Source organism: Nonomuraea sp. NPDC050540 (assembly GCF_044457485.1).
Taxonomy (GTDB): Bacteria; Actinomycetota; Actinomycetes; order Streptosporangiales; family Streptosporangiaceae; genus Nonomuraea.
This window is the reverse complement of sequence record NZ_JBITHA010000001.1, coordinates 658,005-885,067: the sequence shown is the minus strand read 5'-3', so window position 1 is coordinate 885,067 and position 227,063 is coordinate 658,005. Positions and strand designations below refer to the sequence as shown.

Here is a 227,063-nt window from a genome sequence, read left to right as displayed (position 1 = left end):
CGCTGGCGTTCCTGAAGGACATGCCGCAACTCGAGTTCCTGGAGCTGTCGGAGCTGGCGGGCGACCTCGGGCCCGTCCGCTTCCTGACCGGCCTGAAACGCCTGTGGCTGCGGACCGGCCGGCCGCTGGACCTGACCCCCCTCCAGGACATGGAGAGCCTGTTCGGCCTCTGGGCGTGGGGCGCGGTCCACGAGCCGGATCTCGCCTTCCTCGACCGGCTCCCACGGCTCCAGCAGCTGGGCCTGAGCCTGCTCGAGGAAGAGTTCTCGGCGGAGGCGCTGTCGCGGCAGACGGAGCTCAGGGTCGTCTCCTTCAGAGGAGTCCGGCAGCGTCTGTCCCCTTCGGCCCTCGCCCACGCGCGCGAACTGTTCTCGATCACCCTGCGCGACCTCCACGGCGTCCCCGAGTGCCTGGAGGCCGTGGTGTCGGCGGGCCCGCCCCTCGAATATCTGCGCCTTCACCACACCGACGTCACGGACGTGTCGATCATCACCCGGCTGCCCACGCTCAAGCTGGTCAGCGTCCTGCCGGCCGACGGCCTGGACCTCACCCCGCTGACCGCCGTCCCCGGCCTCGTCGTCAACCCTGACTAGCATCACTCCTGTGGATCTCACCCTTTACCCAGACGGACCGACCACCCAGGTCGCTGACGAGGCCGAAGCCCTGGCCAGCCCGCTCGACGGCCAGCTCGTCCTGGACGGCGACCGGTTCCTGCGCCGCGACGTCCACGGCAAGGCGGTCGCCTTCGTGCCCCGCCCGCCGGTCGCCGCCGCGCTCGACCTGCTCCCCCACCCCGAGGGCGGCTGGTACCGCCAGACCTGGAAGACCGCCGTCCGCTTCACCCCCGGCGGCTACGACGGCGAACGGGCCACCGCCACCGGCATCTACTTCCTGCTGATGCCCGGCGAGGAGTCGGTCCCGCACGTGGTCCGCTCGGACGAGGTGTGGCTGTGGCACCGGGGCGGCCCGCTCGACCTGACCATCGGCGACCAGCACGTGGTCCTGGGCCCGGACGTCGAGAACGGGCAGGTCCCGCAGGCGATCGTGCCCGGCGGCGTGTGGCAGTCGGCCCGCCCGGCGGCCGGTCAGGAGGTTCTGGTCAGCTGCGTGGTGTCGCCAGGCTTCGAATTCGCAGATTTCCGGGCATAAAAACAGCCATTCAACTTTGAACCATCCCTCAGCGGGAATCGTCGTGGGATGTGTGGACACTCTCCGATGAGACGCTCATGGCGGGAATGGCATCGGGTGACACCGATGCGGCGGCCGTGTTCGTGCGGCGCTTTCAACCCAGAGTGTACGGCTTGGCGCTGAGCGTGGTCGCCGACCCGTGCCTGGCGGAAGAGGTGGCCCAGGACGCCTTCGTCCGGGCGTGGCGGCACGCCGCCGCGTACGACCCCCGCCGCGGCCGGGTCGCGACCTGGCTCCTCACCATCACCCGCAACCTGGCGGTCGACGCCGTCCGCCTGCGCCGCGACCTGCCCGTGGACCCGTGGCGATTACCCATCCCGGCGCCCCGCCCCGACCCCGGCGCCCGAGTCGAACGCATCCAAGAAGAACTCCTCGCCCTCCCCGCCTCTCAGAGCCGCCCGCTGATCCTGTCGATCCTGTACGGCCTGACCGCCCAGGAGATCGCCGACCGCGAAGGCATCCCGCTGGGCACCGCCAAGACCCGCATCCGCCGCGGCCTCGCCCGCATCCGCACCGCCCTGACCACCACCCCGTGACCCCTGGCGCCCCGCCACCCCCGGCCGCCACTCCCCGACCTACCACCGCCCACCACCGGCCGCCCCTTCCTCCCGCCCGGAACGCCCCGAACCTCAACGCGCCACCCGCCCGACACCCTGCGCGGCGGCCCGACGACCGGCAGGCCCACAGGCCCTGGATGTGCCTGGACACCTGAGCGGGCGGCTCTGGGCGACCAGAGGCTGAGGGCCGGGCCTGTTGGTCGCGGCGCCGGACGCCCGGTGGGCCGGGGCCAGGTGGAGCCGTTACCGGGTGGAGCGGGTGGGCCGGGGCCGGGTGGGAGAGCCGGGTGGGTGAGCGGGCCGTTTTCGGGTGAGTAGGCGGGCCGGGTCGGGTGGGTGGGTGGATATTGGATTGATGGTGGAGGTGGTGACGTGGTGGGATGCCGCTCTGTGACCGCACTGAGTGAACTGCACCGCCCCGACGTCTATCCCCGCTCCTCCCACTACGACCCCGCCTGGGTGGTCGGCCTGGACATGGGCCCGCATCCCCTGTGGCTCCTGGAGGACCTGTCCCGCGACCTCGACCTGAAGCCGGGCATGCGCGTGCTGGACCTGGGCTCCGGCATGGGGGCGACGTCGGTGTTCCTGGCCAGGGAGTTCGGCGTCGAGGTGGTGGCCGCGGACCTCTGGGTGGCGGCGGGCACGGCGGCGGCCGTGTTCACGGAGGCGGGGGTCGCCGACCGGGTACAGGCGGTCAACGCCGAGGCCCACGCGCTGCCGTTCGAGAAAGAGTCCTTCGACGCGATCGTCAGCATCGACGCCTACGAGTACTTCGGCACCGCCGACGGCTATCTCGCCTACATCACGAGCTTCCTCAAGCCGGGCGGTCAGCTGGGGATCGCCACCCCCGGCATGACCGCCGAGGTCCGCGACCTCGGCGCGATCCCGCCGCACATCAAGGCCCTGGTGGGCTGGGAGGCGCTCGCCTGGCACACCGCCGAGTGGTGGCGCTTCCAATGGGAGATCACCGAACTGGTCACGGTGACGTCCGCGCGCCTGCAGCCCGGCGGCTGGAACGACTGGCTCCTGTGGGCCCGCGCCTGCATGGAGCACCGGCCCGGCGACGCCGCCGGGCAGACGGTCGCGATGCTGGAGGCGGACCAGGGCGCGTTCCTGTCGTTCGCGATGGTGAGCGCCCGCCGTACCTGAGACTCAGCCGGGACGGGACTCCGCCATCCGGGCCTCGACCCGCGCCCAGAACCGTTCAGGATCATTGAGGTGCGGGTACGGCTCGCCCGGCGCCGGCACGCCCAGGAAGTCGCACAGCGGCCCCCATCCCGATCCCGGCTCGATCACCAGGAGCCGCCCGGACGGCACCGCCCGGCGTACCGCCGCGTTGTGCTCCTCGTAGACGGCGATGGCGTGGGCGCGGTCGGTGAAGCGGCCGGAGAAGAAGCCGTCCCAGATCATGGCCCGGTGGAACGCGGTGAACACGTCCAGGCCGGGCACGGTCCGCCTGGCCTCGGCCACCCGGGCGTCGGGCTCGGCGTCGCCGAACATGCGGTAGATGGTCCTGGACACGCTGGCGTACCACGCCTCGGGGTCGCGTTCGGTCAGGATCACCTTGGCGTCGGGGAAGGTGGTGAGGATCTCGGGCCAGAAGGCGGCGCCCGGCCAGTCCACGCTGGAGGCGTACCCGGCGAACACCGCCTGCCAGGACACCGGCTGGCCGGCGGCGGCCGCTCGCCACATGGGCAGCCGGTCGGGGTGGTCCAGGACGTGGCGGCCGTGGAAGCAGGGGCCGAGGCCGAGGCGTTCGAGCGCCGCCTTCAGCGACAGCGTGCCGGTCCTGCCGACGCCCACACCGATGACCTTCATCCCACCACCTGGTCCTTGGTCAGCGCGCCCGGCGAGTCGGCCCCGCACAGCGTCAGCGCGTTCTCCAGTTCCCTCCGCAGCAGGGACAGCACGCGGGCCACTCCGTCGGCGCCGCCACTGGCCAGTCCCCAAAGCACCGGGCGGCCGAGGGCGACGGCCGAGGCGCCGAGCGCGAGTGCCTTCACCACGTCGGTGCCGCGCCGTACGCCGCCGTCCAGCAGGAGGGGCACCCGGCCGCCGACCGCGTCGGCGATCACGGGCAGCCGGTCGATGGTGGCGGGGGTGGTGTCGAGCTGCCGTCCGCCGTGGTTGGAGACGATCAGGCCGTCCACGCCGCAGTCCACGGCCTGGGCGGCGTCGGCGGGGTGCAGAACGCCCTTCAGCAGAACGGGGAGCTGCGTCTCCCCGCACAGCCATTCCACATGGTTCCACGAAATTTCGGGAGAAAGGCGGACCTGTCGGATGTTCCCGTCACCGCGCATGTTGGCGCAGAAGATGCCCGGCGGCAGGTCGTGGAAGTCGTTGCGGTCGCCACGTTCGTTCCTGCCCAGCGCGGGTGAGTCCACGGTCACGACCAGGGCGCGGCAGCCGGCCGCCTCGGCCCGCCGTACCAGCGACTTGGTGAAACCCAGGTCGGGCTGGATGTACAACTGGAACCACAGCGTGCCCCCGGCCGCCGCGATCTCCTCGATGGTGATCGTGGACAGCATCGCGGCGATCATGATGACGCCGGCCTCGCGCGCCGCGCGGGCGGTGGCCGCCTCGCCCTCGGGACAGGCCAGCCGGTGGAACGCGGTCGGCGCGAGCAGGACCGGCATCGAGCTCTCACACCCCAGCACCCTGCCCGCGAGCCGGGGCGGGCCGTGGCCGCGCAGGATCCTCGGTACCAGGGCCAGCCGCCGGAAGGCCGCCTCGTTGGCCGCGAGTGTCACCTCGTCCTGCGCCCCGCCGGCGAAGTAGTCGTAGTACACCGGGTCGAGCTTCTCCCGGGCCACGTCCTCGAAGTCGCGCAGGTTGAAGACCTCCATGTGAGTTGTACGGATCACGACAGCCCAAAAGATTCCGGTGAATCTCGGGACATATCGGCATTCGTAGAACCGGGTGTGATTGTTGTGGTCGCCACCCTCGGGGCACTCGCCGTCCTGCTGAGCCTGCCGTACTGGCTGCCCGGCGCCGTCACCAAGCTGCGCACGTGGCTGTTCGCCCGCATCAACGGCGCGGACGGCATCCCGGTGCCCGGCGACCTCGTGGACCTCTCCCGCTTCATGGAGCTCTACGCGCACCCCGCCGCCGACGGCCGCAGCCGCGGCGCGGCCCTGTCCGACCTGTTCTGGTACTGGCTCTCGCCCGGCGCCGAGGTCCACCAGGAACACCTCGAACCCGGCCCCCGCTACGACGACGTCGCCCGCTGCACCCGCCGCATCCTGACGATGCCGAGCCGTACCGCCGACGAGCTCGCCACCGCCAGCCTGCGCGCGGCCCTCCCCCACCAGAACGGCCTGGTACGGCTGCGCGACCTGATGATGCCGGTCTGGGCGGAGTTCTACCACCGGGTCGTGTTCGGCGTCCCCTGCCCGCCGGGCGTCAGAGACCTCATCGTGGACCACTCGGACGACGTGGTCACCTCGCTGAAGTGCTGCGGCCTGCGCCACATGGACCGGCGCCTGCGCCTGACCCGCCACCTGCGCGACACCCTCGGGCAGGTGCCGCACCCCCTGCCTCAGACCCTCGACGAGCAGGAGCGCGCCTTCTACCTCCAGGGCACCTTCTTCAACACGGCGGTCGTCCAGAGCGCCGAAGCCACCGCGCACGTGCTCATGGAGATCGCCGCCCACGGCGCCGACGGGCCGCTGGAGGCGGTCATCGAGCGGACCCTGCACGACTTCCCGCTGTTCGGCGTCGCGCACCGGATCACCTCGGCCGACATCTGCCTGGAGGGCGCGGAGCCGATCCCGGCCGGTTCCGTGCTCTGCTTCAGCTACCCGGAGTTCCACCGCTCGGGCGGCCACATCCCGTTCGGGGTGGCGGCCAACCGGCCCTGCCCCGCCTGGCACCTGGCGCCGATCACCATCGGAGCCGTCGTCAGGGAGGTCCTGCGCGAACACGATCTCGCTTCCACCGCCCGGCACACCCGGCCGCTGCCCAACCGCGGCCCCTGCCTGATGACCCCGCGCGGCCACCGGGTACGGCTCCGGCGGCTCGTCCTCGCCTGTCTGCGGCTGCGCGATCGATGGGAGGAGGTGTGGCGCAGCCCGCTCCAGCTCGTTCTCGGCACGTACATGGTCTGGCACGCCAGGCGCCTGCGCCTGTGCGAGCGCCACTTCGAACAGGAGAGGAACATCTCCCATGACCCTGCGCGCCACCCCGACCACGCCGGCTGAGCGGCCCACGGCCCGCCGGTGGCTGGTCGTCCTGCTCAGCGTGCTGGCCGGCTTCCTGCTGACCGTCGTGTGGTCGGCCGAGTTCGTCGACCAGACCATCGGCGCGAACGTCGCCGACACCCTCCTCGGCCACGACGCCTCGGAGACACCGATCGCCGGGATCCTGTCCGGCGTCGTCTTCGCGTTCGTGACCGGGCTGGCCGGCACGTTCACCGCCTGCAACATCGCCGCGATGGGCGCGGTCGCGCCCCTGGTGGGCGCCGGCAGCTCGGCGGGCGCGCGGATGGCGCGCACGCTGAAGCCTCTCGGCTGGCTGGCCGTGGGCGTACTGGCGGTGTCCGGCGTCTACGGCTTCGTGGTGGGCCTGGCCGGCACCGCCATGCCGCAGTTCGCCAACGCGCCGCCGGCCGGCGGGCTGCTCGCGCGCAACATCCAGTCGATGGTCACCTTCGGCGTGATCGGGCTGATCCTGGTCTTCCTGGGGCTGGCCGCGCTCGGCCTGGTCAGGGATCCGCTGGCCCGGCTGGAGCGGCGCTTCCCGAACGCGCGCATGGTGGTCATGGGCGCGCTCATCGGCGCCTTCCTCATCGGCCGGCCGTTCGGGCTGTTCCGTCAGCTCTTCCGCGACGCCGCCGCCAGCCACAACCCGCTCTACGGCGCGCTGGCGTTCATGCTGCAGTCGCTCGGCAACATCGTCGTCATGGCGGTGCTCGTGCTGCTGCTCGCCCTCGCGCTCGGCGGCCGGGCGCGGCGCTGGCTGGGCGCCGGGCCGGGACGGCTGGCCGTCATCACCGGCACGGCGTTCATCGTCGCGGGCTCCTTCACCGCCCTGTACTGGGTGGGCAGGCTGCTCGGCCGCTTCGAGATCATCTGGTGGCCGACGGCCCCGTGGGTCTGAGCGCGCGTTTGTCCGGCTTGCCCGCCGCGTTCAGCGGGACCTCCCGGATGACGGTGATGCTTCTCGGTGTGCTGGCCGCGCTCAACGCCTCGGGCACGAGCGCGGCCAGCGCGCCGAGGTCGGGCGCCCGCCCCGCGGCGGGCACCACGAAGGCGTGCACCGCCTCGCCGGTCTCCCGGTCCGGCGCGCCGACCACGAACGCCTGCTCCACGTCGGGATGCGCGGCCAGCACCCGCTCGATCGCCCCCGCGTAGCAGACCTCGGCGCCGACGATGATCACGTCGCGCGTCCTGCCGGTCAGGTGGAGCAGCCCGTCGCGGTCCAGGAAGCCGAGGTCGCGGGTGCGCAGCCAGCCCTCGTGCAGCACCTCGCCGGTCAGCTCGGGCGCGCGCCAGTATCCGGCCATCATGTGCGGGCTGCGCACCCACACCTCGCCGTCCGCGCCGTGCGGCACCGGCCGCCCCTCGCCGTCACGCAGGCTCACCTGTACGGCGGGCAAAGGCCGCCCCACCGCCCCGGTACGGCCCGCCGCCACGTCATCCGGTGTCAGCATGGCGATCACGCCCGCCTCGGCCTGGCCGTACCCCTGCCAGACCACCGGCCCGAGCCGGTCGGCGGCCCGCTCCAGCAGCGACGGCGCCGCCGGCGCGCCCCCGAGCATCAGCGCCCGAAGACCGCGCAGATCGGCGTCCTGGTCCAGGAGGCCGCCCAGGACCGGCGGCGCCATCATCGTGGCGGTGACCCGGTGGGCGGAGATCGCCTCGGCCAGAGGTAGTTCGGGGATGATCGCGACGCCGCCGGCGACCAGCGTCCTGCCCAGGTACGTCATCATGACGGGGCCGGCGAGGCTGGCGTGGATGAGGCAGCGCTCGAAGTTCGCCATCAGCGCCGTCAGCGGCGGCGGCCAGGCGGCGGGCCGGTAGGCGAGGCTGTAGGCGCGGTAGGTCTGGACGGGCGCCTTGGGGCTCCCGGTGCTGCCGCTGGTGAACGTGAGCCGGGCCAGGTCGTCCGGCCGAGCCCCCGCCTCGGCCGCGCCCGCGGCGGATCCGGCGGCCAGCTCGTCCACCTCGGCGCCGGTGAGCACGACGTCGAAGCCCGCCGCCCGCGCTTCGGCCGTCCGCACCGGGCCCCAGCCGGGCCGGGCCATGCCCACGAGGCAGCCCAGCGCGTGCGCGGCCAGCTGCGCGGCGTAGACCTCGGGGGTCGAGGCGGCGACGACGAGGACGCCGGCGCCGGGCCGCAGCCCCCTCGCGCGCAGGCCGTCCCCGCACCGCGCGACCAGCCCGAGCAGCTCCCCGCGGGTGACCACCCGCTCGCCGTGCTCGATCGCCGTCCGCGCCGGCGCGCGCTCCAGAGCCTCCAGAACCGGGCCGGGGAAGAGCATCGTCACTCCAGGTGTGAGGGCGCGCGCCCCGGTGGACCGCCACAGCACCCGGGGACGCGCGCGCACGGCCGTCTCCCCGCACACACCCCTTCGAGGAACGGCACCCCAGCCGTTTTTCCGGGAAGACGGTCGTCCGGTTATACGCATCCGGACAGGTCCAGAGATTCGCCTTCGCAGTAATACGAACCAGGACATCGCCGGACGTTCGCCAGGGCTTGGGAAAATGTGCGGCAGGATGATTGTCTTTGCGGAGGAACTACGAGGAGGTCATCGGTGACCCGTCAGATTGTCTCCATTGTTGGTGGTAAGGACGTCCCTGCCACCAGCACCTACATCTCGGCCAACCCGGCGCGCACCGGCGAGGTCGTGGCCGGTGTGGGCCTCGCGGACGCCGCCGCCTTCGCGGCCGCGTGCCGTACCGCCAAGGAGGCGCAGCGCGAGTGGGCCAAGGTGCCGGCGCCGGTGCGCGGCAGGGTGATCGCCTCGATCGGGCGGCTGGTGGAGGCCAACGCGGAGGCGCTGGCGCGGCTGGTGACCGAGGAGATCGGCAAGCCGTACAAGGAGTCGCTGGGCGAGGTGCGGGAGATCGTCGACACCTGCGACTTCTTCCTGGGCGAGGGCCGCAGGCTGTACGGGCAGACCGTGCCGTCGGAGATGCCGGACAAGAACCTGTTCACCTTCCGCAACCCGGTCGGCGTGGCCGCGGTGATCACCGCCGGGAACTTCCCCGTCGCGGTGCCCTCGTGGTATCTGGTTCCGGCGCTGTTGTGCGGCAACGCGGTGGTGTGGAAGCCCGCCGAGTACGCCGCCGCCTCCGCGCACGCGATGTACCGGTTGTTCGCCGCCTCCGGCCTGCCCGAAGGCGTGCTCAACATCGTCTTCGCCGACGGCAAGGAGACCTTCGAGGGCCTCGACCTCGCCCTGACCGAGGGCACCGTGCAGAAGGTCGGCTTCACCGGCTCCTCCGAGGTGGGCAGGAAGATCGGCGAGCTGACCGGGCGCCACCTGCAGTCGGCCTGCCTCGAACTCGGCGGCAAGAACCCGATGGTGGTCATGCCGGACGCCGACCTCGCGCTGGCCGTGGAGGGCGCGCTGTTCGGCGGCTTCGGTACGGCCGGCCAGCGCTGCACCAGCCTCGGCACCGTCATCGTGCACGAGAGCGTCCACGACGAGTTCGTCGAGCGCTTCGCCCGCGCCGTCTCCAACGCCAAGATCGGCGAGCCGATGGGCGACGTGCTGGCCGGGCCGCTGCTGGATGAGAAGTTCGCGGTCCGCTACGAGGAGTTCCTGACCTGGATCCAGCCGCACCACGAGGTCGTGACCGGCGACACCGGAAAGATCAGCAAGGAGAGCCCGCACCACGAGTTCACCGGCGAGGGCGGGCTCTACTACCACCCGGTGGTGGTCGACGGCGTGCGTCCCGGCGACCGGCTGTTCCTGGAGGAGACGTTCGGCCCGATCGTCGGCGTGACCACGTTCCAGACCATGGACGAGGCCATCGAGCTGGCCAACCTGCCCGGTTACGGCCTGTCGAGCTCCATCTACACCACCGACGCGAAGAACGCCTTCCGCTTCCGCGAGGGCGTCTCGGCCGGCATGGTCAGCGTCAACAACTCCACCAGCGGCGCCGAGGCGCACCTGCCGTTCGGCGGCAACGGCAAGTCGGGCAACGGCAGCCGCCAGTCCGGTATGTGGGTACTTGACCAGTTCACCCGCTGGCAGGCCATGAACTGGGACCATTCCGGACGTCTGCAAAAGGCCCAGATGGACGTGGCAGATATCACTCCTGACCTGGACTTCCGCCTCCCCTAGGCAACATTCCCTCCGGAGCATCACAATGTGCTCCGGAGGGATGCACAGTGGGCTCACGACAGCACCTCGACGGCCTCGCGCGGTCGGCACGATCCCTGCAGGACACGGTCGGTGAGCTCCATGCCGCGCTGACCGCGGGCGACGAACGGCGGGCCGGCTACGCCCGCGACCGCCTCGCCGAGCAGGCGCGCGCCGCCCTGGGCGACAGCGGCGCGTACGGCTTCGAGCCACCCCGCCCCGGCCCGCACGCACCCACGCCGGACCCGGACGACCTGCTCGCCGGGGCCGTGCGCGACCTGGCCCTGTCCCAAGCCCTGATCTCCGCCGCGGCCGACGGAGGCGAGGCCGACGGCAGCGGCGGCGGGGTTGGGGTGGATGGCGGGTCCGGGCGGCTGCGTGCGGCCGGAGACTCCCTCGGGCGGCTGGCCGCTGCGCTGAAACCCCCCGATCACTTCGGCTTCGAGGCCGCCGCGAGCGCCTCCCCCGACCTGCCCACCGCGATCGCCACCCTCCGCCAGGAGGCCGCCGCCTGCCTGGATCGCATCCACGAACGCTCGGCCGGCGTGGCCGGCGCCGCCCTCGCCAAGATCCCCGTCGTGAGCACGGTCGCCACGACCACCCAGGAGATCCTCGACAAGCTCGGCGTCGGCGCGCTCACCGGCACCCTCACCAAGCTCGCCGCCCGCGCCCTGCACAAGGCGCTCACCGCGCTGCACCACCTGATCCCCGCCGCCGCCCTCGACCGGGTCAACGCGGCCGTCTCCCAGCTGGCTGACGGCCTGGACAAGGACAAGGCGGCGGGCCCGCTCCTGGTGTCCGCGCTGCTCGGCACCGACGGCGTCAGATCCGCGCTCGACGAGCGGCTCGGCCGCGACGCCCTGGATCGTGCCAGGCTCGACGGCGCCCGTGCCGAGCTGGCCGAGCTCGGCGACCGCTTCGGCAAGCACATGGACGTGCTCGCGATCGCGATCACGGTCAGCACCGGCCTCGCCGCATGGCTGGCGACACCGCTCGCCGCGGGCGCGGTGGCCGCGCTCCTGCTCGGCGTGGTGCTCGTGCTGGCCGCCGACTACGCCGACGCGTGGTCCCTGCCGGTGACCGTACGCGGGGTGCGGACCGTGGTCGAGGACGCCACCGCATGATCGACGACCACGTCCGCGCCGAGATCGACGCCCTCAACCAGGCCGCCGACCTGGCGCTCCGCTCGGAGCCCCGCACCGCCACCGCCCGCTCCATCAGGCGCCACGCCGACGACCTGATCCTCGAACTGCGGGAGGTGCGCGACTGGGCCCACCTGCGCCACCTGCGGGAGAAGACCGAGGCGCTGCGGGTCGAGGCGCTCGACTACGCGCAGGCCGTCCTGCTGCGCCGGCACGTGCTCGGCGACGACGGGGGCGCCGCCGAGGCGCTGGTGATCTTCCTGTGCGAGCGCGCGGGCGTCCCCGCCCACGTGGTGATCGCCGCGTGCGCGCGCTCGGAGTCGTACACCAGAACCTCCGACATGCTCCGGCTGCCGCCCTCCCCCGACGCCTGGCATCTCCCGGTCCTCGCGCACGAACTCGGCCACTACGTCATCCGCGAGGTGGGCCACGTCCGGGACAAGGACGAGCGCCCCCTGCTGGAACGGGCCGACAACCGGCACCGCGAGGAGCTGATCGCCGACTGCTACGCCACCTACGCCCTCGGCCCCGCCTACCCGCTGTCGTGCGTGCGCCTGCGCATCGACCCGGACGAGGTGGACCTGACCGGCCCGTCCCACCCGTCGTGGCGGATACGCGTGCACACGATGACCGAGATGCTCATGGCGATGTCGGACAAGCACGGCAGGACGTACGCCCGCGCCGTCGAGGCCATGATCGCACCGGCCTGGACGGCGCTCACCGGCGAGGAGGGGAACGCCGTGCGGGAGGACCGGGCCCACATTCCCGCCGCGGCCGTCTTCGACCTGCTGGAGCGCCACCTGCCCCGCGCCCGCTACGAACCCGGCGGCATGGTCGGCGCGGCCGAGCGCGCGCTGACCGGTGAGGAACGCCGGCGCCCCGGCATCACCCCGGCCCACGTGCTCAACGCCGTCTGGCGCCTGCGCCTCGACGGCGGGGCCGCCGGGGAGACCGGCGTCCGCGCCCTGGCCATGCTCGCCAGGGGCGGCTGACGTGGACGGCAAGCTCATCCTGACGATCAGGCTGGACTGCCTGCTGGCCGACCTGGACCGGATCAGCGGCGCGGTGACCGACGCGATCCGCAAGCGCGAGCACATGCGCGAGGTGCTGGACGCGCTCCAGGAGGCCGAGAACGCCGTCGGCGAGCTCGCCAGCAACGCGGCCCCGATCAAGCAGGAGCTGGCCAGGCCGGGCAAGGGCCGGCTCGGCGAACTCGGCAACCGGCCGCTGACGACCAGCATCACCGACCTGGACGGCCACATCCGGGCGGTCGAGGACGGCGTCGCCAGGATCCGCGAGACGATCGAGCCGCTCAGCGACCGGATGGTGGAGCTGGAGAAGCAGACCGTGCTGGAGGAGGACCTGCGGGCCGCCACGGGGAACCTGCGCTTCGAGGCGGAGAAGCTGCGCGACCGGCTCGACTCCGACGGCGCCGACCTGCCCGAGCTGTGGCGCGGGTACGCCGAGTTCGTCAAGACGGAGGCCGAGCCGGTCTATGACAACTACGTCGAGTTCGTCGCGGGCCTGGCCATGCGCGACAGCGCCGTCGAGGACAGCGTGTGCACGGTGACCGACCACCTGCTCACCCGGATGCTCGGCCCGCACCAGGCGCTGTCCCTGCCCTCGCGGACACCGGCCTTCAGCATGCGCGCGGTCATCAAGCTCGGCTTCCCCGACTGGAACATCTGGGGCGTCCCGCTGGCGGCCAGGGAGGCGGGGGCCAGCGTCGTCAAGCACGCCGCCGACAGGGCCAGGATGCTCAACGAGCTGCTCGCCCGGCCGCCGACGCCGTACGCGGCCCGGCTGGCCGAGGACGCGCTGGCCGCGTTCATGCTGGGCCCCGCCTACGCCCGCGCCATGTTCACCTTCCGCCTGCACCCGAGCGTGCCGTCGGTCTCGAACCTGCCGCCGGACACCCTCAGAGCGCAGATGATCCTGTCCATGCTGCGGCTGGCCGGCCCCGCCGACGGCCAGGACGCCTTCGCCGAGGAGGTGGACCAGCTCGAGGACTTCTGGACGGACCTGCTGCGGCAGCTCGGCGTCCCCGCGGAGCCCGTCCTCGATCCGGACTTCTGCCGCCACCTGCACACCGCGCTGCACAGGGACCGCTTGCGCGGCTTTTCCGCAAAGAACTGGGCAGACGTGCAAACATGTGCTGACCACCTCCTCCTCGGGGACACCCTGCCGCCCCTGACCCCCGTCGACCGGGTGGTGATCCTCCTCAACGCGGGCTGGGTGGCCAGGCATCGGGACCCCCTCCACACGAACGTGATCGCCGGCCGGCTCATGCACCATCTCAAGCACGACGGCACGGGCCGCTCCCCGGATGCCAGGAGCGGCGGCCGCCCGCTCACCACCCGAACCCCCAGGGGAACATGATGACGTCACACCACGTGGCGATGGCCGAGCTCTGGCGTAACCGCCGGCGCGCCGACCTGGTCCCCGACACCGGCGACCTGTCGCAGCAGGTGGGCTGGCTGCTGGCCGGCCTGTGGCTGGAGCACTCCGGCGGCCTGGCCGAGCGCGCCGCCGTCCTGGAGGACACCCTGCACGCCGCGCTCAAGGCCCGCTCCGCGCACTGGCACGCGGAGCTGAACGGCCTGCTCGGCCTCGTGCTGATCGCCCGCGGCATGCTGGCGCGCGAGTCCGGCGACCGGGCGGCGTCCGGCGAGCTGTTCGCCAGGGCGCTGAAGGTCTCGCCGCCGTCGTTCTCACCGCCGCTGTACGCCTTGGCGATGCTGCACACCGGCCGCCGCGAGGAGGCGGCGCGGATCGTGGCGGAGGGCGGCGACGCCGAGAGCCCCTACACCGCCTACACGCGCGTGCTGCTGGCCGAGACCGGCGACCCGTACGCCGCGCTCGACCTCGCCGACCGCGCCTGCGCCCGGTGGGAGGGCGACGTCAGGCTGTCCAGGCTCCGGCTCGGCCTGGCCGAGCGGCTGGGCAAGCTCACCTCGGCGGCCTGGCGCGACCTCGGCGGCGCGCTGCTGGCGGCCGACCGCCACGAGGAGGCGATCGAGGCGCTGCTGCAGGCCGACCGCGACGATCCGGACATCCTGGAGTGGCTGTCCATCGCCTTCCAGAACGTCGGCGACGACGAGAGCGCGGCCGACGCCGCCACCGAGGCCGCCCGCCGCCGTCCGGGCGCGGCGCTCCACCTGGACGCCGCCGACGCCTGCGCCAGGGCGCGCCGCCGCCCCCAGGCGCGCGAGCACGTGGACGCCGCACTGGGCGCGGAGGACGACCACGTCGTCCGCTTCGCCGCCGCCCAGATCCTGCTCGGCACCGGCGACATGGACCGGGCGCTGGAACTGGTCCGCGCCATCAGGGCCGACCTGCCCGACGACCCCAGGGCGCTGATCGTGGAGGGCATCGCGCTGTTCGGCGTCGGCCAGGTGCGGGAGGCCGAGCGGACCCTCGGCTCGGCGGCCGCGCTCATGCCCGACGAGCCGGTCGTGCTGCGCCACCTGGCCGTCGCCCGCCTCGATCTGGGCCTGCTGGAGGAGGCCGCGCCGCTGCTGGACCACGCCCTGGAGCTGAACCCGGACGACGGCTGGATGCTGGCCGTACGCGGCGACCTGCGCAGGCGGCTGATGGACCTGCCCGGCGCCAAGCGGGACCTCGACCGGGCCGCGAGCGTGGGCTTCGAGAACGCGTGGACGCTGCGCGCGCTGGCCCAGGTCGCCGAGGCGGACGACCCGGCGGAGGCGCTGCGGCTGCTGGACCGGTCGCTGGAGCTGGACCCGGAGGACGCCGCCGCGCACGCCGCCCGCGGCAAGATCCTGCACGGGCTGAAACGTGTTCCTGAGGCCGACGCCGCCATCCGCAGGGCGCTGGAGATCGACCCGCTCGATCCGCGGGCGCTGACGAAGCTGACCGAGTTCTGGCTGCCGGAGCTGCCCGTCGCCGACGTCACCGACCTCAGGGCGGCGGTCGAGCGGGCCATCGAACGCGCCCCCGACGACATCCCGCTGCGGTGGGCCTACAGCGAGATCCTCAGCGTGCAGGAGCAGGCGAAGGACGCCCGTGACGTGGCCAGGCACATCACCCGCATGCCGCCGCGCGACGCCGAGGACCACCGCCTGCTGGGCCTGGCCTACAGCAAGCTGGAGGAGCGCGAGGCGGCGGTGGCCGCCTTCCGCGCGGGCATCGAACTCGCTCCCGGCTACGCCGACCTCCACGCCCACCTCGGTGTCGAGCTGGGCCTGGCCGACCGGCGCGAGGAGGCCGAGCGCGAGCTGGCCAAGGCCGTCGAGCTCAACGAGGACCATCCGTTCGCGCGGGCCAGGCTCGGCAACGCGCTGCTGGCGCTCGGGCGCTTCGAGGATGCCGAGCCGCACCTGCGCAGGGCGATCGAGCTGTGGCCGGGGGCCTCGGACCCACTGCTCGACCTGGCCGAGGTGCTGCGCATGACGCGCCGCCCCGAGGAGGGCCTGGAGCTGGCCGAGCAGGCCGTACGGCTGCAGCCGTCCGCCTTCGCGATCGGCTCGCGCGGCCAGCTCTACTACACTCTCCAGCGGCTGTCCGAGGCGAGAAAGGACCTGGAACTCGCGATCGAGATCGACCCGGAGCTGTCCTGGGCGCGCGGCACGCTGGCCGAGGTCTACCGCATGACCGGCGAACTGGACGACGCCATCGCCCACGCCACCCGGGCCATCCCCCAGTCCGACGACAGCAGGTGGCTGCTGTCGGTACGCGGCGCCGCCAAGTTCGCCCAGGGCCATTACGCGGAGGCGGAGGCCGACCTGCGCGAGGCGGCGGAACTGCGCCACCCGGCCGAGCCGGTCGATCTGCTGGCCCTGGTCATGCTCCGCAACACCCTGCAGCGCCTGGGCAGGGGCGAAGAGGCGGTACGCCTGCTGCGCGGCCACGCCATGACCGGCACGGTGGTCAGCAGGGAGGCCGATCCCCAGGTCGTCGTGCACTACTCCGAGGCCCTGCAGTACGACGGCCGCCTGGACGAGGCCAGGGAGGTGCTCAGCCAGGCGGTCCGGATCTGGTCGGAAGACCCGGAGATCCACTCGGCGCGGGCCTGGCTGGAGGCGGCCACGGGGCGCTACGAGGCCGCGCTGGAGGCCGCGGGCCGGGCGGTGGAGCTGGCGCCGGGCAACGCCGAGCGGCTCTACGTGCTCGGCTCCATCCAGCGCACGGCCAGGGATCCGCTGTCGGCCATCAGGAACCTCACGCGGGCGGTGGAACGGGAGCCGGACGCCGCCTGGATCTGGGCGGAGCTGTCGATCACGCTGTCGTACGTGGCCGCGTGGGAGCTGGCGATCGAGGCGGGCCTGGAGGCGACCGCGCCCGGCCGGCAGGTGACCGCCTACTGCGAGGAGATGCTGGCCTGGGCCTACCGCTACCGGGAGACGCCCGATCTGGACGCGGCCCTGGCCGCCTACGACCGGGCGCTGGCGCTGGACGCGGGCTCCACCGGGGCGCTGGCGGGTCAGGGCGACACGCTCTTCTCGCTGGGCGAGCGGGAGCGGGCCGCCGCGTGCTACGAGGCGGTGCTCGACGCGCTCAGCCCGTACGATCCCGACCACCTGTCGACCAGGGGGTGGTGCCTCTACCGGCTGGGCCGTTACCAGGAGTCGCTCGACTACTACCAGCAGTACCAGGCGGTCAAGCCGGATCGGCCGGGTTTCCTGCTGTTCGACCTGGGGCTGCTGGCCTGGGCCGAGGGCGACGACGAGGCGGCGAGGACGGCGTACGACCATGCCCTGGAGCAGGCGTTCCAGGAGGCTCCGCCGCGTACCCGCGGGCTGATCGAGGTGGCGATCCGGGACCTGGAGTCGGACCGGCGCGGCGACCCGGAATCACAGCGTGCGCTGATTGCCCACCTTCATGGGAAACGCGCGGATCTGCCCAAATACGAACCCCCACCTCGGCTCTAGATCCTTCTACCTCGGAGTAAGAAAGCCACTCCGCCGGGAATGGACGGGCTTTCCGGCGAGTCAGGGTCGTGGCACGATAACGGCGCCTTCGATTACGGGGAGAAGCCGATGCGTGACGATCTGACACTACTCGCCGCCCAGCAGACCCTCCGCCTGCGCGCCGGCTTCCCATGCCGGTGGAGCGTCTGGACGGCCGACGGCAGGGGCTGGTACCCGCACGGAACCTCACCGGCCAGGGACATCGACGGCCTGCCGTACTTCCACGGCGACGACGTCGTGCTGGAGGTGCCGTCGAGCCGGATCACCGTCAGGGCGGCGCGGGGGATGGAGTACGGCCACGCCGAGACCACGCTCACCCCCGGCGAGGGCGAGACGCTGGTGGAACTGGCCCCGCCGCGCATCTACGACGCAGCCGCCCGCGGCTGGTACGGCGGCGACCTGCACGTGCGGCTCAACCGCCCGCCCCAGTGGGTGGCCGACTCCCAGCACGGCGAGGACCTGCACGTGGTCAACCTGCTCGCGGGCGACGGCGACACGGAAGACCTCTGGGCCGGCCGCAACCTGCCCTGGTCGGACGCCACCCATGTGGCCCGGGTGGGGCTGGCGCAGGACGCGCCGAGCGTCCCGTCGGGCTTGGTGGACAAGCTGCGCGAGCGGGGCGCGCTGATCGGGTACGCCAACGCCTTCCGCGGCCCGGTCGAGACGCCGGAGCAGTTGTTCGACGGCGGCTACCCGATCTTCGACGCCCGCATGTCCGTCGTGGACGCGGCGCTGGGGCTGGTCGACAGCTTCTCCTCGGCGATCGGCTCCGACCGGGCCTACCGGCGGCTCATCGGGGCCGGCAACCGGGTGGCCGCGGTCGCCGGCACCGCGGGACGCCTCGGCCCGATCGGGGGCGAGCGCACGTACGCGCACGTGGACGGGCCGCTCACCGCCGAGTCCTACGCCCACGCGGTACGGCACAGCCGTACCTTCGCCACGACGGGCCCTTTCCTGGAGCTGTCGGTGGAGGGCGAGCGACCGGGCGCCACGATCGACCTGCAGGCGGGCACCCGGGTGCGGGCGGTGGCGCGGGTGATCGGCCCCGGCGTGCAGCGGGTGCGGCTGCTGACCGCCGACGGCGAACTGGCCTCGGGCCCGCCGAACGAGGTGTCGGCCGAGTTACGCGTGGACTGGCCGACGTACGTGGTGGCGGTGGCGGAGGGCGGCGGCCTGGTGCGGGCGCATTCGAGCCCGGTCTACCTGGACGTGGAGCGCCGCAGGGTGGCGAGAGAAGAGGACGTGACGTTCTGCCTGCGCTGGCTGGACCTGCTGGAGGAACTCGTCAAGGACAGAGGCGGGCTGGTGACGGAGGCCCGCAGGGTCTACCAGTCGCGCCTGGCGTGACGGTTCTACCAAGGGAAACGGGGGAACGCGGGTCCCATCGGGGGTGCCCGCGTTCCTCCGGAGAGCGTGCCGTCAGACCTGGCCGGCCTTCTCCAGGGCGGCGCAGCAGGTGTTGACCAGCAGACGGGTCACCACGTACGGGTCGACGTTGGCGTTGGGTCGGCGGTCCTCGATGTAGCCCTTGCGGTCCACCTCGACCTGCCACGGGATGCGCACCGAGGCGCCGCGGTTGGAGACGCCGTAGGAGTACTTGTTCCACGGGGCGGTCTCGTGCGCGCCGGTCAGGCGGGACTCGATGTCGGCGCCGTACTGGCGGACGTGCTCGACCGGCTTGTCGCCCTCGCCGAGCGCCTCGCAGGCGGTGATGATGGCGTCGTAGCCCTCGCGCATGGCCTTGGTGGAGAAGTTGGTGTGCGCGCCGGCGCCGTTCCAGTCGCCGCGGGCGGGCTTGGCGTCGAGGGTGGCCTCCACGCCGAACTCCTCGGCGGTGCGGTAGAGCAGGTAGCGGGCGACCCACAGGTGGTCGGCGACCTCGAGCGGGCTCGCCGGGCCGACCTGGAACTCCCACTGGCCCGGCATGACCTCGGCGTTGATGCCGGAGATCTTCAGGCCGGCGACGAGGCAGCGGTCGAGGTGGAGCTCCACGATCTCGCGGCCGAAGACGGCCTCGGCGCCCACGCCGCAGTAGTAGTGGCCCTGGGGCGCGGGGAAGCCGCCCTCGGGGAAGCCGAGCGGGCGCGAGCCCTTGAAGAAGGTGTACTCCTGCTCGATGCCGAACCACGACTCCTGGTCGGCGAACTGCTCGGCGATCGGACGCAGGAGGGCGCGGGTGTTGCTCCGGTGGGCCTCGCCGTCGATCTCCTCGACCTCACACAGGACCAGAACGTTGTCACCGCCGCGGATCGGGTCCGGGCAGGTGAACACGGGGCGGAGCACCCGGTCGGAAGCGTGGCCCTCGGCCTGGTTGGTGCTGGAGCCGTCGAAACCCCACACCGGCGGCTCGGCGCCGTCGGCAAGGATCTTGGTCTTGGCGCGGAGCAGAGCCGTGGGCTCGGTGCCGTCGATCCAGATGTACTCAGCCTTGTAGCTCACGGAGGTCCTTTCGGGGTTTTACTCAGCCACGCCGAGGCTGCCAGGCTGCCGTTTCCCGGTTTTTGCCCGAATGTGAACGCCGTGTTAATCCGGAGACGATGAGGGACTGCGGAAGCAGGACGACTGCGGTGATACCTCCGTAAGCCGACTTGCTGAGGGTGACCTTGATGCCGTGGCGGCGGGCGAGGAGTCCGACCACGAGCAGGCCGAGCCGTTCGCTGTCGGCCAGGTCGAACTCCGGCGGGTCGGCCAGCCGGGAGTTGACCTCCTCACGGACGGTGTCGGGCAGGCCGAGCCCGCGGTCCTCCACCTCGATGGCGAAGCCCCGGCCGACGACCTGCCCGTACACCTGGACGGTGGTGGTGGGCGGGGAGAAGGCGGTGGCGTTGGCGACCAGCTCGGTCAGCAGGTGGGTGACGTCGGTGGCCGCGGCGCCGTCGAGGAAGGCGTCGGGGATGGGCGGGGCGTTCACCCGGGTGTAGGCCTCGACCTCGGAGATCGCCTCGCGCACCACGTCGGCCAGCGGGACCGGGTCGCCGTTGGCGGGGCCCGGCGAGCCGCCCGACAGGATGAGCAGGCCCTCGGACTGGCGGCGCATGCGGGTGGTGAGCCGGTCGAGCGTGAACAGGTCCTGCAGCGTCTCCGGCTCGGTGATCTGCCGCCTGATCACGTCGAGCTGGACGAGCTGGCGGTGCACCAGCGCCTGGTTGCGCCGGGCCATATTGCGGAAGACGCGGCCCAGGCCCTTGCGCAGCGCGGCCTGGCCGACGGCCGCCTCGACCGCGGTGCGGCGTACTCCGGCGAAGGCGTGGGCGACGTCGCGGATCTCCTGGGTGGCGCCGTCGGTGGGGATGGGCGGGGCCTCGACGTCGACGTCCACGTCCTCGCCGCCGCGCAGCTTCTCCACCACGCGCGGCAGCCGTTCGTCGGCCAGTTCGGCGGCGGCGTCGCGCAGGGTGTCGAGCTCGGTGGCCAGGCGGCGGCCCAGGCGGGCCGACCACACGACGGCCGCGATGATGGAGACCAGGCCGAGGAAGCCCACCACGACGATCCGCACGACGATCTCGCCGGCGGCGGCCTCGGCCCGCGCGTTCAGCAGTTCGGAGCGGCTGACCAGCAGCCGGTCGAGGGTGGCGCCGAAGCTGTCGGCGGCGGCCTGCCAGGAGTTGCGCACGCGCGGCAGCCGCGCGGTCTCGATGATCTCGCGCTCGATCTCGGAGATCCTCTGGTGCTCGGGGGAGCCCAGCAACAGGTCGTACGGCGCGCGCAGCTCGGCTTCCAGGGCGGCCACGCCGTCTTCGAGCAGCAGTTTCCTGTTGGGCGAGAGCACCTCGACCGCCTCGTACTCCTCCCTGGTGATCCGCCCGGCCAGCGTCGCCCCGGAGATCAGCGCGTCCTCGCGCGACATGAGGTCGCGGGCGTGGGCGATGCGCTGGAGCCCGGCGGCCTGCTGGTAGAGCTTGATGTCCGGCACGGTGACGGCCTGGTCGTAGAGGCGGTAGACCTCGTCGGTGGCCTCGCCGTAGGCCTGCACGACCGACAGGCGGCTGGTGGTGCGGTCGTCGACCTCCCTGCGCACCGCGTCCAGGCCGCCGATCTTGCGCAGCACGGCGTCGATGGCGTTGCGCAGCTCGGGCGTGGTGATGGTCTGCGCCTCCTCGGAGGCCGACAGCGTGCGGAACGCGGCCGCCGCCGTGTTGGTGCGCTTGCGCGCGGAGACGAGCAGGCTGCCGTCGGGCGGCGGCGAGGACAGGAACATCGCCGCCGACTTGCGCTCATGCTGCAGCTCGGTGACCAGCGCCGCCGCGGGGGCGCTGATCTTCTCGAACGCGGTGGTGGCCCGGCGCAGCTCGAAGAAGTCTCCGACCACGTGACCGGCGACGAAGGTCCACAGTGCGACGAGCGCCACGATCGGCAGGCTGAGGAGGGAGTACAGCTTGAAGCGCAGGCTCTGCGATGCCATCGTCCCGGGACGCTAGCACCTGCTCGGACGCCCCTAAAGGGCCCAAAGTTTCGCGCCGCCCACAACCGTGGCCACGCACCGTCCAGAACCGTGCTCCACCAGGCCGGCGTAGGGGTCGCGGGCATCCACGTCGAAGACGGCGAAGTCGGCGCGCGCTCCCGGCCGCAGGACGCCGATCTCGTCCCGCAGGCCGAGGGCGTGGGCGCCGCCGAGTGTCGCGGCCTCGATGAGCCGCCGGTCGAGGTCGGGGTGGTGGTAGCCCTGCCGTACGGCGAGGTGCTTGAGCGCGGCGACGTCGGCGAGCAGGTCGAGTGACGGCGAGGACGACAGGGAGTCGGTGCCGACGGCGATGGGGTTGCCCTCGCGCAGCAGCGCGGCCACGTCGGGGCCGTCGAGCCCGAGGGTGCGGTTGGAGCGGGGGCACAGCGCGATCGCGGTGCCGCGCTCGCGCAGCAGCGCGCGGTCGTCGGGGCCGAGGTGGACGCCGTGGGCGAGGTGGCAGTCGGGGCCGAGCACCCCGAGGCTGTCGAGGTAGGCGGCGGGCGCCAGGCCGGAGCCGCCCTCCAGGAGCGCGAACGGCGCGGACCACTGGCGCACCAGCTCGGCCAGCGGCCCGGTGCCCGCCATCGTGTACTCGCGTTCGTGCGCGGACTCGGCCAGGTGGATGTGGATGCGGGCGCCGCGCTCGCGGGCGAGCACGGCCGCGTCGGCCAGCACGCCGGTGTCGAGCGTGTAGGGCGAGTGCGGCGAGATGCCCGCGCGGCGCCCGCCGAGCGTCTTGAGGAAGCGCTCGCGCCCGTTCTCGTGCCAGCTCGCGTCGGTGTCGCCGATGATCTCCAGGTACGCCAGGCCGCCCAGCGGCGTGTCCACGAACGCCTCCGGATCGGTCACGATGTCGGCGGCGGCGGTGGTTCCCGAGCGCAGGCACTGCCAGGCGCCTTCCGTCACTGCGGCGGCCCAGTCCCAGGCGCCGGTCCTGAGCGCGGGGTCCCAGCTGCCCTCGCCGCCCTTGAAGTAGGCCTGGTTGAAGACCTCGGACCAGTGCTCGAAGGAGTCGTAGACGCGCCGCCCGACCTCGGCCATGCAGGTGTACTGCAGGTGGGTGTGGGCGTTGACCAGACCGGCGACCAGGACGCCCGGCCAGCGCACCTCGGCCCTGCCCCGCCCGATCTCGACGACGCGGCCGTGCTCGACGGTGACGGTGCCGTCCTGGATGGGCGGGCCGTCCATGGTGAGGACGAGCGGCGCGCCGTGGACTACGGGACCCATACGACGTCCGTGCCGAGGATCTTGTACGCCAGCAGCGCCAGCGCGAAGGCGGCGAACGCGCCGAGGAGCAGGTAGTCGGCGCGGTCGAAGGCCAGCTCGCGCATCCATGTGCGGTGCTTGGCGCCGAAGCCGCGCAGGTCCATGGCGTTCGAGGTGTCCTCCGCGTCGATGAGCGAGTTCACGGTCAGGGGGATCACGACCGGTTTGAGGGATATTAGCCGCTTTATCGGATTATTCGTGCGCGGGTGGGTGTAGCCGCGTACCCGCTGCGCGTCGATGATCTGCTGCATGGTCGCCGCCGTGGACGGCAGGAACCGGAACGTCAGGTCCACCCCGAACGCCAGCCGCTGCGAGACCCGCAGCCGGGCGAAGCTCACCCCGAGGTCGCCCGGCGCGATGCAGAACGCCACGGGAAAGCCCACCATCGCCATCGCCACGAACCTGATCAGAAGCGTCAGCGAGTACGACAGCGTCGCCAGGCTGACCGGATTCCCGGTGACCGGCATGTCGAACAACGGCGGCGCCTGCTTGGTCGCCTCGATCTGCAGCGCGTTGGTGAAGACGCTGTTGACCAGCACGGTCAGTGTCATCAGCGTCAGGACGAGGGCCCAGTTGGCCCTGACCGCGTGCCACGGGATGCCCGCGGCACCGTAGTAGGCCAGGGCCACGAGGGCGCAGACCAGCATGAGGCGCAGGTCGCTCACGCGCGCCACCGCCACGAGGAAGCAGACCGGGACCAGCAGGAGCACACGCGGGTCCCGCCGGCCCAGGAAGGACGCGCCTCCCAGATACCGTGGCGTGACGTCCACGCGGTTACCTGCCCATGCGCTTGGAGATCGGTTCCCAGATCGCGTCGAGCGCGGGCACCAGAATGAGGGCGACCAGCGTGTTGCTGAGCAGCAGCGGGCCGAAGGCGAAGGAGGCCCAGCCGCCGAACGTGAGGTCCTGCAGCCACATGTCGGTGAAGGTCGTGGCGAACCCGATGAGCATCGCGACCCACGCGATGGCGCCCACCAGGACCAGGCGCAGCATCTCCTTGGAGGCGCCGATACGCGTCACGAGCAGGGCGAACAGGATGCCGGCCAGCAGTCCGGTCAGCGCGTTGGCCAGGCTCCAGTTCCAGTAGAACAGCGCGCCGTAGCCCTTGATCTGGTCGATGACCATGTTGCCGACCAGGCCGGTGAAGAATCCGGCGATCGGGCCGAACCGCATGCCGATGAACGGCACGAGCGCGAAGGCGGGGCGGATGTCGACGTTCTGGGTGCCCGGAATGGTGAAGCTGATCAGGCCCAGCACCGCGTACAGGGCGGCGCCGACGGCGGCGAAGACGACCACGCGGGAGTTGATCTCCCACAGCGAGGTGCGGACGGGTAAGGCGTCGGGGGATGTCATGGCAGGTGAGTCCTTCCAGATCTGGCCAGCTCGAACGGGTGCGGTATCGCTCCTTCCCCGGGTAGCAGATCGCGGATGGCGCGGACCAGGCTGGTCTCGCGCAGGCCGCTGCCGGTCCACAACCGCTCGTCGTGGGCCAGCACGGCCGGTGAGGCGTCGGCGACGACGCGGCCGCCGTCCACGATGACGATGCGGTCGGCGCGGGTGATCGCCAGGTCCACGTCGTGGGTGATGAAGTAGACGCTCTGGATGCCGTCGAGCACGCGGTCCATGAACGTGGTCGTGGTGCGCAGGTCCTGCCCGGCCGTCGGCTCGTCGAGCACGAGCGTCCTGGGGCGCATGGCCAGCGCGAGCGCCACGGTCAGCCGGCGCTGCTGGCCGTGCGAGAGCGTGTGCGGCGGGCGGGACAGGATGCCGGGCTCGCGGTCGAGCAGCATCGTGGCCAGCGCCTCGCGCGAGACCTCGGCGATCTGCTCGGGGTTCTGCCCGAGGTTGCGGGGGCCGAAGGCCAGCTCCTCCTCCACGGTGGCGGAGAAGAGCGCCTGGCCGGGGTTCTGGAAGACGTAGCCGAAGGTCGTGGCGAGGCTGAGCGTGTCGCGTTCGCCGACGGGCTCGCCGTCCACGAGGATCTCGCCGCTGGTGGGTTCGAGCAGGCGTACGGCGGCGCGCAGCAGGGTCGACTTGCCGGCGCCGTTGCGGCCGAGGACGGCGACCCGTTCGTCGGCCTTCAGGTCGAGGTCGGTGTCCTGCAGGACGGTGCGGGAGCCGTACCCGAGCGAGACGTTCTTGTAGGCGAGGCGGGAGGGGCCGGTGCGGGCCGGGCGGGCCGGCTCGGGGAGGCTGGGCAGTTCGGCGGCGCGGGCCACGAGAGTCTCGAAGGGGAGTTTGACGTGCGCCACCGGCGCCTGACGCAGGAATCCCGAAATGTCGCCCGAGTAGCGGGTGCGGCCCTCCTCCATGTACAGCGCCTTGGCCGGGCCGAACTCCAGCAGTTCCTCCACCCGGTGCTCCACCACCACGGCCGCGCCGCCGTCGTCGACGAAGCGGCGTAACGCGCCCAGCAGGCGGCGTCCCGCGTCCGGATCCAGGTTGGCCAGCGGCTCGTCCACGACCACGACGTCCGGGCGCATCACCAGCACGCCCGCGAACGCCACCATCTGCAGCTCGCCGCCGCTCAGCTCGTGGGTGGGGCGGGCCAGCAGGTGGACGATGCCGACGCGGGCGGCCACCTCGTCGATCCTGGCGCGGATCTCGGCGCGGGGCAGGCCGAGGTTCTCCGGGCCGAAGGCCAGTTCGGTGGCGACCGTGGTGCCGACGATCTGCTTGGCGGGGTCCTGCAGCAGCGTGCCGACCACGGTGGAGAGCTGCCGGATCGACTGCTCCAGGGCGGGCCGGCCGCCGATCTCCACCCGCCCGGTGACCTCGGCGCGGTAGGCGTGCGGCACCAGCCCGTTGAGCAGCCGCAGCAGCGTGCTCTTGCCGCACCCTGACGGCCCGGCGACCAGCACGAAGTCGCCGCGCTCCACGGCCAGGTCCACGCCGTGCAGCACCTGTTGCCCGGTCGAGCGGTACCGGACGGTGGCGTCGCGGACGTCGACGATCACAGTCCACGGTCCAGGAACGCGCGCTGCCGATCGGTCGCCCGGTCAAGCCGTACGCCCAGCGCGTCCAGCTTCAGCCGGGCCACCCGCTCGTCCAGCTCGTCGGGCAGCGGGTGCACGCCCGGCGGCAGGCGCCGCCCGAGCAGGTGGCCGACGGCCAGCGCCTGCAGCGACAGGGACAGGTCCATGATCTCGATCGGGTTGCCCTCGGCCGCGGCGCAGTTGACGCACTCGCCCTCGGCCAGCAGGTACCAGCCGCCGTGGTCGGTGACGCCGGGACGGACCGGGCGGCCGCCCGGCGGCCGTTCCACCTCGTCCTCCACTCCCCCGGCCACCGCCACGAAGGCGCCCGGCTTCAGCGCGGCGAGATGCCCGGCCGTGATCGTGCCGGCGACGCCGGTGGCGCTGAACAGCAGGTCCGCCTCCGGGCAGGCGTCGATCAGGGGCAGCACGCGCAGGCCGTCGTGGTGGGCGCGCAGCGCGGCGAACGGGTCCACCTCGCTGACCACGACCTCCGCGCCCAGGGCCGCGGCGTAGCGGGCCACGCCCTGGCCCACGTGCCCGTATCCGGCGACCACGCAGGTCAGCCCGTCGAGCTCCAGTCCGCTGAGGTCCAGCGCGGCCATGACGCACGACTGCCCGGTGCCGTGCACGTTGTCGAACAGGACCTTGCAGCGGGCGTCGTTGACCGCGAGGACCGGCACCCGCAGGGTGCCGTCAGCGGCCATGACCCGCAGCGGACGCAGGCCGCTCGTGGTCTCCTCGGCGGCGCCCCTGAGCGGGCCGAGCCGGTCCTCGGCATGGGCCAGCCTGATCACCCGGGAGCCGTCGTCGACCAGCGCGTCGAGCCCGGCGTCGAGCATCCGGCGGGCCAGGTCGTCGTCCTGGGCGCGCGTCGTGCGGGATCTGGCCAGCACCGACACGCCCGCGTGCACCAGCGCGGCGGCCACGTCGTCGGAGGTCTCCCTGCCGGGGCAGTGCACGATCACCTCGGCCCCGGCGTCCCGCAGCGCGAGGGCCAGGTTGGCGGTCTTGGGCTCCAGGACGAGCACGAGGCCGACCCGCCAGCCGTCCAGGTCGAGCTCCCCCGACAGGGCGCCGAGCACGGGCATGAAGCGCCGCGCCCACGCGATCCGGCCGGCTCCACCGGGCCAGAGCCCGGGGTTGGCGATGTCGGTCAGCACGGGACGCTCACGACATAGACATCCGCGTCGCCGCCGCCCAGGTTGACGCGGGTCACGTCCTGCCTGGCCTCTGTCATGCCGAGGACGCCGCAGCGTACGCTGCCCACGACCACGGCGCCCGGCTTCAGCGCGACGGCCTGCACGCCGTCGCCGAAGATCAGGTCGGCCTCTTCGACGGGGCTGCCGGGATGGGCGCCCATCGCGCGCAGCCGCGTGGCCAGGCCCGGCGGCGCGTCGCCGACGATCGCCACGCGTTTTCCGGCCATGAGCAGGTTCGTGCGGCGCAGGACGGCCTGGATGAGCCCCTGCGCGCTGAGGAGCCGGGTCAAGGGCGTCCTTCCGATCTTCGCGGGATCCGATTGAATTAGACCACTTTGTACAGTCTCATCGGAATCCCATCGCGCGGCCGGAGTGTCACCGTCGCCTCCGCCCGCACCTCCGCGCCCGGCTCCATCTCCAGCCGGAATCGCCGCACCAGCATGGCGATGATCAGGGTCGCCTCCATTACTGCGAACCCGGCCCCCACGCAGATCCGCCGCCCGGCGCCGAAGGGCAGGTAGCTGAAGCGGCGCGGCGCCGCCCCGGGCAGGAACCGCTCCGGGTCGAACCGGTCGGGATCCGGCCAGGCGCCCGGGTCCCGGTGCGCCAGGTAGACCGGGACGACCACGTTCGTGCCCGCGGGCACGAACAGGTCGCCGAGGTGGTCGTCGGCCACCGCCGTACGCACGATCGACCAGGCCGGCGGATAGAGGCGTAAGGCCTCCTGGAAGGCGGCGGCGGTGTAGACGAGCCGGTCGGCGTCCTCGGCGGTCGGCACGCGGCCGTCGAGCACCTCGGCCACCTCGGCCTCGACGCGGGCGCGGGCCCCGGAGTGCAGGGCGAGCAGGTGCCAGAACCAGGCCAGGCCGTTGGCGGTGGTCTCGTGCCCGGCCAGCAGGAAGGTCATCACCTCGTCGCGTACCTGCCCGCGGTCCATGGGCGCCGCGAGCAGCAGGCCGAGCAGGTCGTCGGTGCCGCCGGGGTGCGCCGCGACGACCGCCTCCACGACCTCGTCGGTGGTGGTCAGGACGTCGTGCAGGCCCCGGATGCCGGGGATCCACCTGGGCGCCCGCCGTACGACGGCGTGGGCGGCGTCCACCAGCCACGGCGGGGTGCGGAAGAGCAGTTGCAGGCGGGTCGCGCGCACGCCCGCGCGCAGGCCGGAGGTGAGGACGGGCCCGAGCCGCGCGGCCTGCTCCGACAGGCCCGAGCCGAACAGCGCCCGGCCGACCACGTCGAGTGTGAGCCGGTTCATGGCGGTGGCGGCGTCCACCCGGGCGCCGTCCGGCAGTTGCTCCCATTCCTTGGCGAAGTCCGCGACGGCCTCGGTCATGTGCTCGGCGAAGCGGCCCAGGTGGCGTTTGGCGAACATCGGCTGGATGAGCCGGCGCTGGGCGGCCCAGCGCTCGCCCTCGCTGGTCAGCAGGCCGTCGCCGGTGACGACGGCGAGCAGCCGGTACTGCGCGGACTTGGCGTAGAGGTGCTTGTGGGTGACGAAGACGCGCTCGACGTGCTCGGGCGCCCACACGACGACGTAACCGCCGCGCCGGCTCGTCCGCACCTGTACGGCTCCCGCCGACCGGTCGGCGATCATGTCGAAGCGATCGAGCACGTCCTGGAAGGTGTATAGCGCCCGCAACCGGTTCCGCAGGCTGATCCGCACGACCTCCGGCATCCCACACCCCACTATTAGCAGCTACGTCCAATTAGTGGGGCGCCGGGCGGTCCGGTCAAGACATCAGGGTACTTCGTGCAACAGACCCTGGCCGTCCACCTGCACCTTCGCGTTCGGCCCGCCCTCGCCGCACTCGGGCCCGTTGGGGAAGCGGCCGCGCGGCGTCACCTGGATGTCCCGCTCCACCACCGGCTTCCCCGCGGGGTCGGTCAGCTTCAGCGAGACCTCGGCCGGCTCTTTACGCAGCCCTTCCACGTCGCCGAAGCCGGACCGGCCGCCCCGGTCGGCCCGGAAGAGCTCCAGCTTGGCCGGGCGGCACGTCCCCGCCTGGCACACCTCCATCTCGGCCGCCGCCACCCGGTCGGAGATCGGCGGCGCCACGTCCACCTGGATGCCCACGGGCGTACCGATGAGTGTGCACATCCGGTCGCTCTGGCAGGCGGCGAGCGGAAGGGCGGCGAGAAGCACGCACATGCCCTTCAGCGGGAGAAGGCGGTTCATATCCTGACGACGGCCCGCCACCACGACCGGTTCACGGCTCCTCGCTCTTGAGCCGCCGCGCCTTGGCCTCGATCGCGCTCAGCGGCTCGGCGATGGTCTCCAGCGCGGCGCGCTCGGCCTTCACCCCGAAGCGCAGCTCCACCAGGCCCGCGAAGATCATCATCCCGGCGGCGAAGAGATAGCCGTAGAACAGCCGCGTCGGCTCCGGGTCGGCCTGGTCGCCGATGAGCGCGCCGAAGATGGTCGGCCCGAAGGAGCCCACGACCTGACCCATCGCGAAGAACAGCGAGATCGCCTGCGCCCGCATCTCGATCGGGAAGATCTCGCTGACCGTCAGGTACGCCGAGCTGGCCGCCGCCGAGGCGATGAAGAAGATGACCGACCACATGATCGTCTGCGTGGTCGCGGTCAGCACGCCGCGCTCGAACAACCACCCGGTGAAGGCCAGCAGCGACCCCGAGACGATGTAGGTGCCGGAGATCATCTGCCGGCGCCCCACGGTGTCGAACAGCCGGCCGAGCACGATCGGGCCGAGCAGGTTGCCGAGGGCGAAGGCGAACATGTACTTGGGCACCTCTCCGGCCTCGACGTCGTAGAAGTGGGTGAGCACCAGCGCGTACGTGAAGAAGATCGCGTTGTAGAGGAACGACTGGCAGATCATCAGCGTGGCGCTCAGGAACGAGCGCCCCGGATAGGTACGGAAGAGCGTCCTGGCCACCTCGACCAGAGGCAGCTGCTTCTGCGGCACCACCTCGATGGCCGCGCTCTCCGGCACCGGCTCCAGGACGAGGTCGTCCTCCTTCTCCACCTCCTTCTCGATCGCGGTGACCACCCGCTCCGCCTCGTCCTCGCGGCCGTGGGTCATCAGCCAGCGCGGGCTCTCCGGCAGGTGCCTGCGCAGGCCCCAGATGAGGATGCCCAGCACCGGGCCGATGAGGAAGCCGAGCCGCCACGCCCAGTCGGGGTCGAGCGGGCCCGCCGGGTTGAGCAGGAAGAAGGTCGCCGAGGTGGCCAGCAGCGCGCCGAGCCAGTACGTGCCGTTGATGGCCAGGTCCACGTGGCCCCGGTACTTGGAGGGGATCATCTCGTCGATCGCCGAGTTGACCGCGGCGTACTCGCCGCCGATGCCGGTTCCGGCGACGAAGCGCAGCACGAGGAAGCTGCCGAGGTCCCAGGAGAAGGCGGTCAGGCCGCTGGCGATCAGGTAGACGGCCAGCGTGAGAATGAACAGCCTGCGCCTGCCCATCCGGTCGGACAGCCACCCGAAGAACAGCGCGCCGACCACCTGGCCGATGAGGTAAACGGTCGCCGACAGGCCCACCTCCGCCGACGTCAGCCCCAGCGTGTCGGAGCGCTGCAGGAACGCGGCGACGTTGCTGACGATCGTGATCTCCAGCCCGTCCAGCACCCATGCGACGCCGAGCGCGATCACCAGCCGGGTGTGGAACGGCGACCAGGGCAGGCGGTCCATGCGCGCGGGCACCAGGCTGCGGACGATTCCAGGACCCATACGACGATCACTCCTTGCTCGGGTCCGTATCACCCTAAGCAATGAAGCGAGCACCTTGTGTGATTGAGGTCATCCTTCTCCGGCAGCCCGTCCGCCGTCGTAGCCGAGCAGGCGCATCGCCGTGTCGGGATCCATGGCGGCGGCCAGCAGCTGGGCGCGGGCATGGGCCCGGTCGCGCTCGCCCTCCGCCCTGGCGCGGGCGGCGCGCAGCCCCCTGACGGCCACGACCGCCAGGCAGGCGCCCACGATCAGCGCCACCACGACCACGAACAGGATCACCAGAAGTCCCGGCGAGGCCGGCTCGACGGTGGGTCCCGACCGGGTGACCGCCAGAGCGCCCAGCACCGCCACCACGACCAGCCCGGCCAGGCTGCCGGCCGCGATCAGCACCGCCCGGCCCAGACCCGGCCGGGCGCGCTCATCGACGGGCCGCTGCGGGTGCGCTCGCGGTGGACGGACCTGGTGCGGGTGCGGGTGCGCGGGCTGCGGGCGGGCCTGGTGCGCGTGCACGTGTCGCGGTGGGACCTGTTGCGGTTGAAGCTGCTGTGGCTGGACCTGCTGTGGCCGACGCTGCTGCGGGCGGGCTGGTTGCGGTTGGACCTGCTGCGGGCGGGCCTGTTGCGGGGGCGCCCAGGCCACGAACTCCGGCCGCGCCGTACCCCCGGCAGCCGGTACGGCAGGCCCGCCGGAACCAGACCCGCCCCAAGAAGGCACGGCCCCAGGCCGGCCCGGCCCGGCCGGAGAGGGCACGGGCGGCGCGGGCACGGGCGGGTTCCGGAGGGGCACGGCCGCGGGCTGCACGACCTCGTCCGCCGCCACGCCCGGCAGTTCCCGCTCGATCCGGCCGTGCTCGTGGTGCGCCCTGGCCGCCTCCCGGTGGTAGTCCTCCAGCTCGGCGTGGAGCTCGTCCGAGACGTACACGCTCCCGTCGACCAGCGGCCCGGCCCGCCGCTCGATGATCGCCACCACGTCGTCCCCGTCGAGCGTGCGGTGCGTCTCGAGCGCGTGGGCGACGCCCAGCACCTCCCGCCGGTGCTCCCGCAGCAGCCGCTCGGCCTTCTCCAGCAGCCGCGCGAGGGTGACCTCGATCCGCTCCCCCAGCATGTCCGGCACCAGGCCGCTCTGCCCGGTCCTGCCGCCCATGATCTCCAGCTCCCGCAGCGCGGGCAGCGAGGCGACTCCGGAGCCCATTCCCCAGCAGGACTCCATGAGCGCGGTCAGGAGTGTGGCCGCGTGCAGGTCGCCGGAGACCCCCGAGGAGTTGTCCCCGGCGAAGAACATCCGCTCCCCCGCCAGCGAGGCGAGCGAGACCATGATGTCCGCCTCGTACTCCGACTTCCACCGGGTGACCCGGTCCTCCGGCCCGATCGAGGCGGCCATGCCGAGGTGGTCGGCGCCCTTCTCGATCGTGGCGACGTCGATCTCCAGGTGGGAGCGCGTGTGGTAGGCCACCACGGCGTGGCAGGCCTCGTGGACGGCGGCGGCGTGCCGTTCGCGCTCGACGTCTTCGGCGTCCTCCGGCGGCCCGAGCCGCCTGAACCGCTGGGCCCGCAGCACGTCGGCCCAGGTGATGACCTCGCGGCCGTCGCGGATGGCGGTGATCAGCGACTCGTTGACCAGGTCCTTGATCGTGGCGCCGGTGGCGTAGGGCGTGATCGCGGCCAGCTTGCCGATCTGCCCGGGGGTGAGCTCGTGCCGGACCCTGTCGAAGTAGCCCTGGTAGGTGCGCACCCGCCCGGCCTTGGACGGGTAGCCGACCTTGTGGACGCGGTCGATGCGACCGGGCCGTAACAACGCCTCGTCGAGCGCGCCGGGGCGGCTGGTGGCCATCATGACGAGGATGCGGTACTTGGGTGGCGGCTTGGGCCGCATGCCCAGCACGCGGCGTACCTGCCGGTTGAAGAGGCCGCGCGGCTTCTTCAGGCCGGACAGCTCGGTGAGCAGCGCCCGCAGGGCGCCACTGTCGTTCATGCCGCCCCCCTCGGGGCGGCGCGCCGTGAAGGCGAGGACGGAGCGGGTCTCCTGCGACAGGTAGTCCAGGCCGTGGCAGGCGCTGACGCCCTGCCGGGCCGGGCGCTCGCGCCTGCCGAGCGCGTCGGCCTCGTCGAAGAAGACGATCACGCCGCCGTGGCGCAGGGCGAGTTTGCGCAGCTTCCTGAAGAGCGCCTTCACCTTGAGGCCGCCCATGAGCATGCCGGTGAAGGCGCCGGGATCCACGGACACGTACGGCTTGCCGGTCTCACCGGCCACCGCCTCGGCCATCAGCCTCTTGCCGGTGCCCGGCGGCCCCCAGAGCAGCAGCCCGCCGGGCACGTAGCCGCCGCGTTCCTCGATGGCGCCGGGCCTGTCCAGGAGGACGATGTTCTCCTTGAACCGTTCGAGCACGTGGTCCTGCCCCCACACGTCGGCGAAGCGGGTCTGGATGTCGTCGGGCGGGTACGACTCCACGCCGCCGCGCGCCAGGAACCAGAGCAGCCCGGCGACCTGGATGACGATCACCGAGACCAGGAAGACGACCTGCAGCACGAACGGCAGCGCCTGCACGACCAGCGCCGGAGCCCTGAACGGGGCGATGAACGGGCTGACGTCCAGCACCGCCCCGAGCACCAGCGCGACCAGCGACATCCAGAAGGCGATCTTGACGGCTCTGGCGACGCGGAAGCGGGTCCAGTCGCCGAAGCGGCGGTGCGACCAGCGTTCCCAGCCGCCGAAGACCTTCCGGCTCCAGAACCGGTGATAGCCGGAGGAACGCTCCGCGGCCAGGAAGTGCGCCTGCCGTACCGTCTCGGCGGCCAGCAGCCAGAAGATCCACGGATGGGCCCGCCCGGTGTGCTGCGCGGCCTCCCCGAAGGAGATGATCCCCTCGAAGTCCGCCATCGTGGTGAAGGTCAGGACGAGGAAGGCGGCCAGCAGCCCGATCAGGAACATGCCGCGGTCCCAGAGCCGCACCTTCACCCTGGTGACGCGCAGCCCCTCGTGGGGCGTGGTCGTGGTCACTGGAGCTCCCTCATCCGGGCAGCCGGAGCAGCTTGAACGATCGCGCGATCTGGTCGATCTCGCCGCCGCGCTCCCTGAAGCAGAGCGATCGGCAGCTGACGATCAGCACCGAGACCGTGGAGCCCTTCTCGTCGAGGATCGCGGTCTGGTCGAAGGTCTGGACGTCGGGGCCGATCTGGTAGCTGAAGCGCAGCCGCACGCCCCTGGCGCCGCCGTCCAGGGTCAGGACCCGGTCGAGCAACGGCTCGAACTTGAGGTAGAGCGGCATCTGCCCGCTGCCGAGCCGGTCGGTGACGTACGCGGTCCTGGCCGGCTCCGTCACCGGGAAGACGAAGTCGCGCAGCCCGTCGAGCGAGACCCGGTCGCGCTCGCGCACGGTGAGCTGGTGGACGGTGGAGTACACGAACGGCTCGCCGGAGCTGAGCAGGTGCTGGAGGGTCGGCGCGCCCGCCTGGTCGAAGGCAGTGGACCACACCCGCTCCTTGCGCAGCCTGGCGGCCTCGGAGTCGGGGTGGAGCCTGCTCAGGTAGAGCTCGATCGGGTAGGCGTCGAGCTGGGCGAAGGTGGAGGGGACCTTGAAGTAGGTCGTGCCGCCCTTGTCGCGTACGTAGTGGAAGGCCGGCTGGCCGCAGGCCGATGCCAGGAGGGCCGCGACCATGACCGCGGCCCAGGTCCGTACCGATATCACCGGGGCTTACCTCCGCTTAACGGACCAACGGTGTTGTTGTGCCCTTTTTCATGCGGAATGAGCGTCATGACCGGTGACAAATCTTGACCAAATCTTGGCCGTACCTTGGTTTTACTTGTTACGAAAACCTAAGGGTATTCCTTGACCGGGACCTGCACGGTGACCGTGCCCGCCTCCTGGAACTGGAAGGTCGCCGGAACCCACGAGCCCACCCGCGCCTCCAGCCCGGTGGCGGTGGCGATCGCCCGGTCCCCGCCGACCGGCTCGGCGGGCGGCAACTCGATCGGGGCCGGCAGGGCGAGGTTCCCTGAGGTGATCGTCAGCTGGACGAGCCGGTCGGCCCGCGCGCCGGAGTTGATCAGCACGGCGTGCAGCGAGCCGCCTTTCAGCAGGTAGGCGTTGCGCACGTGCACACCCCGCCGGCTGGCGTTCCCGCCGTCGTTGCGCGGCAGCGCCGCGCCCGGCGCCTCCCCCTGATCGGCCCCGCAGGCCGTGACGAGCAGCAGCGCGGCGGCGAGTAGACCTAAGGCACGCATGCCTTCACGGTCACTCCGCCGCAACGTTCCCGCAACCCCCCATTGGTTCATCTCCGGAAGTAGCGAAAGATAAGAGGATCACCCGGATAGGGAGCGCGGTTTGTATGGCAGAGATGACCTTCGCCGATCTGTGGTCACGAGACGCGCTCTCTTTCCGAGAACGCCGGCTCCTGCTGCTCGGCCTGCTCGTCGGCCAGGGCGGTCTCGACGAGGAACTGCTGATCCAGCTGGACGCGGCGGTGCGGGCCAGAGAGCTGAGCGTGGAGGAGTTGCGGGAGGTCGTCGCCTTCCTCACCCACTACGCCGGCTGGACACGCGGCGCCCGTCTCAACGCCCAGGTGGAGGATCTCATCGACCAGATTTCCGGCTGAATTCCCCTCCTTGGCAAATGCAGACGATCTCCCGACTTCACGGAAAACCACGCCACATAATCCGCGACGGGAGTGGTCCATAGGATCTGCCCCATGGGCCGGGCGCTGAGAACGACCATCCGCGCGGCCTTTCCGATGATGGCCGCCGAGGCCGTGAAGACGGCACTCGGCATCGTCGCCGGCGCCGCCCTGGCCCGAGCCCTCCACCCGGAGGGCCGGGGCCTGTACGCGGCGATCGTCAGCATCGCCACGACCGCCGTCCTCATCGGGCACTGGTCGCTGAACACCTCGCAGATCGCCTTCTGGCCGCACCGGGTGCTGCGGGCGCGGCTGGCGGGCAACGCCGTCGTCATCGGCTTCGGCATGGGCACGATCACCGCCCTGCTCGCCTTCGCCGCGGCCGCCGCCTGCGATCCGCGCACCGCCACGCCCGCGCTGGCGATCGCGCTGGCGTCGGTCCCGTTCACCGTCTGCTGGCTCAACCTGCGCGGCGTCCTGCTCCTGCGCGGCCGCACCCGGCTGGTCAACCAGGCACAACTGGCCTCCGGGTTCGCGCAGTACCTCCCGATCCTGGCGCTGGCCGCCTTCGACCTGCTCACGCTCACCGCCGTCGTCGCGTGCTGGGCGGCGGCCAGCGTACCGGCCGTGCTGCGCTTCACCGGCGCGCTCGGGGCACGCGCGCTGCGCCCCGCCAGGGCACTGGCCGTCCGCCAGCTCGCCCTGTCCGGCCGCTACCACCTCGGCCTCGTCGCCTTCCACCTGCTGCCCGCGGCCGACACGCTGCTGCTCGGGTTCCTGCACTCGCCCCGCGAGGCGGGCTTCTACACCGTCGCCGCGGGGGTCCTGATGCTGGTGAAGATCCCGACCGAGGCGGTAGCCCACGTGTGCCTGCCGGGCCAGGCGGACGGCACCGACTCCGGCTCGCGCGCCGTCACCGCCCACATGCTCACGCTCAACCTGGTGATCGCGCTGGGGTGCGTCGCGCTGATCGCCGCCGGTGCCGCGTACGCGCTGCCTTTCGTGTACGGCCCGCCGTACGCCGCGAGCGTGGCCCCGCTCCTCGCGCTCGCGCCCGCGGCCGTGATGGCGGCGCTCATCAAACCCGTCGAGCAGCATCTGGCCCGGCTGGCCAGGCCACGCCCGATGACCATGATCACGCTGTCGGCCCTGGCGCTCAACCTCGGCCTGGACACCGCGCTGATCCCCGCCTGGGGCGCGACCGGCGCGGGGGTGGCCTCCAGCATCACGCACGCGGCGACGGCGGCCCTGATGATCGCCTGGTTCGTGAGGTCGCCGGAGGTCAGCCGGCCGGGCCGATGACGGCGGCCAGGGTCGCGCCCAGCTCCCAGCAGGCTTCCAGGTCGGCCTTGGCGGGGCGGCCCGTGACGCTGACCGGCGCGGCCGCGCGCTCCCAGCCCAGCCCGCCCGCGATCGACTCCACCGCGCGCACCGCTCCGGTGGTGTCGTTGTCGCCGTGCACCCACAGCCCGTACGGCAGCCGCCGCGTCTCGGCCAGGCACGGGTAGTAGACGGTGTCCAGGAAGTGCTTGAGCGCGCCCGACATGTAGCCGATGTTGGCGCTCGTCCCCATGAGCAGCCCGTCGGCGGCGAGCAGGTCGGCCGCCGTGGCGCCCAGAGCCGGTTCCGTCACCACCTCGACCCCCTCGACCTCGTCGGTGGTCGCCCCCTTGAGCACCTGCTCGTACAGCTCGTGCGTGGCCGGTGAGACCGTGTGGTGCACGATCAGCAGGCGGCTCACGACGCCGCCTCGATCTTGTAGACAGGTCCCTGGAGGCTGAGCGCGTACAGTTCTCCGTCGGCCGCCTGCCCGAACGACGACAGCTGCTCGACCGTGCCCACGTCGACGACGTCTTCCAGCTCGTCGGCCTGCGCCGCCTTCACCCATCCCGCGCAGAAGTCCCCGTACAGGAACCGGCCCCGCAACCACGGGATCTTCTCGCCCCGGTAGACGAACCCGGCGATGACCGAGCAGTTGCCGCCCTCGCCCAGCGGATAGGTGATCACCGGGTCGGTGAGTTCCTTTCCCTTGCCGCCGTTGAACGGCTGGTCGCCTTCGCGCAGGTTCCACCCGTAGTTCTCGCCGCCCTCGGAACCGGACGGCTGGAAGTCGACCTCCTCCCAGGCGTTCTGGCCGACGTCCCCGATCCAGAGGTCGCCGCTCTCCCGGTCGAAGGTGAACCGCCACGGGTTCCGCAGCCCATAGGCCCAGATCTCCGGCTTCGCGCCTTCCTTCCCGGTGAAGGGGTTGTCCTCCGGCACCTTGTACGGCGTCCCGCGCGGGTCGATGCGCAGGATCTTGCCCAGCCACGTGCCGAGATCCTGCCCGTTCCCCTCCGGGTCGCCGCCGCTGCCTCCGTCGCCCAGCGCGATGTACAGATACCCGTCGGGGCCGAACGCCAGTTGCCCGCCGTTGTGGTTGGCGAACGGCTGGTCCTGCCGCAGAACGTCCCGGCGGCCCGTGGCCTCGCGCCCGTCGAAGGCCCACTCGGTCACGTGGGTGTGGCCGTCCCGGTCGGTCCAGTCCAGGTACAGCCATCGGCCGTTCGGATGGAAGGCCACCCCGAGCAGCCCCTGCTCGTTGCCGGTGCTGACCTCGCCGGACAGGTCGAGCACGGTCGCGCCGTCCAGCGTGCGGAGCCTGCCGCCCTGCTCGGCGACGTAGACGCGCTCGTCGTCCTTACGTACGGCGAAGGCCACGGGCTTGTCCATCGTGGCCACCTCGGTGAACACCAGTTTGCCCGGCTTGTCCGGCTTGGCCGGCGCCTCGGGGGAAGGCGTCGTGGACGAGGGCGCGGCGGCCGGGGCGGAGGGCGTACCGGCCACGGGAGCGGAAGGTGCGCAGGCCAGCGCCGTCACGGTGAGGACCACGACGGCCAGCGGCGCGTGAAGAGCCGATCGCACCCCCCGATCCTCTCACGCCACCCTCGCCCTCCACGGCGGGCTAATCTGCGAACATGCCTACCGCACTGATCACGGGCGCGACCGCCGGCATCGGCGCCGCCTTCGCCCGTCGCCTGGCCGCCGACGGTTTCACGCTGGTCCTCGTCGCCCGCGACGAGCAGCGCCTCGCCGAGAGCGCCGAGCAGCTCAAGCTCCGGTACGGCGGCGCCGTCGAGACCCTGCCCGCCGACCTGTCCACCGAGGACGGTCTCACCGCGGTCGAATCCCGCGTCCGCGACGGCGTGGACCTCCTGGTGAACAACGCCGGCTTCGCGCACCCCGACACCTTCCTGCGGACCTCGGTCGAGGACGAGCGGCGCATGCTGAAGGTGCACTGCGAAGCCGTCCTGCGCCTGACGCTGGCCGCGTTGCCCGGCATGAAGTCCCGGGGCCGCGGCGCCGTCATCAACGTCGCCTCGGTGGCCGCCTTCTTCACCCGCGGCACCTACAGCGCCTCGAAGGCCTGGGTGGTCAACTTCAGCACGGCCGCCGCCGTCGAGGTGGGCCACCCCCGTGTGAAGATCATGGCCCTGTGCCCGGGGCTCGTCCGCACCGAGTTCCACGAACGCGCCAACATGGACACCTCCGGCCTGCCCGGCTTCCTCTGGCTGAAGGCCGACAACGTGGTCGGCGAGGCCATGCGCGACCTTGCACTGGGCCGCGTGATCAGCATCCCGGACCTGCGTTACAAGGCGATCGTCGCGGTGGGCCGGCTCGTCCCCCGCAACCTGGCCGCCCAGATCTCCACCAAGGTCGGCCGCTGAGGACAAGGAAGAGCCCCCGTCCTCCTGCGGGAGGGCGGGGGCTTCCGGTCGGGCGAGGGTGATCAGCGCAGGTCGAACCGGTCCAGGTTCATGACCTTGTTCCACGCCGCGACGAAGTCGTTCACGAACTTCTCCTGAGCGTCGTCGCTCGCGTAGACCTCGGCGAGCGCGCGCAGCTCCGAGTTCGAGCCGAACACCAGGTCGGCCCGGGTGCCGGTCCACCTGACCCGGCCCGAGGCGTCGAGGCCCTCGAAGGTGTTGGCGTCCCCGGCGGTCGCCTTCCACGTCGTGCCCAGGTCGAGCAGGTTGACGAAGAAGTCGTTGGTCAGCCTCCCGGGCGTCGTGGTGAGGACGCCCAGCGACGACTGCTGGTGGTTCGCGCCCAGGACGCGCAGGCCACCGACGAGGACCGTCAGCTCGGGGGCGCTCAGCGTGAGCAGGTTCGCCCGGTCGAGCAGCAGGTACTCGGCGGGCAGGCGGTTGCCCTTGCCGAGGTAGTTGCGGAAGCCGTCGGCGGTCGGCTCGAGCGCGGCGAACGACTCCACGTCCGTCTGCTCCTGCGCGGCGTCCACGCGGCCCGGCGCGAAGGGCACCTCGACGTCGAAGCCGGCGTCGCCGGCGGCCTTCTCGACGCCCGCGTTGCCGGCGAGCACGATCAGGTCGGCCAGCGAGACGTGCTTGCCGCCCGCGTTGAACGCCTGCCGGATGCCCTCCAGCGTGCGCAGCACGGTCGCGAGCTGGTCGGGGTCGTTGACCTCCCACCCGCTCTGCGGCTGCAGGCGTACCCGCGCGCCGTTGGCGCCGCCGCGCTTGTCGCTGCCCCGGAAGGACGCGGCCGAAGCCCACGCGGTGGACACGAGCTGCGACACCGACAGGCCGGAGTCGAGGACCTGGGCCTTGAGCGCCGCGGCGTCCGCGGCGTCGAGCAGGTCGTGCGTCCGCTCGGGCAGCGGGTCCTGCCAGAGCAGCGTCTCGGCCGGGACCTCCGGGCCGAGGTAGCGCACGACCGGGCCCATGTCGCGGTGGGTCAGCTTGTACCAGGCGCGGGCGAAGGCGTCCGCGAGCTCGTCGGGGTTGGCCAGCCAGCGCCGGGTGATCTGCTCGTAGATCGGGTCGACGCGCAGCGACAGGTCGGTCGTCAGCATCGTCGGGGCGTGGCGCTTCGACGGGTCGTGGGCGTCGGGAACGGTGTCCGCGCCCGCGCCGTCCTTGGGACGCCACTGGTGCGCGCCCGCCGGGCTCTTGAACTGCTCCCACTCGTAGCCGTAGAGGATCTCCAGGAAGCTGTTGTCCCAGGTGATCGGCGTGTTCGTCCAGATGCCCTCAAGGCCGCTGGTGATCGTGTCGGCGCCCTTGCCGGTGCCGAACGAGCTCTTCCAGCCCAGGCCCTGCTGCTCGATCGAGGCGGCCTCGGGGTCGTCGCCGACGTGGTCGGCCGGGCCGGCGCCGTGGGTCTTGCCGAAGGTGTGACCGCCCACGATCAGTGCCGCGGTCTCCTCGTCGTTCATCGCCATGCGGCGGAACGTCTCGCGGATGTCGCGCGCCGCGGCGAGCGGGTCCGGGTTGCCGTTCGGGCCCTCCGGGTTGACGTAGATGAGGCCCATCTGGACCGCGGCGAGCGGGTTCTCCAGCTCACGGTCGCCGGTGTAGCGCTCGTCGCCGAGCCAGGTGGACTCGGGGCCCCAGTAGACGTCCTCGTCGGGCTCCCACACGTCCTCGCGGCCGCCGGCGTACCCGAAGGTCTTGAAGCCCATCGACTCCAGGGCGACGTTGCCGGTGAGGATCAGGAGGTCGGCCCACGACAGGTTCTTGCCGTACTTCTTCTTGACCGGCCACAGCAGGCGGCGGGCCTTGTCGAGGTTGCCGTTGTCCGGCCAGCTGTTGAGGGGGGCGAAGCGCTGCTGGCCGGCCCCCGCGCCGCCGCGGCCGTCGCTGATCCGGTACGTGCCCGCGCTGTGCCAGGCCATCCGGATCATGAACGGGCCATAGTGGCCGAAGTCGGCCGGCCACCAGTCCTGCGAGGTGGTGAGCACCTCCAGGATGTCCTGCTTGACGGCCGGGAGGTCGAGGCTCTGGAAGGCCTCGGCATAGTCGAACTCCTCGCCGAGCGGGTTGGCGACGGCGGGGTTCTTGGCGAGGATTCTCACGTTGAGCCGCTCCGGCCACCACTGGCGGTTGCCGCCGCCCTGGGTCGGATGCGCGGCACGCCCGTGCGCGACCGGGCACCCGCCCGCTTCCTCTGTCTTCGCGTCTGTGACGATCGCGTCGTGGTTCTCAGACATGGGAATCCTTCCGGACTGTCGGATCATGTTCAGGCACTGCGTGCGGTGGTGCAGGCGGGGCACAGGCCCCAGTAGACGACCTCGGCCTCGTCGATCGTGAAGCCGTGGTCGTCGGCGGCTCTCAGGCAGGGCGCGTGGCCGACGGCGCAGTCGACGTCGGCCACGGCACCGCACGAGCGGCACACGACATGGTGGTGGTTGTCCCCGACGCGCCCCTCGTACAGGGCGGGGCTGCCGGCCGGCTCGATACGCCGGACGAGGCGCGCGGCGGTGAGCGCGTGGAGTGCCTCGTACACGGCCTGCAGCGAGATGTGGCCGACGCGCTCACGCACCCTGGAGGCGATCTCCTCGACACCGAGGTGGTCGCCGTGCCGGACGGTTTCGAGCAGCGCGACACGGGCGGCCGTCACCCGGAGGCCGGCCCCACGCAGTTCCTCGGCGGTGGTCGGAGTCTCGGATGCGGTCATGGCGCCCAAGTTACCCGCATAAACACGAACGATACAAGAGAACTAACGATGCAAGCCTGGAAACCTCTCACCTGCCCCAACCCCACGAGCTCGACACGCCCGCGAGGCCATTCGCCGGTGTCAGTCTGGAAGATCACGACCGCCGGAGCCGGGTGGGTGCCCGCCGCGGCAAGCGGGCACCCGGCTCGGAGGGTCAGGCGTCGTCGTCGGACACCCGGGAGGCGCCGCCGCAGTCGGTGACCGAGGTGCTGAACAGGACGCCGGGGCCGCCACAGGTGCTCACCGGAAGGGAGACCGGCTCGACGATCTCGTCGTTGAAGATGATCACGTCGCCCACGAGGGCCGTGGGCGCCTGAGCGGGTTCCGCCTCAGCGGGCTCGGCCTGGGTGGATTCCGCCGGGACGGGTGCGGCCGGGACGGGTGCGGCCTGGGTGGGTGCGGCCTGGGTGGGTGCGGCCTGGGTGGGTGCGGCCTGGGTGGGTGCGGCCTGGGTGGGTGCGGCCTGGGTGGGTGCGGCCTGGGCCGGTACGGCCAGCAGCGCGCCGCCGAGCAGTCCGGCGGCCAGGGCGAGCCCGGCCGTCAGGCGGCGATCTGTTTGCGGGGCTGCTCGTCGGCGGCCGGGGTCTGGGGGTCGGACCGGTGGGCGGGACGGGGCCCGTCCATGATGCGATCGATCACGGCGAGCGCCACCGCCGAGAGGATGAAGGTCAAATGAATGAGTGTTTTCCATAGGAGTTCTCTGTCGGTTATGGCGGGCTTGGCCGCGTTGATGAAGATCTGAAGGAGGTGGATGGAGGAGATGCCGATGATCGCCATGGCCAGCTTGACCTTGAGCACGTTGGCGTTCACGTGGGAGAGCCATTGGGGCTGGTCGGGGTGTCCTTCGATCCGCAGCCGCGAGACGAAGGTCTCGTAGCCACCCACGATCACCATGATCAGCAGGTTCGAGATCATCACGACGTCGACCAGGCCGAGCACGATCAGCATCACCGTGGTCTCGGCGGGCCTGCCGCCGAAGCCGAGTTCGATGAGGTGGAGAAGCTCGGCCATGAAGCGCCAGACGTAGACCACCTGGGCGGCGATGAGACCGAGGTAGAGCGGGGCCTGGATCCAGCGGCTCAGGAACATGATGTAGCCGAGGCGCCTCAGCGCGCCGCGCGGCTGAGGCACTCGGGCTATGGATAGCAGTGGTTGCATCTCAGGAGGTCAGGACGTACAGATTCAGCCTGTCGACGATGGCCTGCACATTGAGGGTGGCCGGATCGCTGCTGCCCATGAGGGCGGCGGCGACCGCGAGAACCGCGGCCGTTCTTGCTACGAGGGCTCGGATGTCCAACGGAACTCCTTCGCGAAGGGGGGATGCCGGAGGGACGGCGCGGCGTGGCTCGCCGCGCCGCCTGCCTGGTCAGGGCTGAAGGCAGTGGACCGCCGGCACTTCAGCGGGTACGCCCGGCGCGGTGGGGTCGACCAGGGCGGTCACGTCGACGGCCGTTTCGGTGAGGCAGCCGAGCACGGCGGCGGGGTCGACCACGGCATGGGCCGGTGCGGTGGCCAGAAGCAGGCCGCCTGCGGCGAGGGCGGAGAGGGCGAGGAGACGAGTCGTGCGGGGCATGAAACCTCCTGTTTCAGGCTGCGAACGATTACCGACAGTAGTGGATCAGTAACGATCGGCTCAAGAGGTTGGGGCGCCTGGTCAGGATCTTCGCACCTTCAGGACAGCGTTTCGCCTGGTAACAGCTCCGGAGCCGGTCCGTCTCTCCGCCCAAACAAAAAGGGACCCCCGAAGGGGTCCCGGAAACAGCCGATCCCCACCACAGGAGGGGGTTGTGGTGGGGATCGGAGCTCGGAGTGCGTTACTTGCCGATGTTCGCCTCGTGCCCGATCGACAGGCCGGAAGCGGAGTCGAAGAAGTGCAGGTTGTGCGTGTCGATGACCAGGTCGATGCTCTGGCCGGGACGCGCGTGGCTGCGGGCGTTCACGCGGGCGGTCCACAGGGACTTGTCACCCACGAGCGGCAGCGCGGCCTCGTCGTCGTCGCCGGTGTCCTGGGCGGCGACGGTGTCCTTGTGCTCGACCGGCGGGGCGTCGATGAGGAACAGGACGTTGATCTCGGAGCCGAGCTCCTCGGTGACCTCCGCCTTGACGTGCAGGGTGGCCCAGCCGTTGGCGTGGTTGCCGGCGGAGGCGGCGTCCTCGAAGTCGGAGGGACGGATGCCGAGGATGATCTTCTTGCCGATGTACTGGTCGAGGCCGGGCTTGTCGGAGAAGGTCGACTCGGGGATGGAGAGCTTGATGTCGGCGAAGGAGACGGCCGCGCCGCCGCCGTCGCGGACGAGCTCCGCGGTCACGAAGTTCATGGACGGCGAGCCCATGAAGCCCGCGACGAACAGGTTGACCGGCTTGTCGAACAGGTTCTGCGGGGTGTCGACCTGCTGCAGGAGACCGTCGCGCAGGACGCAGACCCGGTCGCCGAGCGTCATGGCCTCGACCTGGTCGTGGGTGACGTACACGGTGGTGACGCCGAGGCGCTCGTGCAGCGTGTTCAGCGAGGCGCGCATGGAGACACGGAGCTTGGCGTCCAGGTTGGACAGCGGCTCGTCCATGAGGAAGGCCTGCGGCTCACGCACGATGGCGCGGCCCATGGCGACACGCTGGCGCTGACCACCGGAGAGCGCGGCGGGCTTGCGCTTGAGGTAGGTGTCGAGGCCCAGCATCTTGGCGGCCTCGCCGACCCGCTTCTGGATCTCCGCCTTGGGCATCTTGCGGAGCTTCAGACCGAAGGCGAGGTTCTCCTCGACCGTCATGTGCGGGTAGAGCGCGTAGTTCTGGAAGACCATCGCGATGTCGCGATCCTTCGGCGGAAGGTGGTTGACCACCTTGTCGCCGATGGAGATCTCGCCGCCGCTGATGTCCTCGAGGCCGGCGATCATCCGGAGCGCGGTCGACTTGCCGCAACCGGACGGGCCGACCAGCACCATGAACTCGCCATCCTTGATCTCAAGGTTGAGCCCGTTCACAGCCTTGACGCCACCGGCGTAGATCTTGTCGACGTTGTTTAGGACGATGGAAGCCATGCGCACTCCTGCGTGGATACGTTTTCATGCATCTCACCCGAAACGGACATCCATGTCAAGAGCCAGGGGCAACACTGGAAAGCGCGTCGAAACCATGATGGAATCGTTTCCATGAAGAGGGCGACCATCAAGGATGTGGCCGAGGCGGCGGGCGTCGGCGTCGCGACCGTATCCCGGGTGCTGTCCGGCGGCTCGGCCAGCCCGCAGACCCGCGAGCGGGTGCTGGCCGTGGCCGCGCAGCTCGACTACCGGCCCAGCGCCCTCGGCCGCAACCTGCGCCAGCGGCGTACCGGCGGCATGGGCCTGCTCCTGCCCGACCTGACCGACAGCTTCTACGGCCAGTTGGCCGAGGGCGTGCTCGCCTGTGCCCGTTCGGCCGGGGAGCCGGTCGTGGTCGGCTCCACCGGCGACGATCCCGAGCAGGAGGCCGAGCTGATCGGCATGCTGCTGGAGCAGAGCGTCGACCGGGTGATCGCGGTGCCCTGCGGCGACGCCGACACCTGGCGTCCGGCGCTCAAGGCGGGCATGACCGTGGTGTTCGCCGACCGGCTGCCGGCCGAGCCCGACGCGGGCACGCCTCAGCCCGATCCGGGCGGAGCCGTACCGGAAGGTGAGCTGGAAGGCGCGCTGAGCGGCCTCAGCTCCGCGGCGCTGTCGGAGCTGATGATGCTCGACGGCGTCGGCGCGCTGCCCGGCGCCCGCCCGGCCGCGCCGCGTCCCGCCGCGCGGCCGCTGGACGTGCCCGCCATCCTCACCGACGACCGATCGGGCATCCGTACGGCGGTGCAGTACCTCAGAGGCCTGGGCCACCGCCGCATCGCCTACCTGGGCGGCCCCGGCCGCGAGCGCAGGGTGGAGGCGTTCCGCCAGGCCGTGGGCGGCGTGCCGGACGAGGAGCTGATCGTCTTCTCCGACGGCAGCCGCGACTCGGCCTACGCGGCGGCCTCCGGCCTCTTCCAGACGCGCCCCGACCTGACCGCGCTGGTGGCGGGCGGCAACATGCTGGGCGAGGCGGCGGTGCTGGCCGCGCGCGAACTCGACCTGCGCGTGCCCCGCGACCTGTCGGTGGTCATGTACGACGACGTGCCGTGGGCCGAGTTGTGCTCCCCGCCGCTGACGGTGATCGCCCAGCCGGCGCGTGACATGGGCTACCGGGCGGCCGAGCTGGTGCTGCGCGCCGGCTCCCGCCGCCCGCGCAGCGTGCTGCTGCCGACCGAACTGGTCATCCGCGGCAGCTGCGGCCCCCGCCTGTAGGCGTCCTCAAAGGAGGCGTCCTCAGAGCACGCCTTCGATCGCGCGCACGAGCTCGGGCGAGCCGGGCTCGGTGCCGGGGCGGAAGCGGCCGGCGACCGCGCCGTCCCGGGTGACGAGGAACTTCTCGAAGTTCCACTGGATGTCGCCGCCCGCGCCCTCGGCGTCGGCGGTCTTGGTCAGCTCGGTGTAGAGGGGGTGGCGGGTGTCGCCGTTGACGTCGGCCTTCTCCAGGAGCGGGAAGTCAACCCCGTAGGTCGTCGAGCAGAACTCCTGGATCTCCTCCGCCGAACCGGGCTCCTGGCCCATGAACTGGTTGCACGGCACGCCGACGACCGTGAAGCCGCGCGGGCCGTACTCCTGCTGGAGTTCGACCAGCCCGGAGTACTGCGGGGTCAGCCCGCAGCGGGAGGCCACGTTCACTATGAGTAGCGCCTTGTCGCCGGCGAGTTCGGCGAGTGTGGTGGGGACGTCCGCGAGGGTGCGGACGGGGATGTCACGAAGGCTCATGATCCCCACAGTACTCCTCCCCAATACCGCTCAGACCAGGCAAAACCCCACCCCCGGCGGTACGGCGGCGCGCCGGGCCCCATCTGGCCATCCACCCCCCGCGGGCGCTCTTCCCCAAGCGGGAACCGGATGTTCGAATCCCCCGGTCCAGGAAGCGGCCGGGCCAGGGCAACCCGACCCCGCCAGAACACAAAGTCCTGTCCTCGGGAGGCCCGAGGTCCCTGACCCGCGCCGACCCCGCGCATTAGAAAACGCCTAGGACATGTCGTGGAGCTTCCGGGCCACCCTCAACGGGCGGAACCAGATCCCGGGAAGCCGCGCGGACCCTCCTCATCCACGCCACGGATCGGGGATCGGCAGGTACAAGGCGGTGACGCTGAGTAATCGTCCGCACACGGCCTGACAGCAAGGATCGATTTGGACAGCAAACGCGCTCTGCGCAGCACCCTCGTCACCCTGCTCTCGTTCGCGGGAGCGACCGGCGGGAGTACTGCCGCCGCCTCGGCCGACACCGAGGTGGAGCACCGGGGTTTCTGGCGTACCAGTGTGGAGACACCGGACGTCAGGCGAGGGACCTGGAGCACCAAGGCCAGGCCCAAGACCACGCCCAGGCGGCCCGAGGGACGGAACAAGAGGATCGCGCTCGGCCTGGTGGTTCAGCGGGCCTGGTCGCTTCGCGAGTTCCAGTGCCTGGACAGCCTGTGGACCCGGGAGAGCAACTGGAACCACCGGGCGTACAACCGCTCGTCGGGCGCCTACGGAATCCCGCAGGCACTGCCCGGCGGCAAGATGCGGGGAGCCGGGCACGACTGGCGTTACAACCCGGCCACGCAGATCCGCTGGGGCCTGAAGTACATCAAGGGCAGGTACGGCAGGCCGTGCGGCGCTTGGGGCCACTTCAGGTCGCACAACTGGTACTAGGACAGCCGCTCAGGGGAAGGGGCGGCTGCCCCGGAAAGGGCATCCGGCGCGCCGGGTGCCCTTTTCCTGTGTACGGCGATCGCCTGGATGAGCAGTTCCACACCGAAGTCGAACTCCTCGTCCGGATCGCACGAGTCGAGCAGCGGCGCCAGCGAGGCGACGGTGGGGAACAACTCGGCGTCGACCCGCTCGGCCCGCATCCTGGCGGGCAGTGGCGCGAACGACGGCGTCACCCCGACCTCGCGCAGCAGCGAGCCCACGATGTAGGCGATGAACATGCGCAGCACCTTCACCGCCTCCGGCCCGTCGAACCCGGCGCTGCGCAACGTGGCCAGCGCCCGCTCCACCGGCAGCAGCCCGGCGTTGGAGTGGAGTTGCCGGCTGACGACCAGCATGGTCGAGCGCGGGTAGTGATGGGCGATCTGGCGGAAGGCGCGCGCCTGGATGCGGACCCGCTCGGTCCACTCGGCGCCGGGGTCGTCGGTGAACTCGATCTCGCTGAGCACCGCCTCGGCCACCTCGGACAGCAGGGCGTCCTTGTTGGGCACGTGGTTGTAGAGCGACATCACGCCCACGCCCAGGTCGGCGGCGATCCTGCGCATGGATATCGCGTCGGCGCCCTCGCGCTCGATGAGGCCGATCGCCGCGGTGACGATGCGCTTCTTGGACAGCGGCTCGGAGGGCATGGCTCATTCTAGTTTCATTGACGGACCCCGAGACTCCATGCGAGCCTGCAGACATACGTACGGTGTACGTCCCCCTGGAGGCGGCATGTCGACGCACGATCTCTACACGATCCCCGCGGAGCTCTCCACCTGGAACGTGGAGATGGCCGGTTCGAGCAGATTCACCTGGGAATACGACGACGGCCGCGACCGCATGCTCGCCCTGTACCAGAAGGGCAAGGACAAGCAGTGGGACTCCGCCAAGCGCATCGACTGGGACCTCGAGGTCGACCCGTACAACGTGCTCGGCATCCCCGACCAGACCATCGCCATCTACGGCACGCCGCTCTGGGACCGGATGGACGAGAAGACGCGCCAGGACGTGCGGCTGCACAGCGCCGCCTGGCAGTTCTCCCAGTTCCTGCACGGCGAGCAGGGCGCCATGATCTGCTCGGCGAAGATCGTCGAGTCGGTGCCCGACCTCGACTCCAAGTTCTACGCCGCCACCCAGACCATGGACGAGGCCCGCCACGCCGAGACCTACGCCCGTTTCCTGCAGGAGAAGGTCGGCCTGGCGTACCCCATCAACGAGCACCTCAAGGCGCTGCTCGACAGCACGCTCGGCGACTCCCGCTGGGACATGCCCTACCTCGGCATGCAGGTGCTCATCGAGGGCCTGGCCCTGGCCGCGTTCGGCGTCATGCGCGACATCACCACCAAGCCGCTGCCCAAGCAGATCCTCGCGTACGTCATGCAGGACGAGGCCCGCCACGTCGCCTTCGGCCGGATGGCGCTGCGCGACTACTACCAGAACCTGACCGAGGCCGAGCGCAACGAGCGCGAGGACTTCGTCATCGAGGGCTGCTACCTCATGCGCGACCGGCTGCGCGGCAGGGAGACCTGGGAGACGATCGGCCTGTCGAAGGCGGACGTCGAGGAGGCCATGCGGGCGGTCGACCAGTCCGAGTACCTGCGGCTGTTCCGGTCGCTGCTGTTCAGCCGGATCGTGCCCTGCGTGAAGGACATCGGCCTGTGGAGCCCGCGCCTGCAGCAGGCCTACGCCGACATGGGCGTCCTGGACATGGCCGGGCAGTCGCTGGACACGCTCATGCGGCAGGACGAGGAGATCGCCGACAAGCTCGACGAGGCCCGCTTCGCCGAGGAGGAGGCGGAGCGCCACGCCGAGGTCGCCGAGACCATCGCTCTGGGCGACGAGAATATTTGACCGGTCGTTCTTGAATGAGCTAGATTCCGGGCATGGCAAGGACGAAGGAGTTCGACCCGGACCTCGCGCTGCACCGGGCCATGGAGCTCTTCTGGCGCAAGGGCTACGAAGCCACCTCCATGGCCGATCTGGTCGAGCACCTGGGCGTGGCGCGGGCCAGCATCTACGCGACGTTCGGCGGCAAGCGCGAGCTCTACCTCCAGGCCTACGAGCGCTACCTGGAGAACGGGGTCGACTTCACCGGGCGGCTGGGCGGTCCCGGGCCGGTGCTGCCGGCCGTACGGGAGCTGGTGCGGCAGTACGCCGAGGAGGCGGCGCACGACGCGCAGCGGCGCGGCTGCCTGGTCGTCAACACCGCGGTCGAGCTCGCGCCGCACGACACCGAGATCGCCCGGCGCGTCCGCGTCAACTGGGACTTCGTCGAGGACAGCCTGGCCGCCGCGCTCTCCAGGGCGCGCGAGCGGGGCGAGCTGGCCGAGGACAAGGATCCGCGGGCGATCGCCCGCATGCTTCTCGTCGTGCTCCAGGGCCTGCGGGTGATCGGCAAGGCCTCCGACGACGCCGCGCGCGTGCGCGACGCGGCCGAGCAGGCGCTGTCACTGCTCGACTGATGTCCTTTTTCAAGACTGATCGTTCTTAAATATATCGAGGAGTCGTGTCATGCGTTTCAGCGACAAGGTCGTTCTGGTCACGGGTGGCGGCAGCGGGGTCGGGCGGGCCACCGCGCGGGCGTTCGCGCGGGAGGGCGCCGCCGTGATGGTGGCGGGGCGCAACGCCGGCGCGCTGAAGGAGACCGTCGAGCTCATCGCCGCCGACGGCGGCGAGGCCGCGGCCGTGGCCGCCGACGTGACGCGCGAGGACGACGTCGCCGCGATGGTGGCCGAGACCGTGCGCAGGTACGGCGGGCTGCACGTCGCCCACAACAACGCCGGCGTCCTCAGCGCTCTCGGCCCCGTCGCCGACCTCGACACCGAGACCTGGCGCCACGTCCTGGACGTCAACCTGACCGGCGTGTTCCTGTCGATGAAGCACGAGATCGCCCACATGCGCCTGCACGGCGGCGGCGCGATCGTGAACACCTCCTCCAACATCGGCGCGCACGGCCGCCGCCCCGGCTTCGCCGCCTACGCCACCTCCAAGGGCGCGGTGAGCCTGCTGACCAGGTCCGCGGCCCGCGACCACATCGGCGACGGCATCCGCGTCAACGCCGTCAGCCCCGGGGCCAACGAGGGTCCGATGTCGTCGCTGCCCGGCGAGAGCCACGAGGAGCGGGCCGCCCGCTACGCCTCGCTGATCCCGCTCGGCCGCATCGGCACGCTCGACGAGGTGAGCGCGGCGGTGCTCTGGCTGGCCTCGGACGAGGCCGGCTTCGCCGTCGGCCACGACCTGGTGATCGACGGCGGCGTCACCGCCTGACTCCGGCCGGGCGCACCAGCCCCAAACCCGCAAAAGCCACACACACCGCCCCGAGACAACCCGAAAGCACCGCGCGGACAGAGCCGGAAGAAGCGCGGACAGGACCGGAAGAGGCGCGCGGACCGGGCTGAAAGAGGCGAGCGGGCAGGGCCGAAAGCGGCGGGCGGGCAGGAGCGGAAGCGGCGTCGGCGATTTTGTCGGAGTCGATCTCTAACTTCACCGCCATGACTGCCGTTCAGGCGTACTCCTACGCCGCTCCCTCCTTCCTCGACGGCTCCCGGCTGGGCCTGTCCACCTCCGGCGGACGGGCGCTGTCCGGGCCGCTGCCCCGCCCGCGCTTCTTCAGCGGGCTGGTCACCGAAGCCGCCCCCGCCGCCGCCGGGCTGCTGGCCCTGTCGGACGTGGCGATGACCCGCTACCACCAGCCGCGTCCGGGCTGGACCCGCGACCCGGTGGTGACCTGCGACGGGCAGCGGCTGCGGATGGAGTCGTTCTCCGCGTGCGGCGGCGTCTACGCCCGGCTCGACCTGGCCGCGCTCGACGGCAACATCCTCGACCGCGGCACCACCAACGTCGACGTCAACGGCCCGCTGCGCGAGGCGCTGGCCCGCGTCGGCGGCAAGGACCCGCTCCACCTGGGCGTGGGCGCCGACGAGATGGCCGTCACCACCCTCGACGGCGCGGTCGTGGAGAAGAAGGTCCCACTGCCGCCGCGCTGGCTGCGCGGCTTCGCCGAGGTCCAGGTCATCGCCGCCGGATTCGACCTGCGCGCGGAGCTGACCGGCCCGCACGCGGTGCGCTTCCTGCGCTCGCTGCCGCGCGCCGCCGGCGCCACCGTCTGGGTCACTCCCGCCGGACGCGACCTGCGCGTCCACACCGACGCCAGGACCGGCGCCGTCTGCCTGGCGGGCGCGGGCCGCGTCGCGACGCTCCTGCCCCTGCTGCGCTTCGCCAAGGCCCTTCGCGTGTACGGCCCGGCCGCCGGATCCGGCTCCACCGCGAGCGTATGGGAGCTGGAGCTGCCCGGAATGCGCTACACACTGGCCATCTCCCCCGCTCCCTCGCGCGGTTTCTCCGGCGAGGGCGCGGTACTCGACCACCTGTCCACCGACGAGGCGGCGGGCGACGCCGACGTGCTGGCCCCGCTGCTCGCCTTCGAACCGGCCATCGAGGTCGGCGCGCTGGCCGACGCCTCCGGCCTGACGCCGGTCCGGGTGCGGGCCGCGCTGACCCAGCTCGGCACGGCGGGCCGGGTCGGCTACGACCTCCACGAGAGCGCCCACTTCCACCGGGAACTCCCCTACGACCGCGACCAGGTCGCCGAGCTCAACCCCCGGCTGACCGCCGCCCGCGCGCTGGCGTCCTCCGGCGCGGTGCGGGTGTCAGGCGATCGCGCCGAGGTGACCACGCCGGGCGGCGTCAGGATCGTCGGGCTGGCGGCCGGCTCGTGCACGTGCGAGTGGTGGTTCGACCACCGCGGTTCACGCGGGCCGTGCAAACACGTGCTCGCCGCCCGCATCGTCGCCCGCGTAGCCGTCGAGGTGAACGCATGAGCAGGCCAGACGCGGGCGAGCCGCGCGGCCGTCGGGCTGAGCACGTGAGCGGGCTGACGCGAGAGAGCCGCGCGGCCGTCGGGGTGGTCGCGTGAACGGCCGGGCGTGGGAGGCTGTGCGCAAGGGGATCACCCGGGCCGACGCCGGTGAGGTCGCCGAGCGGGTCCTGGAGCTCGACGAGGCCGGGCGGCGCGAGGTCGCCCGCGAGCTGCCCGGCCACATCGCCCCGGCCAGGACGGCGCAGCGGCGGCTGGCCGAACGGCGGCGCACCTGGGACTGGCAGCTGACCCAGGAGTGGATCGAGCCCATGAGGGTGGCGGGAGCGGGCACGATCGGCGGGGCGGCGGCGGTCGCGAGCTGGCTCTTCCGGCGCGAGTTCGCCCGATGGTCACCGGCTTCCGACATGGAGCCGCTGCTGAAGGTCATCGCGGCCCGCCCGGCCGCGTGGCAGGCGGACCTGGCCGTACGGCTCGCGCTGCGGCTGCGCGGCTCGCGCGCCCAGGCCGATGACGACAGCGCGGCCCTGGCGCTGGAGCTGCTGCGCAGGACCGGGACCGTGCCGCCCGACCACGAACCGCTCGTGGCCGCCTGGGTCGCCCTGCCGCCCAGGCTGCCCGACGATCCGCTGGCGGCGCACCTGCTGCCGCGGATGTTCGAGGCGGAAGGGGTGGGCCGGGCCCTGCGCGAGGACCGGATCGAGCCGCCACGGTGGGAGTGGGAGCCGCAGCACTCGTGGCTGCGCACGCTGCGCGACCTGGCCGCCTCCGGCGTCCTCGACCGCGAGATGCTCATCGACGGCTGCGTGCGCCGGTTCCTGCGCGGCGGCAACGCCGCCGACCTGCGCTTCTTCGTCCGCCTGCACGAGCTGCTCGACCCCGCCCCGAACCCCGGCCGCGCCCGCGACTACCTGCGGCTGCTGCCCGCCACGCCGGGGCCGATCGCCGAAGTGGCGCTCAAGCAGTTACGCGGCACGCTCGACGGCGACGACGCCGGTGAGGCGGTGTCCGCGCTGCTGTTCCGGCCCGAGAGCAAGCTGGTGCGGGCCGGGCTGACCTGGCTGGACCGTCTGGCCCGCGAGAGCGACGGTGACCTCGACCACCTGGCGCCCGCGCTGGCGTCGGCGTTCCTGTGCGAGTCCTACCCGGTCCAGGAGCGGACGGTACGGCTGGCCGTACGGCATGCGGGGCGCTTCACTCCCGTCGGCGCCGAGGCGGTGCGCGAGGCGGCGACGGTGCTGCCGGCGGACCTGCTGGGCCGGTTGGCCGAGGCGTACGGCCACGTGGAGCCGGACGCCGGCCTGGACGACGGGTTCCTGGCGGTTCCGCTGCCGGAGGTCAAGCGGCCGGTGCTTGAGCCGGATCCGTTCGAGCAGTGGCTCGACGGGTTCGTCCGCGACGCGCCGGCGGCGGCCGGGCGGCGACCTCCGCCGGGCGCCGTGCGCGGGGCGCTGATGGCGGTGCTGAACCGGCCTCTGTCCCGGAGCCGTCTCGACGCCGAGCGCACCTGGGCCAGCGTGGAGCTGTGGGTGGAGGCGCTGCTGCGCGAGGCCGCCCATCCGGGTGAGAGCACGGGGCAGCCGCGGGATCGCCTGCCGAAGCGGCGTGCGGTCGCCGCGCCGTACCGGATGACGCTGGAGCGTTGCGCCGAGATCCTGGCGGGGCTGCGGGCCGGGACGCTGCCGCCGTACCTGCTGGCGCTGCCCACGACGGCGGCGGGGCAGGTCGAGGCCGCCGAGCTGGTCACCCGGCTGGAGGGTTACGAGCGGACCGGGGCGGTGGCGCTGCCCGCCGACCTGCAGCAGGCGCTGCTGAGGCTGCCGCGCGCGGTCCCGGCGGAGGTGGCCGAGCGTGCCGGGCGGCTCACGTCCGAGGCGGGCCGCACGCTGGCGCGCTGGCTGGCCGACCGGCCCGAGCCGCGCCCGCGGGTGCTGTGGCACGAGCAGCGCCCGAAGGTCGTCGCGCACCTGGAGCCGACCGGGCTCGATCTGGTCGACGCGCTGCTCGGCGGCGCCTCCTCCGCCCGCCGCGGCGAGTCGATGGAGGACTGGCACCGGGTGCTGCCGTCGGACCGGGAGGCGCTGGCCATGCACATGCTGCCGTACGCGAGCGCGAGCTGGGAGCGGCCGGCGCACTTCGCCGACCACGTCTCCGCCCTGTTCCACCTGGAGGGCCCGGCCGGTGAGGCCGTCGGGGCGCTGCTGGCGGCGCTGCTGGGCGAGCACGGCTGGTACATGCCGGCGGAGCGGGCCGAGCGGCTGCTGCTGGAGGCCGCGGCCACCGGCGGCCTGCCCGGCGAGCGGTGCGGCCACCAGCTCGGCCTGGGGCTGCGGGCGGGCGTGATCAAGGCGGCCGACGTCCGTTCGTCCCTGGAGTCCTGTGCCAGGCAGGGCGCGCACCGCGAGGTCTGGGAGTTGATGACCGGCCTGCTCACGTCCTACCTGCCGGCGGCCGGCGAGCGGGGCACCACCACCCACACCAGGACCCTCGCCTTCGCCCTGGACGTCGCCCGCTGGGCCGGGGCCACGGGCACGGTGCCGGTCGTCGCGCACCTCGCCGACCGGCCCCGCTCCAACGCCCTGGTCCGCGCGGCCCGCGTCCTGGACGACCACCTCACCGCGCGGGAGGCCCGCCAGGCCTCATGACGCGGACCCGCGGTCAGCCGGACGGCGCGGGCGTGTGGTCAGGTCAGACAGCGGGGGCATGGTCAGGTCGGACGGCGCGCGGGTGGTCAGTCGGACAGGTACGCGGCGCGGCCGACCACGTAGGTGGCCACGGCCACGGTGATGATCTGCGCGCAGCCCACGATGAGCAGCGGTCCGCCCACGGCCGCCGTGGGCTCGCGCAGCCACATGCCGGCCAGGATGAGCAGGATGCCGGGCACCTGGGGCTTGCTGCCGGCGTGCATGCGGGCCAGAGTGCCGGGGAAGCGGACCAGCCCGATCCCGGCCACGAAGGTCAGCGCGGCGCCGAGCAGCAGGCAGGTTCCGGCGAGGATGTCGGTCATCGGCCGCTCCTGGCGAAGAACCTGGCCAGGCAGACCGACCCGACGAAGCCCAGCAGCGACAGGACGAGCAGGATCGGCATCGCCGAGTATTCGCGGTAGAAGGCGGCGGCGGTGCCGACGGCGCACATGGCCACGGCCGTCAGCACGTCGAAGGCGACCGCCCGGTCCAGCATCGAGGGGCCGCGGGCCAGCCGGTAGACGGTCATCGCCGCCGCGCTGCCGAGCAGGATCACCACCGCGGCGTAGACCACGCTCATCGGAGTTCCTCCCTGTCGGCCCTGGTGCCGAAGACGGCGATCACCCGGCTTTCGAGCCGGGTGACCTCCTCCTGGACAGAGCCGGTGTCGGTGGTGCCGAGCACGTGCACGACCAGTTCCTTCCTTCCGGTGTAGGCCTCGACGACGAGGCTGCCGGGCAGCGACGACAGCGCCACGATGATCAGCGTGGTCATCGGCTCCGACGAGGTGCGCAGCGTCGCGGTGGCCAGGTGGACCGGTGGGTCGCAGGCCCCCGGCCGCAGCGCCCACCAGGCCACGCGCACGCTGGAGACGACCATGTCCAGCGCGTAGCGGGGCAGGAAGGCCAGCAGCGCGACGGGCCTGAGCCGGATGCCGGGGTCGAGCAGCGGCAGCGGCAGCATCCAGGAGATGACCGCCCCGGCCAGCAGCCCGCCCAGGACGTTGCCGACGCTGAGGTCGCCCCACAGCAGCACCCAGACGAGCGCCAGCCAGATCACCAGCGGCAACGGCACGTGCCGCCCGAACACCCGCGGCGCGAACAGTCGCGTCCTCATCGGCCGCTCCCCGACACGGCCTCCAGGTACGGCTGCCGCGCCATCAGCTCACCGGCGGCCCGCCCGGCCAGCGCCGACAGCGGCCCGGCCAGAACCGTGTACGACAGGGCCAGCACGACCAGCGCCGCCGTGGCCGCCACCATGGGCCAGGGCGGCAGCACGGTGGTGCGGATCGCGCCCTCCTCCGACGACTCCTCGCTGTCCAGCACGGTCTCCTCCGCTCCGTCCGCGGCCGGCGGGCTGCGCCAGAACGCCTTGCCCCAGGTCTTGGCCACCGCGTACAGGGTCAGCAGGCTGGTCACGAGGCTGCCGGCGACCAGGGTGAGCGCCAGCGGCCCGCCGTCGGCCAGCCCCGCCTGGACCAGCAAAAGTTTCCCCAAAAATCCTGACATAGGGGGTATCCCGGACAGGTTCATGGCGGGAATGAAGAAGAGCACGGCGATCAACGGGGCCAGCCGCATCAGCCCGCCGAGCCGGTCCACGGACGTGGTGCCGGTGCGCCGCTCGATCAGTCCGGTCACCAGGAAGAGGCTGGTCTGGACGGTGATGTGGTGCACGACGTACATGACGGCGCCGGCCATGCCCGCGATCGACGACAACGCGACGCCGTACACCATGTAGCCGATGTGACTGACCAGGGTGAAGGAGAGCATGCGTTTGATGTCGGTCTGGGCGACGGCGCCCGCGACGCCGATCAGCATGGTCAGCAGGGCGGCCCACATGAGGATCGTGGACACGGGCCCGCCGGGGAACAGCAGGGCCTCCAGCCGGATGATCGAGTAGATGCCGACCTTGGTCAGCAGGCCGGCGAAGACGGCGGTGGCCGGGGCGGGGGCGGTGGGGTAGGAGTCGGGCAGCCAGGCGGACATGGGGAAGACCGCCGCCTTGATCGCGAAGACCAGCAGCAACGTGAGCTCGACCAGCAGTTTGAGGTGCTGCGGCAGCCCGGCGAAACGCTCGGCGAGCTGGGCCATCGACAGGGTGCCCGTGCTGGCGTAGGTGATCGCGAGCGCGATCAGGAAGAGCATGGACGAAGCCAGCCCCATGACCGTGTACGTGGCGCCGGCCCGGATGCGCGGCAGGGTCCCGCCGAAGGTGAGCAGCACGTACGAGCCGCCCAGCAGCATCTCGAAGGCGACGAACAGGTTGAACAGGTCGCCGGACAGAAACGCGTCCGCCACCCCCGCGACCATGATCAGGTACGCCGGGTGGAAGATCGCCATCGGCGCCAGGTGCTCCTGGTCGGCGTAGGCGTTGGCCAGCGAGTAGAGCATGACGCAGAACGTCACCGCCGACGACACCACCAGCATGAGCGTGGACAGGCGGTCGGCGACCAGGCAGATGCCGGTCGGCGCCGGCCAGCCCCCTACGCACGCGACCAGCGGGCCGCCGCGGTCGGCCGCCACGAGCAGGATCAGCGAGATCACGACCATGGCGCCCAGCGTCGCCAGGCTGATCAGCGCGTGCAGCCGGCGCAGCCGCCCGCCGATGGCCAGCTTCAGCGCCGCGGCCAGCAGGGGCAGCAGCACCGGCGCGGGGATCAGCGCCTGCACGTCAGTCCTCCCCTTCCAGCTCGGGATCCTGGGCGAGCGCCTGCCTGCGCAGGTCCTCGCGGATCGCCGCCCGCAGCTTCCTGCGCGCCTCGCGCTGCCTGGTCCGCAGCTTGCGCCGCAGTTCCTGCTCGGCGGCGTCCTGCTCGCGCCGCCTGCGGGCGAAGTCGTCGCGCAGCTCGCGTACCCGATCGTCCTTGCCGCGGGCCTGGGCCTCCTCCTGCTGCCTGGCCTCCTCGAAGCGGCGCAGCAGTTCCTCCGAGGTCAGCCCGTCGTTCTTGTGCGCCTCCATCCAGCGGCCGAGGTCCACGTTGATCTCCAGGATCCGCGACTCCAGCTCGGCGGCCGCGCGGCGTTCGCGCTCGATCCGCTCGGCGTCCAGGCGGGCCAGTTCGGCGCGCTGGTCGGCGACGAGCCGTTCGTAGGACTTCTCCCTGTCGCGCAGCCCCCGGCTCAGCTCGCCCGCGGTGGCCCTGATGCGCACCCGGCGGTCCTCGGTGTCGTCCTGCACCGCGTCGTCGCCGGTCAGCTGCCACGAACGGTGCGCCATGGCCAGCAGGAAGGCGGTCACGCCGAGCGTGATCACGATCGAGGTCAGGACCATCGCCTGCGGCAGCGGGTCGGCCATCCCCTCGGTGCCGGCGAACGGCGGGCGGCCCGCCGGCCCGCCCGCGGTGACGATCAGCAGGTTGACGCCGTTCGACAGGACGATGACGCCGACCAGGATCCTGACCAGGCTCCGCTCCAGCAGCAGCGTGACGCCCACGGCGATGAGCACCGCGGACAGCGCGAACGGCACCAGCGGCAGGCTCACGAGCCCTCCATCTGCCGGTCCAGCTCGGCCCCCAGGCCGCGCAGGACGTCGCCGACCATGCCGACCACGGACAGATAGATGCCGAAGTCGAACAACAGCACCGTCGACAGGTGCAAGGTCCCGACCAGCGGGAGCGTCACGTCGGCCGCGAGCATCCGCAGCGTGTCCCCGCCCGCGCCCCACCCGATCAGCGCGCAGCACACCGAGAGCGTCAGCCCCACCCCGATCAGCACGCCGGCGTTGACCGGCAGCGCCCTGGCCAGCTCGTAACGCCCGCCCGCCAGGTAGCGCACCGCCACCGCGAGCCCGGCCACGATGCCGCCCGCGAACCCGCCGCCCACCCTGCCGTGCCCGGTGAGCAGCAGGAACACCGACAGCAGCAGCATCGTGTGGAAGGTCAGCCTGGCCACGATCTCGAAGATGACCGAGCGCTGGCCGGCCGGCAGCGTGGCCGACAACCAGTGCGCGCGTCCGTCCGGGAGCGGCGCCGCGTCCTCGCGTTCGAGGCTGAAGGTACGGCGGCGCAGGAAGACCAGGCTCGTCACGCCGAGCGTGAGCACGATGATCACCGAGCTCTCGCCCAGCGTGTCCCAGGCGCGGATGTCCACCAGGAGCGCGCTGACGATGTTCGTCGCCCCCGCCCGCTCGGCCGCCGCCGCCAGCTGCGTCCCGACCGGTACGGCGGTGCGCTCGTGCAGCGCCACCATCCCCGCCCCCGCGGCCACGACCCCGGTGACCAGGCCCAGGCCCAGCCGCAGCCCGAACGGCACCCGGGCCGAGTCGCGCGCCGGGCTGACCGGCAGCCGCCTGAGCACCAGCGCGAACATCACCAGGCTGAGCGTCTCGGCGAGGAACTGGGTGAGCGCCAGGTCGGGCGAGCCGTGGACCAGGAACAGCAGGGCGGCGCCATAGCCGGTGACGCCGGCCATCAGCGCGAGCAGGATGTGGCCGCGCACGAACAGCAGGGCGACGGCTCCGGCCGTCAGGACCGCGCCGATGACCGGCTGCTCCGGCCTGGCCCAGGCGGTGACGTCGAGGTCGAGGACGGGGGCGCCGCCGTACAGGAAGGAGAAGCAGCCGGTGGCGGCCATGACGGCCAGGGCGAGCGTGAGGTAGGCGGGCAGGGAGCCGCGCTGGAGGAGCCCGGTGAGGATGGTGGCGTTGCGGTCCACACCGCGCATGAACGCCCAGTAGAGCTGGGCGGCGTCGAGCACGTGGAGGGAGGCTCCGAGCCTGGCCACGGGTTCCCTGATCAGGAAGAGGGCCAGGCCGAAGACGAGGGCGACCGCCGACAGGGCGAGCGGGGTCACGGCGCCGGACCACAGGGCCAGGTGGACCTCCGGGCCGTGGTCGGGGTAGGTGGCGGTGTAGGGGGTCATGGCCGCGCCGTACCGGCCGGCGGCGACGGCGGTGGCGAGGCCGAGGACGGACAGCAGCGCGGGCGGGATGAACATCGGCGCCGGCGTGGGCCGCACCGGCGTGGGCGTCAGGCCGGGCTTGGCGGCGAAGGCGCCCCAGAGGAAACGGGCGGTGTAGGCGACGGTCAGCACCGAGCCGAGCACGACACCGGCCAGGACGAACGGGTCGTGCAGCAGGGCCTCGAAGGCGGCTTCCTTGCCGGCGAAGCCGAGCAGCGGCGGCAGCCCCGCCATCGACGCGGCGGCCAGGACGGAGGCGGCGCACACCCACGGCATCGTGGTGCGCAGCCCGCTCAGCACGGTCAGGTCGCGGGAGCCGGTGGCGTGGTCGACAATTCCGACGACCAGGAACAGCGCCGCCTTGAACAGGGCGTGCGCCAGCAGCATGGCCACGCCCGCGAGCGCCGCCGCGCCCGTGCCCGCGCCGAACAGCACGGTGAGGAAGCCGAGCTGGCTGACGGTGCCGTAGGCGAGCAGGCGTTTCAGGTCGGTCTCGCGCAGCGCCCGCCAGCCGGCCATCAGCATGGTCGCCAGGCCCAGCGGCACCGCGACCAGCCGCCACACCGCCACGTCGCCGAACGCCGGCCCGAGCCGGGCCAGCAGGTAGATGCCCGCCTTCACCATCGCGGCCGCGTGCAGGTACGCCGAGACCGGGGTCGGGGCGGCCATCGCGCCGGGCAGCCACAGGCTGAACGGGAAGATCGCCGACTTGGCCAGCGCGCCGGCCAGCACCAGGACCAGCGCCGCCGCCACCATGCCGCCCTGGGGCGGGTCGGCCACGATCCGCGAGATCCGGTACGTGCCGGCCGCCTGGCCGATGATGACCAGCCCCGCCAGCATCGCCAGCCCGCCGAGCGTGGTGACGGTGAGCGCCTGCATGGCGGCGACCCGGCTGGCCCGGCTCTCGGGGTCGTAGCCGATCAGCAGGTAGGAGAAGACGGTGGTCAGTTCCCAGAAGACGTACAGCAGGAGCAGGTCGTCGGCGACCACCAGCCCGAGCATGGCCCCCGCGAACGCCACCAGGAAGCCGGCGAAGCGCCCGAGCCCCTGGGCGTCCCGCCCGAAGTAGCGCGAGCAGTACCACAGGACCAGCGCCCCGATCCCGGTCACCAGCGTCACCATGAGCGCCGACAGCTCGTCGACCCGGAAGGCCAGCTCCAGCCCGAGCTGCGGCGCCCACGCGCGCGTGTGCTCGTACGGCACCCGCCCCGCGACGAACACCAGGGCGATCGCCGGGACCGCCGCCAGCACCGTGAAGGCGCCCCTGCCCATCACCCGCACGAGCACCGGCGCGCACATCGCCGCCACGGCGTGCAGGATCAGCAGCGGCTCCATGCGCTCCTCACGGGCAACGGCGGTCCGGCGGGATCGTGGGCCGGTCGCGTCCCACTGTGCCCCGGGTGATCACGCGCGCCAGCCGCGCGACGCGCCGCCTTGACCGATTCCCTGCCTAATCGGGGCGGCGGCGACAGTGCCGGTGCCCGTCGTTCGGGAACGGCGGCTCGGCCGGGAGAATCTCCTCGAACAGGTAGCCCGTCTTCTCCGCCACCCTGCAGGAGGCGAGGTTGTCGACCTGGTGGAGCAGCTCCAGCGACGCCAAGGCGGGATAGGTGGCGAACGCCCAGGCGGTCAGTGACTCCACGGCCCGCGGCGCCACTCCCCTGCCGCGGGCGGGCGCCGCCGTCCAGTAGCCGACCTCGCCGGTGTCACCCTGCGGGTCGGTGCGCTTCATGACCACGTTGCCCAGAAGCGCGTCCTTCCCCTCCTCCCGTACGGCGAAGCTCATCCGCTCCCCGCTCTCCCAGCCTTGGTGCTGAAGGTCCAGCCAGTGCCGCCCGTCGTCGTCGGTCACGATGGGGTGAAGCGTCCACTTGCGCAGCTCGGGATCCCGGTACGCGCTCACCAGCGCGGCCAGGTCGTCGTCTCGCCAGGGACGGAGGAAAAGGACGGGGGACGCTTCAGCGTTCACGATGACGGTCACGCGCGACATTGGACCACGCGCACGTCCGCCACGACGATTTAGGGCCCGACCGAAACCAGCCCCGGCCAAAAATGGGTTGATCGGTCGGGTTAGCATTGATTGAGTGCCTCCCGATACCACAACTTCCCGCCGTCCTGTGCTGTCTACCAACTCCCTCTGGCGGATGAAGGGCTACCTCCGCCCTTACATCGGCAAACTCGTCTTCATCTGGCTGGTCGCCCTCCTCGGCATCGGGGCCAGCATCACGCTCCCCCTCATCGGGAAAGAAGTCATCGACGGGCCCGTGGCCCACGGTGACCAGGGGGCGCTCCTTCCGCTCGGGCTCCTGGCGCTCGGCGTCGGCGTCATCGAAGCACTCCTCACCTTCCTCCGCCGCTGGGCCCAGGTCGGGCCGGTCCTCGGGCTGGAGACCCGCATCCGGGACAACCTCTACCGGCACCTCCAGCGGCTGCCGATGGCCTTCCACAACGAATGGCAGTCCGGCCAGCTGTTGTCACGTGCCACGACGGACCTGTCGGCGATCCGGCGCTTCCTCGGCTTCGGGATGCTCTTCCTCGTCATGAACATCCTGCAGCTGACGACCGTCACCATCGTGCTGCTCAACATGTACTGGCCGCTCGGGCTGCTGGTCGCCGGGTCGGCGGTGCCGATCGTGGTGGTGTCGCTGCGGTTCGAGAAGCGCTATATCCTCATCTCCCGCCGGGTCCAGGACGAGCAGGGCGACCTCGCCACGCTCGTCGAGGAGTCGGCCATCGGCATCCGGACGATCAAGGCGTTCGGCCGCCGGCACCACGTCTTCGACTCCTTCGACGACTCCGCGCGCAAGGTGTACGGGACCTCCATGGAGAAGGTGCGCCACTCCGCGCGCTTCTTCACCTTCCTCGAGGTCATCCCCAACTTCACGCTCGCGCTCGTCCTGCTGCTCGGCGCGCTCGCGGTGGGCGGCGGCGACCTGTCGCTGGGCACGCTGGTCGCCTTCACCACGCTGATGCTGCAGCTCGTCTGGCCGATCGCCAGCCTCGGCTACATCCTGGCCATGTCCCAGGAGGCCATGACCGCCGCCGACCGCGTCATGGAGGTCATGGACACCGTCCCGGCGATCCAGGACGGCGCGGACACGGCCCGGGAACCACGCGGCCACCTGCGTTTCGAAGGCGTGGAGTACCGCTTCCCCGGCGCCGAGAGCCCCGTGCTCGACGACCTCTGGCTGGAGGTACGGCCCGGCGAGACCGTGGCCGTCGTCGGCGCGACCGGCTCCGGCAAGACGACGCTGACCTCGCTGGTCCCCCGCCTGCTCGACCCGACCCGCGGCCGGGTCACGATCGACGGCCACGACGTGCGCGAGCTGGAGCTGGGCTCGCTGCGGCAGATCGTGGCGACCGCGTTCGAGGAGCCGACGCTGTTCTCGATGAGCGTCAGGGAGAACCTCACGCTCGGCCACCTCGACTCCTCCGAGGAGGAGCTGGAAGCGGCGATCCGCACCGCGCAGGCGCAGTTCGTCTACGACCTGCCCTGGGGGCTCGACACCCGGATCGGCGAGCAGGGCATGTCGTTGTCGGGCGGGCAGCGGCAGCGGCTGGCGCTGGCGCGGGCCGTACTGAGCAAGCCGAGGATCCTCGTCCTGGACGACACGCTCTCGGCGCTCGACGTCGAGACGGAGGCGCTCGTGGAGGAGGCGCTGCGGCGGGTGCTGCGCGACGCGACCGGCATCGTCGTGGCGCACCGCGCCTCGACCGTGCTGCTGGCCGACAAGGTGGCGCTGCTGCGCGGCGGCACGATCACGCACGTCGGCACCCACCACGAACTGCTGGAGGCGGTGCCCGAGTACCGGGAACTGCTGGCCCAGGACGCCGACCTCGACCCCTCGGAAGGAGCGCTGCGATGACCACCCCGGCCAAGGCCTGGCGAGGCGTGGCCTCCGAGGAGCAGGACGAGCTCGACGACAAGGTCTCGGTGTTGCTGCGGGAGCGCTCCCGAAAGCTCCTCGGTGACCTGCTGAAACCGCACAAGAAGCAGATCGCGGCGCTGACCGCGATCATCGTCGTCTCCAACCTGGCGGGCTTGGCGATCCCGTACCTGGTGAAGGTGGGCATCGACGAGGGCATCCCGCCGATGCTCAAGGGCACCGGGACCGGCACGCTGCTGACCGTGGTCGGCGTGATCCTGGCCGCCGCCGCGACCCAGGCGCTCACCCGGCAGGCGTTCCTGAAGCTGTCGGGGCGCATCGGCCAGGACATCCTGCTGGAGCTGCGCCGGCGCGTGTTCGACCACTTCCAGCGGCTGTCGCTGTCCTTCCACGAGAAGTACACCTCGGGCCGGGTCATCTCGCGGCTGACCTCCGACATCGAGGCGATCGCCGAACTGCTGCAGTCGGGCTTCGACGGCCTGGTCACGGCGGTGCTGACGATGTTCGGCACGGCGGCGCTGCTGATCGTCCTGGACGTGCACCTCGGCCTGCTCGCGCTGATCCCACTGCCGCTGCTGCTGCTGTTCACCCGGTGGTTCCGCAGGCAGTCGGCGATCGTCTACCGGCGCACCCGCGAGACGGTCGCGCTGGTCATCGTGCACTTCGTCGAGTCGATGACCGGCATCCGCGCGGTCCAGGCCTTCCGCCGCGAGCACCGCAACCAGGAGATCTTCAAGCAGCTCAACGCCGACTACCGCGACGCCAACGCGCGCAGCATGCAGCTACTCGCGATCTTCATGCCGGGCATCAAGCTCATCGGCAACGTGACCGTCGCCGGCGTGCTCATGTACGGCGGCTGGCTGGCCCTGCACCAGGAGGTCACGGTCGGCGTGCTGGCGGCGTTCCTGCTCTACCTGCGCCAGTTCTACGAGCCGATGCAGGAGATCAGCCAGTTCTACAACACGCTGCAGTCGGCGGGCGCGGCGCTGGAGAAGCTGTCCGGCGTGCTGGAGGAGCAGCCCGCGGTGCCCGAGCCGCGCAAGCCGGCCCCGCTGGAGAGCGCCAGGGGCAAGGTGCGCTTCGAGGACGTGCGCTTCGCCTACACCGAGGAGATGCCGATCCTGCCGAGGCTGGACCTGACGATCCCGGCCGGGCAGAGCGTGGCGCTGGTCGGGGCGACGGGCGCGGGCAAGACGACGCTGGCCAAGCTGATCTCCCGCTTCTACGACCCGGCCGAGGGGCGCGTCCTGCTCGACGGCGTCGACCTCACGATGCTGGACGAGCCGACGCTGCGCCGCGCGGTGGTCATGGTGACCCAGGAGAACTTCCTGTTCTCCGGCACGGTCGCCGACAACATCCGCTTCGGCCGGCCGGGCGCCTCCGACCGCGAGGTGCGCGAGGCGGCCAAGGCGATCGGCGCGCACGAGTTCATCAGCGGGCTGCCCGACGGCTACGACACCGAGGTGGGCAAGCGCGGCGGGCGCATGTCCGCCGGTCAGCGGCAGCTGGTCGCGTTCGCGCGGGCGTTCCTGGCCGACCCGGCGGTGCTCATCCTGGACGAGGCGACCTCGTCACTGGACGTGCCGAGCGAGCGGCTGGTCCAGCGGGCGTTGCGCACGATCCTGGCCGACCGTACGGCGCTGATCATCGCGCACCGGCTGTCGACGGTGGAGATCGCCGACCGGGTGCTGGTGATGGAGCGCGGCGAGATCGTCGAGGACGGACATCCCGACGAGCTCATCGCCGCCTCCGGCCGCTTCGCCGGGCTGCACAGAGCCTGGCTGGAGAGCCTCAGCTGACCGTTTCCCGGAGGGGCGCGAGGCCCCTCCGGGATTCCCCTTCGCGGCGGGGTCCAAGGTCTTCGTCAGGATTCAGAGCAGCCGTGGCCGTACCGGGCTCAGCAGAGCCGTCTCGTCGGTGGCCACCGGCTGCGCGGCCAGCCGCGCCTCCGGGTGGCGGGCGAGATAGCCCTCGGGGAAGGTCGTGGTCTGCTGCCCGCCGCAATGGGGGCAGACCGCGGCGCTCGACGGCGGCGGGACGAGCACGCCCGAGCGGACCCACACCTCCCTTTCGTTACCATGGCGGTCGTCGACCGATCGCACGAGGTAGTCCTCTTCCCAGACATGCCAGCATCCCCGGCACTCGAACGGCACGCTCCTGCGCTGTTCTTCCATGAGGTCACCCCCTCTCTTCGAGTGTCCGCCCGGCTTGCGCATGCCCGCAAGCGGGGTAGAAACATCGGCACGGACCCGGTAACCCCCCCACCTGGAGCGGCAGTGGCGCGTCAGATCTTCGTAGGCCGTACGGAAGAGCAGGAGCGCTTCGCCTCGCTGCTGAGCGCGTTGCGCGATCCGGGGGACGGACCCGACGAGGGCTTCGCCGTTCTCGTGCACGGCCACGGCGGCATGGGCAAGAGCACGCTGGTCAACCGCTACGTGGACATGGCCGCGGCGGCGGGGCTGCGCGGGGTGCTGGTGGACCTCGACGCCGAGCAGGTGCAGGACCTCGACCAGGCGGTGGGCCTGTGGCGGGCCAGCCTGGTGAGCACGCTGGAGCGGATCGCGTTCGAGCTGTGCCCGCCGGGCGAGCGGCGGCAGGGCCGCGCGGCGGGCAAGGAGTTCGAGGACTTCGTCGCCGCCGTGGACGCGCTCGGGGAGAGCGACCAGGACGCGCCGGAGGGCGATGAGGCCGACTCCGGCGCCCGCGCCTGGACCAAGGGCGCGCTGGAGCTCGGAGGGGAGCTGGTCGGCGACGCGCTGTTCGGCGTGCCGCTGCCGACCAGCCCGCTGGACCGGATGGTCGACCGCGGCGCCGACGCGCTGCACCGCCGCAAGCAGCAGAAGGCCGAGCGGCAGGCCAGGGAGCAGGCCCGGGTGGCGCGGATGCGCGACCAGGTGGTGTCCGCGTTCGCGGCGGGGCTGCGCGGCCTGACCGGCGGGCGTAAGGGCTCGCCCATCGCGATCTTCCTGGACACGGCGGAACTGCTGCGCCCGGCCGACCATCGGCGGCTGCGCGAGGCGATACGCCTGTCCGGGCCCGGCGTCGTCTGGGTGATCGCCATGCGGCTGGAGGAGGAGCTGAGCCCGACCGAGGGCAACGAGGCCTCCCTCTACCAGCGCGAGCTGCCCGGCACCCGCTTCCGCCGCATCCTCATGGAGGTCTTCGACATGGGGACGCTCGCCGAGTACCTGGACCGCCGCCTCGGCCCGGTGGCCGACGACCTGCCGGTGGAGCGGATCTGGCGGGCCAGCAGGGGCATCCCGCTGGCGGTGTCGATGTTGTGCCACGAGATCGAGAGCACCGGCGACGTGGAGGACGCGCTGGCCGAGATCGGCGAGAACGGCGAGGTCTCCTTCGTCATCAGGACGCTGGCCGAGCGCTATCTCAAGCACACCCACGACCCGCTGGAGCGCATGCTCCTGTTCGGCATGGCCCTGCACCGCTCGGAGCGCCTGGACGCCTCGCTGCTGTCGGCGCTGTGGGACGTCGGCGAGCCGCTGGCCTTCGCCCGCATCATGGACGAGCTGGTGCGCCGGCACGACTTCATCCTGACCAGGACCCGGCGCCTGCACCAGGCGGTCCGCTCGACGTTCCGCTCGTTCCTGCTCGGGCCGCAGGATCGCTACACCGTGCTGGAGGCCAATCGCCGCGCCATCGAAGTCCTGTGCGAACGGCTGGCCGGCCAGGACGGCCTGGACGGCACCGAGCGCCTGGACGACCGGGCCTGGCGGGAGAACGTCGAGACGCTGCTGTGGCACGCGTTCTGGACCGACAACGTGGACGGCCTGCGGCTGATGGCCAGGCTCTTCCCGATCTGCGTCCTGGACCGCGGCTTCGCCGGCGACCTGCTGCTCACCGCGCGCTTCTTCGAGCCTGTGCTGACGCCCGACCAGCGCGAGCACCTGGACACCATGCAGGACATGCTCAGGCCCGGCTTCACCCCCTACCAGAAGACACTGGAGCGCACGTTCGCGCTGATGGACAGCGCCCGCTCCGACTACAGCCCGGTCGAGGGCGAGATCCGGGCGGGCCTGGTCGACCTGCTGCGGCTGCGGCACGCCCGCTGGCTGTCGCTCGACACCGGCGCGCGGATCGTGCTGACCGAGCGGGCCGCCGCGCTCCTGGCCGGGTCGTCGCCCGCCGCGCTGGAGCAGGTCGCCCAGGCCGCGATGGAGATCGCCCGCGACCTGGTCGACCCGGCCAACCTGCGCCGTTCGCCGTCGAACGACGCGCTGCGCGCGGCCGAGCTGGCCACCAGGTACGCGCCGGACGCGGCCGACGCCTGGCGCCACCTCGGGCTGACCGCGCTGGCCCTGGGCGAGCAGTCACGGGCGGAGGAGGCCTTCGCCACCGCGGTCAGGCTCGCCGCCGACCCGGCGTCGCTGGCGATGGGACTCGGCCACGACATCACCGCCCTCGGCTACCAGGGGCTGGCGCTCGGCTTCTACCGCGAGGCCGCCGAGCTCAAGCCCGGCGACGAGGGCGCCTGGACCCAGCTCGGCCTGGCCCTGCGCCAGTACGGCAGGTACGCCGAGGCCATCCAGGCGTTCGAGGCGGCCAGGAACGATGACGGGGAACGCTTCTGGCCGGCGCTGCACATCTGGAACTCCTACCACCTGTCCGGCCCCAGGGTCCTGGAGCTGGAGCACCGGGGGCGGGCCAGGAGCATCCTGGCCGAGCAGCTCGAACACGCGCCGGAGGACCCGAGCTTCCTCGACTGGTCGTGCCTGCTGGCCGAGGCGTCGGAGGAGCACGAGCAGGCGCTGGCCCTGGCCGACCGGCTGACCCGGGTACGCCCCGACAACCCCGACACCCACACCTACCGGGGCAACGCCCTGCTGGCCCTCGGCCGGATGGAGGAGGCGGAGGCGGCCTACCGGCTGGTGGTGGAGCTCGATCCCGAGGACTTCAGCGCCTACGGCCGGCTCGGGTCGGTGCTCGCGCAGCTCGACCGGCCGCAGGAGGCGCGGCGGCAGTGGCGGCTCGGGCTGCGCATCCTGCAGGCGGAGGTGGAGCGCAATCCGGGGTCGGGCCCGATGTACGAGTGGCTGGGGGCGCTGCACTCCAACCTCGAAGAGCATGAGGCGGCGGCGCGCGCCTACCAGCGGGTGATCGAGATCGGGCGCACGATGTTCATCGGCAAGCAGCTGGCCGACACCCTGCACGCCCTGGACCGGCCGCAGGAGGCGGAGGCGGCGTACCGGATGGCGATCGAGATGGACGCCGGCAACCCCTACGCCTACGAGGGTCTGGGGTACGTGCTGCGCGACCTCGATCGGCACGCGGAGGCGGTCGTCGCCTGGAGCACGGCCGCCGAGCTGACCGAGCGGCGGCTGGAGAGGCGGCCGGACTCCTCGGGGCTGCACTATCTGGCGGGCGTCCTGCACGCGTGCCTGCGCGACGCCGGCGCCTCGGCCAGGTCGCTGGAGGAGGCGGTGCGCCTGGATCCTGAGCACGCCGCGGCGTACCTGGAGCTGGGCAACGCCTACTTCGCGCTCGGCGACAACGGGGCCGCCGAGAGCGCCTACCGGGCGGCGGTCAGGATCTCCCCCGACTACGCCAGGGCCTACTACCTGCTCGGCGGGCACCTGACGGCGCTGTGCCGGCTGGAGGAGGCGGCTCAGGTCTACCGGCAGGGGCTGCGGGCCGGTCCCGACCATTCCGGGATCAAGGCGGGGCTGGCGGTGGTACACGCCATGTCGGGCGAGGCGGCGGAGATCAGCGAGGCGGACGCGGCGAACGCCGACCACCTGGACTGCGCCATGGTCGAGCTGATGCGCGGCGCCCCGGACGCGGCCCGCGCCCACCTGGAGCTGGCGCACGCGGCGGAGCGGGACGGCTACCGGGGCTACAGCGTCCGGCTGGGCGTGATGTTGCGCAGGTCCGACCCGGAGCGGGCGGAGCGGCTGCTGGTCCAGGCCGCCGAGCCGAACCCGGCGCACACCGGCAGCGAGAAGGACCGCCACGTGCGGGCGCTGGCGCTGGCCTGCCTGGGCCGCACCGACGAGGCGGTGCGGGAGCTGGAGCCGCTGCGCGGGCGGGAACGGGCGGATGGCTATTTCCGCTGCTTCTGGGATCTGCTGGACGATCCGCCGGTCCCGGGGCGCTACCGGCTGCTGTCTCTGCTGGACGATCTGGGGCGCAGGGAATTCCCCGACGGGTGGCGTACGCGGAGCCTCAGCTGAGGACGAAGAAGATCGCCCCGCCCACCACGCAGAGGGTGCCCAGCCAGGCGAACAGCACGTCGAGGCCGGCGTCCAGGGGCACGCCTTCGTGCAGGGCGCGCTGGTGGCTGCGGAAGCGGGCCCCGGTCCTGGCCAGCAGGACGCCACCGCTCAGGGCGGCCAGGGCGAAGCCGGCCACGGCGGCCGGGGGCAGTCCCGCCCGCAGGGTGAGCCCGGCCGCCGCGAGGCCGCCGGTGGAGAGGGCGACGGCGGTCCGTACCCAGGCCAGGCGCGTGCGTTCGCTCTGCAGCCCGGGGTCCCAGATCTCCTTCGACATGGTCAGATCGCGAGAACGATGAGCACCAGGGCGATGACGGCCACGGCGGCGACGCCGTACCCGAAGACGGCGGCGAGGGCGGGCGGCGGCAGGGGAGACTGATCGCGAAGGGCGCGCTGGATGTTACGCCAGCGCGGGTAGGCCATGCCCGCGGCGAGCGCAGCCAGGGCGACGAGCATGATGGCCAGGCTGGTGCGGATCCAGGGGACGAAGACGTCTTCCGGCACGGCGGCCATCGCCACGCCGCCCGCGCTCAATGCCAAAGCGGTGCTCAACCACGTCAAAAAGGTACGTTCATTTGCCAGGGTGAACCTGGGGTCGGGCTCCATAGAATCACCATAATTCGTACATACAACCCCTAGAGAAGGCGGGAATCACCATGACCGCACAGGCCATGGCGGCCGTCGCCGGGGAGTTCCTCGACGCCCTGGACGAGGACCAACGGGGGCTCGCGGCGCACGACTTCGCCGACCCGCTGCGCGTGCAGTGGACGTACGTGCCCGCGTGGCGGCCGGGCGTTCCGCTGCTCGGGCTGGGCAGGAGCGCCCGCAACGCCGCCCACCGCCTGCTGGCCACCGCGCTCGCCCCGCACGCCTTCGCGCAGGCCGTGACGGTGATGGCGCTGGAAGAGGTGCTCGACCTGCGCGAGGAGGGCCGGGGCAGGCGCCACAGCGACGACTACCATCTCGCGCTCTTCGGCTCGCCCGGCGCGCCCCGCTGGAGCTGGCGCTTCGAGGGCCACCACGTCTCGGTGACCGCCACGGTCAGCGGGGACGAGGTGGAGGTGGCGCCGCTGTTCCTGGGCGCCAACCCGGCCGTGATCACCTACGAGGGCGTCGCGGTCACCCGCCCGCTGCCACTGGAGGAGGAGCTCGCGCGGGCACTGCTCGCCGACCTGCCCGCCGCCCACCGCGCGGCGGCCCTCATCGCCGGTACGGCCCCGCCCGACATCCTCACCGGCACCGCCATCGCCACCGACCCCCTGGACCCGCCGGGCGTGCGCGGCGCGGAGCTGGCGGGCTCGGCGGCGGCGCTGCTGGGCAAGCTGGCCTCGGTCTACGTCGACCGCCTGGCGCCCGCGCTACGTGTACCGGTGGAGCCGGGCAAGCTGGCCTTCGCCTGGGCCGGACCGGCCGGGCGCGGCCTGGGCCACTACTACCGCATCCAGGGCCCCGGCCTGCTCATCGAGTACGACAACACCCAGAACGGCGCCAACCACGCCCACTCGGTGCTGCGTCGTCCCGGCGCCGACTTCGGGGCCGCGCTGCTGCCCGCGCACCTGGCCGCGGAACACGACGGGTGACGGCGGCAACCGCGCGGGCCGTGGCGTGGGCCGTCAGGCTCACGCCATCGGAGGGCCCGCGCGGGCGCAGCGGCTAGGAACAGGCCTTGGCGATCTTCTCCAGGTAGGCCGCGGTGTCGGCGGTCACCTTCTGCGCGGAGTCGACGGCGTCGTTGGCGGTCTTGACGTTGATGTTGCCCAGCGACGTGGCCAGGCTGTCGGTGGCTTCCTTGAGCGTGGTGTTGGAGGCCTTGTCGGCCACGCCGTTCAGCTTGGTCGCGGCGTCGTCGATGGCCTTGTCCATCGCCTTCGGATCGTTGGTGAACTTGCCGACCTCGGCCACCAGGTCGGCGACGATCTTCGGCGCCTCCAGGCACGCCTGGGCCTTGTCGATGGTGCTGTTGACCTCGCCGCACCCGGCGAGGAAGACGGCAGAGGCGAAAAGGGCTAGGGGCACAAACCGGAGTCGCATACCTGCGACCCTACCCAACGGCTCGCGCCCCCGGCGGCGGCTACAGCTTGGCGTAGCAAGGACCGTCCATGGCGTGGGCCTGGGCGGTCGGGCCGATGAAGAAGTCCTTGACCGTGGTGACACCGGTGGGAGCGGTCTCATCGAGCTTGTTGACGAGCGTCTGGCGGAAGGTGGCGGTGTTCGGGTCGCCGGAGAAGTTGCCCGCCTCCGGCGGCAGCATGCCCTCGTAGTCCACGGTCGCGAGCGTCTTGACCGCGGCCAGCAGGCCCTTGCGGCTGATGTCGCCCGAGGCCACCATCTTCTCCAGCGCCGCCTTCAGCGGGTAGGACCAGACCCAGCCGGAGGTATAGCCGTCGTTGGGGGTGACGCCGGTGAGCGCCTCGCGCATGGCCTTGTGGCCGGGCGTGTCGGCGTTGAAGGGCTTGCCGGGCGACGACTGCTCGTACAGGGCCTTGAGCGCGGGCGCGGCGGGCGACTTGAGCAGCGCGGGGTTCCACGTCGGGCCGGTGCCGATGAAGCGGCCCTTGAACCCGGCGGCGGCCGACTGGCCGACGATGGCGGCGGCGTCGGCGGGGCCGGTGGTGAGGATGACCAGGTCGGGCTTGTTCTTGGTGATCTCGGTGATGGCCCGGCCCTGCTCGGTGGCGCCGGGCGGCGTCTCGACGGCGGTGAACGTCAGCCCGTTCTTCTCCGCCGCGACCTTCGCGCCCGCGGCGGCGTCGGCTCCGTAGTCCCCGGCCAGGTGGACGGCCATCACGGTCTTGGGCTTGTAGGTCTCCATCGCGTAGTCGACGGAGTTCATGGCCTCGACGCAGTAGTTGGCGCCGCTCTCGACGATCACGTCCTCGAACTCCCACGCCGAGGTCCAGGAGGCCGGTGCGGAGACGACGTTGTTGGCCTTCAGGTCGCCGATGATCGCCGCGGTCGTGGGTGAGCCGAGCGTCTGCGCCAGGCCCAGGACCTTGTCCTTGATCTCGTTGTAGACCTGCCGGTGCACCTCGGGGTTGTACTTGTTGTCGCGCACGTAGGCCTGCACGTCCACCTCGTACGTGCCGCCGATGCCGCCGGCGGTGTTGACGCGCTTCCAGAACGCCTTCTGCGCATCGGTGATCGGTACGGCCAGCGCCGCGAACGGCCCCTGGGTCAGGTCGGAGATCGTGCCCAGGTAGATGCAGCCCTTGTTCTTGTCGACGGCCAGCGGACACGGTTCCCGGGTGACGCCGGTCGTCACGGCGCCCTTGCTGCCCTCGTCGTCCCCCCGGATGACGCCGCACGCGGACAGAAGGGCCACTATCGCGACGAACGTCACGCCATAGCGCACCTTCATCAGTTTTCCTCTCACTAGTAGGAGAACGGCCAGGACTTCCAGTAGGCGCGCACGCGGATCCAGATGCCGAACAGCCCGCGCGGCTCGAAGACGAGGAACAAGATGATCAGCAGGCCGTAGAGCACGGTCTCGACCTGGAACACGTTGGGCGTGACCGTGGTGTCGGCGCTGACGATCGGCAGCAGTTCCGGCAGCGACCGGGTGATCGGCTGCAGCAGCGAGATGAACAGCGCCCCCGCGATGGCCCCGGACACCGTCGCCACCCCGCCGATGAGCACCATCGCGATGAACTGCACCGACAGCAGCAGGCTGAACGAACCGGGCTCCACGTACCCGGAGATGCTGTAGAACAGCGCCCCGGCGCACCCGGCGTAGAAGGAGGAGATCCCGAAGGCCAGCACCTTGTAGCGGGTCAGCGGCACGCCGATGACCGCGGCGGCGATGTCCCGGTCGCGGATGGCCGAGAAGGCGCGCCCGATCCGCGAGCGGGCGAGATTGCGGGCGGCCACCGCGAAGGCGATCAGCAGCACGAGCATGAGCACGTAGAGCTGCTGCTCCTTGGTGGCGGCGCCGTCCTGGTCGAGGGGGAGGCCGAAGAGCTGGGGCACCGCCGCCTCCCGCCCCACGCCGGGGCCGCCGGTCAGGTGGTCCCACTCCTTGAAGACGTGCTCGCCGAGAAAGACCAGCCCGAGCGTGACGACGGCCAGGTAGAGCCCGCGCAGCCGGGTGGCCAGCGGCGCGACCAGCACGCCGAACAGCGCGGCGACCAGCCCGGCGGCGGGCAGCCAGATCCAGATCTCGGCCAGGCCGAACCCCAGGTGCTCGCCGCCGCGCGGCCCGGAGACCGCCGCCGCCGTGTACGCCCCGATGGCCACGAAGAACGCGTGCCCCAGCGACACCTGCCCGGCGTACCCGGTGACGATGTTGAGCCCGATCGCCCCGATGGCCAGCACGTACGCCCCCGCCAGCACCTCCAGCGACCGGTCGGCCAGCACCACGGACAGCGACAGCGCGAGCAGCACCAGCAGCCCGGTCCAGACCTTCTTGGCCCGGGTGTCGAGCAGCGCCATGTCCTGGGCGTAGGAGGTGTAGAGCAGCGGGCGCCCGCGCGGGCGGCGCGATCGCCCGGCCGGGGTGCCGGGCGCCTCCGCCTTGGCGGTGGACCTGGTGTCGGTCATACGCGCTCGACCTCCCGGGTGCCGAACAGCCCGTACGGCCGCACCAGCAGCACGACCAGCATCACCACGTACGGCGTGACCACCGCGAAGTTCTGTCCCAGCCACGGCGCGAACTCGCCCTGGTAGCTCTGGAACAGCGACTCGACCACCCCGATCGTCAGCCCGCCCGCGACCGCGCCGCCGAGCGAGTCGAGGCCGCCGACGATGATGGCCGGCAGCGCCTTGAGCGCGACGATCCAGGTCAGCTGCTCCACGCCCTGACCGGTGCCGACGAACATGCCGGCGATCGCGGCCAGGAACCCGGCCAGGGCCCACGACAGCGCGAACACCGCTCCGACCGAGACCCCCTGCGCGAGCGCGGTCTCCTGGTCGAAGGCGGCGGCCCGCATGGCCAGGCCGTACCTGGTGTGGCGGAAGAACAGGAACAGCAGCGTGACCAGCACGGCCGTCACGGCGAGCATGGCCAGCCACCGCTGCTGCACGACCAGCGGGCCGAGCGCGACCTGGTTCAGGCCCCACGGGTCGCCCATCTGCCGCACGTCGCGGCCGATGAAGCCGTTGACGACCACGCGGACGACCACGTCCACGCCCAGCGTGATGATCGCGACGACGAACACCGGGCGGCCGACCATGGGCCGGATCGCCACCCGCTCGATGCCGAGCGCGACCCCGGCGATGAGCAGCGCGGCCAGCAGGACCGCGAGGTAGAAGCCGGTCACCTCGGTCAGGTAGCTGACCGCCACGGCCCCGGCCAGCATGAGCGCGGGCTGGGCGAAGCTGATGACCCTGGTCGCCTTGTAGATGATCACGAATCCGAGTGCCAGCAACGCGTAGACCGAGCCGTTGCCCAGTCCCCTGATGACCGATTCGAGCACTCCTATCACGCGCGGTACATCCCTTCGACCAGCTCCTCGAACAGCTTGGCGATGGCGCTGCGCTTGACCTTCTGCGTGGCGGTCAGCTCGCCGTCCTCGTGGTCGAGCTCCTTGGGCAGGAACGCGAACTTCTTGACCTGCTCGACCCGGGCGAAGCGCTCGTTGACCCGCAGGACGACGTCCTGGACCAGCGCCCGCGTCTGCGGCCGCTCGGACAGGTCGCGGTAGGTCGTGTAGGCGATGCCGCGCCGGCGCGCCCACTCCCCGACGGTGTCGAGTTCGATGCCGATGAGCGCCACGAGGTAGGGCCGCTGGTCGCCGATGACGACCGCCTCCTTGATGTACGGCGAGGCCTTCAGCGCGTTCTCGATCTCGGAGGGCGCGACGTTCTTGCCGCCGCCGGTGATGATGATGTCCTTCATCCGGTCGGTGATGCGCACGTGGGTGCCGCCGTCCCACTCCCCCACGTCGCCGGTGTGCAGCCAGCCGTCGGCGTCGAGCACGTCGGCCGTGGCGCGCGGGTTGCGCCAGTAGCCGGCGAAGGTGCCCGGGTGCCTGGTCATGATCTCGCCGGTGGCCTCGTCGATCTTCAGCTCGATGCCGGCCTGCGGCTCGCCGACGGTGCCGAGCCTGACCCGGCCGGGACGGTTGGCGGTGGCGATGGCGGTGTTCTCGCTCATGCCGTACACCTCGTGCATGGCCACGCCGACGCCCATGTAGAACTTGAGCACGTCGGGGGCGATCGGGGCGGCGCCGGAGGCGGCGTAGCGGACGCGGCGCATGCCGAGCCGCTCGCGCAGCGAGCGGTAGCAGAACACCCAGCCCAGCGCGTAGAGCAGACGGGTGGCGGCGGTGTGGGTGCCGCCGGTGCGCACCAGCGTGTCGCCGACCCGGTCGGCGATCCGCAGCCAGAGCCCGGTCACGGCGCGTTTGAGCGGAGAGGCGGCGTCGAGCTTGATGTTGACCTGGGCCAGCACCTTCTCCCAGATGCGCGGGACGCCGAACAGGATCGTCGGCTGCACCTCGCGCAGGTTGGCCTGGACGGTCTCGATCGACTCGGCGAAGTTCACCTGGACGCCGGCGCCGGCGTTGAACCAGACGGTGAAGGCGCGCTCGGCGACGTGGCAGAGCGGCAGGTAGGACAGGATGAGGTCGCGCTCCGACGGTGGCGGCGAGGTGAAGCCGCCGTCCTCGACGAGCGTCTTGATCGCGAACTCGATGTTGCCGACGGTGAGCATGACGCCCTTGGGCGGGCCGGTGGTGCCGGAGGTGTAGATGAGGGTGGCCACGTCGCCGGCCGTCGCCTCGTCCATCCGGCGGGCCAGCGCGTCCGGGTGCTCGGCGCGGTGGGCGGCGCCGATGGCCAGCAGGTCGGGCCAGTGGAGCAGTCGCGGGTCGTCGTACCTGCCGCGGATGCCGCGGGGCTCCAGGTAGACGATGCGCTCCAGGTCCTCGATGTCCAGCGCCTTGTCGAGCTGCTCCTGGTCCTCGGCCAGCAGGATGCGGGCGCCGGAGTCGGCCAGCAGGTACGCGACCTCGGCCGGCGGGTTGGTCGGGTAGAGGCCGACGGTGATGCCGCGCACGGCGACCGTGGCCAGGTCGGCGTAGAGCCATTCCGGGCGGTTCTCGGAGTGGACGGCGACCCGGTCGCCCGGCTCGACCCCGAGGGCCAGCAGGGCGTGCGCGACGAGCTCGACCCGGCTCCAGTAGCCGGACCAGGTGATCTCCTGCCAGACGCCGAAGTCCTTGTGCCGCAGGGCGACGACGCCGGGCGTGCGCGCGGCCCGGTCCTGGACCCGGGTGACGATGGTCGGCCTCACGCGGTCCCTCCCAGATACGCCTCGATGACCTTGGGGTCGCGCTGCACCTCGGCGGGCGTGCCGAGGGCCACCTGGCGGCCGAAGTCGAGCACGAGCACCCGGTCGGCCAGGTCCATGACCAGGCCCATGTCGTGGTCGACCAGCACGATCGGGATGCCGAGCTCGTCGCGGATGTCCAGGACGAACCTGGCCATGTCCTCGGTCTCCTCCAGGTTCATTCCGGCGACGGGCTCGTCGAGCAGCAGCAGCCTGGGCTCCATCGCCAGCGCGCGGCCGAGCTCCACCCGCTTCTGGATCCCGTACGGCAGCAGCCGCACCGGATGCCGGCGCCAGGCGGCCAGCTCCAGGAAGTCGATGATGTCCTCGATCCTGGCTCTGGCCTCCAGCTCCTGCCTTCTGGCCCGGCCGAACCAGGCGATGGCCGACAGCGTGCCGTACCGGAAGTGGCAGTGGCGGCCGAGCATGAGGTTGTCCAGGACGGTGAGGTTGTGGAAGAGCTCGACGTTCTGGAAGGTGCGGGCCAGGCCCATCGCGGCGATCTCGTCGGGGCGCCGGCCGAGGAGTTCGGTCTCCAGGAAGACGACCTTGCCGCGCTGGGGCCGGTAGACGCCGGACAGGACGTTGAAGATCGAGGTCTTGCCGGCGCCGTTGGGGCCGATCACCGCGAACAGCTCGGTGGGACCGACCTCGAAGGAGACGCCGTCGATGGCGCGGACGCCGGCGAAGGACAGGCCGACGTCCTCCACGCTCAGGACAGCCATCGCTTCCTCCGTTTGTAGTGCTTGACCTCGCGGAAGGACCTGGCCGCGCCCTCGGCGCCGAGCCCGAGGTAGAACTCCCTGATGTCCTCGTCGGCCAGCAGTTCGGCGGCCGGCTTGTCCATCACGATCTTTCCGGTCTCCATCACGTAGCCGTGGGCGGCGATCGACAGCGCCATGGTGGCGTTCTGCTCGACCAGCAGGACGGTGGTGCCCTGCTTGTTGATCTCGACGATGAGGTCGCGGATCTGGGCGACGAGCGACGGGGCCAGGCCGAGGCTGGGCTCGTCCAGGAGCAGGTACGCCGGTCCCGCCATGAGCGCGCGGCCGACGGCCAGCATCTGCTGCTCGCCGCCGGACAGGTAGCCGGAGACGCTCCTGCGGCGTTCGGCCAGCACGGGGAACAGGCCGTAGACCCGGTCGAGGTGGGATCGCGCCGCGGTGTGGCCGCCGACCTTGAGGTTCTCCTCCACGGTCAGCTCGGCCAGGATGCGGCGGCCCTCCATGACCTGGCTGAGGCCGCGCCGTACGATCTGGGCGGGTTTGAGGTGGTGGATCGGCTGGCCTTCAAGGGTGACCGTCCCTTTGGTGATCTCTCCGTCGTGCACGTCCAGCAGGCCGGACAGCGCGCGCAGCAGGGTCGTCTTGCCGGCGCCGTTGGCGCCCAGGAGCGCCACGATCGAGCCGGGCGGGACGCTCAGGCTGACGCCGCGCAGGACGAGCATCACGTCGTCGTAGATCACCTCGAGGTTGCGGACCTCAAGCACGAGGGCTCCCTTCGCCGCCCCCGATTAGCAAAGAGTCCACTGGACCAAGCGCTCGATCAATAGGTGCGGCCAAATTGGAATGTGCTTCTAGTCCTACGATTTCGCTTATGGCAATCTGCGAACATCTTTCCAACGCCGGCGACCCGCCCGCGCGTACGCCCGAGGGCTGCGAGGAGTGCCTGGCGACCGGTGGCCGCTGGGTGCACCTGAGGCGCTGCCTGTCGTGCGGACATATCGGCTGCTGTGACTCCTCACCGTCCCGGCACGCCAGCAAGCACGCCGGGGGCGACGGCCACCCGGTCATCCAGTCCTTCGAGCCCGGCGAGAGCTGGCGGTGGTGCTACGTCGACAACCAGATGGGCTGAGCGCGCATCTAACCGCTCGTGAACGGGGAACCGCTGCGGCTGGGGGAATACTGGCTGGCCGGCCGGCTGGGAGCCGGTGGCCAGGGCGTCGTCTACGAGGCCTACGACGAGGCGGCCAACAGGGTGGCGGTCAAGGTCCTGCACGCCTACCTGTCGGGCGACTCCGCGCTGCGCAGGAGGTTCCTGCGCGAGGTGCGCGCCGCCCAGCGCGTCGCCTCCTTCTGCACCGCCCGCATCATCGACCACGACCTGACCGGGGAGCGGCCTTACCTGGTCACCGAGTTCGTGGCCGGTCCCAGCCTGCGCAGAGCCGCGCCGTTCACCGGCGACGCGCTGCACCGGCTGGCGCTCGGCGTGGCCACCGCGCTGGCCGCCATTCACCACGCCGGAGTGGTCCACCGCGACCTCAAACCGGAGAACGTGCTGCTCGGACCGGACGGCCCGCGCGTCATCGACTTCGGCATCGCCCGCGCGGCCGGCCTGTCGATGACCTCGACCGGCGAGCTGACCGGCACGCCCATGTACATGGCGCCCGAGGTCTTCTCCGGCGGCCGGGCCGAGCCCGCCGCCGACGTCTTCGCCTGGGGCGCGCTGGTCTACTTCGCCGCCGCCGGCCGCGACGCCTTCACCGCGCCGACGACGGTCGCCGTCATCAACCGGCTGCTCAACGACGAGCCCGACCTGACGCCCGTGCCCGCGCCGCTGCGCCCGCACGTCGCCGCCGCGCTGGCCAAGGACCCGGAGCTGCGGCCGAGCGCGCACGACCTGCTCAGCGCGCTGCTCGGCGCCTCCATGGCCGAGGAGCCGCTCATGGCCTCCGCCGCGCGGGAGGCGGCCAGGGTGCGCCCGCCCGAGCAACTGGCCGGCGAGCCCGCGCTCGGCCTGGTCGCCGAGCAGGTCTACGCCGCGCTGCCGCCCGCCGAACGCGAGCTGGCCCGCCAGGTGCTGCTGCGCCTGGTCGACGTGCGCGAAGGCGAGGAAAGCCCGCGCTCGGCCACGCTCGGCGAACTGCTCGACGGCCGCCCCGCCGCCGAGCCCGTGCTGGCCGAGCTCGAACGCGCCCGGCTGATCGAGCGCGGCCCCGACACCGTCTCCCTGGGCCGTCCCGCGCTGCTGCGCGCCTGGCCACGCCTGCACGAGTGGGTGGCCGGCGACCGCGCGGCCCTGGCCCGCCACCGCAGGCTCGGCGAGGCCGCCCGCCGCTGGTCCGCGCACGGCCGCCGCGACGAAGACCTCTTGCGGGGTACGGCCCTGCGCGAGGCCGTCGACCGGCCCGTGCCCGGCCACCTCACACTGAACGCCACCGAGCGGGCCTTCGTCGAGGCGAGCCGGAGCCACGACCGGAGCAGGGCCAGGCGGCGGCGCCTGGTCACCGGCGGCGTGGCCGTCCTGACGATCACCGCGCTCGTGGCCGGGGTCCTGGCCTGGCAGCAGACGCGGCTCAGCCAGGCCAGCGGAAAGCAGCTCGCCGACAAGCGGGCCGAGGAGCGGGCCAGGCTGGTGGCGCTCCAGGCCGACGGGCTGCGCCAGACCGATCCGGCCAAGGCGATGGCGTTGAGCGCGGCCGCGTACCGGATCGCGCCCGTGCCCGAGGCGAAGGCGGCGGTGCTGAGCTCGCTCGCCCAGCCCGAGACGCACACCTTCAAGGATCCTTTGCTCACCAACACCGGACGGGCGCTCAGCCGCGACGGCTCACTGCTGGTGAGCGCCGGGGACGACCGGGTGCGCGTCTACGACGTGCGCAGCGGCGCGGTGCGGCGGGAGTTCGGCGGCGTCGGGCCGGGACCGTTCCGCGCGGCGCTGTCGCCCGACGGGGACACTCTCGCGCTCGGCGCCTCCGGCAGGATCCGGCTGTGGAGCCTGCGCACCGGCAAGCTCGTGGCGCAGGACCGGTCGAAGGACGTGCTCGGCACCGGTGCCAACATTCCCGGATCGCTGCGCTTCAGCCCGGCGGGCGGCTACCTGGAGGTGACCGCCAACCAGGGCGGGCCGTTCATCGGGCTGTGGAGCAGGGCGGCCGGCACGTTCACCCGGCACGGGACCGGCGACCAGGAGGTGGGCCCAGGCGACCGGTTCACCGTCATGGACGACACCGGCGAGGAGGAGGGCGGCAGCGCGGTGCGCGAGCTGCCCTCGGGCCCGGCCAGGAAGCTGCCGCGCCGGCTGCCCGGCGCGGTGGCCGGCATCACGCCCGACGGCGCCGCCGCCGCGGTCTCGGAGGAGGACGACCTGGCCCTGGTCAGGCTCGCCGACGGCAAGCGCGTGCGGGACTTCCCCGGCGAGGCGCAGACCGCCGACTTCTCCGCCGACGGGGCGTACATGGTGACGCTCAGCCACCTCAGCGACTACGGCGTCGTGGAGACCGCGCCCTCGGTCGTCACGCTCTGGCGGGTACGCGACCGGGCCAGGCTGATGCGGTTCACCACGACCGCGCCCCTCACCCAGCGGCCCGCGCTCAGCGCCGACAACCAGCGGCTGACCCTGCTCGACGACGGCGGCCGGGCCACCGTCTACGACCTGGCCCAGTACACCGGCGGAGAGCGCGCGGTGCCCGCCGGGACCACGCGGCTGCGCATGACCGCCGACGGGAGCACCGCCTACGGGCTGGTCGGCTCCGAGGCGCGTTCGTGGGCGCTGCCGTCGTTCACGCCGGCCCGCCCGGCGATCAAGGCGTTCGGCAAGCTCGAGTTCGGCCTCGAACCCGACCTCGCCCTCAGCCCCGACGGCCGTACTCTGCTCACCGTCGTCCCCAACGACCAGACCACGCCGATCCAGGTGTGGGACACCGCGACCGGCCGCCGCACCGGGGTCATCAAGCGGCCTCAGCAGGGCGTGGCCGACAACATGGGGCGGATGGTGTTCAGCCCCGACGGGCGGTGGGTGGCGATCGGGTTCATCTGGTCCAGCGACTACCCCGGGACCGGGCACGTGGCGCTCGTGGACGTGCCCGGCCGCCGGATCGCCAAGGTCTTCGGGCCGGTCTCCTCCCAGGACCTGTCGTTCAGCGCCGACGGGCGCCACCTGCTGGCCGGGGACTCGGTGCGGGTCGACGTGATCGACCTGGCCGCGATGACGGTCCTGCCCAGGACGTCGGGGCCCGGCACCGTCGCCAGGCTGTGGATGGTGCTCGACCGCTCCGGCAGGCGCGGGGCCTCGCCGTACGGCGGGGCCGGGGTGGCCCTGTGGGACGCGGCCGCGTGGAAGCCGGCGGGACAGGTCTTCCAGGTGGCGGGAACGGTGCGCGCGGCCGCCTTCTCCCCCGACGGCGGGACGCTGGTACTCGCGCACGACGAGCAGCTGACCGTCTTCGACCTGGGCACCGGCCACCAGCTCGGCGCGGCCCGCACCGTGGCCGCCACCCGGCCGGAGATGGACGATCTGGAGGCGGCGCCGCGCCTGGCCTTCCTGCCCGGCGGCGACCTGCGAGTGCTCGGCTACGACGGGACGCTGCGCGACCTGCCGGTCAGCGCGGAGCGGGCGCTGCCCCAGGTGTGCGCGCGGATGGAGCGGCCGCTGTCACGGGCGGACTGGCGCGCGTACGTCGGCGACGATCTCCCCTTCAGCGACCCCTGCGCCTAGCGCTCCAGGATCGCCTCCTCGAAGTCCAGTTCCGCCATCATCCGGCGCATCACCTCGTCGTCGATGCGCCGCTCGTTGCGCAGCCTGACGAACACCTCGCGCTCGGCCACCAGCATGTCGCCGCGCAGCCGCCGGTACAGGGCGCTCGGCGTCTCCGAGCCGCCCTGGGCGGTGCCGCCGCCGAGCCGTTCCCACGCCGACATCGCCCGCCGTTCCGTCTTCTGGCGCAGCTGGCCGACCACGTCCTGGGTGATCTCGTCCAGCTCGTCGTCCGGCGGGAGCTGCCTGTTCAGGGCGTCCAGACCGGCCTGGATGGCGGCCTGCTTGGCGGCGGCCTCGCCGAGGTTGTCCTCGTAGACCTCGTTCTCGCTGGTCACCCTGAGGCGGCGGATCAGCGTGGGGAAGGTCAGCCCTTGCACCAGCAGCGTCCCGATGACCGTGGTGAACGTCAGGAAGATCATCAGATCCGCGCCCTCGAACCCCTCCGGGATGGCGAAGGCGGCGGCCAGCGAGACCACGCCCCGCATGCCCGCCCAGCCCACGATCACCACGTTCGGCCAGGGCGGCCGGGACTTCTGCAGGTAGGAGGTGGGAACGACCCACACGAAGCGGGCCACCACGGCCGCCGCGAACACGGCCAGCGCGTACCCGGCCAGCTGCCAGCCCGTGTACTCCTTCGGGATCACGTACGTGAGCTGCAGCCCGATGAGCGCGAAGACGATGGTCTCCAGGAAGAAGTCCACCATCTTCCACACCCCGGAGGCGACCAGCCGGGTGCCGAACCCCTGCCGGTGCATCCGAGCCCCCAGATAGAGGCCGACGATCACCACCGAGATCACCCCGGAGGCGTGCACCAGCTCGGCGGCCAGATAGGCGCCGAACGGGATCATCAGCATGATCGTGTTCTCGACCAGCGCGTCCTTCAGCCGGGGCAGCAGCCATCCGAACACCAGCGCCAGCGCCACGCCGATGACCACGCCTACCACCGACGCGTACAGGAACTGCCCGACGGCGCCGGTCAGCTGGAAGACCGTGCCGGTGGCCGCGCCGATCGCCACCCGGTAGGCGGTCAGCGCGGTGGCGTCGTTGAACAGGCTCTCGCCGATGAGGATCGTCAGCGTACGGCGCGGCAGCCCCAGCCGGCGCGCCACGGCGACGGCGGCGACCGCGTCCGGCGGGGCGATGATGGCCCCGAGGGCGAAGGCTGCGGCCATCGGCAGCGCCGGGACCAGCAGGTGCACCACGTACCCGACCACGACCATGGTGAACAGCACCAGCCCGACCGACAGCAGCGCGACCGGCCTGGTCACCTCGCGCAGGCGCAGGTAGGAGCTGTCGAGGGCGGCCGAGTAGAGCAGCGGCGGCAGGAAGACCAGCAGCACGACCTCGGAGTCGAGCGGCACCGGCGGCACCAGCGGCGAGGCGACCAGCCCGGCCAGCACCAGCAGCAGCGGCGCCGGCCAGCCTCTGCGCCTGGCGACGGCGGCCACCAGAAGCGCGCCCGCGGCGACGAGCAGCAGGCGCAGGGCCATCTCCGGGTTCACGGCAGCCTCCTCGGAACGGGCGGTGACACGCTGTGTCACATGGCATGATGCCCGATCAGGAGGTCGTCGTGGATCTCCCCGCCGACGCGCCGCGGCTCACCACTCGCGCCGGTCGCCCCGGTCGTCGTACTGCTGCTCGGGGCGCAGCCGCTCGCCCGTGGAGAACATCGGGTCGCCGACGTAGGGCCGGGTGATGTCCGGTTCCTGGTGGTGCGGCGGCACCGGGTTGCTCAGGGCCAGCAGCGGGTCCACCGGGTTGGCGGCCGGCGCCTGGTAGGGCTGGTGGTCGCCCGAGTGGTAGTCCTGCTGGGCCCGCCGTCCGGCGCCCGGGATGCCGTGCATGGGCGTGCCGAGCCCGGCCGTGCCCTGGCCGCGTTCACGCTGGTGCTGCGGCTGCTGCTGGTAGGCGGCGGGCGCGGCGTGCTGGCCGGTCGCGTACGGGTCCGGCTGCGGGGTGTACTGCTGGTTCGTCTGGTAGTGGCCGCCCTGCTGCTGCTGGTGGTACGGCTCGGCCGCCTGCGAGGGGAAACCCAGCGGGTCGGTGGACAGCGGGGCCTGCCGGTGGCGGGACTCGGTGGCGGGCAGCTGGTAGAACGGGTCGGCCTGGGCGGCGGGCTCGGCGTACTGCGGGCCGGTGAAGGGCTGCTTGACCGGCTGGGTCTGGTCGGGGTGGTAGCCGGACCGGTCGCCGTAGTGCTGCTGGTCGCCGTAGGCGGGCGTGTCGTTGTACAGCGGCGTGTCGTTGTAGGCGGGTTGCTGCTCGCCATAAGGCTGCTGCTCGCCGTAGGACTGCTGCTCGGTGTACGACGGCTGGTCGCCGTAGGTGGGCTGGTCGCCGTAGGCGGGGCGCTGCTCGCCGTACCCCGGGATGGGCATCTCGCGCGGCGGGGTGGTGTCGTAGGAGGCCACCAGCTTGTCCGGCGGCGCGGGAGCTCCCCTGGCCACCAGGACGTCGTTGGGCGACAGCGCCGCGGTCGGGCGCTCGTCGGCGTGGGCCTGGGAGTAGTGCGGTGGCTGCGGGAGCCCGCTCTCCGGCGGGCGGTGGTACTGCCCGGTGCCGGGGATCGCCTCGGGGTCGTGCGCGGGCACGGCGGGCTGCTCGCCCGTCGCCTCCGCGAAGCCCTCGTCGAGGGTGTCGAGCAGGCGCCCGACGTCGTCCATGGGCATGCGGAAGGAGGCCGTGCACATCTCCCCACGCCATAGGCTGAGAACGAGCGTTCCCTCGTGCCAGGTGACCCGGAGACACCGCTCCTGGCCTCGCGCATCGAAGAACACCTCGCCGAACGACGGCAACGGGACAACTTCCGACATGGCAGACATACTGCTTTAACCAGCCTTTATTCGTCCACTCAACCCCGGAAAACCCTACTGAACCGGCCGACCCAAACCCACCGCAACCCCCTCTGATCACGTTAGGAAGATCTTTCTTGACCGGTTGGGATTCCGACCGCAAGTGTGCCATGCGAGATGCCCGACCGGTTCGGTAACGCCGGGATGCGTCCATTCGATCACTCCCCGACTACCTCGGAAATGCCGGTAGCTTTGTGGGGTGCCGGACTCCCATCTGCCCCCAGTCGAAGAGCTTCTCAGCGCCGCCGTCACCGCCCTCGGAGGGAGCGAGCGGGCCGGCCAGATCGAGATGGTGCGGGCCGTCCAGCGGGCCATCGACACCGAGGAGCACGTGGCCGTCCAGGCGGGCACCGGCACCGGCAAGTCGCTGGCCTACCTCGTGCCCTCGATCCGCCACGCCATGGGCACCGACTCCCCCGTCGTCGTCTCCACCGCCACCATCGCGCTGCAGCGCCAGCTCGTCGACCGCGACCTGCCCCGCCTGGCCGAGACGCTGGCCAAGGAGCTGCCCCACGAGCCGTCCTTCGCGATACTCAAGGGCCGGCGCAACTACCTGTGCCGCTACAAGGCCACCGCCGGCTGGCCGGAAGAGGACGAGCAGGACCAGCTCTTCGACCCGCGCGAGGTCAGCGCCACCGGCCGGATGGTCCAGCGCATCCAGGAATGGGCGGAGGAGACCGAGACCGGCGACCGCGACGAGCTCGTGCCCGGCGTCAGCGAGCAGGCCTGGCGGCAGTTCTCGGTGAGCGCCCAGGAGTGCCTGGGCGCCCAGCGCTGCCCGAGCGGCGCCGAGTGCTTCGCCGAGATGGCCAGGGCCCGCGCCGGCGAGGTCGACGTCGTGGTCACCAACCACGCGCTGCTGGCCATCGACGCCATGGGCGAGATCCCGGTGCTGCCCGAGCACGAGGTCGTGGTCGTCGACGAGGCCCACGAACTGGTCGACCGGGTCACCTCCGTGGTCACCTCCGAGCTGTCGGAGGCGTCGGTCTCGCTGGCGGTGCGCCGCGTGGCCCGCCTGATCGACCAGCCGGTCTCCGACCAGCTCATGGAGGCGGGCGAGGATCTCAAGGCGCTGCTGGCCGCGGCGCCGGCCGGCCGTATCGACGAGCTGCCCGAGGTGCTCGGCCTGACGCTCGCGCTCGTGCGCGACTCGGCCGCACGATGCGTGACCGCGATGGGTCCGCGCGGCGCCGACAAGGACGACCCGGAGCGCGCCGGGCAGCGCAAGGCCGCGTTCAACGCGCTCGACGAGGTCCACGACACCGCCGTACGCATGCTGGAGGCCTACGGCCACGCCGCCGAGGAGGACCGCGCCGAGGTCGTCTGGCTGGAGGACGGCAACGACCGCCGCCCGCCCGTCCTGCGCGTCGCGCCGCTCAACGTCGGCGGCATGCTGCGCGACAAGCTCTTCGGCGAGCGCACGGTCGTGCTCACCTCCGCCACGCTCGCGCTCGGCGGCACGTTCGACGGCATGGCGCGGCAGTGGGGCCTGACCGACGACAAGGGCTGGAACGGCCTGGACGTCGGCTCCCCCTTCGACCACCCCCGCGCCGGAATCCTCTACGTCGCCAAGCACCTGCCACAGCCCGGCCGCGACGGCCTGCCGCAGCAGTACCTCGACGAGATCACCGAGCTGATCGAGGCGGCCGGCGGGCGCACGCTGGGCCTGTTCTCCTCGATGCGCGCCGCCAAGGCCGCCACCGAGGCGCTGAGGGAGCGGCTGGACGTGCCGCTGCTGTGCCAGGGGGACGACTCGACGATGCTGCTGGTGAAGCAGTTCGCGGAGTCCGAGCCGACCTGCCTGTTCGGGACCCTGTCGCTGTGGCAGGGCGTCGACGTGCCCGGCCCCTCGCTGCGGCTGGTCATCATCGACCGCGTGCCGTTCCCGCGGCCTGACGACCCGCTGACCTCGGCCCGCCAGCGCCACGTGCAGGCGCGCGGCGGCAACGGCTTCATGACCGTGGCGGCCACGCACGCGGCCCTGCTGCTCGCGCAGGGCACGGGGCGGCTGCTGCGCTCCATGGACGACAAGGGCGTGGTGGCGGTCCTCGACCCACGCCTCGCCACCGCCCGCTACAGCGGCTTCCTCCTCGGCTCGCTTCCCCCGTTCTGGCGCACCACCGACCCGGCCGTCCCCCGCGCCGCTCTGAAGCGCCTCTCCGGCGCTTAAGGGCTTTCCATCCGTTACGGCGAGCCGCCCCACCCGCCACCCGCCGACGTGCGCGGGCGCAGATCGGGGGGATCGCTTCTCACGCCGGACGGGCCGACCACCGTCACGGCGCCCTCTTGGCACGCGCCAGGGCGCCGAAGACACGAGCCGCAGCGTTACGGGCACAAGACGAGGCGCTTCGTGCCGGGTCCCGAAGGGCGGCGAGGCGCGTGTCCGCGGGGCGCCGTAACGGATGGAAGCCCTGAAGAGGAGAAGAGGGAGGGTGGTGGTGGCGGCGTCCGCCCCGACGCCGCCACCACGCTCCCTCGGTCAGTACACGTCGAGTCAGGCACGTCGCCGTGCTCTGCCCCTCCAGTCCCGACGGGAAGAGAGCCTAGGAGACGCCGCTTTTGATTGGCTTTTTCGCCCTATGACCAGGGGGTCAGGTCGGGGCGTTTCGGGAGGACGCCATCGCCTGAGCTGGTTCCGCGCAGGCGGCGGGTGACCCAGGGCATCAGGTGCTCCCTGATCCACTGGGCGTCCTCGCGCCGCTTGGCACGGGGGTCCAGCGCGCGCTCCGGCCACTCCTTCTGCCACGACTCGTCGAACGGCACCCCGAGCACGTCCAGGACCCGGGCGGCGACCAGGCGGTGGCCGTCCTCGTTCATGTGGAGGCGGTCGGCGCTCCATGCCCGCCAGTCGCGCAGCCCCTGCATGGACCACTGGTCGACCAGGCGGCAGCCGTACAGGTCGGAGATGGAGCGTACGTGCAGGTAGAAGACGGCGAACTTGCCGCGCATGTGGCGCATCAGCGGGGTGTCGCGCGGGTCGACGCCGGTGAACAGCAGGACGTCGGCGCCGGCCGCGCGCAGGGTACGGGCGGCGGCGGCGAGCTTCTTGGCCATCGTGTCGGGGTCGCTGCCGGGGCGCAGCAGGTCGTTGCCGCCCGCGCACAGGCTCACCAGGTCGGGGGCCATCTCGGCGGCCACCGGGACCTGCTCGGCGACGATCTGGTCCATCAGCTTGCCGCGGACGGCGAGGTTGGCGTACCGGAAGGCGGGGTGGTCCACGGCGAGGCGCTCGGCCACCCGGTCGGCCCAGCCGCGGTAATGACCGTTGGCGCCGGGGTCGTTCAGGCCTTCGGTGAAGCTGTCGCCGAGCGCGACGAAAGAGCCGTAGTGCCGCATTACTTGCTTGCCATCTCCATGATCGCGTGCAGGGCGAGGACGTAGGAGCGTAGCCCGAACCCGGCGATCGTGCCGGTCGCCACACCGGCCACCACCGAGTTGTGGCGGAACTCCTCCCGCGCCGCGGGATTGGAGATGTGCACCTCGACCAGCGGCGCGGTGCGCTGGGCTATCGCGTCGCGCAGGCCGTAGGAGTAGTGGGTGAACGCGGCCGGGTTGAGCACGACCGGGATCCTGCCGTCGGCCGCCTCGTGGATCCAGCCGATCATCGTGGCCTCGTCGTCGGTCTGGCGTACCTCGACCTCGACGCCGAGCTCGCGGCCGGTGGCCCGGCACAGCTCGGTCAGGTCGGCGAAGGTCTCGGCGCCGTAGACGTCGGGCTCGCGGGTGCCGAGGCGGCGCAGGTTGGGGCCGTTGAGCACGTAGATCATCGCGCGATCTCCTTGTACGCCGCCGCCAGCAGTTCCTCGGCCGGATCCTCCAGGCGGCCCGGCTTGGCCAGGCCGTCCAGGACGACGAAGCGCTGCTTGGCGCCGCGGTTCTTCTTGTCCATGCGCATGTGCTCGCGCAGTTCCGGCCAGGCGTCGGCGCGGTAGGAGGTCGGCAGGCCAACCGAGGTGAGGATGCTCCTGGTCCGCTCGACGAGGTCGGCCCGGCCCGACAGCCGCGACAGCTCGGCGGCGTACATCATGCCGATGGCCACGGCCTCGCCGTGACGCATGAGGTAGTGCTCGTGCCGCTCGATGGCGTGGGCCAGCGTGTGGCCGTAGTTGAGGATCTCGCGCAGGCCCGACTCGCGCAGGTCGGCGCCGACGACGTCGGCCTTGACCTGGATCTTGCGCTCGATGAGCTCGCGGGTGTGCTCGCCCTCGGGCCGGGTGGCCGCGTCGGGGTCGTCCTCGATCAGCATGAGGATCGTGGGGTCGGCGATGAACCCGCCCTTGATGATCTCGGCCAGGCCGGCCACGTAGTCGGCGCGCGGCATCGACGGCAGCGTCGCCAGGTCGCACAGCACGCCGGCGGGCGGCAGGAAGGTGCCGACGAGGTTCTTGCCCTCGGGGGTGTCGATGCCGTTCTTGCCGCCGACCGCGGCGTCGACCATGGCCAGCAGCGTCGTCGGGACGAGCACGACCTTGATGCCGCGCAGCCACGTGCCCGCGACGAACCCGGCCAGGTCGGTGGTCGCGCCGCCGCCCACGCCGACGACCGCGTCGGAGCGGGTGACGCCGTAGCGTCCGAGCGCCGACCACAGCCCGGCGGCCACCTCGACACTCTTGGCCTGCTCGCCGTCGGGCACCGGCAGCTCGACCACGTCATAGCCGGCCCCGGTCAGCGCCTCACAGACCGGACGGGAGATCTCGGGCAGCGTCGAGGGGTGCACGACCGCGACCGTGCGCACGCCCTCGCCCAGCAGGCCGGGCAGCTCGCCCAGCACGCCGGTGCCGATGACGACGTCGTACGGGCTGTCGCCCTTGACGGTGATCCTTCCGACGCTCACGCCCCGAGCCCCTTCACGATCTCCTCGACGAGCTCGGCGGGCTCGCGCCCGTCGGTGGCGACCGTGAGGACGGCCAGCCGCTCGTAGATCGGGCGCCGGGCCTCCATGAGCTTCTTCAGCTGGCTGCGCGGGTTGAGCACCAGCAGCGGCCTGGCCGAGGCGAGCCCGACCCGCTGCACCGCGTCGGTCAGCCCCACCTGGAGGTAGACGACCGGGTGGCCGGCGAGCAGTGCCTGGGTGTCCTCGCGCAGGATGGCGCCGCCGCCCAGCGCCAGCACGCCGTCATGCCCGGCCAGCGCCTCGCGTACGGCCTCGAACTCCAGCTCGCGGAAACGCTCCTCGCCGTCCTCGATGAAGATGTCGCTGACCGGCTTGCCGGCGACCGCCTCGACGTCGGCGTCGGTGTCGCGGTAGCCGACCCCGAGCTTGTCGGCCAGCAACCGGCCGAGAGTGGACTTCCCCGACCCGGGCGGCCCGATGAGTACAGCGCGGCTCATTTGATCACCATTGACGACAGGTAGCCGGACAGGTTGCGGGCGACCTCCTCGACGGAGTCGCCGCCGAACTTCTCGAGCGCCGCGTCGGCCAGCACCAGCGCGACCATGGCCTCGGCCACGATGCCGGCGGCCGGGACCGCGCAGACGTCGGAGCGCTCGTGATGGGCCTTGGCCGCCTCGCCGGTCAGGACGTCGATGGTGGCCAGCGCCCTCGGGACGGTGGAGATGGGCTTCATCGCGGCGCTGACCCGCAGGATCTCGCCGTTGGTCATGCCGCCCTCGACGCCGCCCGCGCGGTTGGTGACGCGCTTGACGCCGTCTTCGGTGGTGTACTCGATCTCGTCGTGGGCGCGGGATCCGGGACGGCGGGCGGTCTCGAAACCGTCGCCGACCGCCACGCCCTTGATGGCCTGGATGCCCATGAGCGCCCCGGCCAGGCGGGAGTCGAGGCGGCGGTCCCAGTGGGTGTAGCTGCCCAGGCCGGGCGGCAGGCCGTACGCGAGGACCTCGACGACGCCGCCGAGCGTGTCGCCGTCCTTGTGCGCCTGGTCGATGACGGCGACCATCGCGGCGCTGCCCTCGGCGTCGGAGCAGCGCACCGGGTCGTCGTCGATGCGCTGGAGATCGCCGGGGCCGGGCAGCATCTCGGCCGGGGTGCGCGCGCCGCCGATCTCGGTGACGTGGCTGACGATGTCGACGCCGAGCGCCTGCTTGAGGAAGCGCCTGGCGACCTCGCCGAGCGCGACCCGGGCGGCGGTCTCGCGGGCGCTGGCCCGGTCGAGGACGTTGCGGGCGTCGTCGAAGCCGTACTTCTGCATGCCGGCCAGGTCGGCGTGGCCGGGGCGGGGACGCGAGCGGGGCGCGTTGCGCGCCATGCCCGCCAGCTCGGCCGGGTCGACCGGGTCGGCCGCCATGACCTTCTCCCACTTGGGCCACTCGGTGTTGCCGACGCGGATGGCGACGGGGCTGCCCATGGTGCGGCCGTGGCGCACACCGCCGGCGATCGTCACCTCGTCCTGCTCGAACTTCATCCGGGCGCCGCGCCCATAGCCGAGGCGGCGGCGGCGCAGCGCCTCGTCGATGGCGGCCGTGGTCACCTCGACCCCGGCCGGCAGGCCCTCCAGGATGGCAACGAGTTCGGGGCCGTGGGACTCTCCGGCGGTCAACCAGCGCAACATGCCCCCAAGTCTTCCATGCGTGGCAGTGTGCTGATGTCGGTGTTCAGTTGCCGAGACAGAGCGCGCCGAGCGCCCCGAGCAGCATGAACGGCCCGAACGGGAACTGGGTGTCGCGCCCGCCCCGTTTGGTGGCCAGCAGCCAGACGGCGTAGAGGGCGCCGAGGAGCTGCCCGCCGAGCGCCGCGGCCACCCACTGCTCCCAGCCGAGCGCGCCCGCCGCCATGCCGATCAGCCCGGCCAGCTTGACGTCGCCGAGGCCCATGGCGGTCGGTCTGGCGAACCACAGCACGCCGTACAGGAAGGCCAGCGCGGCACCGCCCAGCAGGGCCCGCGCCACCTCGCCGGTGGGAACCAGCGTGAGCGCCAGCAGAGGATAGGCGGGCAGCGTGAGCACGTCGGGCAGCCGCGAGGTACGCCAGTCGACGACCGCCAGCGCGAACCCGGCCAGCACGAAGAAGAGGTACGGCAGGCCCGCCCGCCAGACCACCAGCGCGCAGATCACGGCACCGGCCAGCTCGAACCAGGGCGGGAACCGATACCGCGGCCACCGCGCCAGCGCCCGCCTGGCCTCGGCCCGCGTGTCGGCGGGCTCGGCCTCGAACCCGTCGGCCATCGCCCGGACGTACCCGCCCCAGAGCAGCCCGGCGAACGCGCTGACCGCTATGAGGAGGCCGCCCACCCTCCGAGCGTAACCACGCGCACCCACCCCGCACAGCCGAAAGAGCCGGCCCGTGCGCACAGGCGCAGAGGCGGTCTTCTCATCGGCGAAGAGCCGCCCGTCGCACCCGCGACAGGCTCGGCACGCGGCGTCCATCCACCGGCCCCCGAGCGGGGCCATGCGGCTAGTTCCGGCGCCAGGGCCAGCGCAGGCCGCGCCTGGCCGGTTCGAGGCGGGCGACGGTGACGCCCTCCGCGGTGGCGCCGGTGGCGATCGCGGCGAGCGCCGCCAGCACTTCGCCCTCGATGACGAAGGACACGGGGCCGGCCACGTCCACCACCACGGCGGCGGCCTTCTCCGCGGCGGCCGCCCGGCACACGTCGAGGGTGCTCACCTGGATCGGCCGCGCGTCGGGCCGCCACAGGGCGAGCGACCGCGCCGAGGTGAAGGCGAGCACCGCCTCCCGTCCGTCCTGGCCGACGAGCTTGGGCAGTGCCATCTCGCTTTCCTTCTCCTGCCTGAGCCCGTGCTCGCCGACCTCGGAGGAGGTCAGCAGCGCCACGACGGGCACCAGCAGCCGCGCGCCGCTCAGCGCCGACAGCACCTGGGACGCGTCGGCCTCGCCCGCCGCGTAGGCGGACAGCGCGGCGGCGACGGCGGCGTCGGCGCTGCCGTCGTCATCGGGTACGAGGGGCTGCGGAATGCTCGGCACAACGCACGAGGTTACGCCCTGCCGCGCCCTGCCGTCGCAGGGCACCGGCACGACGCGGCAGGGCACGGCGGGCTACGCCAGGGCGGGCTTGAGCAGGGTCAGCACCCCGGCGTCGGCGTCGAGGCGGGCGGGCACGCCGACCGGGTAGGTCTGCATGGGGACGTTGTGGCCGATGTCCGCCCCGGCCAGCACCGGCACGCCGAGGTCGCCGAAGCGATCGGCGAGCAGCCGTTCCACGTCACCCGGGTCGCCGCACTCGGTGAACGTGCCGAGCAGGATCCCGGCCACCCCGTCGGTGTAGGTGGAGCGGCGCAGCTGGGTGAAGATGCGGTCGAGGCGGAAGGTGTATTCGTCCACGTCCTCCAGGAACAGGATGGCGCCCTTGGCGGGCAGCGAGGTGTCGGTGCCGACGCCGGCGGCCAGCAGGCTGGCGTTGCCGCCGACGGTGACGCCTTCCGCCACACCGGGCACGATGGCGCGCGCGCCTGCGAAGCGCAGCTCGGTGACCGGCGTGGTGATCATGGCCATGAGCTTGTCGAAGGCGTAGGAGCCCGCGCCCTCGTGGAAGGCGTCGCAGGCGACCATCGGCCCGAAGAAGCTGCCCCACCCGAGCTTGACGGCCACCGCCTCCAGCAGCGCGGTCACGTCGGAGTAGCCCGCCACGACCTTGGGCGCCGCCGGGTCGATCCGCGACCAGTCGACGAGCTCCAGCGTGCGCTGGGCGCCGTAGCCGCCGCCCGCCATGAGCACTCCCGCGTACGCGGGGTCGGCCAGCGCCCTGGTGAGGTCGGCGGCGCGCAGGGCGTCGTCACCGGCGAGGTAGTCGAAGCCGGTCCCGGCGGCCCGCGCGGAGTCGAAGACCTCGGGCTCCAGCCCGAACGCCTTGAGCGCCGCGACGCCGCCCGCCAGCTTGGTCTGGTTGCACGGGCTGGAGGCGACGATGACGGCGACCCGGTCGCCGGGGCGCAGGGCGGGCGGGGGGATGAGGCGGTTCACTGAGGTACCTCCGAACAGGCCACGGAATCGGCCGGGGACAGGACGGGCAGATCGATCGTTTCGCATCCGGCGACACGGACGGGACACCTGGGGTGGAAGCGGCATCCTGCGGGCACGCGGGTGGGGTCGGGCGGTTCGCCGGTCAGCACGATCCGCTGGGGCGAGTCGGGCAGGACCGACAGCAGCGCCCGGGTGTAGGGGTGGCGGGGCCGGAGCAGGACGTCCTCGACGGTGCCGGTCTCGACGATCCTGCCCAGGTACATGACCGCGACCCTGTCGGCGATGTTCCAGGCCAGGCCGAGGTCGTGGCTGACCACGAGCGCCGACAGGCCCAGCTCGTCGCGCAGGGACAGGATGAGCTTGAGGATCTCGCCGCGGACGGAGGCGTCCAGCGAGGCCACGGGCTCGTCGGCGACGATCACCGCCGGGTCGAGGGCGAGCGCGCCCGCGATGACCACGCGCTGCTGCTGCCCGCCGGACAGCTCGTGCGGGAAGCGGCGGTAGAACTCCTCCGGCGGCCGCAGCCCGGCCTTGGAGAGCGCCTCCCGCACCCGCTCATTCAACCCCCCGCCACGCTGTCGCCCCTCGCTCTCACCGCGCGTGCGCCTTTCAGGCTCGCGGGGCGGCCGCGCCTCCCCGGTGCGGGGCGGCAGCTCGTCGCTGTCGTGAGGTGGAAACCCCTCCGGGGCGCGGGACCGCGGCTCTTCGCCCTCGCCTCTGCCGCCCAGCCACGCGGTGTCCTCGGCGTGCGGCGGCCGGTCGCCTCTGCCACGCGGCCGACCGCCTCCTCCGCGCGGCCACTCGGTGTGGAGCGGTCGTCCGGCCCCGGCACGCAGGCGCCCACCACCCTCGCCGTGCAGGCGGGGGCCCTCGGCGACGGCGTCGAAGACGTTCTGGCGGGGGTTGAGCGCGCCGCCGGGGTCCTGGAGGACGAGCTGAACGCGCCGGCGGAAGGCGCGCATGCGGCGCGGGTCCAAGGGCACGCCCTGGTACAGGACCTGGCCCGAGGTGGGGGGCACGAGGCCGACCAGCGCCCTGGCCAGCGTGCTCTTGCCACAGCCGGACTCGCCGATGAGGGCGACGATCTCCCCGGGCCGTACCTGGAGGTTGACGCCGTCGACGGCGCGCGCGGGCGGGCGGCCGCCGCGGGCGGGGTGGACGACGGTCAGGTCGCGGGCCTCAAGCATGGAGCTCTCCTTCCAGCACGCGCACACAGGCCGCGGTCCGCGCGGGTCCGCTCGGCCACAACACGACCTCCCCGGTACGGCAGGCCTCCCCCGCGTCCCCGCACCGGGGCGCGAACGCGCACCCCGCGCCCAGGTCGGCCCCGCGGGGAGGATCTCCGGCCAGGCCCACCGGGTTGCGGCGGGAGCTGGGGTCGCCGATGGCGGGGAAGGCTCCGGCCAGGGCCCTGGTGTAGGGGTGCCGGGGGTCGCCGATGAGTTCGCGGGCGGGGCCCTGCTCGACGATCCGCCCGCCGTACATGATGGCGAGGGTGTCGCAGAGCTGGGCGAGGACGGACAGGTCGTGACTGATCATGATGACCGCGATGCCGGACTCGCGCACGAGGCCGGACAGCAGGTCCATGATCTGCGCCTGGACCATGACGTCGAGGGCGGTGGTGGGCTCGTCGGCGATGATCAGGTCGGGGCGGCAGGCCAGCGCCATCGCGATCATGATGCGCTGGCGCTGGCCGCCGGAGAACTCGTGCGGGTAGCCGCGCAGCCGCTCAGGTGGCAGTCCGACGCCCTCCATCAGTTCGGCGGCGCGCTGCCCGGCCTGCTTCCGGGTGGTCTTGTCGTGCAGCAGAATCGGCTCGCACAGCTGCTCGCCGACGGTGCGCACCGGGTTGAGCGCGCTCATCGCGCCCTGGAACACGACCGAGGCGGCCGACCATCGCACGGCGCGCAGCCGGGCCCAGCGGGCGGTCAGCAGGTTCTCGCCCTTGAAGATGACCTCGCCGCTGACCTGGGCGCTCGCGGGCAGCAGGCGCAGGAGGCCGAGTGCCATCGTGGACTTGCCGCAGCCCGACTCGCCGGCCACGCCGAGGGTGCGGCCGGGTTCGAGGGTGAAGCTGACGCCGCGTACGGCGGGCGTACCTCCATAGGCGACGCGCAGGTCGCGGACCTCAAGCATGCTGCACCATCCGGGGGTTGAGCAGGTGTTCCACGGCGCGGCCCGTCAGCGTGAAGCCGAGCACGACGAGCAGGATCGCCAGGCCGGGCGGCATCAGGTACCACCAGGCGCCGGCGGTGACGGCGCCGCCGGAGAAGGCGGTCTGCAGCATCGAGCCCCAGGTCACGCTGGTGGGGTCGCCCAGGCCGAGGAAGGTCAGGGTGGCCTCGGACAGGATGGCCGACGCGACGGTCAGGGTGCTGGAGACCAGGACGAGCGGCATGACGTTGGGCAGCACGTGCCGGAGCATCACCTGGCGGTTGCCGGCGCCGAGCGCCCTGGCGCGTTCGATGAAGGGCCTGGCCTCCACGGCGAGCGTCTGGGCGCGGACGAGGCGGGCGGTGGCCGTCCAGGAGGTGACGGCGATGGCGATCGTGATGGAGGCGGCGCCCTGGCCGAGCACGGCCGACAGCGAGATGGCGAGCGGCAGGCTGGGCAGGGCGATGAACCAGTCGGTCACGTGCATGAGCGCCTGGCCGACGCGGCCCTGGTAGTGGCCGGCGAGCAGGCCGACGGCGGTGCCGAGCAGGACGGTCAGCGCGGTGGCGATGAGGCCGATGCTCAGCGACTCGCGGCTGCCCCAGATGACCAGGTGGAGGATCGAACGGCCGGCCAGGTCGGTGCCGAGCGGGTAGGCGGCGCTGGGCGGGGCCAGGCGCGGGCCGTCGACCCTGACCACGTCGAGCTGGTCGTCGCCGATGTGCAGCGGGGCGGTCAGGGCCAGCAGGGCGAAGGCTGCCAGCACGCCGATCCCCCAGAGGCCGGAGCGCTTCATTGGACCCGCACCCGGGGGTCGAGGAAGCGGTAGGCGAGGTCGGCCAGCAGGTTCATGAGGATCACGCTCGCGCTGAAGATGATGAAGGTGCCCTGCAGGAGCGGCAGGTCGGGGATCTTGAGTGCCTCGTAGGTGAGGTAGCCGAGTCCGGGCCAGGAGTAGACGGCCTCGACGGTGATGGCCCCGGTCACGAGCGTGCCGAGGTGCATGAAGATCATCGTCACGGAGGGCAGCAGCGCGTTGGGCACCGCGTGCTTCCTGCGCACATCGGCGTCGGTCAGCCCTTTGGCGCGGGCGGTCAGAAGGTATGGGCTGCCGAGCTCGTCGATGACGGACGAGCGCATCACCGTCACGTACTGGGCGAAGACCACCAGCACCATCGTCAGCGCGGGAAGCACCAGGTGGCGGGCGACGTCCAGCACGTGCTCGAGGCCGGTGGCGGCCAGCGACGGGTCGGTCATGCCGCCGCTGGGGAACCAGCCGCTGAACAGCACGAGCAGGATCATCCCGAGCCAGAACGTGGGCACCGACCACAGCGTCAGCGAGGCGCCGGAGGAGACCTTGTCGAACAGGCTGCCGTGCCGCCAGCCGCTGTGCACGCCCAGCCAGAGCCCGAGCACGATGGAGATCGCCGCCGCCGCGCCCATGAGCAGCAGCGTCGGCCCGAGGCGCTCGGCCACCAGCGAGGAGACCGACTGCTGGAACTGCCAGGAGAAGCCCAGCTCGCCGCGGAGCGTGTCGCCGGCGAAGGTGAGGAAGCGGTACCAGACCGGCTCGTCCAGGCCGAGCTGGACGCGGATCTGGGCGAGCTGCTCCTCGCTGGTCGGCCGCCCCCTGGTGAGCGTACGCACCGGGTCGGCCGGCATCAGGCTGAAGATCACGAACCCGATGACCAGCGTGACCAGGAAGCTCACCAGGGCCGCGGCGACCTTCTTGCCGAGGTACCTACTCACGGTCGGCCCCGCCCGCGCGGCGGCGCCAGACGAGCACGCCGCCGAGCACCACGGCCAGGGCGATCCCGCCGGCGACCCAGGTCATGCCGTTCCAGGAGCCCTCGGCCTTGGCCGCCGTCGTCGCGGTGACCGGGGCGGCGTTGAGGTAGCTCCAGAAGGCGGTCTGCGACGGGTGGACGCCGTCGGCGTCCGGCTTGCCGAGCGTGAGGCCGGTGACGGTGTCCTTGCGCGCCACGTCCAGGCCGTCGGCGTAGTAGTAGATCTGGTTGACGTTGGCGGCGTAGAGGATCTCCTGCATCTGGGCGATGACCTTGGCCCGCTCGGCCTGGTCGAACGTGGTGAGCTGCTTCTTGAACAGGTCGTCGAAGGCGGCGTCACAGAAGAAGGAGTCGGTGTTGCCGCCGGTGCCGTCGTCCTTGGGCAGGGTGCCACAGCTCTGGATGCCCAGCAGGTACGTGGGGTCGGGCCCGGTGGTCCAGGCGTCCATGAGCAGGTCCCAGTCGCCCTTGGCCAGGTCGCTGTTGAGCGCGCTCATGCTGAGCGACTGGATCGTCAGCTTGATCCCGATCTCCTTCATCCAGCCCACCACGTAGCCGGAGATGGCGGCGTCGGCCGCGTCGTCGGAGTGGATGCCGAAGCGGAAGGCGAGCGGCCTGCCGCTCTTCGGGTCGGTGCGCACGCCGTCGGCGCCCTTGGTGTAACCGGCCTCGTCCAGCACCCGGTTGGCCTGCGCCGGGTCGTACGGGGTCGGCTGGGCCGGGGTCCAGAACCACTGCGGCCAGGCCGGCGGCAGATAGCCGTGGCCGAGCCGGCCCACGCCGTCGATCACCTTCGTGACCAGCGTCTGCTTGTCGGTGGCCAGCGCGATCGCCTTGCGCAGCGCGGGGTCGCCGAGTGCCGGGTGGCCCGTGCCGATCTTCTTGCCGGACCGGGTGCGGGCGTTGTGGTTGATCTCCAGGCCCATCCAGCCGTTGCCGACCGTCCGCACCGCCGCGATCTTCGGGTCCGCCTGGAGCGCCTTGAACTGGGTCGGGTTGACGCCGGCCTTGTAGTCGATCTGGCCGCTGCGCAGCGCCGCCACGGCCGCGTCGCCCGACTTGAAGCTCTGCAGCACCAGGGTGTCGAACTTCGGCGGGCCGAGCACGAACTCCTTGTTCGCGGTGAACTTGGCGTACTGCTCCTGCTTGTACTCCGTCAGCGTCCACGGGCCGTAGCCGACCAGCGGGAAGACGTCGTTCTTGACGTCCTTGAGGTTCTTGGCCAGCGGCTCCCAGACGTGCTTGGGCACGATCGGGATGCCGCTCATCGGGTGGCTCACGTACGGCACGCTCGCCTGCGGCGCCTTCGTCCTGATCACGAGGGTCGCCGGGCCCTCGGCGGCGACCTTCTCGAAGTTGGAGACCAGGGAGCCGTTGGCCGTGCCCGCGACCGCGTCCGTCATGATCAGGTTGAGGGTCCAGGCGGCGTCCTCGGCGGTGATGGGCTTGCCGTCACTCCACTTGAGGCCCTCCCGGATCGTGAACGTCCAGGTGAGCCGGTCCGCCGACGGCTCCCACTTCGTCGCCAGGTACGGGCCGGGCGCGCCGCTGGGGTCCAGGGAGTTCAGCGACGGGTAGACCATGCCGAACGTCTCCAGGGCGCCGTTGAAGAACGCCAGGAACGGGTTGAGCGTGTCCACGCCCGAGCCGTCCATGGCGGCGCGGAGCACGGTGGACCGCGCGGGGGGCGCCGCCGCGCCCGCGGGAGCCGCGGGCACGGCGAACGCCAGGGTGAGCGCGCAGAGGCCGGCGCCGATCCGTCTCATGGGGGGTGCTCCTTCCGGTCAGGTGTGAGAATGCTGACCAGATGGAGGGACGACCCCAAGATTCGTGCACGCTTGCGTCCCTGAGCGATGAAAACGTGGTGGGTACCGGGAAGATCAGCCCAGGTCGGCGATGGCGGCCACCGGGCCGCCGCCCGAGGGGCCCTGGTGCACCGCGGCCACCGAGACGAACACCGCCGGATCGCCCGTCACCGCCGCCGCCACACCGCCCACGGTCGCCTTGATCTGCCGGTGCCAGTGCACGTCGGAGTCGTCGAGCATGATGTTGCGCCGCCCGCGCACCCGGCCGGAAGGGTCGGCCTCGCACTTCATGAAGACGTTGACCAGCCGCTCGCCCAGGTCCGACGGATGCGGCCGCTCGGGCAGGTCGAGGCCGCTGTCGCGGATGGCCGCCCAGATGCCGTCGGCGTCGAGGGCGTCCTTCATGACGCTGTGCCCGATGCGGTAGCGCCCGCCGACGCCGCGTACGTTGCCCACGAGCACGATCTGCGCCCGGTCCAGCTCCACACCCGACGAGCAGGAGGCGACGCTGCTGTAGAGCGACAGGTCGCGGAAGATCTGCTCCTCCGAGGGCATCTCGATCTCGCCCAGCGCCACCGCGACGCCGAGGGCCGTGGTGGCGTTCGACAGGTCCATGGACGGGCCCGTCTCCTCGATCGCGGTGTCCTGGCCGCGGCTCTTGGCGTCGGTGATCGTGGCCAGCGTCAGCAGCGGCGTCTTGGTCTGCACGTAGTGGACGTCCGCCGGGTCGTCGATGCCGGCGATCTTCATGGCCTCGCGTACGCCCGCCGCGACCTTCTCCACCATGGCCGGGCGGCCGATGTCCTCGGGCAGGATCACCTCGCTCATGGCCACGCCCACCGACAGGCGCGGCTCGTCGGAGGCGGGCGCGGCCGCGGTCGTGGCGAAGATCGTGGCGTGCGGGCTCAGCACCCCGTCGGTGCCGCCCGACCACACCAGCGGCACCGAGTCCGGTGCCGGGTGCCCGTGCCTTTCCAGCACCTCGCGGAAGGCCCGGTCGGCCAGGATCCGGGTGTAGTCGTTCACGCCGCCGTTGCCCTCGGTCTTGCCGACCACCGCGAGCACCCGGGGCGCCTCGATCACCCCGTCCGCGATCAGCCGTTCGAGCCCGGAGGCGTCCGTCACGCTCTCGATCGGCACTTTGCGTACCTCGATCGGGTCCGGCATCTATTGCCCCTTCTCCACTTGTGTACCGACATCTCCGTCCAGGGCGGCGGCGATCTCGGGGAGCGAGGTGATGACCGCTCGTTCCCCGCCCGCCGCGACGAAGCGCAGCGCCGCCTCCACCTTCGGTCCCATGCTCCCCCCGGCGAAGTGCCCGGCGGCGTGCAGGACACGCAACTCCGGCACGGAAATCCGGCCGATCGGGCGCGGGTCGGGCCCGCCGTACCCGATCATGGCGTGGGGCACGTCCGTCGCGATGATCAGCACCTTCGCCCGTACGGCCCGCGCCAGCAGCGCCGCCGCCAGATCCTTGTCGATCACTGCCTCGACGCCGGCCAGGGCGCCGTCCGGCTGCCGTGCCACCGGCACTCCCCCGCCGCCCGCGGCCACGACCGTGAACCCGGCGTCCATGAGCGTGGTCACCGCGCCCGCGTCGAGGATCTCGAGCGGTTCCGGCGAGGCCACGACCCGGCGCCACCCCCGGGTGAAGCCGCGCCACGTCTGGCCGAGCTTCTCGAAGCGCCGCGCCTCGTCCTCGGTGAAGTAGCGGCCGATGGGCTTGACGGGCTCGGTGAAGCCCGGGTCGGCGGGGTCGACCAGCGTACGGGTGACGACGGTGGCGACGCGGGGGCCGAGCGCGTTCATGATCAGGGTGCCGATCGTGGCCTGGGTCTGCGCGCCGCACCAGTCCAGCGGCACGGGCGGCACCACGGCCGCGGCCAGCTGGTTCTTCAGCAGCAGGTTGCCCACCTGGGGACCGTTGCCGTGGGTGAGGATCACCCGGTGGCCGGCCTCCATCAGCGTGCGCACGTGCCGCATCGCCTCCTCGACCGCCGCGCGCTGGTGATCGGGCGCCGCGCTGCCGTCCGGGGCGGTCATGGCGTTGCCGCCGAGTGCGATGAGTAGCCGTTCCCCCACGCAGGCGACGCTAGCCGAGCGGCTCCTCACCGTTCATGGGCAATGTCTGCCGACGTCGTGATGAGATGTACGGCATGGCGGACACTCCTCGTTCGTTCCAGGACCTCGTACGCCGCCGCCAGAAAGCCGACTTCATCGGCAGAGACGGCGAACTCGCCCATTTCCGGGCGAACATCACCCGCCCGCCCGGAGAGCGCAGGCTGCTGTTCTCCATCCACGGCGCCGGTGGCGTGGGCAAGACCTCCCTGCTCGGCCGGCTGCGCGAGGTCGCCGCCGAACACGGCTGGCTGACCGCCGGGGCCGACGAGAGCTGTTACGACGCCGTGGAGGTCATGGCGGCGCTGGCCGTACAGCTGGAGGAGCAGGACGCGAAGCTCAGGCGCTTCACCCAGCAGCACGCCGCCCGGCGCAAGCGCGGGACCGAGGGCGAGCCGCCCGCCGCCGACGTGGCCGGCGCCCTCACCAGGACCGCCACGGAGCTGACCACCGGCGTGGTGAACACGCTCGTCCCCGGGGCCGAGCTGATCACCAAGGCGGTCGACCCCGAGCGGGTCAACCAGCTGCGCCTGGCCACCGCCGACAAGCTGCGCGGCCGCCCGCCCACCGGCGAGCTCACCCCCGCCTTCCTGGAGGGCCTGCGCGAACTGCGCCGCCCGCTGGCGCTGTTCCTGGACGCCTACGAGGTCACGGACGCCTACCTGGACGACTGGCTGCGCGCCGTCTTCACCGGCCGGTACGGCGAGGCCCCCGCCGACCTGATCATCACCATCGCCGGACGCCGCCCGCTCGACCCGATCCGCTGGGACCCCTATTTGGGCGTCGTGGCCGAGATGCCGCTCATGCCGTTCACCGAGGTCGAGGTCAGGCAGTTCCTGGCGCAGCTCGACGTCGTGGACGAGCCGACCGTCGGGGCCATCTGCCACGAGAGCGGCGGCCTGCCCCTGGCCGTCGCCATGCTCAGCCGCCGGCACCGGCCCGGCGGGGAGTGTCCCGGCGCGGAGGCCGAGGCGCGCCTCGACCCGTCGAGCGATCTGGTCGAACGCTTCCTGAAGTGGGAACCGGACCCGGCCAGGCGCGCCCTCGTCCTGGACGCCGCGCTGCCGCGCCGCCTGGATGAGGACATCGTGGCGGCGCTGACCGGCGAGAACGCCGCCGAGCTGTACACGTGGCTGCACGCCCAGGACTTCCTGACCCGCCAGGGCGGCACCTGCCGCTACCACGACACCGTGCGCCGCCCGATGATCGGCCTCAGCCGCAGCCGTTCCCCGCAGCGCTGGTCGGAGCTGCACGTCAAGCTGGCCGCCGTCTACCGCGAGCGGCGCACCGTGCCGATGGAGGAGGCGTGGGGCGACGAGCGGGCGGAGGGCTGGCTGCTGGAGGAGTGCTACCACCGCGCCTGCGCCGCCCCCGCCGCCGCGCTGCCCGGCCTGCTGACCGTGGGGGTGGCGGCGTGCGCGCACGGCGTTCCGCAGGCGCGCCGGTGGGCCGAGACCATCGCGGCCGCCGGGGTGGACGCCGACGCGACCCGGCTGGCCGCGCTGGGGCGGGAACTGCGGGACAGCGTGCCGGAGGGCTGCGACCTGAGCGCCTTCGCCGACCTGCTGCTGCGCCGCCGGGAACTGCCCGCCGAACAGCGCAAGCACGTCCACCGGCTACGCGGGCGCGAACACCGCTACGCGGGACGCTACGAGCAGGCCCTGGCCGACTACGACCGCGCGATCGAGCTCGACCCCGCCCACGCCAAGGCGCTGGCCGGACGGGCCGAGACCTTACGGCTCGCCCGCCGCCACGACGAGGCGCTGGCCTGCTTCGACCGGGCGCTGGAGCTCGCGCCGGAGAACCGGCTCGTCTCCCTCGGCAGGGCCTACACCCTGGAGTCCCTGGAGCGCCATGAAGAGGCCCGCCAGGCACTCGACCGGCTGATCGCGGCCGAGCCGCGCGACGCGGGCGCGCTGAAGGCGCGTGGCCGGTTCTACCTGCTGCGCGAGCGGCTGGAGGAAGCCCTGGCCGACCTCGACCTGGCCATCGAGCTCGACCCCTCCTCCTGCGCGGCGCTGACCCACCGGGCGTTCATCCACCTGACGCGCGAGCGTCGCGCGGACGCGCTGGCCGACCTCGGCCGGGCGCTGGCGCTGGTGCCCGACGACGTGCTCGCGCTGACCGTGCGGGGGCGGGCCCGCTGGCTCATGAACGATCCGGACGCCGCCCTGGCCGACCTGGACCGCGCGGTCGCGCTGGAGCCGGACGACGCCTGGGCCCTGGCCCACCGCGGCGTCGTCCACCAGGACCTCGGCCGCCACGCGGAGGCGGTCGCCGACCTGTCGCGGGCCGTGGAGTTCGAGCCGGGCAACGCCTGGGCCATCGCCTCGCGCGGCGACAGCCACGAGGCGCTCGGCCGGACCGAGGAGGCCCTGGCCGACCTCGACCGCGCCATCGAACTGGCCCCGCGCTACGCCTGGGCGCTGTGCAGGCGGGGCAGCATCCGGCTGAAGCGCGCGGAGTACGAGCGGGCCCTGGCCGACTTCTCCCGGGCGAGCGGCCTGGTGCCCCGCTACGAGGTGGCGCTGGCCGGGCGGAGCAGGGCGCTCACCCTGCTCGGCCGGTGGGAGGAGGCTCTGGAGGACCAGCGTCTGGCCATGGAGATCGTGCGGGAGCAGGCGTCGGTAGAGTCACCGCATGATGCGTGAGACCACGGCGAACGGGTTGACCATCGTCTATCGGGAGGAAGGCCCGGCCGACGCTCCCCTCATGGTGCTGCTCCACGGCAGGACCGCCAACCACAACGACTGGAACGGCATCATCCAGCACTTCGCCACGCGTTACCACGTGCTGGCACCCGACCTGCGCGGGCATGGCGGCAGCGCGTACCCGGGCGGCTACGCGCTGCCGGACATGGCCGACGACGTCGCCGCTCTGCTCGACGGCCGCGGGGCCGTGATCGTGGGGCACTCTCTGGGCGCGATGGTCGCCTTCCACCTGGCGATGCGCCGTCCCGAGCTCGTGGAGCGCCTCGTGCTGGAGGATCCGGGCGCGCCCCTGCCCATGACCGGGCGGGCCGCGCTCGTCCGCGACGACTCCACCGGGTTCGACTGGGAGATGGTGTTCCAGACCGAGCGGCAGTTCGTGGACCCGGACCCGGCGTGGGCCGAGGGGCTCACCCGGCTGGCCGTGCCGGCGCTGGTGCTGTCGGGCGGGCCGAGCAGCCAGATCAGGGCGGAGCCCGTGGCCGAGCTCATTCCGGGCGCCGAGCTGGTCACGATCGACGTCGGCCACCTGATCCACCGGGACGCGCGCGCCGCCTTCCTGGAGGCCGTCGAGGAGTTCCTGGACGCCTGATCGTAGAGTGCTGAGGCATGCGGATCACGGTAAGCGCTTCCCCGGCCCTTCGGACCCAGTTCTTCCCCGACCTCGACCGGCTGCTCGCACTCGGCGACGTCCGGCTGGTGGACGACCACGCCGGCCTGCCCGCAGCGTTGCCCGGCACGCGGGTGCTGGTGACCAGCTGGGGGGCGCCCGCGCTCGGACGTGAGCTGCTCGACCTGGCCCCCGAGCTGCGGCTGCTGGCCCACACGGGCGCGACCGTGAAACCGTTCGTGACCGGCGAGTCGTGGGCCCGCGGCGTCCGGGTCACCCAGGCGGGCGCGGGCATGGCCAGGTCGGTGGCGGAGGCGTCGCTGGCGTTCACGCTGGCGTTGCTGTACCGGATCCAGCGCTTCGACCACGCGCTGCGCTCCGGCGCAGAATGGGCCGCCGCCTCCCAGGCGCCGCCCCGGCACGAGATCCTGGGCTGCCGGATCGGGGTGGTCGGCGCGTCGCGCACCGGCCGGGCCTACATCGAGCTGGTACGCGCCCTGGGCGCCGAGGTGGCGGTGCACGATCCGTACCACGAGGGCTCGGTCGGCCTGGACGAGCTGCTGTCCACGAGCCGGGTCGTGGCGCTGCACGCGCCGGTGCTGCCCGAGACCAGGCACATGATCGGCGCGCGCGAGCTGGCGTTGATGCCGGACGGCGCCATGCTGGTCAACACCGCGCGCTCGTGGCTGGTGGACCAGGAGGCGCTGCTGGCGGAGCTGCGTACCGGGCGGCTCGACGCGGCGCTCGACGTGTTCGACGAGGAGCCGCTGCCCACCGGCCATCCGTACCGGCGGCTGCCGAACGTCCTGCTCACCCCCCACCGGGCGGCCGGCACCGAGGAGTGCTACCGGCGGCTCGGCGACATCGTGATCGGCGAGATCGCCCGCTTCGCCGCGGACCGGCCGCTGGAACACGAGGTCACCGCGGAGATGCTGTCCAGAATGGGCTGATCAGGCGTGACCCTAATGTCACAAAGATCCGCGAAGGTAGGGAGAGTGGGTACGAAGCTCGGCGAGCACATGCGGGAACGGCTGCGCACGTTCGGGCTGATGGCTCCCTCGGTGGCGCAGTGCTCGGTCGGCGCGGCGCTGGCGTGGGTGATCGCCACCCAGCTCCTCGGCCACGCCCGCCCGTTCTTCGCGCCCATCGCCGTGCTCATCTGCGTCGGCGTCGGGCTCGGGCAGCGGCTGCGCCGGGTGATCGAACTGGTCGTCGGCGTCAGCCTCGGCGTCGGCGTGGGCGACCTGCTCGTCGCCTCGATCGGCTCGGGACCGTGGCAGATCGCGCTGGTCGTCGGCCTCGCCATGTCGGCGGCGGTGCTGCTCAACAGCGGCGCGCTGTTCGTCGCGCAGGCCGGTTCGTCGGCCGTGCTGGTCGCCACCCTGCTGCCGCCCGGCGACACCGGCGGCCTGGACCGCATGCTCGACGCGCTCACCGGCGGCGTCGTCGGCATCGCGGCCGTCGCGCTGCTGCCCGCCAGCCCCTTCGCCATCGCCGCCAAGCACGCCTCGGGAGTGCTCGACGCGCTGTCCACGGTGCTGGAGAAGTGCGCGGAGGCGATCGAGAAGCGGGACGCGGACCTGGCCGCGGAGGCGCTGGAGGAGGCGCGCGGCACCCAGGCGGTGATCGAGGAGTTCGAGCAGGCGCTGGAGACCAGCCGGGAGATCGCCACGATCTCGCCGCTGCACTGGCACCGCCGCGCCCGCCTGAGCCGCTACGAGAGCGCCGCGGTGCCCGTGGACCTCGCGCTGCGCAACTCCCGCGTGCTGGCCCGCCGCACGCTGGCCGCGCTCGGCGAGGCGTCGCCGCCGCCGACCACGCTGGCCACTTCGCTGCGCGAGGTCTCCGAGGCGGCCCTGCTCCTGCAACTGGAGCTCGGAGCGGGCCGCGAACCCCAGCTCGCCCGGCAGGCCCTGCTCGCCGTGGCCGCCCGCCAGCGTCCGGAACGGCTGGGCTTCTCCGCCGACGTGATACTCGCCCAGTTGCGTTCGATCGTGGTCGACCTGCTCCAGGCCACCGGCATCAGCAACGAGGAGGCCACGGCCGCGCTGCCCCCGCTGGACTTCACCCAGCCCTGACCAGCTCCACCGCGGCCAGGGCCGTGCTGCCCATCCCGCCGGCCAGCACCAGCAGCGCCGCGGCGAGGGGAAGGTGGCGGGTCCAGCGGTGCCTGGTCACGGCACCCAGAAGATCACTCCCACGCAGAACGGCCAGCCCGACCGCCGACAAGGTGAGCGCCATGCCCACGCCGAAGGCGGCGACCAGCACGAGCGCGACGAACGCCCGGCCGGACAGCAGGCCGGTCAGCAGCAGGAGAAAGGCCGACGGCGAGGGCAGCAGACCGCCGGAGACCCCCAGCGTGACCAGCCCGCGCCGGGTGAGCAGCGACCCCTCATGCCCGTGCCCATGACCGTGGCCGTGTCCATGACCATGACCATGACCATGACCGTGTCCATGACCGTGACCGTGGCCCTGGCCGCGCAGGTGGCGGTGCACCAGACCGCCGCCCACCGCCAGGACCGCCGCCGCCCCGGCCAGCTGCAGCCAGCGGGTCACCGCGCCCAGGTCGGGCGCGTTGTCCACGGCCAGCCACCACACCACCGCCAGGACCGCCACCGACACCGTGTGCATGAGCGCCACGACGCCGCCCAGCCGCACCGCGTCCATGGGCCGGGCCTGGCCGCCGAGCAGGTAACCGGCGGTCAGCGTCTTGCCGTGCCCGGGGGCGCAGGCGTGGGCCGCCCCCGCCACCAGGGCCACCAGCAGCGCCAGCGGCAGGAACCGGTCGATCAGCGACGGCAGGTCCGTGGTGAACGACGTGGAGGTGGTGGTGGCTGCGATGCCGCTGAGCCGTACCGGATGGGCGGGCTCGTCGGCGGTGTGCAGCGCGCCCGAGCCCGACGGCGTGACCGACACCGTGCGGTAGGCGACGTTGAGGTCGTGCAGCAACGTCACGCTCACGCGCAGCTCGTCGGCCGCCCGCGGGCAGCGGAAACGCAGCACGGCGCCGGTCGTGGCCAGCGCCCCGGTGCGGACCTCGGTCACCGGGCAGTCCGCCGCGCCCTGCCGCACCGTGACCCCACGCCGGAAATATCCGTCGAGGGCGGGGACGGCCTTGGTCAGCGCGGCGATGTCGTCGGCCGCCGCCGACCAGGTGATCTCGACCGCCGGGCCGTCGGCGCGGATCTTCGCCACGGGCGGCGGGCCGAAGGGGTGTGCCCACCCCGGACCCGCCGCCCCCAGCAGGATCAGCGCCACCGCGCCCGCGACCGCGAGCAGGCGAGCCAATCCCTTGGTCATCTAGCCGCCAGCGCGTGCAACGACCCGTCGTCGGTCAGCGCGAACACCGTGTTCCCGCTCACCGACAGCGCCGAGGCGACCCCGCCGCCCAGGTCGTAGGCGGCCAGGTGCCGTCCCGTCGCCCGGTCCAGGGCCACGACCCGGCCGTCCCAGGTGCCGGCGTAGACCGTGGTCTCGGTGACCAGGGCGTGCGCCGCCGGCGAGCCGGGACCGTTGGCCTTGCACGAGGTGCCGGAACGCCAAGGGTCCTCCATCGGGCTCTCGCCCGGCAGGTAGCCGGTGGGGGTCTCCCACAGCGTCTTGCCGGTCGCGCTGTCGTAGGCGCGGACCATGCCGTCCTGACTCGCGACATAGGCGAGGTCGCCCCAGGTCGCCGGGCTGGTCACGGGCGGCGGGCCGTACTCGCAGACCGCGGCCGTGCCCACCTTGGCGTGCCAGCGCACCGCGCCGTCGGCGCCGTGCCCGCGCGTGCCGGTGGCGGTCGTCGTCACCAGCCCGGACTCGCTGAACACCGGCGAGGACTGCGAGAAGATGTCGCCCCCGGTGTCCACGCTGGACAGCTGCTTGCACGTGGCCAGATCCATCGAGATCAGCGACTGGCTGGAGCCCGAGTGCAGCCACGCGGTGGTCGAGCCGGGCTTCCTGATCGCCGTGCTGTGGAACTCGCCCCACGCGACCGGCGCGTTGAAGCCGCCGGGCAGCCGCTCGCCGGTACGGGCGTCGCGGCAGCGCACCCCGTCCCACTCGTGGTAGACGGCGACCGCGCGGCCGCCGGGCAGGTCGAACACGCTGACCGGCCCGCCCGCACGGCCGTAACGCCGCACGGTGCCCTGCTTGACCTCTTCGGCGTCGATCGTCTCCCACGCCACCCTGCCGGTGCGCTCGTCCAGCGCGTAGACGCGCCCGACGCCGGTCGTCAGGTAGACCTTGCCGCCGTGCACGGTCGGGAAGGACTCGGCGTCGCCGTCGAGGTAGGTGCGCCACAGCTCGCGTCCGGTGCGCGCGTCGTAGGCCAGCATCATGCTGTACGGCGAGGCGAACGCCTGCGAGGCCACGATCACCCTGCCACCCGAGACGGCGGCCCCGTTGAGGTGGAACTGCTCACCCGTGTTCGCCGCCCACCGCAGATCCAGGGCGGCGCCCGGGTTGCCGGTGGAGGCCGAGCGGCCCTGCTCGTCGCCGCCCTGCCGCAGCCAGTCGCCCTTGGGCTCCGGCCGCGAGACACGGGAGTCCGGCCGCACCTCGAACGTGGTGCGCACCTTCGGGAACGGCTTGCCCTCGCTGTCCCTGACGGTCAGCTCGGCCGTGTACGAGCCCGGATGCAGGCCGGTGATCCGGTCACTGACCCGCGTCCACGACACGTGCGCCCGCGGACAGGACTCGCCCTTGTAGCAGTTGACGATGCCGCTCGGCCGGGTCTCCTCCCCGAAGCGCAGACGCTCCCGCTCCCAGACGGTCCTGCCGTTCTTGGCGCGGACGGTCAGCTCCGCCCTGGACGGGGTGCGGCCGTCGTCCTCGGCGTAGATCTCCAGCGGTACGCCCGCCTTCTTGCCGTGGACGCTGCCGGTCGCCGGGCTCACCAGCGAGACGTCGTCGTTGACGCCGAACTGGCGGTGCACGCCGGTAACGTAGCCCTTGTCCCTGCCGGTGATCGCACTGAAGTCGAGGATCTTGTAGTCGGGCCGGGCGGCGTCGATGCCGTACGTGCCCATGTTGTTGACCTCGACGGAACGGGCGAACGCGCCCCGCCGGTACTCGGCCTGCTGGTTGTGCCCGGCGGCGAACATCCGCACGTCGTACTTGGCCAGCTCGTCCACCGTCGGCTGCATCCCGGCGCCCGGACCCCAGCGGGTGAACAGCGAGCGGTGCGCGAACACGAACACCTGCTTGCCCACCGCGTGCCTGCGCAGGTCCTCGCGCAGCCACTGCAGCTGCGGGGCCAGGCCGCGCGTGTCGTAGTTGTCCTCCAGCACGACGATGTGCCGTCCGTCGCGGTCGAAGCTGTACCACTCGGGGCCGACGTTGCGCCGCCAGAACTCCAGGCTGCCGCCGTACCCGACGGAGGTGGCGGTGCCGCCCACGTCGTGGTTGCCGATCACCGGGTAGAACGGGTGTCCCAGCTTGCCGTCGCGCAGGCCGTTCCTGAGCAGGTCGTAGCCGCCCTGGCGGCGGGCGGCGTCGGCGTAGTCGGTGACGGTCAGGTCGCCGGTGGTGATGGTCAGCGTGGCGCCGTCCACCTCGGACATCGCCTTGACCTGGCCGGTCCAGCGCGGGGCCGCGTTCTGGTACTCCTCGTCGGTGCGGTTGCCCACCTCGACGTCGGAGACCATGAGCCACTTCTCCTTCGGGTCGGCCGCCGCCTTGGTGGGCACCAGGGCGAAGTCGACGCCGGTCTGCCTGTCCAGCTGGCGGAAGAAGCGCGGGATGTAGTCCTCGCGCAGCACCGGCTGGTAGCCGTCGGGGGAGACGACGTAGACCATGTCGGTCTCGCGGCGGTTGCGGTCGACCTGGATGCTGTAGGTGCCGTCCGCCGCGGTCGTCGCCCAGGTGGCGCCGTCGGTCACGGACACGCGGGGGAAGCCCGCTTCGCCGCGGTCCTTGGCGCCGTTGCCGTTCCCGTCCTTGAACACCGTGCCGGTGACGGTGACGATGTCGGCGCTCGCCCCGGCCAGCGTGAACGTCGCCGGGTCGCTCAGCGACTCGTAGCCGTCGTTGAACATGAGGTAGGCGGTCCAGGAGCCCTCACCGAGCGCGGTGGTGGGGATCGAGACCGTGCCGGAACCCTGCGGCGCCCGCACCCAGACGCGCGAGGCCACGACGCCCGGCTTCTCGCCAGGTCCGTAGACGCCGATCCAGTTCAGGGCGTTCGCCCGGTCGGTGGAGTAGCTGAAGGTCACCGGCTGACCGGCCTTGGGGTCGGCCGTGGTCATCTTGAGCGTCCCGGCCGCCGCGTCCGCGCTGCCCGGACTCGGACTCGGACTCGCGCTCGTGCTCGTGCTCGTGCTCGGCGTGGGCGTGGCCTCCGGCGTGGGCGTGGCCTCCGGCGTGGCGTCCGGGGCCGCCTTCTCGCCGTCAGGAGTCCCCCCGGCGGGCGTGGCCTCCGCCGTCGTCCCGGCACCGGGCGTCTCGGCGGCGCGTGTCTCGGCAGCGGGCCGCTCGACGGCCGGCGTCGGCGCGGGCTCGGGGCTCGCGGCGATGGCCGCCTGCGGGGCGAGCACCGCGACGCTCACGGCGACCGCGATCGCCGCCCTGCTCCGCCACGTCCGCCGTCCGGTGCCCGCCGTGGCTCCCCGTCCGGTGGCCGCCGTGGCGCCCCTTCCGGTACGGCGCAGCGGTACCACCACCAGGAGCGCCAGCAACGCCAAAGCGGCCAGCACGCCCACGACGACCGGCCACACCGCGCGGACCGGAGCGTGCGCGCCGGTCACGTCGATCACCGGCGCGGCGGCGTTCACGTTGGCCGCCGTGCCGTCGAACTCGGCGATCACCTCGGTGAACCCGCCCCGGTCCAGCAGGGGCGCCAGGTCAAGCGTGTCCACCGCGCACGACCAGGCCAGCTCGACCACCACTCCCCCGGGCACCCCGCCGCCGTCACCCGAGACGCCGTGGGCGCTGACCGGGCAGGGCGTGGGGAGCAGCGCGGAGGCCCACGCGCCCGCGCCTTCCGGGCTGACGACGTCGCGGTGGACGATCAGCCGTCCGCTGGTCACCCCTTCCGAGGTGGCCACGACGAGTTCCGCGTGCTGCCGGGTCAGGTGCGCGGAGGCCGGGCCTGCGCACAGCGCCACCCCTGCCGCGACCGCCAAGAGCAGCACGATGGCTTGCCACAATGACGTTAATTGTCTAGACATGTTCGGCAGCGTAGGGAGCGTCCCCTCTGGCGGAGAAGAGGCATTATCCAACCGCCCTGGATAATTCACCGCGCTCCCACCGGACGTTCATCTCGCGGGTGAGGCGACGATCCGGCACGATCCTCGGTGCGAGAAGGTGTTCCTGCGGGAACGCCGAAGCCCAGGACCGTCCCACGGTCAAGCGAGAACGGGACGCCCGTCGCGGACGTCCCGTTCGTGAAGCGGGGGGGTCAGACGGCGACCAGCGCCGCCTCGGCCTCAAGCGTCGCGGCGACGGCGGCCACCACCGCGGCCACGCGCAGAGCCTCCTGGATCTGCTCGCGGGGCAGGCCGGAGCCGCGCAGCACCTGCTCGTGCGACTCCAGGCAGCGGCCGCAGCCGTTGATCGCGGACACGGCCAGGCACCACAGCTCGAAGTCGGCCTGGTCCACGCCCGGGTTGCCGATGACGGTCATCCGGAGCTTGGCCGGCAGCGTGCCGTAGGTCTCGTCACCGATGAGGTGCGTGGCCCGGTAGTACACGTTGTTCATCGCCATGATGGAGGCGGCGGCCTTGGCGGCCGTGAACGCCTCCTCCGGCAGGTTCCGCGCGGCCTCTTCCGAGACCTCGGCGATGACCCGGCCGGACCTGGCGGCCAGCGCGCACGCCAGCATCGCCCCCCACAGCTGCTGGTCGGTCAGCGACGAGGTGGTCGTGACCGAGCCCAGGTTGAGCTTGATGTCCTTGGCGTAGGCCGGCAGGGCTTCCTTCAGCGCGGCGATACTCATGCGCCCAGCAGCGCCTTGGCGTCGAGGCCCCGCTCGCCCTTGTTCCAGTTGCACGGGCACAGCTCGTCGGACTGCAGCGCGTCCAGGACCCGCAGGACCTCCTTGACGTTGCGGCCGACCGAGCCCGCGGTCACCATCGTGAACTGGATCTCGTTGTTCGGGTCCACGATGAAGGTGGCGCGCTGGGCGACGCCGTCGGAGCCGAGGATGCCGAGGTCGGCGGAGAGCTCGCGCCTGATGTCGCTCAGCATCGGGAACGGCAGGTCGCGAAGGTCCTCGTGGTCCTTGCGCCAGGCGTGGTGCACGAACTCGGAGTCCACGGACACGCCCAGGACCTGGGCGTCACGGTCGGCGAACTCCTCGTTGAGCCGGCCGAACTCGGCGATCTCGGTCGGGCAGACGAAGGTGAAGTCCTTCGGCCAGAAGAACACCACGCGCCACTTGCCCTCGTAGGTCTTGTGGTTGATCTCCGCGAACGCCTTCTCGGGGTCGAGGTCGACGCAGGCGGTGAGTTCGTACTCGGGGAAGTGGTCACCGACGGTGAGCAAGTGCGTGTCTCCTTGGATGAAGGTGAAGGTCAGGGGCCCTAGCGTCCCGCACGTAGCATTGATCTGAGAAATCGCTCAGTCAGACCAATCTGAGAGGTGTTCCCTATCAGTGAGCCCATGCCGACCCTGGCTCAGCTGCGCGCGTTCCTGGCCGTGGCCGAGCATCTCCACTTCAGGGAGGCGGCCAGCACGCTTCGGATCAGCCAACCCGCTTTGTCCGGAAATATCGCCGCTTTGGAGGAGGTTTTGGACCAGCAGCTGGTAGAGCGGACCACCCGCAAGGTGCTGCTCACCCCCGCCGGAGAACGCCTGACCGGGCACGCGCGGCGCGTCCTGGCCGCCGTCGACGACCTCATGGGCGAGGTGGCCCAGAACCGCGAACCCTTCCGCGGGCCCGCCCACCTCGGCGTCATCCCGACCGTCGCGCCGTACGTGCTGCCCGCGCTGCTGCCGATGTTCGCCAGGCGCTTCCCCCACCTCAAGCTCACCGTGCACGAGGCCAGGACCGAGACGATCCTGGAAGAGGTACGCGAGGGGCGGCTCGACATGGTGCTGCTCGCGTTGCCCACCGAGGTGAACGGGCTGGTCGAGGAGCCGCTTTACGACGAGGACTTCCTGCTGGCCGTACCGGAGGATCATCCGCTCGCCGCGAGCGAGGAGCCGCTCGGCCGCGCGGCGCTGAAGGGCCTCGACATCGTGCTGCTCAACCAGGGCCACTGCCTGCGCGAGCAGGCCATAGACGTCTGCAGGGAGGTCGGCGCGCGCGCCACCGCCACCACCTACGCCACCAGCCTGCCCACACTCGTGCAGCTCGTCGCGGGCGGGCTCGGCGTGACGCTGCTGCCCGAGTCGGCCGTGCCCGTGGAGACGGGCAAGAGGGTACGGCTGGCGCTGCGCCGCTTCGCCGCCCCGGCGCCGGGCCGCACGATCGGCCTGGCCTACCGGGGATCGTCGGCACGGGCGGCGGAGTACGCGCAGCTCGCCAAGGCGGTCAGGAGCGCGGTGAGGCAGCGCCGGCTACCCGTCAAGATCGTCACCTGACCCGCGGGTTCACGGCAGGCGCTTGAGCCTGGCCACCGCCTCGTCGATGACCTCGTCCTTCTTGCAGAAGGCGAACCGGACGAAGTGCGCGCCACGCTCCGGATGGTCGTAGAACACCTGGGTCGGGATGGCCACCACGCCCGCCAGCGACGGCAGTTGGCGGGTCAGCTCCAGGCCGTCGGTGAAGCCCAGCGGCCGGATGTCGGTCTGCACGAAGTACGTGCCCGCCGGCCGGAACACCTCGAAGCCCGCCGAGGTCAGCCCCTCCATCAGCCGGTCGCGCTTGTCCTGGAGCCCGGAGCGCAGCGCCGCCACCCAGTCGAGCTCGTGCCGCAGTCCGTAGGTGACGGCGAGCTGCCACGGCGCGCTCGCCGTGAACGTGAGGAACTGCTTGACCGTCTGCACCGCGCCGACCAGCGAAGGCGGCGCGCACACCCAGCCGGTCTTCCAGCCGGTGACCGAGAACGTCTTGCCCGCCGAGGAGATCATCACGGTGCGTTCGCGCATGCCGGGGAAGGTGGCCAGCGGGATGTGCTCGACGCCGTCGAAGGTCAGGTGCTCGTAGACCTCGTCGGTGATCGCGATCAGGTCGCGTTCCTGGCAGAGCTCGGCGATGACGGCCAGTTCGGCGCGGGTGAAGACGGTCCCGGTCGGGTTGTGGGGGGAGTTGACCAGGATGGCGCGGGTGCGGGGGGTGACGGCTGCGCGCAGCTCGTCCGGGTCGAAGGTGAAACGGCCGTCGGCCGGGCGCAGCGTGACCGCCACCAGCCGGGCTCCGGACAGCGCGATCGAGGCGGCGTAGGAGTCGTAGTAGGGCTCGAACGCGATCACCTCGTCCCCCGCCTCGCACAGCGCCAGGACGCTCGCCGCGATCGCCTCCGTGGCGCCGACCGTCACCAGCACCTCGCCGTCGGGGTCGTAGTCGAGGCCGTAGTGGGCCGAGCGGTGCTCGCTGACCGCGTGCCGCAGATCGGGCACGCCGGGGCCCGGCGGGTACTGGTTCGCGCCCGCCGTGATCGCCTCCACCGCCCGGTCGAGCATCGCCGCCGGGCCGTCGGTGTCGGGAAAGCCCTGGCCGAGGTTGATCGAGCCGGTCCGCACGGCCAGCGCGCTCATCTCGGCGAAGATCGTCGTGCCGAAGGCGCGCATCCTGGATACAAGGGGTTCCGTCACGGCCCCAGACTATTAGGCTCGACCTGTGATCATCAGGGTCGTGATCGCGCTCGCTCTGAGCGTCCCCCCTCCGGCCGCCGCCGTCCGGGCCGCCGACGCCTGTCCCGTCCCCGTTCCCACCGGCACCACCTGCGGGTTCCTCGAGGTCCCCGAGCGAAGGAACGCGCCCGGCCGTACCGTCAAGGTCGGGTACGCCGTGCACCGCTCGCAGGATCCCGCCCGCAAGCCCGACCCGGTCGTCTACATGGGCGGCGGGCCCGCCTCGTCGTCGTTGCAGCTGACCGGGTTCCTGACCCAGTTGTTCCCCGACCGCGACATCGTCACGATCGAGCAACGCGGCGGCAAGTACTCCGTGCCCCGGCTGACCTGCCCGGAGACGGTCGAGGCCATGCTCGACCGGCTGCGCCGCCCGGAGACCGGGGCGGCGGGCGTGGCCGCCGGCGCGGTCGCGTGTCGCAAGCGGCTGGCCGAGCGCGGGGTCGACCTGCGCGGCTACACCACGCGCGAGATCGTCGCGGACGTGGTCGACCTGCGCAAGAAGCTCGGCTACCCCGCCTGGAACCTGTTCGGGGTCAGCTACTCCACGCGGGTCATGGTGGAGGCGGCCAAGGCCGACCCGGACGGGGTGCGGGCGATGATCCTCGACTCCTACCTGCCGGAGAAGGTCGACTGGTACCGCGACGCCGACCGCAACCTGGCCGACACGGTGACGGCGCTGGGGGTGAAGGACCGGTTCGAGGCGATGGTGGAGCGCTACAACCGCGCTCCCGCCCTGGTGCCGACGACCGATCCGCTGCTCGGCGAGCCGTTCACGGCGCGGATGAGCGGCGACGACGTGGCGACCGTCCTGGCCGAGGCCTTGCACGAGTCGGAGCTGGTGGCGGTGGCCCCTGCGCTGATCGACGCGCTGGCCTCGGGGCGGGAGGAACTGCTGCGGCCGCTGGCCGACGCGGTGGGCGGGGGGTTGACGTCGCACGAGTTCGGTCTGTATCACGCCGTCCAATGCCAGGATGAGGCGACATTTCCCGATTCTTCGCGACTTTTCACCGTGACCAATGACAAGGCCGTCTGCCAAGCCTGGAACCTGCCTCTCTCTCCCCCAACTCCGCAAGCGGGCACCGGCGCCGGGGGCGCGACCCCGGAGCGGACCGGCCCAGGCGACGGACAGGACAACACGGGCCCCGGCCAGGCGGACCCGGCGGCCACAGGATCGGACCCGCGCGCCCGCCAGGGCACCACAGGCGCACGGGTGGACACAGGCGCGCGGGTGAACACGGGCATTGCCCAACCCGGCACCGCGGCTGCGCACGCGGGCGTCCGGCAGGCGCACACGGCGACCGAGCGACCCGGCGCGGATGCCGGGCAACACAGCACGGGTGCCGGGCAACACCATGCGGGTGTCAGGCGAGACGGAGCGGACGCCGGGCAACACGGGGTGGACGCCGGGCGTGATGGGGCGGGTGTCGGGCAACGCGGTGCGGGTGTCGGGCGTGACGGAGTGGGTGTCGGGCAACTCGGCGCGGGTGCCCCTCGGGGTGTCGAGGGGGTGCCGGTGCTGGTGCTGGGTGGGCAGTTCGATCCCACGACGCCGACCAGGACCAGCAAGCCGGCCGCCGCCGAGTTGCCCGGCGCCACGTTCGTCGAGTTCGCGGGTGTGGGTCACGCGGTCTTCCTGGCCATGGCCACCACCTGCGGCCGCCAGACGATCGCGGCGTTCGTCGCGGCCCCGGGCTCCTGGAGCCAGCCGTGTGTCCCGAGCCGGGCGGCGCTTGAGCGGTTCGCCCCGGGGTCGATGCTGGTGACGGGCGCGCCGTACCAGATCATGCTCGCGCCGTGGCTGGCCGTGCCGCTGGTGCTGTTCGCGCTGGTCGCGCTCGTGCAGCTGGTCGGCGGCGGGGTGCGGGGGCGGGGGCTGAGCGCGTTCGCGGGGCTGACCGGTCTCGCGGCGGCCGGGCTGACCGTGCAGTCGGTGTACGGCCTGCTCACCACCAACGAGACCGCCCTGGCCGTCGGCGTGCCGGCCTCGGTCGAGGTGTACGGCTGGCTGGCCGTGGGCGCCGTGGCCCTGAGCGTGGCGGCGGCGGTGTGGGCCATCGAGGCGAAACCGGCAGGAAGACTGTGGCCGCACCTGGTCGCCCTCGTGGTGGGCGGCGGGTTCCTCGTATGGTGGTTCGCCTGGTTCCTGTAACGCGCATCAGAGAGCTCGACGCGCTCCGCGGCTTCGCGGTGTGCGGCATCATGCTGGTCAACACCTGGCAGCACGCCCCGCACGAACCACCCCAGCAGCCGCTGGACGCCGTCATGGAGTCGGCCTTCCAGGGCCGCTTCTACCCGATCTTCTCGCTGCTGTTCGGCATGAGCTTCGTGCTGTTCCTGCGCAGCGGTTCACGCGTGGTGCTGCTGCGCAGGTTGTTCTTCCTGCTGATGTTCGGGCTGGTCCAGCACACCTTCTACGAGGGTGAGGTGCTGACCGACTACGCCGCGTTCGGCGCGGCCGTGCTGCTGCCCGCCTCGTTCCTGGCCCCGGGCTACCCGGTGCTGGTGCTCGGGCTGGCGGCGCTCGGCTGGGGCGTGTGGCAGGGCGGCGGCACATTGATCATCCCGGGCCTGTTCCTGGTCGGGATGGCGCTGATCCAGCTCAAGCCGGACCGGCGGCTGCTCCTGCCGTTCTTCGCCGTCGGCGCGGTGGCCTCGCTGGCGCTGACGGTCTTCTACTACTCCAGCGAGATCCCGGCCTACTACACGCTGGGCGCGGTGACCGGCGGGCTCGCCTACGGGACCGGCCTGCTGCTGGTCCTGCGGCCTTGGCTGTCGGCGGTGCTGGAGCCGATGGGCAGGCTGGCGCTGACCAACTACGTCTCCGGCACGCTGGTCATCTTCCTGACCGGTCCGGTGACCGACGGCTGGTGGGTGCTGGTCGTGGCGGGGGCGACGGTGGCCGTCCAGGCGGTCTTCAGCCGATGGTGGCTGACCCGCCACCGCTACGGGCCGCTGGAGTGGATTTGGCGGTGCCTGACCTGGTTCCGCCGGGTGCCCAACGGTCTAGAGTCGAGGCGTGACCAGAATCGCCCTCTGTCAGATCCCGGTGTCCCCTGATCCCACCGTCAACCTCCAGCGGGTACGGCAGGCCCTGGCCGAGGCCGAAGGCGCCGACCTGGCCATCTTCCCGGAGGCGACGCTCACCCGCTACGGCAAGCGCATCACCGACCTGGCCGAGCCGCTCGACGGGCCGTTCGTGACCGGCGTGGCCGAGGCGGCCCGCGCCCACGGCACCGCGGTGATCGCCGGCGTGTTCGAGCCCGGCGAGGATCGCGTGTACAACACCGCCGTCGCCCTCGACGCCCGCGGCGAGATCCAGGCCGCGTACCGGAAGATCCACCTGTTCGACTCCTTCGGCGCCAAGGAGTCGGAGCTGGTCGAGCCGGGCGCCGAACCGGCCGTGGTCGAGCTGGCGGGGCTCAGGATCGGGCTCGTCACCTGCTACGACGTACGTTTCCCCGAGCTGACCCGCGCGCTGGTGGACCAGGGCGCGGAGATGTTCGCGGTGATCGCCGCCTGGGGGTCGGGCCCGCTGAAGGAGGATCACTGGATCACGCTGGTGCGCGCCCGCGCGCTGGAGAACACCATGTGGACCGCCGCCGTCGGCCAGGCGCCCAACCCGGCCGAGTCGAGTGACGGTTTCGGCGTCGGCCGCAGCATGCTCGTCGACCCGCTGGGCGTGGTCCGGGCGGATCTGGGCAGTGCGTCAGGAGTCCAGCTCGTCGAGGCCGATCTGGAGGCGACGGCCGCGATGAGGAAGACTCTTCCGTGCCTTGAACATCGGGTGCTCGGGGTCATGCGATCGTAAAGTGGTGACGTGAGCAGAACGCAAATGCAGAAGGTGGTCCCGCCGCGTCTGCTCGTGCCCTATCTGTCGGGCAAGCGCACGGTCATCTCCGGATATGTCTACCGCGTGCAGGACTGCGCGCGACTGAGCACGCCCAGGCAGCTCTTCCACGGGCTCGACCTGTCGTTCGAAGGATCGGAGCTGACGGCCGAGGTGCCCGAGCTGTATGTGATGCGCTGGTACGCGCGCGACGTCGACACCTACGCCGTGCCGTACGGACCGCACATGGGCGGTGACTGGAGCGACACGCCGCCGTTCGCCGGCAACGGCTTCACCACCTCGCGCGAGCACGTGGTGCCGCAGTTCCACACGATGCCGATGCCGATCCCGGCCGGTGCCGAGATCGTCCACGTGAGCCCCGAGTCCGAACGCCCGTTCGCCGCCTACGACGGGCTGACCTGGCGGCCCGCGGCATGAGTGTTCCCATCACCTCGGGTTTCGTGGCGCGCTTCGAGGAGCGCACCTTTCCCACCGCGCTCGGCCCGGACAGCGACGAGGTCGTGCTGTTCAGCGAGGAGGAACTGGCGGGCTTCGAGGCCGCCTCCGGCTACTGGCGGCGCACGGTCAAGCGGGCCGACGTCGAGTGGCTGGTGCTGGTGCGCACGGTGGCGGCGTTCGGCGGCGAGCCCTGCATCGTGCTGGACGAGGACGAGGACGGCCTGCACATCGCCTACACCGGCCACAGCGGCATGAAGGCCGAGACCCTGGGCTACTGGATGGTCGACCACGGCGCCTACGAGGTCGTGGTGCCCCGCGAGGAAGTGTTCTCGATCAGGGTCGAACGCATCCCCGTGCCCTAGCGGTCAGGCGTCGAAGGTGCGGCGGGCGGTCTCGATGTGGCCGAAGTACTGGTGGGTCCAGCCGCACATCAGGTCGACCGTCGCCCGCAGGGCCTGGCCCGGCTGGGTGAGCGTGTACTCGACCCGCGGCGGCACGGTGGGGTGCACCTTCCGCATGGCCAGGCCGTTGCGCTCCAGCATGCGCAGGTTCTGGGTGAGCATCTTGTGGCTGATGCCCTCGACCTCGTTCCGCAGTTCGCTGAAGCGGAGGGTGCGCTCGCCGAGCGCCTCGATGATCAGCAGCGCCCACTTGTTGGCGACGTCCGAGAAGATCTCCCTCGCCAGGGAGTCCGCGCGCCTGAGGTCCGCCTCGTCCGCCGTTCCGCTGTACTGCTTGGCCACCATCAGGCTCCCAGCCTCTCACAAGTGCACGTCAGCCAAGACTCTCCTATGGTTCCCGAGTAACCGCAAGAGAGCACAGCGGCCGCCATCACCGACTAAGCGATGACATTTCCGCATTCCTTGTCAACCGATGCGTTATCCGTGGGTCTATAGGGGCGTGAACCGACAAACGACCTCGGTCGCGCCGGTGCGGGAGGCGCCGCCGTCGTTCGCCGAACTGTTCGCCGTCCACTATCAGCCCCTGGTACGGCTGGCCGGACTGCTGGGCGCCGACGACCCCGAGGACATCGCCCAGGAGGCGTTCGCCCGCCTGCACACCGGGCAGTTGCGCGACGACGGCGCGGCCGTGGCCTACCTGCGCGCGATCGTCTGCAACCTCACCCGCAACCGTCTGCGCCACCTGCGCCTGACACGGCTGCGCCGCCCCGAGCCGCCGGAGCCGGCGCGCAGCAGCGAGCAGTCGGTCATCCTCGCCGAGGAGCACCGGGAACTGCTGGAGGCGCTCGACCGGCTCCCCCGCCGCCAGCGGGAGGCGCTGGTGCTGCGCTACTGGCTGGACCTTTCCGAACGTGAGATCGCCGCGGCCATGGGCGTCTCGCCCGGTTCGGTGAAGACGCATGCGAGCAGGGGCCTGGCCGCGCTCGGCCGGGCGCTCGAGGAGGACGCGTGACCCCCCTGGAGGAGCGGCTGAAGGCCGCGCTGGACGCTCGCGCCCAGACCTACGAGGCCGGCCAGAACGCCTGGCTGAGCGTGCGCGCGCGCACGCCGCTGCCACCGCGGAGAGGTCGCTGGCTGCTGGCGGCGATCCCGGTCGCGGTGATCGCGCTGTTCGTTCCTGTCCTGCTCAACGGGGGCCTGGGCAGGAACTCGGCGGCCGATCCCGGCACGCTTCAGCGGCGGCTGATGACAGGGCTGACACCGGTGGGGGAGCCGGTGGAGCTCGACGGCCTGAAGCTGTGGTTCGCCAAGGGCAAGCTCGGCAATCCGCAGTTCTGCGCGCTGTCCGGGCGGGGGCGGGAGCCGGTCGGCTCCTGCGCGCCCGTCCACGGCATGGGACCGGGCACCTACGAGGGCTCGGCGGCCGGGAAGGACGCCGCCACGGTCCTCGACTACGGCCTGGCCCAGCCGGAGAGCGCCGGGGTCAGGGCGGTGACGGGGGACGGACGGCGGATCGCGGGGGCGGTGCACCGGGTGCCGGGGGCGCCGATGGTGATCTGGAGTGTGAGTTTCGCGGCCGCCGAGCAGGTCACCAAGGTGGAGTTCCTGGACGCGGCGCAGCGGGTGCTCGGGGAGATGCCCCGGGCGATGCTGACGAGCCGTTCGCGCAAGGCCAAGCCGGCCGGCCTGCCGTACGAGATGGCGGGTGGGCTGTCGCTGCGGCCCTACCAGGTTCCGAACGACACCCAGCCCGGCGCGACCGACCTGGAGGTGATCTGGACGCGCGCCGGCAAGGAGGTGGGCTCGATACCGCTCAAGGAGGCGTACCTGTGGAAGGGCGGCGCCGCGGACCGGCCGTGGCCGGTCCGTCTTCAGGCCGAGGACGGCGTGGTGTTCGGCGCGGCCCGACCCGACGTCGCGCGCATCGTGTGGACGCGGGAAGGCCGCGAGCTGACGCTGACCCCGCGGCCCGACCCGTGGGGGCTGAACCTGGGCCTGTTCGCGCTGACGGCCGACGCCCGGGACGAGGATCGCCGGCACACGCTGGTCGCCTACGACGCGCGGGGCGCGGAGATCTGGCGCGACGACCCGCCGCCGGAAAAGCAGGAGGAGTTCGCCTTCTCCGGCGAGCGGATCAGCGACAAGATCGTCGTGCCGGGCACGGAGGACTTCTCCTTCGGGCCGGTCGAGCTGTGGTTCACGAAGAACACCGACGGGACGCTGCTGTGCGCCTCCGGGGGCGTGCGGCCGGAGGGACGCAAGTCCGGCGGCTGCTCCACGATCGAGCTCGACCGCCGGTTCTCCTCCAGGGACTTCCTCGCCACCTACCTGCCGGAGCCGGGCGCCGTGCTGGCCTACGGCGCCCTGTCGCCCGCGACCGAGGCGGTCACGGCGGTCACCGTCGACGGCACCCGCATTCCCGCCCAGATCCTGAAGGTCAAGGGCGGACCGGCGGCGGTGTGGGCGGTCCGGCACCCGGCGAACGTCAAGATCGCCGCCTTCGCCCACCGGGAGAAGGGCCGCGAGCTCGAACGCGTCGACGTGTGGGACCACAACTGCTCGCAGATCCCCACGCGGGAAGGCGCAGGCCAGGCCCTGCCCGGCGGCGTGTCGGCACACCTGCGGGCCCCGATGTGCCTGCACTTCTGGAAGGACGGCAAGGTGCTGCCCGGCTCCTTCGAGCGCCTGCCCGGGACGAACCTGCGCGCGATCGTCGGCCTTGAGCAGCCCGTGCAGTGGAGCCAGCACAAGGACACCTGGTACGGCTTCGCCCTTCCCGGCACCGCCCGGATCGAGGGCGCGTCCAGGAGCGGCAGGGTCGCCGCCGAGACCGTCCCCGACCCGTGGGGACACGGCGTGGCGATGTTCGCCGCACCGGTCCCCGACGGGGTGGCCAAGAAGGGCCTGCACTGGCCGGACCTCTCCTTCACCGGCTACGACGCCGCCGGGAAGGTGCTGTGGACGTGGGACAGGGCGGGACTCAGCTAGAGGGCGCCAGGTCGCGGCGGCGCAGCACCACCAGCCCCGCCGCGGCCAGCGCCGCCGCCACCGCGGTCAGCCCCAGCAGCGCCGCGGCCGGCGCGCCCCGGCCCAGCAGCAGCGCGGGCACGTGCACGAACGGCGACAGCTCCAGCACGAACCCGTCGGCCAGCTTGAACTCCGCCACCAGGTCGACGGCCAGGATCAGGCCCAGCACGCTCCAGCTGACCGCGGCGGCCAGCCGCGGCAGCACGCCGAACAGCAGGACCGCCACCCCGACCACGGTCCAGACCGCGGGCAGGTAGGCGAGCGTGGCGCCCGCGACGCGCAGCGGGGCGCCGTCGTAGGCGAGCCCGGCCACACCGCCGAGCACCGCCAGCAGCAGCGCCGGCCCGAAGACCGCGTAGAAGAGGTGGCCGAGCGCCCAGTGCAGGCGGCCGACCGGCGTGGAGAGCAGCAGGTCGGCCCGGCCCGCCGCCTCCTCCGCGCGGGCGCGCAGCGCCGAGACCAGCGCGGCCCCGGCGACGAGCTGGCTCATGACGTAGAGGATGAACGTGAAGAACACGTCGGAGACGCCGGCGCCGGGTCCGCCGATGGTCTCGGCGAGCTGCCGGAGCGTCTGCGTGTCCAGCTGAGTGTCCAGGCCGCGCGCCGAGAATCCGATCATGCCGCCGATCGCCGCGAAGCCGATCGTGAACCCGATCAGCGTGCCCCGGTGCAGGCGCCCGGCCAGCGCGAACGCGCCGCCCAGCGAGCCCTCGGCCGGTCCCGCGCGGGTGGGCAGCAGGCCGCCGGCCAGGTCGCGCCGGGCCGACAGCGCGAACGCCGCCGCCCCCGCCACCGCGACGAACACCACCACCACGGCCAGCACCCACCAATGGTCGCCGCCGTAGGGCCGGGTCAGGCGGACCCAGCCGAACGGCGACAGCCAGGCGAGCCAGCCGATGCCGCCGGAGTCGGCCAGCGAGCGGATGCCGAAGAAGACGCCGCTGGTGGCGATCGCGATGCCGCGGGCCGTACCGGATCCGGCGGTGAGCTGCGCGGCGACGGCGGCCACGGCCGCGAGGCACCAGCCCGCGGCGGCGCTGGAGAGACCGAACAGCAGCGACGAGCCGGCGGGCAGGCCGTTGGCGACCAGGCCGGGCACGCTGAGCAGGCCCAGCAGCAGGTTCGCCGCCAGCACCACCACGAGGGCGGCGGCCAGGGGCGCGTGGCGGCCGACGACGCCGGAGGACAGCAGGTCGCGGCGGCCCGTCTCCTCCTCGACGCGGGTGTGGCGGATGACGAGCAGGATGCTGATCAGGCCGCCGATCAGCGCACCGGAGGAGCCGAGCGTCCAGGCGGTCAGGCCGCCGACGCTCGCGTCGTAGATGACGCCGCGGGTGGCCAGCTGGGCGGGGCTGTTCATCGAGGCGTGGGTGAAGGCGTCGAGCGCGGCCTGGTCGGTGTAGAGGCGGACGGTGCTGGCGGCGATGGTGGCCGGGAGCACCGCGCTGATGAGGATCCAGACCGGCAGCAGGACGCGGTCGCGCCGCAGGATGAGCCGGATCAGCGCACCGAGGCCGGTCATCGCGCCGACCCCTCGTAGTGACGCAGGAACAGCTCTTCCAGCGTCGGCGGCTGGCTGGTCAGCGAACGCACGCCCGCCCTGGCCAGCTCGGTGAGGACCGGGGTGAGCGCCGCGCCGTCGACCTGGCAGCGCAGCCGGTCGCCGTCCACGGTGAGCTCGTGCACGCCGGGCAGCCGCGCGAGGCCGTCGGCCGGGCCGATGAGCTCGGCCGTGACCGAGGTGCGGGTGAGGTGGCGCAGGTCGGCGAGGCTGCCCGACTCGACGGTACGGCCGGCGCGGATGATGGACACGCGGTCGCACAGCGTCTCCACCTCCGACAGGATGTGGCTGGACAGCAGCACGGTGCGGCCGCGGTCCTTCTCCTCCTGGACGCAGTCGTTGAAGACCGCCTCCATCAGCGGGTCCAGGCCGGAGGTGGGCTCGTCCAGGATCAGCAGCTCGACGTCGGAGGCGAAGGCGGCCACGAGCGCGACCTTCTGCCGGTTGCCCTTGGAGTAGGTGCGGCAGCGTTTGCGCGGATCGAGTTCGAACCGGTCGAGCAGTTCGGCCCTGCGGCGCGGGTCGAGGCCGCCGCGTACCCGGCCGAGCAGGTCGATGACCTCGCCGCCGCTCAGCGAGGGCCACAGGGTGACGTCGCCGGGCACGTAGGCGAGGCGGCGGTGCAGCTCGGTCGCGTCCCGCCAGGGGTCGCCGCCGAGCAGCTCGACCTCGCCGCCGTCTGAGCGCATCTGGCCGAGCAGGACGCGGATGGTGGTGGTCTTGCCTGCGCCGTTGGGGCCGAGGAAGCCGTGCACCTCTCCCGTCTTGACGCTGAGGTTCAGGCCGTCCAGGGCCCTGGCCTGGCCGAACGTCTTGACCAGGCCCTTGGCGCGTACAGCGGTGCTCATTGGCGTTCCTCGAACTTCTCCAAGCCTGTCCGCGCCTGCTCGAACAGCTCGCGGCCCAGGAATTCCGGTTTGATCAGGTCGAGCTGGGCCTTGCCCACGCGCAGGGCCCCGTCGGGGGAGAACATGGGCACGCCGAGCGCGCGGGTGACGTGCTCGTGCAGCACGGTGATGCCGAGCTTCATGGCGGTCAGCACGGTCGCGCGGGCGCGGTGGTCGACGCCGCTGTCGTCGAGCTTGGACAGGTGTTCCTCGGTGACGCTGACGAGCTGGTCGAACATGGCCGCCGCGCCGGGCGAGCCGTCCACGAGGGCCCGGCCGAGGTAGTGCATGAGGGGCGGAGCGGTGCGGTGGACGCTCTCGATGAAGTCGGGATCTTCCAGGTTGTGGTCGGTGACCCCGGCCTTCGCCTGGGCGCGCATGTAGGACAGGACGTACTCGTCGCACGCTTCGCGCAGTTGGTCCTTGGAGCCGAAGTGGTGCTGGACCAGGCCGGGCGAGACCCCGGCCGCTTCGGCGATGCCGCGGATCGTGGTGGCTCTGACGCCCTTGTCGGCGAACAGCGCCATGGCGACGTCCCGGATACGGGCGCGTGCCGTCAGATCCTCATCAGAAACTGGTCGCATGTCCAACATGCTATACGCATGTATTGGCGACCATACAAGTGTCCAGTCATATTTTTTCGTGTCAAAGCGCGCGATAGCGCGATCTCCTGGCCTCCTTACGCTCCTGCGGGCTCAACCGGAGCACCGTGGCGATCTCGTACTCCAGCGCCCTGCCCACCCGCTCGGCGAACGCCCTCGGCTCGTAGGCGGCGTCGGGCAGCTCCGGCACGACCCGGTCGACGATGCCGTTCCTGCGCAGGTCCGTCGCGCGTACACCCTGGGCCTGGGCGATCTCCGGGGCGAAGTCGACGCTGCGGTAGAGGATCGCCGAAGAGCCCTCCGGCGGCAGCGGCGACAGCCAGGCGTGCTGGGCTGCCAGCACGCGGTCGGCCGGCAGCAGCGCCAGCGCGGCGCCTCCCGCCCCCTCCCCCATCAGCAGGCAGACCGTCGGCGCCTCCAGCGAGACCATGTCGGCCAGGCAGCGCGCGATCTCCGCGGCCAGGCCGCCCTCCTCGGCCGCCTTCGACAGCGCCGCGCCCGCCGTGTCGATCACCGTGACCAGCGGCAGCCCCAGCTCGGCGGCCAGCCGCATGCCGCGCCTGGCCACCCGCAACCCCGCCGGGCCCAGCGGCGCGCCGACCCGCTGGCGGCGCCGGTCCTGGCCGAGCACGACCGCCGGTGCCGCCCCGAACCTGGCCAGCGCCAGGAGCAGGCCGGGCTCGTTCTCGCCCTCGCCGCTGCCGTTGAGCGGGGTGACGTCGGTGGCGGCCAGCTTGAGCAGCGTGCGCACGCCCGGCCGGTCGTCGCGCCGGGAGCGGGTGATGGCCTCCCACGCCTCCACCGGCCGCAGGTCCTCCTCGGGCGGCCGGCCCGGGTCGAGCTCCTCCGCCCGCGCGCACAGCACGCTCAGCGCGCGCACCGCGATCGTCCGCGCCGCCTCGGCCGAGACCACCGCGTCGACCAGGCCGTGGCGGTAGAGGTTCTCGGCCACCTGCACGCCCTCGGGGAACGGATAGCCGTGCAGCGACTCGAACACCCTCGGCCCGAGAAAGCCGATCAGCGCCCCCGGCTCGGCCGCCGTCACGTGGCCGAGCGAGCCCCACGACGCGAACACCCCGCCCGTCGTGGGATGCCGCAGATACACCAGGTACGGCAGGCCCGCCGCCCGGTGCGCCTGCACCGCGGCGGTGACCTTCACCATCTGCACGAAAGCCAGAGCGCCCTCCTGCATCCTGGTGCCGCCGGAGGCGGGCGCGGCCAGCAGGGGCAGCCCCTCGGCGGTCGCCCGCTCCACCGCCGCGGCGATCCGCTCGGCCGCGGCGACCCCGATCGAACCGGCCAGGAAGGAGAACTCGCTGGCCACCACGGCCACCCGCCGGCCGTCGAGCCGTCCTTCGCCGGTCACGACCGACTCGTCGTAGCCGGACTTGACGCGGGCGGCGGCCAGTTCGTCGGCGTAGGAGGAGTCGGGGCGCACCGGGTCGACCGGCGGCGCGTCCCAGGAACGCCAGGAGCCCTCGTCCAGGACCGCGCGGATCAGGGCGTGCGCGTCGGGACGGCTGTCGATCATCGCTCCCGCTCTTCCAGCCAGGCCAGGACCGCGTCGCCGTCCTGGCCCAGCTCGGGCGGGGCGGTGTGCTCGGCCGGCGGCAGGCCGTCGAAGCGCAGCGGCGGGCCCGGCAGCTCGATGCGGCCCAGGACCGGGTGCTCCACGGTGACGAGCAGGCCCTGGGAGCGGGTCTGGTCCCAGGCGTAGACCTCGTCGAGGGAGCGGATGGCGCCGGCCGGGACGCCCAGTTCGCCGAGCGCGGCCAGCCAGTGGGCGCGGTCGTGGGCGGCCAGGGCTTTCTCCATGTCCTGGATGAGGTCCTCGCGGTGGCGGAAGCGGTCGCGGTTGGTGCGATATTTCGCGATATCTGGGTCTATGCCGAGGAGGGTGGCGACTTTTCGCCATTGAGTCTCATTCGCGACGGCGATCTGGAGCATGCCGCCGGCGCAGTGGAAGGCCCCGTACGGGGCGATGGAGACGTGGTGGTTGCCGTTGGCCCGCGGGACCTGGCCGCCGACCGTCCAGGCGGTGCCGTGGTAGGAGTGCACGCCGGTCACCGCGGCCAGCAGGGAGGTCCGTACGATCCGGCCCTCGCCGGTGCGCTCGCGCTCGTACAGGGCGGCGGCCACGCCGTACGCGCCGTGGATGCCCGCGAGCAGGTCGGCGATCGAGGCCCCCACGCGGTAGGGCTCCTCCGCGCTGGGACCGGTCAGCGACATCAGCCCCGCCTCGCCCTGCGCGATCTGGTCGTAGCCCGGCCGCCCGCCCTCCGGGCCGTCGTGCCCGAACCCCGTGATGGACAGGACCACCAGCCGCGGGTTGAGCTCAAGCAGCCGTTCCACGGCGAGGCCGAGCCGGTCGAGCACCCCGGTGCGGAAGTTCTCGATGAGCACGTCGCTCTGCCGGACCAGGCGCTCGATCAGCGCCCTGCCGCCGTCGCTCTTGAGGTCGACGGCGACCGACAGCTTGTTGCGGTTGGCCGCCAGGAAGTACGTGGAGATGTCATGCTCCGGCCCGACGAACGGCGGTCCCCAGCCCCGCGACTCGTCACCCCCGTCAGGGTGCTCCACCTTGATCACCTTGGCGCCCAGGTCACCGAGCATCTGGGCGGCGTGCGGACCCGCGAGGGCCCTGGACAGATCGAGCACGACGATGTCGCCTAGGGGTCCGAGCAAGATCAACCTCCATCCCGGGGAAAGTCAATATTCTCAGCTTGCCAGGTCCTTTCTGTCGCCCCCTACCCTCGACAGCGTGCAAACCCTCGCCCAGCGCATCAGCGACCTCCCGCCGTCGTGCGGCCCGGTCCGCCTCGTGGCCGTCGACGGGCCCGCCGGCGCGGGCAAGACCACGTTCGCGGGACGGCTGGGCAAGGCGCTCGACTGCCAGGTGATCCACAGCGACGACTTCCCCGTGCCGTGGCCGGAGGGCCCCGGCGCCTGGTTCGCGGCGTTGCGCGAGCAGGTCCTGGACCCGCTGTCGGCGGGCCGCCCCGGACGCTTCCGCCGCTACGACTGGCACCGCGCACGCTACACGACGTGGCTCGACGTCCCGCCCGCTCCGGTCCTGGTGATCGAGGGCGTGGGTACGGCCCGCCGCGACGCCGACCACCTCCTGGCCTTCCGGGTCTGGCTGGAGGCCGCACGCGCGACCCGCTGGGACCGTGTGCGGGCCAGGGACGGCGTCGGCCTGGAGGCGGAGTGGCAGGCGTGGTTCGCCGCGGAGGACCGCTGGTTCGCCGACGACGCCACCCGATCCCGAGCCGACCTCGTCATGTCCACCTGACTGTAAAGGATGGCCATAACCCCGGCCACCCACCACATTGCTATACCAAATCCTATACAGAATCCCGGCGGATGGCCTTTACCCTCGACGGAGTCCCTTCCCCGCAGCGAAAGGCCGTTCGCGATGGCGCCGTTACCGCAGCCACGGACCCTCCACCTGACGATCTGCGCCACGCTCCTCACCGCGGTCGCGGCCATCGGCGTCAGCGCCGTGGCCCAGGCCACCGCCACCACGCAGGAGGCGCACCCGGTCGCGGTCACGATCCGCGACGTCGCGGGCAAACCGGTCGGCACTCTCGCCCTGCGGGCGGAGGGATACACCAAGTCGCGCCTGTCGGTCACCGTCAAGGGCCTGCCCCCGGGCTACCACGGCTTCCACGTCCACACGACCGGCATCTGCGACCCCGCCGCCATCGACCCGGCGACCGGCAAGGTGTCCCCGTTTTACACCGCCGGCGGCCACTTCGACCTCGGCGGCTCCACCCACTCGCACCACTCGGGCGACCTGCCGCCGCTGCTGGTCGCCGCGGACGGCTCCGGCACGGCCTCGGTGGTCACCGACCGCTTCCGGGTCCGCCAGCTCACCGACGCCGACGGCAGCGCCGTCATCGTGCACGCCCTGCCCGACAACCTGGCCAACATCCCCGAGCGCTACAGCGCCACCGGCCCGGACGAGGCCACCCAGCGCACGGGCGACGCGGGCGGCCGGATCGCCTGCGGCCCGATCAAGTAGCCGCCCGCCACCGCTCCCCGGCCGCCGCATTGGCCCGTGCGGCGTCCGGGGACTAGGGTTGCCGCCTCGACCGGGAACGCACGCCTTCGAGACCCGGCGCGACCGACCGGAGAGGCGGACGATCCTGATGAACGACGACTTGGCGGCGATGGCCCGTTCCATCATCGACGCCAACGTGTACGTGACGCTCGCGACCGCCGGCCGGGACGGCACCCCGTGGGCCAGCCCGGTGTTCTTCGCCCACGACGGCTACCGCGACTTCTACTGGGTCTCCTCCCCCGAAACCGTCCACTCCGGGAACCTGGCGGTCCGCCCTCGGCTGAGCATGGTCGTCTTCGACTCCCAGGTCACCCCGGGAAGCGGCCAGGCGGTCTACATGTCGGCCACGGCCAGGCAGGTCACCGACCTGGAGCCCGCCCTGGCCGTCTACCCGGGCGACCCGGCGCGCGGCGGGCGTCCCATGACCCCCGAGCACCTGAGCGCGCCCCACCCCTACCGCCTCTACGTGGCGCGCGCCGAGGACCACCACGTGCTGTGCCCACGCGAGACGGGCGTGCCCTGCTCACCCCACGGCCTGTCCTACGATCACCGCATCGCCGTGACCCCCTGAACCACGACTTTGGTCGATGCCGCTCCGACCGGCGACGGAGGCGCGGACTCGGCTTCAGGCGGGAGGCGCGGCCATCCTCGGGCTGCCAGTGTCGAAGGGTCGTCCCCCCTTCGGAAGGGCCCATCGTGCGCGTGACCACCGCCCCGCTGCAGCCGGAACTGGACAGGATCGTAGCGGCCGGAGCGGGCGCGGTGATCGCGGAGCTCCGCTGGGACGGCCGCACCACCAGGCTCGCCTCGGGCGTGATCGAGCTCGGCCGTCCGCGCCGCGCCCCCGTCAACGGCCGCTTCCGCATCGGCGGCGTCACCGAGGCCTTCACCGCCACGGTCGTGCTGCAACTCGTGGCCGAGGGCCGGCTTGGGCTGGACGACCCGCTCGGCGCCCACCTGGGGAACGCGGTGCCGGACATCACCGTCCGGCACCTGCTCGGCCACACCGGCGGCCTGCCCGAGAACACCGTCGCCGAGCACACCGGCCCCGGGCGCCCCCGGCGGGCGCGCGAGCTCGTCGACCTGGCCGTCCTGTCCGCCCCCGGCACCCGGTACGCCCATTCCGCCACCGGCTACCTCCTGCTCGGCATGGTGATCGAGGAGGTGACCGGCCGGCCGTACACCAGAGAGATCACCGACCGGATCATCAAGCCGCTGAAACTGACGGCCACCCGCACCCCCACCTCCTCGACCGCGATCAACGGCCCGCACGCCCGCGGCTACCTCATGACCGGCGGCAGGATCCGCGACGTGACCCGCCTCGACCCCACCGCGGCCGGCGCCGCGGGCGGCATGATGTCCTCCGCCGCCGACCTCAACACCTTCTTCCACGCCCTGCTCACCGGCGGCCTGCTGCCGCCCGCCGAACTCGCGCTGATGAAGACCCCGGGCATCGGCGGCGCCCACGGCCTCGGCCTGGAGATCGCCGGCTCCCCCTGCGGCACCGCCTACGGTCACCGCGGCGCCATCCTCGGCTACACCACCCTGTCCTTCCACAGCTCCGACGGCGCCCGCCAGCTCAGCCTCAGCATGACGCCGTACGACGACGCCGCGCACGCGGCACTCCAGGCGGCGCTCACGACGGGGTTCTGGAGCTAGTCAGCTCGCAGCGCCCGTCCACGCAGTTACGGCGCAGCCGTCCCCTGGAGATCGTCTGCATCAGCCCGATGGCCCAGCACGTGGGGCACCCACGCAGCGCCAGCAGGCCGAGCGGCGCCAGGAGCAGGCTGACCGGACCGGTCACCGGGAGCAGCGCGACCGCGGCGGCCAGCGCGCCGAAGCCGATCACGCCCCTCACCAGGTGCCGGGGCAGCGACCCGCTGGCGAAGTCCCGTCCGTCAGCCATGGTCGCCCCCCACCGAGCTCAGCAGCGTGGCGCGGACCGTGGTGCGGGCGCGGTGCAGCCGGGACTTCATGGCCGGGGTGCTGAGGCCGAGCGCGGCGGCCACCGCCCGCCCGCTGTGGCCCTGGACGTCGCGCATGATCAGCACGCTGCGCTGGTCGGCGGGCAGCTCGGCGATCGCCTCCGCCACGATCCCGGCCTCCAGGCGCAGCAGCACCTCCTCCTCGGCCGACCGCTGGGCGCCGTCGAGGATCGGGAGGTGGTGACCGGTCAGCGTCCGCGCCCGGCGCAGGCACTCGTTGCGGACGATGCGGAACATCCACGACGCCAGCGCCGCCGAGGCCCGCAGCACCCCGATCTTGCGGTACAGGATGATCAGCGCCTCCTGCGCCGCGTCCTCGGCGTCCTCCGGGGTGGTGCACAACGCGTGGGCGAACCGCCGTACGTGCGACTGCGAGCGTGACACCAGCGCGGCGATGGAGTCGACGTCGCCCCGCTGCGCGGCCGTGATGAGACGCTCGTCGGGCCAGGTCGTGTCAGCCACGGCCACGGCTCCTGCGGCGCAGCACGACGACCGTACACGTGCAGACGAGCACGGCGGCCACGGCGATGATGGCGATGGTCATGGTGGGCAACCTCCGGGTCAGGTCCCGGCGGGATCGCCGGGACACACATAAGAGGCAGGAACACCATAAAAGGATTCAGGCACTGACAGGAGATGTCAGTGACGCGCTCCTAGCTTCTGCCCATGAACAACTTCGACTTCTTCGAGGGCACCTGGACCTCGCACCAGCGCAAGCTGACCAAGCGGCTGGCGGGCAGCGACGACTGGGAGGAGTTCCCCGGGTACACGCGCGCCACGCGGCACCTGTCCGGCGCGGCCAGCTGCGACGAGGTCACCTTCCCCACCAAGGGGACCTCGGGGCTGACCCTGCGCCTGCACGACCCCGCCACCGACCTCTGGTCGATCTACTGGGTCAGCGGCGCCGACCCCGTGCTCGGGCTGCCGCCCGTGGTGGGACGCTTCGACGGCGACCGGGGCGCGTTCTTCTGCGACGACGAGCACGAGGGCACGCCGGTGCGCTGCCGCTTCCTCTGGATCAGGATCGACGCCGACCACTGCCGGTGGGAGCAGGCCTTCTCCGTGGACGGCGAGCGTACCTGGGAGACCAACTGGATCGCCGAGTTCACCCGGGCCGAAACGCCTTGAGCGCGGCCTCGACCAGCGCGTCGGCGTACCCGGGCGTGAGCGGGCCCGAGCGCTGCAGCCACCGCTGGAACAGTGGCGCGTAGAGCACTTCGAGCACCAGGTCGAGGTCGGCGTCGGCGGCGAGCTGCCCGGCCCGCTGCGCGCTGCGCAGCCGGGCCTTCTTGGCCTCGTCCACGGGCCGGGCGAGCTTGTCCCGGTACTGCTCGGCCAGCCCGGCGTCGTTGATCACCTCGGCGGTCAGCGCCCGGATCGGCTTCTCGAAGTCCGGGTCGGCGAACTCGGCGACGGTCGCGCGCATCACCCGCTTCAGGTCCGCCTCCAGATCGCCGGTGTCGGGCAGAGCCATGTCCTGTCCTTCGGCGTCCTCGCTGAGCGCCAGGATCGAATCGAAGATCACGGCGCCCTTCGACGGCCACCACCGGTAGATCGTCTGCTTGCCGACGCCCGCCCGCGCGGCGATGGCCTCGATGGCGACCTTCTCGTAGCCCACCTCGGAGATCAGGGCGCGGGTGGCTGCGAGGATCGCCTGGCGCGAGTGCTCGCTGCGGCGGGAGCTGTCGGGTGTCTTGGGCATGAACCCAACGGTAGCGATGCCGGGGACGGTCAGAGGCCGCGCCGCAGCGCCGCCTCCTCCACCCGCTCCTGGGTACGGCGCCGCCGCTCCAGCCGCCCGGTGACCGGCACCACGCCGCCCAGGCCGGTGTGGCGGGGGTCAGGTGTCACCCTTTTACCTGGGTTGTGAGGTAGATGGGGCCGGAAAAGCGAATCGAAAGCGGGCTCCCCTACCGTCGGGGACATCCATCCCGGAGGAGGATCGCCGCCTTGCTGGCAGGGCGGTGCGCTGGGCCGTCGTGCCGTCGCGTGGCACGCCCGCCCGCTCCGGCCGCCCCGCCACCCGCAGTGGCGGGGCGGCCCGGTCTCAGGCCAGGTGCGTCACGTCGTTGAACGACAGCACCTCCATCCGCCCGTCCACCACGTGCCAGGTGGAGACCGACGCGTTGCGGATCGGGGCGTAGCGGTGCACGGAGGGCAGTTCGGCGTCGGGCTTGCCGGCCAGGACGTGGCGCAGCAGCAGCACGACCGCGTCGTGGGCCACGATCAGGACCCTCCGGCCGCGGGCGGTCGCGCGCAGGTCGCCGACGAAGGCGCGCAGCCGTACCACGACGTCGCCGAAGGACTCGCCGCCCGGCGGCCGGAAGGCGTACTCGCCCTCGGACAGAAAGCGGGCGGCCTCCTCGGGGAAGCGCTCGGCGACGGCCGCGCGGTTGAACGGGGCCAGGGCGCCCATCTCACGGTCGCGCAGGCGCTTGTCCACGGTGAGCGGCAGCGTCGTCTCGACGCCCCACGCCCGTTGCGCGTGCGCCCAGGTGTCGCGCGCCCGCAGGTACGGCGAGCACCACACCACCTCCGGCGCCTCCGCCTCGGGCAACGCCGCCAGCACGTGCCCCACCGCGGCCGCCTGCCGCCTGCCGAGATCGGTCAGGGTGACCTCCTGGTCGCCGCGCTCGTAGACGAGGGGACGCTCGCGCGCCCGTTCATAGGCGAGGTTGGCCTCGCTCTGGCCGTGTCGCACCGCGATGATCCGCACCGGTCCGCTCATGCCGCCATGGTGCCAGAAGACCCTTCTTCTCATTACGGTCGAGACCGTTAATATGTGCCATGGAGGCCTCCCCTGCGAGCACTCATCGCAGCCCTCCTACTCCTCCTCACCTTCGCCACTCCGGTCCAGGCCGCATCAGCGCCACCCACCGGCTGCGGGTTCCAGCCCCTCCGCACGCTTCCCCTCACCGGCACCACCGCGGCCGCGTCTGCACCGTCACATCGAGTGCCTCCGGCCCCGCCGTACTGGCGGTCAGGGACGCCCCCGACGCGCGGCTCAAGATGGACCCGGTCCCCGCACGACCCGCCCGAGGCAGGCGCGGGGCCGGGGTCGCCCGAGAGCCGGGTGGGTCAGGGGCGGAGGCGGTAGAGGGTGGGGCCTTCGGCGAAGTAGAGGTCGCCCGAGCGGTGGACCGCCAGCTGGTGGACCGCCCCCGAGCGCAGCACGGTGTGGCGGCCGGTCAACGGGTTCAGGCGGAACACCGACCGACCGGCGTGCGCGCCGTACAACTGAAGGTCGCGGCGGTTGAAGGCCAGCTGACCGCTCGCGCTCTCGCTCGACGACAGCACCACGCGCTTGACGACCTTGCGGGCCCAGGTGTTCACCGCGAACACCTCCCCACCGGCGATCCCCCACAACCGTCCGGCGGCGTCGAAGGCGAGGGCCGGGATGGCGGGCTTGCCCGGGGCGGGGACGATCTCCCACAGGAGCCGGTCCTCGCGCACCGACCAGGCGAACAGTTTGGCCTCCGGCTGTGTCGGCGGGGTGGCGGACTGGCCGCTGTAAATCGAGGTGCCGCCGTAGACGACGCCGTCGCGGTAGGCGAGCGCGACGATCGACTGGTCCTTGACGACGTCGCGCCGCGAGGACTTCAGCCGCCCCGCCTCCGGGTCCCAGACGGACAGGACGCCGCCCAGGTGACCGAGGTCGGGCATGGTGCCGACGGCGAGGTAGCGGCCGGCCGAGACCATGGCGCGGGGGCGGATCTGCCGGTCGGCGGCGCCGTCGAACAGGCGGGCGGGGTTCGGGGCCGGGCCGGGCTGCGGGCTGGGCGAGTACTCGGTGCTGTTCCACGGCAGGCTCGGGTCGTAGGAGTAGACGCGGGCCTCGGGGTAGGCGCCGATGTACAGCTTGCCCCGGTGCGTGGTCATGTCCTCGCTCTGCGAGAACGTGTGGAACTCCTCGGCCTTGCCGGACCTGGGGTCGATGCCGGCGAAGCCGCCGTTGAGGAAGCCGCCGGCGTACATGCGGCCGTCGGGGCCCTCGGACAGCGCCGTGACGTCGATCGGCTCGCCCTTGATGCCGCTCTGGACGAACGCCTTGGCGCCGGTCTGCGGGTTGTAGCGGAACATCAGGCCGCGCCAGAGCAGGCCGACGAGGCTCTTGCCCGGGTAGTCGGGCAGGCCGAGTTCGGCCCATCCGATGCCGCGGGTGTTGGCCACGCGGCCGGTGACCGGCAGGCCGGTGGGGGTGGTGGCCTTGGTCTTGGGGTCGTAGCGGACGAGCTCGCCGCCCTTTACAAAGTAGACCCGCCCCTCGGCGTCCGGTGGCGAGACGTCCAGGCCGTGGGCGGCGTCCAGCCGGTCGGACCACGTGCCCGCGGCGATGTCCCACACGTGCAGGGGGCCCGGACTGGCGCTGCCCAGCCGTACGTAGAGATATCCGGCGGCGGTGTTGACGTCGTAGGCCCACTTGCCGGTGGTGTCCTCGGGGGCGGGCAGTTCCTTGATCGCGCCGCTGGCCGCGTCCACCTCGAAGATCTTGGCGGGCGCCTCGGTACCGGCGTAGATCTTGCCGCCGGCGTAGGAGACGCTGCGGACGTAGGCGTGGCCCGCGGACAGGCGGCCGTAGTCGCGTACGCCGGTGGCGGGGTCGTAGGCGAAGAGCCTGCCGCCCGGCGAGGTGCCGCCGTAGACGGTCGCGCCCTCGCCCGCGGCCAGGGTCCAGACGAACGTCTCGCCCTGGAGCGGGTTGCCGAGATCCTGGACGCCGCCCTGGGCCGTCCAGCGGAAGAGCTTGCTGCCGCCGTGCGTGCCGGCGTACACGCTGCCGTCGGGTGTGGCTTCCACGGCCCACGCGCCGCCGGAGCCGGGCAGGTCGAACCGGGACGTCTGCGCCCCGGTCGCCGGGTCCACGGCGTTGAGATGGGCGGGGACGCCGGAGGAGGCGCTCCAGATCACCGTCCCGCCCTCCGGCCCGGGGGCTACGGCGCCGCCGAGCAGCAGCACGTCCTGGAGCGGGACGCCGAGGTTCTCCGGAGCGGGGGCGGGGGCCGGGGTGAGCGCGGTGACCGCGACCAGGACGGCCGCGAGCGCTCCCTTCCATAAGATCATGCGCGCAGCACCTTCGTGAGGGCCTCGACGAGGTGCGAGGCATGGGCGGGATCGTCCATGAGCATCGACTGGCGCATCCAGACCACCTCGCGCGTGGCGGCCTCGGTGGCGGGACACGGCTCAGGGCGCGCCCCCGCCTCGGTGAGCGCGGCCATCGTGCCCAGCGGCGGGTAGCCGCCGTCGAGCGGCACCCCTTCCGCCGCCATCGCCTCCAGGAAGAAGGCCCGGTCGAACGGCACGCGCACGCGCAGCATCAGCAGGTGACGCGAGTCGAGCGTGGTACCCGGCGGCTGCGGCACCACGCTCACCGGCAGCCCGGTCGCGGCCAGCCCCCGCTCCACCTCGGCGGCGAACACGTTGCGCCGGGCGATCTCCGGCTCCAGCCGGTCCAGCCAGGGCAGCAGCAGCGCCGCCTGGATCTCGGTCAGGCGCAGGTTCCAGCCGACGTTCGGGTGGCCGTACCACTGACCGCCGAGCTTGCGCCCGAGATTGCAGACCGACCAGATCGCCTCATGATCCGCCTCCTCGCGGCAGACGATCAGCCCGCCCTCCCCCGCCGTCATCGCCTTGCTGGCCTGGAAGCTGTAGACGCCGGCGTCACCCAGCCCGCCGACCGGCCGGCCCTTGTAGCTCGCGCCGTGCGCCTGCGCCGCGTCCTCGACGACCTTCAGCCCATGTCGTACGGCTACCGCGTTGATGTCGTCCATGTCGGCCGGACTGCCGGCCAGGTGCACCGGCATGACCGCGGCCGTGCGCCCGGTGACGGCGGCCTCGACCGCGGCGGCCGTCAGGTGCAGGTCCACCGGGTCCACGTCCACGATCACCGGGACGGCCCCCGCCAGCAGCACCGACGTGGCCGAGGCGACGAACGTGTACGCGGGCACGATGACCTCGTCGCCCGGCCCGACGCCCAGGCCGCGCAGCGCGGCGAACAGGCCCAGGGTGGCGTTGCCGACGGCGACGCCGTACCGGACGCCGGAGAGGCCGGCGAACGCGGCGGTCAGGTCCGCGCAGGCGGAGCCGCCCTGGGTGGCTCCCCACAGTCCGCTGTCGAGCACGTCGGTGACGAGCTTGCGCTGCGCGTCGTCGAGCGGTGGCGGCCAGGCGGGCCACGGGGTGGTGCGGACGGGGGTGCCGCCGTGGATGGCGAGGGTCATGCGAGGCGTCCTTTCAGCACGCGCGCGAGGTTGCCGCCCTGGATGAGGGCACGGTCGGCGTCGCTGACCGGGGCCAGGGCGACGCGGCCGAAGCCGACCCGCAGGTCGAGGAAGCAGGAGTCGGAGCCGTAGACGACGCGGTCCGCGCCGGCCAGGGCGGCCAGCTTGGCGATCCAGCGGCCGGTCATCTTGGAGCCGCAGATCTCCAGGTAGAGGTTCGGGTGGCCGTGGATGAGCTCGGCGGCGCGGGCGAAGCCGTACGGCCACAGGCCCGCGTGACCGAGCAGCAGCGGCACGTGCGGATGGCGCCGCGCGACGGTCGCGAACTGGGCCGGATCGCTCCACGGCGAGTCGGTCTGCCCGTGCGCGAGCACGGGCAGACCCAGCTCCCAGACGGGGTCGTAGCGGCGGTCGTCGAGGCGGCACTGGTGCACGTCCGGATGGATCTTGACGCCCCAGACGCCTTCGGTGGTGAGGCTGTTGCGCTGGTGCGGGTTGTAGACCTGCCAGACGCCGATGCGGCCCGGATAGCGCCCGGCCGCCTCGAACGCCAGCCGGTTGCCCTCCTCGGCGGACGGCCCGACGCCGAGCAGGTGGCTGATGCCGATCGCGTCGATGCCGAGGCGGTCCATCAGCTCGACCATGCCTTCGGCGGTCTTGTCCGGGATGAGGAAGTCGGGCCAGGGGCCGAGGTGGCCGTGCGCGTCGAGGATCACAGCAGGCCGCCTCCCGTCGCGATCAGCTCGACGTCCTTTTCCGGCAGGTCGAGGTGGTCGAGCAGGAAGCGCGGGCCGCAGTCGTCGAGGACGGGGGCGCCGGTGCCGAAGACCAGGCGCTCGGGGCCGTACAGTCCGGCCAGCCACTCGACGCCGCGCTGGGTGTTGACGGTGCCGATCTCCAGCCACAGGTTGGGGATCTCGGCCATGAGCTCGCCGATGGTACGCAGGTGGCGGTAGCCCGGGGTGAGCAGCAGGATGCGTTGTTCCGGCAGTCGCGTGGCGAGGGCGAGGAGCTGGCCGGGCGAGGTCTCCTCGAACTCGACGGCCACCGTGGTCTCCATCCTGCGCAGCCATCGGAGTGTGGTGGGGCCGGTGAGCTCGAAGCGATGCCTGGACGGGCACAGGCGGACCATCGGCACGCTCCAGTCCGGGATGGGCTCGAAGGACTCGGGCACCAGGACGGGGACCGGCTGGAGGGCCGGGTCCTTCAGTTCCATGAGCGCTTCGTTGCCCGCTCTGGCGTCGGAGTAGAGGCTAAGGGTGTGGGTCACGTGGGCGCGCTGGATGCCCAGCCGGGACATGTCGGGGCGCGGGTCCTCCGGCAGGTCGTCGAACGGCACGGGGCCGATCAGGCGGTGCGCGTCTGTGACGGATTTCGGCACAGACCGAAACTAGCCGCGCCCCACAACCTCGGTCAAGACCACCCCACCCCCGCCCCTCTACCGGTCCCGTGCACTCGGGCGCTGGGGGAACGGCAGAGCGGACGAACCCCTGGAAGAGAGGCCAAGCCGAGCGTGCCCCCTCAGGGCCTCCGGCATGAGCCCTGGGGGGAGCGCGGCCAGGGCAGGTGCGGCCACGCGGCGGGGTGGGTGAGCCCGGGGGGTGGGGCTGGTCAGAGGGTGGAAGGCGTCAGGGGGTGGGTGGAGTCAGGGGCGGGCAGGTGGGGGTGAGGTCGAGGCGGGCCAGGATGCGGCCGACGAGAGCCCAGGCCTTCCAGGAGCCGGGTTCGAAGTGGAGTTGCGGGTTGGTGTACCAGTCGTCACCCAGCCCCGCCGCCACCGGCTTGGCCTCGGATCCCAGCAGGTAGGCGTTCCCACCGCCGAAGAAGGCCGAGGTGAACACACGCCCCCGGTGCACGGTCAGCTCGCCGTACCCGGAAAGGGCGCCCTGGTGTTTGACGGTGCGGGTGGCGAGGTCGAGGGCGATCCAGGCGCCGGAGTTGCGCTTGTAGACCCCGTAGATCAGGCCACGGTGCACCTTGATGTCCTGGAAAGTGCGGAAATTGGCGACAGGTTCGACCTGCCACACGATCTGGCGCCTTTTCAGGTCGAAGGCGGCGATGGAGGCCGAGGTCCGGGTCGGTGGGGTGCCGCCGCCGCCCAGCACGTCGCCGCCCAGGTACACGATGCCGCGTACAGCGTCCAGGGACAGGCTCATGAGGCTCTGGTCAGGCATGATCCCGGCATAGACGTCCTTGGCGCCCGTGTCCGGATCCACGATCGACAGCGCGCCGTTCAGTCTGGCGCCGAGCGGGGCCGAGGCGACCAGGAGCTTGTCGCGGACCGGGTCGTACTCGATGTCCCACGGCCGCGCCTGGTCATGCCCCAGGTAGCCGAGGCTGCGCAGCCTGTCGGTGCGGATGTCGATCTCGAGGATCTGGCCGCTGGGGTAGATGGCCGCGTAGATCTTGTTCCCGCGCCGCACCATGTCCTTGGGCTCGCCCGGGACCCGGAACCGGCGCTGCTTGCCCGTACGCAGGTCGCGCACCTCCATGGAGAAGTGGCCGCCGATGTACACAGCCCGGTTCGGCACGAGCAGCATGCTCTGGACGCGCTCGGCCCCCGCGGGCAGCCCCGCGTCGATCAGGTCGGCGAACTCCGACTTCCCGGTACGCAGGTCCAGCCACCACATCCCGCCGCTGCCCGAGAAGCCGGCCAGCGTGTCCGCTCCGGTCAGGACCAGGCGGCGGGTCTCGTCATCTTGAGACGGCGGGTCGGCCACCCGGGTGGTGGCGGCGTCGCCGGTGCGGTAGCGGTGCACGGCGCCGTCGGGCCGGGAGGTGCCGTAGACGGTGCCGTCCGGGGCGGAGACGAGCGCGTCGAGCGGGGCCGAGGCGGCCGTACGCGGGTCGGAGCCGTCCTTGCGCACGTCGATCAGCGTCGAGCCGCTGACCGCGAGCACCCGGTCGCCGTGCTCGGCCACGACGCCGATGCCGGTCGTGCCCTGGGCGAGCTGCCTGACGGTGCCGTCCTGGCGGTCGATGGCCATGAGCCTGCCCTTGTCGAGCAGGCCCGCGTAGACGTGGGTGGCATCGGCGGCCAGCGCCCTGACGTATCGCTCCCCGGCGGCCAGGACCCCGAAGTTCCTGACGGCGGCCGTGGCCGGGTCGTACTCCCAGACGCGGCCGTCGGGGTAGGTCCCGGCGTACAGCTTGCCGTCGGGCGCGGCGGCCAGGCTCCACACGTAGCCGCCGTTCTTCCCGAAGGAGTGCAGGTGCTTCACCTCACCGGTGGCCAGGTCGAAGCTATACAGATCGGGCACGGGATACGTCCCGACGTACACCTTTCCGCCGGAGATCGCGGTGGCCCATCCGCCTTCCGGCTCGCCGGTCGCGGGGCCGTCAGGGAGCGTGACGCTTCTGACCACCTTGCGGGTGCTCAGGTTGATCTCGGCGAGCACCGGCGGTTTCTGGCCGCGCGTCACGACATAGGCGTGATCGTCGTGTACGGCGGCGCCGACGATCGCCCCGGTCACCGAAGCGGGCCCGAACGTCTCGACCCGTGTCCCGTCACAGCTCCCGGGCTCGGGGCCGGGCGGCGCGGCGTGGGCGGGAAGGGGGGCGGCGAGGGCGAGGGCCAGCACGGCCGCCGCGATCGCGGGGAATGCGCGCATGGGAGGCTTTCTGCGAGTGGGGGGTGAGCAGATGCACCTATTGCTCAATTTTGGCCCAGACCGTAATGTTCTGAGCGCAAATAGTCAATGGAGGCGGTTGTGACGGCGTTCGACGCGGGCGAGCTGATCGGCGAACTCACGGTAACCCTCGACGTGGACGTGCTGGTCGGAGCGTACGCCGACCGCGACGGACCGCCCGGCGACCCCGCGTCGGTCCTGGGCACGCTCGGCGCGCACGGCATCAAGGCCGGGGCGGTGGCGTCGCTGCGGGCCGCGCTGTTCGACATGCGCACCGGCAACGACGAGGTGCTGGCGACCGGGACCACCCGCGACGACGTGGTCCCCGTCGGCACCGTCGACCTGCGCGACCCCCTCGGCGCGGTGCGCGAGATCGAGCGCCTCGTGCCGAAGGGCGTGCGGGCGATCCGGCTGTTCCCCGACGAGCAGGGGGTGGAGGCCGGGTTCCCGTCGGTGCGGCACGTGGCGCGCAAGGCGGCCGGACTCGGGCTGACCGTGCTCACGGGCGGGGACGTGCGCAGGTTCTGGCAGCCGTTCGCGGGCCTGGGCGCGAACGTGGTCTTCCTGGACACGCACTTCTACCACCTGGGCGACTTCCTGGTCGCCGCCGCCCACGAGCCGGGCTTCCACACCTCGACCCGGCTGCTCAACTCCCCCGACGCGCTGGAGACCGTACCGGCCGATCGGCTTCTGTACGGCTCGCGCACCCCGCACTACGAGCCCGTCGTCCCGCTGCTGCGGCTGGCGACCAGCGGGCTCAAGCCCGAGGAGATCGCCGCGGTGGCCGGCGGCAACGCGAGGAGGCTGCTCGGATGATCATCGATGTGCACGCGCACTGGGGCCCGTGGTTCTTCACCATGGACGTGGCCGCGCTCAACCACACCGTCATGGACCGCTACGGCATCGGCGCCTCGATCGTGTCGGCCACCGAGGCGGTCATCTACGACCCCGCGACCGGCAACCGTGCGCTGGACGGCTGGCTGGCCACGACCGACCGCCACTACGGCTACGTCACGATCAACCCCCGCCGCCTGGACCAGGCGGAGAAGGACCTGCGCGAGTACCTGCCCACCGGCCGGTTCAAGGGCGTCAAGATCCACACCGACTACACCCGCTCCCCCGCGGACTCCCCGCAGACCCGCGAGGCGCTCGCGCTGGTCGCCGCGCACGGCGTGCCCGCGCTGGTCCACACGTGGGGCCCGACCGTCCTCGACCTGGCCGCGACCTGCAGCGACACCCCCGGACTCAAGGTCATCGCGGGACACATGGGCGCCGACGGCCACCGCCACGCCGTCGAGGCCGCGCGCGGCTGCGACCGCCTCTATCTGGAGCCCTGCTACTCCCACGCGCCCGCCCGCCGCATCGCCGAGGTGGCCGCCGCGGTGAACCCCGACCGGCTGCTGTTCGGCACCGACTCCACGCTCATCGACCCGGCCTCCGCGTTCGGCGCGGTCGCCGCCGCGCGGCTCGACCCGGAGACCGCCGAGAAGGTCGCCTGGCGCAACGCCGCGGCCCTGTTCGACCTGCCCGTCTGACCTCGCCTCACCACCGGCGCATTTCCGTTGACCCTAATTACGGTCCAGGCCGTTATATGAAACAAGGAGCAAGCGCATGATCCCCCGCCGACGTTTCCTCCAGGCCGCAGCCGCCTCGACGGCCGCCCTCGCCTTACCCGCCGCACCGGCGTCGGCCGCGGCCGCCCCCGCCGAGGGCACGCTCACCGACCTGGGCCCGGCCAGCGTGGCCAGCCCGCTGGGCAACGGCGAGTTCGTCGGCGAGGTGCTCTACATGGGCTCGCGCGGCCTGTCGCCCAACGTGGTCGGCGCCTGGGACCTCACCCAGGACAAGATCACCGCTCACTACGAGATCCCCACCGGCGTCGGCGTCTGGGCGATGTGCAAGGCCGGCACCGATGTCTACGTCGGCACCCACTCCCGCTCCGACCTGTACAAGATCGACACCCTGACCGGGACCACCACCAAGCTCGCCGAGTACCCCGACCACTTCATCTGGACCATGGCCGCCGCCCCCGACGGCAAGATCTACATGGGCATGTCGGAGCCGGGCCGCGTGGTCGAGTACGACCCGGTCACCAAGACCAGCCGCGACCTGGGCCAGCCCGCGCCCGGCGAGGCGTACGTACGCAGCATCCAGGCCGATGACCAGTACGTCTACGCCGGTGTCGGCGCCAACGCCCACCTCGTCGCCATCGACCGCCGCACCGGCGACAAGCGCGAACTGCTGCCCGCCGAGCTGGCCGACCGCGACTGGGTCTCCAGCATGGCGAGCAGCGGCACGCACCTGGCGGGCGGCCTCAACTCCACGGCCGAGCTGGTCGTGATCGAGAAGGCGAACCCGGCCAACTACAAGATCGTCAAGGCGTCGGCGCCCGGCGAGAAGTACACCGTCGCCGTCCTCATCTTCGACGGCTGGGTCTACTTCGCCGGCCGCCCCTCCGGGACCGTCTACCGCTACGAGCTCGCGAGCGGTAAGTCCGAGGTGCTCGGCGTACCGTTCCCCGAGGCGCAGACGGTCCGCATCCTGGAGCACAAGGGCAAGGTCTACGGCCTGCAGGACAGCGGCGTCTTCGTCTACGACCCCGCCACGGGCACCATGGACTACCTCAGCCACGTGCAGCGGGGCTTCCGCGCCGCGGCCGAGGCGCCGATGTCGGTGCACTCCGACGGCAAAACCGTCTACGTCGGCGGCAAGAGCGGCGCCGACCTGCACGACCTGGCCACCGGCAAGGTCACCCGGCTGCCCATCCCCGGCGAACCGAAGACCATGATCACGGTACGCGGCACCACGTACCTGGGCGTCTACACCCAGGGCGCCCTGTACGCCCACAAGGCCGGGCAACCCGAGGCCAAGCTGCTGTTCCGCACCGGCCACAACCAGGACCGCCCCAAGGACCTGGCCTACGACCGCCTGACCGGCCTGATCGCCATGCCGACCCAGCCGGAGCCCGGCCACCAGAACGGCGCCCTCGACGTCTACGACCCCAGGACCGGAAAGCTCGACACCTACCGCCCGGTCGTGGACCGCCAGACCGTCTTCTCGGTCACCGCCTACCTCGGCACGCTCTACTGCGGCACCAGCACCCAGGAGGGACTCGGCTCGCCCCCGGTCACCCCCACCGCGAAACTGGCCGCCTTCGACCTGCGCACCCGCAAGGTCACGTGGCAGCTCGAACCGCTGCCCGGCATCGCCGCCGTCACCGACCTCGCCCACACCCCGCTGGCGGTCTACGGCATCACCAACACGGGCGTGCTGTTCGAGTACCACCTGCTGAAGCGGAAGATCACCCGCACGCTCAAGGTCAGCGAGCGCGGCGGCGACCTGCTCATCGCCGGTTTCACCGCCTACACCAGCGACGTGAACGCCGTCTACCGCGTCGACCTGCGCGCCTGGACCGTCAAGAAGATCGTCACCGGCCTGGCGAGCGACTGGTTCGGCGGCGGCTCCAAGCTCAACATCGCCCCCGACCACCGGTCCCTGTACGCGATCAAGGGCCGCAACCTGGTCAGCGTGGCGATCTCGCCGTACCGGTGAGGATGTCCTTGACGCTGAGCGGCTCCGACCCCAGGTCGGGGCCGTACAGGTCGTGGGCGTGGGTGGCCGGGATGCGGCCCTCCTCGGCCGCCAGCCACAACATGCGCTGGACGTAGCCCTCCATCGGCTCGGTGAACGTGGCCTCGGCCAGGCGGTCGAGCCGGGCCGAGGCGTCCTCGAAGGCCCGCAGGTCAGAGCCTTGGTAGGCGCGCAGAACGTCGGCGGTGACCCCCACGTGCGCCGCCGCGAGGCCGACCAGGGCGGCTTCCGCCCCCCACAGCAGCGACGGGCCGAACATGCGGTCCTCACCGGTGACGGCCAGGCGGCCCGCCTCACGGGTGATGGCGATCGTGCGCTGGCAGGCCATGGCGTCCGACAGCAGCGCCGCCTTCAGCCCGGCCACGCCCGGCAGCGCCACGAGCGCGCGCAGCACGTCCGGCGGGCAGGGCAGGCTGTAGAGGTCGAAGGCGATCAGGGGCACCCCGGTCGCCTCCCACACGGCCCGGTGTTCCGCCACCCGGTCGCCGGGCGAGGGGAACGGCATGAGCGCCGCGGCCCCCGCCTGCGCCGCCGCTCTGGCCTGCGCGACGACGTCCGTACTCCCGGCACCCCCTACACCGACCACGACGGGCACGCCGAGCGCGACCGCGCGCTCGACGACGGCGGCGCGCACCCCTTCGCTCAGGTACGGCCCGCGCCCCGTGTGGGCCAGCACCGCCAGCCCGCCGGCCCCGTCGGCGACCAGGCCGGCGAGATAGGCGGAGACCAGGTCGAGGTCGACCTCGCCCGCGGTGGTCATGGGGGTGGCCGCGGCGGCGACCAGCGTCCCGCGCAGGCGCTCGCGCAGGTCGGCCGCGCGTGGGTCGATTGCCGTGCTCATGTCGAACCAGCCTAAGGGTTACTTCAACCCGGTCATCGCGATGCTGTTGACGAGGTAGCGCTGCAGCAGGAAGAAGACGGCCAGGCAGGGCACCACCGAGATCGCCGCGGCGGCCATCTCCATCGACTGCGGGAACTGCTCGCCGCGCAGCGTGGACAGGCCGACGGTGAGCGTGCGCATCTCCTCGCTGCTGGTCGCCACGAGCGGCCAGAGGAAGTCGTTCCAGTGCCACAGGAAGACGAAGACGCCCAGCGTGGCCAGGATCGGCTTGGTGAGGGGCACCACGATCTGCAGGTAGATGCGCCATTCCGGGGCGCCGTCCACCTTGGCGGCCTCGAACAGTTCGTCGGGCAGGTCGCGGATGAACTGCCGCATGAGGAACACGGCCTGGGAGTTGGCCAGCGTGGGCACGATCAGCCCCCAGAAGGTGTCCGCGCCGTTCAGGTCGGAGATCAGGATGAACAACGGGATCAGGGTGGCCTGGAAGGGCACCATCATCGTCGCCAGGAACGCCCACATCAGCGCGTCGCGGCCGGGGAAGCGCTTCTTGGCGAAGGCGTAGCCGGCCATGGAGGCGGTCAGCAGGATGATGACGACGGAGACGGCGGCGTAGATGAAGGAGTTGAGCGTCCAGCCGAGGAAGCCGGAGGAGGTCAGGTTCGTGACCAGGTTGTCCAGCGTGAGCTCGTCCGGCCACTGGTGCGGCAGGGTCGGCTCGTTCTTGGGGCTGAGCGCCAGCACCAGCATCAGCAGGAACGGGCTGACGGTGAGCACGGCGACGAGCCCGAGCAGGAGGGCGAACGGCCATTGCCGGCCGGTCCTGCGCCGGGGCCCGGCGGCCCGCGCGGGCGCCGCCTTCACCGGCTTGGTCTCGGTAATCGTCATGTGTTGCTCCGATCGAGCAGACGGCGCTGGATCATCGAGACGATGAAGACCAGGACGAACAGCACGATGCCGATCGTGGCCGCGTACGCCACGTTGAAGTTCCCGAAGCCCTGGTCGTAGAGCGCGTAGATGAGGTTGTAGCTGGCCCGCGACGGCCCGCCGCCGGTCATCACGTAGATGACGTCGAAGGCCTGGAACGCCCCGATCGTCTCGATGACGATCACGAAGAACAGGGCGGGGCGCAGCAGCGGCAGCACGATGCTGCGGAAGCGCTGCCAGGCGTTGGCGCCGTCGACCCGCGCGGCCTCCAGGTACGAGGCCGGGATCGACTTCAGCCCGGCCAGCAGGATGAGCATCGAGTAGCCGAAGCCCTTCCACACCGAGACCGTGGCCAGCGCGGGCAGGACCAGCGAGGTGTCGTCGAGGAAGCCGACAGGACCGAGGTCGATCTTGGCGAGCAGTCCGTTGATGAAGCCGTCGAACTCATACATCCACCGCCAGATCACGCCGGCGAAGACGAAGCTGGTCACGTAGGGCAGGAACAGCGCGCTCCGGAAGATCCCCTTCATGAAGATGACGGAGTTCAGCAGCAGCGCCGTGCCGAGCGAGACGAGCAGGGTCAGCGGAACGTAGATCGCCACGTAGACGATCGTGACGCGCAGCGCTCCCATGAAGATCGGATCGTCGAAGAGCCGGGCGTAGTTGGTCACGCCGACGAAGCTCCAGCTCCCGCCGAGCTGGTAGTCCGTCACGCTCAAGCCCGCCGCGCCCAGCGAGGGAACGAACCGGAAGATCACGAAGAGCACGAGCATCGGCAGGACGAACAGCAACCCGGTGATGGGGTCGCGCAGCCGGTGTCGCACAGGTTCACGCCTTTCGCGAAGGGGTGGGGAGGCCGCGCGGCGGCCTCCCCGCGTACGTCAGCCCGCGGCCGCGAGCTGGTCGTCGACCAGCTTGGCGGCGTCGTCGAGCGCCTGCTGGGCGGTCTTCTTGCCCTGCAGCGCCGACTGGATCTCCGGCGCGAGCACGGTCATCACCTGGCGGGCGGCCGGGTGCGTGTCACCGGGGAAGGCGAACTCCAGCGACTTCTCGAACTCCTTGGCCAGCGGCGACGTGCTCGCCGGCGAGGCGTCGGTGCGGGCGGTGAAGAAGCCGGACGCGGTGGCGAGCTCGGTCGCGACCGCGGCCGAGCCCAGGTAGGCGGCGAACTTCTTGGCCGCGTCGGCGACCTTGGACGCCTTCGTCAGCACGATGCCGCCCGGGATGCCGAAGGCCACCTTCTTGGCGCCCTCGATCGGGCCGCCGACGACCACGTTCTCCTCGCCGATGCCGGCGCCGAGCTGCGTGGCGCCGATGGGGGCCGCGGCGTGGTACATGGCGACCTTGCCCTGGGCGAGCGGGCTGCCCTCGATCACGTTGGCCAGCGTCGCCGCGTTTCCCGGCAGGCCGCCGGCCTTCTGCAGGTCGAGCAGGAACTGCAGCGACTTGACGCCCTCGGGGCCGTTGAAGGCCGCCTTCTTGCCGTCGGCGGCGAAGACGGTGCCGCCGTTGGCCCACAGGATCGGGTAGAAGCTGAGGTTGAGCGACGTCTCGGGGGCGCCGGGGTAGAGCATGATCGGCGTCTTCTTGGCGGCCAGCTTCGGCGCGGCGGCCAGCACCTCGTCCCAGGTCTTGGGCACGTCGGCGACACCCGCGTCGGTGAGCAGCTTCTTGTTCCAGATGGGCGCCGTGATCGTCTGGTAGATCGGGACGCCGTAGAGCTTGCCGTCGACGCTCAGCGCGTTCAGCGCGTTGGGGCGGAACGACGCCTTGTCGGCGGCGATCGCGTCGTCGACGGGGGCGACGGTGCCCTGCTTGACGTACTGCGGGATCTGGTCGGGGCCCAGCAGAACCAGGTCGAATCCCTTCTTGGAGGCCAGCGCCGCCGTCACCTTCTGCTGGCGGCCGTCCCAGGGCTGCTGCTCGATCTTGACGTCGATGCCCGCGTTCTTGGCCTCGAAGTCCTTCTCGACCTTGTCCCAGAACGCCTTGCTCTTGGCCTGGTCGTCGATGACGGGGTACATCCACATCGTCACCGTGCTCTTGCCGTTGTCGGATCCGCCATCGGATCCTCCGCATCCGGCGAGCGTCACTCCCAAGGCGGCCGCGAGGCCGGCTACCGCTACCTTCCTCATGGGCCTTCCTTTCTTCGTAATACCGGTCTAGACCGAAACCTAGCGATCGGGAGAACAGGGGGTCAATGCCTGATACATGACCGTAACTAGGCGGCCCTCCGGGATATCGGTCATCGGCAGTGCGCCCGCACGCTCGCCGAGATCGCGGCCACGTGCTCGCCGGTGTAGTTCTCGTTCCAGTCGATGACCAGGAGCGTATCGCCGACCAGCCGCTCGGCTTCGGGGCAGGCGGCCGCCCGGTAGCCCTCCAGCGGGTAGCGCGAACCGCCGTACAGCGGGGCGTTGAGTGCCGGCGCGTGGTTGAGGGTCTGGGTCAGATATCCGGCCCGTGCCGGAATCCCGTCCTCGCGCAGCTTCTCCGCCACGTCGCGGGCCTCGCCGCCGGGGAGGACGAGCGGGAACAACCACCACGCGTGACCGTCGGGGCGCGGCAGCCGCACCCGCTCCAGACCCTGAAGCTCTCCGATCAGCCGTACGGCGGTGCGCCTCCGGTCGGCCAGCACGCCGGGCAGCCTGGCCAGCTGGGCACGGGCCACCGCGCCCTGCAGTTCGGTCATCCGGTAGTTGAGGCCGAGGCTCTCATGGGAGCGGCCGCGCGCGCGGTCCCAGCCCTTGTCGGCGAACAGGCGCATGCGCCGGGCCAGTCCGTCGTCGTCGGTGAGGGTCAGGCCGCCGTCACCGCAGGTGATGTGCTTCCACTGCTGAAGGCTCAGGGTGCCGACGTCGCCCGCGGTGCCCGCGTACCGGCCGCCGGGCAGTTCGGTCAGCCACGCCTGAGCGCAGTCCTCGATGAGGGCCAGGCCGTGCTCGTCGGCCAGCGCGCGGAACTCGGCCATCGGGGCCGGGGCGCCGAACAGGTGGACCACCATGATCGCGCGGGTGCGGGGGCCGATGAGCTTGGCGACGGAGCCGGGATCGAGAATGCCGGTGGAGGGGACCACGTCGGCGAAGACAGGGACGGCGTTCTGCGCCAAGATGGGGGCCACCGTGCCGAAGTCCGTGATCGGTGTCGTGATGATCTCGTCCCCGGGGTCCGGTGCGGCCGCCACGACCGAGAGATGGAGGGCCGCCGTGCCGGAGCTGCACGCGATGGCGTGGCGGGAGCCGTACATCCGCGCGACCTCGGCTTCGAGCGCGCGCACCTCCGTCCCCCAGACGGAGCTGAGCATGCCGGAACGGATCACCCGCTCCAGCGCCGCGATCTCCTCGTCGCCGAGGGTACGGCCGGCGGATTCGGCCATGCTTGGAAACTTGAGAGTCACAAGTTAACCTTTCGGTCTTGACCGTAATAGTGAAGAAGGAGGCGAGGGTGGGTATCGTCATCGGGGTCGTCGGCCCGCATGATCTGGTCGACGACGTCGCGGCCACCTGCGAGGAGCAGCCCGGGGTGAGCGCGCTGCGGCTCGACTACGACCACGAGTCGCAGGCCCCCGCCATCGTCGAGGCCCACACCAGCGCCGTCGAGGGCTGGCTGTTCACCGGCATCGTCCCGTACATGCTGGCCCGCGACGCCGACATGCTCTCGCGGCCCGCCTCGTTCGTGGACTACTCCGGCGCCACGCTGCTCAGCGGCCTGGTACGGCTGCAGCACGAAGGCTACGACGTCACCCGGCTGTCCATCGACACGCTCGCGCCGGCCGACGTCACCGCCACGTTCACCGAGGCGGGACTGCCCACCGACCAGCTGCGCACGCTCGGCTACCGGCCGGAGATGACCTCCAAGAAGGCCATCGCCTTCCACCGGCGCGGGCCCGGCCACCCGGTGATCACCTGCCTCAGCTCGGTGCACGAGGCGCTGCGCGGGGAGATGCACGTGCTGCGACTGGCGCCGTCGGTGCACTCGGTGCGGGTGGCGCTGCGCCAGCTCCTGCTGACCGCGGAGGGGCAGGAGCGGGAGGACGCGCAGATCGCGCTCGGGCTCATCGAGGTGGACGGAGAGGACGGGCTGCTGCGCGAGGCCACCGCGCTCGGCGGCACGCTGGCCGGGTTCCGGGGCGGCACCCATCTGCTCGTGACCACCCGCGGCCCGCTGTACGACGCGACCGGCGGGTTCACCGGGCTGCCCATGCTCGGACGGCTGGCGGCGGGCGGGCGGGTGGTGCGCGTCGGGTTCGGCCTCGGACGCAGCGCCGCCGAGGCGGAGAGCCTGGCGCGCCGGGCACTCGCCCGCGCCCGGCGGATCGGGGACGTGGCGGCGGTGCTGTCGCTGCGGGCCGACACCGACATCGTGCTGGAGTCGGTGACCAGCACGCCGGCCGGTGAGCAGAACCTGTCCGTGCTGGCCCGGCGGGTCGGGCTGTCGGTGCCCACCTTGGAGCGGCTGCTGGAGGCGCGGGACGCCTCCGGGGGTGAGCCGCTGACCACGCGGGAGATCGCGGAGCGGCTGGCCGTACAGCAGCGGACCGCGCGCAGGATGCTGCACCGGCTGGAGCTCGCCGGCCTGGCCGAACGCACCGGCAACCTCACCAGCGGCAGCAGCGGCCGCCCCCTCACCCTCTACCGCCTCACCCTCTAGCACCGGCGCCATCAGCCCACGGGATGACAGCCCTGGGGATATCAGCCCGGAGGATGCCAGCCCGGAGGATGTCCGACCCGGAGAGGCCGGCCCGGAGGGTTTCCGGTCCGAGGAGGTCAGCCCCCGGGCGGTCACGCCCCAGGACGTCAACCCACGGGAGGTCCAACCCCGGGAGGTCCAACCCCGGGAGGTCAACCCTCGGGTGATCAGACCCAAGGACGTCAACCCACGGGAGGTCAGACCCAAGGAGGTCAGCTCTTGGGTGGAGGGCTTTGGGGGGTGGGCGTGGTGGAGCCCCGGTGCCGGGATGCGGCGCCGGGGCTCGGGGTCGTTCTCTAGGAGAGCCACCGGTCCAGGCCCTCGGCCACGAACTCGTCGTCCCGCAGCCACGGGTAGGCCGCCCACACCCGGTCGATCTCGGCCAACTGCCCCGGCGACAGGTCCTCCTCCGGGTCCAGGCACCAGCGCCCGGCCAGCAGCCCCTGCCGCCGCAGGATCTCGTGGATGCCCGGAATGCAGCCGTGGAACCCGTTCGCCGAGTCGAAGATGGCCGCGTTCGCGTCGGTCAGGTGGCCGTCGAGGCTCAGCAGGCGGCGTACCGCCTCGTCGTCACCGCCGCGCGCCCGCCGCGCCTCCTCCAGCAGGCCGACGGCCTTGCGCACCCACACCGCCCACTGCCCGAGCAGCCCGCCGACGAACTCCACCTCGACCTCGCGCCCGTCCACGACGACCCGGTGCGGGGTGATGAGGTCGGCCAGGATGTGGTCGTCGTTGCCGGTGTAGAGCGCCACTTCGTCGGAGCGCCCTGCCCTGACCACACCGTGCAACACGTCGAGGGTCCGATAGCGGTCGAAGGGCGCGACCTTGATCCCGACGACGGATTCGACGCCGGCCAGGCGGGTCCAGAAGTCCCTGGACAACGTCCGGCCGCCCACGGCGGGCTGCAGGTAGAAGCCGATCACCGGCAGCACCTCGCCGACCGCCCGCGCCCGCTCGATCAGCGCGTCCTCGTCCAGCTCGGTGTGGGGGCTGAGCAGGACCATGTGGTAGCCGAGCGTCCTGGCCAGCTCGGCCTCGGCCACGGCCTGCGCGGTCGGCCCGGTGGCCCCGGCGACCAGCACGACCTCCCGCCCCGCCTCGCGCGAGGTCTCCGCGGCCAGCTCCAGCACCGGCGCCAGCAGCGGCGTGCCGTGGATGGCGAACTGCGTGGTGTGCACGCCGACGGCCAGCCCGCCCGCGCCCGCGTCCACGTAGTAACGGGTCAGCGCCCGCTGGCGGCGCTCGTCGAGCTTCCTGCCCGCGTCCAGCGCGAGCGGGTGCGCCGGGATGACCAGACCGCGCCTGAACAGGTCGCGCACGGACGTATGAGCATTCGGAGCCGTGCTGAGCACGTGATTTCCCCCTTGGTCGAAGAGCATGCTGATCAGAACCGGCCGTCGCGCCGCTCGAACTTGGTCGGCTTGCCGAGCAGCGGCCCGCCCTCGGACACCCAGCGCGCCGTGTGCTCGATCAGCTCGGCAGGCGTCAGCTCCGGGTAGCCGAACAGGCGGTGGCACCTGCCCGCGTTCGACAGCAGCGCGGTGGGCGCCTCCTCGCCGACGAGGATCGGCTCCTTGCCGATCGCGCGGCCGAGGTCCCGCGCCGCCTGCCGCACCGAGACCAGCTCGGGTCCGGTCAGGTTCAGCAGGTACGGCGGTGCGTCCGCGTGCAGCAGCGCCCGGAGCGTCACCTCGTTGGCGTAGCCCTGCCAGACGACGTTGACCTGCCCGGTGGCCAGGTCGATGGGCTCACCGGCGACGATCTTCTGCGCCAGGTCGACCAGCACGCCGTAGCGCATCTCGACCGCGTAGTTGAGCCGGATGAGGGCCAGGCGGGTGCCGTACTTCTCGCTGAAGTGCTCCATGACGCGCTCGCGGCCGAGGCAGCTCATCGCGTACTCGCCGACCGGGTCCGGCTTGGTCTCCTCGGTCGCGCCGCCGCTGGTGACGGGCGTGAGCGGGTAGACGTTGCCGGTGGAAAGGGCGGCGATCCTGCTGTGCCTGAACCGGTCGGCGACCCGGCCGGGCAGGTAGGAGTTGGTGAACCAGGTCGCGTGCTCGGCGCCCTGGGTGCCGAACTTGGCGCCGACCAGGAAGACCACGTTCTCGACGTCGGGCAGGTCGCGCAGCGCGGCCTCGTCGGCCACGTCGGCGCTGACCACGGTGGCGCCCTCCGAGGTCAGCGCGTCGGCCAGGCCGGGCTCGGAGAACCTGGACACCGCCACGACCCGCTTGCCGCCCCGCGTGGCGTTGAGCGCCAGCCTGACCAGGCTGGGGCCCAGCTTGCCGCCCGCACCCAGGATCATGATGTCGCCGTCGAGCCTGGCCAGGTCGTCGACGAGCACCGCGCTCGGTCGCGCCAGCCGCTCTTCGAGCTCCGATACCGTCCGCACCCCGAACTCCTCTCATTTACGGTCCAGACCGTAACTATCGGAGTCTTACCCTGTCAATGGGTAGGGACCGCTTCGCGCGCCGAAATCAGCACTTCGAGGATGGCGCGGGTCTGCTCCCACGGCACCGGGCTGGGCGCTCCGGCGACCATGTCCAGGAACGCGCCGACCGTTCCCTCGTACCCGAGGCCCTTCAGATGGTCGTCGCCCGCCTCGATGGCGATCTCCCTGGAGCCGTCGCGCGTGTGGACGGTGACGGTGTACGCCTCGTCCTCGGAGACCCCGATGATCTCCACGGTGCCGGTGATCCCGCTCCCCCAGCGCAGCGCCATCACGCCGGTGTCCTCCGAGCGCAGGCCCTCGTAGTGGCGTACGGCACCGGCCGCGCCGGCCAGCCGTACCTCGGGACCGAGCAGCGCGACCAGCAGCTCCACCCCGTGCACGCCCATCGTCACCATGGTCCCGCCGCCCTGGCCGGGCGTGTCCTGCCACGGGTTGTAGCCCGTCGCCCAGATCCCCACGTCGTGCCGTACGGTGGCCCGCACCGCCAGCACCTCCGCCGGATCCACGCGCGCCCCCGCGAAGGCCGGCGCGAAGCGCAGCACCGACGTCGACAGCACCCGGTCGGTGATGTCCAGCCGGTCGAGGGCCTCCAGCTGCTCCCTGGAGGCGGCGGCCGGCTTGTTCATGAAGACCGGCGCCCCGGTCCGCAGCACCGCGCCCAGGGCCGCCGGCGCCTGCGGGTTCGGCACGGTGAGCACGACCCCGTCCGGCTCCACGGCCAGCAGTTCCTCAAGACCGCCCGCGACCTTGGCCCGCGGATGCTCCTCCACGAACCGCGCCAGGCGCTCCGGATCCTGCTCCCAGACGGTCAGCTCCGCATGGCGCGCCAAGGTCCTGGCGTCGGTGTACGGGTGACTGGTGGCCAGACCGGCGAGTGCGATCCGCATGGTGATTCCTCCCCATCGATTCCACGAATGGGGGAAATCATGGCACCTACCCTGTGTTACAGGTCGTCGACCTCCGGTGCCGGCCTGCCGCCCGACAGCCGCGCGTAGCCGGGCCCGCGATCGAAGAAGCGGCCGTTCACCGGGCGCAGCCGGGCGCGCAGCTCCGCCGTGCCCTGCTCGTCGATGCGGTCGCCGTCGAGCACCACGCCGTAGTCGCCGAGCGCGCCCGCGATGGAGACCTTCCCGTCGCGCACGTCCGCGGCCACCGCCCGGGGGTCGCGGTCGTAGGGCGAGCCCCACCCGCCGCCGCCCGTGGTGCGGATGCGGACGACCTCGCCGGCCTGCACCGGATGGTCGTCCACCAGCCCCTCCATCTCCTTGCCGCCGACCTCCACGCGGAACGGCCGCCCGGCCAGCCCCCCGTTGACGCCCCAGCAGGACAGGATCGAGCGGTCGGCGATCGACATGTAGGAGGCGTCGCGCAGCATCCTGATGTGCTTGTCGTAGCCGAGCCCGCCCCGGTACATGCCGGGCCCGCCCGAGTCGCATGCCAGCGCCAGCCGCTCCACCCGGAACGGCCAGCGCGCCTCGGCGAACTCCACCGGGATGTTGCGCGAGTCGGGCACCACGTGGATGGTGTCCTCGCCGTCGGCGTACCACCGCCCGCCTGAGCCGCCGCCGAGAACCTCCCGCATCAGGTACGGCCGGCCCTCCCCGTCAAGCCCGTGGACACCGGTGTAGCGGATGGTCTCCTGGTCGGCCGGCATCCTTCCCTGGGTGGCCTTGGCCAGCACCCCGGCCAGCACGCCCAGCAGCCGCAGGATGACGAACGTGCGGGCGTTGGTCGGCGCGGGGAAGACGGGCGTGAGCAGGGTGCCCTTGCCGGGGAAGCGCATCTCGATGAGCGGCACCACGCCCTCGTTGACGTCCAGCTCGGCCATGCGCTCCGGGGTGTCGGCCAGGTTGCGCAGGACCGGCGCCAGCCACTTCTTCAGGAACACCCCGTCGGCGTAGTCGCCGGCGTGGTTGATCGGGCCCTTGGCCTGCGGCGAGGTGCCGGTGAAGTCGATGGTGAGCGGCGCGGGCCTGGCGTGGTCGACGGTCAGCGTGATGCGCTGGGCGTGCAGGCGCGGCTCGTCGACGCCGTCGTGCTCGGCATAGTCCTCCCAGACGTAGACCCCTTCGGGGATCTTGGCCAGGAGCTCGCGGCGGAAGGTCTCGGTGGTCTTGGAGATGATCGCGTCGAAGCACTCCTCGACGGCGGCCCTGCCGTACCTCTGGAAGAGCTCCGAGAGGCGGCGCGCGCCCATGAGGCAGGCCGAGCACTCGGCGTCCAGGTCTCCGGCGAGCGAGTCGGGCATGCGGGAGTTGCGGGTCATGATGCGCAGCGCGGCCTCGTTGGGCACGCCCTGGTCCCAGAGCTTGATCGGCGGCACCATCAGGCCCTCTTCGAAGACGCTGCGCGCGTGGGAGGGCATGCTGCCGGGCACCGAGCCGCCGATGTCGTCGTGGTGGCCGAAGGCCTGGACGAACGCGACGACCTCGCCCTCGTGGAAGACCGGGACGGTCACGCACAGGTCGGGCAGGTGGCCGATGCCGCCTTCCGAGAGGTAGACGTCGTTGTGGAAGTAGACGTCGCCCTCCTTCATCGTCTCGGCGGGGAAGTCCCTGACGACGGGCTGGACGAGGGCGCTGTAGGAGCGGCCGGTGAGCTTCCTGAGCTTCACGTCGTGGATGCCGGCGCGGAAGTCGTGCGCGTCGCGGATCATCGGCGAGCGGGCCGTGCGCGCGATCGCGGTCTCCACCTCCCGCTCGACCGAGGCCAGCGTGCCCTCGACGATCTCGATGAGGATCGGGTCGGCGCTCATGGGTTACTCAGCCTCCTCGTCGGCGGCGCGCTCGGGTTTGCCGGGGCGCACCACCAGGTTGCCGAAGGGGTCGACCTCGACGTGGAAGCCGGGGTGGACGGGGATCGTGGAGCCGTACTCCTCGATGACCGCGGGGCCCTCGACCACGGCGCCCGGGGCCAGTCCCGCGCGCTGGTGGATGGGGGTCTCGGGGGTGGGATGGTCGAAGTGCACCGCTCTGGTGTGCGCCTCCCGCTCGGGGAAGTCGCCTTCGAGGCGGCGGATCGCCGGGCGGGTGATGGGGCCGATGCCGGAGACGCGCAGGTTGACCCATTCGACCGCGTGCCGGGGGTCGTCGCGGTAGGCGTAGCCGTACAGCTTCTCGTGGGCGTCGTGGAAGCGCGCGATCACCTCGGCGCGCCACCCCTCGTCTACCTCGCCCGGCGGGGCGGGGACCCGGACCTCGTAGGCCTGGCCGTAGTAGCGCAGGTCTGCGCTGCGCACGTGGACGGGGTCGTCGAAGCCCTCGCGGTCCAGCGCCTCGGCGGCCGTGGACTCCAGCTCGCCGAAGATCCGCCCGGCCGTCTCCAGGTCGAGCGAGCGCGTGACGTGCGTGCGGACGTAGTCGTTCTTGACGTCCACGGTGAGCAGGCCGAAGGCGGAGACGTTGCCGGGCCCCGGCGGTACGAGCACCGCGGGCAGGCCCAGGATGTCGATGAGGCGGCAGGCCAGCAGCGGGCCGGAGCCGCCGAACGTCACCAGCGGGAAGTCGCGCACGTCCAGGCCGCGCTTCACGGTCAGGCGCCGGATGGCGTTGCTCTGGTTGAAGGCGCTGATCTCCAGGATGCCGGTCGCGGTCCGCTCGGGGCTGAGGCCGAGCTTGTCGGCCAGGTCCTCGATGCCGGCGCGGGCGGCCGCCGCGTCCAGCGGGATCTCGCCGCCGAGCAGGTGGGGCGGGATGCGGCCGAGGTAGACGTGCGCGTCGGTGACGGTGACCTCGGCGCCGCCCCTGCCGTAGCAGAGGGGGCCCGGGTCGGCTCCGGCCGAGCGCGGGCCGACCTTCAGCGTGCCCTCGGGCGAGATCCAGGCGACCGAGCCGCCGCCCGCGCCGACGGTGACGATGTCGATCATCGGAATCTTGCACGGGTACCGGCCGATGGAGCCCTCGGTGGTGGTCGAGGGCTCGCCGTCGATGACGACGGCGACGTCGGTGGAGGTGCCGCCGCCGTCCAGCGTGATGACCGACGGGTGACCCGCGGTGGAGGCGATCAGCGCGGCGCCGAGGGCGCCCGCCGCCGGCCCCGACAGCACCGTGGTGATCGGCTGGTTGACGACCTCGCGGGCCGACAGGATGCCGCCGTTGGACTTCATCACCGAGAACGGCATGCCGAGCCGGTCGGCGAGATTGGCGATGTAGCGCCGCATGGAGGGCTTGACCGCGGCGTCGACCAGCGTGGTGACCGAGCGCTCGTACTCGCGGTACTCCCGCAGCACGTCGCTGGAGATCGAGACCACCGCCTCGGGGTGCTCGCGTTCCAGCACCTCGCGCATGCGCCGCTCGTGCTCGGGGTTGGCGTAGGAGTGCAGGAAGCAGACGCCGATCGCGGTGATCCCCTTGGACCGGAACCAGCGCGCCGCCTCGGCCGCCTGCTCCTCGGAGAACGGCCGCACCTCCTCGCCGAGGTGGTCCAGGCGCCCGCCGACGGTCTTCACCAGGTGCACGGGCACGATCCTGGGCGGTTTGACCCAGAAGTAGGAGTTGCCGTACCCGTCGGGCACGCTCTGCCGGGCGATCTCCAGGACGTACTCGAAGCCCTCGGTCGTGATGAAGCCCAGCTCGGAGATGCGGTCTTCGAGCAGCTGGTTGGTCGCCACGGTGGTGCCGTGGACGATCGAGCCGACGTCGAGCTCGCCGAGCTTCTCGATGCCCGTGATGAACCCGTCGGCCGGATTGGCCGGGGTCGAGGGCGTCTTCGTGGTGACGACCTCACCGGTACGCTCGTCCACCGCCACGACGTCGGTGAACGTGCCTCCGGTGTCGACTCCGATACGCACGCTACGCATGCTTCATATGTGTACTGGGCTCGGATAACAGACGGATTGCCATCATGTACGGCGCCGGCCCAGAACTTCGTCAATAACTCGTGGCGCGTTCTGCGTGCCCACGTAGGCGGCCAACCGTACGACCATCTCCTGGGACTTCGACAGTTCGGCCTCGACGCGCGCCTTGCCCGACTGGCCGGCCTGCACGCCGAAGTAGGCGCCGATGATCGTGCCGACCACCCCGGCCACGCCCGCGAACAGCGCGGCGAACTCCTTGGTGGCGAAGACCGCCGCCCCGAAGGCGACGAGGACCGCGATGATGCCGGTCACCACCACGAAGAACCCGTAACGCCAGCGGGCGGCGTCCGCCTGGGCGGCGGTGAGGTCGTCGGGACTCATCATGGCGTCCAGCGCGGGCGGCTTTTCTGCGGGCTTCTCTGTGACCAAGGCGTCCTCCTGAGGCTCTTGGGACAAATCTCCCATAAGCCAACCACTAAGGTGGCACTCCGTGACCGAATCGTCTGCTCTGTCTGCCGCGCCCTCCGCCGCCGGCCGTGATGCCGTGCTGAAGTTCTACTTCGGGCCCATGGACTGCGGTAAGTCCACACTCGCCCTGCAGCTGAACTACAACCACGGCAGGCAGGGGCGGCGCGGGCTCGTGCTCACCAAGCACGACCGCTCCGGCGGGCCCAAGGTGACCAGCAGGATCGGGCTGGGGCTTGAGGCCATCGAGGTCGAGGACGGCCTCGACCTGGTCGCCCTGGTCACCGCGCACGACCGCATCGACTACCTCATCTGCGACGAGGCGTGTTTCTACTCCGTCGAGCAGATCGAGCAGCTGGCCGACCTCGTGGACGAGCACCGCGTCGACGTGTACGCCTTCGGCCTGGCCTCAGACTTCCGGTCGGTGATGTTCCCGGCGGCGCAGCGGTTGTTCGAGCTGGCCGACGAGGTGAGCAGGCTCCAGGTGGAGGTCCTGTGCTGGTGCGGGCGGCCGGGCCAGCTCAACGCCCGGGTGGTGGGCGGCGTGATGGCCCGCACCGGCGAGCAGGTCGTCATCGGCGACACCGCCGCCTCACCGGTCCGCTACCAGGTGCTGTGCCGCCGCCATCACCGCGCGGGCGACCTGGGCGAGCCGCTGCGGGGCCTCTAGACCGCGCAGCTGTCGTCTGCGCAGCCGTCGGCGGGCGCGGCCAGCACCGTGATGGGCTTCTGCCCCGTCCGTTCGGCCACTTCCTCCAGCGCCGCGACGAACGTCTCGTACGGCTGCGCTCCCGAGACCGCGAACTGCCCCTCGAACAGGAACAGCGGCACCCCGCTAATCCCGAGCTGCCGGGCCCGCGCGAGCTGCTCGTCCACCTCGTCCGAGCCGTCGCCGTCGTCGGTGACGCCCGCCTCGGCGGCCAGCTTGGCCAGCACCTCGGTGTCGCCGACGTCGAGCCCGTCGGTGAAGTGGGCCTGGAACAACCGCCGCGCCATCTCCTCGCCCCGGCCCTGGGTGGTGGCGACCTGGATGAGGCGGTGCGCCTGGGCGGTGTTGGCGCTGACGGCGTGGTCGAAGCGCAGCTCCAGGCCCTCCTGCTCGGCCACGCCGGTGACCTGGGAGGTCATCTGGGCGATGTCCGGGCCGAACTTGCGCTCCAGCGCGGTGAGCAGCGGCTCGCCCTCGGCGGGCGCGTCCGGGTTCAGCTGGAAGGGGCGCATGGTGATCTCGACGGTGCCGCCCTTGGCGCGGTAGGCCTCGGCGGCACGGGCGAAGCGGGTGTGCCCGATGTAGCACCAGGGGCAGACGACGTCGGAGAAGATCTCAACTTTCACGTAGAACGACAACCAGCGGAACCCGTCCCCGCATTCCTATCCGGCGGCCAGTTCGTCCAGCCGGTACGGCAGGTAGCCCGAGTCGTCCACCAGCGCGGAGGCCCCGCGCCACCAGCCGAACCACTCGGCCGAGCGCCACATCCAGTCGACCCGCTCGATCGCGGCCACCACGTCCCCGACCGTCTCCCACGCCGGTCCGAGAAGGTCCTGGCCGACGCCGTGACGCAGCGCCCAGGCCCGCAGGATGCCCACGGCCCGCTGGTCGACCTTCCTGGCGTACGGGTCGGGTGAGTCGCCGGGCAGGTGGTGGGGGCCGAGGCCGGCGGCCACGCCCCAGCTCCACTGCGCCTCCGCCGGGCGCGAGTAGCGCAACGAGTGGAAGTCCAGGTTGGAGCCCAGGTCGTCGTCGGGGCGCCGGGCCACCACCGCGTCCAGGCGGCCACCGGCGTCGAAGTGCACCACGAGCCGCTGGCCGGGCTTCACGCCGTCGGGCAGGTCGAAGCGGTCCTCGGCCTGCCAGGAGTTGAGGTCGACCTGGGCGACGGGCCGGCCCCACAGCTGGTCGGCGGCGTCGTCGGCGATCCAGGCGCCGAGCATCTCCAGCGCCGTGAGATCGGTCCACGGCTCGATGGCGACGGCGGTGCGCAGCACCTCGTCGGGCGCGGGCAGTTTGCCGCCCCTGGTCTGCGACCACCAGGCCTCGCCGAGCTCTCTGGTGCCGACCAGGAGCGCGGCGATCGCGGCCAGCTCCGCCGAGCGGCGGGTCAGCGACGCGCCGAGGGCCAGGTCGAGGCAGCGGGAAGTGCGCTCGTGACCGAGCACCGGGGTCGCGTCGCCGATGAGCAGCTCGGCGGTGGGCCGGTCCTCGCCGAGCAGGTTGCGGACGACTCGCCTGGCCTCGGTCCTGGCGTCTTCAGCATGTGCCTGGCGCATACTTGCAACGCTACGCCCGGAGATCCTTTTCCGCTACGCCGGGCCCGGCCCACGACGTCCGCTTTGCCGGGCCTGGCAGCGCGGCGAGCAGCGGTTCCCGTTACGGCGGGCCGGGGCGGCGGGTGGCCCGGCCGAGGAGCCAGCCGACCGCGACGCCGGTCAGGGCGATGCCGGCGCCCATGCCGAACGAGGCCAGCATGACCCAGGGACGGCTCTGCGTGTGCTCCTTGGCCGGCCGTTCGTAGACCTGGGCGGCGGCGGGCACGAGGGCCGCCGCCGGATCGCCCGGCGGCGCGGGCACGACGGATGCGGCGGGCGCGGGACCTTCGCGCAGGTGGGTCTCCACGGCCGTGAAGAACTCCCCCGCCGTCCGCTTGGCCACCGACCCGAGCATGCGCTGCCCGACCCCGCCGATCATGCCGCCGACCACGGCCTCGGCGTCGTAGTCGACCCGGGTGCCGTCCTCGACCTCGCTCAGCCTGACGTGGACGGTGGCGTCCACGGTGCCGGGCGCGCCCTGCCCCCGGGCCCGCAGCACGAAGCTCTCGGGCGCGAGCGGCTCCGAAAGCCCCACTTCGCCGTGGTACACGCCTTTGATGGCGGCCACGCCGGCGGTGACCGTCATACGGTAGGTGTCCGGCCCGCTCTCCTCCAGGCGCTCACAGCCCGGGATGGTGCGTACCAGCACCGCCGGATCCTGGAGCGCCGCCCACACACGATCTCTCTCGATGCCGATCACGGCACTGCCTGCGAGCTTCACACGGCCACTCTAGGCACACGACCCCCTCAGCCCGCATGGCAACTCCCGCCGAGAACCGCGGGAAGTCCTCGTCGAGCTGGCATGATGGGTCGCCATGGCCAGGGGGATCTTCGGGGGGCCGCGCCGTGCGTGCGCGGCGGGGATGGTGGCGCTGTCGGCGATGACCGCGGCCTGTACGGCGGGGCAGGCCCAGCCGGCCGCCGAACCCCCACCGCGGGAGGCCTCACCCGCGCCGCGCTCCCAGAAGCCCGCGGGCGTGAAACCCCGTCCGGGCGAGGTTCGCAAGATCACCGGCCCGCGTCCGAGGGTGATCAGCTCGATCCCCACCCGGCGCAAGGTGGTCTTCCTGACCATCGACGACGGCTGGGAGCAGGACCCGGGCTTCGTCAGGCAGGTACGCGAGGAACGCATCCCGATCACCGCCTTCGCCATGCGCGACGCGGTCGAGGCCAAGGGCACGCCCGACCCGGCCGGCGGCACGGGCCGTTTCGTGGGCGCGGGCAAGTGGGGGTATTTCCAGGAGCTGCGCGAGGCCGGGGTGGCGGTGGAGAACCACACGCTCACCCATCCCAACCTGCTCCTGCTGAGCCGTGACGCCCAGCGCGAGGAGATCTGCGGCGCCTCCCGGCTGATCGGCAAGCGGATCGGCGCCCGTCCGGCGTTGTTCCGGCCCCCGTTCGGCAACTACAACGCCGACACCCTGGCCGCGGCGAAGTCCTGCGGCATCAGGGACGTTCTGTTGTGGACCGCCAGCGTGCAGCCAGGCGGCAAGATCGCTTACCAGGTTCCCGACAAGAGGCTGCGCCCCGGTGACATCCTCTTGCTGCACTTCCGCCCCAACCTGGCGAGGGACTTCCGCATCCTGATCGACAAGATCAGGCGGCGGGGTTACGAGCTGGGCGACCTTCAGGCCTATCTGGCCGCGACCTGACGCCTGGCCAGGACGGCGCGGCGCCGATGACGGTGCCGCCGCTCCTCCTCCGGCGGCGCCTGCCACAGCGGCGGTGCGATGATCTCGCGGAACAAGGGGTGCATGACGGTCCTCCTCAGGCGGCGAGCCGGTAGGCGGGGTAGGCGGCGGTGACCGCGCCGAGCGCCCAGCGCATGCGGGCGGCGAACGCGTCGGGGTGGTCGCCGGCCTCCTGCGCCACATAGGCGGCGCACCCGGCGGTGTCGCCGCCGCAGGCGCAGAGCCGGTCGTCGATCACGGTGCGCACGCGGTCGGAGGTCAGGATGTCGGAGGGCTGCAGGGCCGACGTGAAGAGCACCTGGGCCAGCTCGATGGTGGTCATCTCCCGTGCCTTTCTCTGAGTCTGTGCCTATTTAGACCCCGGCCAGCACAGGAAGTCATCGCACTTTTCCACGTTCGGCGGACACGTTTTCTCCGGCTGTGACGAAGATCGCAGAGTTCGCCGCCCCGTTGCTCTACAGCTTGTAGTACTACTTCTAGTAGATGCACTACAGGCTGTAGAGCTCAGGGACCCGTGAGGGACAGATGGACGCACTTGACCTGGCACGGTGGCAGTTCGGCATCACCACCGTCTACCACTTTCTTTTCGTACCGCTGACGATCGGCCTGGGCATCTTCGTGGCCGGGCTGCAGACCGCCTGGCACCGCACGGGCAAGGAGCACTACCTGCGGCTGACGAAGTTCTTCGGGAAGCTCTTCCTGATCAACTTCGCGATGGGCGTCGTGACCGGCATCGTGCAGGAGTTCCAGTTCGGGATGAACTGGAGTGAGTACTCCGTCTTCGTCGGCGACGTCTTCGGGGCGCCGCTGGCCATGGAGGCGCTGCTGGCCTTCTTCATGGAGTCCACGTTCCTCGGCCTGTGGATCTTCGGCTGGGACCGGCTGCCGAAGAAGGTGCACCTGGCCACGATCTGGGCCGCGGCCATCGGCTCGAACCTGTCGGCGTACTTCATCCTGGCCGCCAACGCCTGGATGAAGCACCCGGTCGGCTACACCGTCGAGAACGGCAGGGCCAGGATGACCGACCTGTGGGCCGTGCTGACCAACTCCACCGCCGTGGCCCAGGTGCCGCACGTGATCGCCTCGGCGTTCATCGTGGCGGGCGGCTTCGTCCTGGCCGTCTGCGGCTACCGCTGGCTGAAGGACCGCGACGACATGTGGCGCGGCACCGCCCGCGCCGCCCTGCTGATGACCGCCGTCGCCGGAGTCGTCGTCGCGGGCACCGGCGACATGTCGGCCAGGCTCCTGCACGAACAGCAGCCGATGAAGCTGGCCGCCGCCGAAGGGCTCAAGCACGACACCGCGGGCGCGCCGTTCTCGATCGTGCCAGGACTCGAGGTGCCGAAGGTGCTCAGCTTCCTGTCCACCCACGACCCCGACGCGGTGATCGCCGGCACCGAGGACCTGCAGAAGCGCTTCGAGCAGCAGTTCGGCCCCGGCGACTACCGGCCGAACCCCGAGGTGGTCTTCTGGTCGTTCCGCGTGATGCTCGTCTTCGGGCTCGGCACGGTCGCGCTGTCGGTGCTGGGACTGTGGCTGACCCGCAGGAAGCGGCCGCTACCGGACTGGCTGGCCAAGGTGCTGGTGCTGGCGCTGCCTCTGCCGTTCCTCGCGGTGATCGCCGGGTGGCTGCTCAGCGAGGTGGGCCGCCAGCCCTGGACGGTCGCCGGCGAACTGCTCACCGCCTCCAGCGTCTCGCCCGGCGTGAGCCTCGCCGAGGTGGCCACGACCCTCGTGATCTTCACTCTGCTGTACGGCGGGCTCGCGGTGGCGGAAGCCGTACTCCTGACCAGGCACGTGCGCAAGGGGCTCGACGAGCCCGCGAACGTCGCCGCCCAGCCCGAACCGGCGCTGGCGTACTGAGGAGCTGACCGTGATCGATCTGTGGTTCGTGATCATCGCCTTCCTGTGGACCGGCTACTTCGTGCTGGAGGGCTTCGACTTCGGGGTGGGAATGCTGGCGCCGTTCGTCTCGCGCGGCGCCGGCGAGCAGCGGCAGGCGCTGCAGACGATCGGCCCGGTCTGGGACGGCAACGAGGTCTGGCTGATCACCGCGGTGGGCTCGATGTTCGCCGCCTTCCCGGCCTGGTACGCGGGGATGTTCAGCTCGTTCTACCTGCCGGTCGCGCTCGTGCTGGTCGGGCTGATCGTGCGCGGGGTCGGGCTGGAGTGGCGCGGCAAGGTGACCAACACGTTCTGGTGCGATGCGGGCATCGTGGCCGGGAGCGCGCTGCCCGCGTTCCTGTGGGGGGCGATCTTCGCCGACATGCTGTTCGCCAGTGGGCTCGCGGCGCTGCTCGGCGGGGTGTTCTCGCTGGCGGTGAGCGTGCTGCACGGCGCGGTGTTCCTCGCGCTCAGGACCGAGGGACCGCTGCGGCGGCGGGCGCGGACGGCGGCGCTGGCCGCCTCGGCGCTCGCGGTGCCGGTGGGCGTCCTGGCGCTGTCGCGGCTGGGCGGCGGCGTGGTCGGCACGGCCGCGGCGCTGGCCGCCGCCACCGCCCTGGCCGGGGCCGCGGCGCTGATCTGGCGGCGGCGCGAGGGCTGGGCCTTCGCCGCCACCGCCGGGGCGATCGTGCTGGCCTCGGTGGCGGTCTTCCTGGAGCTCGCGCCGATGCCGCTGCCGGGGCTGACGCTGGCCGAGGCGGCCTCGGGGCCGTACACGCTGACGATGCTGAGCTGGATCGGGCTGATCACGCTGCCGTTCGTGCTGCTCTACCAGGGCTGGACGTACTGGGTGTTCAGGAAGCGGGTCCTGGTGCCCGCCTGAGCGCGGTCAGGCGGTGGGGTGCGGTTCGTCGAGCTCCGGCGGGATCGACTTCTCCGGAGGCACGATCCCCTCACCGCCCATCTCGCGGGCAGCACCGAGAAGAACCCGCCGTAGGCGATCACCGCGACGGTACCGCTGACCAGCAGGACCAGACCGGCGATCCACGACATGTGCCAGAAGGCCGCCACGACCCCGATGCAGGAGGTCAGCGGCGCGACTCCCTTGGCGAAGTTGAGCAAGGGCGTCGAGCCCAGGAACCGGTGGGTCTTGCGCAACTGGTTGATCATCGTCAGCACGGCCAGCAGCGGGATCGCCACCGAGAAGGACAGCACGCAGACGAGGGCCGCGACGTCGAGCTCGGCCACGGTCAGGAACGGCTGGACCAGGACGATGCCGATGGCGATGAACCCGGCATAGATGAGATTGTCCTGGTCAAGCCAATTTTCTTTGCGTTTCCAGTCCTTTGGAGACATTTGCACATCTTGTCATGTTTGAGGGCCATTTCGGGCGGCCGCTCCGCCCAGGTAGAGGGCGCCCAGCCGGGGGTCGGCGGCCAGTTCGCGGGCCGGGCCGGAGATGTGCACCGCCCCCAGGTCGAGGACGCAGCCCACGTCGGCCATCTCCAGCGCGCGCCGGGCGTTCTGCTCCACCAGCAGCACCGCCACCCCGGCCCGGCGCATCAGGTCGATCTGGTCGAAGACGGTCTGCGTGGTCTTGGGGTCCAGGCCCATGGAAGGCTCGTCCAGCAGGACCACCTTGGGCTCCAGCATCAGCGCGCGGGCGAACTCCACCTGCTTCTGCTGCCCGCCCGACAGCAGGCCGGCGATGCCGCCCCACCGCTCGGCCACGATCGGGAACAACTCCTTCACCGCCTCCTCGCGCTCGCGCAGGCGCGCCGTGTCGCGCACGGTGTAGCCGCCCAGCCGGACGTTCTCCGCGACCGTCATCTCGCGGAAGACGCTGTGGCCCTGCAGCACGTGCGACAGGCCGCGGTCGAGCAGCGCCTGCGGCGAGCGTCCCGTCACGTCCTCGCCGGCCAGCACGACGCTGCCGGAGCGGGGGGCGAGCAGGCCGCTGGCGACCCTGAGCACGGTCGACTTGCCCGCGCCGTTCGGGCCGACCAGGCAGACGACCTGGCCCGCCTCGACCGTGACCGACAGGCCGCGCAGGACCAGGGCGGCCCTGCCGTACCCCGCGGTGATGTCCTTGAGTGACAGAAGCGGCTCAGACACCTAGGTACGCCTCCAGCACGCGCGGGTCGCTCTGGACCGTCTCGGGGGTTCCTTCGCAGATCGGGGTGCCGCGGTCGAAGACCACCACGTGATCGCACATGCCCATGACCACATCCATGTTGTGCTCGACGACCAGGAACGTCCTGCCCTCGGCGTTGAGATCGCGCACCAGCGTGACGATCCGGTCGATCAGCGCCGGGTTGACGCCGCCCGCCGGCTCGTCCAGCAGCACCAGGTCGGGGTCGCCCATGAAGATCGCGGCCAGTTCGAGGAGCTTCTGCTGGCCGTACGACAGGTGCCGCGCCTCGGCGTGTTCCAGGTGCTCGATGCCCATCCTGTGCAGCCAGTGGCGGGCCCGCTCGACCTCGGCCGTGTTGCGGCTGCCCGCGAGCAGTTCGCGCAGGCGGGTGCGGCGGACGGCGACGAGCATGTTCTCCAGCACCGTCATGCGAGGAAATATCCGGCACAGCTGGAACGTGCGCCCCAGCCCCGCGTGCGCAATGCGGTGCGGCGACCAAGCGGTGATCTCCCTGCCCCTGTAGAGCACCCGGCCCGCGTCCGGCCGGATCAGACCCGTGACCAGGTTGAAGAACGTCGTCTTGCCGGAGCCGTTCGGGCCGATGAGGCCGTTGATCGCGCCCTCGCGGATCTCCACGTCGGCCCCGCCCACCGCTGTGACCCCGCCGAACGCCTTCGCCAGACCCTCGGTTCTGAGGCTCATCCCTTGACCTCCTGAAGGCGTTGCTCGGCGGTGTCCTCCCTGATCGAGGCTCCCTTCGGCCGGCCGGCCAGCTTCGGCACGATGCCCTCCGGCATGAACAGCACCACCAGCACCAGCAACACGCCGGTCGCGGTCAGGTGGATCTGCGACTCGCCGAGCGCGATGAGGAAGTACTCCCCCGCCGGGGCGATGATCAGCGCGCCCAGCAGCGGGCCGAACAGGTGGCGTACCCCGCCCAGCAGGCTCATCAGCACCATGTAGACGCCGCTGACGATGGAGAAGACGAAGATCGGGTCGAGCGAGCGGAACCAGACCGCGTACAGGCCGCCCGCCAGCGCCACGAACAACGCCGACACCGCGAACGCCGCCACCTTGAACGCCGCCGTCGGCACGCCCAGCATCTCGGCCTTGTCCTCGTCCTCCCTGATCGCCTTCAGCCCGCCGCCGAAGCGCGAGCGCGAGATGAACCACCAGGTCAGCAGCACCAGTCCGAGCAGTGCCAGGAACAGGTAGAAGAACACCATGTGCGTCTGGCCCCTGCTCAGGTCGAACGGCGCCGGCACCTGCAGGCCCGTCGCGCCGCCGGTCAGCGAGCGCCAGCCCTGCACGAGCAGGTTCATCACCGACACCAGCGCGATCGACACGATCACGAACGACGCCCCGCGCACCCGGACCGCCGCCACCCCGATGACCGCCGCGGCCACCGTGACCAGCACCGCCGAGACCAGGAGCGCCAGGACCCACGGCATGCCCGCCCGGGTGATCAGCAGGCCGGTGCCGTACGCACCCAGCCCGAAGAAGGCCGAATGGCCCAGCGAGACGTAGCCGGTGAAGCCGCCCAGGATGTTCCACGAGGTGGCCATGGCGGCGTACATGACCGTCAGGACTCCGGCGTAGACCAGGTAGTAGTTCGGGACCAGCCAGGGGTAGGCGAGGGCGCCGGCCGTACCGGCGAGGAGGAGGAGTTTAGAAACGGTGCGCAAGCCGGCCTCCGAAGAACCCCTGCGGGCGCAGCAGCAGCGTCAGGAACAGGAAGGCGTAGAACATGAGCGTGGCCCAGGTGGCGTCGATCGTCACCAGCACCAGGCCCTCCACCACGCCCAGCAGCACGGCCGCCAGCGCCGCGCCCACCACGCTGCCCAGGCCGCCGACCACGATGATCGCCATGAGCTTGCCGATCCAGGCCCAGTGCGAGGCCGGGAAGAACGGCGTGATCAGCGCCAGCACCCCGCCCCCGACGGCCGCCGTCGCCAGCCCCACGCCGAACCCGTACCCCGTGACCCGATCCGTCCTGATCCCCACCAGCCGCGCGGCCTCCCGATGCTGGATCGTCGCCCGCAGCGCCTGCCCGAACCGGCTCTTCACCAGCACCCCGAACAACACCGCCAGCGTCAGCCCCGCCACCCCAAAGGCGATGATCTTGTCGTACGGCAGGCTGACCGGCCCGATCGTGAGGCTCTTCGTGTCATAGCCGACGGTGACCGACTTGTAGGAGCCTGTGTAGATCGTGCCCAGGAGTCCCTCGATCGTCAGCGCCAGGCCGAACGTCAGCAGGACCGACATCATCTGCACCTGGTCGGAGGCCAGGCGGGCCAGCAGGAGACGCTGGACCAGCACGCCCAGCACGAAGAAGACCGGGACGGTGAGGGGGATGGTGAGCAGCGGGTCTATGCCCAGGGCGGTGTGGAGGGTGTAGGTGAGGTAGGCGGCCAGGAAGAGGAAGGCGGGGTGGGCGACCATGACGACCCGCATGACCCCGAAGTACAGGGAGAGACCGGAGGCGAGCAAGGCATAGAGCCCGCCTGTCAGGATCCCGAGCCCCAGTCCTTGCAGGAGCAACGTCACGCTACCCACCTCCCCCGCCGGCCCCCAGGCCCGCACCCCGGACTCCCCGGACCCCGCCCAACCACCCGCGGCCCCCGCCCAACCACCCGCGGCCCGCTCCCAACCACCCGCGACCCTCGCCCAAGCACCCCTGACCCTCGCCCAGCCACCCCTGACCCCCGCCCGACCACCCGCGACCCTCGCCCAGCCACCCCTGACCCCCGCCCGACCACCCGCGACCCTCGCCCAGCCACCCCTGACCAGCCGACCCCCACCAGCCCTCCACACCCCAGCGCCCCGTCAGACCCCGGCGGCCTGTCAACCCGTCGGCCGTCAGCCCCCGGTCCACCAACCTCTGGTTTGCCGGCCCCCGGTCCAACAGCTCCCGGTCCGAAAGACCCTCGTCCGTCATCCCCGGGTCCGTCCGGGCTCCGGCCTGCCCGGCCCTCGTCCGCCGCCCTCCGGTCCCTTGGACCACGGGCTGTCAGACCATGGCCCGTCATCCTCAGGTCTGTCAGACCCCCGTCCGGCTCCCCGAGGCGCGAAGGGACTGCCGGACCAGGTCCCATGGAGGTGTGGATGGTCACCACTCCTTCTTCGGGAACACGAGCTTGGCCGTCTGCGCCTTCGAGCCCTCCGGCAGCACGATCTCGACCTTGCCGTTCACGTACTGCTGGATCATGTGGGCCTGCTCGGGACGCCCCTGGTCGTCGAAGGACAGGGGGCCGACCACGGTGTCGAAGGTGGCCTGGCGGAGGTGGGCGGCGAGCTTGTCCTGGCACTCCTTGCCCGGCTCCACGCACTTGACCGCGTTGACCGCAGCCTCCACGACCTGCCCGACCGTGTAGCCGTTGGCCGCGTCCTCGTTGGCCTCGCCGCCGAACATGTCCTTGTAGCTCTTGACCAGCGCGTCGTTGCCGGTGAACCCCGATCCGGCCGACCAGCCGACCGGGGAGATGACGCTCTCGGCCGCGTTCTTCACCGCCGCCGGGAACTCGGGCAGCGTCGGCCCGGTGCTGAAGGCGGCCAGCTTGGGCTGCACCTTGAGCTCCTGCAGCGCGCGGACCAGGCCGACGGAGTCCTCGAACTGGGTGCCGCCGACGACGATGTCCGGCTTGGCCTGGGCGATCTTGGCGGCGATGGGCGAGAAGTCGGTGGTCTCCGGCGGGTACACCTCGTCGGCCACCGTCTTGATCCCGGCGGCGGCCAGCTTGTCACGCAGGCCGTACGCGGTGCCCTGGGCGAACGGATCGTCGAGGCTGGCGTAGGCGGCGGTCTTGGGCCGCTGGTCCGGGGGCAGCTTGATGAGGTAGTCGGCCAGGTAGTTGTAATGGTCGTCGGCGATGGCGGGCGCCGCGTAGAACAGCTTCTTGAAGCCCTGCTCGAAGACTTCCTTGGCGGCACCGGCCGGCTCGACGAACAACATGCCGTACGACTCGGCGACCTTGCCCGCGGGGATGACGAGGCGGGAGGAGAAGGGCCCGAAGACCAGGTTCACCTTGTCCTGGGTGATCAGGGACTCGTAGTCGGAGGTGACGCGGTTGGGGTCCGAGGCGTCGTCGCGGAAGATCAGCTCGACCTTCCTGCCGAGCAGCCCGCCCTTGGCGTTCACGTGCTCGGCCCAGATCTTGTAGCCCTCCTGGATGCCCTTGCCGGGCTCGGCGAAGTCGCCGGTCAGGGGGAGCGAGATGCCGATCTTCACCGGCCCCGTCGTGGGCGCCTGACCACTGGGCTGGTCCTCCGCCTTGGCACAAGCGGAAATACTCAAGCTCGATAATGCAAGAACCAACGTCGCCTTGCGCACATATGACATTTCCGGTCCTCCCGGCGTACGCAAGCGCTTTCGTAAGCGCTTTCGGTTACGATGGCACGTGTTTCAGCGGCGGACAAGGGGGTCTCGCGCCCATGGCCAATCGTCCGGCTCCGCCACGCCTCGTCGACGTCGCCAGAGCCGCGGGTGTCTCGCTGGCCACCGCGTCCCGGGCCATGACCGGCTCGGCGGGGGTGAGCGCGGTGGTCGCCGCGCACGTACAGGCCGTGGCCAACCGCATCGGGTACGTCCCGAACAGCCACGCCAGAGCCCTGGCCGGCGGGCCGTCCACGATCGTCGGCCTGATCGTCCACGACGTCGGCGACCCGTACTTCGGCGAGATCGCCCGCGGCGTCCTGCGCGAGACGGAGTCCCGCGGCTACATGGCCCTGATCAGCCAGACCGAACGCGACCCCGCCGCCGAACTCGCCCGCATCCGCGCCCTGCGCGCCCACCGGGTGAACTCCATCGTCCTGGCCGGATCGGGCTACGTGGACGCCAGCACAGAGACCGACATAGCCGCAGAAGTCCGCTCCTTCACCCATGCGGGCGGCCGCGTGGCCGTCATCGGCCGCCACCACCTCCCCGTGGACGCCGTACTCCCCGACAACCTCAGCGGCGCCGTCACCCTGATGCGCCACCTCCTCGACCTGGGCCACCGCCGCATAGGCGTTCTATCGGGTCCCCCGAACCTCACCACCGTCGAGGACCGCCTGGCCGGCCTGCGCCTGGCGATAGGCGCCGCCCGCCTGCCGTGGCACACGGTCCCGGTGGTCCCCGGCGACTTCACGCGAGAGGGCGGCGCCGAAGCCGCGGCAACCCTCCTCAACAACCACCCGGACCTGACGGCCGTCATCGCCCTGAACGACCCCATGGCCGTCGGCGCCCTGTCCTGGCTCCTGGGCTCGGGCCGCAGGGTCCCGGCCGACATCTCGGTAGCCGGATTCGACGACATCCCCGCAGCGGCCGACGTCTACCCCGCCCTCACCACCATCCGCCTCCCCATGATCAGCATGGGCCGCCAGGCCCTCGAACTCGTCCTCAAACCCTCCGTCTCCCGCCCCCGCCGCCGCCGTACCCCCCACGAACTCATCCCCCGAGCCAGCACCGCCCCACCCCACCCCTAACCCACCGTCCGACCCAGCCCCACCCCATCCCACCACCCAACCTCCGCCCCACCCCCACGCCAAGCACCACATACACACCCACACCACGCGCCGCCCCCGCACCTCCACACCACGCGCTCACACGCCGCACCTCCACACGCCGCACGGCACACGCCGCACCCCCACACGCCGCACGGCACACGCCGCACCCCCGCACGCCGCACCCCCACACGCCGCTCGCCGCTCGCGGCACGCCGCATGCGCACATTCACACACCGCGCCACACCAGCACCACGCGCACCTCTACACCACGCGCCATGTATGCACCCGCACCATGCGCCGCCCTCGCACCTCCACGCCACGCACCCCAAACCTCCACACCGCGCGCTCCCACGCCTCCACGCCACGCACCCACACCCGCAGCCGCACCCGTGGATCGCAGTGGACGCAGGTGCGGAGTGCCGCACCTGGGCACCGGAACGTATGGCGCACGAGGCAGCAGCTTGAGTGTGCGGTGACACTCCCGGCAGCGCTGGGCACGCGGCAGCGGGCGCAGATGGCGTGGAGGTCGGGGGCAGGTGTTGGGGGTGAAGGATTGACACGGGGATTTGGCGAGTTACGCTTCGGCCGGAGGCTAACGTAAGCGCTTTCGGAAGCGCTTACGAATAACAACCGTCGATCACTCGACCGAGAGGATCCGGATGTCGGCCCTTCGCGTGCGCTTATGTGCCCTGGCCACCACTACTGTGCTCGGTGCGGCGATGCTCGCGCCGGGGTCCGCTGTCGCGAACGATTCGGGGGGCGTCGAGTCCGCCGGTCCCGGCCATGCTGCTTGTGATCCGGGCAGCGCCGTGGTTCGGAATGTGAACGGAGCCGGCAACTGGGCGCCGGTTACGCCGTCCAAGTGGCGGCTGCCCGGGGATCAGGTCATTCTCGCCGAGGCGGGGGTGGCGCGGCCGGGGCCGCGGCGGCCGTTCGAGTACGCGGTGCTCACGGCGGGGCCGGAGTTCGCGTCGGTGGAGATCGAGGCGACCGTACGGCTGGACACGCCGGTCAGCGTCAGCAACCGGGACGTGATCATCGTGTTCGGATACCGATCGGACACGCAGTTCTCCTACGTGCATCTGTCCCAGGACAACACCATCTACCCGCACAACGGGATCTTCGTCGTCAACAACGCGGACCGCCTGCGGCTCGACCACCAGTGGAACGGCCAGGTGGGGGCGCCGCCTGCCGTCACCGACGCGCAATGGCACCGGGTGCGGGTACGGCACTGCGTGGCGACCGGCGAAATCGCCGTGTACATGGACGGCTCGACCACACCCCTCATGACCGCCACCGACAGGACGTTCGGCACCGGCCGGGTCGGTTTCGGTTCGTTCGACAACATCGGCCGTATGCGGGATATGTCGCTCAAGGGCACCCCGGTCTGCGCCGGGGTGGCGTCGACCGTCGTGGGGACCGACGGGCGGGATCTGCTGTCCGGCACCTCGGGGGCCGACGTGGTCTCCGGGCTCGGCGGCGACGACCTGGTCTGGGGACTGGGCGGGGATGACGTCGTCTGCGGTGGCGACGGCAGAGACGTGGTGCTCACCGGCTCGGGAAATGACCAGGTCTATGGGGGTGCGGGCAGTGACGTCCTCTCCGCCGGTAGGGGCGACGATTCCCTGTACGGCGGGCCGGACCCCGACGTCCTGAACGGCGGCCCCGGCAACGACCACCTCTACGGCACCCAGGGCACCGACGCCCTCATCGGCGGCCCCGGCGACGACACCACCCACGCCGACTCCTGACCCGAACCCCCTCCCGCCGCACGCACCGTGGCGATCCCCATCCGCAAGCCGCATTCGGAGCGACAAACCCGAAAACGCGCCCCGCCCGGCAGGAGCGCGGAGGTCACCACAGGAATGCCCGGCCAACCGCCCAACAACAGCAGAGTCGGCCCGAAGCGCGCACCTGCCGAAGAACACACGTGGGCAGTTCCAGAGCAGGCAACCCCGGTAACACGGCCCAACAGGCCAACAGGCCAACAGGCCAACAGGCCAACAGGAGCAGACCGGCATAGCAGACCCGGCACAAGCAAACCCCGGACGAGCAGGCCGACGCACAGGCAGGCCGACGCACAGGCAGGCCGACGCACAGGCAGGCCGACGCACAGGCAGGCCGACGCACAGGCAGGCCGACGCACAGGCCAACCAGCGAACACCGGCGATCCCGTCGAACGAGCGCGGCACCGGCTGGCGACACCGCGTGCCGTACCAGAAGGCGCTGTTCCTGAAGCGCCCGAACCCCCAGAACCCACCCTCAACCCCCTCTGGTGATGCCATGACCGTGAAACCTCTCCGAACCTTGGCCGCCGCGCTGCTCGTGACCGTCCTGGCGACGACTCCGGCGGTGGCGGAGCCCGATTGGCCCATCGACGACCCGATCCCCGAGAAGCCGACGCCGTCGGCGCTGACTCTCACGCTGGAGGAGTTCGCGCAGTTCCCGAAGACGGAGCCGGTGCCGGCCCCGACCGACCAGCGCCTGGTCAGGTGGGCGCGGATCAACTACTTGGGCCAGGTGCCCGACCGCTCCGGCCGGATGTTCGTCAACGATCTCAACGGCAAGCTGTACCTGCGCGACAAGGGCACGTGGCAGGAGTACCTGGATGTCGGCGCCACGTTCGCCCCGGACTTCATCTCGGGCCGCGGCCTGGGGAGTGGGTTTGGGTTTGTGGCGTTCCATCCGGAGTTCGCGAAGAACGGGAAGTTCTACACCGTCCACACCGAGGCCGGCGCGGCGCTCACCACGAAGACGCCCGACCTGACACCTCAGCCGAACGCGATCGTCCACGGCGTCATCGACGAATGGACGGCCACCGACCCCAGGGCGGGCACCTTCCAGGGCACCCGCCGCGAGATCCTGCGCCTCGGGTTCGGCAGCAACATCCACGGCATCCAGCAGATCGACTTCAACCCCACGGCCGGCCGCCGCGACCCCGACTACGGCCTGCTGTACGTGGCCGCCGGCGACGGCGGACGCGGCGTGACCACCACGAACCCACAGGATCTGGGCATACCGCAGGGCAAGATCCTGCGCATCGATCCCACCGGGACGAACAGCGCGAACGGCAAATACGGCATCCCGGCCGGCAACCCGTTCGTCACCCGGCCGGGCGCGCTCGGCGAGATCTACGCGTACGGCATGCGCGACCCGCACCGCTTCTCCTGGGACCCTGCCGGATCGAACCGCCTGTTCCTCGGCCACATCGGCGAGCACGAGATCGAGGCGATCTACGACGTGCGCGCGGGCGACAACTTCGGCTGGAGCGTGCGCGAAGGGTCGTTCGTCTTCAAGAAGGAAGACCGCTGCAACCTGTACACATTGCCCGCGGACGACGCCCAATACGGCTACACCTACCCGGTAGCCGCATACGACCACGACCCGCCGCCCGGCCACTCCTGCACGGCCGACAGCGGGCACGCGGTGGTCGGCGGGCAGGTCTACCGCGGCTGGCGGCTGCCGTTCCTGTACGGAAAGTACGTGTTCGGCGACATCGTCGACGGGCGAATCTGGTTCACCTACGCCTCGAAGATGCGCCGGGGCAAGGACCGCGCGGTCATGTACGAGCCCAAGCTCCGCGACGCCGCCACCGGCCAGCTGGTGACGATGAAGGACCTGGCCGGCAGCAACCGCGTCGACCTGCGCTTCGGCCGCGACGGCCACGGCGAGCTGTACGTGCTGTCCAAGGCGAACGGCAAGATCTGGAAGATCACGGGCGCGCGCTGGGAGTTCCCGTCATGAGATTTCGGCATCTGTCCGTCCTCACGACACTCCTCCTCACCACCGCCCTGACCACCCCTCTCTCCGGTACGGCTACCGCCGCGCAACCCACCGGCACGGCCGCCGGCACCCAGCTCCCCGACCCGGCTACCGCCACAGAACCGTCCAGCCGCGCCGCCACCGCGCGACTCGCCGGTACGGCGGGAAACCCGGCATCCACCGACCTCACAACGCGCGCAACGACCCGGGCAACCTCCGGCCTCGCAGCGCGCGGAATGACCCCGGCAACCTCCGGGACCGGGACGGTCGCGCGGGAAGCGGCGGGCAACCCCCAGGCCGGCCCAGCGAAGGCCGAACCGGCGCCAGCCACGGATGACGTCGAGGCGGCCAGAACCGAGGTCGAGGAGGCGCGGGCGGAGGCCGCCGGGAAGGGGTGGGGGTGGCCCACCGTGCTACCCGGTCTGCGGCGCAACCTGGTCGCCCACTACGACTTCGAGCACCCCGACCCCGCCAACCCGGCCGTGGAACAGGACCGGGGACGTTCAGGCACCGGCATCACCCTGGTCAACGGCGGAGCCGACATGCGGGTGCGGGACGGCGCGCACCGCGGCAGCCGTACCTCCGTGCAGGTGCGGCAGGTCAGCCCCACGACGGCGAGCAGCGACGACTGGAAGGCGGGCGTCTACTCCCCCACCGGCGTGCCCACGCTGAACGCCTTCAACGCCGTCCGGGGAGCCACCATCATGGGCTGGTTCAAGATGACCGGCCAGAACCCCAGCCCGAACTCCAACTCCGCCAACCCCGACGACTTCTACGGCGCGATCGGCCTGGCCGGGGTGCTGAGCGGCAACTCGCAGGGGCACGACGTACGCGCGCTGCTGGAGCTGATCACCGTCAACGGCGAGATGCGGGTCGTGGCGCTCGGCCGGCGGGTGGACGGCGGCAGTTCGCAGACATTCGCGGCCGACCGGCCATGGCAGGAGATTCTGCCGCCGGGCGAGTGGGTGTTCCTGGCGGCCACGTTCGACTACGACACCGCGACCATGCGCCTGTACAAGAACGGCCGCCCGCTCTCCGGCTTCTCCACGCTGACCGGCGACCCGTGGGCGATCGAAGGCCCGCCGGAACCCGACCTCGCCTCACCGACCGACCCGCGCGGCATCAAGATCGGAGGCAGCTACCCGCAGAACAACCGCGAAGGCAACCCCTGCAACTGCCGGATGGACAGCCTCATGTTCCTTGACCGGATCGCCACCCCGGGCCAGGTGCTGGCCCAGTACCTCCTGGTCGCCCGCCACTGGTGAGCCACCGCCGGACCGGTGCCGCCACACCGGCCCGGCGGTCGTCCGCGGGGGCGGCAATCCGGTCAGGGGGACGGCGTGGGCGTCTGCGTGCGGTGGTCCTTGAGATGGAGGTCGCCGCCGAGCCGCTTCCTGATGCGGTCGAGCACCTTGCGGGTGGACAGCGCGGTCCACAGGTGGCCGACCAGGTGGGGGTTGTACTCGGGCGCGGTGTCCATCCAGGCGTCCTTGCCCGCCTGGGTGGTGAACGTGGTGAGGAAGAACTCGCCGTCGCCCGTCTTGCAGTGGCCCTGCCGGAGTTCGGTGGCATCGATCTGGATCTTCGGACGGCAGTCGACCTTGGCGGCGAGCTCCTCGACGGTGAGCGCCACGGGCTGCGGGTTCTGGGCGGCGGCCACGTAACCGCCCCCGGACCCATCACCCGGCGAGCAGGCCGCGGCCAGCGCGACAGCGATCCCGCAGATGGTCAGCCGCGTAAATGTCGTCATGCGCGAAGATACGCACCCCCTGACCCGAGAGTTCACCCCAAGATCACCCACCCAGGCCCGGAAGCACAGAGCACAACCCTCAGCAAGACCCCGAGACGCTGGACAGAGCCGACGCCCGAGTGTGGGCGTGGGAGGGGTCAGCGGAGTACTGTGCAGCCGGATGCGCGGAGGTGGTCGAGCACCGGGGGGTCGCCTTCGAGCTTGTTCCAGCGCAGGTCCAGCTTCCGCAACCCCCGTGGCAGCTCATCCGGCAGGGTACGCAGCCGGTTGTTGCGCAGGTCGAGTTCGACCAGCCCGGACGGCAGAGCGGGCACCCGGGACAGCAGGTTGTCCCGCAGGTCGAGGTGGATCAGCCCCGGCGGCAGAGGGGGCAGGTCGCGCAGCCGGTTCCCGCGAAGGTGCAGTTCCCGCAGCCGGCCCAGGCGGGCGAGCGAGGCGGGCAGAGTTTCGAGGCGGTTGTTGTACAGGCGCAGCTCCACCAGCCCGGCCATGTCCCCGAGGGAGGCGGGCAGCGACTCCAGGCGGTTGTCGGTCAGGTTGAGGTACGCCAGGCGGTCCAGCCTGCCCAATGCCGCCGGCACCTGGGTGAGGCCGTTGTCGCTGAGGTACAGGTAGTCGGTCAGGGGAAGGTCGCCGATCGTGGCGGGCACGGAGGCGAGCCGGTTGTGGCCGAGGTCGAGCATGCGCAGCGAGCCCAGCCCGCCGATCGCCGGGGAGATCTCGGTGAGCGCGTTCTCGGCCAGGTTGAGCGTCTCCAGGCCGGTCAGCTCCCACAGCGCGTCGGGGACGGAGGTGAGCCGGTTCCCGCCGACCGCCAGGTGCCTGAGGCCGCCGGGCAGCCGTTCGGGGAGGGCGGTGATGGCGTTGCCGTACAGGAAAAGCACTTCAAGGTACGGCGGGCAACAAGGCACCCGAGTCAGCAAATTTCCGTCAAGATGCAACTCCCGCAACCCGCTATATCCCGAAAAATCCGGAACATCCGTCAACCGGTTCCCATCCAGCAACAACACGGAAGCCCCGGAAGGATCCGGCACAGAAGTCAGCCCACGCCAGGCGAGATCGACACGCATGCCGCAGGAGCCTAGCGCTCCCGCAAATGGTAAAGGTCAGACGGCGAGATGGGCATCCGATCGATGTCGAACCCCTCGGCGTCCTCCACCGCCGAAGCGATCACCGCCGACACCGGAATCACCCCGGCCTCCCCCGCCCCCTTGATCCCCAGCGGGTTGAGCGGCGAGGGAGTCTCCAGATGAGCCGTCTCGATCCGCGGAATCTCACTCGCGTAAGGCATCAGAAAGTCCATGAACGAGGCGTTGAGCAGCTGTCCGTCCGCGTCATAGGCCATCCGCTCATAGAGCGCGCCCCCGATCCCCTGGGCCACCCCGCCGTGCACCTGCCCCTCGACGATCATCGGATTGACCAGCCGCCCGCAGTCATGCACGACCGCGTACCGCAGGATCCGGATCTCCGCGGTCTCAGGATCGGTCTCGACGATCGCGGCATGCATCCCCGCCGCGAAGGTGGACCGAAGCGGCGAATAGAACCCCCGCCCCTCCAGCCCGGGCTCCTCCCCGTCGGCGACGGGCGGCCGGTCCGTCGGAGCGGCGGTGGAGAACTGCGTGGCCTTCGCGGTCTCGGCGTCAAAGGAGTAGCGAAGCGGGTTGGACAGCACCGCCACGGTGGACAGCGGGATCGACGCGGACGGCGAGCCGACCACGTGCACCAGCCCGTCGGCGATGTCAAGATCGGCAGGGTCGGCCTCCAGCGCCTCCGCCGCGATCCGCAACGCCTTCTCCCGCACCTTCCTGCAGGCCAGAGCGATGGCATTGCCGCTGACCACGGCGGCCCGGGAGGCGAAGGTGCCCACGGCATACCCGAACCGCCGCGTGTCCCCGGTCACGACGGAGACCCGCGAGATCGGCACCCCCAGCTCGCTGGCCGCGATCTGCGCGAACACGGTCTCGTGCCCCTGCCCCTGTGAGGTCAGCCCGGTGGAGACGTGCACCCGCCCGTCCGAGGTGATCTGCACATGCCCGCCCTCGTACGGCCCCACGCCGGTCCCCTCGACGTAACAGGCGAGGCCGATCCCCCGATGCGGCGCACGCTCGAAGGAGTCCCAGCCGATCAGCTCCTTGATCATGCGCAGCATCTCGGGATAGTTCCCGCTGTCGTAGACGAGCGGCCGCCCGTCCTGGAAGGTCATGCGCTGGTCGTAGGGGAACTCCTCGGGCCCGATGAAGTTGGCCGCGCGCACCTCGGTCCGGTCCATGCCAAGATGCTGGGCGATCTTGTCCATCGTCCGTTCCATGCAGAAGACGGCCTGCGGCCGCCCCGCGCCCCGGTACGGCGTGACCTGCACGGTATTGGTGTAGATGGAGCTGAACTCCACCCGGTAGGACCCGATCTTGTACGGCCCGAGCAGCTGCGTGGACGTGACGATCGGCACGATGATCCCGTACGGCGTGTAGGCGCCGTGGTCGTGCAGGATCGTCACCTCCAGCCCCAGCACCCGCCCGGCGTCGTCGAACCCGACCCGCACGTACTGCACCTGCGCCCGCTCATGGGCGCTGGCGACGAAGTGCTCGCGCCGGTCCTCGGCCCACTTGACCTCGCGCCCCAGCGTCATGGCCGCCCACGGCACCAGGACCTCCTCGGGCCACGGGTGCACGATCTTGACGCCGAACCCGCCGCCCACGTCGGGCGCGATCACCTCGACGTGGGGCAGCGGCAGCCCGAGCTTCGCGGCGATCGCCATCCGGACGCTGGTGGAAGTCTGGGTGCTGGAATAGACGCGCAGGTCGCGGCCGTCCCAGCGGGCGTACACGCCGCGGCCCTCCAGCGGCATGCTGGCGCTGCGCTCGATGTCCAGGCGGAACGCGAGCGTGTGCGGCGAGGTCTCGATGCACTCCCTGGCGCTCACGCCACCGGCCGAGGCGACCTCCTGCACGAGGTGGGCGCCCAGGTTGGCGGGCACGTCCTCGTGGACGAGCCGCGAGCCCTGCGCCGCCTCCTCCAGGCCGACGACCGGCTTGAGCGGCTCGTAGTCGACCTCGATCAGCGCGCAGGCGTCCTCGGCCAGGTAGCGGTCGGTGGCCACGACCATGACGACGGGCTCGCCGACGTGCCGGACGGTCTCCCTGGCCAGCGGGTGGGCGGTGCGCCCGTGGGTGAGGGCCGGGTGCGGGATGAGCAGGGGCAGCGGCTCGGCCACCCCGGGCGGCAGGTCCTCCCAGGTGTAGATGGCGACCAGGCCCTCGACGTCGAGGGCCGCGGTGACGTCGATGTCGCGGATGCGGGCGTGCGCGTGCGGGGAGCGGACGAACGCGACGGCCAGCGCCTCGCGGCCCAGGTCGTCCAGGTAACGTCCCTGGCCGGTCAGCAGGCGCGCGTCCTCCACCCGCTGGACCGGCTCGCCGAACAACCGCGTGCTCACGACTCCTCCGTCATCAGCTCCGCCGCCCTGTGCACGGCTTTGACGATGTTCTGGTACCCGGTGCACCGGCACAGGTTGCCCGACACCCCTTCGAGCACGTCCTCCTCGGTCGGCGCCGGGTTCTCCCTGAGCAGCGCCGTCACCGTGCACAGGAACCCGGGCGTGCAGAACCCGCACTGCAGCCCGTGGCACTCCGCGAACGCCCGCTGCACCGCCGACATCCCGTCCGGCCCGGCCAGCCCCTCGACCGTCGTGATCTCCTGCCCGTCCACCGTGACCGCGAACGTCAGGCAGGACCGCACCGGCTCCCCGTCCAGCAGCACCGTGCAGCACCCGCACACGCCGTGCTCACATCCGACGTGCGTCCCGGTCAGCCCGAGGTCGTGGCGCAGGCAGTCCGACAGCAGCCGCCGCGCCGGAACGCTCACCCGCCGCGCCACCCCGTTCACGACGAGCGTGATCTCGTGCCCGCTCAACCGCTCTCCCTCTCGCCGTCGTCACTGCCCGCGGTGCGGGCGGCCGCGCGCAGCGCCCGCTCGGCCAGAACCCCCAGCAGGTGCCGCCGGTACTCGGCCGTCGCGTGGATGTCCGCCTCCGGCTCCGCCTTCTCCTGTACGGCCCGCGCCGCGCAGACCCAGTCGGTGCCGTGCCCGAGGTCCCCGGTTACATCCACCACGAGGGGCACCGGGCCGACCCCGATGCACGCCACCCGGGCCACCGACACCCGCAGATCCTCGTCCAGGACGACCAGCGCGCACACCCCGGCCAGCGCGTAGTCGCCGTGCCTGCGGGCGACCTCCACGAAGGCGGTCCCGGAGCGCTTGCCCAAGGCCGGGAAGAACGCGGACACGGCCAGTTCGCCGGGCCGGATCGCCGACTCCATCGGGCCGGCGAAGAACTCCCCCGCCGCCACCTCGCGCTCGGTGCCGCGGGCGGCCAGCCGTACCGAACCTCCCAGAAGCGCGAGGACGGCGGGCAGTTCCGCGGCCGGGTCGGCGTGCACGAGGCTGCCCACGACGGTGCCGCGGCTGCGGATGGCGGGGTGCGCGACCAGCCCCAGGGCCTGCCGCAGCAACGGCTGGACCGCGGCGACCGACGCGGAGCGGAGGATCTGCGCGTGCCTGGCCAGCGCGCCCACCCGCACCCCGCGCGCGGAGGTCTCGACGGCGGCCAGCGCGCCGACCCGGTTGATGTCGACGAGGTGCGCCGGGGCGGCCAGGCGCATGTTGAGCATGGGGATCAGGCTCTGGCCGCCGGCGAGCACCTTGCCCTCGGCCCCGGCCTCGGCCAGGGCGTCGAGGGCCGCCTCCACCTCGCGGGGGGCGTGGTACTCGAACGGGGCGGGCTTCACCCGGCGGTCTCCCTGATCTCGGCGGGCCGGCCGGCGATCCATCTCAGCAGGTGGTAGCCGCCGACCACGACGATGGTGCCGAACGCGATGCCCTGCAGCCGGAACTCCTCGGTGATGATCTGCTCGACCGGGCCGATCGCCAGGATGATGCCGGCGCCGATGGGCACCATGTTCACGGGGTCGGCGAAGTCCACTCTGTTCTCCACCCAGATCTTGGCTCCGAGCAGGCCGATCATCCCATAGAGGATGACCGTGACCCCGCCCAGCACGCCACCGGGCGTGGCGGCGACCAAGGCGCCGAACTTCGGGCACAGGCCGAACAGGATCGCGACGACGCCGGCGATGTAGTAGGCGGCGGTGGAGTAGACGCGGGTGGCGGCCATGACGCCGATGTTCTCGGCGTAGGTGGTGGTGGGCGAGCCGCCCACGGCGCTGGTCACGACGGTGCCGATGCCGTCGGCGGCGACGGCGCGGCCCACGTACGGGTCGACGTCGGTCTTGGTCATTTCGCCGACGGCCTTGACGTGGCCGATGTTCTCCGCGATCAGCGCGATCACGGCGGGCAGGACGAGCAGGACCGCGCCGAACCTGATGTCGGGCCCGTGGAAGCTCGGCAGCCCGATCCAGTCGGCCTGGGCGACGGAGGAGAGGTTGACCCTCGGGTGCGTGTCGATCTTGCCGGTGGCGGCGTTGAACGCGGTGACGTTCCCGAAGACCTTGTCGAAGCCCCATGACAGCAGGAATCCGGCGACCAGGCCGACCAGGATGCCGATCCGGCCGATGAACCCCTTGAACGCCACGATCACCACGAACGTGATCACCATCGTGATCAGGGCCATCCACTGGTCCTGCGGCCAGTAGACGTCGGCCACGACGAACGCCAGCCCGAACCCGATGAGCATGACGACCGCGCCGGTCACGACCGGCGGGAAGATCCGGTGGATGACCTGGACGCCGAGGAAGTGGATGGCCAGCCCCGCGAGGGCCAGCACGATCCCCGCCACCAGGATCGCGCCGGTGACGATGGCGTCGGCCGCCGGGGTGTCGCCGCCCATGAGCGCCCTGATGGCGATCACGCCGCCGACGAACGAGGCGCTGGTGCCCAGGTAGCTGGGCACCTTCCCCTTCACGATCAGCAGGAAGAGGATCGTGGCGATACCGGACATCATGATGGCCACGTTCGGATCCAGGCCCATCACGAGCGGGAAGACGAAGGTGGCGCCGAACATCGCGATCACGTGCTGGGCGCCGAACCCGACCATTCTCGGCCAGGTCAGGCGCTCGTCGGGCCTGACGACCTCGCCGGGAGCCAGGTGTTTTCCGTCGCCGTGTTTGGTCCAACCCAAAACCATGAGAGCCCCTTTTCTACCGGGCCGTCGGTTCGGTGGCCGCCCCGCAGGCTCCTCCGCGGCGGTTCCTTGCTTGTCGGGCACATTAGGCCCGATGTCACTGTCCTACACCGTCATGATCTGCCAAAGCTGGGCCGATGACCAGAGGCGGCCTTACCGGCGCACCGCCCTGAGCACGTGGTATCCCACCAGGAGGACGACCGTGCCGAGCGTGATGCCGCCGAGCGAGAAGGTCTGGGTGATGGGGAAGGCGACCGGTCCGATCGCGCAGATGATCCCGGCGCCGACCGGGACCATGTTGGCCGGCTCGGCCAGGTTCACCTTGTTCTCGATCCAGATCTTGGCTCCGAGCAGGCCGATCATGCCGTAGAGGATCGTGGTGACGCCACCCAGCACGCCGCCGGGCGTGGCGGCGACCAGCGCGCCGAACTTCGGGCACAGGCCGAACAGGATCGCGATCACCGCGGCGATGTAATAGGCGGCGGTGGAGTAGACGCGGGTGGCGGCCATGACGCCGATGTTCTCGGCGTACGTCGTGGTGGCCGAGCCGCCGACCGAGGTGGCGACCACGGTTCCGACGCCGTCGGCCATGACCGCGCGGCCCATGTACGGGTCGACGTCCGCGCCGGTCATCTCGCCGACGGCCTTGACGTGGCCGACGTTCTCCGCGATGAGCGCGATCACCACGGGGAGGCAGACGAGGACCGCGGAGACCTCGAAGACCGGCCCGTGCAGCTTGGGCAGCCCGATCCAGTCGGCCTGGGCGACGGCGTCGAGGTTGACGCGCAGGTGCTCGCTCACCTTGCCGTCGCCGCCGGGCGCGGTGATCGGCCCGCCGATCAGGTCCCAGGCCCACGACAGCACGAACCCGAACACCAGGCCGAGCAGCACCCCGATCCGGCCGAGGAACCCGCGCAGGACCCCGATGAACACGAACGAGGCCGCCATGGTCAGCAGGGCGACCCAGGGATCCTGGGGCCAGTAGACGTCCGCCGCCACGTACGCCATGCCGAACCCGATCAGCATGACCACGCCCCCGGTCACGACCGGCGGGAAGATCCGGTGGATGACCTGGACCCCGAGCAGGTGGATGGCCAGGCCCGCCAGCGCCAGCACCACCCCGACCGCGAGCAGCGACCCGGTCACCGTGGCGCTGTCGCCGCCCGCGGCCCTGATCGCCACCACCGCGCCCACGAACGAGGCGCTGGAGCCGACGTAACTGGGCACCTTCCCCTGCACGATCAGCAGGAACAGGATCGTCGCGACGCCGGACATCATCACGGCCAGGTTCGCGTCCAGCCCCATGACCAGCGGGAACACGAACGTCGCGCCGAACATGGCGATCACGTGCTGGGCGCCGAACCCGATCATCCTGGGCCAGGTGAGCCGCTCGTCCGGCTTGACCACCTCACCCGGCGCGAGCCGCTTCCCGTCGCCGTGCAGCTTCCACCCGAACGCCATCTTGCCTGCCCTTGCCTCTCACCAGCGGAGATGTCTCCTATTTGATGTCGGAGAGCACAATAGAGGCAGGAGTGACACGCGGCGTCTTCAGGCCACGTGAATGGTGAAACCGTCTCCGGCGACCACCTGGCCGGAGCGGATCTTGCGGGTCTTGCGGAGTTCGACCTCGCCGTCGACGGAGACCATCCCCTCCGCGATCAGGTGCTTGGCCATGCCGCCCGTCTCGGTGACCCCGCAGTACTTCAGCAGGTCGCACAGCGGGATGAAGTCAGAGTTCAGCTCGAAGTCCAGGTCCACAACGGCCCAGCTTAGATGCCCCGCATCCGCAGGACGTGCAGGGCCAGGGTGAGGTTGAGCCGCAGGTGGTGGTCCTCGGTGAAGTTGCCGAGCATGCGCTCCAGCTTCCCGATCCGATAGCGCAGCGTGTTGTAGTGGAAGTGCAGCCTGCGCGCGGTCTCGGCCACGTTGAGGTTCGTCTCCAGCAGGACCTGCAGGGTACGCCGCAGGTCGCCGTTCTCCGCGTCGTCGTCGCCGGCCAGCGGGCCCAGGGTCTCGCGGACGAAGGCGTGCAGTTCGTCGGTGTCGTTGACCAGCGACAGCAGCCGGTACACGCCGAGCTGGTCGAATTGGGCGACCGCGCCGGGGCCGTGGAGCTGGCGCCCGACCCTGGCCGCCTTCAGCGCCTGGGAGTAGGCCTCGGGCAGGGTCGCGGGGGCGGTGCAGCGGCGGGAGGTCCCGGTCGAGAACGTGGCGGGAAGGGCGTCGGCCAGGGCGGCGGCGGCGTCCTTGGCCACGCGGGAGGCGTCCAGGGCGGCGTCCACGACGGCGACGACCTCGTGGGAGAAGCCCGCGACGGCGCCGCGCGGGTCGTGCCTGCGCACGGCGGCGGTCCACCCGTTGACCATGCGGTCCTGGGCGCTGCGCTCGTCGCCGTCGGGGTCCAGCTCGGCCACCAGGACGGTCACGGGCCGCTCCAGGTCCCAGCCGAAGGCGCGGGCCCGCGCGCTGATGCGTTCGGCGCCGCCGGCCCGGCCGGTGAGGACGTCGCGCAGGAAGTCCGCGCGGTACTTGCTCTCGACCGCGTTGACCGCCTCCTGCCGGGTGACGACCAGGGCGGCGACGGTGGCGGTGCGTTCGAGTATGCCGATGTCGCTGTCGCGGATCGCGCCGGTCGGGCTGTAGGCGATGATCCGGCCGTGGTGGTGCCCGCCGGCGACCACGGGGACCGAGGCCAGGGTACGGCCGGCCGTACCGGGGAGGTCGACGGGCGCCGGAGCCGGCGGCCCTTCGCGCGCGATCGACTCGCGTAAGGCCGCCACGTGGTCGGAGGGCCCGGCGGCGGCGAGCACCCGCCCGCTGCCGTCGACGGCGGCCACCGCGACGTCGAGCAGCGCGGCCACCTCGGCGGTCACCTCGTTGAGCCCGCCACCGGCCAGCACGACCTGCACCAGCGCCCGGTGCGCCTCCTCCGCGCGGGCGAGGACGGCGGCCTGCCGGTTGAGTATGTCGGTGAGCACCTGGTTGAGGATGTCGTCGAAGCCGACGTCGTTCGGCAGGATGATCAGCGGGAACCCCAGCCGGTCGGCCTGCTCGACCATCTCCCCCGGCAGTTCGTCCACGTAGCGCCCGAGTTTGATGGCCAGCGCGGCCAGCCCGCGCTCGTCGAGGTCGGCGACGAGCCGGCCGAGCGACTGCGGCGTGTTGCGCAGCGGGTAGCCGGTGGTGAGCAGCAGTTCGTGCGGCTTCACCCAGGCCAGGATGTCGGGCACCTCCATGACGTTGAGGCGCTGCACGATGCGGCCGAGCCCGCTCTCCCCGGCGATCAGGCGGGCGTCGGCGAGGGTCGAGACGCCCAGCACCTCCCCGACGGAGACTCCGTGGATGATCGTGCCCGTGCTGGCCAGGCGAACGGGGGGCTCCATGTGGTGATTGTGACCCCAGAAGCGGTCTGTCAGGAAGAGCCAACCTTCTCCGTCACTGTTGGCAAATTTCTCCGTACGGGGTGTCGTGGGGCCGTTCTACGGTCAGGTCCAAGGTCGGAAGGGAGGCCCGGTGACGGTCAGTACACATCCCAGGCGTGCCCGCACCCACGTGACCGGTGCGGCCAGCGCCGCTGTGCGCCCGGTCCTGGAGTCGCCGCGACGCCGCGCCCGCGTGCTCGCCGCGTTCCCGGCCGGCATCTACCTGGAGGTCAGGACCGATCTGGAACCGTCGGTGATCGCGATCATCACCGGCGAGGCGACCCGCCTGCCCAACTCGGTCCTGCTCGCCGCCGATCTGCCGCACGTCACGGTGGGTGACGACGCGTCGGTGGGCGAGGGCACGATCGAGCTCGGCCGCCTCAGTCTGCGCGCCCGCCGCTGGTGGGACCCCGCCCCGCCCCTGCCTCCCGTCGATCCGGTACGGCTGGCCGTATCCCTGGATCCGGTACGCCCGGCACCCGGCCTGGCCGGTCACCAGGCGATAGAACTACTGGCCGAGTCCTGCGGCCGAGGCCGGCTCCTGGGCGTCGTGACCGCCGCCGAGCAGCTGATGGGTCTCGGCCCCGGACTCACCCCGAGCGGCGACGACGTCCTGGCCGGGCTGCTGGTGACCCTGCGCCACCTGGGCAGGGCCGCCGGAGTGGAGCGGGCGGTCTGGCTGGCCGACTGGCTGGCCGCGACCGTCGCCTACGACGCCCGCACCAGGACCACGCCGCTGTCCGCGACGCTCCTGCACTGCGCCGCGCGCGGCGAGTCGTGCCCGGAGGTGACCGGGGTGCTGCGCGCGCTGACCGGCCGCGGCGCTCTGGACCCGGCCGTGTCCAGGCTGTGCCGCCTGGGCCACACCTCGGGCGCCGATCTGGCCCAGGGCATCGGGATCGGGCTGGCGGCCGTCCGCGCGCTGGCCGCCGACCCGGTGCCGCCCGCGCTGGCGGTTGCCAGGTGAGCGCGGACGAGGTGGTCCTGCGCAAGGGCGTCTACCGCGACTCCGTCACGCTGATGCGGATCAGCAAGACCCTGGCCGACCTCGACGGCGTGGAGGTGGCCGTGGTCGCCATGGCCACGCCGCTCAACCTCGATCTGGCCCGCGACCTGGGCTTCGAGCTGCCCGCGGCCGACCCGGCCGACCTGCTGGTGGCGGTCAGGGGCGAGCGCGCGGCCGCCGCCCACGCCGAGCTCGACGCGCTCCTGTCCGCGCACGCCCCCGTCGCCGCCGCCGACAGCGACCAGCCGCCGCTCACCACCCGGTCGGCCGCCCGCCGTACCGAGGCCGGGGTGGTGCTGGTGTCGGTGCCGGGCGAGCACGCGTTCGCGGAGGCGGTCGACGCCGTCGAGGCGGGGCTGCCGGTCATGGTCTTCAGCGACGGCGTGCCCGTTGAGCAGGAGGTCGCGCTGAAGGACCTGGCCGCGGAGAAGGGCGTGCTGGTCATGGGGCCCGACTGCGGCACCGCGGTGATCGCCGGGGTGGGCCTGGGCTTCGCGAACGTCCTGCGGCCCGGCCCCGTGGGCATCGTGGCCGCCTCCGGCACCGGCGCCCAGCAGCTGTCGTGCCTGCTGGACCTGGCCGGGGTCGGCGTCAGCCACGTGCTGGGCGTCGGCGGGCGGGACCTGTCACCGGAGGTCGGCGGGCGCTCGGCCAACCGGGCGCTCGCGATGCTGGACGATGATCCTGCCACCGAGCTGATCGTGCTGGTGTCCAAGCAGCCCGCGGTACGGCCGGCCGTACCGGCGAAGAGGTTCGTGGAGGCGTCGGCGGATCTGACGGCCACGGCCGAGCGCGTCCTCAAGGAACTGGGGCGGGCCGTGCCCGAGTGGCCCGCCTGGCCCGCGTGGGCGGGCAGGACGGCCACCGGCACGCTGCGCGGCATCTACTCGGGCGGGACGCTCTGCGCCGAGGCCGAGGGCGTGGCGGGCACCGGCGAGTTCGTCGACTACGGCGACGACGCCTACACGCGCGGCCGGCCGCACCCGATGATCGACCCGACGCTGCGGCTGGAGGCGCTGGCCGCGGTCGCGGAGGGGGACGTGGTGCTGATGGACGTCGTGCTCGGCCACGGGGCCGACCCCGATCCCGCCGCCTCCTACGCGCACGCCGTCGCCCGCTGCCCCGCCACGGTCGTCGTGGCGCTGATCGGCAGCGAGGGCGACCCGCAGGACCTGCGCAGGCAGGCCGCCGCCTTCCGCGAGGCCGGCGCCGCCGTCTTCACCTCCAACGCCCAAGCCGCCCGGCACGCCAGGAGCCTGCTGTGAGCCTTCTGTCCGGCCCGCCACGGGTCATCACGGTCGGCGCCGAGCTTCTGGGCGAGGCCCTGGACGCGCAGGCGGTGCCGCGGACCGCCGTCGCGTGGCGGCCGCCGCTGCCGGGCACCGCCGAGGCGCTGACGCGGGTGCTGGCCGATCCGCGCCGGGCCGCCGCCAACGAGCGGGCCGTTCGCCGCCTGACCTCCGCGCGCCCCCACCTGGCCGGGGTACGGCGGGCCGCGGAGGCGCTCGACCTCCCGGCGCGTACGTTTCTGCACGCCGGCCCGCCCATCACCTGGGACCGGGCGTCAGGGCCGATGCGCGGCGCCCTGATCGGCGCGACGCTGCTGGAGGGCTGGGCCACCGGCGAACGCGAGGCCGCCACCCTGCTGGCCGAGGGCCGGATCGCGCTCGAACCCTGCCACCACCACCGCGCGGTCGGCCCGATGGCGGGCGTGGTCAGCCCGTCGATGTGGATGTTCGAGGTACGCGACGAGGAGCACGGCGGCGCCGCGTACTGCTCGCTCAACGAGGGCCTGGGCAAGGTCCTGCGCTACGGCGCCTACGGACCCGAGGTGCTCGACCGGCTGCGCTGGATGGACGCGGTGCTGGGCCCCGCGCTGGCGGCGGCGCTGCGGGTGAGCGGGCCGATCGACCTGGGCGCGCTGATCGCGCAGGCGCTGCAGATGGGCGACGAGCTCCACAACCGCAACCGCGCCGCCACGTCCCTGCTGCTGCGCGAGCTGGCCCCGGCCCTGGTCGAGTCGGCTCCGGGCACGGCGGCCGAGGTGCTGCGCTTCGCCGGCGGCAACGACCACTTCTTCCTCAACGCGGGGATGGCCGCCGCCAAGGCGAGCACGGACGCGGCGCGCGACATCCCCGGCTCGTCGCTGGTGGTGGCGATGGCGCGCAACGGCACCGACTTCGGGGTGCAGGTCTCGGGGCTGGGCTCGCGGTGGTTCACGGGGCCCGCTGGGGTGCCCGACGGCCTCTATCTCGGCGCGTACGGCCCCGCCGACGCCAACCCGGACATCGGCGACTCGACGATCACCGAGACGGCGGGCCTGGGCGGCTTCGCGATGGCGGCCTCCCCGGCGATCGTGCGCTTCGTGGGCGGCGAGGTGGGGGACGCGGTGGCGGCCACCCGGTCCATGTACGAGATCACGCTGGCCGAGCATCCCGCCTACCAGATCCCGGGTCTGGGGTTCCGCGGGACGCCGGTGGGCATCGACGTCACGCTCGTGGCCAGGACCGGTGTGCTGCCGGTGGTCAACACCGGGATCGCGGGCCGCGTGGCGGGGACGGGGCAGGTGGGCGCGGGGCTGGTGAGCCCTCCGGCCGAGGCGTTCACCAAAGCGCTGGCGGCATTGACCAAGCGGGCCGCAATTCAGTAAGTGATCCATTCAAATACCACGTTTGCGCAGGTCAGACAGCACTTTTAGACGATATGCCAGCGTTCAACTTCCGTTCGTCAATCAACTGCCTATATCGTGTCGAACCTCATAATCTAGAAGTATCGTGTTACCGATGAGGCTGGAGATGGGGGCGGGAGATGTCAGCCGACCGCGTGCTCAGCGGGCCAGGCGCCGAGGGCGTTCCGCAGAGCCAGGGCCGACTGATCGGCCGGCGCTATCGCCTGATGTCGCCGGTGGGGCGCGGCGGCATGGGCATGGTGTGGCACGCCCATGACGTGCTGCTCGACCGCGCCGTCGCGGTCAAGGAGCTGATCCTCCCCTACGGCCTCGACCACTCAGGCACCCAGGTCGCCAACCGCCGCATGCTGCGCGAGGCCCGCTCCGCCGCGCGCCTCACCCACCCCGGCATCGTCACCGTCCACGACGTCGTCGAGGAGGACGGGCGGCCGTGGATCGTCATGGAACTGGTCCGCGCGTGGTCGCTGGAGCAGGCCGTACGGCAGAGCGGCCCCCTGCCCGTCATCCAGGCCGCCGAGATCGGCATCCGGGTCCTCGACGCGCTGCGGCACGCGCACGCCGCCGGAATCCTGCACCGCGACGTCAAACCCGGCAACGTACTGCTGACCTCCGACCGGGTCGTCCTGACCGACTTCGGCATCGCCGCCATCGAGGGCGACGTCACCATCACCCAGACCGGGCTGCTCATGGGCTCGCCGGCCTACATCCCGCCGGAGCGGCTGTCCGGCCAGCCCATCACGCAGGCGGCCGACCTGTGGTCGTTCGGCGCCACGCTGTACGCCGCCGTCGAGGGCCGCCCGCCGTACGAGGGGCCCGACGCCATCGCCGTCCTCGGCGCCGTCCTGACCCAGGACCCGATCAGGCCGCAGCGGGCCGGAGCCCTGCTGGGCGTCATCGAGGGCCTCCTGCGCAAGAACCCCGCGGAGCGCATGGTCGCCGCCCAGGTCGCCGAGCAACTGGAGAAGGTCCTGCACGCCCACGGCTCCCGGCCGCCGCGCGGCCCCGAGGCCAGTGGCCTGCCCACCCGGGCCGACCCGACGCCGGTCGGGCTGCTGCCTCCGCTGGAGCCGCCGTCGGGGCCGATGCCGTCGCGGATCGTGGAGACGCCCTCCGGGCCGGTACGCGTGCCGTACGACCCGCTGAAGAGCCCGTCCGGCGGCTACGTCATGCCCTACGACGGCCTCGACAGCCCTTCCGGCAGCCACAACACGCAGCAGATCCGGCAGCCCGGATCCTTCGACGCCTTCACCAGCCACTCCGGCCCGCTCCCCGCGGGCGGCTACGACTCCCTCACCGGCACCCAGGACCCCCTCCCCCACCTCCCACCCGCCACCCCCGGCCCCCCAACCACCGGCCACTCCCCATCAACCGGCCACTCCCCTTCGACCGGCCACTCCCCCTTGACCGGCCATCCACAGCCGGGCGGCCACGCACCGTCCGGCGGCCACCCGGCGCCGAGTCCCCACTCCGGGCCAGGCACCCGCACGGGATCAGGTGCCTACCCCGGGCCGGGTGTCCACTCCGGGCCGGGCGCCCACGACCTGCGCTCACCTTCGGGCCCGCACGACCTCCGCACCCCCTCCGGCCCGCACGACCTGCGCTCGCCGTCGGGCTCGCACGACCTGCGCTCGCCCTCCGGGCCGCCCTCCCTGGAGTCGGTGTCGGGGCCGGGGATCGTGCAGCCGACGTTCGGGGGTGTGTCGGGGCCTCAGCCGATCTTGCCGCTGACCAGCGACGTCCGAAGCGCGCCCTGGCCGCTGGCCTCCGCGGACGACCTACGCGAACAGTCCAGGGATCTGTCCCGCGGCCTCGGCGCGAGCCGTGACTCGAAGGCGCCGGAACGCCTGACCAGGAGCCGCAGACGACCGGCCGACGACGGTTCCGGGTGGATGCGCGACGGCCGCCCCACCGCGCGCCTCATCGTGACCGCCCTGGCCGGCGTGGGCGCGGCGGCGGTGGCGATCTGGCTCCTGACCTCGGGTGGCACCCCCACCCCGCCCACGACCGCGAGCGGCGCGCCGACATCGTCGTCGAGCACGGCACCGGAGCCCTCGGTGGCGACCGTCCCCGACGGCTACAAGGAACACACCGCCGCCGGCTTCACCGCGGCCCTGCCCGGCACGTGGAAGGCGGCGACGACCAGCGGCGGCGCCACGTTCACCGGCCCCAAGGACTCGGGCATGAAGATCACCGTCCAGCAGACGGCCCCGCAGCCGGACGGCGGCGTGGCCGAACTGTCCAAGGAGGAGGCGGACGGCGGCGTCGAGGGCTACATCCAGGTACAGCTCCAGGCCCTGGAGTGGCGCGGCTGGAAGTCGGCCGACTGGGAGTACACCTACGCGCTGGGGAACGGCGTCCCCATGCACGCCCTGACCCGCTTCGTCAGCATCGACGATGCCGCCGCCTACAAGATCACCTTCGCCATCCCCGAGCTCAAGTGGGACGACCAGACCGAAACCCGCAACACCTTCCTGAACACCTTTCGCCCCGCCACCTGATCCGCACACCCCTGCACCGCCCCGGCGGGCTCCGTGCACCCCTGGCCGGCCCCGGCGCCCCTCGCGGCCCGTCCGGATCACGACGATCTCCACCCGGAGACCCGGGCGGCGGAGCCCGCCGGGATGGGGCCGGTCCGTGAGGCGGACACCCGGGCGGGTTGGTCGCGGCTTCCGGTACCGCGTTTCGGCGGGCGTACCGTGAAGGGAACGCCGGCCTGTACGGTGCGGACATGAGGGTGCACGCGCTTCATGTCTATCCGATCAAGTCCACCCAGGGTCATGACCTCGACCGCACCGAGGTGGAGCCGTGGGGGCTGGCCGATGATCGGCGGTACCTGGTGGTGGACGAGCATGGTGAGATGATCACCGCGCGCCAGTTCCCGATGCTGCTCGCCTGCCGGGCCGAGGTCGCGGGCGGCACACTGACGCTGACCGGCCCGCACGCCGACCCCCTCCTGGTACGGCCGGCCGCGTCGATGACCGCTGTCACGGTCGTGCGTACCGTCGTGGAGTTGCGCGACTGCGGCGACGAGGCGGCCGCCTGGCTGTCGGCGCTGCTGGATCGCCCGGCCCGCCTGAAGTGGCTCGACGACCCGACCCGCCGCCCGATCGATCCCGAGTACAGCAGGCCGGACGACCGGGTCAGCCTGGCCGACGCCTACCCGCTGCATCTCACGACCACGACCTCCCTCGCCCAGCTGAACGACTGGATCGCCGAGACCGCCGCCGAGCGCGGCGAGGATCTGCCGGAACCTCTCCCGATGCGCCGCTTCCGCCCGAACGTGGTGGTGGACGGGGTGACGAAGCCGTTCGCCGAGGACCAGTGGAAGCGGGTACGCATCGGCGACCTCGACTTCCGTGTCACCAAGGGCTGTGACCGCTGCGTCCTGACCACCATCGACCCGGGCACCTACACCAAGGGCAAGGAACCCATCCGCACTCTGTCCAGGCACCGCAAGTGGGACGGCAAGGTCTGGTTCGGCATCAATCTCATCCCCGACGCCCCCGGCCACATCAGCCTGAACGACCCGGTCACCCCCCTGTAGGCAGCCTCACCCACACCGCCCAGGAACCACCCCGGGCGCGAAGACACCCCACGAGCGGGCAACTCCGGCACGGGCGCTGCCAAAGCCCGGACGGGTCGTCTAGACGACACCCGATCAGCCGATCCGCCCACCAGCAACTCTCACCCCACAAACCCGTCCATCAGGACGTCCGGGCAGGTCGCCCACCGATCCCCCACACCCACCCCACCCAGCCCGTAAATAGCAGCTTTCCGGTGGTATGGGACACTTCACCGGTGACCGATACCCCAACAAAGCGCGACATTTCATCGCCCACCGACGTCCGCGGCATCCAGCGACGCACCCTCGCCGTCCTGTCGATCGCCCAGATCGTCGGCGGCGTCGGTGTGGCGGTCGGCCTCGCGCTGAGTTCCGTGGTGGTCGACCAGCTCTCGGGGTCCACGGTCATCAGCGGCCTGGCCGGCACCGCCACCGTCCTCGGCGCCGCACTGCTCGCCCTCCCCATCGCCAGAACCGCCGCCAGGAGCGGCCGCCGCGCCGGCCTCTCGCTCGCCTACGTCGCCGCCACCGCCGGATGCGCGCTCTCCGTCCTGGCGATCACCATCGAGTCCTGGCCGCTCCTGCTCGTCGGCCTCGTCCTGGTGGGCGGCGGCAGCGCGGGCAACCTGGCCGCCCGCTACTCCGCCACCGACCTGTCACCCAAGGGCCACGCCGCCCGCCACCTGTCGCTCGTGGTCTGGATGGCCACCGTCGGCTCCGTCGCCGGCCCGAACCTGGCCAAGCCCGCCGACCACGTCGGCATGTCCGCGGGCCTGGTCGCGAACGCCGGTCCCTTCGCCTTCTCCGCCCTGGCCTTCGCGCTCGCGTGGCTGGTCGTGGCGGCCGGTCTGCGTCCCGACCCGCTCAAACTGGCCCGCTCACTGACCGAACCGACCGAACGGAACGCGACGACCGAACCGGGCGAGCCGACCAGGCCGGGCGCGCGAGGCGGGCCGACCGGACCGGGCGCGTCGGGCGCGCGGCCCGCCGTACAGGACAAGGCGCTGCGGAACGGCTGGCGCACCCTGCGCACCACCCCCATGGCCAGGCGCGCGCTCGTGATGATCGCGATCAGCCACACGGCGATGGTCTCGGTCATGTCCATGACGCCGGTGAAGCTGCACCACGACGGCTCCAGCCTCGACGTCATCGGCCTGGTGATCAGCCTGCACATCGCCGGCATGTACATGCTGTCGCCGGTCGTCGGCTGGCTGGCCGACAAGGCGGGCCGGGTGCCCGTGCTCATCCTGGGCATGTCGCTCCTGCTCGCCTCCGCGGTGCTGGCCGGGACCGCGCAGCACAGCGTCTGGCAGGTCACCGCCGGCCTGGTCCTGCTGGGCCTCGGCTGGTCGTGCGGGCTGGTGGCGGGGTCGGCGCTGGTGACCGAGTCCGTGCCGCTGGACCGCCGCCCGGCCGTCCAGGGGCTGTCCGACCTGATCATGAACATCTGCGGCGCCACCGGCACCGTCGTCGCCGGCGCCATCGTGGGCGGCCTGTCCTACGGCATCCTGGGCCTGGTCGTCGGCGTCATGGTCACGGCCGCCGGCGTCTGGCTCTACGTCACCACCCGCCGCTGACCACGGGTCACTTGGCGTCGGAGTAGCAGGGGACGGACACCGACTCCATGGGGAAGCGCACCGGCGTCTGACCGAACAGCAGGCGGCTGGCCTCGGCGGCGGAGGCGGTCACGGCGGCCATGACCTCCTCGGCCAGCGGCAGCGGGCAGTGCACCATCACCTCGTCGTGCTGGAAGAACACCAGGCGCGCCGCCTCGGGCAGCCGCCCGCGCAGCACCGCGAGCAGGGCCAGCGCCCACTCGGCCGCGGTGGCCTGGACGACGAAGTTGCGGGTGAAGCGTCCGCGGTCGCGGGCGGCGCGGACGCCGTCGGGGCCGGACACGAGGTCACGCCAGCGCTGGGACGGCGGCGGCGAGGTACGGCCCAGCCACGAACGCACCAGCTTGCCCTCCTCCCCCGCCTTGGCCGCGTCCTCGACGAAGTGGTAGGCCTTCGGGAACCGCTGGCGCATCACGGCCAGGAGCTTGGGCGCGTCGCCGCTGGTGCCGCCGTACATGGCGGAGAGCATGGCGAGCTTGGCCTGGTCGCGCTCGCCGCCGAACGACTTGGCCAGGGCCGAGTAGAGATCGATCTCGCCCGCCGCCCCGGCCAGCCCGGCGTCGCCCGCCATCGCGGCCAGCACGCGCGGCTCCAGCTGGGCGGCGTCGGCCACGACGAGCGTCCAGCCGTCGTCGGCCACCACGACCTTGCGCATGACCTTCGGGATCTGCAGCGCGCCGCCGCCGCTGGTGGCCCAGCGGCCGGAGACGACGCCGCCGACGACGTACTCGGGGCGGAAGCGGCCGTCGTGGACCCACTGGTCGGCCCAGACCCAGCCGTGGAAGGAGTAGAGGCGGGCCAGTTCCTTGTAGGCCAGCAGCGGGCGTACCGAGGGATGGTCGAGCTGTTTGATCTCCCACGAGCGCGTGGACTTGATCGCCAGGCCCGCCCCCTTGAACGCCTTGACGAGCTGCTGCACCGAGTCGGGGTTGACCGCGTGCCCGAACGCCGCCGACACCTCGTCGGCCAGCGCCTGCAGCTTGGCCGGGCGCATGCCGTGGACGGGGCGGGGGCCGAGCATCTCGGTCAGCAGGGCGTCGTGGACGTCGCGCCGCCACGGCATGCCGTCGCGGGCCATCTCGGCGGCCACCAGCGCGCCCGCGGACTCGGCGGCCACCAGCAGGCGGAAGCGGCCGGGCTCCGGCAGGGCGTCGATGCGCCTGAGCTGGTCGTCGAGGACGTCGGCGAGCTCGCCGGTGTCGAGTCTTCTGCGCTCGGGCTCGAACAGGGTGTCCTGCCTGGCGGCGGGGCCGTCGCCGTCGTCGGGGACCGGCAGGCCGCGCAGCCTGGCGTGGGCGGCCTCGGCCGAGCGGGCCTCGCCGTAGCGGCCCTCGTGGGCCAGCAGCAGGTTCTCGGTGAGCGTGATGTCGTGGCAGCGCGACACGCGGCGCCCGGCCGACAGCAGCGGCGGGTAGGACTCCCGCGTGTCGGCCCACACCCATCGCGGGCGGGCGCGCTCCACCGCCTCCACGCGCTCCAGGAACGCGGCCCCCGCCCCTGCGGAGCCGCTCTCCTCGGGGAGGGTGCGGATCGCCTCCCCCGCCATCACCGCGTACACGCACCCCAGAGTGCCAGGTCACTACGACAATCCGATGACCACCTCGTCCTCGAGCGGCGGGTCCTGCTCGGCGGGCAGGCAGCCCGTGGCGGCGAAGCAGCGCACCGTCAGCTGTCCCGGCGTCACCGACAGGTGGAGGAACTGCTTGAAGAACGGCGGTTCGTCCCAGTCGGACAGTTCGGACAGGTAGCGGTGGAACACCTTGTCGACCGGCAGCCGGAACGGCCACGGATACGCGCCCAGGATCCGCGCCGCCCACCGCATCCGCCGGGTGACCACGGTGGTGGCGTCGAGCGAGCGGACCGGCGTGTTGCCGATCTGGCCGACCATGATGCAGGCGGCCTCGGCCGGGGTGAGGTAGAGCCACTTCATGCGCAGCCGCCGCGCGTACAGCTGGCTGTAGAACGACAGCGAGTCGCCGCGCAGCGGGTAGCAGCGGAAGTCGTCCTCGTGCACGCCGGCCACGTCCACGCGCCTGATCGTGTGCGTGGCGTGCATGAAGGCCCCGGCGCCGCCGGTGACGACGTACTGGATCACGCGGTCGCCGACGCGTACGGGGTAGCGCTGGTAGTTGTGCACGTCACCGCCGATGGCGGCGACGTAGCGGTACGCGGGGTCGCGGACGATGTCGTCGACGGTCCCGCCGCCCTCCAACGGCGAGGGCTTGTAGTCGTTGCGCGTGTAGATGGGCTTGCCGGTCACGAGGATCTTCGGGCGGGGGTCGAGCGAGACGCGGCGCAGCCACTCCACCTGAGCCTTGTCGATCACGCCCTTGATGCCGGTGTCGATGCCGACGACGAGCAGGCTCTCGCTCTCGATCACCCAGTAGGGGCCCGGCTGGACCGACCGCTGGTTCGGCGACCCGCGCAACTCGCGCGCCTCGGCCAGGCGGTCCTCGTCGATCTTCTCCGGCTTGCGCCACAGCAGCCCGCGCAGTCCCCGGTCGGGCGTGGGCCGCAAAGGGTCCGCGTCACAGAAGACCCGCATGAAGCCGCCGAGCCCGTCATACCAGTCGTGGTTTCCGGGAATGGCGTAGATCGGCGCGTCATAGGCCTGATACGGGCGGAAGAACTTGTCCCCGTACTCGTTTCCCGAACCCGTCGGATAGATGACATCGCTGGCGATGACGGCGAACGCCGTGTCCTTGCCCAGCTTGAGCATTCCCGGCACCACGGCGTACTGGGAGGCGTCGCCCTCGCCCGGATCGCCCAGGATCAGGAACTGGAAGGTGGCGCCGACCGGCGGCGTGATCCGGTGGCCGGGGTCGACGCCGCGGGCGTGCTGCGCCTCCATCCACCGCCGGCGTACCTTGCCGGACGGGTCTCCGAAGAGCCCGGCCAGGATCTCGTTGCGGGAACGCCACAAAGTGCGCGGATGCAGCCAGGAAAACGTGTCATTGTTTGGCCGTAAATCCCGATAAGTGCCGACCTGCTGACATCGCCATCCGGCGCCTTCCTCCGATGTCCGGGACGACTGCTGCTTTCCGCGCTCCGCCGCGACTTCCACCATGCCCATATCTTTGCCGCGATCTTGCGGAATCGCACCCCGAACTCTCCGTACCGCTGAGAACACGCATGGTGTACGCTCAACGGTCAACCGTACGAGGGGGGCTGGGATGGCCCGTAACGGTTTCGACGATGCGATCCAGCGCGGCACAGTGGGGGCTGAGGCCGTCGAAGGGTTGCTGGCCTACGCCCAGAGCAGGTCCGGATGGGGCCGGGCGGGGGTGCGCAGCGCCCTGGAGGCGGTGGCCATGAGCAGGGTTTTGGCCACCCGCGACCCGGCGGCGCACACCGGCCTGCTCGCCCGTTCCTTACGCACGGCCGCCACCATGCTGCTCAAACGCCGCCGCCCCGCGCGGGCGCTGCCTCTCGCGAAGGAAGCGGTCAGCCTGGCCCGCTCCTCGGGCGGCGCGCCGCTCGTGGTCTCCCTCGTCGTCCTCGCCGAGATATTCAACGCCCTGCGGCGCCACGCCGAAGCCGCCGAGGCCATGACGGAAGCCGACAAGATCCGCCAGTAGACGCCGCCGGGCGCCGGCGGGCCGTCAGGCGATGAGGGCGCCGGGGTTCATGACGCCCGCGGGGTCGAGCCGGTCCTTGACCGCACGCAGGATCTCCACCCCGAGCGGCCCGATCTCCCTGGCGTAGGCGTCGCGGTGGTCGCGCCCGACGCCGTGGTGGTGCGAGATCGTCCCGCCCGCCTCGACGATGGCCGCGCCGACCGCCTCCTTGGCCCGCTCCCACTGCTCGACCGGGTCCCCGTGCTGGGCGGTGACGACGGTGAAGTACAGGGAGGCCCCGGTCTCGTAGACGTGCGAGATGTGGCACATGACCAGGGGCGAGCCCAGGGAGCCGAGCAGCGACAGCCGTACCGCGTCGTAGAGGCGCGGCAGGTTCGCCCAGAACCCGGCCGTCTCCAGCGTCTCGACGGTGGCGCCGGCGGCGAGCAGCGAGTCGCGCAGGTACGGCGCCGAGAAGCGCCCGTTCGCCCACGCCCGCCCCGGCTCCGGGCCCAGCGCGACGCCGCCGAGCCCGGCCAGCACCCGTCCCGCCGCCTCGGCCCGCGCCCGCACGTCCGTGCCCTCGTACCCGGCGATGACCAGGCAGCCGCTGTCGCCGCCGCCGATCGCGTCGGGCTTGGCCAGGCCGATCATGGTCTCGGTCTCGTCGGACAGCCGCAGCACGGTCGGCAGCGGGCCCTGCTGGGCCAGGGTCCGCAGGGCGGCGGAGCCTTCGGCGAAGGAGACGAAGCGCCAGCCCTCGTACGCCTTCTCCGCCGGCGCCTTCCGCACCCGCAGCCGCAGGGAGGTGATGACGCCGAACGCGCCTTCCGAGCCCAGCACGAGCTGGCGGAGATCGGGACCGGCGGCCGACTTGGGCGCCCGGCCGAGTTCGAGCGTCCCGGCGGGGGTGGCGAGGGTCAGCCCGGCGACCATGTCGTCGAAGCGCCCGTATCCGGCCGACGCCTGGCCGCTGGAGCGGGCCGCGGCGAAGCCGCCGAGCGTGGCGTACTCGAAGGACTGGGGGAAGTGGCCCAGCGTGAGCCCGTGTCCGGCCAGGAGCCGTTCGGCCTCGGGCGCGCGTACGCCGGGCTCGAACGTGGCGATCATCGACTCCGGGTCCACCGCGACCAGGCGGTCCATCCGGCCGAGGTCGAGCGCCACGACCGAGGTGAAGCCGTCGCCGGCCGGGGTCAGGGCGCCGACCACCGACGTGCCGCCGCCGAAGGGGACGACGGCGATCCGGGTCTCGGCGCACACGCGCAGCACCGCGGCCACCTCGTCGTGCGTGGCCGGTGAGACCACGGCGTCGGGGGCGTGCGCGCCGTCGCCCGCGCGCATCCGCAGCAGGTCGGGCGTGGACTTGCCGCGCGCGTGGCGCACGCGGGCCTCGTGGCCGGTGCCGACATGTGCGGCGCCGGTGATCGCGCCCAGCGCGTGCAGGGCGGCTTCGGGCAGCCGGGAGGGCGCCAGCCGTACCGAGGAGAGGGTGGCGGCGGGCTCGGCGGGCGCGCGCACGCCGAGCAGGTCGTGCAGAAGCGTGCGGACCGCCTCGGGGAGCTCGCGCGCCTTGGCGGGATCGCCCCAACCGGACCAGAGCATGGGTTCACTCACGCTCTACACTGTGACATATGACGTCGATTCGTCACAATGACGGGGTGCTGGACGCGGCCCGCGAGTGCGTGCTGGCCTACGGCGTGCGGCGCACGACGCTGACCGACGTGGCCCGCCGGGCGGGGGTGTCCCGGATGACCCTCTACCGGCGCTGGCCGGACGTGCGCGGCCTGGTGGGCGACCTGATGACCAGGGAGTGGGTCAGGGTGGTCGAGGAGCTGGACGTGCGCGATCCGGTCAAGGCGGTGGTCGAGGGCGTCAGGGCGCTGCGCGGGCACCCGCTCCTGCGCAAGATCGTCGAGGCTGACCCCGAGATGCTGCTGCCCTACCTGCTCCAGCGCACCGGAGCCACCCACGAGGCGGTCCTGGCCGTACTCGAACCGGCGGTCGGCGACCGCGCGAAGGCCAGGGCGATCCTGCTGGTCGCGCAGTCGTTCCTGCTGTCCGGCCCGACCATGCTCGGCGACGACGCGCTCGACGCCGAGCTCACGACTCTCCTGGAGCGCTACCTTGCCTAGATCTTCCTCGCCCGGAGCCTCCCCGCCGAAGGCCTCCTCCCTGAACGCCGCGCGCCGCTCGGCCGAGCTGGCCAGGACAGCGGAGGGGACCGTCGACGTCCTGGTCGTCGGGCTGGGCGCGACGGGCGCGGGCGCGGCCCTGGACGCCGCCTCGCGCGGGCTGTCGGTGGCCGCGATCGACGCGCACGACCTGGCCTTCGGCACCTCGCGGTGGAGCTCCAAGATGATCCACGGCGGGCTGCGCTACCTGGCCAAGGCGCAACTGGGCGTGGCCTACGAGAGCGCCGTCGAGCGCGGCATCCTGCTGAACCGCACCGCGCCCCACCTGGTCAGGGCCCATCCGTACCTGCTGCCGCTGACCCCTGACGTCTCCAGGGGGCAGGAGTCGCTGGTCATGACCGGCTACCGCCTGGGCGACGGGCTGCGGGCCGCCGCGCGCACGCCGCGCCGCCTGCTGCCCGGCCCCTCCCGCCTCACGGCCGTCCGCGCCCGCGAGGCCGCCCCCGTTCTGAGCGGGTACGGCCTGCGCGGCGCCCTGCTGTCCTGGGACGGACGGCTGGAGGACGACGCCCGGCTCGTGGTGGCCATCGCGCGCACGGCGGCGGCCTACGGCGCGCGCGTCCTGACCCGGTGCCGGGCCCTGGAGCTGACGCCGACCGGCGCGCGGGCCCGCGACGAGCTGACCGGCGAGGAGTTCACGATCAGGGCCCGCGCCGTGATCAACGCGGCCGGCGTGTGGGCCGGGCAGCTGAACCCGGAGGTCACGCTGCGCCCCTCGCGCGGCACCCACCTGGTCCTGCGCGGCGAGACGCTGCCGGGACTGCGGGCCGGGCTGCATGTCCCGATTCCGGGGGAGAGCAATCGCTTCGCCCTGGTCCTGCCCCAGCACGACGGCCGCGTCTACGTCGGCCTCACCGACGAGCCGGTGGACGGACCCGTCCCCGACGTGCCCGAGGCGCCCGAGGACGACATCAGGGCGTTGCTGGAGGTGCTGAACGGCATCCTGGAGGTTCCGGTGACCCGTGAGGCGGTCGCGGGCGCCTATGCGGGCCTCAGACCGCTCCTGGCCCCCCGGGGAGACGGCGCGGGCCGCACGGCCGACCTGTCGCGGCGGCACGCGGTGCTGGACGCGGGCGGGTTCGTCACGGTGGTCGGGGGGAAGCTGACGACATATCGCCGCATGGCGGAGGATGCCGTGGATCGGGCGGTACGGCTGGCGAAGCTGCCCGCCGGGCCATGCGTCACCACGGAGGTGGTTCTCGCGGGGCGGGCCGTACGGGCCTATGCCGAGGCGGAGCCCGAACCGGCCGGAGCGGGCGTCACGAAGGGCGAGCTGCGCTTCGCGGTGGAGCACGAGGGCGCGCTCGACGAGGACGACCTCCTGGACCGCAGGACCCGCGTCGGCCTGATCCCGGAGGACCGCGCGGCGGCCCTGCCGATCGCCCGTGACGTGCTGAAGGGTTGAGACCCGCGATCCGCGGGTAAGAAGATCCTTTTCATCGGCGTGTCGACCCCACGCCGACCCCTACCTTGGCGTTAGGTTAGTCTTACCTAAATTGCCGTCGGGGGAGGGTGGAACGTGGCCAGGGGTTGTGATCATCCGGACGGGTGCCACACCGGCGGCGTGCCCACCTTCGCCAGCGCGACGGTGGGCGCGCGGCTCTGGCTGCTCATCGAGTATTCCGGCGCCTGGCCCTCACACGTCGACGACGGGACGCTTCCGCCGAAAATCTCCGAGCTGATCCGCCGGGCCGTGGCGCGGGGCGTCAGGCCGCAGCTGATCCGCCGCCCCGGGCGCCGGACCCGCCCGCAGGAGCAGGGGATCCGTGTGCTAGCCGGGTATGCGATCGGCGACAACCCCTGGCTGGCCGGGGGTGTCATCGCAGGTCCCGACGATCTTGACCTGGACGCGCTGGTGGCCGGAGTGGTCCCGGAGTCCTGCATACTTGAAGACGAGCCGGTATTTCTGGTCTGCACGCACGCCAAGCGCAATGCGTGTTGCGCCCGCATTGGACTACCCCTCGCTCGTGGACTGGCGGAATTCCTGCCGGACAGGGTGTGGGAAACATCACACGTTGGTGGCGATCGGTACGCCGCCAACCTCGTGTGCTTGCCACACGGAATTTTCTACGGCAGCATGTCTCAGGCTGCTGCGCTCGCAGCAGCGAACGCGTACCGGTCCGGCGAGGTGATTCTCGACCGTTTCCGGGGACGCGCAGGCATCCCTGAGCCACTGCAAGCCGCGGAGCACTTCGCCCGAACCCATACGGGAGAGTGCGGACTCGGCGGAGTGGCCGTGGAATCCGCCAGGTCGGACGGCGACGTCACCGAAGCCATCGTGCGCATCGGAGACGTCCGGATCCAGGTTGTGGTTGAGCCATCGGTGTTCCAAGCACCGTGTGGTACGGCTTGCGCCGAGAAAATCACCACCTACCGGCTGGTCTCGCTGGACAGGCTCACGCCTGTGCGGTACGCCACGCCCGCCCTCACCTGATCACGGGAACATCACGGCCAGGCCTTGCGTTGGAACAGTGACGCCGAAAGCGTCCAATGCGGCTCAATTACTGAAATACCTCTCACGAAGGTGGTTTTCTCATGTCTCAGGTACGTCGGCAGCTCGCCCGCCCGCGCCCCAGCTGGGGATGGCAGGATGATGCCGCGTGCCGGGGTGAGGACCTCGTGCTCTTCTTCGGCCCCGATGGGGAGCGGCAGCCCGAGCGTGACGTACGCGAGCGGAAGGCCAAGGCGATCTGCGGCGGCTGCCCCGTCCGCAACGAGTGCCTTGACTACGCGCTGTCCCGTCCGGAGAAGTACGGCACGTGGGGCGGTCTCAACGAGGACGAGCGCGCCAGCGAGCGTCGCCGTCGTATGCGCCGCGCCGCCAGCGCCGGCATCTCCGCGGCCTGAACTTCACCACCGGCACCACAGATTCTCCCCGCGTGATCACGCAGTTGTTCCGATGAGCGGAGCGCGCCCGTGCGCGCTCCCGCGAACCCGGTCGGAACAACTGCCTGATCAGGCAGGAATGTCACGAACGCCGATCCTCCGGCGGAACACCCAGTACGTCCAGCTCTGGTAGAGCAGCACCAGCGGCAGGAAGATCACCGCGATCCACGTCATGATGCCCAGCGTCTTCGGCGTGGACGCGGCGTTCCGCACGTTGAGGCTGTTGGCCGGATCGAGCGTCGAGGGCAGCACGTCCGGATAGAGCACCGCGAACAAGCTGGTCACCGCGACCCCGATGGCCACCGCCGACAGGGTGAACGACCAGCCCTCCCGCGCCCTGGCGATCGCGCCGAGCGCGGCCAGCCACGCCAGCGCCGCCACCAGCGCCAGCACGGCGGTCAGCACCGTCCCGCCGTGGAACTGCGTCCAGCCCAGGAACAGCACCGCGAGCGCCGCGGCGACCACGCCCGTGCGCAGCGCCACCGACCTGGCCCGCCGCCTGATCTCCCCCGTGGTCTTCAGCGACAGGAAGATCGCGCCGTGGGCGAGGAACAGCGTGAGCGTCACCAGCCCGCCCAGCAGCGCGTACGGGTTGAGCAGGTCCCAGAACGTCCCCGCGTACTCGTGGTCGGCGTCGAGTTTCACCCCGCGCACGATGTTGGCGAAGGCCACGCCCCACAGCAGCGCCGGCGCGAACGAGCCGGCCACGATGCAGCGGTCCCAGCCCGCCTTCCAGCGCGCCGAGTCGCGCTTGGCCCGATACTCGAAGGCCACCCCGCGCAGGATCAGCGCCACCAGGATGATGAGCAGCGGCAGGTAGAAGCCGCTGAAAAGGCTCGCGTACCACTCGGGGAAGGCGGCGAACGTGGCCCCTCCCGCGGTGATCAGCCACACCTCGTTGCCGTCCCAGACGGGTCCGATCGTGTTGATCATCACGCGGCGTTCCGCCGGGTCGGCGGGCAGCACCGGCAGGAGCATCCCCACGCCGAAGTCGAAGCCCTCCAGGACGAAGTAGCCGACCCACAGGACGGCGATGGCCACGAACCAGACGTCGTTCAGCGTCATCGGGCTCTCCTAGTAGGCGAAGGTCAGGGTGGTGTCGCCCTCGGGTTTGTCCTGGATCTGGGGCGGGGGCCGCCGGCCGTACTTGATCATCAGGCCCAGTTCGACGACGGCGAGCGCGCCGTACAGGAGCGTGAAGACGATCAGCGAGGTGAGGACGGTGCCCGCGCCGACGGCGGGTGAGACGCCCGCTTCGGTCTTCATCTGGGTGAACACGATCCACGGCTGGCGGCCCATCTCGGTGAAGATCCATCCGAAGCTGTGCGCGGCGACCGGCAGCACCACCGACCAGGCGGCGACCCGCCAGATCCAGCGCTTGTCCGGCAGGCGGCCCTTCCTGGTCAGCCAGAGGAGCACGAGTGCTATCAGCGCCGCCAGGGCGCCGCAGCCGATCATCAGGCGGAAGCCCCAGTAGGTGACCGGGATGTAGGGGCGGTAGTCGCCGGGGCCGAAGCGCTGCTCGTACTCGGCCTGCAGGTCGTTGATGCCCTGCACCTTGCCGTCGAAGGAGCCCGTGGCCAGGTACGACAGCGCGCCCGGGATCTCCAGCTGGAAGATCGGCTGCCCGCCGTCCAGCGTGCCGATGGTGAACAGCGAGAACGGGGCGGGCTGGGCGGTCTCGTAGAGCGCCTCGGCGGCGGCCATCTTCATCGGCTGCGTCTCCGTCATGATCTTGCCCAGCGTGTCGCCGGAGAAGAAGACCAGGACGAAGGCCACGAGCGTGGTCCACAGGCCCAGCTTGAGCGTGGGACGGAAGACGTCGGCGTCGCGCCCGCGGGCCAGGTGCCAGGCCGAGACCGCCAGCAGGACGGCCCCGCCTGACAGCCAGGCGCCGAAGATCGTGTGGGGGAACGCCGCCAGCACGACCTTGTTGGTCAGCACGGCGCCGAAGTCGGCCAGCTCGGCCCGCCCGGCTCCGAGCTTGTAGCCGACCGGCCACTGCATGAACGAGTTGGCGGCCAGGATGAAGTACGCCGACAGCGCGCTCCCCACCGCCACCACCCAGATGCAGGCCAGGTGGATCTTCTTCGGCAGCCGGTCCCAGCCGAAGATCCACAGCCCGAGGAACGTGGACTCCAGGAAGAACGCCAGCAGGGCCTCAAGAGCCAGCGGCACCCCGAAGACGTCTCCGACGAAGCGGGAGTAGGAGCTCCAGTTCATGCCGAACTGGAACTCCTGCACGATCCCGGTCACGACGCCCATGGCGAAGTTGATCAGGAAGAGCTTGCCGAAGAATTTGGTCGCCCGGAGATAGTGCGCCCTGCCGGTACGGACCCACGCCGTGTGCAGGATCGCCACCAGCAGCGACATTCCTATGGTGATCGGCACAAACAGGAAGTGGTACACCGTGGTGATACCGAACTGCCAACGTGCGAGATCCAGCGCGTCCATGAAAGATCACCCTATGGAGGCGCTCGGACGCGTATTGTGACGACACGCCTACCATCAGGCGATCAGATCGTCGAACTCCCCATCTTTCGCACCCAGGACGAAGGCTTCGATTTCAGCCTGCGTGTAGATCAGGGCGGGGTCGTCGGGGAAGCGGGAGTTGCGCATGGCGATCTCACCGGTCGGCAGGGCCGCCACCTCCACGCAGTTGCCGTTGGGGTTGCTGCGGCGGCCCTTGCGCCAGCGGACGGGCAGGGTACTCGCGGGCGTTCCGTTGCGGAACTCTTGCATGGGGGACACTCCTTGCGTGCTTACAGATGCACGTGCATGCGCAGATTACGGGAGCGCGCTGATCGCCATATACGGGATGACCAAAATTGCCGTATGGGGTGGATCACACCGGGAGCAGGCCTTCGAGGAAGCGCCTGGTCTCCGCGGGCGAGTCGGCCTGGACGCTGAGCCGGTCCATGACCTGCACATAGTGTTCGGCCTCCGCGGGCTTGTCGAGGTAGAGCGCGCTGGTGAGCTGTTCCATGTACACCACGTCGGGCAGTTCGCGTTCCGGGAAGCGCAGGATGCTGAAAGGCCCGCCCGCGGCGGCATGGCCGCCCCTGTCGAAGGGCATGACCTGAAGTGTCACGTTCGGCTCCGCGGTGGTGTCCAGGAGGTGTTCCACCTGCTCACGCATGACGTCGGGGCCGCCGAGCGTTCGCCGCAGGACCGCTTCGTCGATGACCGCCCAGAGCGTCAGCCTCGGGTCGGCGGACAGGCGGCGCTGCCGGGTCGTGCGCAGGGCCACCCTCCGGTCCAGTTCGCCGGTCTCGGCCTCGTCGTGGGCGAGCCGGATCACTGCACGTGCATATGCCGGAACCTGCAGCAGGCCGGGCACGAACTGGTTCTCGTAGGTGCGGATGAGCGAGGCGGAGCCCTCCAGGCCGATGTACACCTCGAACCAGGCGGGCAGCAGGTCGGCGTACTTGTGCCACCAGCCGGGCGCGTTGGCCTGTTTGGCCAGTTCCAGCAGCGGGGCGCGCTCGGCCTCGTCGGTCACGCCGTAGAGGGTGAGCAGGTCGGCCACGTCGCGCTGCTTGAAGCTGACCTGGCCCAGTTCCAGGCGGGAGATCTTCGCGTGCGAGGCCCTGATGGCGTAGCCGGCGTCCTCGCGGGAGATGCCGCGGGCGGTACGGAGGTTGCGGAGCTGGGTACCGAGCAGGATGCGCAGGACCGTAGGACTCCCCTGCCCGTCGGACAGAAGGTTCCACTGTGCACTCACCCGGGGCCCCCGATTCTCGAAAGCACCCAGTCTCCCATGGCGTTGACATACCATGACAGATCATCTGCACGTGCATTTGCGGTTTGCATCCGTAAAACACGAAAAGTCTTGCATCTGTAAGCACACAAGGTAAAGATGGGCACTGGATCACCAGATCGGGGACATGATGACGACTTTCGACGCACGTCCGCGAGCCGCCACTGGTCCCGTACCGCCACCATGGCTGGCCGCCGTCCTGCTGCATGGGCGAGCGGAGGGGCAGGAAGCGGTCTTCCGGTTTCACGAGCTCAGCGCGTTCGAGCCCGCGTGTGTGGCCACGTCACGGCGCTTCGTCGAGCGCACGCTGAAGGAGTGGGGCGGCGCGCCGGAAATCTGCTTCGACGCCCAGCTCGTGGTCTCGGAACTCGTCACCAACGCCATGCGCCACGGCGGTGGGGCGCTGCACCTGCGCCTGCTCGCTCACGCCGCCGAGCTGGCGTGCGTGGTGAGCGACTACAGCCGGGCCGCGCCCGTGCCCGCGGCTCCCGGCGTCTTCGCCGAGTTCGGGCGGGGACTGGCGCTGGTCGAGGGACTCACCCGCGCGTGGGGCTGGCTCACGCCGCCCGGTCCCAACAAGCTCGTCTGGGCCTGCATGTCGTTGCGCTGAACCTCCGTCATCTCCGGTCGGCGTCCTCCCAGACCAGCCGGCGCGTCCTGGTGTCGAACGGGTCCCGGCTCGGCCGCCCGGGAGGCAGCACCGGCGCCAGCGCCTCGAAGACCCGGCGCACCGCCACCTCGTCGTAGCCGGCCAGCTCCCGCGTCGCCCGCAGCCACAGCGCTCCCCCGGGCAGTTTCTCCGCCTCGTGGAAGGCCGCCGTGTCCACCCGCCCGGCCAGCTCCGCCGGGCAGATCGTGATCCACGAGTAGCCGCGCAGGAACCGCCGTGCCTGGCGTGCCGACGGGATCCGGCCGCCCCGGACCACCGCGCCGTCCAGGGCCGTCATCCCCTGCCCCATCGAGTCGTCGGCCACGTGCCCGAACGCCGGGTCGACGGGGGCGGCGAAGTCGCGCAGCACACCGGCCCACCGCTCGGCCACGCCGGGGGCGGCCAGGCCGTACTCGGGGGCGCGCAGGAAGGACCAGGCGCGCAGCTGCGTGTGGGCGAGCCGATGGGAGAAGCGCTCGACACCCACGATCAGCGCGTCGTCGTGGCCGTCGCCGTCGCACAGCTCCACCCACGCGTCGTTGAACTCCCCTGCCGCCACCGTCAGCAGCCAGTCGACGCTCGCCACCGTCAGCGGGCGGTACTCGAAGCCGCGCGCGTCGGTGTCCACGCACACCACGCCGGAACGCAGGCCCGGGGCCAGCGCCGCGGGCACCTCGGACAGCCAGCGACGCGCGTGCCCGGCCGGGTAGGGGCCATCGACGTCGATGACGATGTCGTGAGAGCTCATGCCCGCCCTTCGTTCTCGTGCGACACCGGCAGACTAATCACCGTGAGCCATCCGGGACGGGGCGTAACCGATCCGTACCAGAATTCACAGCCCGCCCTCAGCTACCGCTCCCCCAGCAGCCGCAGCACGTCCGCGTCGGTCAGCTGGTCGAAGCTCTCGTACCACTGACCGACCGCGCGAAAGTCCGCCGGAGTGGCCAGCACCACGACCTCGTCGGCCTCTCCCCGCAGCGCCCTGACCGTCTCACGAGCCCCCACGGGTACGGCCAGCGTCACCCTCCCCGGAGCGGCGGACGCGACCGCCAGCAGCGCGGCCCTGGCCGTGCCCCCCGTCGCCAGTCCGTCGTCCACCACGATCACCTCCTGCCCGGTGAGGTCGGGCAGCGGCCGCTCGCCCCGGTAGACGGCCACCCGGCGGGCCAGCTCCGTCCGCTCCCGCTCGACCACCCCGGCCACGGACGCCGGCGTCATCCCGAGCCGCCGCAGCAACTCCAGGTCGAGGACCGGCTCCCCGCCCTCGGCGATCGCCCCCACCCCCAGCTCGGGGGTGGGGGGATAGCCGATCTTCCTGGTGACCAGCACGTCGAGGAGGCCGCCGAGCCGCCGCGCGATGGGCTCGGCGACGGCGACGCCGCCGCGGGGCAGCGCGAGGACCACGGGATCGCGCGCGTACAGCAGCCGCTCGGCGAGCAACGCCCCCGCCTCGGCCCGATCCGCGAACAGGTACCCCACGCCCTCTACGTACCCACTCTGGTGCGGGTCAGGGACGGTTGCGGCCGGAGCGGCGCATCTCCTTGTGGATGACCTTCCACTTGTTCTGCTGCTCCTTGCGCAGCCGCGCATCTGTGCGCGAGGCCATCCACGCGGCCTCCCGCTGGAGCTTGCGCCAGCTGGCCAGCCGCCGCTCGGGCAGCTCGCCACCCTCCACGGCGGCCAGCACCGCGCACCCCGGCTCACCGTCGTGGCCGCAGTCGGCGAAGCGGCACGCGCGAGCGAGTTCGTCGATGTCGGCGAAGACCATGTCCACGCCGTCGGTCATCCCGAACAGCCCGACCCGCCGGATGCCCGGCGTGTCGATGATGAGCCCGCCGCCGGGCAGCGGGATGAGCTCCCGGTGCACGGTGGTGTGGCGGCCCCTGCCGTCGCCGGCGCGGACGAGCTGGGTCTCCATGACACCGTCGCCCGCCAGCGCGTTCACGAGCGTGGACTTGCCCGCGCCGGACGGGCCGAGCACGACGGCGGTCCTGGAGCCCTCCAGGTAGCCGCGCAGGAGCTGCACGCCCTCGCCGCTCTGCGAGGAGACGGCGTGCACGTCCACGCCGGGCGCGGCGACGTGGACGTCGGCCAGCAGGTCGTCAAGACCGTTCTCGAACAGGTCGGACTTGGTGATGACCACCACGGGCGTGGCGCCGGACTCCCAGGCCAGCGCGACGAGCCGCTCGATCCTGGCCAGGTCGGCGAAGTCGGTGGCGTGCATGGACGGCTCGGCGACGAAGACGATGTCGACGTTCGCGGCGAGCACCTGGCCCTGACCGTCGGCCGACAGGCCCCCTCGTGAGGTACGGCCGACGCCGCCCCTGACGAAGGAGGTGCGCCGGGGCAGGACCGTGTCGAGTTCGTAGCGGCCCTCGTCGAGCCACCGCAGCGCGGCCCAGTCGCCGACGCACGGCAGCGCGACCGGGTCCTCGGCCGAGGACCTGCGCACGCGGGCGCCGTACTTGACGTGATGCTGGCCGTCGTCCGCGATCACTTCGGCGGCGCCGCGGTCGACGCGCGCCACGCGGGCGGGAATGGTGCCGTGAGGCAGCTCGGCGGACTGCGATTCGGTCCAGCCGAGCAGAGAAAGATCGTAAGTCAACGGAGGTGACACCTTCGGGAAGAGGATCCCGGGTCACTCGTCAGATGAGCACCCGGAGGCTGATGGACGTCAGGTCGAACAGAACAACCCGCATGGTCTTCACCTCCCAGCTCAAGGCACCCGTGTGGGCACGGAGGCCACTTTACGCACGCGCCCAGGTCCGGGGCAACTTCGAAAACCGTTGAACCCTGGTGGCGGCGAGCCCCGTACTCCCTGCCGACGCCGGATTTCGCCGGCCACGATGGAAAGGGGCATGATGCGACTGAGCACCTACCCCGCGCCTTCGGCCGACGGAGCCGCCGACATGCCGAAACCCCCGCTGCGCGGCCTCGTCCGGCGCCTGCGCCCGGCCGGGCGCGATGACGACGAGATCGCCGTCGCCGCGCTCTACCGGGAGTACCACCGGCCGCTGCTGGGGTTCGTGATCCGGCTGGTCGGCGGGGATCGGCAGTGGGCCGAGGACGTGGTGCAGGAGACGATGATCAGGGCCTGGCGCAGCACCGGGCAGCTGGACTCCGACGCGTCTTCGCTGATGCCCTGGCTCGCCACCGTCGCCCGTCGTATCGTCATCGATGACCGGCGGCGCAAGGACGCTCGTCCACAGGAGTCAGGTGACGGGCCGCTGGAGAGCGTCCCCGTCCCCGACGAGATGGAGAGTCTGCTGCATCAGGTGGTCGTGTCGGAGGCGCTGAAGTCGTTATCGCCTGCGCACCGCGAGATTCTCAACGAGACGATCCTGCGCGACAGGTCGGTCAACGACGCCGCCCTGGCGCTGGGCATCCCCGTGGGCACCGTGAAGTCCCGGGTCTATTACGCGGTCCGCGCGCTTCGCGTCGCGCTGGAGGAGAGAGGGGTGACGGCGTGAGCGCGCGAGTGGAGCACACCGATGTGGGCGCCTACGCCCTGGGCCTGCTGGAGGCCGACGACAAGAGGGCGTTCGAGGCGCATCTGGACACCTGCCGGGCCTGCACGGCGGAACTGGCCGAGCTGTCGGGGATGGCCGGCGTGCTGACCGGCGTGGGCCGGGTGGAGCCCGAACCCGAGCAGCAGGGCGAGGGCGAGGTCATCGACCTGCTGAGGCGGCGCAAGGCGGCCGACAGGCGGACCAGGCGGGGCACTCTGATCATCGGGGTGGCGGCGGCGGTCACGCTGGTGGCGGGCGGCATCGCGGTGGGCTCCGGGCTCAACGCCCCGTCCTCGCAGGTCGCCGTCGGGCAGACGCACCACGGCACGGGCCCGGCCGAGCAGTTCTACGAGGAGGGCACCCCGGCCGGCGGCGTCGGCGTCACCGGCGTCAAGGGCGGCGTGGTCTACGAGTCCAAGGGCTGGGGCACGCACGCGGCGCTGAAGCTCGAAGGCGTCAGGGGTCCGCTGGAGTGCGAGCTGATCGCGGTCTCCACGACGGGCGAGCGCAAGGCGATGACCGGCTGGGCCGTTCCGCCCAAGGGATATGGCGTCGACGGGGAGCCGCCGCTTTACATGCACGGCGGCAGCCCATGGAATCCGGAGAAAATCGACCGTTTCGAGGTCGTCACCACGACGGGGAAGACTTTGCTGACCGTCGACATCTGAAAAGCCTGACGAAAGCCCTCTCACCGCTGGTGGGAGGGCTTTTTCATTCCCGGGAAATTCGCCTGAACCTTTTCCGGCGGGCTTGCGTACAGCTTGGAGTACCGAGCGAGAATCACCCCAGTAAAGAGGTTTCCCATGCTGACGCTTGCCCTTTCAGGTGCACTTCTGGTCACCTCGCTTTCCCCTGTGCAGAGCACCGCAGCCGATGTGTATCTGGCCGCCGGGCTGCGCGGCGCCGACGCCGACGGACGCTCCACCGTGGTGCTGAAGATCAGCGGTGACCGGCTGAGCTTCGCGATCCGCTGGAACAAGGTGGACGCCCCCACCGCCGCCCACATCCACCTGGGCGCGAAGGACACCGACGGCGCCGTCAAGGTCGACTTCTTCAAGCAGCCGCTGCCCAGCACCGTGCTCGGCGTGACCGGCTCGGCCACCGCCGACGCCGGCCTGCTCAAGCAGCTCGCCGACAACCCCGGCGGCTTCTACGCCAACCTCCACAACGCCGCCTTCCCCAAGGGCGCGGTACGCGGCCGGTTCCACAAGCTCGCCAAGCCCGTCGACCTCGACGGCGTCCTGCACGGCAGCAACCTCGCCACGCTCTCCTCCCGGGCCGACGGCGCCCAGGAGGTGCCGGCCGCCGACGGCAAGAAGCGCGGCGACCAGGACGGCGCCGCCACCTGGTGGCTGCGGCCCAACGGCGCCGCCCTCGCCTACACCGCGACCTGGAGCGGCCTCGGCGCCCCCACCAACGGCCACGTGCACAAGGCCGTCAAGGGCAGGAACGGCGATGTGGCGGCCGACCTGTTCGCCGCGGCCAAGGGCCTGCCCGCGAACCTGACGGGCGTGGCGGGCGAGGCTCCCGTCTCTCGCAAGGTCGTCAGGCGGATCGCCGCCAACCCGGGCGGCTACTACTCCAACCTGCACACGACCGACTTCGACGGCGGCGCCGTACGCGGGCAGTTGTCCGGTGCGTCCTTCACCCACCCGCGCGCGATGACGGCGGACGTGCTGAAGGGCGCGCAGATCTACCGGTGCAAGGGCGGAGCGTTCATCCAGCTCGGCGTGACGGCCAAGCTGCGCAGGGGCATCGACCACGACTTCGTCGGCAGGTTCGACGGCCCGCCGCAGTGGATCGCCCCGGACGGCAGCGCCGTACGCGGAAAGCTCGTCACCAAGACCCCGAACGGCGGCAAGAACATCCCCGAGCTCGTCCTGGACGCCCAGCAGTCGGGCAAGGACAAGGGCCTGCTGGCCTTCACCACCACGATCCTGCGCCTGAACACCACGGGCGGCGTGGCCCCGAAGGGCTCCTGCGCGGAAGGCGCCCAGGTGAAGGTCCCCTACGGCGCCGACTACCTCTACTTAGGCTGAGCCTCCGGTCACCGGGCTCCCGTCCCCCTGTCCCGGTGACCGGTTCCACTCCGGAGCCCTTGCCCTCTCCGGAGACGCCGGCGCCCGCCGCCCTCCAGAGGGGCGGCGGGCGCCGGTCTTTTCGCGTTCTAGGACAGGCCGGGGGCGGGGAACTGGGCGGTCAGCTCGCTGACCTCGTGGTGGACGCGGGTGATGACGTCCTCCGCGTCGCCCTTGGCCAGCGCGGTGACGACCTCGTCCATCCAGGCGCCGATCTGGCGCATCTCGGCTTCCTTCATGCCGCGGCTGGTGACCGACGGGGTGCCGATGCGGATGCCGGACGGGTCGAAGGGCTTGCGGGTGTCGAACGGCACCGCGTTGTAGTTGGTCTCGAGACCGGCGCGGTCGAGCGCCTGGGCGGCGGGCTTGCCACCGATGCCCTTGGGCGTCAGGTCGAGCAGGATGAGGTGGTTGTCGGTGCCGCCGGAGACCAGGTCGAACCCGCGGCCGGACAGCTCCTCCGCCAGCGCCTTGGCGTTGGCGACCACCTGGTGGGCGTAGGCCTTGAAGTCGTCGGTGGAGGCCTCGCGCAGCGCCACGGCGATGGCGGCGGTGGTGTGGTTGTGCGGGCCGCCCTGCAGGCCGGGGAAGACGGCCTTGTTGAGCGCGGTGGCGTGCTCGTCGGCGGTGGCCATGAGCATGGCGCCGCGCGGGCCGCGCAGGGTCTTGTGGGTGGTGGTGGAGATGACGTCGGCGTGACCCACCGGCGAGGGGTGGGCGCCGCCGGCGACCAGACCGGCGATGTGCGCGATGTCGGCCGCCAGAACGGCGCCGACCTCCCTGGCGACCGAGGCGAAGGCCTCGAAGTCGATGGTGCGCGGAATGGCGGTGCCGCCGCAGAAGATCAGCTTGGGGCGGTGCTCCAGGGCCAGTGCGCGTACCTCGTCCATGTCGACGCGGCCGGTGTCCTTGCGCACGCCGTAGCGGACCGGGTTGAACCACTTGCCGGTGGCGCTGACCGACCAGCCGTGGGTGAGGTGGCCGCCGAAGGGCAGGCCCATGCCCATCACGGTGTCGCCCGGCTTCAGGAAGGCCATGTAGACGGCCAGGTTGGCGGGCGAGCCCGAGTACGGCTGGACGTTGGCGTGGTTGACCCCGAACAGCGCCTTGGCCCGGTCGATGGCCACGGTCTCGATCTGGTCGATGACCTGCTGGCCCTCGTAGTAGCGCTTGCCCGCGTAGCCCTCGGAGTACTTGTTCGTGAGGACGGTGCCGGTGGCCTCGAGGACCGCCCTGGAGACGTAGTTCTCGGAGGCGATCAGCTTCACGGTGTCGGCCTGGCGGCGCTCCTCCGCCTTGACCAGCTCCGCGATCTGCGGGTCAACGCTAGCGAGAGAAGACATGGCACTCCTGTCGTCTTTGACATCCTCGCGAAGACCCAGGCGCTCGGCCTCCGCACGATTCCGCTCCCCGGTGGTTCAGGCCCACCCTATGCGCCAGTCGCGACGCCCTAGACGATAGCGGAAGGCGCTCGGGCGCGGCGCGGAGCCTGCCTCGCGATCCCTACTTCGCGATGGCCGAGCGGGTGTCGCCCCAGAGGCGGTCGACCTCGGCGTTCAGGATGGCGCCGATGAGCACGGCCAGGGCCGTGATGTAGAGCCAGAGGAGCACCGCGACGGGCGCGGCCAGCGAGCCGTAGATGGAGACCGGGGAGAACCAGGCGGCCAGCACCGACCGCAGCACGCCCGCGCACACGATCCAGATGAACAACGCCAGGATCGCGCCCGGCAGCTCCCGGTACCACTTCGTGCGCACGGGCACGCTCACGTGGTAGAGCACGGTCAGGAAGAGCACGGAGCCGACGATGACGACCGGCCAGTACGCCAGGTCGATCACCGGGGTGTACTGCGCCGGCAGCGCCTCCTTGAGCAGCGTCGGCCCGATGACCAGGACCGGCATGACGATCAGCCCGATGGCCAGGCCGACGAGGTAGAGGCCGAAGGACATCAGCCGCGTGCGCACGATGCCACGTTCCTCGCCCAGGCCGTAGGCGACGGAGATCAGGTCGACGTAGACGTAGAGGGCCCGCGAGCCCGACCACAGCGACAGCAGGAAGCCGAGCGAGATGATCGAGACCTTGCTGGCGTCGTCCCTGAGGATGTCGGCGATCAGCGGCTTGACCACCTTCTCGACCGCGTCGGTGGTGAACAGCACGGCCGCCTGGTCGACGACCCACTGCTCGACCTTGCCCACGTTGTCGCGGCCCAGCCAGACGCCCAGCTTGGCCAGCACGCCGATCAGCCCGAGCACGAACGGCGGCAGCGACAGCAGCGCGAAGAACGCCGCCTCCCCCGCCAGCCCGGTCACCCGGTAGTCGACACCCGCGTTCGTCGTCGCGCGCACGAGCGCCCACGACTTGGTGTCACGCACCCAGCTCAGGTGGGTCCTCACCTTGCTCAGGACCTGCCTGCGCCGCTTGCGCTGTGTACGCCGGGTAGGCGCATCGGTCGACGTCATGGCACCAACGCTCTCGCAGGAGTACTTCCCGCAAGCTTATGCTCCGCCGCGTGCGGACTACCTGACGTCCACGATGCGCGCGCCGAGCGGCAGCAGGGAGATGGGGATCATCTTGAGGTTCGCGACGCCCAGCGGGATGCCGATGATCGAGACGAACAGCGGGATCGAGGTGAGCACGTGCCCGATGGCCAGCCAGATCCCGGCCACCACGCACCAGATGACGTTGCCGATCGTGGACATGACGCCGGCGTCGGGCGAGCGCTCCACGGTGCGGCCGAAGGGCCACAGCGCGTAGCCGGCGATCCTGAACGAGGCGATGCCGAAGGGGATCGTGATGATCAGGATGCAGCAGATGACCCCGGCGACGGCGTAGCCGAGCGCCAGCCAGATCCCGGCGAAGACCAGCCAGATGACGTTCAGCAGTGTCCGCATGTGTCCAGCATGTCAGTGCGCCGCCGGTCAGGTCATCGGGGCCTTCCCTGAGGCGGCCCTGCCTCTGCCCGGAGGGCCGGCGAAGGCCTGCGCGATCGCCATCCACGCCGCCGCCGTCTCGCCGCGCACCTCCAGCGCGGTGTCGTCGAGGTGCGCGCGCTGGGTGACGGCCAGGCAGAAGTCCAGGGCCGGGCCGCGCACCGTGTCCGCCGCGCCCTGCGGGCCCGCCGTCCACGGCGTCCCGCCGGGCAGGATGAGTTCGACCCTGACGGGCCGCTCGGGGACCACCAGACCCCTGATCACGAAGCTGTACGGCAGCGCCCGCACCCCGATCGAGGCCACGTGGCGCAGCCGGGCCGTGGGCTCGCGGGTCACGCCGAGGGCGTCGGCCACGTCCTGGCCGTGGGCCCAGGTCTCCATGAGGCGCGCGGTGGCGAAGGAGGCGGCCGACATGTCGGGTCCGTACCAGGGCAGGCGCCGCTTGGCGTCGAGGCCGGACAAGGCGGTCAGCAGGGCGGCGCGGGCCGTACCGAACCAGGCGTGGACCTCGGCCGGTGCCAGGGCGCGGGCCTGGACGGCGAGGTCGTCGACGGACGCGGGGCCTTTCATGAGCGCGGCGGCGCTCGCGCGGAAGGCGTCGGGGTCGGTGACGGCGCTCACGGCGGCGTCGTCGAAGTAGGCGAGATGGCTGATCTGATCACGGATCGCCCAGCCTTCGGCGGGGGTGGCCAGCTCCCACTGGGCGGGGGCGAGCGGAGCCAGCAGCGCCTCCAGCGAGTCGCTCTCGTCACGCAGGTCGGCGGCGAGCTCGCGCAGGAGGTCCATGGCCCGCACTCTAACCGAACAACATTCCGGTGCGACAATGTCGAAGGTGATTTGCGAGAGCTGCGCGGAGCGCCGCCACGAGGACTGCAGGGGCGGCTCCTGGTGCGACTGCCAGCACCAGCCTCCGCAGGAGCCCAAGGAGTCCGAGCTCGACTGGCCGCGGCAGGGGTGAGTAGGGGTACCCCTGATCTGGTCCCAGAGTCTGGACCCCTTCTTGGACATCCCTGCGCGCCGGGGTATCGTTTGAACCATGCCAGCGGACCCCATGCTTGTCGGTCGACGCCACGTCGATCTTCAGCGTGTCCGCAGTGCCATCTGTTGCGACGCCCGCTAATCCCTGCCTGTATTTCGCAGCGGCGCGCGTCGCACAAGCTCTTCTGGGACCCCTGCACTCAACGGTGAGGCAGGAGGTACATCCCGCGCGCGCCCACAATCCTGAAGGACGCGCAATGAGCACTCCTGCCAGCCGGCACCACAAGCGCCCGCGCGGAGAAGGCCAATGGGCCCTCGGTTACCGCGAACCGCTCAACAAGAACGAAGAGAACAAGAAGAACGACGACGGTCTCAACGTTCGGCAGCGGATCATCGACGTCTACTCGAAGCTGGGCTTCGACTCCATCGACCCGGCCGACCTGCGCGGACGCATGCGCTGGTACGGCCTCTACACCCAGCGCAAGCCCGGCATCGACGGCGGCAAGACCGCGATCCTGGAGCCCGAGGAGCTCGACGACCGCTACTTCATGCTCCGCATCCGGATCGACGGCGGGCAGCTCGACCTGCGCCAGCTCCGGGTCATCGCGGACATCTCCAACGACTACGGCAGGGGCACCGCCGACCTGACCGACCGCCAGAACGTGCAGCTGCACTGGGTGGAGATCGAGTCGGTGCCCGACATCTGGCGGCGGCTGGAGGAGGTCGGCCTGTCGACCACCGAGGCCTGCGGCGACACCCCCCGGGTGATCCTCGGTTGTCCGCTGGCCGGGATCGACGCCGAGGAGCTGCTGGACTCGACCGGGGAGATCCACGAGGTCCACGACGAGTACATCGGCGACCCGGCGTACTCCAACCTGCCGCGCAAGTTCAAGTCGGCGATCAGCGGCTGCCCGGCGCACTGCACGGTGCACGAGATCAACGACGTGGCGTTCGTGGCGGTGCAGCTGCCGACCGGCGAGAAGGGCTACGACCTGTGGGCGGGCGGCGGCCTTTCCACGAACCCGATGTTCGGCAAGCGCATCGGCGTCTTCGTCCGGCCCGACCAGGTCGCGGATGTCTACGGCGGCGTTATCGGGATATTTCGTGATTACGGGTACCGCCGCCTCCGGCACCGTGCCCGGATCAAGTTCCTCGTCAACGACTGGGGACCGGAGAAGTTCCGCGAGGTCCTGGAGACCGAGTACCTCAAGGAGCCGCTGCCCGACGGCCCCGCCCCCGAGGCGCCCCGCGGCAACCGCCGCGACCACGTCGGCGTGTACCCGCAGAAGGACGGCAACTTCTACGTCGGCTTCGCGCCCAAGGTCGGCCGCCTCGACGGCGACAAGCTCCACGCCATCGCCGACATCGCCGAGCGCCACGGCTCCGGCCGGGTACGCACCACCGTCGAGCAGAAGATGGTCATCCTCGACATCACGCCCGACCGGGTCGACAGCATCGTGGCCGAGCTGGAGGCCAACGACCTGCAGGTCCGCCCCTCCACCTTCCGCCGCCAGACCATGGCGTGCACCGGCATCGAGTACTGCAAGCTGGCCATCGTCGAGACCAAGGCGGTCGCCTCCAACCTGATCGACGAGCTGGAGCGGCGCCTGCCCGACTTCAGCGAGGCGCTGACGATCAACGTCAACGGCTGCCCCAACTCCTGCGCCCGCATCCAGGTCGCCGACATCGGCCTCAAGGGCCAGCTCGTCGTCGACGACAAGGGCGAGCAGGTCGAGGGCTTCCAGATCCACCTGGGCGGCTCGCTCGGCGTCAACCCGGGCTTCGGCCGTAAGGTGCGCGGGCTCAAGACCACCTCCGACGGCCTGCCCGACTACGTCGAGCGGGTGGTCACCCACTTCGAGGACCAGAAGAAGGAAGGCGAGAGCTTCGCCGACTGGGTGCAGCGCGCCGACGAGGCGGACCTCAAATGAGCGGCGCCCGCGCGGTTCCTTTCCACTGCCCGTACTGCGGCGATGAGGATCTGGAGCCCTACGAGGGCGACGGCGGCTGGTACTGCCGCGCCTGCGCTCGCGCCTTCAAGCTGAAATTCCTGGGAATCGGGGTAAAGATATGACGCTGGTCGAGATCGAGACCGGTTTAAGAGCACAACGCGGCACGCTCGACCTGCAGAACATCGTCGAGTCCGCCGCCATCTTCCTGGAGGGCGCGCCCGCCCGCGAGATCATCCGCTGGGCCGCGGCCACCTTCGGCGACCGTCTCACGCTGACCTCCTCGATGAGCGACGCGCTGCTGATCGATCTGGTCAGCCGGGTCAAGCCGGGTATCGACGTGCTGTTCATCGACACCGGCTACCACTTCGCCGAGACGATCGGGACCCGCGACGCCGTCCAGCAGGTCTACGACGTCAACGTGATCAACGTGCAGCCGTCGCGGACCGTGAAGGAGCAGGAGCGCGACCTCGGGCCCCGGCTGTTCGGCCGCAACCCGGACCTGTGCTGCTACCTGCGCAAGGTCGAGCCGCTGAACCGGGCGCTCGAGCCGTACCTGGCGTGGATCTCCGGCATCCGCCGCGACGAGGCCTCCACCCGCGCCGGCACCAGGGTCGTGGAGTGGGACGCCAGGCGGCAGATGGTCAAGGTCAACCCCATCGCCGCCTGGACCCAGGAGGACGTGGACAACTACATGGCCGACAACGGCGTGCTGGTCAACCCGCTGCACTACGACAACTACCCGTCCATCGGCTGCGCGCCGTGCACGCGCCAGGTGGCCGATGGCGAGGATCCGCGCAGCGGCCGGTGGTCGGGCCTGGGGAAGACCGAATGCGGCATTCACCTCTGACAACCGAAATTTCGCCCGACGGGCGGCATCCGTCGGGCGAGGGACCCCGTTCTGGCAGGGGCGAGGTCCCGGTGACGAGGGTGGGCGGGCTCGCAGGGACCCGCCCACCACTCGCCACGCCGTCCTCTCCGGGGTCCCCGCTCGGCCGCGTGCCGCTGGTCGCGGTGGCGCACGGCTCGCGCGACCCGCGCGCGGCCGCGACCGTGGAAGCCCTCCTCGACCAGGTACGGCTGGCCGACCCCGGCCTCCCGGTGCGCACCGCCTACCTGGACCACGCCGCCCCCACGCTCGGCCAGGCGCTGCACGGCCTGCGCGAGGCCGCGGTGCTCCCGCTGCTGCTGACCGAGGCCTACCACAGCCGTGTCGACCTGCCCGCGGCGCTCAACGAGGCGCGCGCCCGCGACCCCCGGCTGCGCGTCCACTACGGAACGACGCTCGGCCCCCACCCGCTCCTGCTCACGGCGCTGGAGCGCCGCCTGTCGGAGTCGGGGGTGGGGCCCGGCGACCCGGACACCGCCGTCGTCCTGGTCTCGGCGGGCTCCAGCGACGCCAGGGCCAACGCGGTCATCGCCGACCTGGCGCGGCTGTGGTCCGACGGCGGCCAGGGCCGGCGGGCCGGCTGGTGGCGGGTCGTGCCCGCCTACGCCTCGGCCGCCGGTCCCACGCCCGCCGAGGCGGTGGCCGCGCTGCGCAGGGCCGGGGCGCCGCGGGTGGCGGTGGCTCCGTACCTGCTGGCGCCGGGGTTCTTCGCCGACAAGGTGCGGCGGGAGTCGGGGGCCGACGTGGTCGCCGACGTCCTGGGCCCGGCCCCCGAGCTGGTCGACGTCGTCCTGGAGCGCTACGCCCAGGCGTTCGCCGCGGTGGCCGCCGCGCCGGTCGCCTGACGCCTCACGAACCCGTCCGATCCGGTCGCAGGACGGGCGGGTCGCACCTCCAGGAGAGCACCTCGCGCCCGCTGTGGGGGTCGACGATGACCCGCTTCTCGCGGCAGGCGTCCTCGCGCCCCTGCTCCATGACCTGAAGGGTTCCAGGTCACCGCGAACGGCCCGGCCCAGGCGGCCATCTCGTCGGCCTCGGCGGCGCCGAGCGTGTCCCCCGGGATGGCGGTGACCGTTGTTCCTGCCCGGCTGCGCCTGGAGGCCGGTCCGCAGCCACCTGGGCACGTTCGTCCGGCCGCCGCACGGCTCGTTCGCCACGCGCATGTCGTTCAGCCACACCAGCAGGTAGGTGTCGAGCCGGCATTCCACCGCGATGGCGGCCTTCGCCGGCGCGCAGCACGATCACCGCGCGCTGGCGGGCGGGCAGGACCGTCAGGGCGGTTCTGAGCGCGTCCCGGGTGCCGAGCTGGGCCTCGGGGTCGGCCGGTCGCGGCACAGCAGGTAGGCGGTCCTCGGCAGGCGGGGGGCGCGTTCGCCGACATAGCGCTCGAAGTCTGCGCGATCCCGCATTCCGATGGTCCTCACCGCGCGGTGGATGTCACCGATCAGTACGCGCGAGCCACCGCCGGGCGTTGCACGCGCCCGGGGAATCGTCTCCGGGAGGGGTCAGTCGCCGAGGCGGCGGGGGTCTCCGGAGAACTGGCCGGGGGTCAGGCCGAGGTGTTCGCGCCAGGCGGACCATCCGCGCTTGATCGGCTTGGCGCGGGCGTCGCCGTACACCTTGATGTCGCCCATCACCGCGTAGCCGTGCACGCGCACGACGGGCACGTTCATGCCGGGGGCGGCCTCCAGCACGTCGACCTTCTTGTCGCCCATGAAGGCGAAGCCGTCGAGGTCCACGTCCACGCCGTCGGGCACGATGATCTTGACGTCGCCCATGACGGCGACGGCGGTGATGTCGATGACGTCCGTGCGGACCTCGGCCTCGCGCAGGTCCATCACGACGTCGCCCATGACCGCCACCGCGCCGAGCTCCTGGTCGACCCGCCACTTGCCGCGCCGCTTGGTGTCGCCCATGAACGCCAGGAACCAGCGCTTCTTGCGCTCGGGCGTGGGCGGCGCCAGGGGCGCGACACCGGCCGCGGGCAGGTCCTGGGTGAGAAGCGCCAGCTCGGCGTGGGTGGTCGCCGTGTAGGCGGCCTCGGTGCGGTCGGTCAGCTCCACGAGGGTGAGCCTGCCGTCGACTGAGGCGACGCGCAGTTGCTCGACGACGGCCTCGCGCTCGGCGTCGGAAGCGCGCAGTTCCCCAGAGTCTGTCATAGTCGCAACATATCGCGTCTTGTGGCTATCGCGGTCCTCCAGAAGGAGGATTCCTCATCCATCGAACCGCTCACCCGCCGGGACGTTCGTCGGGGTTGGGGCAGTGAGGCGTTAGGGTCGCTGTCATGCGTGAGGAAGAGCTGTACCAGGCGGCGTTGAAGGGCGACCTGGAGACGGCGGGCACGTTGCTCGCCGCCGGGGCTGACGCCAACGAGGCCGGCGAGGAAGGGCTGCCGCTCTGCGCGGCCGCGGCCTGGGACCGGGTGCCCGTCATCGGGGCGCTCCTGGCCGCCGGGGCCGATGTCAACGCGAAGGAGAACGGCGGCTGGCACGCCCTGCTGTGGGCCGCCGCCAACGGCAACGCCGACGCCGCCCGCACCCTCATCGAGGCCGGCGCGCAGGTCGACGAGCCGAACGAGGACGGCGACACCCCGCTCAGCCTGGCCTCCAGGCGCGGCGCGCTCGGGGTGGTGCGGGAACTGCTGACGGCCGGGGCCGACCCGGAGAAGTACGACGGCGACGGCGACAGCCCCCACGACATCGCGATCGACTGGGTCGGCGTCCACCTGGAGACCGCGCTGCTCGACCAGATCGGGCAGGAGGACTGGGAGTACGTCGTGGGCAGGCAGTTCGCCAAGGACGGCACCGAGCTGGTGACGGTGGCCGGCCGTTCCGCCGACGGCGAGGAGAGCGAGCAGGTGCAGGCCCAGCGCGGGCACGCGGCCGTCGCCACCCTCCTGGAGGACGCCACCGGGCTCTACACGCCCATCCCCCAGCTCGTCGCCAGGGCGCTGGCCCACCGTGACGTCGACGAGGACGCGGAGACCTGGTGGGTCGTCGCCGACTCGCTGGGCAAGCGGGCCGACGAGGAGACGTACGAGGCGCTGGCGCGGCTGTGCGTGAGCGAGGACGCGCGCGAGCGGGAGTTCGGCGTGGACGCGATCGCGCAGTACGGCGTCACCGAGGACGGCGAGAAGCCCTACCTGGAGCGCACGCTGCCGCTGCTGCAGAAGATGGCCACCACCGAGGGGAACCCGCAGGTGCTGCGCTCGGTGCTGGCCGCGCTCGGGCACCAGGGCGACCCCCGGGCGCTGCCGCAGGTGCTCGACGTGCTCGGCCGCCCGGACCACCAGCGCACGATGACCGACGCGATCGCGCTGGCCGACGTGCTGCCGCCCGGCCACGCCGAGGGGCTGGCGCTGCTGGTCTCGATGACGCGTGACGACGACTCCG

The 227,063-nt window shown here is 71.7% G+C and carries 210 protein-coding genes and 1 riboswitch (2 of these 211 cut by a window edge); of the genes, 81 read left to right on the top strand and 129 right to left on the bottom strand.

The features are described 5' to 3' along the window. From ACIBI5_RS04020 to ACIBI5_RS04005, 4 genes are all read left to right on the top strand, one after another. A protein-coding gene (locus tag ACIBI5_RS04020; protein WP_397242916.1) for an NACHT domain-containing protein crosses the window boundary here: on the top strand, window positions 1-593 show its final stretch. It extends 2,446 nt beyond the left edge of the window; only the last 593 of its 3,039 coding nucleotides appear in the window; the start codon falls outside the window, past its left edge; it ends in the stop codon at window positions 591-593. A gap of 10 nt (window positions 594-603) precedes the next feature. Continuing rightward, a complete protein-coding gene (locus ACIBI5_RS04015; RefSeq protein WP_397242914.1) occupies window positions 604-1,149 on the top strand; it encodes a cupin domain-containing protein in 546 nt (181 codons plus the stop codon). Window positions 1,150-1,226: 77 nt separating this feature from the next. Further along, a complete protein-coding gene (locus ACIBI5_RS04010; protein ID WP_397242912.1) occupies window positions 1,227-1,724 on the top strand; it encodes an RNA polymerase sigma factor in 498 nt (165 codons plus the stop codon). Window positions 1,725-2,135: 411 nt separating this feature from the next. Beyond that, on the top strand, window positions 2,136-2,894 hold the full coding sequence (locus ACIBI5_RS04005) for an SAM-dependent methyltransferase (RefSeq protein WP_397242910.1): 759 nt from the start codon (window positions 2,136-2,138) through the stop codon (window positions 2,892-2,894). A gap of 3 nt (window positions 2,895-2,897) precedes the next feature. Here the strand turns inward: ACIBI5_RS04005 and ACIBI5_RS04000 are convergent, their stop codons facing one another. Continuing rightward, the gene (locus ACIBI5_RS04000; RefSeq protein WP_397242908.1) at window positions 2,898-3,563 is read right to left on the bottom strand and encodes a sulfotransferase family protein; all 666 of its coding nucleotides are present in this window, start codon (window positions 3,561-3,563) and stop codon (window positions 2,898-2,900) included. Then, entirely contained in the window at window positions 3,560-4,609 is a 1,050-nt protein-coding gene (locus ACIBI5_RS03995) for an alpha-hydroxy acid oxidase (protein ID WP_397242906.1), read from the bottom strand. Before ACIBI5_RS03995 ends, ACIBI5_RS04000 begins: the two co-directional genes overlap by 4 nt. A 57-nt stretch (window positions 4,610-4,666) precedes the next feature. Here ACIBI5_RS03995 and ACIBI5_RS03990 point away from each other — a divergent pair, with 57 nt between their 5' ends. Beyond that, the gene (locus ACIBI5_RS03990) at window positions 4,667-5,944 is read left to right on the top strand and encodes a hypothetical protein (RefSeq protein ID WP_397242904.1); all 1,278 of its coding nucleotides are present in this window, start codon (window positions 4,667-4,669) and stop codon (window positions 5,942-5,944) included. Continuing rightward, window positions 5,910-6,842, top strand: a complete 933-nt coding sequence (locus ACIBI5_RS03985; protein WP_397242902.1) for a hypothetical protein — start codon at window positions 5,910-5,912, stop codon at window positions 6,840-6,842. Before ACIBI5_RS03990 ends, ACIBI5_RS03985 begins: the two co-directional genes overlap by 35 nt. On the opposite strand, the gene ACIBI5_RS03980 is transcribed toward ACIBI5_RS03985, so the two are convergent. Further along, window positions 6,811-8,292: a class I adenylate-forming enzyme family protein gene (locus ACIBI5_RS03980; RefSeq protein WP_397242900.1), complete on the bottom strand. Its 1,482-nt coding sequence runs from the start codon at window positions 8,290-8,292 to the stop codon at window positions 6,811-6,813. The genes ACIBI5_RS03985 and ACIBI5_RS03980 overlap by 32 nt on opposite strands. A 207-nt stretch (window positions 8,293-8,499) precedes the next feature. On the opposite strand from ACIBI5_RS03980, the gene ACIBI5_RS03975 reads away from it, so the two are divergent. From ACIBI5_RS03975 to ACIBI5_RS03950, 6 genes are all read left to right on the top strand, one after another. Further along, window positions 8,500-10,038, top strand: a complete 1,539-nt coding sequence (locus tag ACIBI5_RS03975) for an aldehyde dehydrogenase family protein (RefSeq protein ID WP_397242898.1) — start codon at window positions 8,500-8,502, stop codon at window positions 10,036-10,038. A 47-nt stretch (window positions 10,039-10,085) separates the two neighbouring features. Beyond that, entirely contained in the window at window positions 10,086-11,180 is a 1,095-nt protein-coding gene (locus ACIBI5_RS03970) for a hypothetical protein (protein WP_397242896.1), read from the top strand. Continuing rightward, on the top strand, window positions 11,177-12,190 hold the full coding sequence (locus ACIBI5_RS03965; protein ID WP_397242894.1) for a hypothetical protein: 1,014 nt from the start codon (window positions 11,177-11,179) through the stop codon (window positions 12,188-12,190). The genes ACIBI5_RS03970 and ACIBI5_RS03965 overlap by 4 nt, the downstream gene beginning before the upstream one ends. Window position 12,191: 1 nt before the next feature. Next, window positions 12,192-13,577 (top strand): hypothetical protein, encoded by a 1,386-nt coding sequence (locus ACIBI5_RS03960; RefSeq protein WP_397242892.1) that lies wholly within the window; start codon window positions 12,192-12,194, stop codon window positions 13,575-13,577. Continuing rightward, window positions 13,574-17,089: a tetratricopeptide repeat protein gene (locus ACIBI5_RS03955; RefSeq protein WP_397242890.1), complete on the top strand. Its 3,516-nt coding sequence runs from the start codon at window positions 13,574-13,576 to the stop codon at window positions 17,087-17,089. Before ACIBI5_RS03960 ends, ACIBI5_RS03955 begins: the two co-directional genes overlap by 4 nt. Window positions 17,090-17,197: 108 nt before the next feature. Continuing rightward, entirely contained in the window at window positions 17,198-18,475 is a 1,278-nt protein-coding gene (locus tag ACIBI5_RS03950; protein ID WP_397242888.1) for a CehA/McbA family metallohydrolase, read from the top strand. Window positions 18,476-18,547: 72 nt separating this feature from the next. Here the strand turns inward: ACIBI5_RS03950 and glnII are convergent, their stop codons facing one another. The 14 genes from glnII to ACIBI5_RS03880 all read right to left on the bottom strand — a co-directional run bounded on the left by glnII (window position 18,548) and on the right by ACIBI5_RS03880 (window position 34,922). Further along, the gene (gene glnII / locus ACIBI5_RS03945; protein WP_397242886.1) at window positions 18,548-19,567 is read right to left on the bottom strand and encodes a glutamine synthetase; all 1,020 of its coding nucleotides are present in this window, start codon (window positions 19,565-19,567) and stop codon (window positions 18,548-18,550) included. A gap of 22 nt (window positions 19,568-19,589) precedes the next feature. Beyond that, window positions 19,590-21,530: a nitrate- and nitrite sensing domain-containing protein gene (locus ACIBI5_RS03940; protein WP_397242884.1), complete on the bottom strand. Its 1,941-nt coding sequence runs from the start codon at window positions 21,528-21,530 to the stop codon at window positions 19,590-19,592. A 33-nt stretch (window positions 21,531-21,563) separates the two neighbouring features. After that, on the bottom strand, window positions 21,564-22,799 hold the full coding sequence (locus tag ACIBI5_RS03935) for an amidohydrolase family protein (RefSeq protein ID WP_397242882.1): 1,236 nt from the start codon (window positions 22,797-22,799) through the stop codon (window positions 21,564-21,566). Next, window positions 22,787-23,608: an energy-coupling factor transporter transmembrane component T family protein gene (locus ACIBI5_RS03930; RefSeq protein ID WP_397242880.1), complete on the bottom strand. Its 822-nt coding sequence runs from the start codon at window positions 23,606-23,608 to the stop codon at window positions 22,787-22,789. Before ACIBI5_RS03930 ends, ACIBI5_RS03935 begins: the two co-directional genes overlap by 13 nt. Before the next feature lie 4 nt (window positions 23,609-23,612). Continuing rightward, the gene (locus ACIBI5_RS03925) at window positions 23,613-24,191 is read right to left on the bottom strand and encodes an ECF transporter S component (protein WP_397242878.1); all 579 of its coding nucleotides are present in this window, start codon (window positions 24,189-24,191) and stop codon (window positions 23,613-23,615) included. Next, window positions 24,188-25,795 carry an ABC transporter ATP-binding protein gene (locus tag ACIBI5_RS03920; protein ID WP_397242876.1) on the bottom strand — a complete coding sequence of 536 codons (1,608 nt, stop codon included), beginning with the start codon at window positions 25,793-25,795 and terminating at the stop codon, window positions 24,188-24,190. The genes ACIBI5_RS03925 and ACIBI5_RS03920 overlap by 4 nt, the downstream gene beginning before the upstream one ends. After that, a complete protein-coding gene (locus ACIBI5_RS03915) occupies window positions 25,792-26,976 on the bottom strand; it encodes an adenosylhomocysteinase (protein ID WP_397242874.1) in 1,185 nt (394 codons plus the stop codon). Before ACIBI5_RS03915 ends, ACIBI5_RS03920 begins: the two co-directional genes overlap by 4 nt. Continuing rightward, complete coding sequence (locus tag ACIBI5_RS03910; protein WP_397242872.1) at window positions 26,970-27,305, bottom strand: hypothetical protein; 336 nt, start codon at window positions 27,303-27,305, stop codon at window positions 26,970-26,972. Before ACIBI5_RS03910 ends, ACIBI5_RS03915 begins: the two co-directional genes overlap by 7 nt. Before the next feature lie 35 nt (window positions 27,306-27,340). Next, entirely contained in the window at window positions 27,341-28,690 is a 1,350-nt protein-coding gene (locus ACIBI5_RS03905; protein ID WP_397242870.1) for a cytochrome P450, read from the bottom strand. Between the two features lie 63 nt (window positions 28,691-28,753). Next, the gene (locus ACIBI5_RS03900) at window positions 28,754-29,191 is read right to left on the bottom strand and encodes a hypothetical protein (RefSeq protein ID WP_397242868.1); all 438 of its coding nucleotides are present in this window, start codon (window positions 29,189-29,191) and stop codon (window positions 28,754-28,756) included. Window positions 29,192-29,222: 31 nt separating this feature from the next. Further along, window positions 29,223-30,701: an MFS transporter gene (locus ACIBI5_RS03895; protein WP_397242866.1), complete on the bottom strand. Its 1,479-nt coding sequence runs from the start codon at window positions 30,699-30,701 to the stop codon at window positions 29,223-29,225. A gap of 69 nt (window positions 30,702-30,770) precedes the next feature. After that, entirely contained in the window at window positions 30,771-33,698 is a 2,928-nt protein-coding gene (locus ACIBI5_RS03890) for an AAA family ATPase (protein WP_397242864.1), read from the bottom strand. Between the two features lie 10 nt (window positions 33,699-33,708). Continuing rightward, a complete protein-coding gene (locus ACIBI5_RS03885; protein ID WP_397242862.1) occupies window positions 33,709-34,386 on the bottom strand; it encodes a hypothetical protein in 678 nt (225 codons plus the stop codon). A 128-nt stretch (window positions 34,387-34,514) separates the two neighbouring features. Beyond that, window positions 34,515-34,922, bottom strand: a complete 408-nt coding sequence (locus tag ACIBI5_RS03880; protein WP_397242860.1) for a hypothetical protein — start codon at window positions 34,920-34,922, stop codon at window positions 34,515-34,517. 104 nt (window positions 34,923-35,026) lie between these two features. Here ACIBI5_RS03880 and ACIBI5_RS03875 point away from each other — a divergent pair, with 104 nt between their 5' ends. Further along, window positions 35,027-35,293, top strand: coding sequence for a carboxymuconolactone decarboxylase family protein (locus ACIBI5_RS03875; protein WP_379618851.1), 267 nt, complete (start codon window positions 35,027-35,029; stop codon window positions 35,291-35,293). A gap of 93 nt (window positions 35,294-35,386) precedes the next feature. After that, complete coding sequence (locus ACIBI5_RS03870; protein ID WP_397242858.1) at window positions 35,387-36,613, top strand: lipopolysaccharide biosynthesis protein; 1,227 nt, start codon at window positions 35,387-35,389, stop codon at window positions 36,611-36,613. Here the strand turns inward: ACIBI5_RS03870 and ACIBI5_RS03865 are convergent. Next, the gene (locus ACIBI5_RS03865; protein ID WP_397242856.1) at window positions 36,594-37,052 is read right to left on the bottom strand and encodes a flavodoxin; all 459 of its coding nucleotides are present in this window, start codon (window positions 37,050-37,052) and stop codon (window positions 36,594-36,596) included. The genes ACIBI5_RS03870 and ACIBI5_RS03865 overlap by 20 nt on opposite strands. Beyond that, window positions 37,049-38,215 carry a PQQ-dependent sugar dehydrogenase gene (locus tag ACIBI5_RS03860; RefSeq protein ID WP_397242854.1) on the bottom strand — a complete coding sequence of 389 codons (1,167 nt, stop codon included), beginning with the start codon at window positions 38,213-38,215 and terminating at the stop codon, window positions 37,049-37,051. Before ACIBI5_RS03860 ends, ACIBI5_RS03865 begins: the two co-directional genes overlap by 4 nt. A 53-nt stretch (window positions 38,216-38,268) precedes the next feature. Here ACIBI5_RS03860 and ACIBI5_RS03855 point away from each other — a divergent pair, with 53 nt between their 5' ends. Further along, window positions 38,269-39,018, top strand: coding sequence for an SDR family NAD(P)-dependent oxidoreductase (locus tag ACIBI5_RS03855; RefSeq protein WP_397242852.1), 750 nt, complete (start codon window positions 38,269-38,271; stop codon window positions 39,016-39,018). 62 nt (window positions 39,019-39,080) lie between these two features. On the opposite strand, the gene katG is transcribed toward ACIBI5_RS03855, so the two are convergent. From katG to ACIBI5_RS03820, 7 genes are all read right to left on the bottom strand, one after another. Continuing rightward, on the bottom strand, window positions 39,081-41,300 hold the full coding sequence (katG, locus tag ACIBI5_RS03850; RefSeq protein ID WP_397242850.1) for a catalase/peroxidase HPI: 2,220 nt from the start codon (window positions 41,298-41,300) through the stop codon (window positions 39,081-39,083). Window positions 41,301-41,329: 29 nt separating this feature from the next. Next, the gene (locus ACIBI5_RS03845) at window positions 41,330-41,767 is read right to left on the bottom strand and encodes a Fur family transcriptional regulator (RefSeq protein WP_397242848.1); all 438 of its coding nucleotides are present in this window, start codon (window positions 41,765-41,767) and stop codon (window positions 41,330-41,332) included. 193 nt (window positions 41,768-41,960) lie between these two features. Beyond that, complete coding sequence (locus ACIBI5_RS03840; RefSeq protein WP_281395377.1) at window positions 41,961-42,095, bottom strand: hypothetical protein; 135 nt, start codon at window positions 42,093-42,095, stop codon at window positions 41,961-41,963. A gap of 251 nt (window positions 42,096-42,346) precedes the next feature. Continuing rightward, complete coding sequence (locus tag ACIBI5_RS03835; RefSeq protein WP_379634942.1) at window positions 42,347-42,937, bottom strand: TIGR00645 family protein; 591 nt, start codon at window positions 42,935-42,937, stop codon at window positions 42,347-42,349. 28 nt (window positions 42,938-42,965) lie between these two features. Next, window positions 42,966-43,103, bottom strand: coding sequence for a hypothetical protein (locus tag ACIBI5_RS03830; RefSeq protein ID WP_397242846.1), 138 nt, complete (start codon window positions 43,101-43,103; stop codon window positions 42,966-42,968). 69 nt (window positions 43,104-43,172) lie between these two features. Continuing rightward, window positions 43,173-43,379: a hypothetical protein gene (locus tag ACIBI5_RS03825; protein ID WP_397097417.1), complete on the bottom strand. Its 207-nt coding sequence runs from the start codon at window positions 43,377-43,379 to the stop codon at window positions 43,173-43,175. Window positions 43,380-43,620: 241 nt separating this feature from the next. Continuing rightward, a complete protein-coding gene (locus tag ACIBI5_RS03820) occupies window positions 43,621-44,841 on the bottom strand; it encodes an ABC transporter ATP-binding protein (RefSeq protein WP_379618831.1) in 1,221 nt (406 codons plus the stop codon). Between the two features lie 111 nt (window positions 44,842-44,952). On the opposite strand from ACIBI5_RS03820, the gene ACIBI5_RS03815 reads away from it, so the two are divergent. Continuing rightward, window positions 44,953-46,095 carry a LacI family DNA-binding transcriptional regulator gene (locus ACIBI5_RS03815; RefSeq protein WP_397242844.1) on the top strand — a complete coding sequence of 381 codons (1,143 nt, stop codon included), beginning with the start codon at window positions 44,953-44,955 and terminating at the stop codon, window positions 46,093-46,095. Between the two features lie 21 nt (window positions 46,096-46,116). On the opposite strand, the gene ACIBI5_RS03810 is transcribed toward ACIBI5_RS03815, so the two are convergent. Continuing rightward, complete coding sequence (locus tag ACIBI5_RS03810; protein ID WP_397242842.1) at window positions 46,117-46,602, bottom strand: glutathione peroxidase; 486 nt, start codon at window positions 46,600-46,602, stop codon at window positions 46,117-46,119. A 417-nt stretch (window positions 46,603-47,019) separates the two neighbouring features. On the opposite strand from ACIBI5_RS03810, the gene ACIBI5_RS03805 reads away from it, so the two are divergent. Continuing rightward, window positions 47,020-47,523, top strand: a complete 504-nt coding sequence (locus ACIBI5_RS03805) for a transglycosylase SLT domain-containing protein (protein WP_397242840.1) — start codon at window positions 47,020-47,022, stop codon at window positions 47,521-47,523. Here the strand turns inward: ACIBI5_RS03805 and ACIBI5_RS03800 are convergent. Continuing rightward, the gene (locus ACIBI5_RS03800) at window positions 47,520-48,209 is read right to left on the bottom strand and encodes a TetR/AcrR family transcriptional regulator (RefSeq protein WP_397097422.1); all 690 of its coding nucleotides are present in this window, start codon (window positions 48,207-48,209) and stop codon (window positions 47,520-47,522) included. The two genes, ACIBI5_RS03805 and ACIBI5_RS03800, sit on opposite strands and share 4 nt — an antisense overlap. Window positions 48,210-48,294: 85 nt before the next feature. On the opposite strand from ACIBI5_RS03800, the gene ACIBI5_RS03795 reads away from it, so the two are divergent. The 5 genes from ACIBI5_RS03795 (at window position 48,295) to ACIBI5_RS03775 (ending at window position 55,023) form a co-directional block, all read left to right on the top strand. Next, window positions 48,295-49,413, top strand: a complete 1,119-nt coding sequence (locus ACIBI5_RS03795) for a ferritin-like domain-containing protein (RefSeq protein ID WP_397242838.1) — start codon at window positions 48,295-48,297, stop codon at window positions 49,411-49,413. A 32-nt stretch (window positions 49,414-49,445) separates the two neighbouring features. Then, a complete protein-coding gene (locus tag ACIBI5_RS03790; protein ID WP_397242836.1) occupies window positions 49,446-50,024 on the top strand; it encodes a TetR/AcrR family transcriptional regulator in 579 nt (192 codons plus the stop codon). Between the two features lie 49 nt (window positions 50,025-50,073). Further along, window positions 50,074-50,829, top strand: coding sequence for an SDR family NAD(P)-dependent oxidoreductase (locus ACIBI5_RS03785; RefSeq protein WP_397242834.1), 756 nt, complete (start codon window positions 50,074-50,076; stop codon window positions 50,827-50,829). 224 nt (window positions 50,830-51,053) lie between these two features. Further along, window positions 51,054-52,382: an SWIM zinc finger family protein gene (locus ACIBI5_RS03780; protein ID WP_397242832.1), complete on the top strand. Its 1,329-nt coding sequence runs from the start codon at window positions 51,054-51,056 to the stop codon at window positions 52,380-52,382. A gap of 91 nt (window positions 52,383-52,473) precedes the next feature. Next, window positions 52,474-55,023: a hypothetical protein gene (locus ACIBI5_RS03775; protein WP_397242830.1), complete on the top strand. Its 2,550-nt coding sequence runs from the start codon at window positions 52,474-52,476 to the stop codon at window positions 55,021-55,023. A gap of 86 nt (window positions 55,024-55,109) precedes the next feature. Here ACIBI5_RS03775 and ACIBI5_RS03770 read toward each other — a convergent pair whose 3' ends face one another. The 7 genes from ACIBI5_RS03770 to ACIBI5_RS03740 all read right to left on the bottom strand — a co-directional run bounded on the left by ACIBI5_RS03770 (window position 55,110) and on the right by ACIBI5_RS03740 (window position 61,941). Next, a complete protein-coding gene (locus ACIBI5_RS03770) occupies window positions 55,110-55,385 on the bottom strand; it encodes a cation:proton antiporter (RefSeq protein WP_397242828.1) in 276 nt (91 codons plus the stop codon). Further along, entirely contained in the window at window positions 55,382-55,642 is a 261-nt protein-coding gene (locus ACIBI5_RS03765; protein ID WP_397242826.1) for a monovalent cation/H+ antiporter complex subunit F, read from the bottom strand. Before ACIBI5_RS03765 ends, ACIBI5_RS03770 begins: the two co-directional genes overlap by 4 nt. Further along, entirely contained in the window at window positions 55,639-56,178 is a 540-nt protein-coding gene (locus ACIBI5_RS03760) for a Na+/H+ antiporter subunit E (protein ID WP_379618807.1), read from the bottom strand. Before ACIBI5_RS03760 ends, ACIBI5_RS03765 begins: the two co-directional genes overlap by 4 nt. Next, window positions 56,175-57,731, bottom strand: a complete 1,557-nt coding sequence (locus ACIBI5_RS03755) for a Na+/H+ antiporter subunit D (protein WP_397242824.1) — start codon at window positions 57,729-57,731, stop codon at window positions 56,175-56,177. Before ACIBI5_RS03755 ends, ACIBI5_RS03760 begins: the two co-directional genes overlap by 4 nt. Before the next feature lies 1 nt (window position 57,732). Further along, window positions 57,733-58,542: a Na(+)/H(+) antiporter subunit C gene (locus ACIBI5_RS03750; protein ID WP_397242822.1), complete on the bottom strand. Its 810-nt coding sequence runs from the start codon at window positions 58,540-58,542 to the stop codon at window positions 57,733-57,735. Further along, entirely contained in the window at window positions 58,539-61,295 is a 2,757-nt protein-coding gene (locus ACIBI5_RS03745; protein ID WP_397242820.1) for a Na+/H+ antiporter subunit A, read from the bottom strand. Before ACIBI5_RS03745 ends, ACIBI5_RS03750 begins: the two co-directional genes overlap by 4 nt. Before the next feature lie 115 nt (window positions 61,296-61,410). Then, a complete protein-coding gene (locus ACIBI5_RS03740) occupies window positions 61,411-61,941 on the bottom strand; it encodes a GNAT family N-acetyltransferase (protein ID WP_397242818.1) in 531 nt (176 codons plus the stop codon). Between the two features lie 163 nt (window positions 61,942-62,104). Here ACIBI5_RS03740 and ACIBI5_RS03735 point away from each other — a divergent pair, with 163 nt between their 5' ends. After that, window positions 62,105-63,826, top strand: a complete 1,722-nt coding sequence (locus ACIBI5_RS03735) for an ABC transporter ATP-binding protein (protein WP_397242816.1) — start codon at window positions 62,105-62,107, stop codon at window positions 63,824-63,826. Continuing rightward, a complete protein-coding gene (locus ACIBI5_RS03730) occupies window positions 63,823-65,646 on the top strand; it encodes an ABC transporter ATP-binding protein (RefSeq protein WP_397242814.1) in 1,824 nt (607 codons plus the stop codon). Before ACIBI5_RS03735 ends, ACIBI5_RS03730 begins: the two co-directional genes overlap by 4 nt. 72 nt (window positions 65,647-65,718) lie before the next feature. Here ACIBI5_RS03730 and ACIBI5_RS03725 read toward each other — a convergent pair whose 3' ends face one another. Next, on the bottom strand, window positions 65,719-66,021 hold the full coding sequence (locus ACIBI5_RS03725) for a hypothetical protein (RefSeq protein ID WP_397242812.1): 303 nt from the start codon (window positions 66,019-66,021) through the stop codon (window positions 65,719-65,721). Between the two features lie 102 nt (window positions 66,022-66,123). Between ACIBI5_RS03725 and ACIBI5_RS03720 the strand changes: the two genes are divergently transcribed. After that, window positions 66,124-70,032 (top strand): tetratricopeptide repeat protein, encoded by a 3,909-nt coding sequence (locus ACIBI5_RS03720; RefSeq protein WP_397242810.1) that lies wholly within the window; start codon window positions 66,124-66,126, stop codon window positions 70,030-70,032. On the opposite strand, the gene ACIBI5_RS03715 is transcribed toward ACIBI5_RS03720, so the two are convergent. After that, window positions 70,025-70,348, bottom strand: a complete 324-nt coding sequence (locus tag ACIBI5_RS03715) for a DUF202 domain-containing protein (RefSeq protein ID WP_379618789.1) — start codon at window positions 70,346-70,348, stop codon at window positions 70,025-70,027. The two genes, ACIBI5_RS03720 and ACIBI5_RS03715, sit on opposite strands and share 8 nt — an antisense overlap. A gap of 2 nt (window positions 70,349-70,350) precedes the next feature. Beyond that, entirely contained in the window at window positions 70,351-70,677 is a 327-nt protein-coding gene (locus tag ACIBI5_RS03710; protein ID WP_379618787.1) for a YidH family protein, read from the bottom strand. Window positions 70,678-70,727: 50 nt separating this feature from the next. On the opposite strand from ACIBI5_RS03710, the gene ACIBI5_RS03705 reads away from it, so the two are divergent. Beyond that, window positions 70,728-71,651 carry a DUF3500 domain-containing protein gene (locus ACIBI5_RS03705; protein ID WP_397242808.1) on the top strand — a complete coding sequence of 308 codons (924 nt, stop codon included), beginning with the start codon at window positions 70,728-70,730 and terminating at the stop codon, window positions 71,649-71,651. Window positions 71,652-71,724: 73 nt separating this feature from the next. Here ACIBI5_RS03705 and ACIBI5_RS03700 read toward each other — a convergent pair whose 3' ends face one another. The 7 genes from ACIBI5_RS03700 to ACIBI5_RS03670 are packed head-to-tail and all read right to left on the bottom strand — an operon-like array spanning window position 71,725 to window position 78,827. Next, entirely contained in the window at window positions 71,725-72,102 is a 378-nt protein-coding gene (locus ACIBI5_RS03700) for a hypothetical protein (protein ID WP_184962838.1), read from the bottom strand. A gap of 40 nt (window positions 72,103-72,142) precedes the next feature. After that, the gene (locus ACIBI5_RS03695) at window positions 72,143-73,429 is read right to left on the bottom strand and encodes an ABC transporter substrate-binding protein (protein ID WP_397242806.1); all 1,287 of its coding nucleotides are present in this window, start codon (window positions 73,427-73,429) and stop codon (window positions 72,143-72,145) included. A 14-nt stretch (window positions 73,430-73,443) separates the two neighbouring features. Further along, entirely contained in the window at window positions 73,444-74,607 is a 1,164-nt protein-coding gene (locus ACIBI5_RS03690) for a branched-chain amino acid ABC transporter permease (protein WP_397242804.1), read from the bottom strand. Next, window positions 74,604-75,491: a branched-chain amino acid ABC transporter permease gene (locus ACIBI5_RS03685; RefSeq protein WP_379618779.1), complete on the bottom strand. Its 888-nt coding sequence runs from the start codon at window positions 75,489-75,491 to the stop codon at window positions 74,604-74,606. The genes ACIBI5_RS03690 and ACIBI5_RS03685 overlap by 4 nt, the downstream gene beginning before the upstream one ends. Beyond that, window positions 75,488-77,302: an AMP-dependent synthetase/ligase gene (locus ACIBI5_RS03680; RefSeq protein ID WP_397242802.1), complete on the bottom strand. Its 1,815-nt coding sequence runs from the start codon at window positions 77,300-77,302 to the stop codon at window positions 75,488-75,490. Before ACIBI5_RS03680 ends, ACIBI5_RS03685 begins: the two co-directional genes overlap by 4 nt. Further along, window positions 77,299-78,063 (bottom strand): ABC transporter ATP-binding protein, encoded by a 765-nt coding sequence (locus ACIBI5_RS03675; protein ID WP_397242800.1) that lies wholly within the window; start codon window positions 78,061-78,063, stop codon window positions 77,299-77,301. Before ACIBI5_RS03675 ends, ACIBI5_RS03680 begins: the two co-directional genes overlap by 4 nt. Then, window positions 78,051-78,827: an ABC transporter ATP-binding protein gene (locus ACIBI5_RS03670; RefSeq protein WP_397242798.1), complete on the bottom strand. Its 777-nt coding sequence runs from the start codon at window positions 78,825-78,827 to the stop codon at window positions 78,051-78,053. Before ACIBI5_RS03670 ends, ACIBI5_RS03675 begins: the two co-directional genes overlap by 13 nt. Window positions 78,828-78,934: 107 nt before the next feature. Between ACIBI5_RS03670 and ACIBI5_RS03665 the strand changes: the two genes are divergently transcribed. Next, window positions 78,935-79,192: a UBP-type zinc finger domain-containing protein gene (locus tag ACIBI5_RS03665; protein WP_379618771.1), complete on the top strand. Its 258-nt coding sequence runs from the start codon at window positions 78,935-78,937 to the stop codon at window positions 79,190-79,192. Between the two features lie 18 nt (window positions 79,193-79,210). Then, window positions 79,211-82,771 carry a WD40 repeat domain-containing serine/threonine protein kinase gene (locus ACIBI5_RS03660; RefSeq protein WP_397242796.1) on the top strand — a complete coding sequence of 1,187 codons (3,561 nt, stop codon included), beginning with the start codon at window positions 79,211-79,213 and terminating at the stop codon, window positions 82,769-82,771. Here ACIBI5_RS03660 and ACIBI5_RS03655 read toward each other — a convergent pair. Together ACIBI5_RS03655 and ACIBI5_RS03650 are read right to left on the bottom strand one after the other, a co-directional pair. Beyond that, window positions 82,768-84,315 carry a Na+/H+ antiporter gene (locus tag ACIBI5_RS03655; RefSeq protein ID WP_397242794.1) on the bottom strand — a complete coding sequence of 516 codons (1,548 nt, stop codon included), beginning with the start codon at window positions 84,313-84,315 and terminating at the stop codon, window positions 82,768-82,770. The two genes, ACIBI5_RS03660 and ACIBI5_RS03655, sit on opposite strands and share 4 nt — an antisense overlap. Before the next feature lie 96 nt (window positions 84,316-84,411). After that, window positions 84,412-85,626: a hypothetical protein gene (locus ACIBI5_RS03650; RefSeq protein WP_397242792.1), complete on the bottom strand. Its 1,215-nt coding sequence runs from the start codon at window positions 85,624-85,626 to the stop codon at window positions 84,412-84,414. A gap of 238 nt (window positions 85,627-85,864) precedes the next feature. Here ACIBI5_RS03650 and ACIBI5_RS03645 point away from each other — a divergent pair, with 238 nt between their 5' ends. Continuing rightward, entirely contained in the window at window positions 85,865-87,835 is a 1,971-nt protein-coding gene (locus tag ACIBI5_RS03645; RefSeq protein ID WP_397242790.1) for an ATP-dependent DNA helicase, read from the top strand. 407 nt (window positions 87,836-88,242) lie between these two features. Here the strand turns inward: ACIBI5_RS03645 and ACIBI5_RS03640 are convergent, their stop codons facing one another. The 15 genes from ACIBI5_RS03640 to ACIBI5_RS03570 all read right to left on the bottom strand — a co-directional run bounded on the left by ACIBI5_RS03640 (window position 88,243) and on the right by ACIBI5_RS03570 (window position 102,368). Beyond that, window positions 88,243-89,001, bottom strand: a complete 759-nt coding sequence (locus tag ACIBI5_RS03640; RefSeq protein ID WP_397242788.1) for an SGNH/GDSL hydrolase family protein — start codon at window positions 88,999-89,001, stop codon at window positions 88,243-88,245. Then, window positions 89,001-89,432, bottom strand: coding sequence for a type II 3-dehydroquinate dehydratase (aroQ, locus tag ACIBI5_RS03635; protein WP_397242786.1), 432 nt, complete (start codon window positions 89,430-89,432; stop codon window positions 89,001-89,003). The genes ACIBI5_RS03640 and aroQ overlap by 1 nt, the downstream gene beginning before the upstream one ends. Further along, window positions 89,429-90,499, bottom strand: coding sequence for a 3-dehydroquinate synthase (aroB, locus tag ACIBI5_RS03630; protein WP_397242784.1), 1,071 nt, complete (start codon window positions 90,497-90,499; stop codon window positions 89,429-89,431). The genes aroQ and aroB overlap by 4 nt, the downstream gene beginning before the upstream one ends. After that, window positions 90,496-90,996: a shikimate kinase gene (locus ACIBI5_RS03625; RefSeq protein WP_397242782.1), complete on the bottom strand. Its 501-nt coding sequence runs from the start codon at window positions 90,994-90,996 to the stop codon at window positions 90,496-90,498. The genes aroB and ACIBI5_RS03625 overlap by 4 nt, the downstream gene beginning before the upstream one ends. Beyond that, window positions 90,993-92,174 (bottom strand): chorismate synthase, encoded by a 1,182-nt coding sequence (gene aroC, locus ACIBI5_RS03620; protein WP_397242780.1) that lies wholly within the window; start codon window positions 92,172-92,174, stop codon window positions 90,993-90,995. The genes ACIBI5_RS03625 and aroC overlap by 4 nt, the downstream gene beginning before the upstream one ends. A 43-nt stretch (window positions 92,175-92,217) precedes the next feature. Then, window positions 92,218-92,853: a prepilin peptidase gene (locus ACIBI5_RS03615; RefSeq protein ID WP_397242778.1), complete on the bottom strand. Its 636-nt coding sequence runs from the start codon at window positions 92,851-92,853 to the stop codon at window positions 92,218-92,220. A gap of 163 nt (window positions 92,854-93,016) precedes the next feature. Continuing rightward, window positions 93,017-93,544, bottom strand: coding sequence for an SseB family protein (locus ACIBI5_RS03610; protein ID WP_397242776.1), 528 nt, complete (start codon window positions 93,542-93,544; stop codon window positions 93,017-93,019). Window positions 93,545-93,616: 72 nt separating this feature from the next. Then, window positions 93,617-94,540: an LD-carboxypeptidase gene (locus ACIBI5_RS03605; RefSeq protein WP_397242774.1), complete on the bottom strand. Its 924-nt coding sequence runs from the start codon at window positions 94,538-94,540 to the stop codon at window positions 93,617-93,619. Beyond that, the gene (locus tag ACIBI5_RS03600; protein WP_397242772.1) at window positions 94,537-95,727 is read right to left on the bottom strand and encodes an ABC transporter ATP-binding protein; all 1,191 of its coding nucleotides are present in this window, start codon (window positions 95,725-95,727) and stop codon (window positions 94,537-94,539) included. The genes ACIBI5_RS03605 and ACIBI5_RS03600 overlap by 4 nt, the downstream gene beginning before the upstream one ends. Next, window positions 95,720-96,676, bottom strand: coding sequence for an ABC transporter ATP-binding protein (locus ACIBI5_RS03595; protein WP_397242770.1), 957 nt, complete (start codon window positions 96,674-96,676; stop codon window positions 95,720-95,722). Before ACIBI5_RS03595 ends, ACIBI5_RS03600 begins: the two co-directional genes overlap by 8 nt. Then, a complete protein-coding gene (locus ACIBI5_RS03590) occupies window positions 96,669-97,490 on the bottom strand; it encodes an ABC transporter permease (protein ID WP_397097458.1) in 822 nt (273 codons plus the stop codon). The genes ACIBI5_RS03595 and ACIBI5_RS03590 overlap by 8 nt, the downstream gene beginning before the upstream one ends. Then, window positions 97,487-98,443, bottom strand: coding sequence for an ABC transporter permease (locus tag ACIBI5_RS03585; RefSeq protein WP_397242768.1), 957 nt, complete (start codon window positions 98,441-98,443; stop codon window positions 97,487-97,489). Before ACIBI5_RS03585 ends, ACIBI5_RS03590 begins: the two co-directional genes overlap by 4 nt. Then, window positions 98,436-100,247 carry an ABC transporter substrate-binding protein gene (locus tag ACIBI5_RS03580; protein WP_397242766.1) on the bottom strand — a complete coding sequence of 604 codons (1,812 nt, stop codon included), beginning with the start codon at window positions 100,245-100,247 and terminating at the stop codon, window positions 98,436-98,438. The genes ACIBI5_RS03585 and ACIBI5_RS03580 overlap by 8 nt, the downstream gene beginning before the upstream one ends. Before the next feature lie 114 nt (window positions 100,248-100,361). Continuing rightward, window positions 100,362-101,453, bottom strand: a complete 1,092-nt coding sequence (locus ACIBI5_RS03575; protein WP_397242764.1) for a ring-opening amidohydrolase — start codon at window positions 101,451-101,453, stop codon at window positions 100,362-100,364. Then, window positions 101,454-102,368, bottom strand: coding sequence for a carbamate kinase (locus ACIBI5_RS03570; protein WP_397242762.1), 915 nt, complete (start codon window positions 102,366-102,368; stop codon window positions 101,454-101,456). A gap of 74 nt (window positions 102,369-102,442) precedes the next feature. Here ACIBI5_RS03570 and ACIBI5_RS03565 point away from each other — a divergent pair, with 74 nt between their 5' ends. Genes ACIBI5_RS03565 through ACIBI5_RS03550 form a run of 4 tightly spaced genes read left to right on the top strand, consistent with a single transcriptional unit; the run spans window position 102,443 to window position 107,800 of the window. Further along, window positions 102,443-105,055 (top strand): tetratricopeptide repeat protein, encoded by a 2,613-nt coding sequence (locus tag ACIBI5_RS03565; RefSeq protein ID WP_397242760.1) that lies wholly within the window; start codon window positions 102,443-102,445, stop codon window positions 105,053-105,055. After that, window positions 105,045-105,704, top strand: a complete 660-nt coding sequence (locus ACIBI5_RS03560) for an alpha/beta fold hydrolase (protein WP_397242757.1) — start codon at window positions 105,045-105,047, stop codon at window positions 105,702-105,704. The genes ACIBI5_RS03565 and ACIBI5_RS03560 overlap by 11 nt, the downstream gene beginning before the upstream one ends. A 17-nt stretch (window positions 105,705-105,721) precedes the next feature. Continuing rightward, the gene (locus ACIBI5_RS03555) at window positions 105,722-106,672 is read left to right on the top strand and encodes a hydroxyacid dehydrogenase (protein WP_397242755.1); all 951 of its coding nucleotides are present in this window, start codon (window positions 105,722-105,724) and stop codon (window positions 106,670-106,672) included. Window positions 106,673-106,717: 45 nt separating this feature from the next. After that, window positions 106,718-107,800, top strand: a complete 1,083-nt coding sequence (locus tag ACIBI5_RS03550; RefSeq protein ID WP_397242753.1) for an aromatic acid exporter family protein — start codon at window positions 106,718-106,720, stop codon at window positions 107,798-107,800. On the opposite strand, the gene ACIBI5_RS03545 is transcribed toward ACIBI5_RS03550, so the two are convergent. The 4 genes from ACIBI5_RS03545 to ACIBI5_RS03530 form a co-directional block, all read right to left on the bottom strand. Beyond that, window positions 107,787-109,022, bottom strand: coding sequence for a hypothetical protein (locus ACIBI5_RS03545; RefSeq protein ID WP_397242751.1), 1,236 nt, complete (start codon window positions 109,020-109,022; stop codon window positions 107,787-107,789). The genes ACIBI5_RS03550 and ACIBI5_RS03545 overlap by 14 nt on opposite strands. Further along, window positions 109,019-112,873: a PQQ-binding-like beta-propeller repeat protein gene (locus ACIBI5_RS03540; RefSeq protein ID WP_397242749.1), complete on the bottom strand. Its 3,855-nt coding sequence runs from the start codon at window positions 112,871-112,873 to the stop codon at window positions 109,019-109,021. The genes ACIBI5_RS03545 and ACIBI5_RS03540 overlap by 4 nt, the downstream gene beginning before the upstream one ends. Window positions 112,874-113,103: 230 nt before the next feature. After that, complete coding sequence (locus ACIBI5_RS03535; RefSeq protein WP_397242747.1) at window positions 113,104-113,640, bottom strand: carboxymuconolactone decarboxylase family protein; 537 nt, start codon at window positions 113,638-113,640, stop codon at window positions 113,104-113,106. Further along, complete coding sequence (locus ACIBI5_RS03530; protein WP_397242745.1) at window positions 113,637-114,188, bottom strand: peroxiredoxin; 552 nt, start codon at window positions 114,186-114,188, stop codon at window positions 113,637-113,639. The genes ACIBI5_RS03535 and ACIBI5_RS03530 overlap by 4 nt, the downstream gene beginning before the upstream one ends. A 117-nt stretch (window positions 114,189-114,305) precedes the next feature. Here ACIBI5_RS03530 and ACIBI5_RS03525 point away from each other — a divergent pair, with 117 nt between their 5' ends. Beyond that, window positions 114,306-115,229 carry a LysR substrate-binding domain-containing protein gene (locus tag ACIBI5_RS03525; RefSeq protein ID WP_379635007.1) on the top strand — a complete coding sequence of 308 codons (924 nt, stop codon included), beginning with the start codon at window positions 114,306-114,308 and terminating at the stop codon, window positions 115,227-115,229. A gap of 9 nt (window positions 115,230-115,238) precedes the next feature. Here the strand turns inward: ACIBI5_RS03525 and ACIBI5_RS03520 are convergent, their stop codons facing one another. Then, a complete protein-coding gene (locus tag ACIBI5_RS03520) occupies window positions 115,239-116,402 on the bottom strand; it encodes a pyridoxal phosphate-dependent aminotransferase (protein ID WP_397242743.1) in 1,164 nt (387 codons plus the stop codon). Between the two features lie 25 nt (window positions 116,403-116,427). On the opposite strand from ACIBI5_RS03520, the gene ACIBI5_RS03515 reads away from it, so the two are divergent. Genes ACIBI5_RS03515 through ACIBI5_RS03495 form a run of 5 tightly spaced genes read left to right on the top strand, consistent with a single transcriptional unit; the run spans window position 116,428 to window position 121,088 of the window. Continuing rightward, window positions 116,428-118,590, top strand: coding sequence for an alpha/beta fold hydrolase (locus ACIBI5_RS03515; protein ID WP_397242741.1), 2,163 nt, complete (start codon window positions 116,428-116,430; stop codon window positions 118,588-118,590). Then, window positions 118,566-119,498, top strand: coding sequence for a DUF418 domain-containing protein (locus ACIBI5_RS03510; RefSeq protein ID WP_397242739.1), 933 nt, complete (start codon window positions 118,566-118,568; stop codon window positions 119,496-119,498). The genes ACIBI5_RS03515 and ACIBI5_RS03510 overlap by 25 nt, the downstream gene beginning before the upstream one ends. Further along, entirely contained in the window at window positions 119,458-120,249 is a 792-nt protein-coding gene (locus ACIBI5_RS03505) for a carbon-nitrogen hydrolase family protein (RefSeq protein ID WP_397242737.1), read from the top strand. Before ACIBI5_RS03510 ends, ACIBI5_RS03505 begins: the two co-directional genes overlap by 41 nt. Window positions 120,250-120,258: 9 nt before the next feature. Then, window positions 120,259-120,705: a hypothetical protein gene (locus tag ACIBI5_RS03500; RefSeq protein WP_312896416.1), complete on the top strand. Its 447-nt coding sequence runs from the start codon at window positions 120,259-120,261 to the stop codon at window positions 120,703-120,705. Next, window positions 120,702-121,088 (top strand): hypothetical protein, encoded by a 387-nt coding sequence (locus tag ACIBI5_RS03495; RefSeq protein WP_397242735.1) that lies wholly within the window; start codon window positions 120,702-120,704, stop codon window positions 121,086-121,088. Before ACIBI5_RS03500 ends, ACIBI5_RS03495 begins: the two co-directional genes overlap by 4 nt. 3 nt (window positions 121,089-121,091) lie before the next feature. Here the strand turns inward: ACIBI5_RS03495 and ACIBI5_RS03490 are convergent, their stop codons facing one another. Then, a complete protein-coding gene (locus ACIBI5_RS03490) occupies window positions 121,092-121,472 on the bottom strand; it encodes a winged helix-turn-helix transcriptional regulator (protein WP_397242733.1) in 381 nt (126 codons plus the stop codon). A gap of 154 nt (window positions 121,473-121,626) precedes the next feature. On the opposite strand from ACIBI5_RS03490, the gene ACIBI5_RS03485 reads away from it, so the two are divergent. Next, window positions 121,627-122,139 (top strand): RNA polymerase sigma factor, encoded by a 513-nt coding sequence (locus ACIBI5_RS03485; protein WP_397242731.1) that lies wholly within the window; start codon window positions 121,627-121,629, stop codon window positions 122,137-122,139. Continuing rightward, window positions 122,136-124,115 carry a hypothetical protein gene (locus ACIBI5_RS03480; protein WP_397242729.1) on the top strand — a complete coding sequence of 660 codons (1,980 nt, stop codon included), beginning with the start codon at window positions 122,136-122,138 and terminating at the stop codon, window positions 124,113-124,115. Before ACIBI5_RS03485 ends, ACIBI5_RS03480 begins: the two co-directional genes overlap by 4 nt. On the opposite strand, the gene ACIBI5_RS03475 is transcribed toward ACIBI5_RS03480, so the two are convergent. The 5 genes from ACIBI5_RS03475 to ACIBI5_RS03455 form a co-directional block, all read right to left on the bottom strand. Beyond that, on the bottom strand, window positions 124,108-125,676 hold the full coding sequence (locus tag ACIBI5_RS03475; protein WP_397242727.1) for an ABC transporter permease: 1,569 nt from the start codon (window positions 125,674-125,676) through the stop codon (window positions 124,108-124,110). The two genes, ACIBI5_RS03480 and ACIBI5_RS03475, sit on opposite strands and share 8 nt — an antisense overlap. Next, window positions 125,673-126,563, bottom strand: coding sequence for an ATP-binding cassette domain-containing protein (locus tag ACIBI5_RS03470; protein WP_397242725.1), 891 nt, complete (start codon window positions 126,561-126,563; stop codon window positions 125,673-125,675). The genes ACIBI5_RS03475 and ACIBI5_RS03470 overlap by 4 nt, the downstream gene beginning before the upstream one ends. After that, window positions 126,560-127,186, bottom strand: a complete 627-nt coding sequence (locus ACIBI5_RS03465; RefSeq protein ID WP_397242723.1) for a TetR/AcrR family transcriptional regulator — start codon at window positions 127,184-127,186, stop codon at window positions 126,560-126,562. The genes ACIBI5_RS03470 and ACIBI5_RS03465 overlap by 4 nt, the downstream gene beginning before the upstream one ends. Window positions 127,187-127,247: 61 nt before the next feature. Further along, window positions 127,248-128,735, bottom strand: a complete 1,488-nt coding sequence (locus ACIBI5_RS03460; RefSeq protein WP_397242721.1) for a carboxyl transferase domain-containing protein — start codon at window positions 128,733-128,735, stop codon at window positions 127,248-127,250. Next, the gene (locus ACIBI5_RS03455) at window positions 128,732-129,889 is read right to left on the bottom strand and encodes a CaiB/BaiF CoA transferase family protein (RefSeq protein WP_397242719.1); all 1,158 of its coding nucleotides are present in this window, start codon (window positions 129,887-129,889) and stop codon (window positions 128,732-128,734) included. The genes ACIBI5_RS03460 and ACIBI5_RS03455 overlap by 4 nt, the downstream gene beginning before the upstream one ends. A gap of 76 nt (window positions 129,890-129,965) precedes the next feature. Between ACIBI5_RS03455 and ACIBI5_RS03450 the strand changes: the two genes are divergently transcribed. The 4 genes from ACIBI5_RS03450 to ACIBI5_RS03435 all read left to right on the top strand — a co-directional run bounded on the left by ACIBI5_RS03450 (window position 129,966) and on the right by ACIBI5_RS03435 (window position 132,926). Then, a complete protein-coding gene (locus ACIBI5_RS03450; RefSeq protein WP_397242717.1) occupies window positions 129,966-130,496 on the top strand; it encodes a uridine kinase in 531 nt (176 codons plus the stop codon). 123 nt (window positions 130,497-130,619) lie between these two features. Further along, a complete protein-coding gene (locus tag ACIBI5_RS03445; RefSeq protein WP_397242715.1) occupies window positions 130,620-131,228 on the top strand; it encodes a superoxide dismutase family protein in 609 nt (202 codons plus the stop codon). A 127-nt stretch (window positions 131,229-131,355) separates the two neighbouring features. Further along, window positions 131,356-131,838, top strand: a complete 483-nt coding sequence (locus ACIBI5_RS03440; RefSeq protein ID WP_397242713.1) for a pyridoxamine 5'-phosphate oxidase family protein — start codon at window positions 131,356-131,358, stop codon at window positions 131,836-131,838. Window positions 131,839-131,963: 125 nt separating this feature from the next. Continuing rightward, window positions 131,964-132,926, top strand: a complete 963-nt coding sequence (locus tag ACIBI5_RS03435) for a serine hydrolase domain-containing protein (protein WP_397242711.1) — start codon at window positions 131,964-131,966, stop codon at window positions 132,924-132,926. Here the strand turns inward: ACIBI5_RS03435 and ACIBI5_RS03430 are convergent. Beyond that, complete coding sequence (locus tag ACIBI5_RS03430) at window positions 132,904-133,173, bottom strand: hypothetical protein (RefSeq protein ID WP_397242709.1); 270 nt, start codon at window positions 133,171-133,173, stop codon at window positions 132,904-132,906. The two genes, ACIBI5_RS03435 and ACIBI5_RS03430, sit on opposite strands and share 23 nt — an antisense overlap. Beyond that, window positions 133,166-133,714, bottom strand: a complete 549-nt coding sequence (locus ACIBI5_RS03425; protein WP_397242707.1) for an RNA polymerase sigma factor — start codon at window positions 133,712-133,714, stop codon at window positions 133,166-133,168. The genes ACIBI5_RS03430 and ACIBI5_RS03425 overlap by 8 nt, the downstream gene beginning before the upstream one ends. 204 nt (window positions 133,715-133,918) lie before the next feature. Between ACIBI5_RS03425 and ACIBI5_RS03420 the strand changes: the two genes are divergently transcribed. Then, on the top strand, window positions 133,919-134,380 hold the full coding sequence (locus ACIBI5_RS03420; protein WP_397242705.1) for a hypothetical protein: 462 nt from the start codon (window positions 133,919-133,921) through the stop codon (window positions 134,378-134,380). Here ACIBI5_RS03420 and ACIBI5_RS03415 read toward each other — a convergent pair. The 7 genes from ACIBI5_RS03415 to ACIBI5_RS03385 form a co-directional block, all read right to left on the bottom strand. Continuing rightward, entirely contained in the window at window positions 134,358-134,954 is a 597-nt protein-coding gene (locus ACIBI5_RS03415) for a TetR/AcrR family transcriptional regulator (RefSeq protein WP_397242703.1), read from the bottom strand. The genes ACIBI5_RS03420 and ACIBI5_RS03415 overlap by 23 nt on opposite strands. A gap of 345 nt (window positions 134,955-135,299) precedes the next feature. Beyond that, complete coding sequence (locus ACIBI5_RS03410; RefSeq protein WP_397242701.1) at window positions 135,300-135,980, bottom strand: histidine phosphatase family protein; 681 nt, start codon at window positions 135,978-135,980, stop codon at window positions 135,300-135,302. Between the two features lie 350 nt (window positions 135,981-136,330). Beyond that, complete coding sequence (locus tag ACIBI5_RS03405; RefSeq protein WP_397242699.1) at window positions 136,331-138,313, bottom strand: hypothetical protein; 1,983 nt, start codon at window positions 138,311-138,313, stop codon at window positions 136,331-136,333. Beyond that, a complete protein-coding gene (locus tag ACIBI5_RS03400; RefSeq protein ID WP_397242698.1) occupies window positions 138,310-139,470 on the bottom strand; it encodes a DegT/DnrJ/EryC1/StrS family aminotransferase in 1,161 nt (386 codons plus the stop codon). The genes ACIBI5_RS03405 and ACIBI5_RS03400 overlap by 4 nt, the downstream gene beginning before the upstream one ends. Continuing rightward, entirely contained in the window at window positions 139,467-140,186 is a 720-nt protein-coding gene (locus ACIBI5_RS03395; protein ID WP_397242696.1) for an amidohydrolase family protein, read from the bottom strand. The genes ACIBI5_RS03400 and ACIBI5_RS03395 overlap by 4 nt, the downstream gene beginning before the upstream one ends. Next, entirely contained in the window at window positions 140,183-140,851 is a 669-nt protein-coding gene (locus ACIBI5_RS03390) for an amidohydrolase family protein (RefSeq protein WP_397242694.1), read from the bottom strand. The genes ACIBI5_RS03395 and ACIBI5_RS03390 overlap by 4 nt, the downstream gene beginning before the upstream one ends. Window positions 140,852-141,098: 247 nt before the next feature. Continuing rightward, window positions 141,099-143,081 carry a PQQ-binding-like beta-propeller repeat protein gene (locus ACIBI5_RS03385; RefSeq protein WP_397242692.1) on the bottom strand — a complete coding sequence of 661 codons (1,983 nt, stop codon included), beginning with the start codon at window positions 143,079-143,081 and terminating at the stop codon, window positions 141,099-141,101. Between the two features lie 99 nt (window positions 143,082-143,180). Between ACIBI5_RS03385 and ACIBI5_RS03380 the strand changes: the two genes are divergently transcribed. The 3 genes from ACIBI5_RS03380 (at window position 143,181) to ACIBI5_RS03370 (ending at window position 146,651) form a co-directional block, all read left to right on the top strand. After that, window positions 143,181-143,915, top strand: a complete 735-nt coding sequence (locus ACIBI5_RS03380) for an amidohydrolase family protein (protein WP_397242690.1) — start codon at window positions 143,181-143,183, stop codon at window positions 143,913-143,915. After that, entirely contained in the window at window positions 143,912-144,634 is a 723-nt protein-coding gene (locus ACIBI5_RS03375; RefSeq protein WP_397242688.1) for an amidohydrolase family protein, read from the top strand. Before ACIBI5_RS03380 ends, ACIBI5_RS03375 begins: the two co-directional genes overlap by 4 nt. Window positions 144,635-144,710: 76 nt before the next feature. After that, window positions 144,711-146,651: a hypothetical protein gene (locus ACIBI5_RS03370; RefSeq protein ID WP_397242686.1), complete on the top strand. Its 1,941-nt coding sequence runs from the start codon at window positions 144,711-144,713 to the stop codon at window positions 146,649-146,651. On the opposite strand, the gene ACIBI5_RS03365 is transcribed toward ACIBI5_RS03370, so the two are convergent. The 5 genes from ACIBI5_RS03365 to ACIBI5_RS03345 form a co-directional block, all read right to left on the bottom strand. After that, window positions 146,623-147,531: a dihydrodipicolinate synthase family protein gene (locus ACIBI5_RS03365; protein ID WP_397242684.1), complete on the bottom strand. Its 909-nt coding sequence runs from the start codon at window positions 147,529-147,531 to the stop codon at window positions 146,623-146,625. The two genes, ACIBI5_RS03370 and ACIBI5_RS03365, sit on opposite strands and share 29 nt — an antisense overlap. Before the next feature lie 18 nt (window positions 147,532-147,549). Next, window positions 147,550-148,416, bottom strand: coding sequence for a carbohydrate ABC transporter permease (locus ACIBI5_RS03360; protein WP_397242682.1), 867 nt, complete (start codon window positions 148,414-148,416; stop codon window positions 147,550-147,552). Continuing rightward, the gene (locus tag ACIBI5_RS03355) at window positions 148,413-149,279 is read right to left on the bottom strand and encodes a carbohydrate ABC transporter permease (protein WP_397242680.1); all 867 of its coding nucleotides are present in this window, start codon (window positions 149,277-149,279) and stop codon (window positions 148,413-148,415) included. The genes ACIBI5_RS03360 and ACIBI5_RS03355 overlap by 4 nt, the downstream gene beginning before the upstream one ends. Before the next feature lie 57 nt (window positions 149,280-149,336). After that, window positions 149,337-150,590 (bottom strand): ABC transporter substrate-binding protein, encoded by a 1,254-nt coding sequence (locus tag ACIBI5_RS03350; RefSeq protein WP_397242678.1) that lies wholly within the window; start codon window positions 150,588-150,590, stop codon window positions 149,337-149,339. Between the two features lie 110 nt (window positions 150,591-150,700). Further along, complete coding sequence (locus ACIBI5_RS03345) at window positions 150,701-151,831, bottom strand: DegT/DnrJ/EryC1/StrS family aminotransferase (protein ID WP_397242676.1); 1,131 nt, start codon at window positions 151,829-151,831, stop codon at window positions 150,701-150,703. A 68-nt stretch (window positions 151,832-151,899) separates the two neighbouring features. On the opposite strand from ACIBI5_RS03345, the gene ACIBI5_RS03340 reads away from it, so the two are divergent. Beyond that, window positions 151,900-153,105 carry a hypothetical protein gene (locus ACIBI5_RS03340; protein ID WP_397242674.1) on the top strand — a complete coding sequence of 402 codons (1,206 nt, stop codon included), beginning with the start codon at window positions 151,900-151,902 and terminating at the stop codon, window positions 153,103-153,105. Between the two features lie 335 nt (window positions 153,106-153,440). Here the strand turns inward: ACIBI5_RS03340 and ACIBI5_RS03335 are convergent, their stop codons facing one another. The 6 genes from ACIBI5_RS03335 to ACIBI5_RS03310 form a co-directional block, all read right to left on the bottom strand. Beyond that, a complete protein-coding gene (locus ACIBI5_RS03335; protein WP_397242672.1) occupies window positions 153,441-154,463 on the bottom strand; it encodes a dihydrodipicolinate synthase family protein in 1,023 nt (340 codons plus the stop codon). Window positions 154,464-154,528: 65 nt separating this feature from the next. Next, on the bottom strand, window positions 154,529-155,536 hold the full coding sequence (locus tag ACIBI5_RS03330) for an NAD-dependent epimerase/dehydratase family protein (RefSeq protein WP_397242670.1): 1,008 nt from the start codon (window positions 155,534-155,536) through the stop codon (window positions 154,529-154,531). A 53-nt stretch (window positions 155,537-155,589) separates the two neighbouring features. Next, window positions 155,590-156,483 (bottom strand): Gfo/Idh/MocA family protein, encoded by an 894-nt coding sequence (locus tag ACIBI5_RS03325; RefSeq protein WP_397242668.1) that lies wholly within the window; start codon window positions 156,481-156,483, stop codon window positions 155,590-155,592. A 56-nt stretch (window positions 156,484-156,539) separates the two neighbouring features. Beyond that, window positions 156,540-158,351: a hydantoinase B/oxoprolinase family protein gene (locus ACIBI5_RS03320; protein WP_397242666.1), complete on the bottom strand. Its 1,812-nt coding sequence runs from the start codon at window positions 158,349-158,351 to the stop codon at window positions 156,540-156,542. 3 nt (window positions 158,352-158,354) lie between these two features. Continuing rightward, on the bottom strand, window positions 158,355-160,394 hold the full coding sequence (locus ACIBI5_RS03315; RefSeq protein WP_397242664.1) for a hydantoinase/oxoprolinase family protein: 2,040 nt from the start codon (window positions 160,392-160,394) through the stop codon (window positions 158,355-158,357). Between the two features lie 42 nt (window positions 160,395-160,436). Then, on the bottom strand, window positions 160,437-160,820 hold the full coding sequence (locus tag ACIBI5_RS03310) for a hypothetical protein (protein ID WP_397242662.1): 384 nt from the start codon (window positions 160,818-160,820) through the stop codon (window positions 160,437-160,439). A gap of 61 nt (window positions 160,821-160,881) precedes the next feature. Here ACIBI5_RS03310 and ACIBI5_RS03305 point away from each other — a divergent pair, with 61 nt between their 5' ends. Then, window positions 160,882-161,526, top strand: coding sequence for a thymidine kinase (locus ACIBI5_RS03305; protein ID WP_379635062.1), 645 nt, complete (start codon window positions 160,882-160,884; stop codon window positions 161,524-161,526). Here the strand turns inward: ACIBI5_RS03305 and ACIBI5_RS03300 are convergent. The 3 genes from ACIBI5_RS03300 to ACIBI5_RS03290 form a co-directional block, all read right to left on the bottom strand. Further along, window positions 161,523-162,191: a DsbA family protein gene (locus ACIBI5_RS03300; protein ID WP_397242660.1), complete on the bottom strand. Its 669-nt coding sequence runs from the start codon at window positions 162,189-162,191 to the stop codon at window positions 161,523-161,525. The genes ACIBI5_RS03305 and ACIBI5_RS03300 overlap by 4 nt on opposite strands. A 36-nt stretch (window positions 162,192-162,227) precedes the next feature. Beyond that, the gene (locus ACIBI5_RS03295; RefSeq protein WP_397242658.1) at window positions 162,228-163,124 is read right to left on the bottom strand and encodes a hypothetical protein; all 897 of its coding nucleotides are present in this window, start codon (window positions 163,122-163,124) and stop codon (window positions 162,228-162,230) included. A gap of 100 nt (window positions 163,125-163,224) precedes the next feature. Then, complete coding sequence (locus ACIBI5_RS03290; protein ID WP_397242656.1) at window positions 163,225-163,884, bottom strand: carbon monoxide dehydrogenase subunit G; 660 nt, start codon at window positions 163,882-163,884, stop codon at window positions 163,225-163,227. A gap of 94 nt (window positions 163,885-163,978) precedes the next feature. Here ACIBI5_RS03290 and ACIBI5_RS03285 point away from each other — a divergent pair, with 94 nt between their 5' ends. Continuing rightward, the gene (locus tag ACIBI5_RS03285; protein ID WP_397242654.1) at window positions 163,979-164,815 is read left to right on the top strand and encodes a polysaccharide deacetylase family protein; all 837 of its coding nucleotides are present in this window, start codon (window positions 163,979-163,981) and stop codon (window positions 164,813-164,815) included. Here the strand turns inward: ACIBI5_RS03285 and ACIBI5_RS03280 are convergent. Then, window positions 164,797-164,919, bottom strand: a complete 123-nt coding sequence (locus ACIBI5_RS03280) for a hypothetical protein (protein WP_397242652.1) — start codon at window positions 164,917-164,919, stop codon at window positions 164,797-164,799. The genes ACIBI5_RS03285 and ACIBI5_RS03280 overlap by 19 nt on opposite strands. 11 nt (window positions 164,920-164,930) lie before the next feature. Beyond that, window positions 164,931-165,176: a hypothetical protein gene (locus tag ACIBI5_RS03275; RefSeq protein ID WP_397242650.1), complete on the bottom strand. Its 246-nt coding sequence runs from the start codon at window positions 165,174-165,176 to the stop codon at window positions 164,931-164,933. 203 nt (window positions 165,177-165,379) lie between these two features. Between ACIBI5_RS03275 and ACIBI5_RS03270 the strand changes: the two genes are divergently transcribed. Further along, complete coding sequence (locus tag ACIBI5_RS03270; protein WP_397242648.1) at window positions 165,380-166,717, top strand: cytochrome ubiquinol oxidase subunit I; 1,338 nt, start codon at window positions 165,380-165,382, stop codon at window positions 166,715-166,717. Window positions 166,718-166,727: 10 nt separating this feature from the next. Continuing rightward, entirely contained in the window at window positions 166,728-167,621 is an 894-nt protein-coding gene (gene cydB, locus ACIBI5_RS03265) for a cytochrome d ubiquinol oxidase subunit II (RefSeq protein ID WP_397242646.1), read from the top strand. Here the strand turns inward: cydB (ACIBI5_RS03265) and ACIBI5_RS03260 are convergent. The 6 genes from ACIBI5_RS03260 to ACIBI5_RS03235 form a co-directional block, all read right to left on the bottom strand. Next, window positions 167,567-168,094: a hypothetical protein gene (locus tag ACIBI5_RS03260; RefSeq protein WP_397242644.1), complete on the bottom strand. Its 528-nt coding sequence runs from the start codon at window positions 168,092-168,094 to the stop codon at window positions 167,567-167,569. The genes cydB (ACIBI5_RS03265) and ACIBI5_RS03260 overlap by 55 nt on opposite strands. 12 nt (window positions 168,095-168,106) lie before the next feature. Further along, window positions 168,107-168,853: an ABC transporter ATP-binding protein gene (locus ACIBI5_RS03255; protein WP_397242642.1), complete on the bottom strand. Its 747-nt coding sequence runs from the start codon at window positions 168,851-168,853 to the stop codon at window positions 168,107-168,109. After that, window positions 168,846-169,574, bottom strand: a complete 729-nt coding sequence (locus ACIBI5_RS03250; protein WP_397242640.1) for an ABC transporter ATP-binding protein — start codon at window positions 169,572-169,574, stop codon at window positions 168,846-168,848. Before ACIBI5_RS03250 ends, ACIBI5_RS03255 begins: the two co-directional genes overlap by 8 nt. Further along, the gene (locus ACIBI5_RS03245; RefSeq protein WP_397242638.1) at window positions 169,571-170,557 is read right to left on the bottom strand and encodes a branched-chain amino acid ABC transporter permease; all 987 of its coding nucleotides are present in this window, start codon (window positions 170,555-170,557) and stop codon (window positions 169,571-169,573) included. Before ACIBI5_RS03245 ends, ACIBI5_RS03250 begins: the two co-directional genes overlap by 4 nt. Next, on the bottom strand, window positions 170,541-171,419 hold the full coding sequence (locus ACIBI5_RS03240; RefSeq protein ID WP_397242636.1) for a branched-chain amino acid ABC transporter permease: 879 nt from the start codon (window positions 171,417-171,419) through the stop codon (window positions 170,541-170,543). Before ACIBI5_RS03240 ends, ACIBI5_RS03245 begins: the two co-directional genes overlap by 17 nt. 562 nt (window positions 171,420-171,981) lie before the next feature. Then, complete coding sequence (locus tag ACIBI5_RS03235; protein ID WP_397242634.1) at window positions 171,982-173,166, bottom strand: amino acid ABC transporter substrate-binding protein; 1,185 nt, start codon at window positions 173,164-173,166, stop codon at window positions 171,982-171,984. Window positions 173,167-173,303: 137 nt separating this feature from the next. On the opposite strand from ACIBI5_RS03235, the gene ACIBI5_RS03230 reads away from it, so the two are divergent. The 4 genes from ACIBI5_RS03230 (at window position 173,304) to ACIBI5_RS03215 (ending at window position 179,383) form a co-directional block, all read left to right on the top strand. Next, on the top strand, window positions 173,304-174,335 hold the full coding sequence (locus tag ACIBI5_RS03230; protein ID WP_397242632.1) for a LacI family DNA-binding transcriptional regulator: 1,032 nt from the start codon (window positions 173,304-173,306) through the stop codon (window positions 174,333-174,335). An 842-nt stretch (window positions 174,336-175,177) separates the two neighbouring features. Next, on the top strand, window positions 175,178-176,107 hold the full coding sequence (locus ACIBI5_RS03225) for a calcium-binding protein (protein ID WP_397242630.1): 930 nt from the start codon (window positions 175,178-175,180) through the stop codon (window positions 176,105-176,107). A gap of 532 nt (window positions 176,108-176,639) precedes the next feature. Beyond that, a complete protein-coding gene (locus tag ACIBI5_RS03220; protein ID WP_397242628.1) occupies window positions 176,640-178,100 on the top strand; it encodes a PQQ-dependent sugar dehydrogenase in 1,461 nt (486 codons plus the stop codon). Next, on the top strand, window positions 178,097-179,383 hold the full coding sequence (locus ACIBI5_RS03215) for a hypothetical protein (RefSeq protein WP_397242626.1): 1,287 nt from the start codon (window positions 178,097-178,099) through the stop codon (window positions 179,381-179,383). Before ACIBI5_RS03220 ends, ACIBI5_RS03215 begins: the two co-directional genes overlap by 4 nt. 62 nt (window positions 179,384-179,445) lie before the next feature. Here ACIBI5_RS03215 and ACIBI5_RS03210 read toward each other — a convergent pair whose 3' ends face one another. The 9 genes from ACIBI5_RS03210 to ACIBI5_RS03170 form a co-directional block, all read right to left on the bottom strand. Next, on the bottom strand, window positions 179,446-179,868 hold the full coding sequence (locus tag ACIBI5_RS03210; protein ID WP_397242624.1) for a hypothetical protein: 423 nt from the start codon (window positions 179,866-179,868) through the stop codon (window positions 179,446-179,448). A gap of 137 nt (window positions 179,869-180,005) precedes the next feature. Then, window positions 180,006-180,752 carry a leucine-rich repeat domain-containing protein gene (locus ACIBI5_RS03205; protein WP_397242622.1) on the bottom strand — a complete coding sequence of 249 codons (747 nt, stop codon included), beginning with the start codon at window positions 180,750-180,752 and terminating at the stop codon, window positions 180,006-180,008. A 197-nt stretch (window positions 180,753-180,949) separates the two neighbouring features. Continuing rightward, a complete protein-coding gene (cutA, locus tag ACIBI5_RS03200; protein ID WP_397242620.1) occupies window positions 180,950-183,301 on the bottom strand; it encodes an aerobic carbon-monoxide dehydrogenase large subunit in 2,352 nt (783 codons plus the stop codon). Then, the gene (locus ACIBI5_RS03195; protein ID WP_397242618.1) at window positions 183,298-183,777 is read right to left on the bottom strand and encodes a (2Fe-2S)-binding protein; all 480 of its coding nucleotides are present in this window, start codon (window positions 183,775-183,777) and stop codon (window positions 183,298-183,300) included. The genes cutA and ACIBI5_RS03195 overlap by 4 nt, the downstream gene beginning before the upstream one ends. Then, window positions 183,774-184,652: an FAD binding domain-containing protein gene (locus ACIBI5_RS03190; protein ID WP_397242616.1), complete on the bottom strand. Its 879-nt coding sequence runs from the start codon at window positions 184,650-184,652 to the stop codon at window positions 183,774-183,776. The genes ACIBI5_RS03195 and ACIBI5_RS03190 overlap by 4 nt, the downstream gene beginning before the upstream one ends. Further along, a complete protein-coding gene (locus tag ACIBI5_RS03185) occupies window positions 184,649-186,004 on the bottom strand; it encodes a uracil-xanthine permease family protein (protein ID WP_397242614.1) in 1,356 nt (451 codons plus the stop codon). The genes ACIBI5_RS03190 and ACIBI5_RS03185 overlap by 4 nt, the downstream gene beginning before the upstream one ends. A gap of 150 nt (window positions 186,005-186,154) precedes the next feature. Continuing rightward, window positions 186,155-187,462, bottom strand: a complete 1,308-nt coding sequence (locus ACIBI5_RS03180) for a uracil-xanthine permease family protein (RefSeq protein WP_397242612.1) — start codon at window positions 187,460-187,462, stop codon at window positions 186,155-186,157. Between the two features lie 87 nt (window positions 187,463-187,549). After that, window positions 187,550-187,759, bottom strand: a complete 210-nt coding sequence (locus ACIBI5_RS03175; RefSeq protein ID WP_397242610.1) for an RNA-binding S4 domain-containing protein — start codon at window positions 187,757-187,759, stop codon at window positions 187,550-187,552. 11 nt (window positions 187,760-187,770) lie between these two features. Then, complete coding sequence (locus tag ACIBI5_RS03170) at window positions 187,771-189,384, bottom strand: PucR family transcriptional regulator (RefSeq protein WP_379635093.1); 1,614 nt, start codon at window positions 189,382-189,384, stop codon at window positions 187,771-187,773. Window positions 189,385-189,514: 130 nt separating this feature from the next. On the opposite strand from ACIBI5_RS03170, the gene ACIBI5_RS03165 reads away from it, so the two are divergent. From ACIBI5_RS03165 to ACIBI5_RS03140, 6 genes are all read left to right on the top strand, one after another. Continuing rightward, complete coding sequence (locus tag ACIBI5_RS03165) at window positions 189,515-190,390, top strand: DUF2877 domain-containing protein (protein ID WP_397242608.1); 876 nt, start codon at window positions 189,515-189,517, stop codon at window positions 190,388-190,390. After that, window positions 190,387-191,694 carry an FdrA family protein gene (locus ACIBI5_RS03160; RefSeq protein ID WP_397242606.1) on the top strand — a complete coding sequence of 436 codons (1,308 nt, stop codon included), beginning with the start codon at window positions 190,387-190,389 and terminating at the stop codon, window positions 191,692-191,694. Before ACIBI5_RS03165 ends, ACIBI5_RS03160 begins: the two co-directional genes overlap by 4 nt. Further along, a complete protein-coding gene (locus ACIBI5_RS03155; protein ID WP_397242604.1) occupies window positions 191,691-193,079 on the top strand; it encodes a DUF1116 domain-containing protein in 1,389 nt (462 codons plus the stop codon). Before ACIBI5_RS03160 ends, ACIBI5_RS03155 begins: the two co-directional genes overlap by 4 nt. Window positions 193,080-193,237: 158 nt before the next feature. Beyond that, window positions 193,238-195,616 carry a protein kinase gene (locus tag ACIBI5_RS03150; protein WP_397242602.1) on the top strand — a complete coding sequence of 793 codons (2,379 nt, stop codon included), beginning with the start codon at window positions 193,238-193,240 and terminating at the stop codon, window positions 195,614-195,616. 230 nt (window positions 195,617-195,846) lie between these two features. Further along, window positions 195,847-196,662 (top strand): MOSC domain-containing protein, encoded by an 816-nt coding sequence (locus tag ACIBI5_RS03145; protein WP_397242600.1) that lies wholly within the window; start codon window positions 195,847-195,849, stop codon window positions 196,660-196,662. Window positions 196,663-196,916: 254 nt separating this feature from the next. Further along, window positions 196,917-198,257 carry an MFS transporter gene (locus ACIBI5_RS03140; protein ID WP_397242598.1) on the top strand — a complete coding sequence of 447 codons (1,341 nt, stop codon included), beginning with the start codon at window positions 196,917-196,919 and terminating at the stop codon, window positions 198,255-198,257. A 7-nt stretch (window positions 198,258-198,264) separates the two neighbouring features. On the opposite strand, the gene ACIBI5_RS03135 is transcribed toward ACIBI5_RS03140, so the two are convergent. Both ACIBI5_RS03135 and ACIBI5_RS03130 read right to left on the bottom strand, forming a co-directional pair. Then, complete coding sequence (locus ACIBI5_RS03135) at window positions 198,265-199,842, bottom strand: bifunctional 3'-5' exonuclease/DNA polymerase (protein ID WP_397243785.1); 1,578 nt, start codon at window positions 199,840-199,842, stop codon at window positions 198,265-198,267. A gap of 33 nt (window positions 199,843-199,875) precedes the next feature. Then, window positions 199,876-201,219, bottom strand: coding sequence for a metallophosphoesterase family protein (locus tag ACIBI5_RS03130; RefSeq protein WP_397242596.1), 1,344 nt, complete (start codon window positions 201,217-201,219; stop codon window positions 199,876-199,878). A 250-nt stretch (window positions 201,220-201,469) separates the two neighbouring features. Between ACIBI5_RS03130 and ACIBI5_RS03125 the strand changes: the two genes are divergently transcribed. Further along, the gene (locus tag ACIBI5_RS03125; protein WP_397242594.1) at window positions 201,470-201,874 is read left to right on the top strand and encodes a hypothetical protein; all 405 of its coding nucleotides are present in this window, start codon (window positions 201,470-201,472) and stop codon (window positions 201,872-201,874) included. A gap of 24 nt (window positions 201,875-201,898) precedes the next feature. Here the strand turns inward: ACIBI5_RS03125 and ACIBI5_RS03120 are convergent, their stop codons facing one another. Beyond that, window positions 201,899-203,455 (bottom strand): FAD-binding oxidoreductase, encoded by a 1,557-nt coding sequence (locus tag ACIBI5_RS03120; protein WP_397243783.1) that lies wholly within the window; start codon window positions 203,453-203,455, stop codon window positions 201,899-201,901. 29 nt (window positions 203,456-203,484) lie between these two features. On the opposite strand from ACIBI5_RS03120, the gene ACIBI5_RS03115 reads away from it, so the two are divergent. The 4 genes from ACIBI5_RS03115 to ACIBI5_RS03100 all read left to right on the top strand — a co-directional run bounded on the left by ACIBI5_RS03115 (window position 203,485) and on the right by ACIBI5_RS03100 (window position 206,892). Beyond that, entirely contained in the window at window positions 203,485-203,985 is a 501-nt protein-coding gene (locus ACIBI5_RS03115) for a TetR/AcrR family transcriptional regulator (RefSeq protein ID WP_397242592.1), read from the top strand. Beyond that, the gene (locus tag ACIBI5_RS03110; RefSeq protein ID WP_397242590.1) at window positions 203,978-205,450 is read left to right on the top strand and encodes a glycerol-3-phosphate dehydrogenase/oxidase; all 1,473 of its coding nucleotides are present in this window, start codon (window positions 203,978-203,980) and stop codon (window positions 205,448-205,450) included. Before ACIBI5_RS03115 ends, ACIBI5_RS03110 begins: the two co-directional genes overlap by 8 nt. A 159-nt stretch (window positions 205,451-205,609) precedes the next feature. Next, the gene (locus ACIBI5_RS03105; protein WP_379613724.1) at window positions 205,610-206,479 is read left to right on the top strand and encodes a sucrase ferredoxin; all 870 of its coding nucleotides are present in this window, start codon (window positions 205,610-205,612) and stop codon (window positions 206,477-206,479) included. 101 nt (window positions 206,480-206,580) lie between these two features. After that, window positions 206,581-206,892, top strand: a complete 312-nt coding sequence (locus ACIBI5_RS03100) for a WhiB family transcriptional regulator (protein WP_157245964.1) — start codon at window positions 206,581-206,583, stop codon at window positions 206,890-206,892. A gap of 108 nt (window positions 206,893-207,000) precedes the next feature. Here the strand turns inward: ACIBI5_RS03100 and cydB (ACIBI5_RS03095) are convergent, their stop codons facing one another. From cydB (ACIBI5_RS03095) to ACIBI5_RS03080, 4 genes are all read right to left on the bottom strand, one after another. After that, a complete protein-coding gene (gene cydB, locus ACIBI5_RS03095) occupies window positions 207,001-207,996 on the bottom strand; it encodes a cytochrome d ubiquinol oxidase subunit II (RefSeq protein WP_397242588.1) in 996 nt (331 codons plus the stop codon). A gap of 9 nt (window positions 207,997-208,005) precedes the next feature. Next, window positions 208,006-209,385, bottom strand: a complete 1,380-nt coding sequence (locus tag ACIBI5_RS03090; RefSeq protein ID WP_397242586.1) for a cytochrome ubiquinol oxidase subunit I — start codon at window positions 209,383-209,385, stop codon at window positions 208,006-208,008. Window positions 209,386-209,439: 54 nt separating this feature from the next. Further along, on the bottom strand, window positions 209,440-209,673 hold the full coding sequence (locus tag ACIBI5_RS03085; RefSeq protein WP_397242584.1) for a DUF397 domain-containing protein: 234 nt from the start codon (window positions 209,671-209,673) through the stop codon (window positions 209,440-209,442). A gap of 103 nt (window positions 209,674-209,776) precedes the next feature. Continuing rightward, entirely contained in the window at window positions 209,777-210,655 is an 879-nt protein-coding gene (locus tag ACIBI5_RS03080; protein ID WP_397242582.1) for a helix-turn-helix domain-containing protein, read from the bottom strand. A gap of 163 nt (window positions 210,656-210,818) precedes the next feature. Between ACIBI5_RS03080 and ACIBI5_RS03075 the strand changes: the two genes are divergently transcribed. Further along, window positions 210,819-211,301 carry an ATP-binding protein gene (locus ACIBI5_RS03075; protein WP_184971621.1) on the top strand — a complete coding sequence of 161 codons (483 nt, stop codon included), beginning with the start codon at window positions 210,819-210,821 and terminating at the stop codon, window positions 211,299-211,301. 7 nt (window positions 211,302-211,308) lie between these two features. Here ACIBI5_RS03075 and ACIBI5_RS03070 read toward each other — a convergent pair whose 3' ends face one another. The 3 genes from ACIBI5_RS03070 to rsgA all read right to left on the bottom strand — a co-directional run bounded on the left by ACIBI5_RS03070 (window position 211,309) and on the right by rsgA (window position 213,945). Next, window positions 211,309-212,088 (bottom strand): hypothetical protein, encoded by a 780-nt coding sequence (locus ACIBI5_RS03070; RefSeq protein WP_397242580.1) that lies wholly within the window; start codon window positions 212,086-212,088, stop codon window positions 211,309-211,311. Window positions 212,089-212,189: 101 nt separating this feature from the next. Continuing rightward, window positions 212,190-212,819 (bottom strand): phosphoribosyltransferase, encoded by a 630-nt coding sequence (locus tag ACIBI5_RS03065; protein WP_397242578.1) that lies wholly within the window; start codon window positions 212,817-212,819, stop codon window positions 212,190-212,192. A gap of 28 nt (window positions 212,820-212,847) precedes the next feature. After that, the gene (gene rsgA, locus ACIBI5_RS03060; protein WP_397242576.1) at window positions 212,848-213,945 is read right to left on the bottom strand and encodes a ribosome small subunit-dependent GTPase A; all 1,098 of its coding nucleotides are present in this window, start codon (window positions 213,943-213,945) and stop codon (window positions 212,848-212,850) included. Window positions 213,946-214,201: 256 nt separating this feature from the next. Between rsgA and ACIBI5_RS03055 the strand changes: the two genes are divergently transcribed. The 3 genes from ACIBI5_RS03055 to ACIBI5_RS03045 all read left to right on the top strand — a co-directional run bounded on the left by ACIBI5_RS03055 (window position 214,202) and on the right by ACIBI5_RS03045 (window position 216,888). Continuing rightward, complete coding sequence (locus ACIBI5_RS03055; protein WP_397243781.1) at window positions 214,202-214,810, top strand: sigma-70 family RNA polymerase sigma factor; 609 nt, start codon at window positions 214,202-214,204, stop codon at window positions 214,808-214,810. Further along, entirely contained in the window at window positions 214,807-215,517 is a 711-nt protein-coding gene (locus tag ACIBI5_RS03050) for an anti-sigma factor family protein (protein ID WP_397242574.1), read from the top strand. Before ACIBI5_RS03055 ends, ACIBI5_RS03050 begins: the two co-directional genes overlap by 4 nt. Before the next feature lie 186 nt (window positions 215,518-215,703). Then, window positions 215,704-216,888 carry a CHRD domain-containing protein gene (locus tag ACIBI5_RS03045; protein ID WP_397242572.1) on the top strand — a complete coding sequence of 395 codons (1,185 nt, stop codon included), beginning with the start codon at window positions 215,704-215,706 and terminating at the stop codon, window positions 216,886-216,888. 128 nt (window positions 216,889-217,016) lie between these two features. On the opposite strand, the gene glyA is transcribed toward ACIBI5_RS03045, so the two are convergent. From glyA to ACIBI5_RS03025, 4 genes are all read right to left on the bottom strand, one after another. Beyond that, window positions 217,017-218,270, bottom strand: a complete 1,254-nt coding sequence (gene glyA / locus ACIBI5_RS03040; RefSeq protein ID WP_397242570.1) for a serine hydroxymethyltransferase — start codon at window positions 218,268-218,270, stop codon at window positions 217,017-217,019. Window positions 218,271-218,296: 26 nt separating this feature from the next. Then, window positions 218,297-218,381, bottom strand: a riboswitch (ZMP/ZTP riboswitch). 49 nt (window positions 218,382-218,430) lie between these two features. Next, complete coding sequence (locus ACIBI5_RS03035) at window positions 218,431-219,384, bottom strand: YihY/virulence factor BrkB family protein (protein WP_397242568.1); 954 nt, start codon at window positions 219,382-219,384, stop codon at window positions 218,431-218,433. A 57-nt stretch (window positions 219,385-219,441) separates the two neighbouring features. Beyond that, complete coding sequence (locus ACIBI5_RS03030) at window positions 219,442-219,816, bottom strand: YccF domain-containing protein (protein WP_184971633.1); 375 nt, start codon at window positions 219,814-219,816, stop codon at window positions 219,442-219,444. A 27-nt stretch (window positions 219,817-219,843) separates the two neighbouring features. Further along, window positions 219,844-220,641: a TIGR03084 family metal-binding protein gene (locus tag ACIBI5_RS03025; protein ID WP_397242566.1), complete on the bottom strand. Its 798-nt coding sequence runs from the start codon at window positions 220,639-220,641 to the stop codon at window positions 219,844-219,846. 37 nt (window positions 220,642-220,678) lie between these two features. Between ACIBI5_RS03025 and ACIBI5_RS03020 the strand changes: the two genes are divergently transcribed. The 6 genes from ACIBI5_RS03020 (at window position 220,679) to ACIBI5_RS02995 (ending at window position 224,516) form a co-directional block, all read left to right on the top strand. Then, the gene (locus ACIBI5_RS03020) at window positions 220,679-220,813 is read left to right on the top strand and encodes a hypothetical protein (RefSeq protein WP_397242564.1); all 135 of its coding nucleotides are present in this window, start codon (window positions 220,679-220,681) and stop codon (window positions 220,811-220,813) included. A 78-nt stretch (window positions 220,814-220,891) separates the two neighbouring features. Beyond that, a complete protein-coding gene (locus tag ACIBI5_RS03015; protein ID WP_311132608.1) occupies window positions 220,892-220,975 on the top strand; it encodes a putative leader peptide in 84 nt (27 codons plus the stop codon). A 115-nt stretch (window positions 220,976-221,090) separates the two neighbouring features. Further along, window positions 221,091-222,764 carry a nitrite/sulfite reductase gene (locus tag ACIBI5_RS03010; RefSeq protein WP_397242562.1) on the top strand — a complete coding sequence of 558 codons (1,674 nt, stop codon included), beginning with the start codon at window positions 221,091-221,093 and terminating at the stop codon, window positions 222,762-222,764. Further along, window positions 222,761-222,907, top strand: a complete 147-nt coding sequence (locus tag ACIBI5_RS03005; RefSeq protein WP_246510212.1) for an Insertion element protein — start codon at window positions 222,761-222,763, stop codon at window positions 222,905-222,907. The genes ACIBI5_RS03010 and ACIBI5_RS03005 overlap by 4 nt, the downstream gene beginning before the upstream one ends. Beyond that, a complete protein-coding gene (locus ACIBI5_RS03000; RefSeq protein ID WP_397242560.1) occupies window positions 222,904-223,632 on the top strand; it encodes a phosphoadenylyl-sulfate reductase in 729 nt (242 codons plus the stop codon). The genes ACIBI5_RS03005 and ACIBI5_RS03000 overlap by 4 nt, the downstream gene beginning before the upstream one ends. A gap of 149 nt (window positions 223,633-223,781) precedes the next feature. Beyond that, window positions 223,782-224,516 (top strand): sirohydrochlorin chelatase, encoded by a 735-nt coding sequence (locus ACIBI5_RS02995; protein ID WP_397242558.1) that lies wholly within the window; start codon window positions 223,782-223,784, stop codon window positions 224,514-224,516. A 4-nt stretch (window positions 224,517-224,520) separates the two neighbouring features. On the opposite strand, the gene ACIBI5_RS02990 is transcribed toward ACIBI5_RS02995, so the two are convergent. Beyond that, window positions 224,521-224,646, bottom strand: coding sequence for a hypothetical protein (locus ACIBI5_RS02990; protein ID WP_397242556.1), 126 nt, complete (start codon window positions 224,644-224,646; stop codon window positions 224,521-224,523). A gap of 213 nt (window positions 224,647-224,859) precedes the next feature. Here ACIBI5_RS02990 and ACIBI5_RS02985 point away from each other — a divergent pair, with 213 nt between their 5' ends. Further along, window positions 224,860-225,015 carry a hypothetical protein gene (locus ACIBI5_RS02985; RefSeq protein WP_397242554.1) on the top strand — a complete coding sequence of 52 codons (156 nt, stop codon included), beginning with the start codon at window positions 224,860-224,862 and terminating at the stop codon, window positions 225,013-225,015. 161 nt (window positions 225,016-225,176) lie between these two features. Here the strand turns inward: ACIBI5_RS02985 and ACIBI5_RS02980 are convergent, their stop codons facing one another. Continuing rightward, window positions 225,177-225,830: a DUF1707 domain-containing protein gene (locus tag ACIBI5_RS02980; RefSeq protein ID WP_397242552.1), complete on the bottom strand. Its 654-nt coding sequence runs from the start codon at window positions 225,828-225,830 to the stop codon at window positions 225,177-225,179. Window positions 225,831-225,955: 125 nt separating this feature from the next. On the opposite strand from ACIBI5_RS02980, the gene ACIBI5_RS02975 reads away from it, so the two are divergent. After that, on the top strand, window positions 225,956-227,063 hold the 5' portion of the coding sequence (locus ACIBI5_RS02975; RefSeq protein WP_397242550.1) for an ankyrin repeat domain-containing protein. 236 nt of this gene lie beyond the right edge of the window; the window shows 1,108 of its 1,344 coding nt (coding positions 1-1,108); its start codon is at window positions 225,956-225,958; its stop codon lies beyond the right edge, outside the window.

What these genes read in the sequence shown, in the direction of transcription:
- ACIBI5_RS04010 (WP_397242912.1), top strand. Translation starts at nt 1,227, where the DNA reads ATGGCGGGAATGGCATCGGGTGACACCGATGCGGCGGCCGTGTTCGTG.
- ACIBI5_RS04000 (WP_397242908.1), bottom strand. Translation starts at nt 3,563, where the DNA reads ATGAAGGTCATCGGTGTGGGCGTCGGCAGGACCGGCACGCTGTCGCTG.
- ACIBI5_RS03985 (WP_397242902.1), top strand. Translation starts at nt 5,910, where the DNA reads ATGACCCTGCGCGCCACCCCGACCACGCCGGCTGAGCGGCCCACGGCC.
- ACIBI5_RS03965 (WP_397242894.1), top strand. Translation starts at nt 11,177, where the DNA reads ATGATCGACGACCACGTCCGCGCCGAGATCGACGCCCTCAACCAGGCC.
- ACIBI5_RS03955 (WP_397242890.1), top strand. Translation starts at nt 13,574, where the DNA reads ATGATGACGTCACACCACGTGGCGATGGCCGAGCTCTGGCGTAACCGC.
- ACIBI5_RS03950 (WP_397242888.1), top strand. Translation starts at nt 17,198, where the DNA reads ATGCGTGACGATCTGACACTACTCGCCGCCCAGCAGACCCTCCGCCTG.
- ACIBI5_RS03940 (WP_397242884.1), bottom strand. Translation starts at nt 21,530, where the DNA reads ATGGCATCGCAGAGCCTGCGCTTCAAGCTGTACTCCCTCCTCAGCCTG.
- ACIBI5_RS03935 (WP_397242882.1), bottom strand. Translation starts at nt 22,799, where the DNA reads ATGGGTCCCGTAGTCCACGGCGCGCCGCTCGTCCTCACCATGGACGGC.
- ACIBI5_RS03925 (WP_397242878.1), bottom strand. Translation starts at nt 24,191, where the DNA reads ATGACATCCCCCGACGCCTTACCCGTCCGCACCTCGCTGTGGGAGATC.
- ACIBI5_RS03905 (WP_397242870.1), bottom strand. Translation starts at nt 28,690, where the DNA reads ATGCCGGAGGTCGTGCGGATCAGCCTGCGGAACCGGTTGCGGGCGCTA.
- ACIBI5_RS03900 (WP_397242868.1), bottom strand. Translation starts at nt 29,191, where the DNA reads ATGAACCGCCTTCTCCCGCTGAAGGGCATGTGCGTGCTTCTCGCCGCC.
- ACIBI5_RS03895 (WP_397242866.1), bottom strand. Translation starts at nt 30,701, where the DNA reads ATGGGTCCTGGAATCGTCCGCAGCCTGGTGCCCGCGCGCATGGACCGC.
- ACIBI5_RS03880 (WP_397242860.1), bottom strand. Translation starts at nt 34,922, where the DNA reads ATGCGTGCCTTAGGTCTACTCGCCGCCGCGCTGCTGCTCGTCACGGCC.
- ACIBI5_RS03875 (WP_379618851.1), top strand. Translation starts at nt 35,027, where the DNA reads ATGGCAGAGATGACCTTCGCCGATCTGTGGTCACGAGACGCGCTCTCT.
- ACIBI5_RS03870 (WP_397242858.1), top strand. Translation starts at nt 35,387, where the DNA reads ATGGGCCGGGCGCTGAGAACGACCATCCGCGCGGCCTTTCCGATGATG.
- ACIBI5_RS03855 (WP_397242852.1), top strand. Translation starts at nt 38,269, where the DNA reads ATGCCTACCGCACTGATCACGGGCGCGACCGCCGGCATCGGCGCCGCC.
- katG (WP_397242850.1), bottom strand. Translation starts at nt 41,300, where the DNA reads ATGTCTGAGAACCACGACGCGATCGTCACAGACGCGAAGACAGAGGAA.
- ACIBI5_RS03845 (WP_397242848.1), bottom strand. Translation starts at nt 41,767, where the DNA reads ATGACCGCATCCGAGACTCCGACCACCGCCGAGGAACTGCGTGGGGCC.
- ACIBI5_RS03825 (WP_397097417.1), bottom strand. Translation starts at nt 43,379, where the DNA reads ATGCCCCGCACGACTCGTCTCCTCGCCCTCTCCGCCCTCGCCGCAGGC.
- ACIBI5_RS03820 (WP_379618831.1), bottom strand. Translation starts at nt 44,841, where the DNA reads ATGGCTTCCATCGTCCTAAACAACGTCGACAAGATCTACGCCGGTGGC.
- ACIBI5_RS03815 (WP_397242844.1), top strand. Translation starts at nt 44,953, where the DNA reads ATGAAGAGGGCGACCATCAAGGATGTGGCCGAGGCGGCGGGCGTCGGC.
- ACIBI5_RS03810 (WP_397242842.1), bottom strand. Translation starts at nt 46,602, where the DNA reads ATGAGCCTTCGTGACATCCCCGTCCGCACCCTCGCGGACGTCCCCACC.
- ACIBI5_RS03800 (WP_397097422.1), bottom strand. Translation starts at nt 48,209, where the DNA reads ATGCCCTCCGAGCCGCTGTCCAAGAAGCGCATCGTCACCGCGGCGATC.
- ACIBI5_RS03795 (WP_397242838.1), top strand. Translation starts at nt 48,295, where the DNA reads ATGTCGACGCACGATCTCTACACGATCCCCGCGGAGCTCTCCACCTGG.
- ACIBI5_RS03790 (WP_397242836.1), top strand. Translation starts at nt 49,446, where the DNA reads ATGGCAAGGACGAAGGAGTTCGACCCGGACCTCGCGCTGCACCGGGCC.
- ACIBI5_RS03785 (WP_397242834.1), top strand. Translation starts at nt 50,074, where the DNA reads ATGCGTTTCAGCGACAAGGTCGTTCTGGTCACGGGTGGCGGCAGCGGG.
- ACIBI5_RS03780 (WP_397242832.1), top strand. Translation starts at nt 51,054, where the DNA reads ATGACTGCCGTTCAGGCGTACTCCTACGCCGCTCCCTCCTTCCTCGAC.
- ACIBI5_RS03770 (WP_397242828.1), bottom strand. Translation starts at nt 55,385, where the DNA reads ATGACCGACATCCTCGCCGGAACCTGCCTGCTGCTCGGCGCCGCGCTG.
- ACIBI5_RS03765 (WP_397242826.1), bottom strand. Translation starts at nt 55,642, where the DNA reads ATGAGCGTGGTCTACGCCGCGGTGGTGATCCTGCTCGGCAGCGCGGCG.
- ACIBI5_RS03760 (WP_379618807.1), bottom strand. Translation starts at nt 56,178, where the DNA reads ATGAGGACGCGACTGTTCGCGCCGCGGGTGTTCGGGCGGCACGTGCCG.
- ACIBI5_RS03745 (WP_397242820.1), bottom strand. Translation starts at nt 61,295, where the DNA reads ATGGAGCCGCTGCTGATCCTGCACGCCGTGGCGGCGATGTGCGCGCCG.
- ACIBI5_RS03735 (WP_397242816.1), top strand. Translation starts at nt 62,105, where the DNA reads ATGAAGGGCTACCTCCGCCCTTACATCGGCAAACTCGTCTTCATCTGG.
- ACIBI5_RS03730 (WP_397242814.1), top strand. Translation starts at nt 63,823, where the DNA reads ATGACCACCCCGGCCAAGGCCTGGCGAGGCGTGGCCTCCGAGGAGCAG.
- ACIBI5_RS03725 (WP_397242812.1), bottom strand. Translation starts at nt 66,021, where the DNA reads ATGGAAGAACAGCGCAGGAGCGTGCCGTTCGAGTGCCGGGGATGCTGG.
- ACIBI5_RS03715 (WP_379618789.1), bottom strand. Translation starts at nt 70,348, where the DNA reads ATGTCGAAGGAGATCTGGGACCCCGGGCTGCAGAGCGAACGCACGCGC.
- ACIBI5_RS03710 (WP_379618787.1), bottom strand. Translation starts at nt 70,677, where the DNA reads ATGGAGCCCGACCCCAGGTTCACCCTGGCAAATGAACGTACCTTTTTG.
- ACIBI5_RS03705 (WP_397242808.1), top strand. Translation starts at nt 70,728, where the DNA reads ATGACCGCACAGGCCATGGCGGCCGTCGCCGGGGAGTTCCTCGACGCC.
- ACIBI5_RS03700 (WP_184962838.1), bottom strand. Translation starts at nt 72,102, where the DNA reads ATGCGACTCCGGTTTGTGCCCCTAGCCCTTTTCGCCTCTGCCGTCTTC.
- ACIBI5_RS03695 (WP_397242806.1), bottom strand. Translation starts at nt 73,429, where the DNA reads ATGAAGGTGCGCTATGGCGTGACGTTCGTCGCGATAGTGGCCCTTCTG.
- ACIBI5_RS03690 (WP_397242804.1), bottom strand. Translation starts at nt 74,607, where the DNA reads ATGACCGACACCAGGTCCACCGCCAAGGCGGAGGCGCCCGGCACCCCG.
- ACIBI5_RS03675 (WP_397242800.1), bottom strand. Translation starts at nt 78,063, where the DNA reads ATGGCTGTCCTGAGCGTGGAGGACGTCGGCCTGTCCTTCGCCGGCGTC.
- ACIBI5_RS03665 (WP_379618771.1), top strand. Translation starts at nt 78,935, where the DNA reads ATGGCAATCTGCGAACATCTTTCCAACGCCGGCGACCCGCCCGCGCGT.
- ACIBI5_RS03650 (WP_397242792.1), bottom strand. Translation starts at nt 85,626, where the DNA reads ATGTCGGAAGTTGTCCCGTTGCCGTCGTTCGGCGAGGTGTTCTTCGAT.
- ACIBI5_RS03640 (WP_397242788.1), bottom strand. Translation starts at nt 89,001, where the DNA reads ATGCGGCACTACGGCTCTTTCGTCGCGCTCGGCGACAGCTTCACCGAA.
- aroQ (WP_397242786.1), bottom strand. Translation starts at nt 89,432, where the DNA reads ATGATCTACGTGCTCAACGGCCCCAACCTGCGCCGCCTCGGCACCCGC.
- ACIBI5_RS03625 (WP_397242782.1), bottom strand. Translation starts at nt 90,996, where the DNA reads ATGAGCCGCGCTGTACTCATCGGGCCGCCCGGGTCGGGGAAGTCCACT.
- aroC (WP_397242780.1), bottom strand. Translation starts at nt 92,174, where the DNA reads ATGTTGCGCTGGTTGACCGCCGGAGAGTCCCACGGCCCCGAACTCGTT.
- ACIBI5_RS03600 (WP_397242772.1), bottom strand. Translation starts at nt 95,727, where the DNA reads ATGCTTGAGGCCCGCGACCTGACCGTCGTCCACCCCGCCCGCGGCGGC.
- ACIBI5_RS03595 (WP_397242770.1), bottom strand. Translation starts at nt 96,676, where the DNA reads ATGCTTGAGGTCCGCGACCTGCGCGTCGCCTATGGAGGTACGCCCGCC.
- ACIBI5_RS03590 (WP_397097458.1), bottom strand. Translation starts at nt 97,490, where the DNA reads ATGAAGCGCTCCGGCCTCTGGGGGATCGGCGTGCTGGCAGCCTTCGCC.
- ACIBI5_RS03580 (WP_397242766.1), bottom strand. Translation starts at nt 100,247, where the DNA reads ATGAGACGGATCGGCGCCGGCCTCTGCGCGCTCACCCTGGCGTTCGCC.
- ACIBI5_RS03575 (WP_397242764.1), bottom strand. Translation starts at nt 101,453, where the DNA reads ATGCCGGACCCGATCGAGGTACGCAAAGTGCCGATCGAGAGCGTGACG.
- ACIBI5_RS03565 (WP_397242760.1), top strand. Translation starts at nt 102,443, where the DNA reads ATGGCGGACACTCCTCGTTCGTTCCAGGACCTCGTACGCCGCCGCCAG.
- ACIBI5_RS03560 (WP_397242757.1), top strand. Translation starts at nt 105,045, where the DNA reads ATGATGCGTGAGACCACGGCGAACGGGTTGACCATCGTCTATCGGGAG.
- ACIBI5_RS03555 (WP_397242755.1), top strand. Translation starts at nt 105,722, where the DNA reads ATGCGGATCACGGTAAGCGCTTCCCCGGCCCTTCGGACCCAGTTCTTC.
- ACIBI5_RS03545 (WP_397242751.1), bottom strand. Translation starts at nt 109,022, where the DNA reads ATGACCAAGGGATTGGCTCGCCTGCTCGCGGTCGCGGGCGCGGTGGCG.
- ACIBI5_RS03540 (WP_397242749.1), bottom strand. Translation starts at nt 112,873, where the DNA reads ATGTCTAGACAATTAACGTCATTGTGGCAAGCCATCGTGCTGCTCTTG.
- ACIBI5_RS03535 (WP_397242747.1), bottom strand. Translation starts at nt 113,640, where the DNA reads ATGAGTATCGCCGCGCTGAAGGAAGCCCTGCCGGCCTACGCCAAGGAC.
- ACIBI5_RS03525 (WP_379635007.1), top strand. Translation starts at nt 114,306, where the DNA reads ATGCCGACCCTGGCTCAGCTGCGCGCGTTCCTGGCCGTGGCCGAGCAT.
- ACIBI5_RS03510 (WP_397242739.1), top strand. Translation starts at nt 118,566, where the DNA reads ATGGTGGTTCGCCTGGTTCCTGTAACGCGCATCAGAGAGCTCGACGCG.
- ACIBI5_RS03495 (WP_397242735.1), top strand. Translation starts at nt 120,702, where the DNA reads ATGAGTGTTCCCATCACCTCGGGTTTCGTGGCGCGCTTCGAGGAGCGC.
- ACIBI5_RS03490 (WP_397242733.1), bottom strand. Translation starts at nt 121,472, where the DNA reads ATGGTGGCCAAGCAGTACAGCGGAACGGCGGACGAGGCGGACCTCAGG.
- ACIBI5_RS03475 (WP_397242727.1), bottom strand. Translation starts at nt 125,676, where the DNA reads ATGACCGGCCTCGGTGCGCTGATCCGGCTCATCCTGCGGCGCGACCGC.
- ACIBI5_RS03470 (WP_397242725.1), bottom strand. Translation starts at nt 126,563, where the DNA reads ATGAGCACCGCTGTACGCGCCAAGGGCCTGGTCAAGACGTTCGGCCAG.
- ACIBI5_RS03465 (WP_397242723.1), bottom strand. Translation starts at nt 127,186, where the DNA reads ATGCGACCAGTTTCTGATGAGGATCTGACGGCACGCGCCCGTATCCGG.
- ACIBI5_RS03460 (WP_397242721.1), bottom strand. Translation starts at nt 128,735, where the DNA reads ATGATCGACAGCCGTCCCGACGCGCACGCCCTGATCCGCGCGGTCCTG.
- ACIBI5_RS03445 (WP_397242715.1), top strand. Translation starts at nt 130,620, where the DNA reads ATGGCGCCGTTACCGCAGCCACGGACCCTCCACCTGACGATCTGCGCC.
- ACIBI5_RS03440 (WP_397242713.1), top strand. Translation starts at nt 131,356, where the DNA reads ATGAACGACGACTTGGCGGCGATGGCCCGTTCCATCATCGACGCCAAC.
- ACIBI5_RS03430 (WP_397242709.1), bottom strand. Translation starts at nt 133,173, where the DNA reads ATGGCTGACGGACGGGACTTCGCCAGCGGGTCGCTGCCCCGGCACCTG.
- ACIBI5_RS03420 (WP_397242705.1), top strand. Translation starts at nt 133,919, where the DNA reads ATGAACAACTTCGACTTCTTCGAGGGCACCTGGACCTCGCACCAGCGC.
- ACIBI5_RS03415 (WP_397242703.1), bottom strand. Translation starts at nt 134,954, where the DNA reads ATGCCCAAGACACCCGACAGCTCCCGCCGCAGCGAGCACTCGCGCCAG.
- ACIBI5_RS03410 (WP_397242701.1), bottom strand. Translation starts at nt 135,980, where the DNA reads ATGAGCGGACCGGTGCGGATCATCGCGGTGCGACACGGCCAGAGCGAG.
- ACIBI5_RS03405 (WP_397242699.1), bottom strand. Translation starts at nt 138,313, where the DNA reads ATGATCTTATGGAAGGGAGCGCTCGCGGCCGTCCTGGTCGCGGTCACC.
- ACIBI5_RS03400 (WP_397242698.1), bottom strand. Translation starts at nt 139,470, where the DNA reads ATGACCCTCGCCATCCACGGCGGCACCCCCGTCCGCACCACCCCGTGG.
- ACIBI5_RS03385 (WP_397242692.1), bottom strand. Translation starts at nt 143,081, where the DNA reads ATGCGCGCATTCCCCGCGATCGCGGCGGCCGTGCTGGCCCTCGCCCTC.
- ACIBI5_RS03375 (WP_397242688.1), top strand. Translation starts at nt 143,912, where the DNA reads ATGATCATCGATGTGCACGCGCACTGGGGCCCGTGGTTCTTCACCATG.
- ACIBI5_RS03370 (WP_397242686.1), top strand. Translation starts at nt 144,711, where the DNA reads ATGATCCCCCGCCGACGTTTCCTCCAGGCCGCAGCCGCCTCGACGGCC.
- ACIBI5_RS03365 (WP_397242684.1), bottom strand. Translation starts at nt 147,531, where the DNA reads ATGAGCACGGCAATCGACCCACGCGCGGCCGACCTGCGCGAGCGCCTG.
- ACIBI5_RS03360 (WP_397242682.1), bottom strand. Translation starts at nt 148,416, where the DNA reads ATGACGATTACCGAGACCAAGCCGGTGAAGGCGGCGCCCGCGCGGGCC.
- ACIBI5_RS03350 (WP_397242678.1), bottom strand. Translation starts at nt 150,590, where the DNA reads ATGAGGAAGGTAGCGGTAGCCGGCCTCGCGGCCGCCTTGGGAGTGACG.
- ACIBI5_RS03345 (WP_397242676.1), bottom strand. Translation starts at nt 151,831, where the DNA reads ATGGCCGAATCCGCCGGCCGTACCCTCGGCGACGAGGAGATCGCGGCG.
- ACIBI5_RS03325 (WP_397242668.1), bottom strand. Translation starts at nt 156,483, where the DNA reads ATGCGGATCGCACTCGCCGGTCTGGCCACCAGTCACCCGTACACCGAC.
- ACIBI5_RS03320 (WP_397242666.1), bottom strand. Translation starts at nt 158,351, where the DNA reads ATGAGCGCCGACCCGATCCTCATCGAGATCGTCGAGGGCACGCTGGCC.
- ACIBI5_RS03315 (WP_397242664.1), bottom strand. Translation starts at nt 160,394, where the DNA reads ATGCGTAGCGTGCGTATCGGAGTCGACACCGGAGGCACGTTCACCGAC.
- ACIBI5_RS03295 (WP_397242658.1), bottom strand. Translation starts at nt 163,124, where the DNA reads ATGCGCCAGGCACATGCTGAAGACGCCAGGACCGAGGCCAGGCGAGTC.
- ACIBI5_RS03285 (WP_397242654.1), top strand. Translation starts at nt 163,979, where the DNA reads ATGGCCAGGGGGATCTTCGGGGGGCCGCGCCGTGCGTGCGCGGCGGGG.
- ACIBI5_RS03280 (WP_397242652.1), bottom strand. Translation starts at nt 164,919, where the DNA reads ATGCACCCCTTGTTCCGCGAGATCATCGCACCGCCGCTGTGGCAGGCG.
- ACIBI5_RS03275 (WP_397242650.1), bottom strand. Translation starts at nt 165,176, where the DNA reads ATGACCACCATCGAGCTGGCCCAGGTGCTCTTCACGTCGGCCCTGCAG.
- ACIBI5_RS03270 (WP_397242648.1), top strand. Translation starts at nt 165,380, where the DNA reads ATGGACGCACTTGACCTGGCACGGTGGCAGTTCGGCATCACCACCGTC.
- ACIBI5_RS03260 (WP_397242644.1), bottom strand. Translation starts at nt 168,094, where the DNA reads ATGTCTCCAAAGGACTGGAAACGCAAAGAAAATTGGCTTGACCAGGAC.
- ACIBI5_RS03250 (WP_397242640.1), bottom strand. Translation starts at nt 169,574, where the DNA reads ATGAGCCTCAGAACCGAGGGTCTGGCGAAGGCGTTCGGCGGGGTCACA.
- ACIBI5_RS03230 (WP_397242632.1), top strand. Translation starts at nt 173,304, where the DNA reads ATGGCCAATCGTCCGGCTCCGCCACGCCTCGTCGACGTCGCCAGAGCC.
- ACIBI5_RS03220 (WP_397242628.1), top strand. Translation starts at nt 176,640, where the DNA reads ATGACCGTGAAACCTCTCCGAACCTTGGCCGCCGCGCTGCTCGTGACC.
- ACIBI5_RS03215 (WP_397242626.1), top strand. Translation starts at nt 178,097, where the DNA reads ATGAGATTTCGGCATCTGTCCGTCCTCACGACACTCCTCCTCACCACC.
- ACIBI5_RS03210 (WP_397242624.1), bottom strand. Translation starts at nt 179,868, where the DNA reads ATGACGACATTTACGCGGCTGACCATCTGCGGGATCGCTGTCGCGCTG.
- ACIBI5_RS03185 (WP_397242614.1), bottom strand. Translation starts at nt 186,004, where the DNA reads ATGGTTTTGGGTTGGACCAAACACGGCGACGGAAAACACCTGGCTCCC.
- ACIBI5_RS03180 (WP_397242612.1), bottom strand. Translation starts at nt 187,462, where the DNA reads ATGGCGTTCGGGTGGAAGCTGCACGGCGACGGGAAGCGGCTCGCGCCG.
- ACIBI5_RS03170 (WP_379635093.1), bottom strand. Translation starts at nt 189,384, where the DNA reads ATGGAGCCCCCCGTTCGCCTGGCCAGCACGGGCACGATCATCCACGGA.
- ACIBI5_RS03150 (WP_397242602.1), top strand. Translation starts at nt 193,238, where the DNA reads ATGTCAGCCGACCGCGTGCTCAGCGGGCCAGGCGCCGAGGGCGTTCCG.
- ACIBI5_RS03145 (WP_397242600.1), top strand. Translation starts at nt 195,847, where the DNA reads ATGAGGGTGCACGCGCTTCATGTCTATCCGATCAAGTCCACCCAGGGT.
- ACIBI5_RS03135 (WP_397243785.1), bottom strand. Translation starts at nt 199,842, where the DNA reads ATGGCGGGGGAGGCGATCCGCACCCTCCCCGAGGAGAGCGGCTCCGCA.
- ACIBI5_RS03125 (WP_397242594.1), top strand. Translation starts at nt 201,470, where the DNA reads ATGGCCCGTAACGGTTTCGACGATGCGATCCAGCGCGGCACAGTGGGG.
- ACIBI5_RS03120 (WP_397243783.1), bottom strand. Translation starts at nt 203,455, where the DNA reads ATGCTCTGGTCCGGTTGGGGCGATCCCGCCAAGGCGCGCGAGCTCCCC.
- ACIBI5_RS03115 (WP_397242592.1), top strand. Translation starts at nt 203,485, where the DNA reads ATGACGTCGATTCGTCACAATGACGGGGTGCTGGACGCGGCCCGCGAG.
- ACIBI5_RS03100 (WP_157245964.1), top strand. Translation starts at nt 206,581, where the DNA reads ATGTCTCAGGTACGTCGGCAGCTCGCCCGCCCGCGCCCCAGCTGGGGA.
- cydB (WP_397242588.1), bottom strand. Translation starts at nt 207,996, where the DNA reads ATGACGCTGAACGACGTCTGGTTCGTGGCCATCGCCGTCCTGTGGGTC.
- ACIBI5_RS03090 (WP_397242586.1), bottom strand. Translation starts at nt 209,385, where the DNA reads ATGGACGCGCTGGATCTCGCACGTTGGCAGTTCGGTATCACCACGGTG.
- ACIBI5_RS03085 (WP_397242584.1), bottom strand. Translation starts at nt 209,673, where the DNA reads ATGCAAGAGTTCCGCAACGGAACGCCCGCGAGTACCCTGCCCGTCCGC.
- ACIBI5_RS03075 (WP_184971621.1), top strand. Translation starts at nt 210,819, where the DNA reads ATGATGACGACTTTCGACGCACGTCCGCGAGCCGCCACTGGTCCCGTA.
- ACIBI5_RS03070 (WP_397242580.1), bottom strand. Translation starts at nt 212,088, where the DNA reads ATGAGCTCTCACGACATCGTCATCGACGTCGATGGCCCCTACCCGGCC.
- ACIBI5_RS03055 (WP_397243781.1), top strand. Translation starts at nt 214,202, where the DNA reads ATGCGACTGAGCACCTACCCCGCGCCTTCGGCCGACGGAGCCGCCGAC.
- glyA (WP_397242570.1), bottom strand. Translation starts at nt 218,270, where the DNA reads ATGTCTTCTCTCGCTAGCGTTGACCCGCAGATCGCGGAGCTGGTCAAG.
- ACIBI5_RS03035 (WP_397242568.1), bottom strand. Translation starts at nt 219,384, where the DNA reads ATGACGTCGACCGATGCGCCTACCCGGCGTACACAGCGCAAGCGGCGC.
- ACIBI5_RS03030 (WP_184971633.1), bottom strand. Translation starts at nt 219,816, where the DNA reads ATGCGGACACTGCTGAACGTCATCTGGCTGGTCTTCGCCGGGATCTGG.
- ACIBI5_RS03025 (WP_397242566.1), bottom strand. Translation starts at nt 220,641, where the DNA reads ATGGACCTCCTGCGCGAGCTCGCCGCCGACCTGCGTGACGAGAGCGAC.
- ACIBI5_RS03020 (WP_397242564.1), top strand. Translation starts at nt 220,679, where the DNA reads ATGTCGAAGGTGATTTGCGAGAGCTGCGCGGAGCGCCGCCACGAGGAC.
- ACIBI5_RS03015 (WP_311132608.1), top strand. Translation starts at nt 220,892, where the DNA reads ATGCCAGCGGACCCCATGCTTGTCGGTCGACGCCACGTCGATCTTCAG.
- ACIBI5_RS03010 (WP_397242562.1), top strand. Translation starts at nt 221,091, where the DNA reads ATGAGCACTCCTGCCAGCCGGCACCACAAGCGCCCGCGCGGAGAAGGC.
- ACIBI5_RS03005 (WP_246510212.1), top strand. Translation starts at nt 222,761, where the DNA reads ATGAGCGGCGCCCGCGCGGTTCCTTTCCACTGCCCGTACTGCGGCGAT.
- ACIBI5_RS03000 (WP_397242560.1), top strand. Translation starts at nt 222,904, where the DNA reads ATGACGCTGGTCGAGATCGAGACCGGTTTAAGAGCACAACGCGGCACG.
- ACIBI5_RS02990 (WP_397242556.1), bottom strand. Translation starts at nt 224,646, where the DNA reads ATGGAGCAGGGGCGCGAGGACGCCTGCCGCGAGAAGCGGGTCATCGTC.
- ACIBI5_RS02980 (WP_397242552.1), bottom strand. Translation starts at nt 225,830, where the DNA reads ATGACAGACTCTGGGGAACTGCGCGCTTCCGACGCCGAGCGCGAGGCC.